The sequence below is a fragment of the Pseudomonas sp. HOU2 genome (assembly GCF_040729435.1).
Classification (GTDB): Bacteria; Pseudomonadota; Gammaproteobacteria; order Pseudomonadales; family Pseudomonadaceae; genus Aquipseudomonas.
Genome location: NZ_CP160398.1, coordinates 2,757,703 through 2,984,726 on the forward strand (window position 1 = coordinate 2,757,703; position 227,024 = coordinate 2,984,726).

Here is a 227,024-nt window from a genome sequence, read left to right on the forward strand (position 1 = left end):
GCACGGTGCACCGGTTCACGGATGCCCGACGGCGACATCAGGGTCGGCCAGTGAAAACCGTCCCAACGTGAGCGGCGGCCCATGTGGGTAATCTGGATCATGATCTTGGCGCCGTGCTTGTGCATGGCGTCGGCGAGATTCTGGAAGTGCGGGATGATCCGGTCGGTGGACAGGTTGACCGAACTCCACCATTGCTGCGGGCTGTCGATGGCGACCACCGACGAACCGCCGCAGATCGCCAGGCCGATGCCGCCCTTGGCTTTCTCTTCGTAGTATTTGACGTAGCGCTCGGTGGTCATGCCACCGTCAGTCGCGTAGACCTCAGCGTGCGCGGTGCTGAGCACGCGGTTGCGGATGGTCAGTTTGCCGATCTGGATCGGCTGGAACATAGCTTCGAAAGCCATGGCGGTCTCCTCAAATCGTTAAAAAACTACTGCGCTCGACCATGCTGCGTTGAAGTCAGACTCGAAATGCTCATTGACTAAAGTCAACTCCGCTTTCTCGCCTGACTTCGCCTTGCCTGGCCTTCGCTCGCTACGTTTTTTCAACGATTTGCTTATTGTTTAGGTTTGACGGTGAACAGGCCGTCGTCGTGGCCTTCTTCGGAGCCACCGTAGACTTGCTCGGCAACCGTACGAATCTTGCTGCCGCGAGCGGCGAGGATCTGGTCCATGGCGCCGGCAAACCAGCCGGTGAACATGTAGTCGACCTTGCGCCCGACCTTGCCGTAGACGTAGACGAACGCCGAGTGTTCGAGCTTGACGCTGGCGGTGCCTTTGTCGAGGTCGATGTCCTGAATCTTGAACAGGCCCCAGCCGCGTTGCGACAGACGTTTCATGTAGTGCTCGAACACCGCGACGCCTTCCAGGCCGTGGCATTCGGCTTCTTTTTCGCACCAGTGCCAAGCGGACTTGTAGCCGGCCTTGTAGAGAATCTCGGCATAGGCGTCGGCGCCCAGCACTTCCTCGATGCCCATGTGGTTATTGACGAAAAAGTGGCGTGGCACGTAGAGCATCGGCAGGGCGTCGGAGGTCCAGACACCGGTTTCGCTGTCGACTTCGATTGGCAATTGCGGGGCGATCTTGGCCATGGAAACTTAACTCCAGAAAAATTTAGATTCAGTGTTGGCCGCTGCCCTCACCCCAGCCCTCTCCCCGAGGGAGAGGGGGCAGATCGGCGGCGGTCTTGAGTAAGCGTTACTCGCCCCAGACGTCTTTGAGGACGTTGACCCAGTTCTCGCCCATGATCTTGCGCACCACACGCTCGGAATGGCCGCGCTTGAGCAGGGTTTCGGTCAGGTTCGGGAATTCGCCGACGGTGCGGATGCCCAGCGGGTTGATGATCTTGCCGAAGCTGGTCAGACGACGGGCGTAGCCCTTGTCGTGGGTTAGGTATTCGAAGAAGTCCTGGCCGTGACCCTGGGTGAAGTCGGTGCCGATGCCGATGGCGTCTTCGCCGACGATGTTCATGGTGTATTCAATGGCTTCGGCGTAATCGTCGATGGTCGAATCGATGCCCTTGGCGAGGAATGGCGCGAACATGGTCACGCCGACAAAACCGCCGTGGTCAGCAATGAACTTCAGTTCAGCATCGGACTTGTTGCGCGGGTGCTCTTTGAGACCCGACGGCAGGCAGTGGGAATAGCAGACCGGTTTTTTCGATTCGAGGATGACTTCTTCGGATGTCTTGGAACCGACGTGGGACAGGTCGCACATGACGCCGACGCGGTTCATCTCGGCGACTATTTCGCGACCGAAACCCGACAGGCCGCCGTCACGCTCGTAGCAACCGGTGCCGACCAGGTTCTGGGTGTTGTAGCACATCTGCACGATGCCGACGCCGAGCTGCTTGAACACCTCGACATAGCCGATCTGGTCTTCAAACGCGTGGGCATTCTGGAAGCCAAAGAGGATGCCGGTCTTGCCCTGCTCCTTGGCGCGACGGATGTCGGCGGTGGTGCGCACCGGCATCACCAGGTCGCTGTTTTCGCGGATCAGCTTCTGGCTGGCGGCAATATTGTTCACGGTCGCCTGAAAGCCTTCCCACACCGACACGGTGCAGTTGGCCGCCGTCAGACCGCCCTTGCGCATGTCTTCGAACAGCTCGCGGTTCCATTTGGCAATGATCAGACCGTCGATAACGATGCTGTCGGCGTGTAATTCGGCTGGGCTCATCAGGCGTCCCCTTATTGGCGATTCATGCGCCGAATCGTCTGCCGGCGCTTTGGGGCCAGCATATGCCTCGGTGCCGGGGCGACCGGGTGCAAAAACGACAGGGGAATTGCCGAAAGCGTCAATCCGCGACAAAGGGTCGCCAGGCGCTCCGATCAGCCACCTGTTCAAGCCCGCCAGCTTGAGCCAGAATCTGGCGCATCTTGGATACACCACTGGATTAGAGCGGCGACAACCATGAAATCGATCTTCCTGGCTTTGGCACTGATGGCGACCGGCGTACACGCCGCCGAAGACACCGACAACAACCCGTGCGACGCGGTGGAAAACGACGTCCAGACCCTGGAATGCTCGACCTACAGCCGCACCACCGCCGAAGACCTGCTCAAGGACAACTACGCCAGCCTCAACGAACGCATGCAGGCCACCTACGGCAAAAACGCCGCGCAACTGGCCGACATCACCGCCAAACTCAAAACCGCCCAGCAACAATGGCTGAAAACCCGCGACGCCGATTGCGCGGTAGAAGCGTTCCCGGCCACCGAAGGCAGCAAGGCGTTCAAGATTGCGCAGAATGATTGTGTGGCGCGGATGAGTGACGAACGGTCGGAGTTTTTGGAGTCGATTGGGCAGGAGTGAGTCTCCTTATTCCGTATATCGTTGTAAGCGGTGACTTTACTATTTTCAGGAGCGATTGAATAAAAATGGAACAGGAAGATATTCTCGAAGACGCACTCTTTCATCAATCCGGAATTAGTGAGACGGATCGAATAGATCGACTGCTGAGCCACGCAAAATCCGCAGACAGCCTTAGCCTAATCCCAGCGACTCTAAAAACATACTCTTTCGTTTGTGTAGATAAAACGCCGATCTTGACCCTAGACGAGACGAAGACCAAAGCGTTCCTTAAGATCATCAGTTTTTTCCTGCACAAAAAATATTTAACGCTCGAGAGACTGGAAGTTGAAGGACATGAAGGTAAGAGCACTCGTTTACCAAGCCTCTCGCTCGTCAGCCTCAAAAGAATAGTAAACTCCCCCAAAATACTATTCATTCAAAAAGACTTTCTCCAAGCACACTCAAAAATAACTGAAATTCTTAAGAGCTACATCCAACAGTTAGAAAGCATTTCGACTGATGCTATTTTTATACTGGCAGAAACTTCTGAAAAACCCCTGACTACTCATGGAATAGACTTGGAGTCCTTGACTCGAGCTGGCGGTATTGTTCATAAAAACGATGCACTAAAGACGGCAAACTCAAGCACACTCTTAATCGAAGGCGTTCTAGATTCAATTATTCAACAAAAAAATATTTTATTGACGATTAGGCAGGGTTCATTCCCGTCACTATCCAATAAAATTGATGCCCTGAATAAAGCTGGAACCTTATCCCCAACCACACTCGATGGTCTGAATCATTTAAGAGCTGTCAGAAACAGCTTGACTCATAGTTCATGGAACAATCTCGAAATCGCAAATAAAAACACGGAAAACCATATAAGAAGATTTGTCGCTCACACCTACTTATGCATGCCAAAATCAAAACGACGCGGATTTACAAATGCATGTAAAGGAAAGTTTTCAGCGTCCATTCTATTTCTACACGAGTCCCTATTAGCGGAAGGAAATCTACCCCCTTCTGTAGGAAAGCTTGAACAAGACATTATTGGATATGATAAAAGCCGTGCACAAAAACGTTGGGATTCACTTTTCCAATGGTGATCTCACACAACTTTCATACCTGGGTTCATTTTCATAATTTTCGCGGTGCCTGGCATCTTCATCTAAAGGGATTCACATGAACATCTGCGGTATCGAAATCAAAGGCAGTGAAGCGATCATCGCGGTGGCGTCCCTTGACAGTTCCGTGCTGAGCCATGTCGCTCTGAGCACCAGGAAAATCGCGCTGGACGATGACGACGAGGCGGCCAACGTCAAATTGTTCGCCGCGAAGGTCGCGTCGTTCGTGCGTGAGAACTGCATCGATCGCATCGCGATCAAGAAGCGCAGCAAGAAGGGCGAGTTTGCCGGCGGGCCGACCACGTTCAAGATCGAGGCCGTGTTTCAGTTGCTGGACGACTGCGAGGTGACGCTACTGTCGCCGCAGACGATCAACGCCCAGGCCAAGAAGCACAATTACGAGCTGCCCGGGACGTTGAACAAATACCAACATGAAGCTTACAAGGTTGCTTGCACTTGCATCATAAGGCATACCAATTAAATAAAACCAAGTGCAAGCATTTTAATCAGCAATTGCCTTGAATAGCTCTTGCTGAAGACCTTCTGCTGCGCCGTCAACACTTTTTCCTTTTTTAACTGAAGTGGGCCTGCACTTGAGAGCTTTGGATTTCACATCGACTGCCAGGCTCGCCCCCTTCAACTTATCTCGTGTCACTTCTTCTACATCAACGATTTCCGAGCAAAGTGCTTTGATCGCAGAGACCGTTGACTCGTCATTTAGACTAACAAACGCTTCAATACTTGCACAAATTTGCTTAATTTTCTTCGAATTCAATTGAGGGATAGTAGGACCGCAGACATAGTATTTGATAGCCATAATAATATGCCATCTCAGCTTTCCGTATTTGGCTTCAATCTTACCATTACCCAGCAGCAGTTTGACTCTATAAAGAGTGTAGGCTGCCACATGATAAATCTCTTCATGATAGCTACGATCAAAGACTAAAGCCTTCATCTCGCCTGTGAGCCTATTAGGGTACCTGCTAGCAATATCTGGCTTATCTAGAAACATTGCCGCCACACAGCGTGCAATTTCTTTTATATCAAACACCCTGATGGCTTTGACATTATCCTGGCCAGCAAACTGATTTTTTCTGCGCTCCAGATACAAGCGGTATTCTTCATCTGCCCCACGAGCATCAAAATACCGTTCCAACGCCTTGATAGAATCCAACGTAGCAAGAAACTGACTCTCCTCCACTTTGGCTTGGCGATTTGTTGATCTGACAATATCGTCAACCACAGAAGGATCTGAAGTTTCAACTATCTTCAGCATCAATATTGCATCATCAGTTACAAGATCACGATGCTCAAAAAGAATATTTGATGTTTGACAACCATTTACTATCTGAAAGTCCTTGAGAAAAATTTCCAACCCAGCAATGCGGATATCTGGAGATATGATTGTGATGCCATTGTTCAGAACCCCGAAACGCTTCTGTTTTATTGAGTCCTTCAGAGTATCTGAAATCTCAGTATTTACCTCACCGTCAACTCCGATAAAGTCCCTTACATTATCGTCAAAAATTCGCTGCCGCAGTCGATCATTTTTATCTGCAAGAATCTGTTTTATAAAATCAACGGCTTTAACAGTTACTACATACCCCTCATCTATTCCGGGAGCCTTTGGAAATGCCGCCTGTCCAAGAATAGGCAATGTTGCCTCTACTTGCCCCTCTGCCGCACCCCACATTTCAACTATGGTATCTCTGTTTGAAAGAGTCACGTCGACATGATTAAAGTACCCGGTATTACCCAAAGAACTCTTCAATGCTTTTTGGGCCGCTAGAATCTCCCTATCTTCTGAAGACCTCGCAGTAGTCGCAAAATAGCAATGTGCATTGGGCTTGCCATCGCGCATTTTTCCGACATGAGAAAGTATAGACTCAAACACTTCCCGACAGGTGTTGACATATTCACTATGAGGGTATTCTGGATCCTCCGATAGAAAATCCAGAATCGCAGACTGAAAAGTATTTATCTCCGACTTTGACCAAGACTCGGAAGTCTTTGCCTGTACAAAAATAACTGTAACTTCCGCATCGCGCCTACGCGCATTAAATACGTCATCGACTTCCTCAACCGAGGAAACATACACATCGTCGACAAACATCATTATTCCGTCGATCCCTGGATCATCGCCCTCGTATACAAGTTCCTTGGGATCAACGGAGTCCGCACACATGGTTCTGAAAATGGCAAAGTTTACAAACGCTTCGAAATTTTTCGAGACGTCATCGTATTTTCCATACCTAGTCGTAAAATCATTCAAATGTGCTGCTACTACGCGATGCATAGAACGTCCCTTTACAAGTACCGGCTCATGAAATCGCAAACAGTAGCCAAAAGCCACTATTCAGTCTAGCTCTATTCCTTGTCTATCAGAAGAACTCACTCGTATCGACATCAGCAAAATCAAATAATACGAGTTCGCTCTGACGTCGCACGCCGGTCTTCGCGGGGGCACCGGGCAAATTTCGCCCGGTAGCTGCGGGTGAAATACGACGGCGATTCAAAGCCGCAGGCGATGCTCACTTCGAGCACGCTCATATCGGTCTGGCGCAACAGCTGCCGGGCCTTCTCCAATCGCAGGCGCAGATAAAAATTGCTCGGCGTATCGTTCAGGTGCAGCCGAAACAAGCGCTCCAGTTGCCGCCGCGTCACCTTGATCGATTCCGCCAGTTGCAGCGTGGTCAGCGGTGGCTCGCTGTGTTGCTCCATCTCGCCAATCACCTGCACCAGTTTCTTGTTGCTGATGCCGTAGCGCGTGGCGACTTCCATGCGCTGGTGGTCCTTGCGCGGTCGGATCCGCCCCAATACGAACTGCTCGCTGACCTGAATCGCCAGTTGCGGGCCATGGGCCTGGGCGATCAGGTCGAGCATCAAATCGATGGACGCCGTACCGCCCGCCGAGGTGATGCGCCGCCGATCGATTTCGAACAGTTCCTGGGTCACGCTGAGCTGTGGATAAGATTCCTTGAACGCATCGATGGCCTCCCAGTGCAGGGTCAGGCGATGGCCGTCGAGCAGGCCGGCTTCGGCGAGGACGAAACTGCCGGTGTCGATGGCGCCGAGGGTCACGCCTTCGTTGTCCAGCCGTCGCAGCCAGTGCTCAAGGGTTGGCGTGGCGAACTTCAGCGGTTCGAACCCGGCCACCACCAACAGCGTCGCGCCTTTCTTCAGCGGCTCCAGCGCCGCGTCGGCGTTGACCGACATGCCATTGCTCGCCAGCACCGCCCCGCCATCGGCGCTTAGCACGTGCCAGCGGTACAGCTCGCCACGAAAGCGGTTGGCCACCCGCAGCGGTTCGATCGCGGAGATAAAGCCGATGGCGGAAAACCCCGGCATCAGCAGAAAGTAGAAATCCTGGGACATGTGCGCACTCGGTTAGCGGGTAGCGTGGATCGTTGATACGCCGATTGTCATCAGCGTTCAAGCGCACAGGTCGCTACAGTGCAAATGCCAGTCGCCGCAGTGCGCTTTCACGGGGCCGTTGCTGCGTAACTTTGCATCACCGGCACGCCAGATGCCGGAACTCACAATAACGACCTGCCGAGGAACCCGACATGAAACGACTGATCAGCAGCTGTGTTCTTGCACTCAGCGGTACCGCTTTCCTGAGCGCCAGCGTCATGGCGGCCGAACCCGCCTCGTGCCAGAACGTGCGCATGGGCGTGGTCAACTGGACCGACGTGATCGCCACCAGTGCCATGACCCAGGTCCTGCTCGACGGCCTCGGCTACAGCACCAAACAAACCAGCGCCTCCCAGCAGATCATCTTCGCCGGGATCCGCGATCAGCGGCTGGATCTGTTCCTCGGTTACTGGAACCCGCTGATGACCCAGACCATCACCCCGTTCGTCGACGCCAATCAGGTCAAGGTCCTGCCGGCGCCGAGCCTGAAGGACGCCCGCGCGACTTTGGCCGTGCCGACCTATCTGGCGGACAAGGGCCTGAAAACCTTCGCCGACATCGCCAAGTTCGAGAAGGAACTGGGCGGCAAGATCTACGGCATCGAACCGGGTTCGGGCGCCAATACACAGATCAAGGCGATGATCGCCAAGAACCAGTTCGGCCTCGGCAAATTCCAGCTGGTCGAGTCCAGCGAAGCCGGAATGCTCGCCGCCGTCGACCGCGCCGTACGCCGCAAGGAAGCCGTGGTGTTTTTCGGCTGGGCGCCGCACCCGATGAACGTCAACGTCAAGATGACTTATCTCACCGGCAGCGACGACGCCCTCGGCCCGAACGAAGGCATGGCCACGGTGTGGACCGTCACCGCGCCGAAGTACGCCGAACAGTGCCCGAACATCGGCCGCCTGCTGAGCAACCTAACGTTCACCGCCGAAGACGAGAGCCGGATGATGCAACCGCTGCTCGACCACAAGGATGCCTTCGAGTCGGCCAAACAGTGGCTCAAGGATCACCCCGAAGACAAGCAGCGCTGGCTTGACGGTGTGACCACTTTCGACGGCAAACCGGCCGCTGAAAATCTGCAACTGACCAGCAAATAAATCACCCCGAATAAACGCTTCGCAGCCCCGAAAAGGGCTGCGGACAGACCCATCACGCCTGAAGGAAACCGCACCATGAACCACGACGTCATCATCACCTGCGCACTCACCGGTGCTGGCGACACGACCGCCAAAAGCCCCCACGTGCCGGTCACCCCAAAACAGATCGCCGCGGCTGCAGTAGAAGCGGCCAAGGCCGGCGCCACCGTCGTCCATTGCCATGTGCGCGACCCGCAGACCGGCAAGTTCAGCCGTGACGTGGCGCTGTACCGCGAAGTGATGGAGCGCATCCGCGAGGCCGATGTCGACATCATCGTCAACCTCACCGCTGGGATGGGCGGCGACCTGGAAATCGGTGCCGGCGAGCACCCGATGGAGTTCGGCCCGAACACCGACCTGGTCGGCCCGCTGACCCGTCTGGCCCACGTTGAAGAACTGCTGCCGGAAATCTGCACCCTCGATTGCGGCACGCTGAACTTCGGCGACGGCGACACCATTTACGTCTCGACCCCGGCGCAACTGCGCGCCGGCGCCAAGCGCATCACCGAGCTGGGGGTGAAGGCCGAGCTGGAAATTTTCGACACCGGTCACCTGTGGTTCGCCAAGCAGATGATCAAGGAAGGCCTGCTCGACAACCCGCTGTTCCAGCTATGCCTGGGCATCCCGTGGGGCGCCCCCGCCGACACCACCACCATGAAAGCCATGGTCGACAACCTGCCCGCCGATGCGGTGTGGGCCGGGTTCGGCATCGGCCGCATGCAGATGCCGATGGCCGCGCAAGCGGTGCTGCTCGGCGGCAACGTGCGGGTCGGCCTGGAAGACAACCTGTGGCTGGACAAGGGTGTGCTGGCCACCAACGGCCAACTGGTCGAACGCGCCACCGAGATCCTCAGCCGCCTCGGCGCCCGCGTGCTGACCCCGGCTGAAGGCCGCAAGAAGATGGGCCTGACCCAGCGCGGCTGACCTCAGCCAAAAAAATGGGGCCCTGACTGCCCCCCAAACTTCACCTGTAGGAGCTGCCGCAGGCTGCGATCTTTTGATCTTGCTTCAAACAATCAAAATCAAAAGATCGCAGCCTGCGGCAGCTCCTACAGGAAACACTTTCTTCAGGGAGTTCCCATGAGCTTTATCACCGACATCAAAACCTTCGCCGCCCTCGGCAGCGGTGTCATCGGCAGCGGCTGGGTCGCGCGTGCCCTCGCCCATGGCCTCGACGTGGTGGCCTGGGACCCGGCGCCCGGCGCAGAAGCTGCGCTGCGCAAACGCGTGGCGAATGCCTGGGGCGCGCTGGAGAAAAACGGTCTGGCGCCCGGTGCTTCGCAGGACCGTCTGCGCTTTGTCGCGACCATCGAAGAATGCGTGCGCGATGCCGACTTCATCCAGGAAAGTGCTCCGGAACGCCTCGAGCTGAAACTGGAACTGCACAGCAAAATCAGCGCGGCGGCCAAACCCAATGCGCTGATCGGCTCCAGCACTTCGGGCCTGTTGCCAAGCGAGTTCTACGAGAGCTCGACCCACCCTGAGCGCTGCGTGGTCGGTCACCCGTTCAACCCGGTTTACCTGTTGCCGCTGGTGGAAGTGGTCGGCGGCAAGAACACCGCACCGGAAGCGGTGCAAGCGGCGATGAAAGTCTACGAATCCCTCGGCATGCGCCCGCTGCATGTGCGCAAGGAAGTGCCGGGGTTTATCGCTGACCGTTTACTCGAAGCGTTGTGGCGTGAGGCGCTGCATCTGGTCAACGACGGGGTGGCGACCACTGGTGAGATCGACGATGCGATACGGTTTGGTGCCGGGCTGCGTTGGTCGTTCATGGGCACGTTCCTGACCTATACGCTGGCCGGTGGTGACGCTGGGATGCGTCATTTCATGTCGCAGTTCGGCCCGGCGTTGCAGTTGCCATGGACCTACCTGCCGGCACCGGAGCTGACCGACAAGCTGATAGATGACGTGGTCGATGGCACCAGCGATCAGCTCGGTCGCCACAGCATTGCGGCGCTGGAGCGCTATCGTGATGACTGCCTGCTGGCGGTGCTGGAGGCGGTGAAGACCACCAAGGAAAAGCACGGGATGAGTTTCAGCGAGTAATCGCCTTCCCCTGTGGCGAGGGAGCTTGCTCCCGCTCGGCCGCGAAGCGGTCGTAAAACCAGTGAATGCTGTCTGACCGACGCACCGCGATCAGAGGTTTTGGGGCTGCTGCGCAGCCCAGCGGGAGCAAGCTCCCTCGCCACAATGTGCATTACGCCAGCGATCTATGGAGTTCAACCATGCCCACTCTCACCACCTACCAAACCACCATCATCCCCGACTGGGTCGACTACAACGGCCATCTGCGCGACGCCTTCTACCTGTTGATCTTCAGCTACGCCACCGACGCGCTGATGGACCGTCTCGGCATGGACAGCAACAACCGCGAAGCCAGCGGCCACTCGCTGTTCACCCTCGAACTGCATCTGAATTATCTGCACGAAGTGAAGCTCGACGCCGAGGTCGAGGTGCGCACGAAGATCATCGGTCACGACAGTAAACGCCTGCACCTCTATCACAGCCTGCACCTGGCCGGCGGCGACCAGGAACTGGCCGGCAACGAGCAGATGCTGCTGCACGTCGATCTCACCGGCCCGCGCTCGGCACCGTTCACCGCCGATACCCTGAGCCGTCTGCAAGCCATCGTCGCCGAGCAAGTCGATCTGCCCGCCCCGGCTTACATCGGCCGTGTCATCGCTCTGCCACCCGCCCGTTAATCCCTCCCACGCAAGGAGCCGCCATGCACACCGCTGCCGCTGTTGCCGATTTCCGTACTTATCCGTTGATCAGCGCGCTGAGCGGCGTGCAGAACCTGGCGGATCGCGTGTCGATTGCCTGGGCCGATGGCCGCATCAGCCCGTTTCATCATGTCTGGTTGCGGGACAACTGTCCGTGCGAGCAGTGCGTCTACACCGTCACTCGCGAGCAGGTGTTCGAGATCGTCGATGCCGCAGCCGACCTCAAACCTGCCGCCGCCCATATCGACAGCGACGGCTGCCTGCGCATCGACTGGCAGGACGGTCACCAGAGCCGCTTCGACCCCGGCTGGTTGCGCGCGCACGCCTATGACGAGCAATCGCGCGCGGAACGGTTGGCAGGCAAACCCAAAGCGTATCTGTGGCGCAGCGATCTGCAGTTGCCGGTGTTCGACTACGCCGCACTGATGAACGACAACGGCGCGCTGCTGCAATGGCTGATCGCGGTGCGCGACATCGGCCTGACGCAAGTACGCGGCGTGCCCACCGAACCGGGATCGCTGAAGCTGATCGCACAGCGCATTTCGTTCATCCGCGAGAGCAACTTCGGCGTGCTGTTCAACGTGCAGTCCAAGGCCGATGCCGACAGCAACGCCTACACCGCTTTCAACCTGCCGTTGCACACCGACTTGCCGACTCGCGAACTGCAACCGGGTCTGCAATTTCTGCATTGCCTGGTGAATGATGCCGAGGGTGGCGAGAGTATTTTCGTCGATGGTTTTGCGATTGCCGATGCTTTGCGTCAGGAAGCACCGGAGCTGTTCCAGGCGCTGTGCGAAATCCCCGTGGAGTTTCGCAACAAGGACCGCCACAGCGACTATCGCTGCCTGGCGCCGATCATTGCGCTGGACGCGTTGGGCCGGGTTGCGGAGATGCGCATGGCGAACTTTCTGCGCGGTGCATTCGATACATCGGTGGAGCAAATGCCGCTGCTGTACCGGGCCTATCGGCGCTTGATTGCGATGACCCGTGAGCCACGTTTTCGCCTGATGCAGCGACTCAATCCGGGTGAACTGTGGTGCTTCGATAATCGCCGCACGCTGCATGCGCGCAACGCATTTGATCCTGCCAGCGGGGCGCGGCATTTCCAGGGCTGCTACATCGATCGGGATGAGTTGTTGTCGCGGATTCTGGTGTTGCAACGCTAGAAAAGATCGCAGCCTTCGGCAGCTCCTACAGGGGATCACATTTCAACTGTAGGAGCTGCCGCAGGCTGCGATCTTTTGACTTTCATGAAACTAAAAAAAGCCCCGATACAAGCCGTGACAGGATCGGGGCAGAGGGTACTGTTGAGGAGCTGCCAGTCGAGGGTGACCAAACCGTCGTGTAGCGAGCTGAGTCCAGTGTGCCCACTCCCCAGGGCGGTCAGTTAGCCGAAAACGACCTGTTCATAGCCGTCGCAGCCACTGCGACAAATCGCCCTTGCCGTCCCTCCGCATGCCTACCAGAATCGAGCCACGACCTCCGTTACCGAAGAAGGATGCGCGCCATGATGTACGCCGATTTGATCGATCAGGAAGACCTGTTGGGCCAGCTCAAGGCATTGGGGTTTCAGGTGCCGAGCGGCTCCACAGCGGAGCAGGCCTGCGAGTGTGCGGTACGTGGTCTGGACAATGTTCGCGCGTTTGAACTGCGCAAGATGGTCAAGGACATGTACACCAGCGGCGCCAGTATCCAGCCTGCGGTGCGCCAGGCGATCGACAAGCAGTTGTTGCCGGCGTTGGCGGATTACCAGCAAAGCCACAGCGCCTGACAAGTAACTGTGGCGAGGGAGCTTGCTCCCGCTGGGCCGCGAAGCGGCCCCAAACCGGCAGATGCACTGTTCCAGATAAATCGCATTCGCAGGTTTAACGAGCGCTTCGCGCTCGAGCGGGAGCAAGCTCCCTCGCCACAAAAACTTTCCGGTCTACAACCTTACGCTGGCAAACGTCGACTCATTACGCGCCTGACTCAACGCCGACATCGGCCCCGACAGCGGCGACATCACGATCGCCTGCGGCAGCGGCAGCATCGCCACTTGCTGGGTGGTGTTGGAGCCTACGCGTTCGTCACGCGGCGGAATGCCGAAGTATTCGCGGTAGCACTTGGAGAAGTGCGGCGTCGAGACGAAACCACACACCGACGCGACTTCGATGATCGACATCGGCGTCTGCTTGAGCAGCTGCCGCGCGCGGATCAGGCGCAGCTTGAGGTAGTAGCGCGACGGCGAGCAGTGCAGGTATTTCTGGAACAGCCGCTCCAGCTGTCGACGCGACACGGCGACGTACACTGCCAGTTCGTCGAGGTCGATCGGCTCTTCGAGGTTGGCTTCCATCAGCGCAACGATTTCCTGCAGCTTCGGCTGGTTGGTGCCGAGCATGTGCTTGAGCGGCACGCGCTGGTGATCCTGCTCGTTGCGGATGCGTTCGTAGACAAACATTTCCGAGATCGCGGCAGACAGCTCACGACCATGATCGCGGCTGATCAGGTGCAGCATCATGTCCAGCGGCGCGGTGCCACCGGAGCTGGTGAAACGGTTACGGTCGAGGGTGAACAGGCGCGTGCTCATGGCCACGCGCGGAAAGGCTTCCTGCATCGCTGCCAGACATTCCCAGTGCACGCTGCAATCGAAACCGTCGAGCAGCCCGGCGCACGCCAAAGCCCAGCTGCCGGTGCACACGGCGCCGAGACGCTTGGACTGACGCGCCTGGCTTTGCAGCCATGACACGTGTTCACGGGTCACGGTGCGTTGAATACCAATACCGCCGCAGACGATCACGGTGTCCAGCGGCGGGGCTTTGTGCATGGAGGCGTCAGGGGTGATTTGCAGACCGTCACTGGCCCACACCTGGCCGCCATCGACGGTGAGAGTGCTCCAGCGATACAACTCGCGACCGGACAATTGGTTGGCCATGCGCAGGGGTTCGACTGCGGAGGCCAGGGAAATCAGCGTGAAATTGTCCAGCAGCAGAAAGCCGATGGATTGAGGCGCACGGTTCTGGGGTTGGGCCCCGGAGTTGAACGACGTCATCGCGGTATCTCCTCACACAAAGCGGGTGATGGCCTCAGGCGGAGGCTCTTGTTATTGCCGGCGTTCTCGCGTGGGAGACGGGCTTTGTTATGACAGAGCAATTGCCATGCCTAAAATTGAATGGCTGTTCAATAACTCCTGAAAACGACGTCGCGACGTGTCTATTCAAGACGTCGGACACAGGGTGTTTCGAAGTGCCATCAGCGGCGTCGAGAGCCCTGCCCCGCTGCCTGTGAGCAGATCGGTAGCACTTGTGGGAACAGGCTTGCGCGGGGTTGTTTCAGAGTGTCACCGCAAGCACGGGTGACGGACGGTAGGCAACGCGAAGGGTGCGCTGTGGGAGGGAAACACTCTTGTCTGATTGCGACGCGCTAAAAGGTGGCGTGATTTGATTAGCGTGTGCACTTGGTGAGCAGTTTTGACTGGTCTGCTCATATTCCCAGGGAGGGTTACAGGTTCTTGTGGCGAGGGAGCTTGCTCCCGCTGGACTGCGAAGCAGGCCCAAACCAGACTTCGCGGTCCCTCAGTTGAAACGCACCAAGCTGATTGCGACTGCTGCGCAGCCGAGCGGGAGCAAGCTCCCTCGCCACAGAAAAATGTCTCAGCACTCAACGGCGCTAACCGCCAGACCACCCCGCGAGGTCTCTTTATATTTGTCATGCATATCGGCGCCGGTATCACGCATGGTGCGGATCACCCGGTCCAGCGAGATGAAGTGCTGACCATCGCCGCGTAGGGCCATCTGCGCCGCGTTGATCGCCTTCACAGCGGCAATTGCGTTGCGCTCGATGCACGGCACCTGCACCAGACCGCCGACCGGATCGCAGGTCAGACCAAGGTTATGTTCCAGGCCGATTTCCGCCGCGTTGCACAGTTGCTCCGGTGTCGCGCCCAAGATCTCCGCCAGACCCGCTGCCGCCATCGCGCAGGCCGAGCCGACTTCGCCCTGGCAGCCAACTTCGGCACCGGAGATCGAGGCGTTCTTCTTGCACAGAATCCCCACCGCTGCCGCACCCAAAAAGTAGTCGACGACGTTGGCGTCGGTGACTGCTTCGCTGAACTTCATAAAATAGTGCAACACCGCCGGAATGATCCCTGCCGCGCCATTGGTCGGTGCGGTGACCATGCGCCCACCCGCCGCGTTTTCTTCGTTGACCGCGAGGGCAAACAGATTGACCCACTCCATGGCACTGAGGGTCGAGCCGATCACATTGGGCTTGTTCAACTCCTGCAGGCTGCGATGCAACTTGGCCGCGCGCCGGCGCACATTGAGACCGCCGGGAAGGATGCCTTCGTGCTTGAGGCCCTGCTCCACGCAATCCTGCATCGCCCGCCACAGCTTCATCAGTCCGGCGCGGATTTCCTCTTCGCTGCGCCAGACCTTTTCGTTGGCCATCATCAGTTCGGCGACACGCAGGTTGTTCTTTTGGCACAGCTGCAGCAGTTCCACCGCGCTGGAAAAGTCATAAGGCAATTCGGTGCGATCCAGATCGACCACGCCGCTGGACGCCTGCGCCTGATCCACCACAAAACCGCCACCGACCGAATAGTAAGTGTCGCGATGAATCTCGCCGTGATCGCCTTCGGCAACCAGAGTCATGGCGTTGGGATGGAACGGCAGGTTTTCGTCGATCAGGCGCATGTCGCGGGCCCAGACAAACGGCACCGACAGACGACCATCCAATAACAGCGTGTGAGTTTCGCGCAGCGCCTGAATGCGCGGGCCGATCTGCGACGGGTCGATTGCGTCCGGCCACTCGCCCATCAAGCCCATGATCACTGCATTGTCGCTGCCGTGGCCGATACCGGTAGCCGACAGCGAGCCGAACAGTTGCACTTCTATACGCCGTACCTGCTCCAGCAGGTGCCGGTCGCGTAGCGCTTCGACAAACAGGGCGGCGGCGCGCATCGGGCCGACGGTGTGGGAACTGGACGGGCCGATGCCGATTTTGAACAGGTCGAAAACGCTGATAGCCATTGCTGCAGAGCTCCTGAGGATGCCGTTCCCGGGCGTTAAGCGCCCGCTGGCGGAGCTGCTACGCTCAAGCTGCGATCCGCCGGAATGCCCGCATCATCAGGCTTTTGTCAGGTCGCTCGGCGTCTGACACCGACGCACTCATGCCCACCAACGCCGTGCCGGTTTCCTCCCGTGTTTTCGCCGTTTTTATGCGGTTCAGATGGCCAAACGGGGCGGAAAAAAGCTGTAAACGACGTCACTGACACTGGATGCGACCATCCCTGTACTGGATACGACCCACCCTGTAGGCGTCAGATTTTCACTGGTACATGATCGTTATGACTCGATTGCAAGGCGCCGTGGTAGAGCTGTCTCCAGAACGCCATCCAACCGCAACCTATAAGTGCGGTGGTCCACAGTCGGAACACTGCCAAAAAAAACACCAAGGAGTCCATCCATGAAAGGTTCCCCGTCGTTGTTGTTGGCCGCCATGCTGAGTCTGCCGTTACTGGCTCAAGCCGCAGAACCGGCGCAGTGCAGTACCGTGAATTTCTCCGATGTCGGCTGGACCGACATCACCGCCACCACCGCCACCACGTCGGTGGTGCTCGACGCCCTCGGCTACAAGACCAAGACCACCATGATTTCCGTGCCGGTGACCTACAAGTCGCTGGCCGACGGCAAGAACATGGACGTGTTCCTCGGCAACTGGATGCCGACCATGGAAAACGACATCAAGGCCTACCGCGATGCCGGCACCGTGGAAACCGTGCGCACCAACCTCAAGGGCGCCAAGTACACCCTCGCCGTGCCGCAAGCCTTGTATGACAAGGGTCTGCATGACTTCGCCGACATTGCCAAATTCAAGAAGGAACTCGACGGCAAGATCTACGGCATCGAGCCTGGCAACGACGGCAACCGCCTGATCCAGAGCATGATCGACAAGAACGCCTTCGGTCTCAAGGACGCCGGTTTCAAGGTCGTCGAATCGTCCGAGGCGGGCATGCTCTCGCAGGTTGATCGCGCGCAGAAACGCGACACCGCCGTGGTCTTCCTCGGCTGGGCGCCGCACCCGATGAACAAGCGCTTCAAGATCCAATACCTGACCGGCGGCGATGACTTCTTCGGCCCCGACTTCGGTGCCGCCACCGTGGCGACCAACACCCGCAAGGGCTACTCCACCGAATGCAGCAACGTCGGTCAGTTGCTGAAAAACCTGGAGTTCAATGTCGACATGGAAAGCGAGCTGATGGGCAACATCCTCGACGACAAGATGAAGCCTGAAGCGGCCGCCAAGGCCTGGCTGAAAAAGAATCCACAGGTGCTCGATACCTGGCTCGCTGGCGTGACCACCATTGACGGTAAACCTGGCCTGGAAGCCGTGAAAGCCAAGCTCGCACAGTAATTGCCTTACGCCGGGCGAGTTCGCTCGCCCGGGCTGTTTATTCCTTGCATGCGGACGTTCACTACCATGCTGATTGATCAGAAAATCCCTTTAGGCCAGTACATCGCGGGCTTCGTCGAATGGTTGACGCAACACGGCGCCAGCACCTTCGACGCAATCGCCGTGACCCTGGAAACGATGATCCACGGCGTGACGTTTGCGCTGACCTGGTTCAATCCTTTCGTCTTGATCGGCCTCATCGCCCTGCTCGCGCATTTCATCCAGCGCAAATGGGGGCTGACTGTTTTTGTGATTGCCTCGTTCCTGCTGATCCTCAATCTGGGGTACTGGCAGGAAACCATGGAAACCCTCGCCCAGGTCATGTTCGCGACCCTGGTCTGCGTGGTCATCGGCGTGCCGTTGGGCATCGTCGCCGCGCACAAGCCGATGTTCTACACTTTGATGAGGCCGGTACTCGATCTGATGCAGACCGTACCGACCTTCGTTTACCTCATTCCGACCCTGACCCTCTTCGGGCTGGGTGTGGTGCCGGGCCTGATCTCCACGGTGGTGTTCGCCATCGCTGCGCCGATCCGCCTGACCTACCTGGGCATCCGCGATGTCCCGCAAGAACTGATGGACGCCGGCAAAGCCTTCGGCTGCTCGCGTCGCCAATTGCTCTCACGGATCGAACTGCCTCACGCCATGCCGAGCATCGCTGCCGGCATCACCCAGTGCATCATGCTGTCGCTGTCGATGGTGGTGATCGCGGCACTGGTGGGCGCCGACGGACTCGGCAAACCGGTGGTCAACGCACTGAACACTGCTGATATCGCCCTGGGCTTCGAAGCAGGCCTGGCGATCGTACTGCTGGCGATCATGCTCGACCGTATCTGCAAACAACCCGACGCCAAAGTAGGGGGTGACGCATGAGCATAATTCGCTTCGAAGACGTCGACGTAATCTTCTCCAAGGATCCACGCGAGGCACTCAAGCTGCTGGATCAGGGCATGACGCGCAACGAGATCCTGAAAAAGACCGGGCAGATCGTTGGCGTGGAAAAGGCCAGTCTGGACATCAATAAGGGCGAGATCTGTGTACTGATGGGCTTGTCCGGCTCCGGCAAGTCGAGCCTGCTGCGCTGCATCAACGGCCTCAACACCGTGAGCCGCGGCAAGCTGTTCGTCGAGCACGAAGGCAAGCAGATCGACATCGCTTCCTGCACCCCGGCCGAACTGAAAATGATGCGCACCAAACGCATCGCCATGGTGTTCCAGAAGTTCGCCCTGATGCCGTGGCTGACGGTGCGCGAGAACATCAGTTTCGGTCTGGAGATGCAGGGTCGCCCGGAGAAGGAACGGCGCAAACTGGTGGACGACAAGCTTGAACTGGTGGGCCTGACCCAGTGGCGCAACAAGAAACCCGATGAACTCTCCGGCGGCATGCAGCAGCGTGTGGGCCTGGCGCGGGCGCTGGCGATGGACGCGGACATTCTGCTGATGGACGAACCGTTCTCGGCACTCGACCCGCTGATCCGCCAAGGCCTGCAGGACGAACTGCTGGAACTGCAACGCAAGCTGAGCAAGACCATCGTGTTTGTCAGTCACGACCTCGACGAGGCGCTGAAACTGGGTAGCCGCATCGCGATCATGAAGGACGGCCGGATCATCCAGTACAGCGTGCCGGAAGAGATCGTGCTCAACCCCGCGGACGACTATGTGCGCACCTTCGTGGCCCACACCAACCCGCTCAACGTGCTCTGCGGTCGCAGCCTGATGCGCACGCTGGACAACTGCAAACGCATCAACGGTTCGGTGTGCCTCGACCCGGGTGGCGATTCGTGGCTGGACCTGGCTGAAGGCAACACGATCAAGGGTGCGCGGCAGAACGGTTCGGTGCTGAACCTGCAGAACTGGGCACCGGGCCAAGCGGTGGAAGCGCTGGAGCGCAAGCCGACCCTGGTGGACTCGAACATCGGCATGCGCGACGCGCTGCAGATTCGCTACCAGACCGGCAACAAACTGGTGCTGCACGACAACAACCATGTGGTGGGGATTCTTGGCGACAGCGAGCTGTATCACGCGTTGCTGGGCAAGAACCTGGGGTAAACACCCCGGACACGAAAACGCCGCGAGAGGATCGCGGCGTTTTTGTTGGTACAGAAATTGACATGAGACATGGACAACTGTGGCGAGGGAGCTTGCTCCCGCTTGAGTGCGCAGCACTCACAAATTCCTGGGGTCGCTTCGCAACCCAGCGGGAGCAAGCTCCCTCGCCACAACAGCTTCACCATTAACTCAAGGGTTAGCTATACACCCGGCCAAGGAGTTGCCGATGGCTTTCAAACTGATCGAGCACATCGCGTGTGATCTGATCCTGCGTGAAGCCCATCAGGTCGTAATCCTGGCTGCCGTTGTGCAGATACACCTCGGCGCGGTAGTAACGCTGGCGCGCTTCATCGGACTGGGCCGATTCGGTCGGGGTCGCCAGGTAGCCGTCCAGGCTCACTTCGTAGACGAAAGGGTTGCCCTCTTCCATCTCGACGCGCACGCCCATGCAGCGCTTGGATTTGCCCAGCAGCGTCTGCACTTCCAGACCCTGTGCACGCAGCTGCGCAGCAGCGTCGTCCAGTGCCGGGGTCACGTGTTTGTCCATGAAGCGTTGCACCACCGATTGGCTCGGTTGCAGGTCCAGTTGCGTCAGACGCTCGCTGAAACCACGACGACCGCGTTCAGCCAGTTGCGCCTGCTCCTGTTCGATGTGCACGTCCTGACGCATCGCCTTGTGCAGGCCGAACATGAAGCAGATCAACACCACCGAGAACGGCAGACCGGCCAGCACCACCATGGTCTGCATGGCTTCGAAGTTACCGGCAAACAGCAGACCGATGGTCACCAGGGTGATCACCACCGACCAGAAGATCCGCAGCCAGTGCGGCGCATCTTCATCAACGTTGCCGCCCTTGCAGGACAGATTCGCCATCATCACCGCGCCGGAGTCGGCCGGGGTCAGGAACAGCACGAAACCGACGAAGATCGACACACCGATGACGACTTTCGACGCCGGGTAGTGTTCCAGCAACTGGTAGATCGCCATAGATGGCTGTTCCAGCGCCGTCTTGCCGAGTTCCACCGCGCCCTGGTTCATCACCAGATCCAGTGCCGAGTTACCGAAGATCGACAGCCATGCCAGGGTAAAACCCAGCGGGATCAGCAGCACGCCAGCGACCAGTTCACGCACGGTACGACCACGGGAAATACGCGCAATGAACATGCCGACGAATGGTGCCCAGGAAATCCACCACGCCCAGTAGAACAGGGTCCACAGGCCCAGCCAGCGGTCGGACTTGGCGCTGTCGCCTTCATAGACGTACAGGTCAAAGGTCTTCAGTACCACGCCGTTGAGGTAGTCGCCGATGTTCTGCACGAAGCCGTTGAGCAAGTGCAAAGTCGGGCCGAACAGCAGAACGAAAATCAGCAGACCGCTGAACAGCACGATGTTCAGGTTGGACAGACGACGAATGCCGTTTTCCACACCGGACACGGCAGCGATGGTCGCCACGGTGCTCATCACGATGATCACGATCAGCAGGTTGGTGTTGCTGTGCTCCATGCCGAACAGGTTTTCCAGGCCCGAGGACACTTGCAGCGAGCCGATCCCCAGGTTGGTCACCAGACCCAGCAGGGTCACGAACATGCCAAAACCATCCACTGCGTGACCGGCCGCGCCTTTGACCCAACGTTCGCCCACCAGCGGATACAGCGCCGAGCGCAGGGCCAATGGCTGGTTATGACGGTAAGCGAAGTACGCCACGGCCAGACCGACCAGCGCATAGATAGCCCAGCCGTGCAGGCCCCAGTGCAGGAAGGTCAGCTGTACAGCCTGACGTGCCGCCATGTTGGTAGCGGACGCGCCTTCCGGCGGATTGAAGTAGTGATCCAGCGGCTCGGAGGCGCCGAAGTACAGCAGCGAAATACCGATACCCGACGAGAACAACATCCCCGCCCAGGCGCCGTAACTGAAATCCGGAGTGTCGTCCTTGCTGCCCAGTTTGAGTTTGCCGTAGGAGGAAAACGCCAGCCCCACCACAAACACCAGGTAGGCGGCGATCACTACCATGTAGTACCAGCCGAAGCTGCGCGACAACCAGGCCTGAGCCATACCCAACATTCTGCCGGCCTCTTGCGGGGCGATGATCAGAATGGCGGTCAACAACAGAATCAACGCGGTAGAGGTGTAAAACACCCAACCGTTGACCGTCACCTTCTCGGGCGGGGTCTTTATAAGAGAGGCAGAACTCATGGCACAAATGCTCCAGGCAGTGCGAGAGAAGAACACAAGGCAACACGGAACCCGACCAATCGGTTAGTTGGCAGCCGACCGGCGGGTGATATAAAGACACCCCGAAAAAAGCCCGAACTTGCCGAAATGGCGTTGCGAATCGCTTTCGTGGCCAAAGCTGTGCGGACGTTCATCCGAAACCTGGCCCCGAGCGTCTTGCCCATTCAACACGTCCATCGAACAGAGAACCGCGCCATGCTCCACGCAGGTTTCAAGCATTTTCGGATGTCGTTTTATCGCCATTTACAAGCAGAAATAATCTGTAGGCAGCGACGATTTGTCGCAGATCTTATTCTTTGTTGATTGAACGTTCAATCAAAACAAAATAGACTGGCCCTCAATCCGATAGGCGTTTATCGCCCGTCGGAAGGCCTAAGGAGATGTGCAAGATGCCCAAGGTCGGTATGCAACCCATCCGCCGCCAACAACTGATCGAAGCCACGTTGCAAGCGGTCGATCAGGTCGGAATGGGGGACGCCAGCATTGCGCTGATCGCCCGTTTGGCCGGTGTCTCGAATGGCATCATCAGTCACTATTTTCAGGACAAGAATGGCCTGATCGCCGCCACGATGCGGTATCTGATGACCGCCCTCAGCGAGAGCGTCACCGCGCGCCGTCAGGCGCTGGCAGACAGCAGCCCACGGGCGCATCTGCAGGTGATCATCGAAGGCAACTTCGACGCCAGCCAGGTCAATGGCCCGGCAATGAAAACCTGGCTGGCCTTCTGGGCCACCAGCATGCACCAGCCGTCTTTGCACAGGTTGCAGCGGATCAACGATCACCGTCTGTATTCCAACCTGTGCTGCGAGTTCCGCCGTGTGTTGCCGCTCGAAGATGCGCGCAGCGCCGCGCGTGGACTGGCAGCGTTGATCGACGGCTTGTGGTTGCGCGGCGCGCTGTCGGGAGACGCTTTCGACACGGCGCAGGCGCAACAGATCGCTTACGAATACATGGATTTCCAATTGGCCAAGCAGGTGAGCCAGAGCACACAGAAAACGCTCGGTACCTGAACCGCCACCGCAGTTTCAGCGCGGTGGTCGACGCCAACCACTAATGCACTTGCGAGGACACTATGGCCCGTTTCGAACTGCAAAAACTCTACATCGATGGCGCGTACTCCGACGCTGGCAGCGATGCCACCTTCGAAGCCATCAACCCGGCGAACGGTGAAGTCCTCGCCCAAGTGCAACGTGCGACCAAGGAAGACGTCGAGCGCGCCGTGGTCAGCGCTGAAAAGGGCCAGAAAATCTGGGCCGCGATGACCGCCATGGAGCGTTCGCGCATCCTGCGTCGCGCCGTCGACATCCTGCGCGAGCGCAACGATGAGCTGGCTGCTCTGGAAACCCTGGACACCGGTAAAGCCTTCTCCGAAACCAAATACGTCGACATCGTCACCGGCGCCGACGTGCTGGAATACTACGCAGGCCTGGTGCCGGCGATCGAAGGCGAGCAGATTCCGCTGCGCGACACTTCCTTCGTCTACACCCGTCGCGAGCCGCTGGGCGTGGTCGCCGGTATCGGCGCGTGGAACTACCCGATCCAGATCGCGCTGTGGAAATCCGCACCGGCCCTGGCCGCCGGTAACGCGATGATCTTCAAGCCAAGCGAAGTCACCTCGCTGACCACCCTGAAACTGGCCGAGATCTACACCGAAGCCGGCCTGCCAAACGGCGTGTTCAACGTGTTGACCGGCAGCGGCCGTGAAGTCGGCACCTGGCTGACCGAGCACCCGCGCATCGAGAAAGTCTCCTTCACCGGCGGCACCGACACCGGCAAGAAAGTCATGGCCAGCGCTTCGGCTTCGTCGCTCAAAGACGTGACCATGGAACTGGGCGGCAAGTCGCCGCTGATCATCTGCGACGACGCCGACCTGGATCGTGCCGCCGACACCGCGATGATGGCCAACTTCTACAGCTCCGGTCAGGTTTGCACCAACGGTACTCGCGTATTCGTACCAAGCCACCTGAAAGCCGCTTTCGAAGCCAAGATCGTCGAGCGCGTCGCGCGCATCCGCATCGGCAACCCGGAAGACGAGAACACCAACTTCGGCCCGCTGGTCAGCTTCCCGCACATGGAAAGCGTGCTGGGTTACATCGCCAAAGGTAAAGAAGAAGGTGCCCGCGTACTGTGCGGCGGCGAGCGTCTGACCGACGGCGAATTCGCCAAAGGCGCATTCGTTGCACCGACCGTGTTCACCGATTGCACCGACGAGATGACCATCGTTCGTGAAGAAATCTTTGGCCCGGTGATGGCGATCCTCTCCTACGAGACCGAAGAAGAAGTGATCCGCCGCGCCAACGACACCGACTTCGGCCTGGCCGCCGGTATCGTCACCAAAGACCTGAACCGCGCGCACCGCGTGATTCATCAACTGGAAGCCGGTATCTGCTGGATCAACGCCTGGGGCGAGTCCGACGCGAAGATGCCGGTTGGCGGTTACAAGCAGTCGGGCGTGGGTCGTGAAAACGGCATCAGCTCGCTGGCCAACTACACACGCATCAAATCGGTACAGGTCGAGCTGGGCGATTACGTCTCGGTGTTCTGATCTGACGCAGAGTCTGGATGGGGCCTTTGTGGCGAGGGGATTCATCCCCGATGGGCTGCGAAGCAGCCCCCATCCAGACCCTGCAACTCTCCAGACAGAACTCATTCGCTGGCTTTACGACTGCTGCGCAGCCGGTCGGGGATAAATCCCCTCACCACAGGGGATTTTCTCCTTACCACAGGTTTTGCAGTGTTCCGGCGATCTTGACCTGACCACATCTAAAGAGGGTGCATTCAATGTCCCAAGAATTCGATTACATCATCATCGGTGCCGGCTCGGCCGGTAACACCCTGGCGACCCGTCTGACTGAAGACGAAGGCGTCACCGTTCTGCTGCTCGAAGCAGGCGGCCCGGACTACCGTTTTGACTTCCGCACGCAAATGCCGGCTGCACTGGCATTCCCGCTGCAAGGTCGTCGCTACAACTGGGCGTACGAAACCGATCCGGAGCCACACATGGACGGCCGCCGGATGGAATGCGGTCGCGGCAAAGGCCTCGGCGGCTCCTCGCTGATCAACGGCATGTGCTACATCCGTGGCAACGCGATGGACTACGACGGCTGGGCGAAGCTGCCAGGCCTGGAAGACTGGTCGTACCTCGACTGCCTGCCGTACTTCCGTAAAGCGGAAACCCGCGACATCGGCCCGAACGACTACCACGGTGGCGACGGCCCGGTCAGCGTGACCACGCCGAAGGCGGGCAACAACCCGCTGTTCCACGCCATGGTTGAAGCCGGCGTGCAGGCCGGTTACCCGCGCACCGAAGACTTGAACGGCTACCAGCAGGAAGGCTTCGGCCCGATGGACCGCACCGTGACGCCGAACGGCCGTCGTGCTTCCACCGCCCGTGGCTACCTCGACGTCGCGAAAAAGCGCTCGACCCTGACCATCGTCACCCACGCCCTGACCGACAAGATTCTGTTCGAAGGCAAGCGTGCGGTCGGCGTGCGTTACCTGGTCGGTTCGGCGGAAGAGCGCGTTGAAGCCAAAGCGCGCAAGGAAGTCCTGCTGTGCTCCGGCGCCATCGCTTCGCCGCAGATTCTGCAGCGCTCCGGTGTCGGCCCGGCAAAACTGCTGGAAAGCCTCGACATCCCGGTCGTCCATGATCTGCCGGGCGTCGGTGAAAACCTGCAGGATCACCTCGAGCTGTACCTGCAATACGCCTGCACCCAACCGGTTTCCCTGTACCCGTCGCTGCTCTGGTACAACCAGCCGGCCATCGGTGCCGAGTGGCTGTTCAACGGCACCGGCATCGGCGCCAGCAACCAGTTCGAAGCCGGCGGTTTCATTCGTTCGCGTCCGGAATTCGAGTGGCCGAACATCCAGTACCACTTCCTGCCGGTAGCGATTAACTACAACGGCAGCAACGGTGTGAAAGAGCACGGCTTCCAGGCGCACATGGGTTCCATGCGTTCGCCGAGTCGCGGCCGCATCCAGCTGAAGTCCAAGGATCCGCGTCAGCACCCGAGCATCCTGTTCAACTACATGGCCACCGAGCAGGACTGGCAGGAATTCCGTGACGGCATCCGCCTGACCCGCGAAATCATGCAACAGCCGGCACTGGACGCCTTCCGTGGCCGCGAAATCAGCCCGGGCATCGAGGTGCAAACCGATGAGCAGCTGGACAAGTTCATCCGCGAACACGCCGAAACCGCGTTCCACCCGTCCTGCTCGTGCAAGATGGGCACCGACGAGATGGCCGTAGTCGATGGCGAAGGTCGCGTGCACGGCATGCAGAGCCTGCGTGTGGTCGATGCTTCGATCATGCCGATCATCACCACCGGCAACCTGAACGCGCCGACGATCATGATCGCCGAGAAAATCGCCGACAAGATCCGTGGCCGCAAGCCACTGCCGCGTAGCACCGCTGACTACTACGTGGCTGGCGGTGCGCCGGTGAAGGGCAAGCCGATGCGTGATATCACGCCTGTTGCCCAGTAAGACTTGATACCGCGTCACGGCTAATCGCTGGCAAGCCAGCTCCCACAGGGTTTTGCGTCGTTCACAGATATTGTGGTCACCGAGAAACCTGTGGGAGTCTGGCTTGCCAGCGATGAGGCCCTGCAAATCAGCCCCCCCTCCCCTGCTGCACAGTAAATCCTCCTACACCCCCTCTTCACTTGATCCTACCCCCACGCAGGCCTACTCTAGACCTCGCGCAATCGTTTCACCCCTCCCCGCCGAATCGCTTCACCCCGCAACTCCATAACAAGGAGGTTCCCGAATGTTTGATTTCCACCCCCAGCTCAAGCAGCGCTTCGCTGCCTTGCGCACGGGCGCCGAGTTTTTTTCCCTGCGGTATGTACGCGAGTCCGGCCAGTATCTGTCGGTGCGCAAGAACGTCGCCGAGCCGCCAAGCCTGAGCCGCGACGAAGGCGCGATGCTCACTGTGCGGGTCAACGGTGTCGAGGCTTACGCCGCCACCAATGATCTGTCGCAGCAAGGCCTGCAAGCCGCCCTTGAGCGCGCCGAACAGCAGGCCCGGCGCCTCAAGCCGCACGCCTTGCTCGACCTGCGCGACCAGCCGGTGTCGAGCGATCGCGCTGATTACTTTTCGCCCAATCTCGAGCAACCCTTCCCGTCCCTGAGCGAATGCTTCGAGCTGCTCGGCGCGGAGTCCGCCTCGGTGCCAAAGGATGAGCGCCTGGTGAACTGGGAAGCGAGCATCGGCATCACCCACGTCGAGCAGATCTACCTGAGCAGCGCCGGCGCCGAATTGCGCCAGGCCCAGCGCTTCGTCTATCCGGGCCTCGACGTCACCGCCTACGACGGCAACGACAGCCAGACCCGCTCCCTCGGTCGCGAGAACTTCGGCCAGCAGGGCGGCGCGGACGTGATCAGCCGTTGCGGCCTGGTCGGCGCCGGCCCGAAAGTGGCCGATCAGGCCCTGCAATTGCTGCTCGCGCCGAACACCCCGCAAGGCCCGCGCGATCTGTTGCTGATGCCTGACCAGATGATGCTGCAGATCCACGAGTCCATCGGCCACCCGCTGGAGCTCGACCGGATCCTCGGTGACGAGCGCAATTACGCCGGCACCAGTTTCGTCAAAACCAGTGACTTCGGCCGCCTGCAATACGGTTCGAAGCTGCTCAACGTGACCTTCGATCCGGACATTCCCGAAGAGCTGGCCAGCTACGGCCACGATGACGACGGCAGCAAGGCCAGCAAACAATTCCTGATTCGCGAAGGCTTGCTGCTGCGGCCACTGGGTGGCGCGCTGTCGCAGTTCCGCGCCGGTCTCGACGGGGTTGCCAACAGCCGCGCCTGCGGCTGGAACCGGCCACCGATCGACCGCATGGCCAACCTCAACATCGAGCCGGGCGATCAGTCGCTGACGCAACTGATCAGCGGCATCGAGCATGGCATTCTGATGAGCACCAACCGTTCGTGGTCGATTGACGATGCGCGCAACAAATTCCAGTTCGGTTGCGAGTGGGGTCAGTTGATCGAAAACGGTGAACTCAAGGGTGTGGTGAAAAATCCGAATTACCGAGGCATTTCCGCGCACTTCTGGAAGAGTCTGCGCGCGGTGGGCGATGCCGGCACCCGGATGGTGCTGGGCACGCCAAACTGCGGCAAGGGCGAGCCGAACCAGGTGATCCGCGTCGGCCACGCTTCGCCGGCCTGCGTATTCAGCAACGTTGATGTGTTTGGGGGAGACGCCTGATGAGCATTTCGAAGAGTCAGTCCGACGCCTTCAAGGTCATGGTCAATTGGCTGCGCGACAGTGTGCGCGAGCCGGAACAATTCACCCTCAGCTATGCCGCCGAATCCTCGGCGTTCGTGCGTTTCAATCACGCCAAGGTGCGTCAGGCCGGTCAGGTGCAGCAGGCCGACGTCGGACTGAAACTGATCAATGACGGGCGCCACGCCGACCTGCACATCACCCTGTCCGGTGATCAGGAAGCCGATCTGCAACGCCTCGCCGAAGGCCTGCAACAACTGCGCGAAACCCTGCCGCTGCTGCCACAGGATCCATACCTGCTGCTCAATCACAACGGCTGGCAGAGCAACAACGTGCAGGCCCATCCGCTGCCGGACACCGAGCAGGTGGTCGAGGAAATCTGCACCGCTGCTGAAGGTCTGGATCTGGTCGGCTTTTATGCTGCCGGCCCGATCAGCCGCGGTTTCGCCAGCTCCTCGGGGGCGTTCGGCTGGCATCAGGCCAACAGTTTCAACTTCGACTTCAGCCTGTTCCACGACAATGGCGAAGCAGTAAAGGCCAGCTACGCCGGACACGAATGGAGCAGCGAAGGCTTCGCCCGCCGCTTCCAGCAGGCGCGCGAGCAACTGGCGTTTCTCGGTCGACCGTTGCGGACTCTGGCACCGGGGCAATACCGCGCCTACCTGGCGCCGGCCGCGCTGGAAGAAATCATGGGCATGCTCAGCTGGGGCGGTTTCTCGGCGCAGTCGATTGCCAGTAAAAGCAGCCCCCTGCAGAAGCTGTATGTCGGCGATCAGACGTTCAGTCCGCTGGTCTCGCTGGATGAGCAAGTCAGCGGTTCGTTGAGCCCGGCGTTCTCCGGCGAGGGTTATCCGCGCAGCGATCTGCGGCTGATCGTCGAAGGCAAAGCCGGTGAGCAACTGGTCGGTTCGCGCAGTGCCGCCGAATACGGCCTGACCGCCAATGGCGCCAGCGGCGGTGAAATGCCGAGTGCACTGAACATGGCGGCCGGTGATCTGTCACAGGCAGAGATCCTCAAGCAGTTGGGCACCGGGCTGTACATCAGCAACCTCTGGTACCTGAACTACTCGGATCAACCGGCGGCGCGCCTGACCGGCATGACTCGCTTCGCAACTTTCTGGGTCGAGAACGGCGAGATTCAGGCGCCGGTCAGCACCATGCGCTTCGACGACAGCGCCTACAGCCTGCTGGGTTCGCAGCTGGAAGCATTGACCGCCGAGCGCGAGTTGCTGCTGTCGGCGAGCACGTATAGTCAGCGCAATACGTCGTCGGCGTTGCTGCCGGGGGCGCTGGTGAGCCGACTGACCTTGACCCTGTAAACGCAAACCTCCAGCACACCTTGGAATCAAGTACTGGAGTAAACCCTGTGGCGAGGGGATTTATCCCCGATGGGTCGCATAGCGGCCCCGCTTTTAAAATCAAATGCAGGGGACTGCTGCGCAGTCCATCGGGGATAAATCCCCTCACCACAGGGTTTCATGCACAACAAGCCATTTGGATTAACCACCCACAAGAGGTTCCATGCCCACACGCCCGCCTCTCGACGCCATCACCGCCCGCTGGTTGCCGTGGGTCGTCGCTATCGCTTTTTTCATGCAGTCCCTCGACGGGACCATCCTCAACACCGCCCTGCCGGCCATGGCCCGGGATCTGGCCGAAGACCCATTGCGCATGCAAGGCGTGGTCATCGCCTACATGCTCACCGTGGCCTTGCTGATTCCGGCCTCGGGCTGGATCGCCGATCGCTTCGGCACCAAGAAAATCTTCTTCGGCGCGATCCTGCTGTTCAGCATCGGCTCGCTGCTCTGCGCGTTATCCAGCAGCCTGACCATGCTGGTCGGCGCGCGGGTGATCCAGGGCCTGGGCGGTGCATTGATGTTGCCAGTCGGACGGCTGGTGGTGCTGCGCGCCTATCCACGCTCGGAGCTGGTGCGGATCATGGGTTTCATCACCATCCCCGGCCTGCTCGGCCCGTTGATCGGCCCGACCATGGGCGGCTGGATGGTGCAATACCTGACGTGGCACTGGATCTTCCTGATCAACCTGCCCGTCGGCGCCATCGGCTGCTACGCGGTGTGGAAATTCATTCCCGACCTGCGCGGCAGCGAACGCACACGTTTCGATAGCCTCGGTTTCCTGCTGTTCGGCGCAGCGATGATCCTGATCACCATCGCCATGGAAGGTCTGGGCGAATTGCACTTGCCGCACCTGCGGGTGATGTTGCTGCTGTTCGGCGGTCTGGCCTGTCTGGCGGCGTACTGGCTGCGCGCAGGGCGTGTCGAAAATCCGCTGTTCGCCCCTTCGCTGTTCAAGACGCGGACTTTCGCGGTCGGAATTATCGGCAACCTGTTCGCCCGCCTGGGCAGCGGCGCCCTGCCGTTTCTGGTGCCATTGCTGCTGCAGGTGGCGCTGGGTTATTCGCCGTCGCAAGCCGGGATGAGCATGCTGCCGCTGGCTGCTGCGGCGATGTTTGCCAAGTGGATGGCGCGGCCGCTGATCGAACGCCTCGGCTATCGCATCGTGCTCACCGGCAACACCCTGGCGCTGGGGATCATGCTGGCGAGCATGGGCCTGGTCAGTGAGCAGACGCCGTACTGGCTGCTGTTGTGCCTGCTGGCGGTTCTCGGCGCGATCAACTCGCTGCAATTCACCGCGATGAACACCGTCACCCTGATCGACCTCGACGACGCCAGCGCCAGCAGCGGCAACAGTTTGCTGTCGGTGGTGGCGCAATTGTCGCTGAGCCTGGGCGTGGCCTGTGCCGGTGCGTTGCTCGGCGGGTTTACGGCGGAGATCGGCAACGATGGCGTCGAGACTGTACTGGGCGCGTTCCAGCTGACGTTTGTCACGGTCGGAATCATGGCGATGCTGGCAGCGACGATCTTCTCGCAACTGTCGAAAGAGGACGGCCGCCGGGTCAAACGCCCGGATGAACATCCCGATGAGCACATCGAACACTGAACAGTGTCATGACTGGTGGAGGCTTTTGTAGTGAGGGGATTTATCCCCGATGGGTTGCGCAGCAGCCCCAGAATCTGCCGCCTCAGTACATCTGGCTGATCGCGTTCAACCTTTTCAGGGGGTGCTGCGCACCCCATCGGGGATAAATCCCCTCGCCACAACAGCTCCCTCGCCACAGGTTTATCTTCATTCAAGGAAAGCTTGGAGGAATGAAATCAGGCACTGTTCGTCCAGAACTTTCGAGGAAAGTGGCACGGGGCTGCTACACTGCGCGACATTTTGTTTTGCAGGCCATTCCCGTGACCACCATCGCCACCGCTTTTAATACTCTGCCGCTGTCCGCCGCCATGCTGGCTAACCTCGAATCCCTCGGTTATGCCCAGATGACGCCGATCCAGGCGCAGAGCTTGCCGGTGATCCTCAAGGGGATGGACCTGATCGCCCAGGCCAAGACCGGCAGCGGCAAGACCGCCGCGTTCGGCATCGGCCTGCTCAACCCGATCAACCCGCGTTACTTCGGTTGCCAGGCGCTGGTGATCTGCCCGACCCGTGAGCTGGCCGACCAGGTCGCCAAGGAAGTCCGGCGTCTGGCCCGTGCCGAAGACAACATCAAGGTCCTGACCCTGTGCGGCGGCGTGTCGTTCGGCCCGCAGATCGCTTCGCTGGAACACGGCGCGCACATCATCGTCGGCACCCCGGGGCGTATCCAGCAACACCTGCGCAAGGGTTCGCTGGTGCTCGACGGCCTGAACACGCTGATCCTCGACGAAGCCGACCGCATGCTCGACATGGGCTTCTACGACGCCATCGAAGACATCATCGAAAAGACTCCGGCACGCCGTCAGACCCTGCTGTTCTCCGCCACGTACCCGGTGGGCATCAAGCAACTGGCGTCGAAATTCATGCGCGATCCGCAAACGGTGAAAGCCGAGGCGTTCCACGACGACACGCAGATCGAGCAGCGCTTCTACGAGATTTCCCCGGAAGAGCGCATGAGCGCAGTGACCAAAGTCCTGCACCACTTCCGCCCGGCCTCCTGCGTGGCGTTCTGCTTCACCAAGCAGCAAGTGCAGGAAACCGTTGACCACCTGACCTCCAAAGGCATTTCCGCCGTCGGCCTGCACGGCGATCTGGAACAGCGTGACCGCGATCAGGTGCTGGCGATGTTCGCCAACCGCAGCACTTCGGTACTGGTTGCCACCGACGTTGCTGCCCGTGGCCTGGACATCGATGCGCTGGACATGGTGATCAACGTCGAACTGGCCCGCGACTCGGAAATCCACATTCACCGCGTTGGTCGTACCGGTCGTGCCGGCGAGAAAGGCATCGCGGTCAGCCTCGTTGCGCCGTCCGAAGCGCATCGCGCGCAAGCCATCGAACAGTTGCAGAAAGCTCCGCTGAACTGGGATCAGGTCGATAACCTCAAGTCCCAGGGCGGCGCCCCGCTGCAGCCACCGATGAGCACCCTGTGCATCGCCGGCGGGCGTAAAGACAAAGTGCGTCCGGGCGACATCCTCGGCGCACTGACTGGTGACGCCGGCATCCCCGGCGCGCAGGTCGGCAAGATCGCGATCTTCGACTTCCAGTCGTATGTCGCCGTTGAACGCACCGTGGTCATGCAGGCGTTGCAGCGCCTGAACAACGGCAAGATCAAGGGCCGTTCGCTGCGCGTTCGCGTTTTGTAAAAACAACGCACGCCCCCCTGTAGGAGCTGCCGCAGGCTGCGATCTTTTGACTTTGTTTTTAAAGAGCAAGATCAAAAGATCGCAGCCTGCGGCAGCTCCTACGGTTCGTTTTGTGGTGATATTTCAGAGGACACCGTTTTGCGCTCTACCGAAGTCGTGATCATTGGCGCTGGCGCCGCAGGGTTGATGTGTGCACTGACCGCCGCCGGGCGTGGGCGTCAGGTGTTGCTGCTCGATCATGCGAACAAGGCCGGCAAGAAAATCCTGATGTCCGGTGGTGGCCGCTGCAACTTCACCAACATGTACACCGAGCCGAGCAATTTCCTCTCGGGTAACCCGCATTTCTGCAAATCGGCACTGGCGCGCTACACCCAGTGGGATTTCATCGGCATGGTCGCCAAGCACGGCGTGCCGTATCACGAGAAGAAACTCGGTCAGCTGTTCTGCGATAACAAATCCAGCGACATCCTCGGCATGCTGCTCGACGAGTGCGATCAGGTCGGCGTCGAGCTGCACCTCGACACCTCGATCCAGACCATCGAAAAGGTCGAAAGCGGTTACCTGCTCGACACCACGCTCGGCCAGTTGCAGTGCCAGTCACTGGTGATCGCCACCGGCGGGCTGTCGATCCCGACGCTGGGCGCTACCGGCTTCGGTTATCAGGTCGCCAGGCAATTCGGCCATGAACTGCTGCCGACCCGCGCCGGGCTGGTGCCGTTCACCATCACCGACCAGCTCAAGGAACTCTGCACCGAGCTGTCCGGTACTTCGGTGGATTGTCTGGTCAGCTGCAACGAGCAGAGCTTTCGCGAGAACATCCTGTTCACCCACCGTGGCCTCAGTGGCCCGGCGATTTTGCAGATCTCGTCGTTCTGGGAGCCGGGCGACACCGTGGAGATCAACCTGCTGCCGGATCACGACACCGCCGCGTGGCTGCAACAGCAAGTGGCCGAGCGCCCGAACAGCGAACTGAAAACCCTGCTCGGCGAAATCTTCACCAAGAAGATGGCCAACCTGCTGGCTGACAACTGGTTCGTGTCCAAACCGATGAAGCAGTACACCCACGCAGAACTGGCGCAGATCGCCGACAAGCTCGGCAGCTGGAAAGTCGTCCCGGCCGGCACCGAAGGCTATCGCACCGCCGAGGTCACGCTGGGTGGCGTCGATACCCGCGAAGTGTCGTCCAAGACCATGGAGTCGCTGAAAAGCCCGGGGCTGTATTTTGTCGGCGAAGTGCTCGACGTCACCGGGCATCTGGGCGGTTTCAACTTCCAGTGGGCCTGGGCCTCGGGGTATGCGGCTGCGCAGTACGTCTGATTCCACTCTTCAGACCTGAAATGCAATCCCTGTGGGAGCTGGCTTGCCAGCGATGGCGGGCTGACATTCAACAGTGATGTTGGAGCTGCCGGCCTCATCGCTGGCAAGCCAGCTCCCACAGTTTCTTTGTCCAGCCATGGAAATTGAGATCGGCACAACGGCTTAAAGGAACACTTTTTGCTGTCAGATGTGATCGGCGCCATTGCGTCGGCGTCATTACTGGCTCAATTTAGCGGCATCGCCTCGGAAGGCCTTCGCACTTCATGTCCTCGACCTCGTTTCGTCAGTCTTTGCGGCGCCTGTGGGCGCTGGATAAATTCAGCTACAGCGTGCGGGTGTTCATCGCCCTGACCGGCAGCATGGCGCTGTGCTGGTATCAGGATGAAATGGGCCTGCTGATCCCGTTGTTCCTCGGGATCATCGCCAGCGCCCTGGCCGAGACCGACGACAGCTGGCAGGGCCGCCTCAACGCGCTGGCAGTGACACTGGTGTGTTTCAGTATCGCCGCGCTGTCGGTGGAACTGCTCTTCCCCTACCCCATCGTATTCGCCATCGCCCTGGCCTTGGCCAGCTTCGGCCTGACCATGCTCGGTGCGCTCGGCGAGCGTTACGGCGCGATTGCCTCGGCGACGTTGATTCTGTCGGTTTACACCATGATCGGCGTGGATCAGCGCGGCGGCGCGGTCACCGATTTCTGGCACGAGCCGATGCTGCTGGTGGCGGGTGCCGCGTGGTACGGACTGCTGTCGGTGCTGTGGCAGGCGCTGTTTTCCAACCAGCCGGTGCAGCAGAGTCTGGCGCGGCTGTTCCGTGAACTGGGTTTCTATCTGAAGCTGAAAGCCTCGCTGTTCGAGCCGATCCGCCAACTGGACGTCGAAGCCCGACGGCTGGAACTGGCGCAGCAGAATGGCCGTGTGGTCGCCGCGCTGAACAGTGCCAAGGAAATCATTCTGCACCGGGTCGGCAACGGCCGTCCGGGTTCGAAAGTCAGCCGTTATCTGAAGCTGTATTTCCTCGCCCAGGACATTCACGAACGCGCCAGCTCCTCGCACTATCCGTACAACGCGCTGGCCGATGCGTTCTTCCACAGCGATGTGCTGTTCCGCTGCCAGCGTTTGTTGCGCCAGCAGGGCAAGGCCTGCCGCGCATTGGCCGAATCGATCCAGATGCGCCAGCCGTTCGTCTACGACGCCAGTTTTGCCGAAGCACTGACTGACCTCGATGCCTCCCTTGAACACCTGCGCATCCAGAGCAATCCGGCGTGGCGCGGCCTCCTGCGCTCGCTGCGTGCCCTGGCAGCCAACCTCGGCACCCTCGACCGTTTGCTCAGCGATGCGAGCAACCCCGACGCCCTGGCGGACGCCACCGACAGCAGCCTGCTCGATCGCTCGCCGCGCAACCTCAAGGACGTGTGGATTCGCCTGCGTACGCAACTGACACCGACGTCCTTGCTGTTCCGTCACGCCCTGCGCCTGCCGCTGGCGTTGAGTATCGGCTACGGCATGGTGCACCTGATTCACCCGTCGCAGGGTTACTGGATCATACTCACCACGCTGTTTGTCTGCCAACCGAACTACGGCGCGACCCGGCGCAAACTCGGGCAGCGGATTCTCGGCACCGCCATCGGCCTGACCGTGGCCTGGGCACTGTTCGATCTGTTCCCCAGCCCGCTGGTGCAGTCGTGCTTCGCGATCGCCGCCGGGGTGGTGTTCTTTACCAACCGCACCACGCGCTACACCCTGGCGACCGCCGCGATCACGATCATGGTGCTGTTCTGCTTCAACCAGATCGGCGATGGCTACGGGCTGTTCCTGCCGCGCCTGTTCGATACCCTGCTCGGCAGCCTGATCGCCGGCCTGACGGTGTTCCTGTTCCTCCCGGACTGGCAGGGTCGGCGCCTGAACAAGGTGCTGGCCAACACCCTGACCTGCAACAGCATCTACCTGCGCCAGATCATGCAGCAATACGCCGCCGGCAAGAGCGACGACCTCGCCTATCGCCTGGCCCGGCGCAACGCGCACAACGCCGACGCGGCGCTGTCGACCACCTTGGCCAACATGCTGATGGAGCCGGGACATTTCCGGAAGGAAGCGGATGTCGGTTTCCGTTTTCTGGTGCTGTCGCACACCTTATTGAGTTACCTGTCAGGGCTTGGCGCACACAGGGAAACCCAATTACCAGCCGATGTGCGTGAGCATTTGATTGATGGTGCCGGGGTGAAGCTGGCGACGAGCATCGACGACATCGCCCAGGGCCTGGCGAACAAGCAACCGGTGGCGATTCAGAGTGACGAAGAAGAAGCGCTGGCCAACGAGCTGGAACAGATGCCGGACGAGATCGATGAAGGGCAGCGGTTGGTGCAGACGCAACTGGCGTTGATCTGCCGGCAGTTGGGGCCATTGCGGACGTTGGCGGCGCATTTGATCAAGGACACCAGCGAGGCTTAAGGTGACCGGACTGGCCCCATCGCTGGCAAGCCAGCTCCCACATTGACTTGTGCACGCCGCAAAACCTGTGGGAGCTGGCTTGCCAGCGATGAGGGCATCAGCAACAACACAACTCTGGTATCAGATGCTCACATCCCATGCTGCCTCAGCAACTTGTCATAACTCCCATCCGCCTTCATCGCCGCAATCGCCTTGTCGAACCCCGCCACAATCTGCTCATGCTGCGGATTCTTCAGACTCACCAGAATATGCAGGCTGTTCTCGCTCAACGGCTTGGGCAGGAACTCCACGGCGTTGCGCACTTTGGCTGATTCACGGGCCAGGTAATAGCGCGCGACGTATTCATCCTCCAGGGTCAGCTTGACCCGATCCGCCGCCAGCATGCGCACGGCCATGGCGAAGTTATGCACAGGGACTTTCTCCAGCGCGGTATCGGCATCGAACGCCTGCGAGTAGGCATAACCGCGCACCACCGCCACCGGGTAAGTGTGCAGTTGTTCCAGACTGCTGTAGTCCAGCGGCGTGTCCTTGCGCTTGAGAAAGCGGATGCGATTGAGCAGGTACTCGCCAGAGAACTGGCCGATCTTGGTCCGTTCGTCGTTGTACCAGGCGTTGACCAGCACGTCGTATCGTCCTTCGCCCACCCCCAGCAGCGCCCGCGCCCACGGCACCTGCTCGTAGTCGCTGGCATAACCGGCCCGCGCCAGCGCGGTGCTGACGATGTCGGTGGCCAGGCCACCGTTGACCAGCGTGTCGTCGGTAAAGGGTGGCCAGATATCGAACACCAGCCGCAACTTGTCCGCTGCGGCGGTTTGGGCCAGCAAGAGCAATCCGATCAAAGCAAAGGCTCGATGCAGTCGCGGCATGCTTGAAAATCCTTAGCGGGCGGGCTGCCCGGCGTGTTTTCAGTCAAAACCTAAAGGCCCCTTACCGGCGAAACCCAGGCCCTAACATTAGCTCATTGAAGCCAGTGCACAGCGCTTTCCAGCAGATTACACAAAGCAGCGAAGGTCGCGAGAAAGGAATGATGGCATTTTGACCTTTGTCACAGACTGTTCCGCCATACAGACATCCAGGGCCTGTGCGCTTAGTATCGGGCGACGGATTTCAAGGAGTCGGAAGATGACAATCGAGTGGATCTGCAAGCATCACAGCGATCTGGGCAAAGAACAGTTGTACGCGTTGCTGAAACTGCGCTCGGACGTATTTGTGGTCGAACAGAAATGCGCCTACCCGGACCTCGACGGCCAGGATCTGGACGGCGACACCCATCACCTCATGGGTTGGGAAGAGGATCAACTGTTGGCCTATCTGCGCCTGCTCGATCCAGAGTCCCAAGGCGGTGACGTGGTGATCGGGCGCGTGATCATTGCGCCGCAGGGCCGTGGCAAAGGGCTAGGGCATGTGATGATGGAACACGCGTTGAAACAGGCCGAGAAGCATTGGCCTCAGGTGCCGATCTATCTGTCGGCGCAGGCGCATTTGCAGGGGTATTACGGCAGGTACGGGTTCGTGGCGGTGGGTGAGGAGTATCTGGAGGATGACATTCCGCACATAGGCATGCGTCGTTCCTGAGGCCCTCATCGCTGGCAAGCCAGCTCCCACAGGTTCAGCGGTTGTTCACAATAACTGTATTCGCTGGAGATCCTTGTGGGAGCTGGCTTGCCAGCGATTGTGTCAGCTCAAACAACGCAAGACTCAGGGATAATCCAGCACAGCCTTGATCTGCCGCAGATTGCGCTCGATCCACCCGCGATCGATCGCCCCCCATTCGCGAATCCGATAGCGCCCGGCATGATTGCGCGCGCCCTCTTCCTGCTCGAACTCACATACGATATCCAGATCCGCCAGCGCCGCGATGGTGTCCTGCGCCGTGCGCCGGGGCATGCCGGTCACTTCGGTCAGCGCCGGGACGCTTGGGGCCAGGCCGCTGTCGATCAGGTAGGCCACGTACAGGCGCCGGTAAAAACTGCTTTTGGTCTTGCTTACGTCCATCTAAACACTCCCAACGTTAAAAGATCGCAGCCTGCGGCAGCTCCTACAGATGCAATGCGATCTTTTGATCTTCATTGCATATCACGCCACGTCAGGTACACCCGCAGATCGAACTCGACCTGGTGATACCCCGGCAGCATGTGTTCGCACAATTTGTAGAAGGCCTTGTTGTGGTCCGATTCCTTGAAGTGCGCCAGTTCATGCACGACGATCATCTTCAGAAACTCGGGCGCCGCCTCCTTGAACAACGAGGCGATGCGAATCTCTTTCTTGGCCTTGAGCTTGCCACCCTGCACCCTTGAAACCGTGGTGTGCAGGCCCAGCGCGCGGTGCGTCAGGTCGAGGCGGTTGTCGAACAGCACTTTGTCGATGGCCGGTGCGTTGCGCAGGTATTCCTGCTTCAGGTCCAGCGCGTAGCTGTACAGCGCCTTGTCGCTCTGCACATCGTGACGCCCCGGATAGCGTTGGTTCAGGTAATCACCCAGACGCTGCTCAGCGATCAGTTGGCGCACCTGATCCTGCAATTGCGCGGGATAGGCCTGGAGGTATTTCAACGCAGTCATGGGCACGGCAATACGGTTCGAAAAGAGCGCCAGTGTAACGAATTCAAACCGGCAGCGCGCTCCAGTCGAAGGGCTCGGCGAAGCTGGCGGCGTCTTCGGAGGTCAGCGGACGCGCCACCAGGAAACCCTGCACATATTCGCAGCCATGCGCCTGCAGCCATTGATACTGTTCGATGGTTTCCACGCCTTCGGCGATCACCAGCAAGCCGTATTGTTTACAGAGATTGATCACGTTGCTGACCAGCGCCGCGTCGCGCGTCGAATCCGGCAGCCGCGCAATCAGGTGTCGATCGAGCTTGAGCGTGTCCAGTTCCAGATCACGCAGATGCGCCAGCGAGCAAGGCCCTGAACCGAAATCATCCAGCGCCACCCGCACCCCGAGATTGCGCAGCAAACGCAGCTGTTTGCGGGTTTCGTCGGGGTTGTGCATCAGCGCGTCTTCGGTGACTTCGACCTCCAGTTGCCGTGGCTGCAGCGCGTGCCGCTCCAGCACCTGACGCAACTCGGTGACCAGGTTCGGCAGACCGAACTGGGTGTTGCTCAAACTCACACCGAGCACCAGATCCTCGGCAAACAGGGTCTCCCAGGCTTTGCGCTGGCCGGCGCCGCGATGATAGATCCAGCTGCCGAGCCGACTGATCAGCCGCGCCTCTTCCAGTAACGGCAGGAACAGCCCCGGCGGCACATCGCCGACGCTCGGGTGCTGCCAGCGCAGCAGCGCCTCGAAACCGCGGATCTGCCCGCTGTCGATCGCCACTTGCGGCTGATACACCAGATTGAAATCGCGGTTCTCGATGGCGTTGCGCACGCTTTCCTCAAGCATCAGCCGCGAGCGGGCGCGACCGTTCATTTCGTGATCATAAAAACGATACTGCTGACGCCCGGCGCGCTTCGCCTCATACATGGCGATGTCCGAGGCGCGCAGCAAGCCGTCGAGGTTAGAACCGCAATCCGGGTAGGTGGCGATGCCGATACTCGCGCCGAGGGCGATGTCCAGTCCTTCGATCTGCTGGCAGACCGATACCCGTTCGATGAGCTTCTCGGCAATCTTCGCTGCCTGCTCGGGAAACTCCAGATCGAGCAGCGCGGTGAACTCATCACCGCCCATGCGCGCCAGAATGTCGAACGGCCGCAGACAGGCTTTCAATTGCTCGGAGACCCAGCGCAGCACCCGGTCTCCGGCATCATGACCAAGGGAATCATTGACCCGTTTGAAGCCATCGAGATCCAGATACAGCAGCACCCAGCTGCTGTCGCTGCGCTCACCGCGCAGCAGCAGGTTTTCCACCGTCTGATAAAAACCCCGGCGATTGAGCAGACCGGTCAACGGATCGGTGACCGCTTGAAATTCCAGCTGCTGATGCAGGTGACGCACCACCGACATGTCCAGCACCGTCACCACCATCGCCCGCTGCTCGGCGGGCAACGGCGCACAGGACAACGCCACCGGCACTTGCTGCCCCGGCGCCGTGCGCAACAGCGCGTCGTGCAGACGCAAGGTCTCACCGCGTTTATAACCGGCCAACAATTCGGAATCGGCCCACAGCGGAATGTGCGGTTTCTGCAGGAAATCGAGAAACTCCTTGCCCTCCAGCTCCTTCACCGGCGCGTTGAGCAATCGCGAAATCGCCGGGTTGGCGAAGCGGATCAAACCGTCCTCGCCGAGTACCAGAATCCCTTCTGCCGCGTTATCCAGCACCGAGGCATTGAAGGCCCGCGCGACCTCCAGATCATGACTCAGGCGCTGCAAGGCGCGGCGGTTGCGCTGGTGTTCGAGCAACGCCTGGACTTTCGGTTTGAGGATCTGCGGATCGAACGGCTTGAACAGGTAATCCACCGCGCCACTGGCATAGCCCTTGATTACGGCATCCTGGGACTGTTCGTTGGCGGTGAGGAAAATGATCGGCGTGAGGCGTGTGCGCTGGCTGCCGCGCATCAGTCGCGCGACTTCAAAACCGTCCATGCCCGGCATCTGCACGTCCAGCAGCACCAGATCGACGTCGTGTTCGAGCAGCAGATTGAGTGCCTCGAAGCCGGAGGCGGCGGTCATGACGTGCCAATCCTGACGCTGCAGCAACGCGCGCATGCTGATCAGGTTTTCAGGGTAATCATCAACGATCAAAAGGACAGAGCTGCCTTCACCTGGCTGGGGTTGCGCGCATTCCATGCTGCTTCTCTTGTCGGGACATCTCTTGTCGGACTATCGGCCGGTTTCTCGTGAAAACCGTACAGTTACTGAGCCATCACTCTAGTCGCGGATCTGTGAAAGCAGAAGCTGTCACGCCGCCATCATTTAGCCAAAGCGGCGACTTACCGACTAACGGTCACCCCTGCAGCCCCCGAAAACCGGCGTAGATGGCATTTCGACAGGATGTTGACGCCAATCATCTGCCAAACGGGCGTTAACAAAAAACTCCTCTACGCTTATAACTGCCGCCCGAAAAGGCGCGGGCTAGAGCTTCTGGCACTCGCGTTCAGGATGAATTGAGTGGAAGAACCGACATGATCGATCTCGCAACCTGGAACCTCAGCGTTCCCGTCGGCAGTCCGCCGTACACCGTCGAAACCTCCAAACTGGTGAATGGCTTCAAGGATCAGTACTTCCATTCCGATACCGGCACGCTGTTTTTCTGGTCACCGGTGACCGGGTCAAAAACCGAAAACGCCATCTACCCGCGCACCGAACTGCGCGAAACCTTCAGCAACGGCACCTTGCGCAACTGGTACTACCCGGATGCGGACAACACCCTGCGCGCGACCCTCGCGGTGAACAAGGTGCCCAGCTCCGGCAAGATCGTCATCGGCCAGATCCACGCCTATGAAAGCCAGCGCCCGATGGTCAAGCTCGAATACCAGTACAAGGAAAAGACCCAGAACGGCAACCTGGTGATCAAGGTCCGCATGCACCCCGACGACAAGGAAAGCCGCGTCATTACCCTCGCCACCGGCATCAAACTGGACAACGAATTCAACTACCTCATCCACTTGAGCCCCGGCGGTGCGCTCGGCGTGAGCGCGGCGGGTTACCAGTGGGATTCACAGATCAGCGCCACCTGGCGCAACAAGCCGCTGTACTTCAAGGCCGGGGTGTATGTGCAGGACAACACCGGGTATACCAGTGAGGGTGGGCAGGTGACCTTCAGCAAGCTGGATATCGATCACGACAAGTGACATCGACGGCCTCGATACTTACGCAAAATCCTGTAGGAGCGGGCTTGCTCGCGAATGCGGAGTGTCATTCAACATCAATGTTGCTGACCCACCGTATTCGCAAGCAAGCCTGCTCCCACAGGGGATCAACTGCGTGATGAAGATCCAGGGAGGTCTAGTCTTGCAACGGTTTAAACCTATTTCAGGACTAGACACCTGATTCTCCTTTCCCGCCCTTTCCTACGAAACGGAAGTAGGGAAATTTATAAAAAACTCACCATTCGAAACTGCGAACCCCTTATCCCCTGGCTCCTTATGAAATCTAAACTTCCCTTTAACAACTCCAGAGCTATTTTTTTCCAGCACAAATAATCCAGATTGAGGCCTCCATGCAGGGGCATATCGCGCGTCGCATACAAAATCAATTACATTGGGGAAATCGGGATAATAGTGATATGTACCTGGAACAAGATCCTTGGAGAATAAAAACAAAATATCTTCAGAATAATGTTCAGTATGGCTACTTGAATGCACATAAATGTTGTCAGAGTAATCTCCATAAAGATGGGTAGACTTATACTCAGCTTTCTCTTCACCACTTTCGCCATCTTTGCCGTACAAGATACAGCTGACCTCCCCACTGAGCTCATGCTTTTTAAATTTCTCACGGACATCAATGCCTGACATATCAATCTCTCCATTACATAGAAGGAACAAAATCAGTAAAGGGAGGGATAAATATGTTTATCGTTACTTCCTCTCTGATTGCATTGAGACGATAGGCTGCAATGAATTTCAAATCACCTGTCAGAAATGACAGTTTTTTATACGATTTCGAAATAAGCAAAACAATTTATGCAGCCGTTAACGAAATTTATTTTTCTCTCAAAAATAACTATGCATTCGACCACATCACGTGCGGGGAAAATGTCACACATATCGGGCTTATCGAGAGAAAATTTAAAAAACTTTTTTAACGACATTTTTAGCCGCCAGCCGTTAATTTGTTCACAATGAAAAACTCACATAAAAAAACCCGCCACTCGGCGGGTTTTTCATTTACGCGATCAAACGCCCAGGTTTAGTTAACCTTCGCGTTCAACTCACCCTTCAGATAACGCTGATACATCGCTTCCAACGAGATCGGCTTGATCTTCGAAGCATTACCGGCAGTGCCAAACGCTTCATAACGAGCGATACACACGTCACGCATCGCCGTCACGGTAGCGCCGAAGAATTTACGTGGGTCGAACTCGCTCGGGTTGGTGGCCATCAGGCGACGCATGGCGCCAGTGGACGCCAGGCGCAGGTCGGTGTCGATGTTGACCTTGCGTACGCCGTACTTGATGCCTTCGACGATTTCTTCAACGGGTACGCCGTAGGTTTCTTTGATGTCGCCGCCGTACTGGTTGATGATCGCCAGCCACTCTTGTGGCACGGAGGAGGAGCCGTGCATCACCAGGTGGGTGTTCGGGATGCGCTTGTGGATTTCCTTGATGCGGTCGATCGCAAGCACGTCGCCGGTCGGTGGCTTGGTGAACTTGTAGGCGCCGTGGCTGGTGCCGATGGCAATGGCCAGGGCATCGACCTGAGTCTTCTTGACGAAGTCAGCGGCTTCTTCCGGGTCGGTCAGCATCTGGCTGTGATCCAGAACGCCTTCGGCGCCGATGCCGTCTTCTTCACCAGCCATGCCGGTTTCCAGCGAACCCAGGCAGCCCAGCTCGCCTTCTACCGAAACGCCGCAGGCGTGAGCCATGGCTACGGTCTGTTGGGTCACGCGGACGTTGTATTCGTAGTCGGTCGGGGTCTTGCCGTCTTCGCCAAGGGAGCCGTCCATCATGACCGAGCTGAAGCCCAGCTGGATCGAGCGCTGGCAGACGTCAGGGCTGGTCCCGTGGTCCTGGTGCATGCACACCGGGATGTGCGGGAATTCTTCGATCGCGGCCAGGATCAGGTGACGCAGGAATGGAGCACCTGCGTATTTGCGGGCGCCGGCCGAAGCCTGGACGATCACCGGGGAGTCAGTCTTGTCAGCGGCTTCCATGATGGCGCGCATCTGCTCAAGGTTGTTGACGTTGAAGGCTGGAACGCCGTAGCCGAACTCGGCTGCGTGGTCCAGCATCTGGCGCATGCTGATAAGTGCCATTTTGTGTGTCTCTCCCGGTTGAGGGTCGTTAATCGTGCCAGCCTGCCGGAGCGGCGGCGGCTATTCAAGTGATTGCAGATCGGGGGTTGAGGCCCGGTCTGGTGATTCGATAAAGCCAAACCTGCAGGTGTACCGACCTGTGGCGAGCGAGCTTGCTCGCGCTCGGCTGCGAAGCAGTCGTCAAACCTGCCAACACGGTCATTCCGAAACACCGCGCCGAAAGGTTTTGGGATCGCTTCGCGCTCCAGCGGGAGCAAGCTCCCTCGCCACAAAAGCCATTGCCACAATGAATCTGCGGCGTATTCGTTTACTCGGCCTTGCAGCCGCGGCCAATCAGGTCATTGGTGGCGACCCAGTACACCAGGCCTTCGTCACCCTTGACGTGAAACGCCAGCATGCCATCGCTGTACAGCACGCCCGAGGCGCCCGGCTCTTCTTTCAGGCGATAGACCTGATCACCGCCGCCCAGCCGTACATCGACTTCCTTCTGGCCGGCATCGGCGTAGCGCCACAGCACTTTGGCCTGGCTGTCGCAGGTCCAGGTGGTCCAGTTGTCCGCAGGGGCGGACGACTGAAACAGGTTCATCTGCGCGCAACCGCCCAACAATGCCAACGCCGCAATGGCGATCAAGCCTTTCATCCGTGTTCCTCGACTGACAGCCAACGCCGCTAGCCCTGAGTTAAAGAGTCAGACCGGTCAAGGACAACCATGTTCCTTGGCCGGGGTTTGCGTCTCGTATTTGTCCAGACCGTCCGGCCCCGAGCGCTTGTTCAGCACCGGGTTGGTTTCGGCCTGCCAGTCGGCCTGATAGCAGCCTTTCTGTGCCGCATCCGGCGCAGGCGTCGCTTCGGCCTTCGGGTTACTCCCGCAGGCCGCCAGCGTACCGGTCAGCAACAACAGCGCTAACGACTTGACCATGTGAACACTCCTTTGCCTGGCCAAACGGGCGGCCTCAGGCCTTGGCCCGGCTTTCCAGGACTTCAACGGCCGGCAGCACCTTGCCTTCGACGAATTCGAGGAACGCGCCGCCACCGGTGGAAATGTAGGAGATTTGCTCGGCCACGCCATATTTATCGATGGCCGCCAGGGTGTCGCCACCGCCGGCAATGGAGAACGCGGCGCTGTCAGCGATGGCCTGGGCCAGCACTTTGGTGCCGTTGCCGAACTGGTCGAATTCGAACACGCCGACCGGGCCGTTCCACAGGATGGTTTTCGAAGAATTCAGCAGTTCGGCGAAGTTGGCCGCGGTTTGCGGGCCAATGTCCAGAATCATGTCGTCAGCGGCAACGTCAGCGATCAGCTTGACGGTGGCTTCGGCGCTTTCGGCGAATTCCTTGGCCACCACCACGTCCACCGGCAGCGGCACGCTGACCTTGGCGGCGATGGCGCGCGCGGTGTCCAGCAGGTCCGGCTCGTACAGCGACTTGCCGACCGGGTGACCGGCTGCAGCCAGGAAGGTGTTGGCGATGCCACCGCCGACGATCAGTTGATCGCAGATCTGGCTCAGGCTGTTGAGGACGTCGAGCTTGGTCGAGACCTTGGAACCGGCAACGATGGCAGCCATTGGTTTGGCCGGCGCGCCCAGGGCTTTGCCCAGTGCGTCGAGTTCAGCGGCCAGCAGCGGGCCAGCCGCCGCAACTTTGGCGAACTTGGCCACGCCGTGGGTCGAACCCTCGGCGCGGTGCGCGGTGCCGAAGGCGTCCATCACGAACACGTCACACAGGGCGGCGTATTGCTGGGCCAGCTCGTCGGCGTTCTTTTTCTCGCCCTTGTTGAAGCGTACGTTTTCGAACAGCACGATGTCGCCGGCCTTGACGTCAACGCCGCCCAGGTAATCGGCCACCAGCGGCACTTCGCGGCCCAGGGCCTTGCTCAGGTAGTCGGCGACTGGCTTGAGGCTGTTCTCGGCGGAGAACTCGCCTTCGGTCGGACGGCCCAGGTGCGAACACACCATCACCGCCGCACCTTTTTCCAGGGCCAGCTTGATGGTCGGCAGCGAAGCCAGGATACGCGCATCGCTGGTGACAACACCGTCCTTGACTGGGACGTTGAGGTCTTCGCGGATCAATACGCGCTTACCTTGCAGATCGAGGTCGGACATCTTCAACACGGTCATGGGTCGCACTTCCTGAGTAACTGTTCTTAGAGAGCAGGTTTTTTTGAAATCGCTGTTTGCAGATAGTGTTCTGCAACGTCCAGCATTCGGTTGGCAAAACCCCATTCGTTGTCGAACCAGGCCAGGATGTTCACCAGCTTCGGGCCGGAAACACGGGTCTGACTGGCATCGACGATGGCCGAATGTGGGTCATGGTTGAAATCACAGCTTGCGTGGGGAAGCTCGGTGTAGGCCAGCAGACCTTTGAGCGGGCCGTTGGTGGCGGCTTCGCGCAGGATCCGGTTGACCTCGTTGGCATCGGTCGCGGTGGCGGTCTGCATCGTGATGTCGAGGCAGGACACGTTGACCGTTGGCACGCGTACGGCTTTGGCCTGAATTCGCCCGGCAAGTTCCGGCAGCAGACGCTCGATGCCACGCGCCAGACCAGTGGACACCGGGATCACCGACTGGAACGCCGAACGGGTGCGGCGCAGGTCTTCGTGGTGATAGGCGTCGATCACCGGCTGATCGTTCATTGCCGAGTGAATCGTGGTGATCGACACGTAATCCAGGCCGATCGCCTTGTCCAGCAAGCGCAGCAGCGGCACACCGCAGTTGGTGGTGCAGGAGGCGTTGGACACCAGCAGCTCATCGCCGGTCAGGCAATCCTGATTGACGCCGTAGACGATGGTGGCGTCCACATCCGCCTCGCTGGCCATGGGCTGCGAAAACAGCACCCGTGGCGCGCCGGCATTGAGGAACCGCTGGCCGTCTTCGCGAGTGTGGTAAGCGCCGGAGCACTCGAGCACCAGGTCGACACCCAGCGCCGCCCAGTCGATGCCCTCGGGGGTGGCACTGCGCAGGACCTTCACGCAGTCGCCATTAATATGCAGACAATCGCCTTCTACTCGCACTTCGCCGGGAAAGCGGCCGTGGGTGGAGTCGAAGCGTGTCAGGTATTCGATGCTGGCCATGTCCGCCAGATCGTTGATCGCGACAATTTCAAACCCGGCCTTCTCGCCTCGTTCGAACAACGCACGCAAGACGCAACGACCAATCCGGCCGTAGCCGTTGAGTGCAACTTTGTAGGGACGCGGTTGAGGCATGGGGTTCTCGATAGTACGCGGGCAGACACAGTGCTTATTTGCGACACATCCCTTGTGGGAGCTGGCTTGCCAGCGATAGGGCCATCCGCTTCAACATAAATGCTGACTGATAGGACGCTATCGCTGGCAAGCCAGCTCCCACAGGGAATTGCGGTGACCGCTCGATCACCGTGTTGCGGCTTAGTCTTCCAGCAGCTCTTCAGCCTGACCCAGGATGTTTTCCAGGGTGAAGCCGAATTCTTCGAACAGTGCCGAAGCCGGAGCCGACTCGCCGTAGGTGGTCATGCCGATCACACGACCTTCCAGACCCACGTACTTGAACCAGAAGTCGGCGTGAGCCGCTTCGATCGCGATACGGGCGCTGACCTGCAACGGCAGAACCGATTGCTTGTAGCCGGCGTCCTGCGCATCGAACACACTGGTGCAAGGCATGGAAACCACACGCACCTTGCGGCCTTGCTCGGTCAGTTTGTCGTAGGCCTGAACGGCCAGACCCACTTCCGAACCGGTGGCGATCAGGATCAGCTCAGGCTCGCCTGCGCAGTCCTTCAGTACATAGCCACCGCGGCTGATATCGGCGATCTGGCCGGCATCGCGTTCCTGGTGCTGCAGGTTCTGACGCGAGAAGATCAGCGCCGAAGGACCGTCTTTACGCTCCAGCGCATTTTTCCAGGCCACCGCCGATTCAACGGCATCGGCTGGACGCCAGGTGTCGAGGTTCGGCGTGGTACGCAGGCTGGTCAGTTGCTCGATCGGCTGGTGCGTCGGGCCGTCTTCGCCCAGACCGATGGAGTCGTGGGTGTAGACGTGGATCACACGCTTCTTCATCAGCGCCGACATGCGCACGGCGTTGCGCGCATATTCCATGAACATCAGGAAGGTCGCGCCGTAAGGCACCAGACCGCCGTGCAGGGATACGCCGTTCATGATCGCGGTCATGCCGAATTCGCGCACGCCGTAGTACATGTAGTTGCCGCTGGCGTCTTCAGCGCTGACGCCCTTGCAACCTTTCCACAGGGTCAGGTTGGAACCGGCCAGGTCAGCCGAACCGCCGAGCAGTTCCGGCAGCAGCGGGCCGAACGCGTTCAGGGTGTTCTGGCTGGCTTTACGGCTGGCGATGGTTTCACCTTTGGCCGCCACTTCAGCGATGTAAGCCGAGGCTTTTTCCGCGAAGTCAGCCGGCAGTTCGCCGCTCAGACGACGGATCAGTTCGTTGGCTTCGGTCGGGAACGCAGCGGAGTAGGCAGCGAAACGCTGATCCCACTCGGCTTCGGCAGCGCGACCTTTTTCCTTGGCATCCCACTCGGCATAGATGTCGGCCGGGATTTCGAACGGGCCGTAGTTCCAGTTCAGCGCCTGACGGGTCAGAGCGATTTCCGCGTCACCCAGTGGGGCGCCGTGGCAATCTTCCTTGCCCTGCTTGTTCGGCGAACCGAAACCGATGGTGGTCTTGCAGCAGATCAGGGTCGGCAGCGGGCTCTTGCGCGCGGTCTCGATGGCGGTCTTGATCTCTTCCGGATCGTGACCGTCGACGTTGCGGATTACCTGCCAGTTGTAGGATTCGAAACGCTTCGGCGTGTCATCGGTGAACCAGCCTTCGACTTCGCCGTCGATGGAGATGCCGTTGTCATCGTAGAAGGCGATCAGCTTGCCCAGACCCAGCGTACCGGCCAGGGAAGCGACTTCGTGGGAAATGCCTTCCATCATGCAGCCATCACCGAGGAACACATAGGTGTGGTGATCAACGATATCGTGGCCAGGACGGTTGAACTGCGCGCCCAGGACTTTTTCCGCCAGGGCGAAGCCGACAGCATTGGCCAGACCCTGACCCAGCGGGCCGGTGGTGGTTTCGACGCCCGGGGTGTAGCCGAATTCCGGGTGACCCGGGGTGCGGCTGTGCAGTTGACGGAACTGCTTGAGGTCGTCGATCGACAGGTCGTAACCGGTCAGGTGCAGCAACGAGTAGATCAACATCGAGCCGTGGCCGTTGGACAGCACGAAGCGGTCACGGTCGGCGAACGACGGGTTGCTCGGGTTGTGCTTGAGGTAGTCGCGCCAAAGTACTTCGGCGATATCTGCCATACCCATAGGGGCACCGGGATGGCCGCTGTTGGCTTTTTGCACGGCATCCATGCTGAGGGCACGAATGGCGTTGGCACGCTCACGACGGCTAGGCATCGCTGATCTCCTGGGTGTGAATAGATTGAAACGGAAAAAAGGAGGGCATTTTCCCTCACCGGAGCGCTTCGGGGCAATGACAGATAGTCATCCAGAGGCGTTTTTCCCGTGCTGGGCGGCGGTTTCGTCTGGTGAAACCTTTCCGCTGTTCGTTTGTAGAGTTAACCAGCCAGTGAGAAGTGCCATCTATCGAGCAATATCAAAACTTTTTGATATTGCCCTTGCGGCGCTTTCCCACCGTCACTAGACTGCTGCCCCATGAACTTACGCGTGCCTTCCATTCGCCATGACGACTGCGACGAGCTGGCGGCCCTGTGCAAGGCCGGTGGCGATCCGCTGCGCCTGAATGTATTGCGCGCGCTGGCCAACGACTCGTTCGGCGTACTGGAGCTGGCGCAGATTTTCGGCATCGGTCAGTCCGGCATGAGCCACCACCTCAAGGTGCTGGCCCAGGCCGATCTGGTGGCGACACGCCGTGAAGGCAACGCGATTTTCTATCGCCGCGCCCTGCCCCACACTGAATTGCTGGGTGGCAAGTTGCACGCCGCATTGTTAGAAGAAGTCGACAATCTGGTGCTGCCGGACGACGTGCAGGCGCGCATCGCTCAGGTCCACGGACAACGTGAAGCCGCCAGCCAGGACTTCTTCACCCGGGTTGCGGAGAAATTCCGCGCCCAGCAAGACTTGATCGCAGGCCTGCCGCAGTACCGCGACAGCGTGCTGGCCCTGCTCGACAAACTGAACTTCAATGGTGCTGCCACGGCCATTGAAGTCGGCCCCGGCGATGGTGCTTTTCTGCCGGAACTGGCCCGTCGCTTCAGCAACGTAACCGCGCTGGACAACAGCCCGGCGATGCTCGAACTGGCGCGTCAGGTATGTGAACGTGAACGGCTGGCTAACGTCAGCCTGCAATTGGCCGATGCATTGAATGGCACAAGCCTGACGGCCGATTGCGTGGTACTGAACATGGTGTTGCACCATTTCGCCGCGCCGGCCGAAGCGCTCAAGCACATGGCCGGCCTGCTGCAACCGGGCGGTAGCCTGCTCGTGACAGAGTTATGTAGCCACAACCAGAGTTGGGCCAGGGAGGCCTGCGGTGATCTGTGGTTGGGGTTTGAACAGGACGATTTGGCCCGTTGGGCCACCGCTGCGGGACTCGTTCCCGGGGAAAGCCTCTATGTAGGCTTACGTAATGGTTTCCAGATCCAGGTTCGCCACTTTCAGCGACCGGCTGGCGACACTCACCATCGGTAAATTCAGGAAAACATCGAGATGAGCGAATACTCCCTCTTCACCTCCGAGTCCGTGTCTGAAGGACATCCGGACAAAATCGCCGACCAGATTTCCGATGCGGTGCTGGACGCCATTATTGCCCAGGACAAACACGCACGCGTTGCCGTGGAAACCCTGGTCAAGACCGGCGTGGCCATCGTGGCCGGTGAAGTGACCACCAGCGCCTGGGTCGACCTGGAGCAGATCGTTCGTGACGTGATCTGCGACATCGGCTACACCAGCTCCGAAGTCGGCTTCGACGGTGCTACCTGCGGCGTGATGAACATCATCGGCAAGCAGTCCCCTGACATCAACCAGGGTGTTGACCGTGCCAAGCCTGAAGATCAGGGCGCCGGCGACCAGGGCCTGATGTTCGGCTACGCCAGCAACGAAACCGACGTGCTGATGCCAGCACCGATCACCTTCTCGCACCAGCTGGTGCAGCGTCAGGCCGAAGCCCGAAAATCGGGTCTGCTGCCTTGGCTGCGTCCGGACGCCAAGTCGCAAGTGACGTGCCGTTACGAAGGCGGCAAGGTGGTTGGTATTGACGCCGTGGTTCTGTCGACCCAGCACAACCCTGAAGTGTCGTACAAAGACCTGCGCGAAGGCGTGATGGAGCTGATCGTCAAGCACGTGCTGCCTGCCGAACTGCTGAGCAAAGACACCCAGTTCCACATCAACCCGACCGGCCAGTTCATCATTGGCGGCCCGGTAGGTGACTGCGGTCTGACCGGTCGCAAGATCATCGTCGACAGCTACGGCGGCATGGCCCGTCACGGCGGCGGCGCATTCTCCGGCAAGGATCCATCGAAGGTTGACCGTTCGGCGGCCTACGCTGGCCGTTATGTTGCCAAGAACATCGTCGCTGCCGGCCTGGCCGAGCGTTGCGAGATTCAGGTGTCCTACGCCATCGGCGTGGCCCAGCCGACTTCGATCTCGCTGAACACCTTCGGTACTGGCAAGATCAGCGATGACAAGATCATCAAACTGGTGCGTGAAGTGTTCGACCTGCGCCCATACGCGATCACCACCATGCTTGACCTGCTGCACCCGATGTACCAGGAAACTGCAGCCTACGGCCACTTCGGTCGTGCTCCGCAGACCAAGACTGTTGGCGAAGACACCTTCACCACCTTCACCTGGGAAAAAACCGACCGCGCCGACGCTCTGCGTTCCGCCGCTGGTCTGTAAGCCCTCCCCGGCTGCAAAAAAAGCCCCGCACGGTTCGCGCCATGCGGGGCTTTTTCATGCCTGAAATACCCTTCCAATATCAATAAAGAACCCTGTGGGAGCGGGCTTGCCCGCGAAGAGGCCGGCCCATGCGCCCCCTGTATGGGCACGGAAACACGATGCAAAACACCCACCCGGTGCCTCTCTGAATCCTCGCCTAGCCTTAAAGCATTCCCCCTGAGCAAGGACGCTCAAAATGCTTGTCACGCTGCGCCTGTTTTCAGTTCTTTTGCTGAGTTTCACCCCTCTGATCGCCCATGCAGCCTGCCCCGACTGGCCATTCGGCAAAGCGCAAGTTGAAATCTCGGCTCTGCAACAGCAGATTGACCAATGGGACGACGCCTACCACCGCGAAGGCCGCTCGCTGATTGCCGACGAACTCTACGATCAATCGCGCGTGCGGCTCAACGAATGGCGCCAGTGCTTCCAGCAGCCCGCAGCGCCCGAGCCGTTGCGCAGTGCGTCTGGCTCCCTCGCGCATCCAATCGCCCACACCGGCCTGGACAAGCTTCACGAAGCGGCCGCCGTTCAAGCATGGCTAAAGGATCGCCAGGACGTCTGGGTACAACCCAAGGTCGATGGCGTCGCAGTGACGCTGATTTACCGTCGCGGCCTGTTGCAGCAGGCGATCAGTCGCGGCGACGGGATCAGCGGTCAGGACTGGACGGCAGCGGCGCAAAAGATCGCTGCCATTCCGCAACAACTGACCCAACCGCTGGACCTGTTGGTGCAGGGCGAACTCTACTGGCGCCTTGATCAACATGTGCAAGCCAGCGCCGGCAGCGTCAACGCGCGCGCCACCGTTGCCGGGCTGATGAGCCGTAAAACCTTGAGCGCAGAACAGGCGTCCGGGATCGGTCTGTTCGTCTGGGACTGGCCGCAGGGCCCGGCGAATCTGCCTGAAAGAATATCGACGCTAGCGACGCTGGGCTTCGCCACGACAGCGCCATTCAGTCAGGTCATCGCCCACTTTGCCGACGTGCAAAAATGGCGCGAGCACTGGTATCGATCGCCCCTGCCCTTCGCCACTGACGGCATTGTCCTGCGCCAGAGCCAGCGCCCACCCGCCGAGCGCTGGCAGGCGAGCGCGCCCTACTGGGCCATCGCCTGGAAATATCCGTTTGTCCGAGCGCTGGCCGAGGTGCGTAAAGTGAATTTCAAGATCGGCCGCAGCGGACGCATCACGCCGGTGTTGGAGTTGTCGCCCGTCAGGCTCGATGACCGCGAGATCAAACGGGTCAGCGCCGGTTCACTCAAGCGCTGGCAGGCCCTGGACATCCGCCCCGGTGATCAGGTGGCAATCAGCCTGGCCGGGCTGACGATTCCGCGTCTCGACAGCGTGGTGCTACGAACCACCGAGCGCGCAGACATCGACATTCCGGCCAGTGGCGACTTTCACGCCTTGAGCTGCTGGCAACCGACACCCGGTTGCGAAAGCCAGTTTCTCGCGCGCCTGACCTGGCTCAGTGGCAAGCAAGGGCTGGCGCTGCAGAATGTCGGACGCGGCACCTGGGAGAAACTTCTGGAAACAGGCCGCCTGAACAACCTGCTGGATTGGTTGACCCTCGACGAGCCAGAGCTTGCTAACATTGCCGGCTTCGGCGAACGCAGCAGCGCACGTCTGATCAACAGCTTTCACAGCGCCCGCCAACGGCCGTTCACCCAGTGGCTCAAAGCATTGGGTTTACCGCCGACGGGGCAGGCACAACTGGCCGACTCGTGGCAGGCGCTGGCACAACGCGACACCGAACAATGGCAGGCAGAAGCCGGAATCGGCCCGGGCCGCGCGGCGCAATTGAGCGCATTCTTCCGCGACCCGCAGGTGCTGGCCTTGAGTGACACATTACGCGCCGCCGGAATCGACGGTTTCTGATCACGCAATCCCCGGCAGCCGGGAACCCAAGGGCCACCAGACGCTCAAACAGCGCAGTGCCCCCGACCCGACTGCCTTTGCACATGGAGCTTTTATGAAATTTCTTGCACCGCTTGCCTTGCTGACTCTCTGTGGCGTCCTGGCCGCGCCTGTGATGGCCGACGAAGATGCACCGGGCCTGACCGGTTGCGCCGCCAAGAAGCAGGGCATCATCAATCAGCTCGAACAGGCCAAGTCCCGTGGCAACACCGACCAGCAGGCCGGTCTGCAGACCGCGCTGGATGAAGTGACAAAGAACTGCACCGATGCCGGGCTGAAGAAAGAACGCGAAAACAAAGTGCTGGAAGCCAAGCACGAAGTGAGCAAGCGTCAGGCGGATCTCGACAAGGCGATGAAGAAAGGTGATCCGGAGAAGATCAACAAGCGCAAGGACAAGCTCGCCGAGTCGCGCAAAGAGCTGCAGGATGCGCTGGACCAGATCGACAAGTAACCAGCGTTGAATGAGATTTCCTGTGGCGAGGGAGCTTGCTCCCGCTGGGTCGCGAAGCGGCCCCAACTCCATTCAATGGCGCTGCAGCAGACTCAACTCGGTTGAATGGGTTTACGACGGCTGCGCCGCCGAGCGGGAGCAAGCTCCCTCGCCACAATCGTCCGGCAGTCTCCGACAATCAATGATCGCGAAACTCTTTATGGCAAGCGCTGCAGGCATCCTCAACCTTCTGCACCGCCGGCCCGAGGTTGCTGGCCTTGTACGGCTGAACCTTGCTGGCGATCACCAGTTCACCGGTGGCCGCCTCAAGGTTGCGGGCCAGTTCCTGAAAACGTGCCTGCCGCAGCCACACATCGTCCTTGGCACTGGTGTGATCTTCTTCACGCACCTGCGGGAAATGCTTCCACGGTTCATGCGACAACGCATCGAGCTTCACCGCGCCTTCGGCGAATTTCGGCCCGTCGAACGGAATGCGTCCGCGCAACATGCCACCCAGGTCTTCGCCGGTCTTGAGCATCTGTTTGAAGATCGCCTTGCGTTGCCCCAGCGGAGAGTTCGGATCGACGCCGCCACAGGCGGACAAGGTCAGACAGGCCAGCAATACAACAGCAATTCTTTTAAGAGTCATGGTGGCTTCAGGTCACGGAATTCGGCGGCCAGTATCCTCGCGTCGCTGACAAACACCAATAGCCCTATTAAAAATACGGGTTGCCGGAGCGCATGGAGCACTTCGGCAACCGGCACAGGAATCACTCCATGAACAGCCGCTTCAAGGCCTGGCGTCACCCACTGATCGCAACCCTGCCGCTGTTGGCAATTCTTGCCGGTTGCACGGGCGGCGATACCGGCAAACCGAAAACCCACGCCTTGGCTACTTACTCCAGCGCTAGCTGGGAAGCCCTGCCGACCGTATCCGACAGCGATCTGGTCGCCGGTTTCGGTTCATGGCGCAGTGCCTGCACCCGGCTCAAGGCTGATCCGGTCTGGGGCGGCACCTGCGCCGCAGCCGCCAACGTGCCGCAGAGTGCCAACGAGATTCGCGCCTTCCTCAAGCAGAACCTCGACGTGTTCGGGCTACGCGCCGAGCATGACAACCCGAACGGCCTGATCACCGGTTACTACGAACCGGTCTACCCGGGCAGTCTGACGCCCACCGAGGTGGCAAACGTGCCGGTGTACGGCGTGCCGGAAGACATGATCATCGTCTCGCTGGACAGCATTTACCCGGAGCTCAAGGGCAAACGCCTGCGTGGTCGCCTTGAAGGCCGGGTACTCAAGCCTTACGACGACGCGGCGACCATTGAGTCCAAAGGCGTCAAAGCCCCGGTGGTGGCGTACCTGACCGATCCGATGAACCTGCAATTTTTGCAGATCCAGGGTTCCGGGCGGATCCAGACACCGGACGGCAAACAACTGCGCATCGCCTACGCCGACCAGAACGGCCACCCGTATCGACCGATCGGCCGCTGGCTGGTCGAGCAAGGCGAGCTGAAGAAAGAAGATGTGACCATGGGCGCCATCAGCAACTGGGCCAAGGCCAACCCGTCGCGCATCCCGGAACTGCTGGGCAGCAACCCGAGCTACGTGTTCTTCACCCGCAACCCGGACAGCAACGAAGGCCCGCGCGGCTCGTTGAACGTACCGCTGACGGCGGGTTATAGCGCGGCGGTGGACCGCAAGGTGATTCCGTTGGGTAGCCTGCTGTGGCTATCGACCACCCGCCCCGATGGCACGGCGCTGGTGCGTCCGGTCGCAGCGCAGGACACCGGCGGCGCGATTGCCGGCGAGGTGCGTGCGGACCTGTTCTGGGGTACTGGCGATGCGGCCGGGCAATTGGCCGGGGACATGAAGCAGCAGGGGCAGATCTGGATGCTCTGGCCCAAAGGCGCGGCGTTGCCGCAAGTGCCGCAGGTGGCTGATACGGTTAAGGGCAAACCTTAAGCACTTCGGTGCCTGAGCTATCGCCTTCGCGGGCAAGCCCGCTCCCACAGGTATCCATGGTGAGCACAAATCCTGTGTACACCAAAGAACCCTGTGGGAGCGGGCTTGCCCGCGAAGAGGCCAGCAGCAACACCCGAGATTCAGGCAGACACAAAGAAGAACGCAGCAATCAGCCCCATCCCGACAAACCATACCAGCGACCGCAGAATCGCCCAGTCCGCCAGGTAGCAGATGATGTACAGCAGGCGACTGGTGATAAACATCACCGCCAGCACATTCACCGTCACCAACTGCGCGGTGCCTACCAGATGCGCAACGATCACCGCCGCGGCAAACGCCGGGGTCACTTCGAAGCTGTTCAACTGCGCCGCATGCGCCCGTCGGGCCACCCCGTTGAGACTTTCCAGAAAGTCCCGGGGATCATGGTTGTCGCTCAGTCGGTAGCCGCCCACTGCCTTGGCCACGCCCGTGCAGATATAGGGCAGGAAAATCGCGATCAACACGCACCACAGAGCTACCGTCATAAAGCCGTCCTTCTTCAAGTGATAGAAATGGCGGGCAGTCAGAACTTCATCACCAGCATGCCGATCAGCACCAGCCCACAGGCTAAGAGCCGCGGTCTGCCGAAAGGTTCTTTGAGGTAACGCATGCCGAACAGCACCACCAGAATCACGCTGATTTCACGCAGCGCTGCCGCTTCGGCAATCGAGCCCAACTGCATCGCCCACAGCACCAGAGCGTAGCTGAACAACACGCAGAACCCGACCGCCAGGCCCAGCTTCCACTGCTCGCGCCAGAACACCAGGAACGCCGGGCGTTTGGCGACCCACGCCAGCAACGGAAACGGCCAGGCGCTGAGCAGCGTGACCCAGACCAGGTAATCCAGTGGATGCGACCAGCGCCGCAGAGCCTGACCGTCGATGTAGGTGTAGCAGCCGATGCACAGGCCGATCAGCGCCACCACCGGCAGCATCGACCACGGCAGATGCTTGCCGCCACCGCCCTGCCAGAGCAGACAAGCCATGCCCAAGGGAATCAGCATGATCCCGAAGATCTGCTGCGCGGTGAGCACTTCGCCGGCGAAGATCAGGGTCAGCGCCAGCACCACCAGCGGCGACAAGCCGCGCATCAACGGATAAACCAACCCGAGGTCGCCGACCCGATAGGCCTGTATCAGCAGATAGCGATACAGCAGCTCGAATGCTGCCGACGCCAGAATCCACGGCCAGATCTCCAGCGGCGGCAGACTGATGAATGGAAATGCCAGCGCCACGAACAGCAGCGCCACCGTGTCCATGCACGCCACCACCAGCAACCGTTCGGCACTGAACTTGATCAGGGTATTCCACGTCGCATGCAACAGCGCCGCCATTAACACCAGAACTGTCGCCGCCACGTCCCACTCCTTGATTTTTTTGCTGACCCTACACCAATGTCTGCGGCTGACCAACCGAGGGGACTCGATTGTGTCCCCACCCCGAATCAGCCCATCCAACCTTTGCACCGAAGAATCGGGGCGCTGTCTTTCCACCCCCATCCAATGGAGCCCGGATGCTAGAACTTGTCGCCGCTTTTATCTGCCTCACCACCCTTCTCACCTTCGTCAATTACCGCTTCATCGGCCTGCCGCCGACCATCGGCGTGATGGTCACCGCGCTGATGTTCTCCCTGTTGCTGCAAGGCCTGAGCGTGCTCGGTTATCCCGGCCTCGAAGAACGCGTGCAGCAACTGATCGGCCAGATCGACTTCGGCGATCTGCTGATGAACTGGATGCTGTCGTTCCTGCTGTTCGCCGGCGCCCTGCACGTCAACCTCAACGACCTGCGCAGCTACCGCTGGCCGATCGGCCTGCTGGCCACTTTTGGCGTATTGATCGCCACCGCCGTGATCGGCAGCCTGGCCTACTACATTTTTGCCCTGTTTGGCTGGCACGTGAGCTTCCTTTACTGCCTGCTGTTCGGCGCGCTGATTTCGCCGACCGACCCGATTGCGGTGCTCGGCGTACTGCGTACTGCCAATGCCTCAAAGCCACTGAAGACCACCATCGTCGGCGAGTCGCTGTTCAACGACGGCACTGCGGTGGTGGTGTTCACCGTGCTGCTGGGCATCGCTCAGCTGGGCGAGACGCCGACCCTCAGCGCCACGGCCATGCTGTTCGTGCACGAAGCCATTGGCGGCGTGCTGTTCGGCGGGCTGATCGGTTATGGGGTGTACCGGATGATCAAAAGCGTCCAGCAGCATCAGATCACGGTGATGCTGACCCTGGCGCTGGTGATCGGCGGTTCGGCGATGGCCACCGAGCTGCACGTTTCGGCGCCGATTGCGATGGTGGTCGCCGGTCTGATCATCGGCAACCTGGGACGCAACCTGGCGATGAGCGACATGACCCGCAAGTACCTCGACGGCTTCTGGGAGCTGCTCGATGACATGCTCAATGCGCTGCTGTTTGCACTGATCGGCATGGAGCTGTTGCTGCTGCCGTTCAACTGGGCGCACGTGGCGGCGGCCAGTTTGCTGGCGCTGGCAATTCTGCTGTCGCGCCTGCTCACCGTGGCCCCGGCGATCGTTCTGCTGCGGCGCTGGCGCACGGTGCCGCGCGGCACCATTCGCATTTTGACCTGGGGCGGTTTGCGCGGCGGGGTTTCGGTGGCACTGGCGCTGGCCCTGCCATTGGGCCCGGAGCGCGATCTGCTGCTGAGCATCACCTACATCGTGGTTCTGTCGTCGATCCTGCTGCAGGGTCTGACCATCGGCAAACTGGTCAAGCACGCCACCCGTGACGAGCCGGCCACAGCGGCCGAGCCGGCGCACCACTGATCATTTCTTGATCTGCTGCGGATCGGGCTTTTCGGCCTGATCTGCAGCCTGTTTCGCCTTTCCTGTATCTTTCGGCGCGCCGCTCTCGCTGCGGATCTGTGCATGGCTGATCAGGGCGAAGATGAAACTGCCGCCGATGATGTTCCCCGCCAGCGTGGGCCCGGCAAACACCATCCAGAAATCACTCCACGGCAGCTCGCCGGCAAATACCAGATACGACACTTCCGCCGAACCGACCACGATGTGGGTGAAGTCGCCCAGCGCCATCAGGTAGGTGATGAGGATGATGATCCACATCTTCGCGCTCTCCATGGAAGGGATCATCCAGACCATGGTGGCGATCATCCAGCCGGAAACGATGCCTTTGGCGAACATCTGACTGGCGTGGTTTTCCATGACCTTGCGGCCGATTTCAAGGAAGGCGTGATCAGTCTTGCTGTCGAAGATCGGCAGCTCGAGCATCACGTACGCCACCAGAATCGTCCCGCACAAGTTGCCGAACAGGACCACGCCCCACAAGCGGATCAGCCGGCCGAAGTTTTTCAGGGTTGGCTTGGTCATCACCGGCAGAACGGCGGTCAGGGTGTTTTCGGTGAACAGTTGCTGACGGGCGAGAATCACCGCAAGGAACCCGGCGCAGTAGCCGAAGCTGGCGATGACCTTGAATTCATCACCCTCGGGCAGGCGCGAATTGAGCAGACCCATACCCATCAGTGACAGGCCCATGGTCAGCCCGGCGGCGAGCGCCGACCACCACAGTGCGGCGATGCTGCGCTCCAGTTCCTGATCGCCTTGGGTGCGGATGATTTCATGCAGAACCGCCGCGCGGGGCGGCTGGTTTTTCTCGACTTCGTGCTGTTCATCGGTCGAGAGGTTGGGGGTCTTGCCGTCTGTCGGGGTGGTCATGGCGTGGTAACCGGTGGGGGGCTTTCAGCTACGACCCCTGCGGTTCCTGGCTGTTCACTCCCCCCAACCGAAACTATTACCTGTGGCGAGGGAGCTTGCTCCCGCTCGGCTGCGCAGCAGTCGTCTCGTGTTTCAGATAAACAACACTCACCGGTTTTGGGACTGCTTTGCAGTCCAGCGGGAGCAAGCTCCCTCGCCACAATTCACCGACTACTTGGTTACCAGCTCATCTTCCTTGAACTGGTCTTTGACGTACTTGATCTCGGTCCGCCCGTGCGGCGCTGGCAAGCCGTCTTCGCCAAGGTTGACGAAGACCATCTTCTCGACGGTGAGGATGCTCTTGCGGGTGATCTTGTTGCGCACTTCACAGGTCAGGGTGATCGAGGTGCGGCCGAACTCGGTGGCGGTGATACCCAGTTCGATGATGTCGCCCTGGCGCGAGGCGCTGACGAAGTTGATTTCGGAAATGTACTTGGTCACCACGCGCTGATTGCCCAACTGGACGATGGCGTAAATCGCCGCTTCTTCGTCGATCCAGCGCAGCAGGCTGCCGCCGAACAGGGTGCCGTTGGGGTTCAGGTCTTCGGGTTTTACCCATTTGCGGGTGTGGAAATTCATGTTCACTCCTGAGCGTTTGCCGAAAGATGGCGCCATCTTGGCAGACCGGGCGGTCAGGCTCCATGAGCCTTCTACTATGGTCGCTATTAACGATCTTCATCTGGCCGACAGAAACCCTTTGGAAGATCAGTCTAGACGGCTATAATCGCCCCCGTTTCAAAACGGTAACCTTCACTTGCTACCGTTTTCCCGCCACCTGTCCGAGGGGCGCTGCAGCAGGATCAACCTGTCAGGCTCGGATGGGGCGTTGACTGGCCACGGCCGGACACTAAACGCACAACGGCGCCCATTCGCATACATTACGAATGGAGGCTCTTCATGAGCGCTGTTATCACGCCTGCAGATTTTAACGATTACAAAGTTGCCGACATGTCCCTGGCTGCCTGGGGCCGTCGCGAAACCATCATCGCCGAATCGGAAATGCCGGCCCTGATGGGTCTGCGCCGCAAGTATGCTTCCGAGCAGCCGCTCAAGGGCGCGAAAATCCTCGGCTGCATCCACATGACCATTCAGACTGCCGTGCTGATCGAAACCCTGGTTGCCCTGGGTGCCGAAGTACGCTGGTCGTCCTGCAACATTTTCTCGACTCAGGATCAGGCCGCTGCGTCCATCGCTGCCGCCGGCATCCCGGTTTTCGCCTGGAAAGGCGAGACTGAAGAAGAGTACGAGTGGTGCCTGGAGCAGACCATCCTGAAGGATGGCCAGCCATGGGACGCCAACATGATCCTCGACGACGGCGGCGATCTGACTCAGCTGCTGCACGACAAGTACCCACAAGTACTGGATCGCGTTCACGGCGTGACCGAAGAAACCACCACCGGCGTTCACCGTCTGCTGGACATGCTGGCCAAGGGCGAGCTGAAGATCCCGGCGATCAACGTCAACGACTCGGTGACCAAGTCCAAGAACGACAACAAGTACGGCTGCCGTCACAGCCTGAACGATGCGATCAAGCGCGGCACCGACCACCTGCTGTCCGGCAAGCAAGCGCTGGTCATCGGTTACGGTGACGTGGGTAAGGGTTCGGCCCAGTCCCTGCGTCAGGAAGGCATGATCGTCAAGGTTTCCGAAGTTGACCCGATCTGCGCCATGCAGGCCTGCATGGACGGTTTCGAACTGGTTTCGCCGTTCATCGACGGTATCAACGACGGCACCGAAGCAAGCATCGACAAAGCGCTGCTGGGCAAGATCGACCTGATCGTGACCACCACCGGTAACGTCAATGTTTGCGACGCGAACATGCTCAAAGCCCTGAAGAAGCGCGCTGTTGTCTGCAACATCGGCCACTTCGACAACGAAATCGACACCGCTTTCATGCGCAAGAACTGGGCATGGGAAGAAGTGAAGCCACAGGTCCACAAGATCCACCGTACCGGTCCAGGCGCTTTCGACGCACAGAACGACGACTACCTGATCCTGCTGGCCGAAGGCCGTCTGGTGAACCTGGGCAACGCCACTGGTCACCCGAGCCGCATCATGGACGGTTCGTTCGCCAACCAGGTACTGGCGCAGATCTTCCTGTTCGGCCAGAAGTACGCCGACCTATCGCCAGCCCAGAAAGCCGAGCGTCTGACCGTTGAAGTACTGCCGAAGAAACTCGACGAAGAAGTGGCCCTGGAAATGGTGCGCGGCTTCGGCGGCGTGGTCACTCAACTGACCAAGCAACAGGCTGACTACATCGGCGTGACCGTCGAAGGCCCGTTCAAGCCGCACGCTTACCGCTACTAAGTAACCGGCTGCTTTATTTGTCGGACTGGCTTGTTGTGGCGAGGGAGCTTGCTCCCGCTGGGCTGCGAAGCGGCCCCAGGATTTTGGGAGCGCTGCGCGCTCCAGCGGGAGCAAGCTCCCTCGCCACATAAGCACGCTCCTACAGATGAAACATACCGTAGGCTTTCGTGTTTCCAAGGGTATGACCATGTCCCAAGACCGTCGCTACAGCTTCGAGTTCTTCCCGACCAAGACCGATGCTGGGCATGAAAAACTGCTCAACGTTGCCCGTCAGTTGGCAACGTACAACCCCGACTTCTTCTCCTGCACCTATGGCGCTGGTGGTTCGACCCGTGATCGCACCCTCAACACCGTTCTGCAGCTGGAAAGTGAAGTCAAAGTTCCGGCCGCACCGCACCTGTCGTGCGTCGGCGACAGCAAGGACGACCTGCGCGGCCTGCTGAACGAGTACAAGGCTGCCGGCATCAAGCGCATCGTGGCCCTGCGCGGCGACCTGCCGTCCGGCATGGGCATGACCAGCGGCGAGCTGCGTCACGCCAACGAACTGGTTGAATTCATTCGTGAAGAAACCGGCAATCATTTCCACATCGAAGTCGCCGCTTACCCGGAGATGCATCCGCAAGCACGCAACTACGAAGACGATCTCGCCAACTTCGTGCGCAAGGCCCGCGCCGGCGCCGACAGCGCGATCACCCAGTACTTCTTCAACGCCGACAGCTACTTCTACTTCGTCGACCGCTTGCAGGCGCTGGGTGTGGACATTCCGGTGGTGCCGGGGATCATGCCGATCACCAACTACAGCAAGCTGGCGCGGTTCTCCGATGCCTGCGGTGCGGAAATCCCGCGCTGGATCCGCAAGCAGCTGGAAGCTTACGGCGACGACAGCCAGAGCATTCAGCGCTTCGGCGAGCAAGTTGTCAGCGAAATGTGCGAACGCCTGCTGCAGGGTGGCGCTCCGGGGCTGCACTTCTATTCCATGAACCAGGCTGAGCCTAGTCTGGCGATCTGGAATAACCTGAAGTTGCCGCGCTAAGCATTGAAAGAAAGATCAAAAGATCGCAGCCTTCGGCAGCTCCTACAGGGGTGTCGTTGCTGCGATTTTTTGCTTTTGAATCCCCGAATTAGAGCTTGTGCAGGCACTTTCTGGCTCTTTCGCGTTTCTCGTCGTAATCTCAAGCCATGCCTTTGATCGCGCAATTATTCACGGTGCTGGTTTTTGCTTGCCTGAGCTTTGCCGCTCGGGGCGAGAAGTTGCGTATTGTCACCGAGCCGTGGGCACCGTACGTGTACGAAGAGGATGGCAGGAACCTCGGGCTGGACTACGAAACCACCGCCATCGTGTTCAAGCGCCTGGGGATCGAGGTCGAGTGGCAGTTCCTGCCGTGGAAACGCTGCCTGTCGATGCTAGAAACCGGCCAGGCTGACGGCGCGCTGGACATTTTTCACAGCGACGAGCGTGATGCCACCCTGCTTTATCCCGTTGAACCGCTGTCGGACGTCGAGTTCGTGATGTTCTACGCCAACGACCGACCCCATCCGTTCCGCCAGCTCGAAGACCTCAAAGGCCTGACCATCGGCACTTCGCCGGGCTATCTGTATAGCCCGGATTTCAGCCAGTCGACACTGTTCACCCGCGAGCCGGCACCGACCCACGAAGCCAACTTCGGCAAATTGCTGCGCGGACGCATCGACTTGCTGATCACCGATCGCCGCGTGGGTCAGCATTTGCTCGATCAACTGAATATTCGCGATCAGATAACCGAAAACCCCACGGTCATCAGCCGTCAGAGCCAATATCTGGCAGTACGCCGCAATGCCGGGATGGATCTGCTGGTGGCGCGTTTCGGCGCCGAGCTCAAGCGTTTCAAGCGCGAACCGGCCTACGCCGAGCTCAGCGCCCGCTACGGCGCGGCCCCTGCCGATACCGCTCCGCTGGGCAACGCCTCAGCCAGCCGCAAAACCGTTGAGCAGTAGGAAAGCAGCGCGCAGTGATTGCTCTGTTATACTCCGGCGTTCCCGCCAGGCTCACGCCCGGACGCCCGGAACCGTAACAGGCCTCTCGACCCGCTACAGCGCAGCTTTCAGCCCGCGCGAGCGCTCATGACGTGCCTTCGGAACCGCAGCAGGACCGGACGGGATCGCGTCCTCTTAAACGCGATTCGCGCCAGGCAAGACTCCCATTGGGCCAAGCCCTAACTAAAACAGGATTACTCATGTCCTTTGCTTCCCTCGGTCTCTCCGAGGCTTTAGTCCGTGCCATCGAAGATGCGGGCTATACCGAGCCTACTCCGGTGCAACAGCGGGCCATTCCCGCCGTGTTGCAAGGTCGCGACCTGATGGTTGCGGCACAGACAGGTACCGGTAAAACCGGCGGCTTCGCCCTTCCGATCCTGGAGCGGTTGTTCCCCAACGGTCACCCGGACAAATCCCAGCGTCATGGCCCGCGCCAACCGCGCGTACTGGTCCTGACCCCGACCCGCGAACTCGCGGCCCAGGTTCACGAGAGCTTCAAGATCTACGCCCGTGACCTGAAATTCGTCAGCGCCTGCATCTTCGGCGGCGTCGGCATGAACCCGCAAGTCCAGGCCATGTCCCGTGGCGTTGACGTCCTCGTCGCGTGCCCGGGTCGTCTGCTCGACCTCGCCGGCCAAGGCAGTGTTGACCTGTCCCACGTCGAAATCCTCGTCCTCGACGAAGCCGACCGCATGCTCGACATGGGTTTTGTGCACGACGTGAAGAAAGTCCTCGCGCGTCTGCCGGCCAAGCGGCAGAACCTGCTGTTCTCGGCGACGTTCTCCAAAGACATCACCGATCTTGCCGGCAAGCTGCTGCACAACCCGGAACGCATCGAAGTCACGCCGCCGAACACCACGGTCGAGCGCATCGAGCAACGCGTGTTCCGTCTGCCGGCCAGCCACAAGCGTGCCCTGCTGGCGCACCTGATCACCGCCGGCGCCTGGGAACAGGTACTGGTGTTCACCCGCACCAAGCACGGCGCCAACCGTCTGGCCGAGTACCTGGACAAACACGGCCTGCCGGCTGTGGCGATCCACGGCAACAAGAGCCAGAACGCCCGCACCAAAGCTCTGGCCGATTTCAAGGCTGGTGAAGTGCGCATCCTGGTCGCGACCGACATCGCCGCGCGCGGTCTGGACATCGATCAGTTGCCACACGTGGTCAACTTCGAACTGCCGAACGTCGATGAAGACTACGTGCACCGTATCGGCCGTACTGGCCGCGCCGGTCGTTCGGGCGAAGCGATCTCGCTGGTGGCCCCGGACGAAGAAAAACTGCTGAAAAGCATCGAACGCATGACCAAGCAGAAAATCGCCGACGGCGACCTGATGGGCTTCGACGCCAGCACCATCGAGGCCGAGAAGCCTGAAGTGCGCGAGCGCCCGGACATGCGCAACCCGCGCAACTCCCGTGGCCCGCGTGGCGACGGTCCGAATGGCGGCGGTGGTGGCGGCGGCCGCAAGGACAAAGGCAAAGACAAGGGCAAGGAAAAACCCGCCGGCGAACGCGGCGAGCGCCCTGCCCGTCAGCAGAAGCCACGTGAAGGCACGCCGAGCCGCGAACAGCGCCCAAGCCAGCCACCGCGTGCGGCGGCTGATCGTGCACCGGACGAGTTCCTCGACGACGATATCGATAACTTCGGTAACCGCGTGGATTACGTGCCGAAAGCTGCTCCAGCCGGTGGCCGCGGCCGTCGTCCGGGTGCACCGGCACAAGGTGCAGGCGCAGGCGCCCCTCGTGGCGGTCAGTCGCAGGGTCGCCAGAACGGTCCGCGCAACAGCAACGGTTCGAGCACCGGCACCCCACCGGGCAAACGCAGCGGCCCGCGCAACGGTGCTCCGCGTGATGGCCAGGGCCGTCGTGACGAGTCCTCGCGCAACCGCCGCCCGGCTCGCGACGATCAGCAACGCGCCGAACCGGCCGTGCAGAACCCTCGCAGCACCGGGCCGAAGATCATGCACAAGGAATCGAAAGCCGACCGCTTCCCGACACCCGAGCAGCTCGATCAACTGCCGACCCGCCCGCGCGGTGAAAAACCAGCCTTGCTGACCCGCAATCGCTGAGTTATCGCTGCCCTGAAAAATGCCCCGACTCGAAAGAGCCGGGGCATTTTTTATGGATGTCCCAGAACCCGCTTTATGTAGGAGCTGCCGAAGGCTGCGATCTTTTGATCCTGAAAAAACCAACCTCAAAAGATCGCAGCCTTCGGCAGCTCCTACAGGGGCTCCGGATTGTGGCGGGCAATAAAAAACGCCCCCGGCCTTGCGACCGGGGGCGTTTTTGTATGGCGGCGAAAATTACTTCGCTTTCACACCTTCAAACGAGATGTACAGATCGACGTTGTCGGACTGTGGACCCAGGTCCATCATCTTGCCGAAATCAGAGCGCTTGATGCTGGTGGTGCCTTCGAAGCCGGCACGGTAGCCGCCCCATGGATCCTTGCCTTCACCCAGGAACACAGCCTTGACCACGATTGGCTTGGTCACGCCGTGCAGGGTCAGGTCGCCGGTCACGTCTGCAGTGTCTTTGCCAGCGGCGTTCTTGCCGGTGGATTTGACGCTGGTGGAGACGAATTTGGCGTCAGCGTATTTGCCCACGTCCAGGAAGTCTTTGCTGGAGATGTGCTTGTCGCGCTCGGCGTGGTTGGTGAACACGCTGGCGGTTTTCACGTTGAATTCGATTTTGCTGTCTTCAGGCTTGGCGGCGTCAAAGCTGAACTTGCCGTCGATGTCCTTGAAGGTACCGGTGATGAAGCTGTAGCCCAGGTGGCTGATCTTGAAGTCGACGAAAGCGTGCTGGCCTTCCTTGTCGACGGTGTAATCAGCAGCCATCACGTTCGCGGACAGTACGGCAGAACCGATTGCCAGAGCGGCCAGAGTCTTTTTCAACATGCTTTCTTTTCCTTTGAGTCGAGGTTGAATTTCAGGCTTTGCGACCGAGCATTCGCGTCAGGGTCGCATCACGATCGATAAAGTGGTGCTTCAATGCTGCCAACGCATGGAGACCGGAAAAAATTACCAGCGCCCATGCCAGCCAGAGATGAATCACCCCAGCGGTATCTGCCTGATCCGGTAGCCCGGAAACCAGTGCAGGAACTTCAAACAGGCCAAACACCGGGATCCCGACACCGTCTGCGGTGGAAATCAGGTAACCGGCAAGCATCACAGCGAACAGCCCGACGTACAGAAACCCGTGGCCGAATTTCGCGCCGATGCGGGTCATGCGGCTGTAGCTTTGCAGCGTCGGTGGCGGTGGGCTGATAAAGCGCCACAACACCCGCAACACCATCACACCCAGCAGCACCAGACCGATGCTCTTGTGCAGATCCGGCGCGTCTTTGCGCCAGCTGCTGTAGTAATCCAGCCCCACCATCCACAGACCCAGCGCGAACAGTCCGTAGACCGCCAGCGCCACGCCCCAGTGCATGAAGATGCTGACCCAACCATAGCGTGAAGCAGAGTTACGTAGCTGCATTGCCCAAATCCTGTGAGAACTGCGAACCAAGACTAGCGAGTTATCTATCGAATTAAAGCGGAAAATTTCGCTTTGAAAGATCGAGAAATACGATCAAGAGTCTGTAAGTGGCGTGTTAAGGAAAGATTAAAGGCGAAAGTGTCGCGGGGTGTCAGGTGGAAGATCTTGATGATGTGCTGTTTGAACAGGCCTCATCGCGGGCAAGCCCGCTCCCACAGTGGACAATAGCGCACACAAACTCTGCGTTCACCGCAAAACCTGTGGGAGCGGGCTTGCCCGCGATGAGGTTCTCACAGGCAATAAAAAAGCGCGGCCTGAGCCGCGCTTTTCATTCACCGCAAAGCCTTACTGCGCTTTGCTGTCGGTGCTTGCTGCTGGAGCCGGAGCAGCAGCAGGTTTCGCCGCAGGCTTCTTCGCCGGTTCAGCCTTTTTCGCCGCAGGCTTGGCCGGGGCCTTCTTCGCCTCGGTTTTCGCTGCAGGCTTCTTCGCCGCAGGCTTGGCCGCTGCTTTCTTCGCCGGCTCGGCCTTCACCGGAGCGACTGGTTTCGGCGCTTCCACCGGAGCTGGCGCAGGGGCTGGAGCCGGTACAGGCGCTGGAGCCGCTGGCGCTGGAGCCGGCTCAGGTGCCTTCACTGGCTCTGGCTTCTTCTCGTCATCCGAACCGCCAAACAGGTTGCTGAAGAAGTTGCCTTTCTTCGCCGCCACGGCACCCGCCGCGCCTGCCGCTGCTGCGGCTGGAACTACTTTGACCGGCTCAAACGACTTGCCGGCAGCCAGGTCTTCAACCTGACTGGCCGCACGCTGACCGGTGCGCAGCGCGCCTTCCAGCGTGCCCGGGTACAAGGTGTCGGTGTGTTCACCGGCAAACGTTACGCGTTGCAGTGGGCGCTCCCACATGCGCCAGAACTTGCTGATCTGGCCCGGGCCGTAGGCCAGGTAGGCGCCGCCCATCGACGGGTCGGTGCTGTAGCGGCGGATTTCATAGCCGGTGAACGAGCCACGGGCCTGTGGATAAAACGCGTGCAGACGGATCAGCACCTGATCGACCATCTGCTTGTCGCCGAACGCTTGCATCACGCGGGCATTGTCGCCGGACAGGTTGATCACCACGTTGGCGCCACCCTTCAGCGCCGGTTCGATCCAGAGCATGCCCAGACCTGCGTTGCTGTAGATCTCGCCGGACATGCGCGCCTTGCTTTCCCACACAGGCGTCTTGAACTTCAACATGATCTGGTCGCGCCAGCCGTAGTTGGTGCCCTTGATCGCGGCCAGGTGCTGAGCGTCCAGCGCCGGGGTCAGCGCAATCTTGTTCAGTGCACGCAGCGGCACGGCCAGCACCACGTAGTCAGCCTGGTAGCCGACACTGCCGACCTTGACGGTCACGCCATCCTTGTCCTGAGTGATCGCGGAAACCGGCGAGTTGGTCTTGATGGTCTTGATCTGTTTGACGAACGCCTGGGCCAGCACCTGGCTGCCGCCGACCAGACGCGAGGCGCGCAGGTCACGGTCAGAGACGCCACGGTAGACGCGGTTCTGCTGGGCAAAATACAGCAGCGACAGCCGCGAAGGCTCGTCGTAGTGGGTGCGGATGTCCTGGTTGATCAACTGACGCGCTGTGGCCGGCAGGTTCTGTTTGTCGAGCCAGCTCGACACGTTGATCTGGTCCAGTGCATGCAGAGTGTTGGTCGCGGCCGGGTTCTGCGGGTCGTCGATCGAGCGCGCCAGATCGTCGAGGGTTTTCTGGTAGCGCTTCAAGGCATCGGCGGTCGCCGGTTGCTTGGTCGCCAGATCGGCAGCGGAAAAATACTCGCCGTCGATCAGATAACCCGGTGTGCGCACGAATTCAGGGGCCGGCGTGGTGCTCAGCTTGAAGGTCGAGACGTACTTGTTCAGCACCGGCTGGGTCTTGTCGTTGCCGATCCACTCGCTGGTGGCCATGCCCGAGCGACCGCCAAGGCTCGGCTTGGCTTCCAGCAGCGTGACCTGCCAGCCCTTGTTTTGCAGCTCGTAAGCTGCGGTCAGGCCCGACAGGCCGCCGCCGATCACGATTGCGGTTTTATCCTTGGCCAGCGCCGTAACGCTGAACAGCCCCAACATCACCAGCGCACAGGCGCGCAGCCAACCGACAGACATTCAGCGAACTCCGGAAATACACGTAGGAAAAAAGCAGTTTTGCGGGTCAGACGACCCAAAGAACCGCGAAGAATACGTCAGCCATCAAAACGCCGCCAGCGACGTCTATCGGCCCATACAAAGTAGCTCAATCGACGCAATGGGTTGTCCCGACGCGATGCATTGCATAGGCTTGCGCGATTGTTTGCCCGCGCCTGACGCGAGCCGCCTCGAGGAGACTGTAAATGGGCCTGAATAACCAGTGGATGCAACGCGACCTCGCGGTGTTGTGGCATCCCTGCACCCAGATGAAAGACCACGAACAGCTGCCGCTGATCCCGATCAAACGCGGCGAAGGCGTCTGGCTCGAAGACTTCGAAGGCAAGCGCTACCTCGACGCCGTCAGCTCCTGGTGGGTCAACGTGTTCGGCCACGCCAACCCGCGCATCAACCAGCGCATCAAGGATCAGGTCGATCAGCTGGAACACGTGATTCTGGCCGGTTTCAGCCATCAACCGGTGATCGAACTGTCCGAACGTCTGGTGAAGATGACCCCGGAAGGCCTGAACCGGGTGTTCTACGCCGATAACGGTTCGTCCTGCATCGAAGTCGCGCTGAAAATGAGCTTTCACTACTGGCTCAACCGCGGCCAGCCGAACAAGAAGCGCTTCGTCACCCTGACCAACAGCTACCACGGCGAAACCATGGCAGCGATGGCGGTCGGCGACGTGCCGCTGTTCACCGAGACCTACAAAGCGCTGCTGATGGACACCATCAAGGTGCCTAGCCCCGATTGCTACCTGCGCCCCGAAGGCATGAGCTGGGAAGATCATTCACGCAACCTGTTCGCTGCCATGGAACAAACCTTGGCAGAACATCATGACAGCGTGGCGGCAGTCATCGTCGAGCCGTTGATTCAAGGCGCCGGCGGCATGCGCATGTATCACCCGGTGTACCTCAAGCTGCTGCGCGAGGCCTGCGACCGCTATGGCGTGCACTTGATCCACGACGAAATCGCCGTTGGCTTCGGCCGCACCGGCACCATGTTTGCCTGTGAGCAGGCCGGCATCCGCCCGGACTTCCTCTGCCTGTCCAAGGCCCTGACCGGCGGCTACCTGCCGCTGGCGGCGTGCCTGACCACCGACGAGGTTTACAGCGCGTTCTACGACGACTACCCGACCCTGCGCGCCTTCCTCCATTCGCACAGCTACACCGGCAACCCGCTGGCCTGTGCGGCGGCGCTGGCGACGCTGGATATCTTCGAGCAGGACCACATCATCGAGAACAACCAGGCCTTGGCCCGGCGCATGGCCTCGGCCACTGCGCATCTGGTCGATCACCCGAATGTCTCGGAAGTGCGGCAGACCGGGATGGTGCTGGCGATCGAGATGGTCAAGGATAAAGCCACCAAAGAGGCCTACCCCTGGCAGGAACGCCGTGGCCTGAAGGTGTTCCAGCATGCGCTGGAGCGCGGCGCGCTGCTGCGACCGCTGGGCAGTGTGGTGTATTTCCTGCCGCCGTACGTGATCACCCCGGAGCAGATCGACTTCCTCGCCGAAGTCGCCAGCGAAGGCATCGACATCGCCACACGGGACAGCATCAGCGTGGCGGTGCCGAAGGATTTCCACCCGGGGTTCCGTGATCCGGGCTAAGCCTTCGCTTTGCCCCCTGTGGCGAGGGAGCTTGCTCCCGCTGGAGGCCGAAGGACTCCCTATCCCGAGCGATGCGGTATTACAGACATACCGCGCTGACAGGATTTGCGACTGCTGCGCAGCCGAGCGGGACGGTGCGACGATTCGACAAGCTCCCCCGCCACAAAAGCAAGACATCAGTAAGCCATCACTCTGAGCCAATTTTTAGAGACCCACCATGAGACTGTCCCGCTTCTTTATCGACGCCCCCCTGAGCACCGGCGAACACGAACTGCCGGAAGCCCAGGCGCATTACATCAGCCGCGTGCTGCGCATGGCCGAGGGCGATGCGGTGCAGTTGTTTGACGGTTCCGGCCATGAGTTTCGCGGCGCACTGGTGGAAGTCGGCAAGAAACGCGTCGTCGTGCAGATCGACGAGCAACTGGCCGGGCAGATCGAATCGCCGCTGCAGATCCACCTCGGCCAGGGTCTGTCCCGGGGCGAACGGATGGACTGGGCGATCCAGAAAGCCACCGAGCTGGGCGTGACGGAAATCACCCCGATCTTCAGCGACCGCTGCGAAGTGCGCCTGAAGGACGAACGCGCCGACAAACGCCTGCTGCACTGGCGTCAGGTGGCGATCAGCGCCTGTGAGCAGTGCGGTCGTTCGCGGGTACCGGTGATTCATCCGCCGGTGTTGTTGGCGGACTGGATCAAGCAGACCGAAGCCGAACTGAAACTGGTGCTGCACCCGGTGGCCGAGCCGTTGGTCAGCCATGCCAGACCGGCGACGCTGGCGTTTCTGATCGGGCCGGAGGGTGGTTTGTCAGATGCCGAGGTCGAGCAGGCCAAGGGCAACGGCTTCCATGCGGCACGCCTTGGGCCGCGGGTGCTGCGCACCGAAACGGCGCCGGTGGTTGCACTGGCGGTGGCTCAGCAGCTTTGGGGTGACTTCTAGGGCCCCATCGCTGGCAAGCCAGCTCCCACAGGAATGAGGTTGGAACACGCTGATGTGTTCAACATAAAAACCTGTGGGAGCTGGCTTGCCAGCGATTGGCAGCAACTCGGTCTACAAGACATAAAACAGAATCGCCACAAAGTGCAGCAGACTCCCGGCGATCACAAACAGATGCCAGATCCCGTGCGCATGACGCAACCGGTGATCCAGGGCAAAGAAGATGATGCCCACGGTGTACAGCACCCCGCCCGACGCCAGCCAGGCAAAGCCTGCCGTGCCCAGCGCTGCGATCAACGGCTTGACCGCCACCAGCACGATCCAGCCCATCACTGCGTAGATCACGATCGACAGGATCCGCGCCTCCGAGCGTGGCTTGATCTCTTGCAAGATGCCGATCAGCGCCAGCCCCCAGACAATTCCGAACAGCGTCCAGCCCCACGGTCCGCGCAGCGTCACCAGACAGAACGGCGTGTAGCTGCCGGCGATCAGCAGGTAGATCGAAAAGTGATCGACCTTCTTCATGATCGCTTTCTTGCGCCCGCGCACGCTGTGGTACACGGTCGAGGCGCTGTAGAGCACCAGCAAGGTAAAGGCGTAGATCGCCACACTGACAATCTTCCACGGACTGCCGTCGAGGCTGGCAATCACCAGCATCCACACGCCGCCGATAAACGCCGCCACTGCCCCGACCAGGTGCGTCCAGGCGTTGAGTTTTTCCCCGTGATACATGTGTCGCTCACCTCAAGATTCGTTCCGCAACGCGCAAGGCTCGGCCCTTGAGCGTAATAGCGCAATGTTTCTGTTCAAAGCCAGGATCAAAAGATCGCAGCCTGCGGCAGCTCCTACAGGAAGATCGCATTCCACAGGTAGGAGCTGCCGAAGGCTGCGATCTTTTGCTCTTCAAGGCACAATCGACGCATTCTAAAAAGAGTCCGCGCCATGCTGATCGACGAAGAATTGACCCTGAAAAAACTCGAGGTGTTCCTCGCCTTCATGCGCACCGGCAACCTGGCGCGCGCCGCTGTCGAGTTGCAGACCAGCAATGTCAGCGTGCACCGGGCGATTCATTCGCTGGAAAGCGCCCTGCGCTGCCCGCTGTTCAAGCATGAAGGGCGCAACCTGACGCCGCTGGAAAGCGCCTACGTGCTCGAAGAGCGCGCGCAGAAGCTGATTCAGGACGTGGTCGAAAGCGTGCGCCTGACTCGCGAAGCCGCCGGGTTCTCCGCTGAACGCTTCAAGCTCGGCTCGCTGTATTCGCTGACGGTGAAAACCGTACCGCAGTTGATCATGGGCCTGAAGATCCGCCGCAGCGAACTCAACATCGACCTGATTCTCGGCTCGAACATCGACCTGCTCTACAAGCTGAAGAACATGGAAGTCGACGCGATTCTGGTGTCGCTGGACGACACGGTCAGCGATCCGGACTGCGAGCAGATTCCGCTGTTCTCCGACGATATTTTCCTCGCCACGCCGGCAGATTCAAGGTTCGCCCAGCGTCAGGAAGTCGATCTGGCTGAAGTGCGCGACGAAACCTTTATCACCCTGACCCAGGGCTTCGCTACGCATCAGGACGGCATTCGGGTGTTCAAGCAGGCAGGCTTCGAGCCGAAGGTGGCGATGCAGGTCAACGACATCTTCACCCTGCTGAGCATGGTCAGTTCGGGGGTGGGTTATGCGTTGCTGCCGGGAAGGATTGCGGCGGTGTACGAGAACCGCGTGAAGCTGATTCCGTTGCAGGAGAAGTATCGCTTGCAGCAGCACATTGGCGTGGTGTTCTTGAAGGCCAAGGAGCGTGATCCGAATCTGCTGGCGTTGCTGGCGGAGTGTCGGATGTATGCGAATCGGCAGGCTGGGGTTTAGAACAAGAGCAACCCCCTCACCCCAGCCCTCTCCCCCAAGGGGTAGAGGGGGAAAGGGAGCAGATCGGGGGCTTTTCAAAACCTGAGTTCGACTCAGGAATTTCAGGTCGGCGTACCTCCAACATCCACCTCGGTCAGTCCCCTCTCCCTCCGGGAGAGGGCTAGGGTGAGGGGCTTTTGAACTTCAGCCCACAATCCCGCGAACAATGAAGAACAACAGCGAAGGCCCAAGCAAACAGCCAAGCCCGGTGTGGAACGTAGCGGTCAACGCCCCGTAAGGCACCAACCGCCGATCCGTCGCCGCCAGCCCCGCGGTCACCCCGCTCACCGTCCCGGCCAGACCACCAAACACCATCGCCGAACGCGGGTTATCCAGGCCCATCCAGCGCGCCGCGACCGGCGTGCCGACCATCACCAGAATCGCCTTGATCAACCCGGTGGCAATCGACAACGCCATCACATCCGAAGTCGCGCCAATCGCCGCGCCGGTCACCGGGCCGACGATGTAGGTCACCGCACCGGCGCCGATGGTGGTCATGCTCACCGCATCGCGATAGCCGAAAGCCCAAGCCATGCACGCGCCGACAATGAACGGCAGGATGGTCCCGAGCAGCAGCGCGATCACGCCGATCAACCCGGCCTTCTTCGCCTCGGTCGCCTGCACTTCAAATGCGGTGGCAACAATCGCGAAATCACGCAGCATCGCCCCGCCCATCAGGCCGATGCCGGAGAACAGCGTCAGATCCGCCAGGCCTTTCTGGCCGCCCGTCATAGTGCCACCAACCCAGGCCAGCACCAGACCGATGACGATGGCAATCGCCGAGCCGTGAATGCGCCCGAAGGTCAGACGTTTGGAGAGAATCACCGAGACCCACATGATCACACCGACGAAGGCGAACGCGGTGATCAGGCCGTTGTGTTCCAGACCGTTTTCAATGAGTGCCCACATGTCAGCGACCTCCTACAGGCGTGCCGACCGGAGTGACTTCCACCGGTTCGTCGGGCAACGGTTCGCCCTTGTGGGTGCGGCTGATCAGAGCAATGGTGCAGCCACACACCACCACCGATCCGATGGCCGCCAGCACCGCCACCGGGCCGCCGTGCAGGGCGGTGACGACGTTCTGTTGCGCGGCCATCGCCACCACCACCGGAATGTACATCGCGCCCCAGAAGCCGACGCCCATCTCGCAATCCTTGGTCATGCCGCCGCGTTTCTGCATCCACAACCGCGCGCAGATCAGCAGGATCATGGCGATGCCGACCCCGCCGACGTTGGATTTGACGCCCAGCAACACGCCGAGCATGTCACCCATGATCACCCCTGCCAGCGTACAGATCGCCAACAGCGCCACACCGTAAATAATCATTGTTGTAGTCCTCAAAGTGCATCGTCGAATGTTGTTTTTGTTGTTCGAAGCCTGAGTCGCGGCGGTTTATGGTCGGCGACCACCCTCCTCTCGCAACAGCGCCTGCAAGGTGTCCAGACGCGCACTGTCGAAGGCAGTGACCGTGCCCGATTCAAACACCCGGCGCGCCAGCCCGGTCAGCACCGCACCGGGCGGCAGTTCGATTTGTAAACGTACGCCGCGCTCGTAAGCGCTTTGCACGGTGCCGCGCCAGTCCACCACGCGGCACATGTTGAACGCGAGATCGTCGCGCAGGGCGTCAGGCTTGATCAGCGGACGCGCGCGACTGCCACTCAGGTAAGCGATTTTCGGGGTCTTCAGTGCAACCTTGGCAAAGGCTTCGGCGAGGGTTTGCGCCGGTGCCTCCAGCAACGGACAGTGCGATGGCACACTCACCGCCAGGCGTTTGGCCAGACCGGCGCCCTGACTGCGCGCCAGCTCCGCCACCGCTTGCATCGCCTTGTCGCTGCCGGCAATCACCACCTGGTTATCGGCGTTGATGTTGGCCAGGTACACCGGCGACTCCGCGCTGTGCACCTGCGCCAGCAGCGTTTCAACGGTGGATAATTGCAGACCGATGATTGCGGTCATGCCATAGCCCTGTGGATAAGCCTGTTGCATCAACTCGCCACGCAGGCTGACCAGATGCAACGCGTCGCTGAAGTTCAAGGCCCCGGCAACTACTGCTGCCGGGTAGGCACCGATGGACAGGCCGGCGACGTAATCCGCCGTGAGTCCGTCCTGCAGCAACTGCCGCGAGGCAGCGACCCCGGCGATCAACAGGCACAGCTGAACCGCCCGGGTGCTGCGCAACGCATCGGCAGAATCGAGCAATGCGACATCTTCACCGAGCACCTCGCTGGCCTCGGTCAAGGTTGCCCGAGGCAAACGCTGGAGCATGCCCGGTTGCTGCGCGCCCTGGCCGGGGAACACCAACAGGCTGCTCACGCTGCCTGCTCCTGCGGGTTCCACGGGTCAGCCACCAGACACGCTTGATCGGCGTTTTTCAGCAGCACCCGTGCAGACCCGCTGGCCCATTCGCGCAACGCGACTGCACCGAACGGCGTCTGCAATTGCATGTCGACCCGGCACACGGCTTGATCAAAGAGCTCGACCAGTTTGCGTGCCTGATTGCGGGTAATCAGCTGCGGTGTACGCAGAATCAGATCGAGATCGCTGGCCTCATGCATCGCAACAAAACCACTGGCCAACTCAAACCCGACACTGCCGCTGATGCCCCAGACCCAACCGCAATCATCGAGCATCGGCCGCAGTTGTTTGAGTGCCTGCATCACCGGTAAATCACGCTCGCAATCTACATGACACAGCGCCTCCGGACTGACCCGACGCACAACCGCCTCAAGCGCCATGAACGCCGCCAGCCGCTGCTCACGGAACACACCGCGCACGCCCACCGCGATCAAACCTTCAGCGCTCACCGCCCGCCGCACCACCACCGGTTGCCCGGCAGCCAGCGACTCGTTCGCCCACTGCGGCGCATCCGCCGGCAGCTGCGCCGGGGTCATGCCCCACAGCAGGTCGTGGGCCAGTGGCAGGTTCACCACTGCGCCCTCAGCAGTTCACGCACGCGGCTGGAGGCCTCACGATTTTTCGCGCCGAGACGGTTGCGCAAGTCAGTGCCGGAGATATCGTCGATAGCCTGTTTCAGGCACTCGGTCACCCGCGCCAGATCCTCCGCCGTCGGCTGCTCGATCTGCTGCACCGAGAGGGTTTCCCAGAGCAATCCGAGGCTGGCGTAGCTGTCGATGTCGTAGGCCATCGGCGGCACGCTGGCGGCCAGTGCTTCCAGTTCCTCGACACTGCGCAGCGTCACTCGCGCCGCCGAGGCCTTGCCCATCGCATGCACCATCACCCCGGGATCGCGCAGGGCAATCAAACGGTTGGCCTGATAACCGTGAGCGAGAAACGCCCCGGACATCGCCTTGCCCACCAGCAGCGCAATCACCGGATGCCCGGCCAGACGGGCGCGGGCATAACTGTCCGCCGCACCGGCCAGGGCCTGATGAATGCCGAGGGCTTCTTCGCGACGACCGTAAGCCTGGCTCGGGACGTCGACGATGGCGATGATCGGGCGCTTCTGTGTTTTGTCACGATCCGCCGTGATCACGTCATCCACAGCCTTCGCCAGACCCCAGCCTTCGAGCAAACCGACTTCGCCATTGCGAGCGCGTGGAAAGCGGTTGTCGGGGTCAGTGACCACAGCGATAAACCGCCCGAGTTCGCCATCGGCGACCTTCAACGATGGCGGCAAACCTTCGACCGCTTTCGCCCCACCGGTCAGGGCATTGAACCAGTTCAAACCGCGCACGGAATAACCACTCATGAGCGCTCTCCTTGATACAGGTCGCGAACCACCGACGGTTCGATTTGCCTGGCAGTGTCCAAACGGTTCAGGCGTTGCAGGAACCATTCGGCACGCTGACTGCGCGGTTGTGCTGGCAAACCTTGCTGCAACAGTTCACCGATTTGCTGGCGGATCTGCGCCACATCATCGGCGACATAACGATCCACCAGACCACTGGCGAAACGCTGCTCGCCGCCGGTCAGGCTCCAGATGAAGGGCCGGTCGCGGGAGTCGTATTCTTCGATCCCGGCTTCCTGCTCGATCACCTGCGGCCCGTTCAAACCGAGACGCGCTTCCTGGGTCACCAGCAGATAGCTGCACAGCGCCGCCGCAATCGACATGCCGCCGAAACAACCAACACTGCCCGCGACCACACCAACCACCGGTTGGTACTGCTGCAAATCAACAATCGCCGCATGAATGTCGGCAATCGCCGCCAGCCCGAGGTTGGCTTCCTGCAAGCGCACGCCACCGGTTTCCAGCAGCAATACGGCGCGGGTCGGGATGCCTTTGCGGTTGTCTTCGGCGGCCAGTTCCAGCGCGCCGGCAATCTTCGCCCCGCCGACTTCGCCTAGGCTGCCGCCCTGGAACGCGCCTTCGATGGCGGCGATCACCACCGGCAAACCGTCGAGGCTGCCCTTGGCAATCACCACGCCGTCATCGGCTTGCGGCACCACGCCCTGGCGTTCGAGCCACGGCGACATGACCCGCTGAAACGGGTCGAGCAATTCGCGGAAAGTCCCGGCATCGAGCAAGGCTTTCGCCCGTTGCCGCGCCCCGAGTTCGACGAAGCTGTGCTTGTGCAACAGCGCTGCGCTGTCAGTCATGGCCGATCTCCTCGAAACCTTGTTCCAGGCGCAAACGCACCACCCCCGGCGTGGCGCCGAAATCGTGGATATCGATGGCCATCGCCGGTGGCGTGGTGCCGTCGAACATCCGCGCAAACAGATGCTGCCAACGCTGCTGCGCACCGTTGACCGAGGTCTGCACATTGATCGTCAGCTTGCCGGCCAGCCCCGGTTCGATCAGCACTTCCAGATCGCCCGAGCCGACACAACCGACCAGCGCGCGCCCGCGTGGCGGCTGCCCGGCGGGGAATTCAAAGGATAAGGTTTCCATCAAAACGCTCCCTGAAGGATGCCGTCGCGCTCGATACGGTCGAGCAACAGCGTGGCGGCGAGCAAGTCAGCGGCGCCACCGGGCGAGGCATTCAATGCGATGAGTTGTTGATCCAGTTCGTGCAGGCGCCGACGCCCGCCGAGGCTGGCGCTGCCGCCAGCGTCGAGCACCGCTTGCGCGCCATGTTGCATGGTTTGCAGCCCCTGCTCACCGGCGCGGTAGAGCACGCAGGTGTCGGCCAGATCGGTCATGATCGCCAGCAGCGCATCGAGCCGGGCGTTCTGTTCGCCGTGACCGTTGGCGCGGCTGCGCTTGAGTTGCGGCAGGCCGCGTTGCAGCACGGACGGAAAGCCGAGTTGCGCTTCCTCACGGGCACCGCGTGCGCCGTAACGCAGGGCGACTTGTGCGCCGTGGCTCAGCGGTTTTGGTGCGTAGCGGTCATCGAGTAATGCCAGACGTGCGGCGCGAACAGAAACGGCGTTGGCGCTTGAGGATTTCGGTTCCAGCGCAGCGGCGGTCACCAGTAATCCCAGTGCCCAAATGGCGCCGCGATGGGTATTCACGCCGTTGGTGGTCGCGAGCATCGCTTGCTCGCCTTCGCGACCAATACGGCCAATCGCTTCGCGCAACGTGGAATCGACTTCGCCGATTTCAGCCGCCGCTTCGGCCATTTCCTTGAACGCCGGCCACAACGACAACGCCGAAGCGTGCATCAGGCCCAAGTGCAGATCGGTGTGCGCGCCATTGCCGCGCCGGTCGACCAGCGCCGGTTTCGGCGATAGATCGGCTTCGTCGATCAGCGCATCCACCGCCAGATCGGCCAGGCGTTCGCTCAGGCTCAGGGGTTTCGCTTGCAGGTTGAGTGCGTGCATTACCAGCTCCTGAACTTGGCGGGCGGGTTGTAGAGGCCGCCGGACCACTCGACCAGATCGGCCACGCTTTTCGCCGCCAGCAGTTCGCGGGTGGCGTCGGTGCGGCGGATGCCGAGGTCTTCGGGCAAGGCGATCAGGCCTTCGCGGCGCATGCGTTCGGTGTCTTTCGGGTTGTGGCGCAGACCGATGGCGGTCACGCCGGCGACCGCTGCGATCATCGCCTGACGCTCTTCCAGCGAGCGCGCCTTGTACAGGTAGGCGATGCCTTCCTCGGTGAGCAGATGGGTGACGTCGTCGCCGTAGATCATGATCGGCGCCAGCGGCATGCCGCTTTTCTTCGCCACTTCCACCGCGTCGAGGGTTTCGACGAAGGTCGGTTTGCCGCCCTCCTGGAAGGTCTCGACCATTTGCACCACCAGTTTCTTGCCGCGTTCGAGCATCGGTTGCTGCGCGTCGTCGTGGCGCATGTCGAGCCATGCCGGGGTGCCGTGACGCCGACCGCGCGGGTCGTGGCCCATGTTCGGCGCACCACCGAAACCGGCGAGACGACCACGGGTCACGGTCGAGGAATGCCCATCGCCATCGACCTGCAACGTCGCGCCAATAAACAGATCCACCGCGTACTGCCCCGCCAGTTGGCAGAACATCCGGTTGGAACGCAGCGAGCCGTCGCGGCCGGTGAAGAACACGTCGGGGCGTGCGGCGATGTAGTTTTCCATGCCCAGTTCGGTGCCGAAGCAATGCACGCTTTCGACCCAGCCGCTCTCGATCGCCGGGATCAGCGTCGGGTGCGGGTTGAGCGTCCAGTTGCGGCAGATCTTGCCTTTGAGGCCGAGGGATTCGCCGTAGGTCGGCAGGATCAATTCGATCGCGGCGGTGTTGAAACCGATGCCGTGGTTGAGCGACTGCACATTGTGTTTTTCGTAGATCCCGCGGATCGCCATCATCGCCATCAACACGTGCACCGGTTTGATGTGCCGTGGGTCGCGGGTGAACAGCGGTTCGATGTAGAACGGCTTGTCGGCCACCACCACGAAATCGACCCACGAGGCCGGGATATCGACGCGCGGCAGTTCGCTGACGTCATCCACCAACTGGTTGACCTGGACAATGACGATGCCGTCGCTGAACGCCGCCGGTTCGATCAGTGCCGGGGTGTCTTCGGTGCTCGGGCCGGTGTAGATGTTGCCGGCGCGGTCGGCCATGAACCCGGCCGAGAGCACGACGTTGGGGATCAGGTCCACCACCAGCCGCGCGTAGAGTTCGATGTAAGTGTGGATCGCACCGACTTCCAGCAGGCCGTCTTCGAGCAACTGGCTGATGCGTAGACTCTGGGTGCCGGCGAAGGAGAAATCGAGCTTGCGGGCGATGCCGCGCTCGAACAGATCAAGGTGCTCGGAGCGACCAACGCTGGGCATGATCATGTGCAAATCATGCAGCTTGGCCGGGTCAGCCTTGGCCAGCGAACGGGAAAGGAAATCCGCCTGTTTCTGATTGTTGCCCTCCAGCACCACACGGTCGCCGGGATGGATCAACGCTTCAAGCGCGGCGACGATCTTGTCGCTGGGCAACACCACACCATCGGCCAGCCCGCGCACCTTGTCCAGACGCCGCTGCTTCTCGTCACGCCGCCGCGTCCAGCGCGAGTCGGGGGAAATTGTTGTTGTCATGCTCACTCCACGGGGTTCGCTGTCGTGGAGCCAAGGTAGGCGTGTGAGCGGGGCGCATCAATCAAGCGCAGAGGTGAATCATTACGCTGAGCGTAACGATCGAGAGCTGCCCTCACCCTAGCCCTCTCCCGGAGGGAGAGGGGACTGATTGGGGGTTGCTCAAGGGATACGCCGACCTGGGAGTGTTGTACTGAATCCGGAATTCACCAGGTTTACCAAATCCATAATCGACTCGGTTTTTCAGGTCGATGTACAACGCCAGACACCTCGGTCGGCCCCCTCTCCCTCCGGGAGAGGGCTGGGGTGAGGGTCGGCTTTTAATCACTCCGTCGGCACCAACCTATCCAACACCCGATTGACCGCCATCTCCGCCACCATCACCACCTGAGCAATGCCCTGCAGTGTCTTGCGGTGCGTGCCTTGCACCAGCGCCGCATGGTTGTTGAGCATGACCGTGGCCGAGCCGAGGGATTCGCTGGCGTCGGCCAGCAGGGATTCGCTGTCGGCTTCAGGATTGACCATATAGAGCGTATTGGGGGTGTAGGGCGTGGCCATGAGGTCGGGTTTTGGCGGGCCGAGGTAATGGTCGAGCGCGCGTTCGGCGGCTTCGTGGAATTTCTTTGATTCGGGGGCTTCGTAGGGGGAGGCCGGGTCAGTGGCCGGCGGGTTTGGCGTTACTTTGAACATGGACGACTTTCCTCTGTTGAGGCTGCGACCATCCCGCTGCTAAACGATAGGGAGGCAGCTGCGCGCAAGTTAGCAGACCGGTAGTCATCCAATACCGGCGCACCCGAAGGTGCCATGCGCACAGCCACCATCAAGCGCAGGCGAATACCTGACTGGATGAGACTCGTACGACCGGACAACTAGACGGGCTGCTAAACCCGATCACTGGGAATCAGTGACGGGATCAAGTTACGCAGCCTGCCGGGGGCGCACAAGCCGGCGGATTCTGGTGCATGCGTAGGCAGCGGCGCAAGGATTTGTAGGCTGTTGAGGCGTAACACTGGGTGTCTTTAAACAGCTGTGCAGGAAGGTGTTTATTGCACTGCAGGAATTGAGGATTTGCCTGTGAGAATTTGCTGATTCAATTGGCCCTATCGCTGGCAAGCCAGCTCCCACAGGGTTTTGGGTGATTCACAAAATCCGAATACGACGCGGACACTGTGGGAGCTGGCTTGCCAGCGATGAGGCCAGTCAAAGCACCACAAAGGCAGGATCAGTGAGCCAGCCCAGCCTCCACCAACAACTGCTCCAACCCCAACAAATCCGGGACTTTCGCCACCTGCTCCCCGACCTGCACCGCTGCCTGTTCCAGCGCACACAACGGCACATCGACATAACTCAACTGACTGTCGAGCTTGTACGAACGCGGAATCCCCTGCACCAGCAGCGCAATGAATTTCAGCTGCGGCAAACCACCAAGGGCATTGAGGATGACGATCCGCGCGCGTTCGCCGATGACGATTTTCTGCCCACAGGCGGACTCGAAACTCAGCAGCGGAATCTGTCGCTCACGCCAGCTCACCCGCCCCAGGTACCACGGCGGTGTGTCCAGATCGAAGGCGCTGGCCTGGTAGTCGATAAGCTCGGCCACGGCGACGTTGGGCAGGATCAGACTGCGGTCGGCCAGTGGCAGCAGCAGGCCGGTGAGTTGGCTGGTGCGCGCGTTGTGGCGGCGCTCATGCATGTTTCTTGCTCCAGTGGGCAATGCTTTCGAGCAGCACCGATTCCTGATACGGCTTGCCGAGGTAGTCGTTGACGCCGATGGCCATCGCGCGGTCGCGGTGTTTCTGCCCGGTGCGCGAGGTGATCATGATGATCGGCAGGTGTTGCAGGCGTTCATCGTTGCGCACTTGGGTAGCGACTTCGAAGCCGTCCATGCGCGGCATTTCGATGTCGAGCAGCATCAGGTCGGGCATGTGCTCTTCGAGCAGCAGCATGGCATCGACACCGTCCTTGGCAGTCAGCACGTTCATGCCGTGGCGTTCGAGCAAACGGCTGGTGACCTTGCGCACGGTGACCGAGTCATCGACCACCAGCACCAGCAGTGGTTTCTGCGGTTCGCTATCGATTTCCGCATGGGCCGGACGCTGCGCAACCCGCGCCTGCATCGCGCGGATCGGTGCGAGCAAGTCAAGAATCAGCACCACCCGGCCATCGCCAAGAATCGTCGCCCCGGACACGCCCTGCACCGCCGCGAACTGCGGACCGAGGCTCTTGACCACGATCTCGCGAGTGCCGGCCATCGCATCGACCTGCACCGCGATGTGCCGGTCATTGCACTGCACCAGCAGCACCGGCAACGGCAGGCTCTGGCCAAGCAATTTGGGGCGTGGCGCGGTTTTCAGCAGTTCGCCCAGATAGCACAACTCATAGCGCTGGCCGGCGTAGTGGTAGCTCGGCGGATCGTTGCGGTAGTGCCCTTCCAGATCATTCGGCAGCACGCGGACGATGCCTTCGATGGTGTTCAGCGGAATCGCGTATTGATCCTCGCCGCACTGCACCATCAGCGCGCGGTTGACCGACACGGTGAACGGCAGACGAATACGGAAATGCACGCCCTGCCCCGGCACCGAGTCGATGCTCATGGTGCCGCCGAGCTGACGGACTTCTTCGTGAACCACGTCCATGCCGACGCCGCGCCCGGAGATCTGGGTGATCTTTTCCGCCGTGGAAAACCCCGGCTGCAGGATGAATTGCAGCACGTCGCGGTCGCTGAGTTCGGCGTCCGGTGCGAGCAGACCACGCTTGATCGCCTTGCGCCGCACCGCTTCCAGCGGCACCCCGGCGCCATCGTCGCGAATATCGAAAACGATGTCGCCGCCCTCGCGGGTCAGGTCGAGGGTGATCGTGCCCTGCGCCGGTTTGCCCGCCGCCAGCCGCACTTCGGCTGACTCTAGACCATGGTCGACGGCGTTGCGCAGCATGTGCTCCAACGGCGCAACCATGCGCTCCAGCACATTGCGATCCATCTCGCCTTCGGCGTTGCCGATGATGAACGCGACGTCTTTGTTCAACTCTTCGGCGACCTGCCGCACAATGCGTTTCAGGCGTGGGAGCATCCGTTCGAACGGCACCATGCGCGTGCGCATCAGGCCTTCCTGCAACTCGGTGTTGATCCGCCCCTGTTGCTGCAACAGATTCTCGGCGTCGTGATTGCGGCGCTCGAGGGTTTCCTTGAGATCGAGCAAGTCGGAGGCGGATTCGAACAGTGCCCGCGACAGTTGCTGCAACTGCGAATGCCGGTCCATTTCCAGCGGGTCGAACTCTTCGTAACCGAGGCGTTCGGCATCGACTTGCTGACGGCTGAGGATCCGCCCCTGGGTTTCAGTGTCGAGCCGGCGCAACTGATCTCGCATGCGTTCGATGGTGGTTTCCATCTCGTTCAGCGCGGTTTGCGCATCGCTGACTTGCTGCTCGATACGTCCACGGAAAATCGAGGTTTCGCCGGCCAGATTGACCAAGTCATCGAGCAGTTCGGCGGAGACCTTGACCATGTCCGCGCCGGCATCAGCTGCGGGTGTTGCGGGCTCGGTTTTGGCCGGAAGCGGCAACGACGGCGGCGTGTCCGGGGTCGCCGGGTGGCTGAAATTCTGGATCGCATTGATCAGCCGATCCGCCGGCGGGCATGGCTGCCCGGCGCGCACGCCATCGAGCATCTGCGCCAACCGGTCATGCCCGCGCTGCACCAGCGCGAACAGTTCGGCGGACGGTTGCAGCACGCCGGTGGCGAGGCTTTCGTAAAGGTATTCGAGCTCATGGGCGAGGTCGCCGATCGGGCCGATCTCGACCATCCGCGCGCCGCCCTTGAGGGTGTGCAGATCGCGCAGCAGGGTTTCCACTTCCTGGCGATTGCCCGGCTCGGCCTGCCAGCGCTGCAGCGCCGCGCCGGAGCTTTCGATGATGTCGAAACCTTCTTCGAGGAAGATTTCCAGCAGCTCCGGGTCATGTGCGGCGCTGTCGTGGTCGGCGGCCGGTTGCGCCGTTTCGACAGTGCCGGAGGCGCCCTGGCGGAACTGGCGGATTGTCTCGATCAGATCCTGCGCTGGGCGCAGTGGTTGATGCGCCTGCAACTGCTCCAGCAACAAGGCCAGGCGATCATGGCCCTTGTGCAGCAATCGGCCCAGCGCCTCACTGTAACTGTAGCGACGATCCACCAGCCCTTCGTAAAGTCCTTCCAGCTCATGGGCCAGGTCGCCGATGGCATCGACCTCGGCCATTCGCGCGCCGCCCTTGAGCGTGTGCAAATCGCGCTGCAAGGACGACAGCGGCGCAGCGTTGTCCGGGTCGCTCAACCAGCGCTGCAGGGCTTGCCCGGCACTGTCGAGAATGTCCACCGCTTCTTCGAGAAAGATCTCGACGATCTCGTCGTCCGGCGCCGTCTCGGCATTGGCGTGGGACAGTTCGGTGGTGGCGGCGCCCAGCTCATGGATGCTCAAGGTGCGGCTGCCGTCGCTGCGGATCAGCCCCATCGCCGTCGGGTCGAGGCTTTCATCGAGCAGTTCGTGCAAGGCGCGGATGCGCTGCGGCTGCGGGGTGATTTCCTGGCCGGCAGCCAGTTCGTCGAGCATGTTGATCAGCGCTTCGTGGGCGTTCTGCGCTTCGTGGAAAAACCGGTCGCTGACCGCCAGGCTGCTTTCTTCGACGGCGCCATACAGGTCGAGCAAGGCTTCGCACAGCACATCCACCGGCAGCAGATCGGCGAGGTGTGCGCCTTCGCCCAGAGTAGTGAGTTCGTCCAGCAGCGCGCTGAGTTCCTGGCGCTCGCCGGGGTGTTGCTGCCAGCGTTGCAACAGGCTTTCGGCGTCGAGCAGGATGTCCATGCCCTGGGCGAGGAAGTTGTTGATCAGTTGCGGATCGCGCTTGATCCGCAGGCCGGTGCTCGGCGCGCTGAGGATCGCCTCCAGACGTTCGGCCAGCAGCGTTTCGGTGCGTTTGATCAGCGACTGCGCACCGACAATCGGCGCCAGCGGATCGTGCTTGAGCTGGCGCAAACCAACGCGGAACAGGCCTTCGGCTTCGAGGAGCAATTCCACTTCATCGAGATCCAGCGGCAACTGATGCGCCTTGAACTCGCGCGCCAGTTTATCCAGCGGCGCCGCCAGTTCGGCAATCGGCAACACGCCGGCCATCGACGCACTGCCCTTGAGCGTGTGCAAGGCGCGCTGCAATTCGTCGCTGGCCGGCAGCGGCACATGCTCGGCGGCCTGATCGAGGAAGCGGTTGAGGCTGGCGAGGTGGGTTTCGGCCTCGTTGCGGAAGATCTCCAGCAACAGCGGGTCGAGGGCTGCCACATCATCGACGTCTTCGGCCGCCAGCGGCTCGACACCTTTGGCCAGCGCGTGCGCGCGGGCCGCCAGTTGATCGACATCGCTGCGCTGACGCTGACGGTGCGTGGCGAATTCGCTGATCAGTTCCGGCAGCAGCAACACCGTGTCGGTGAGCAACTGCTGCACCTGCGCGCCGGGTTCGACGCTGTGTTCCAGCACGCGGTTGAGCAGGTTTTCCACGGCCCAGGCCAGCTCGCCAAGGATCAGCGCACGCACCATGCGCCCGCTGCCCTTCAAGGTGTGAAAAGCGCGGCGCAGTTCGGTCAGGGCGGCGCGGTCGTGGGTGTCAGCCGACCAGCGCGGCAGGTATTCGTGCAGGACTTCGAGGACTTCGTCGGTCTCTTCGAGGAACACTTCGCGCAGTTCATCGTCCACCGGTTCTTCATCGGCCGGCGGTGGCATCAGGCTGCCGGGGGTGATCAAGGCCGGCGGGTTGACCGCCGAGACCGGGCTGGCCAATACATCGGCCAGCGACTGCACGGTCTCGGGGTCATCCAGCGCTTGCAGGTCCTGCATCACCAGCGCTTCGCTGGGACTGAGCACATCGTCGAGCAGCGGTACGTGTGGCTCATGTGGAAAGAAACCGAGGCTGGCGAGGCTCTTTTGTGCGACATCCAGCAGTTGTTCATTCGGCGCTTGCGGGTCGTCGCTCAGGCGCTCGAGGTAATACTCGAGGCTGGTGATGACGTCGGCCAGATTATCCAGTTGCTGCCAGCCTGGCTGGTGCGGATCGAGCAGCAGGTGTTCGCGGATGAAGCTGTTGCAGGCCTCGACCAGACTCGCCGCCCGGCTCAGCGGAATCATCGCCAGCGCGCCGCGCACCTGAGTCAGCAGTTCCGGCAATGGTTGCAGTTGCTGGCGATCCCAGTCGGCGTCGATGTAATCGACGATCATGTCCTTGGCCTGTTGCAGGCAGATGCGTGCTTCCTTGATCACGATCTGATGGATCTGCGTCAGGTCGGTGGTCGGCAGGCGCGCGTCTTCGGGGCTTTCCGGCTCGACGGTGCCGACCATTCCGGCGAGGTTGGCTTCGACGTAGAGCAGCGCGCCGGCCACGTCCATCAGGGTCGCGTCATTCGGTTCGCGCTGGCCCTGAGCGAGGCTGAGCACCACCGCCAATTGATCGATGATGACTTTGCGCGGCTGGCCGAAACCGAGCACCGCGAGGGTGTCGGCGATCTGCCGCAACGGCGCCAGCAGGCTCTCCAGGTCGGAGGTGTGCTGACGGTCGCTACGGACGAACAGGTCGAGACGTTCCTTGACCCGCACCAGCTCTTCGCACAGCGCCGCCAGCACCGAGCGCATCGCATCGCGGTCGGGGCCGGCCAGACGCGCACGTTCTTCGTCGACCATCGCGCTGTCGGGCAACGCGTCGTCCAGGGAGTAGCGATCTTTCATGGTCAGCATCTGCCCGGTGGGATGTTCGGCTTTGGCAATATAGAACAGCAGGCTTTTCAGCAGCTCCGGCGGGGGCGGCTGATTGAGGCCGCGCAGGCCTTGTTCGAGCAGGCGCTTGAGTTCCTTGTCGGCGTCCTTGAACAGACTGCGCAACGCCGGACTGTTGGCAATCGCGCCTTCGCGCATGCCTTCGACCAGCGCGGAAGCGACCTGCCACAGCGGGCTCAACGGCGCATCGGCGCTGAGCGCTTCGAGGCGCTGGAAGACTTTCGCCAGGTATTCGAGGTGCGTCTGGTCATCCTGCTCGCGCAGCAAACCGACCAGCGCCATTTGCAGCATCTGGCGCAACTTGCGCAATACGTTGGGCAGGTCGGCCGGCTCCAGCGCGGCCAGGGCTTCTGCGCTCAACGGCGGCAAATCCGGCAGTGGCGGGCTGAACAGGCTGGTTTCCGAGAGCAGGCTGTCGCCGCGCGCACTGCGCAGGTCATTGATCAGCGGCAGCACCACCAGCGGCAGATCGCGGCGGGCACTCTGCACCCGATCGAGATAGATCGGCAATTGCCCGAAGGCTTGCAGCAGCAAGTGCAGGGCTTCGTCGCGATGGGCGATGTGCCCCTGCTGCAAGGCTTCGACCAGATGCTCCATTTCTTCGGCGAGCAACGCGGCGCCGTAGAACTCGACCATCTGCAAACTGCCGTGCACCTGATGGATATAGGCCAGACACTCATCCAGCCCCGGCGTGACCTGCGGGTCATCGAGCACGGTTTCAATCGCCTGATGCGCCAGCCTCAGCGTTTCGGCAATTTCACCCTTGACCCATTCGAGGGCCACGTAGTCGTGCCGGTCACCCATAACCACTCCACTCACGCCTTGTCCGTCGCGGACGCCGACGGCAAGGTGAAACCGGATACCGAACGACGCAGCTGACTGGCCATCTTCGCCAGATTGCCGATGCTCTCGGCGGTGGCGGTCGAGCCGGACGAGGTCTGCGTGGTGATCTGCTGGATCACGTTCATCGTCAGGGAAATCTGCCCGGCCGACGAGGTCTGCTGCTGCGCCGCGTTGGAAATGCTCTGGATCAACGCGGCAAGGGTTTTCGAAACGCCTTCGATTTCTTCCAGGGCCACCCCGGCATCCTGCGCCAGTCGCGCGCCGCGCACCACTTCGGTGGTGGTCTGCTCCATCGAAATCACCGCTTCGTTGGTGTCGGTCTGAATCGCCCGCACCAGGGTTTCGATCTGCCGGGTGGCGGCGGACGAACGTTCGGCCAGTCGCTGCACTTCATCGGCAACCACGGCAAAGCCACGCCCGGCGTCCCCGGCCATCGATGCCTGAATCGCCGCGTTGAGGGCGAGGATGTTGGTCTGGTCGGCAATGTCGTCGATCAGGCTGACGATGTCGCCGATTTCCTGGGACGACTCGCCCAGACGCTTGATGCGCTTGGCGGTGTCCTGAATCTGTTCGCGGATGTTGTCCATGCCGTGGATGGTGTTGTGCACCACCTCGTTGCCCTTGTTGGCGATCTCCACCGAACGCTCGGCCACCGCCGAGGATTCAGCGGCGTTGGCCGAGACCTGATCGATCGACTGGGCCATGTCGCTGATCGCCGTCGAGGCTTCGGAGATCTGCTGCGCCTGATGCTCCGAGGCCTGGGCCAGGTGCATGGCGGTGGCCTGGGTTTCCTGCACGGCGGCGGCCACCTGGCCGGCGGTGAGGTTGATGGTGGCGACCAGATCGCGCAGTTGATCGACCGAGTAGTTGATCGAATCGGCGATGGTCCCGGTGAAGTCTTCGGTCACCGAGGCGGTCACCGTCAGGTCGCCGTCGGCGAGGTCTTCGATTTCGTCGAGCAGGCGCATGATCGCGTTCTGGTTGCGCTCGTTCTTCTCGGCGGTCTCGCGCAACTGGCGGTTGGTTTCACGAACCATGACCATGCCGATCAGGATGATTGAGGCCAGCGCCAGCAAACCGAGGACGTAGCCGCCGATGGTGTCGGTGTTGCGCCCGCCGGCAAGGTTTTCGAAACCGCTGGCGAGGTGCGAGGCTTCGTCGAGCAGGGTCTGCGACAGGCTGAAGATGTTGCTCGCCGACTCACGAACCTTGAACAGCTCCGGCGATGTTTCGAGGATTTCATCCACGGAGCCGGAGACGAACTGGAACAGCTCGGAGATTTCACTCAAACGGGCGCGGGCATCACGGTCTTCGACCTGGCTGACTTTCAGCGCCGGGTTGCCCTGCAACATGCCGTTGAGCACCTGGCCGAAACGGGTGGCATCGCGGCCGAAAGCGTCGGCGGCCTGCTGTGAATTCTCGTCGCCAGCGAGCACGGTGTTGACCGCGCCGAGGATGCGTTCGGCCAGCAGCGATTGACGTTGGGCCATCGCCACTTGCGCTGCCGGGGCGCCGCGTTGCAGGAGGATCTCGACGACTTTTTCGTACTCGATCTGCAATTGCGGCACAGTTTCGGCCAGTGTCGCGGCGACCTGATGCAGCGAGAGCACGGTCTGTTCGCTGGAGAGAATCGCGTCGGTGTTTTTCAGCAGGCGTTCCCAGTCCAGCTGCACCGCGCGCATTTCCGGGCGCACGGTGGCCGGCGCGGGTGGCAGGCCGGTGGCCGGGTCGCCCTTCTTCAGGTAACCCCAGCGCTGGGCAAAATCGTTGCGCGCATCGCTCAGCAGCTTAAACGCAGCGGCCTTCCCGGCAGCCGCCTCGGTGGCGTTCTTGGCGATGCGTTGCGACAGCACGCGCAGCTCACCGGCGTGGCCGATGTACTGCTTGTCGTAGTTGGCCTGGGTGTTGAGGTAGGCGAAGTTGGCGAACAGCAGCATGATGAACACGATCAGTGCGATGAACAGCACGATGATCTGCGAGCGACTGCGCGACCCTTCTGCCGACTTGCCTGTTTTTGCCTTTGTCATCGGTCCTCGCCTATTCCCGCGCCATTTAAAGCTCACCGAAAACCCTGTGGGAGCGGGCTTGCCCGCGAAGAGGCCAGCACATCCGACATCTATGGCGACTGATCTGACGCCATCGCGGGCAAGCCCGCTCCCACAGGTTTGGGTGGTGTTTCGACTAAATCGCGACGCTCATGAACACCGGCGATCTGGCCAGTGCAAACAGGCTGAACACCCGCCAGTTCTGCTCGCGCCGGAAATAGCCTTTGACGAACTCGGCCTTGGAGCCCTGGCGCTTGCTGATCGAGATCGGCTCGAAGCTGTCCTGCTCGAAGTGCTGTAAACCGAACACCTCATCCACCAGCAACCCGGCGAACACATCGTTGTGCTCCACCACCAATACCCTGCGCTGTTTGCGCAACGGCGACAGCTCGTGGCCGAAAAATCCGCACAGATCCATGATCGGCAGCAAGCGCCCACGCAGATTAGCCACCCCTTTGACCCACGGCTTGACCCCGGGCAACTGAGTGCAACGCGGTTCGTGCAGCACTTCGCTGACTTCGCCCATCGGCGTCACGTACCAATGCTCGCCCAAGCGAAAGCCGATGCCGCTCCAGCGGTCCTGACGGCCGGGTTGCGACGGCAGGTCCGCCGCCAGCAGGCGGCAGCGCTGGTCGATCTGCCACAGCAGTTCGAACGCGGTCAGCGATTCGTTCATGGCGACGCGATCAGCCTTTGAGCACGTTGTTCAGAGTCTTGATCAGCATGTCTTCTTCGACCGGTTTGGTCAGGTAATCCTTGGCGCCCTGACGGGTGCCCCAAACCTTGTCGGTTTCCTGATCCTTGGTGGTGATGATGATCACCGGGATGTGGCTGGTCTCGGCATCCTTGGTCAACTGCCGGGTAGCCTGAAAGCCGTTGAGGCCGGGCATGACGATGTCCATCAACACCGCGTCGGGCTTTTCCTGGCGGGCCAGGGCCACGCCGTCGGCGCCGTTTTCGGCCTTGAGCACTTCATGGCCGTGCTTTTCCAGCATGCCGGTGAGTTTGTACATTTCAGTCGGCGAATCATCGACGATCAGGATACGTGCCATGGTCTTCCCCATTTTTCTTGTCGACATCCGGCCCGCTGGCCGAGCGTCACTGTACGTGTCTTACTGCGGCAAAACGGCGGCGAAGCCCGGAACGTGGGCCTGAATCGCGTCAAGCAGCTCTTCCTTGCTGAAAGGCTTGGTCAAAAATTGATCAGAACCGACAATCCGCCCCTTGGCCTTGTCGAACAGCCCGTCACGCGACGACAGCATGATCACCGGCGTGGCCTTGAACGCACTGTTGTTCTTGATTAAAGCGCAGGTCTGATAACCATCCAGACGCGGCATCATGATGTCGACAAAAATGATCCCGGGGTGGTGGTCGGCGATCTTCGCCAGGGCGTCGAAACCGTCGATGGCCGTGATGACTTCGCAGCCCACATTCTTCAACAGCGTTTCGGCGGTGCGACGAATCGTTTTCGAGTCGTCGATGACCATGACCTTCAAGGCGCTGGACTGCTGTTCCATAAGGGGGCTCTACCGTCGCCTTTGCGAATCAAATTGTCCGTTTTGCGATGAGTAATGGCTGGAAACCCTTGATGTTCAAGGGCCAGCACCGCATGGCAGCCTTTTTAGCACAGTCTCCCGGTCCAATCTATCGACGGGTTTTCCCTTGACCGAAAACCCGCCCGGAGCCACTCTGGCGGCACTTTTTCAATACCGATCCGGTAGCCAATTTTCGAGGAAAACCCAATGAGCGTTCGCGTCGGGATTGTCATGGACCCTATCGCCAGCATTTCCTATAAAAAGGATAGCTCGCTGGCCATGCTGCTGGCCGCGCAGAAACGGGGCTGGGAACTGTTCTACATGGAGCAGCGCGACCTGTATCAGGCCGAAGGTCAGGCCCGGGCACGCATGAAGCCGCTGAAAGTCTTCGCCAACCCGGAAAAATGGTTCGAACTGGACGCCGAGCAGGACAACCTGCTGAGTGATCTGGACGTGATCCTGATGCGCAAGGATCCGCCGTTCGACATGGAGTTCGTCTACTCCACCTACCTGCTGGAACAGGCCGAAACCGTCGGCGTGCTGGTGGTCAACAAGCCGCAGAGCCTGCGCGACTGCAACGAAAAGCTGTTCGCCACGCTGTTTCCGCAGTGCACGCCACCGACCATTGTCAGCCGTCGCCCGGATGTGCTGCGCGAATTCGCCGACCACCATGGCGACGTGATCCTCAAGCCGCTGGACGGCATGGGCGGTTCGTCGATCTTCCGCCACACCTCCGGTCACCCGAACCTGTCGGTGATCCTGGAAACCCTGACCCTGCACGGCAAGCAGCAGATCATGATTCAGGGCTACCTGCCGGCCATCGTCGATGGCGACAAACGCATCCTGATGATCGACGGCGAGCCGGTGGATTACTGCCTGGCGCGAATTCCGGCTCAAGGCGAAACCCGTGGCAACCTCGCCGCCGGTGGTCGTGGAGAAGCGCGTCCGCTGACCGACAAGGATCGCTGGATCGCCGCGCAAGTCGGCCCGACTTTACGCGAGAAAGGCCTGCTGTTCGTCGGTCTGGACGTGATCGGTGAGCACCTCACCGAAATCAACGTCACCAGCCCGACCTGCATCCGCGAAATCGACAATGCTTTCGGCACCGACATCGGCGGCATGCTGATGGATGCGATCGACAAGAAGCTGCAAGCCGCCGGCAAAAAGCCGCAAGCTTGACGTGTGTCACATGCAGTCTGTCGCTTGAAGCGTGAAGCCCAAGGCGCGAAACCAACATTGCGTTATCATGCGCAGCCTCTGAAAAACGCGATGTTGGTTTTCTTGTCATGACCCTCCCGTCCGATCTGCCCGCAGAACTCGCCCATCGTGGCGTGCGCCCGGCCGATCGCCTCGGATTTACCCTGTTTCTCGCGGCGCTGATTCATTTGGCGCTGCTGCTTGGCGTTGGCTTCACCATGGTCGAGCCCAAGCAGATCAGCAAAACTCTGGAAATCACCCTCGCCACGTTCAAGAGTGAGACCAAGCCGAAAAAGGCTGATTTCCTCGCTCAGGAAAACCAGGAAGGCAGCGGCACCCTCGACAAGAAGGCGATCCCCAAGACCACCGAGGTCGCGCCGTTCCAGGACAATCAGGTCAAGAAGGTCACCCCGCCACCGGCCGCCAAACCGGAAGTCCGCGAAGCGGCGCCCAAGGCTGCGGTGACCACCGTGGCGCCGAAACAGCAAAAGGCGCCGACCAAGAAAGAAGAAACCAAGACCGAGACCAAACCTGCGGTCAACGCACCGACGTTCGACAGCTCGCAGCTGTCCAGCGACATCGCCAGCCTCGAAGCGGAACTGGCCAACGAACAACAGCTGTATGCCAAGCGCCCGCGTATCCACCGTTTGAGCGCAGCCTCGACCATGCGCGACAAGGGCGCCTGGTACAAGGATGACTGGCGCAAGAAAGTCGAGCGCATCGGCAACCTCAATTACCCGGAAGAAGCGCGGCGCAAGCAGATCTACGGCAACCTGCGGCTGATGGTCTCGATCAACCGCGATGGCTCGCTGTATGAAGTGCTGGTGCTGGAATCGTCCGGCCAGCCGTTGCTGGATCAGGCGGCGCAGCGCATCGTCCGGCTGGCGGCACCGTTTGCACCGTTTACCGGCGATCTGTCGGATATCGACCGACTGGAAATCATCCGCACCTGGAAATTTGCCCGGGGCGACAAGCTGTCCAGTAACTGACCAGCGCCAAGCGAGCTTTTGTGGCGAGGGAGCTTGCTCCCGCTGGGCTGCGAAGCGGCCCCCTGCTTTTTCCGGACACACCGCGTTGTCAGGTTTTACGACTGCTGCGCAGCCGAGCGGGAGCAAGCTCCCTCGCCACAGAGGTCCGGTGAAGACCAGTTGCAACGCATCGTCAGCTTGTCAGTTTGCCCCTACGACGCCACACTATCGCTCATGAAAAACGTCAGCCCCAGCTACCTCAAGCATCATTTCCTGATCGCCATGCCGCACATGGCCGACCCGAACTTTGCCCACACCTTGACCTACATCGTCGAGCACACGGCCAATGGCGCCATGGGGCTGGTGGTCAATCGACCGCAAGAGCTGAATCTGGCTGACATCCTCGAGCAATTGCGCCCGGACATCGATCCGCCAGCGCTGTGCCAGCATGTGCCGATCTTCATTGGCGGCCCGGTGCAGACCGATCGCGGTTTCGTCCTGCACCCGGCGGGCAAGACCTTTCAGGCCACCGTCGAGCTGGACGGTGATCTGGCGCTGTCCACCTCGCAGGACGTGCTGTTCGCCATCGCCGACGGCGTAGGCCCGGCGAAAAGCGTGATCGCCCTCGGTTACGCCGGTTGGGAAGCCGGGCAACTGGAGGCCGAGCTGGCCGACAATGCCTGGCTCACCTGCCCGTACGACGCCGACATCCTGTTCAACACCAGCAGCGAACTGCGTCTGGAAGCGGCGGCCCGGCACCTGGGGATCAACCTCAGCCTGCTGACCAGTCAGGCGGGGCACGCCTGATGGCCCTGCGCCTGATTCTCGGCTTCGACTACGGCACCAAACAGATCGGCGTTGCGGTCGGCCAGGTGATTACCGGCCAGGCCCGCGAGCTGTGCACCCTGAAAGCGCAGAACGGCGTACCCGACTGGAATCAGGTTGAAGCGCTGTTCAAGGAATGGAAACCCGACGCCGTGGTGGTCGGCCTGCCGCTGAACATGGACGGCACGCCCAGCGAAATGTGCCTGCGCGCCGAAAAATTCGCCCGACGCCTCAATGGCCGCTTCAATGTGCCCTTCTATACCCACGACGAACGCCTGACCACTTTTGAAGCCAAGGGTGAACGACTGGTGCGCGGCGGGCAGAAAGGCAGTTACCGCGACAACCCGGTGGACGCCATCGCCGCCGCCCTGCTGTTGCAGGGCTGGCTCGATGAAAACACTGCATTGTTTGAATCCTGACAAGCGCTTCGGCGCTTTTCTTTTGGTTATAAACCCAGCCACGTCCGGCAGGACGCGGCTCGGAATCACGAAGGAGCAACCATGAGCCTGCCCAATCCCGCCGATCTGATCAGCCAGATGGCGACCCGCCTCAAGGCGCACCTTGCACAGCGTGATATCAGCGAACCGCGTTACATCGGCATCCGCACTGGCGGCATCTGGGTCGCGCAGGCCTTGCTCAAGGAATTGGCCAGCGACGCGCCATTGGGCACGCTGGATGTTTCCTTCTACCGCGACGACTTCAGCCAGAACGGCCTGCACCCGCAAGTGCGCCCGTCGGCCCTGCCCTTCGAGATCGAAGGCCAGCACTTGGTGCTGATCGATGACGTATTGATGAGCGGCCGGACCATCCGCGCCGCCATGAACGAACTGTTCGACTACGGCCGCCCGGCCAGCGTGACCCTGGTCTGCCTGCTCGACCTGGACGCCGGCGAGCTGCCGATCCGCCCGAACGTGGTCGGCGCGACCCTGTCGCTGGCCCCCAATGAGCGGGTCAAGCTGTCCGGCCCGGAGCCGCTGACGCTCGAACTGCAAGACCTGAATTCCTAACCCGCCCTTATTGAGAGTCCCCCTCGCGATGACGCCTCTAGATACCAAGCGCCCGCTGCAGCTCAATGATCAGGGCCAGCTGCGCCACTTCCTCTCGCTCGATGGCCTGCGCCGCGAGTTGCTGACGGAAATCCTCGACACTGCCGACTCGTTCCTCGAAGTCGGTGCCCGGGCGGTGAAGAAGGTCCCGTTGCTGCGCGGCAAGACCGTGTGCAACGTGTTCTTCGAAAACTCCACCCGCACCCGCACCACCTTCGAACTGGCGGCCCAGCGGCTGTCGGCGGACGTGATCACCCTGAACGTGTCGACCTCGTCGGCCAGCAAAGGTGAAACCCTGCTCGACACCCTGCGCAACCTCGAAGCGATGGCCGCCGACATGTTCGTCGTGCGCCACGGTGATTCCGGCGCCGCACACTTCATCGCCGAGCATGTCTGCCCGCAGGTGGCGATCATCAACGGCGGCGACGGCCGTCACGCGCACCCGACCCAGGGCATGCTCGACATGCTCACCATCCGTCGGCACAAGGGTGGTTTCGAAAACCTCTCGGTGGCGATCGTCGGCGACATCCTGCACTCGCGGGTGGCGCGCTCGAACATGCTCGCGCTGAAGACCCTCGGCTGCCCGGACATCCGCGTGATCGCGCCGAAGACCCTGCTGCCGATCGGCATCGAGCAGTACGGCGTCAAGGTCTACACCGACATGAACGAAGGCCTGAAGGACGTCGACGTGGTGATCATGCTGCGCCTGCAGCGTGAGCGCATGACCGGCGGCCTGTTGCCGAGCGAAGGCGAGTTCTATCGCCTGTTCGGCCTGACGACTGCGCGTCTGGCCGGGGCCAAACCCGATTGCATCGTCATGCACCCGGGGCCGATCAACCGTGGCGTGGAGATCGAATCGGCAGTGGCCGACGGCCCGCACTCGGTGATCCTCAATCAAGTCACCTACGGCATTGCCATCCGCATGGCCGTGCTGTCGATGGCCATGAGCGGGCAAACAGCGCAACGTCAATTCGAGCAGGAGAACGCCCAGTGAAGCTCAGCATTCTCGGCGCCCGCGTCATCGATCCAAGCAGCGGCCTGGATCAAATCACCGACATCCACGTAGAAGCCTGCAAGATCGTCGCCCTCGGCGCCGCGCCGGCCGGTTTCACCGCGGTGGAAACCATCGACGCCAATGGTCTGGTTGCCGCACCGGGCCTGGTCGACCTGAACGTGGCCCTGCGCGAGCCGGGCTACAGCCGCAAAGGCACGATCGCCAGCGAAACCCGCGCCGCGGCGGCTGGCGGCGTGACCAGCCTGTGCTGCCCGCCGAAAACCAAACCGGTACTCGACACCTCGGCCGTGGCCGAACTGATCCTCGACCGCGCCCGCGAAGCCGGCAACACCAAGGTGTTCCCGATCGGCGCGCTGAGCAAAGGGCTGGACGGCGAACAGCTTGCAGAGCTGGTGGCGCTGCGCGACGCCGGGTGCGTGGCGTTCGGCAATGGTCTGGAGAGTTTCCGCAACACCCGCACCCTGTGCCGGGCATTGGAGTACGCGGCCACCTTCGACCTGACGGTGATCTTCAATTCGCAGGATCACGATCTGGCCGATGGCGGTCTGGCCCATGAGGGCGCGGTCGCCAGTTTCCTCGGTCTGCCGGGCATCCCGGAAACTGCGGAAACCGTGGCCCTAGCCCGCGATCTGCTGCTGGTCGAGCAGACCGGCGTGCGCGCGCATTTCAGCCAACTGACCAGCGCACGCGGCGTGGCCCTGATCGCTCAGGCGCAGGCCCGTGGTTTGAAGGTCACGGCGGATGTCGCCCTGTATCAGTTGATCCTCACCGATGAAGCGCTGATCGACTTCAGCAGCCTGTATCACGTGCAACCGCCGCTGCGCACGCGCGCCGACCGCGACGGCCTGCGTGAAGCGGTGAAGTCCGGGGTGATTTCGGCGATCTCCAGCCATCACCAGCCGCATGAACGCGACGCCAAACTGGCGCCGTTCGGCGCGACCGAGCCGGGCATCAGCAGTGTGGAGTTGCTGTTGCCGCTGGCGATGACGCTGGTTGAAGACGGCTTGCTGGATCTGCCGACCCTGCTGGCGCGCCTGAGCGCTGGCCCTGCGGACGCGCTACGTCTGCCGGCGGGCAAACTGGCGGTGGGCGGTGCGGCGGATATCGTGCTGTTCGATCCGAAGGCATCCACCGTGGCCGGCGAAGGCTGGCTGTCGAAGGGCGAGAACTGCCCGTTCCTCGGTCACACCCTGCCGGGTGTGGTGCGCTATACGCTGGTGGACGGGCGGATCAGCCACCAGGCCTGAAGACAAGAGATAGCAGGCTGCAACGGCCTGCTATCTCTTGAGTGTCATTTGATTTGCGACAAACATTCTTACTAATAAGCTTCACTCAAAATCATTGTTCGCAACAGACATCTCCTTCCCACCATTCCCGCCGATAGATCTACACCAAGTGGCGTAGGAAAGCGGCCACCCGCCGTAAAGAAATATCCGACGCTTTACCCGCCTGTAAAAACAGCTTCCACACAATCAGAAACAGCCTACAAAGTTACTTTAGGCGACATATACGCACAGCCATTAATATCAAACCGTCAGAAGGACAACCAATACCCACAAGGATGAACCTATGAAAAATGGACTTACGCTTCCCCCTATTGTCACCAAGGGTACAACAGGAAACTCTGGCGGCTTTACAGTCGACACCGGATTCAGCTGGGGGACCTACGCAGGAGCAGATTGGCAAGGCGCCGGAGAAGCCATCATTACAAATAACGGCCAAACCTACTCACTACCAATGAGCACTGGCCCCGTAATAACCTCAGCAGAAATGGATATGTTTCATGCCTGGCTTGAAATGAAATCCGGAATCAAAGCCTTCACCTATGAACTGCAAATGGTCAGCAAGGCAATTAATAACGATACCTTGGGTGGAATTCGAGAACTTTGGAGAATCACAGAAAGCGACAACTACTTACTAAACAGCTTCACCATTATCAGCCATGGTTACTTCAAGAACAAAGTCATCAACTTCAGCCTGGCTGATTCATTCGCGGCACAGCAAAAACTAAGCCCCATAGAAGCGTTGATCAAAGTCTCAGCCACTGCCCCGTACAACCTGAATTACGAAACACTCACAACAGAGCTCTCAGGAGGCACCTTTAGCCCGATCAAAGCTTTCGCTCATTATCTTTGGGGTAATGGTGAAAGGATGAGGGTTAACATCAATAATATCGGTCTGAATGTCAGGGCCAATGAACTGCCATTATTGGCAAGCTCTATCGCAAGCACTCGACAGGCCGGCACCTATTACTTATCCGACCCAAAGATTCCTTACGCCACTATCAATGACAGCAGCGTCACGGGAGCTTATCTAGGAAGAATAACGTTAAAAATGGAAGGAAATTTTACCCGGGACAATACTGGATCCTGGGTTTTCGATGGTGTCATCAGAGCCTACACGGATACTTACGACTTCGACGCAAGCAACAGATCAACCGCCCTTGAGTTATTAACGACAGCAGGCAGGGTATTTTCCGGAACGCATTATGAAATCGAAATTTTCGGTAACCATAAAATAAGGCTAAGTGGAACTGGGTTTAATCCCACCCCATAAACACAAATATTGTTACAGACACCTGCACAACGGAGAGCGAATGAGCAGAACTTACAAGCTACCAAGCTACATATACCTGATCGCTCTCGCACTGACATCTGGCGCAGGAGCACTCATACTATTAAAGAATCTCGAAACAGGAATTTATAGTGTAAATCAGGACTCGATCGGCCTGCCCATTGGTGTAACGCTGATTATTTTTCTTACGCTGACGCTAACACACCTACTGCAGATTCTCTTATTACGCCGAGCACACACTAAATCGTTCGCAGGTCTGTTATTGAAAATATCAGCCTACTTGATTGCAACAATATCGCTGATGATTCTGGTTGACCGGATTGTGTACTGGTCCATGCCCCATCACGCCATCATTGCAATACTTTATGGTGTCACTGCCCTTACGTTTGTCGTTTTTCAAATGCAAACCTTCGCGCATCTGAAATAACACAGATCCACCACCGGAATTCGAGGGGCCTGCCAGCGCGCGAACTGCGCCCGCGGCCTGCCCCTCCTTTCACTTACTGGAAAGCGCCGCGATTCTGCGCATTGCGCACCGAAACCTGATCATTCAGGGTCCAGAAGTCATACAGCACCCCGATAAAGAACAACCCGCCGGTCAGCAGATACAGCAACCCGCTGATCCACTTGCCCTGGTACATCCGGTGCACGCCGAATACGCCCAGGAACGTCAGCAGTATCCACGCCACGTTGTATTCGATCGGCCCTGCGGCAAAGCGCAGGTCCGCCTCGCGATCCATTGCCGGGATCAGGAACACGTCGATCAGCCAGCCAATGCCCAGCAGACCGAAGGTGAAAAACCAGATCGTGCCGGTCACCGGTTTGCCGTAATAGAAGCGGTGAGCGCCGGTAAAACCAAAAATCCACAGCAGATAACCGATGATTTTGCTGTGTGTATCCTGCGGTGCAGCGACCTGCTGATAGCGGTTCATGAAGACCTCGATTCACACGATAGATAAATTTTCTTTAATTCTTTGTGACTTTTTTACATGTAGCCGACGTACGGCAAATGTTACCGTGTCGTCCGTCAAAGCCTTGTAGCACCGGACTTCTGTCCGACAATTGCGTCCATTTGCCTCTTGTTTGGTTCCGTTGCCCTCCGATGGAATCGACCAACGGCCTCGGAAGGGACAAAAAAGCTGTTATAAAGTTGCGCGCTAACACATAAGAGCCACGCCTAATGCGACCATTTTTCAAGACATGGCTAACCATCTGCCTATTAATGCCACTGGCCGCCCACGCCACCAATCGTGAGCAACGTCTTCCCAACGTTAACGGTTTCACCCCTAAATCCCATGCTTCGGCTCCTTCGAGCAAGAGCAGCAAACAAACGAAACACACCACGCTCGCCAGCAAGAGTCACGGCAAGCTGGTGCCACCGATGGCCAACAAGGAAAGCAGCAACGTCCTGAGCCGTGCGGTGAACGTCCTCGGTACTCCCTATCGTTGGGGCGGCAGCAGCCCAAGTAAAGGCTTCGACTGCAGCGGTCTGGTGAAATATGCGTTCAACGACGCCACATTCGACCTGCCACGCACCTCCAACGCGATGGCCAGCGGACATGGCGAGAAAGTCGAACGCAAGGACCTGAAGCCGGGCGATCTGATTTTCTTCAACATCAAGAGCCGTCGGGTCAACCACGTTGCCATCTATCTGGGCAACGACCGCTTCATCCACGCCCCGCGCCGTGGCAAAGCGGTGAGCATCGATACGCTGAACAAGCCGTACTGGGAACAGCATTACGTGGTTGCCAAGCGTGTGCTGCCGAAAGAACCGGCTGGCAAGCAGATGCGTGTAGTTCAACGCTGAAACACGATCAACTGTGGCGAGGGAGCTTGCTCCCGCTGGGCTGCGCAGCAGCCCCAAAATCTTGTGAGCGCTACGCGCTCAAGCGGGAGCAAGCTCCCTCGCCACAGGTGCATTCCAGCCTTTAGAAATTATCCGGCGTACGCGCCTTCTCCCGCGCATGCTCGCGACTGATCAAGCCTTTGGTCACCAACTCCTTCAGGCACATGTCGAGTGTCTGCATACCCAACGACCCACCGGTCTGAATCGCCGAATACATTTGCGCCACCTTGTCCTCGCGGATCAGGTTCCGGATCGCCGACGTTCCCAGCATGATCTCGTGGGCTGCCACCCGCCCGCCGCCGATCTTCTTGATCAGGGTCTGCGATACCACTGCCAGCAGCGACTCGGACAACATCGAACGCACCATGGACTTCTCGTCACCCGGGAACACATCGACAACACGGTCGATGGTTTTCGCCGCCGATGTGGTGTGCAGCGTGCCGAACACCAGATGCCCGGTCTCGGCAGCGGTCAGCGCCAGACGGATGGTTTCCAGATCACGCATCTCGCCCACCAGAATTACGTCCGGGTCTTCGCGCAGCGCCGAACGCAGCGCGGTGGCGAAGCTGCGGGTATCGCGATGGACTTCGCGCTGATTGATCAGGCATTTGCGCGATTCGTGGACAAACTCGATCGGGTCTTCGATGGTGAGAATGTGGTGATGGCGATGGATGTTGAGGTAATCGATCATCGCCGCCAGCGTGGTCGATTTGCCGGAACCGGTCGGCCCGGTCACCAGCACCAGCCCGCGCGGCGCATCGGTGATCTTGCGAAAGACGTCGCCCATGCCGAGGTCTTCCATGCTAAGCACTTTCGAGGGAATGGTGCGGAACACCGCGCCGGCGCCCCGGTTCTGGTTGAACGCATTGACCCGGAAGCGCGCCACGCCGGGGACTTCGAACGAGAAATCCGTTTCCAGGTGTTTCTCGAAGTCGACGCGCTGGGTGTCGTTCATGATGTCGTAGATCAATTCGTGCACTTGCTTGTGATCCAGCGCCGGCAGATTGATCCGCCGCACATCGCCGTCGACGCGGATCATCGGCGGCAGCCCCGCCGACAGGTGCAGGTCGGAAGCGCCCTGTTTGGCGCTGAACGCCAGCAGTTCAGTGATATCCATAGCGTCCCTCAATTCCAGTAGAATGCCGCGAACCTTCAGACCGCCGGCGCCTCTTGATGTCCACGATAGCAGACAACATCCAACTGGTTAGTTCGCGCATCCAGGCTGCCACCGCAGCGGCCGGGCGCAGTGAAAACAGCGTGCAGTTGCTGGCGGTCAGCAAAACCAAACCCGCGCAGGACCTGCGTGAAGCCTACGCCGCCGGCTTGCGTGACTTTGGCGAGAATTATCTGCAGGAAGCCTTGGGCAAACAGCTCGAACTGGCCGACCTGCCCTTGATCTGGCACTTCATCGGCCCCATTCAATCGAACAAGACTCGCGCCATCGCCGAGCATTTCGACTGGGTGCACTCCGTGGATCGCCTGAAAATTGCCCAACGCCTGTCCGAACAGCGCCCGGCCGAGCTGCCGCCGCTGAACATCTGCATTCAGGTCAACGTCAGTGGTGAGGCGAGCAAGTCCGGCAGCACCCCGGCCGACCTGCCGGCGCTGGCCGAGGCCATCAGCACCCTGCCCCGCCTGAAACTACGCGGGCTGATGGCGATTCCCGAGCCGACCGAAGATCGCGCCGAACAAGATGCCGCCTTTGCTGCCGTGCAACGTTTGCAGGCCAGCCTGAATCTGCCGCTCGACACACTTTCCATGGGCATGAGCCACGACCTCGAGTCGGCCATCGCCCAGGGCGCCACGTGGGTGCGGATCGGTACCGCCCTGTTTGGCGCCAGAGATTACGGTCAGCAATGACCGACAGCCATCTGAAAAAGGACCTGACATGAGCAACACACGCATTGCCTTTATCGGTGCCGGCAACATGGCCGCCAGTCTGATCGGCGGCCTGCGGGCCAAGGGTCTGCAAGCCAGCCACATTCGCGCCAGCGATCCGGGCGAAGAGACCCGCCAACGCGTCAGCGCCGAACACGGCATCGAAACCTTCGCCGATAACGCCCAGGCCATCGACGGCGTTGACGTGATCGTGCTGGCGGTCAAGCCACAGGCGATGAAAGCCGTGTGCGAAGCCATCCGCCCAAGCCTGAAACCGCAGCAACTGGTGGTGTCGATCGCCGCCGGCATCACCTGCGCGAGCATGACTGCGTGGCTCGGCGAGCAGCCAATCGTGCGCTGCATGCCGAACACCCCGGCGCTGCTGCGTCAGGGCGTCAGCGGCCTGTACGCCACCAGCGAAGTGACCGCTGAACAGCGTCAGCAGGCTGAAGAGCTGCTGTCCGCCGTCGGCATCGCGCTGTGGCTGAACGAAGAGCAGCAACTCGATGCAGTGACCGCGGTCTCCGGCTCCGGCCCGGCGTATTTTTTCCTGCTGATCGAAGCGATGACCGCCGCTGGCGTCAAACTCGGTCTGCCCAGGGAAATCGCCGAGCAACTGACTGTGCAGACGGCCTTGGGCGCCGCGCACATGGCGGTATCCAGCGATGTCGACGCCGCCGAACTGCGCCGCCGCGTGACCTCGCCAAATGGCACCACAGAGGCCGCGATCAAATCATTCCAGGCTGATGGCTTCGAAGCCCTGGTAGAAAAAGCACTCGGCGCCGCCGCGCACCGCTCGGCCGAAATGGCCGAACAACTGGGCAAATAAGGAGCCTTACATGATTGGATTGAACACCGCAGCGGTTTACGTGCTGCAAACCCTCGGCAGTCTGTACCTGCTGATCGTGCTGCTGCGCTTCGTCCTGCAACTGGTGCGCGCGAACTTCTACAACCCGCTGTGCCAGTTCGTGGTCAAGGCCACCCAGCCGCTGCTCAAACCACTGCGCCGGATCATCCCGAGCCTGTTCGGCCTAGACATGTCGTCGCTGGTGCTGGCGATCCTCGTGCAACTGGCGCTGATGGCCCTGACCCTGCTGCTGACCTATGGCACCACCGGCAACCCGCTGCAGCTGTTCATCTGGTCGATCATCGGCGTGACCGCGCTGTTCCTGAAGATCTTCTTCTTCGCCCTGATCATCAGCGTGATCCTGTCGTGGATCGCTCCGGGCAGCCACAACCCGGGCGCTGAACTGGTGAACCAGATCTGTGAGCCGGCGCTGGCACCGTTCCGCAGGATTCTGCCGAACCTCGGCGGTCTGGATCTGTCGCCAATCTTCGCCTTTCTCGCGCTGAAGCTGATCGACATGCTGGTGATCAATAATCTGGCGGCGATGACCATGATGCCGGAAATCCTGCGCCTGCTGATGTGAGCTGGTTTCGCTGGGACGGGGACGACTTGATCCTCGAATGTCATCTGCAACCGGCAGCCCGCAGCGATGATTTCGCCGGGCTGCACGGTGACCGCCTGAAGATCCGCCTCACCGCGCCGCCGGTCGAGGGCAAGGCCAATGCTTATTTGATGGGTTTTCTGGCCAAGGCGTTTGGCGTGTCCAAGAGCCAGGTCAGCTTGCTCAGCGGCGAGTTGAACCGGCAGAAACGGGTGAAGATCTGTGCGCCTAAGAAGCTGCCGGAGTTGCCTGGGTTGGTTGGGCGCTTGTCTTGAGTTTTTGCGGCGTCTGTACCCCTCACCCCAGCCCTCTCCCCCTGGAGAGGGAGCCGATCCAGGGTGTTTTCAGAACCTGAGTTCACCCCGGATAGATCAGGTCGGTGTAGCTCAAAAGAACACCTCGGTCGGTCCCCTCTACCTCTGGGAGAGGGCTAGGGTGAGGGCCGCTTGCCGCTAACCCCCCCGGTCTTTAGACTTACGCCTCATTTCAACGAGAGCAGGGTCGATGCCAGCTGCCTTTCCCCCCGATTCTGTTGGTCTGGTGACGCCGCAAACGGCGCACTTCAGTGAACCTCTGGCTCTGGCCTGTGGCCGTTCGCTGCCCGCCTACGACCTGATCTACGAAACCTACGGCACGCTGAACGCGCAGGCGAGCAACGCCGTGCTGATCTGCCACGCCTTGTCCGGGCATCACCATGCCGCCGGCTATCACAGCGTCGACGACCGCAAACCCGGTTGGTGGGACAGCTGCATCGGCCCAGGCAAGCCGATCGACACCAACAAGTTCTTCGTGGTCAGCCTGAACAATCTGGGCGGCTGCAACGGCTCCACCGGCCCGAGCAGTATCAACCCGGAGACCGGCAAGCCGTTCGGTGCCGACTTCCCGGTGCTCACCGTGGAAGACTGGGTGCACAGTCAGGCGCGCTTGGCCGATCTACTCGGCATCCGCCAGTTCGCCGCCGTGATCGGCGGCAGCCTCGGTGGCATGCAGGCCTTGCAATGGACCATCACCTATCCGGATAGGGTGCGTCACTGCCTGGCCATCGCTTCGGCGCCCAAGCTGTCGGCGCAGAACATCGCCTTCAACGAAGTCGCGCGTCAGGCGATCCTCACCGACCCGGAATTCCACGGCGGCTCGTTCCAGGAAGCGGGCGTGATCCCCAAGCGCGGGCTGATGTTGGCGCGGATGGTCGGGCACATCACCTACCTGTCCGACGACTCGATGGGCGAGAAATTCGGTCGTGGCCTGAAGAGCGAAAAGCTCAACTACGACTTCCACAGCGTCGAGTTCCAGGTTGAAAGCTACCTGCGTTATCAGGGTGAAGAATTCTCCGGTCGTTTCGATGCCAACACCTATCTGTTGATGACCAAGGCGCTGGACTACTTCGATCCGGCGGCGAACTTCGACGATAACCTGGCGAAAACTTTCGAAAACGCCACCGCCAAGTTCTGCGTGATGTCGTTCACCACCGACTGGCGCTTCTCCCCGGCCCGCTCGCGAGAACTGGTGGACGCGCTGATGGCGGCACGCAAAGACGTGAGCTATCTGGAAATCGATGCCCCCCAGGGCCACGACGCCTTCCTGATTCCGATCCCGCGCTATTTGCAGGCGTTCGGCAATTACATGAACCGAATTACGGTGTGAACAAGCCATGAGAGCTGATCTGGAAATCATCCAGGAATGGATCCCCGCCGGCAGCCGCGTGCTCGACCTCGGTTGCGGCGACGGCGAACTGCTGACCTGGCTGCGCGACAACAAGAACGTCACCGGCTATGGCCTGGAAAACGACGCCGACAACATCGCCGAGTGCGTGGCCAAGGGCATCAACGTCATCGAGCAGGACCTGGACAAGGGCCTGGGCAACTTCGCCAGCAACAGTTTCGACATCGTGGTCATGACCCAGGCCCTGCAGGCCGTGCACTACCCGGACAAGATCCTCGACGAAATGCTGCGGGTCGGTCGTCAATGCATCATCACCTTCCCCAACTTCGGTCACTGGCGCTGCCGTTGGTATCTGGCGAGCAAGGGCCGCATGCCAGTGTCGGAGTTCCTGCCGTACACGTGGTACAACACGCCGAACATTCACTTCTGCACCTTCGAAGACTTTGAAGAACTTTGTCGCGAACGTGATGCGAAGGTCATTGATCGGCTTGCCGTGGATCAACAGCACCGCCACGGGTGGGCCAGTAAGCTATGGCCTAATCTGTTAGGTGAGATCGGTATCTACCGCGTCAGCAGTCCGGGCCTTGCAGATCACCGGATCGCGGTCTGAACCACGACATTTCGAGGAGAACGATCATGGCTCGTCTAGCCCTGTTGTTACTGACCGCCTGCCTAAGCGCCAGCGCCATGGCAGCGGACGTCATCAAAAGCGAGCGCCAGGAAACCTTCGGCGACGTGACGGTGCACTACAACACCTTCAACTCCACGTATTTGCAGCCGGACATCGCCAAAGCAGCCGAGCTGATCCGCAGCAAGAACCAGGGCGTGATCAACGTCTCGGTGATCAAGGACGGCAAACCGCTGAGCGCCAATGTCACCGGCACAGTCAAGGACCTGACCAGCCAGAGCGTGCCGCTGAACTTCCGCCAGGTCACCGAACAGGGCGCGATCTACTACATCGCCCAGTATCCGGTGGAGCAGCAGGAAACCCGCACCTTTGAAATCAAGGTGCAGAACGGCGACAAGATCAACACCATCAACTTCAACCAAGAACTTTTCCCCGGCGAATGATGAACCTCAAGCAGCTCGTACTGGCCAGCCATAACGCCGGCAAACTCAAAGAACTCCAGGCCATGCTCGGCGATTCGGTGCAACTGCGCTCGATCGGCGAATGGAGCAAGGTCGAACCGGAGGAAACCGGTCTGTCGTTCGTCGAGAACGCGATCCTCAAGGCGCGCAATGCCGCGCGCATCTCCGGTCTGCCGGCGCTGGCCGACGATTCCGGTCTAGCGGTGGACTTCCTCGGCGGTGCGCCGGGCATCTACTCGGCGCGTTATGCCGATGGCAAGGGCGATGCGGCGAACAACGCCAAACTGCTCGACGCCCTCAAAGACGTGCCTGAAGCCGAGCGCGGCGCGCAGTTCGTCTGCGTGCTGGCACTGGTGCGGCATGCCGATGATCCGCTGCCGATTCTCTGCGAAGGCCTGTGGCACGGGCGCATCCTGACCGCCGCCAGTGGCGAGCACGGTTTCGGCTACGACCCGCTGTTCTGGGTGCCGGAGCGTGACGTGTCCAGCGCCGAACTGAGCCCGGCCGACAAGAACCAGATCAGCCACCGCGCCCGTGCAATGGATCTGCTGCGCCAGCGTCTGGGCCTGAAATGACCGACAGCCACCCCGCGTCGTCGCTGATCATCGGCGGCGCCGCCTCTTCGCCTCGGGCGCCGCTGCCAACGCTGCCGCCCCTGGCGCTGTACATCCACATTCCGTGGTGTGTGCGCAAATGCCCGTATTGCGATTTCAACTCGCACACTGCCAGCCCGGTGCTGCCAGAAGAGGAATACGTCGACGCGTTGCTGGCTGACCTCGATCAGGATCTCCACGCGGTGTATGGCCGTGAAATCAGTTCGATCTTCTTCGGCGGCGGTACGCCGAGCCTGTTCAGCGCGCAAGCCCTCGGGCGCTTGCTCAAAGGCGTCGAGCAACGCATCCCGTTTGCGCACGACATCGAGATCACCCTGGAAGCCAACCCCGGCACCTTCGAGCAAGAGAAGTTCGTCGCGTATCGCAAGCTGGGGATCAATCGCCTGTCGATCGGCATCCAGAGCTTCCAGCAGCAGAAACTCGAAGCCCTCGGGCGTATCCATAACGGCGACGAAGCGGTGCGCGCGGCGGGAATGGCGCGTCAGGCCGGGTTCGATAACTTCAACCTAGACCTGATGCACGGCCTGCCCGATCAGTCGCTGGACGATGCCTTGAGCGATCTGCGCCAGGCGATTGAGCTGAAACCGACGCACATCTCCTGGTATCAGCTGACGCTGGAACCGAACACGGTGTTCTGGAACCAGCCGCCGGTGCTGCCGGAAGACGATACGCTGTGGGACATTCAGGAAGCCGGGCAAGCGCTGCTGGCCGCGCACGGTTACGCGCAATACGAAGTCTCGGCCTATGCCCAGCCCGGGCGGCCGGCGCGGCACAACCTCAATTACTGGAGTTTCGGCGACTTCATCGGCATCGGTGCTGGCGCCCACGGCAAGCTCAGTCATCCGGACGGGCGCATCGTCCGCACCTGGAAGACACGCCTGCCGAAGGACTATCTCAACCCAGCCAAGAGTTTCCAGGCCGGCGAGAAAGCCCTGACCAACGACGAGATGCCGTTCGAGTTCCTGATGAACGCTTTGCGTCTGACGGCAGGCGTGGAATCCCGCCTGTATCCCGAGCGCACCGGCCTGCCGCTGGAAAGTCTCGCCGAACACCGCCGCGAGGCCGAACAAAGCGGCCTGATGCAGGTCGAACCGTCACGTCTGGCGGCCACCGAGCGCGGACAACTGTTTCTCAACGACTTGCTGCAGAAATTTCTGAGCTGAGCCCAAAGGCCGCCCCAAGGAAAAACCCATGGATTTGATACTCGATCTGCTCGCCACCGTGTCCCGCTGGAGCCGCAGCAACCTCTCGGAAATCGCCCTGGCCCTGGTGGGCTGCCTGTTGGTGCTGTTCGGCGCCGACTTCAAAGGCTGGGTCGAACAACGCCTGGGCAGCATCGCCGGCGCCCTGCGCGTACCGTTGATGGCCCTGCTGTGCGTGATCGGCAGCGGCGCCGCGCTGATCTATGCAACACCGTGGGTGGTCAAGGGCCTGAGCCAGTTCAACAACTACAGCCTGGCGCCGGTGTTGTTGGTGGTGCTCGTCCTTATCGGCGTCGTCGCTGACCGCCGCTGATCTTTCGCCACCCCCAAAACAACTGTAGGAGCTGCGGCACGCTGCGATCTTTTGATCTTCAAATCAAGATCAAAAGCTCGCAGCGTGCCGCAGCTCCTACATTGGATATTGCGCGGGGCTCAGGACAGTTTTTCGAACTTCAGATCCCACACGCCATGCCCCAGACGTTCGCCGCGGCGTTCGAACTTGGTAATCGGCCGTTCGGCCGGGCGCGGTACGCATTTGCCGTCTTCGGCGAGGTTGCGGTAGCCCGGAGCGACGTTCATCACTTCCAGCATGTACTCGGCGTACGGTTCCCAGTCGGTGGCCATGTGCAGGATGCCGCCAACCTTCAGCTTGCTGCGCACCAGCTCGGCGAAGGACGCCTGAACGATGCGACGCTTGTGGTGACGGCTCTTGTGCCATGGATCCGGGAAGAACAGCATCAGGCGATCGAGGCTGTTGTCGGCGATGCAGCGGTTGAGCACTTCGATCGCATCGCAATCGTAGACCCGCAGGTTGGTCAGGCCCTGAGTCAGCACGCCATTGAGCAGCGCGCCAACACCCGGACGGTGCACTTCTACACCGATGAAGTCCTGATCCGGTGCCGCCGCAGCCATTTCCAGCAGCGAGTGGCCCATGCCGAAACCGATCTCCAGCGAACGCGGTGCCGAACGGCCGAACACCTGATCGTAATCCACCGGCGCGTCGGCCAGCGGCAGCACGAACAGCGGCGCGCCCTGATCCAGACCGCGTTGCTGGCCTTCGGTCATGCGCCCGGCGCGCATCACGAAACTCTTGATGCGGCGGTGTTGGCGCTCGTCGCCCTCTTCCGTCTGGAGAGGCGTGTCGTTCGATTCAGTCATCAATGGCTCTTACTTGATCAGACCATCCAGCGGCGAAGAGGCGCTGGCATAGAGTTTTTTCGGCATGCGACCGGCGAGATAGGCCAGACGGCCCGCGACGATCGCGTGTTGCATGGCTTGGGCCATCATCACCGGTTGCTGGGCGTGGGCGATGGCCGAGTTCATCAGCACCGCGTCACAGCCCAGTTCCATGGCGATAGTGGCGTCGGAGGCGGTGCCGACACCGGCATCCACCAGCACCGGAATTTTCGCTTCTTCGAGGATGATCTGCAGGTTGTACGGGTTGCAGATCCCCAGACCGGAACCGATCAGACCGGCCAGCGGCATGACCGCGATGCAGCCTATTTCCGCCAGTTGGCGAGCGATGATCGGGTCATCACTGGTGTAAACCATCACGTCGAAGCCTTCCTTGACCAGCGTTTCGGCGGCCTTGAGGGTTTCGATCACGTTGGGGAACAGGGTTTTCTGGTCGGCCAGCACTTCCAGCTTCACCAGGTTGTGACCATCGAGCAGCTCACGCGCCAGGCGGCAAGTGCGCACGGCCTCGATAGCGTCGTAGCAACCGGCGGTGTTCGGCAGGAAGGTGTAGCGATCCGGCGACAGCACTTCGAGCAGGTTCGGCTCGCCTTCGATCTGTCCGAGGTTGGTACGGCGCACGGCGAAGGTGACGATCTCGGCACCCGAGGCTTCGATGGCCTGGCGGGTTTCTTCCATGTCACGGTACTTGCCGGTACCAACCAGCAAACGCGACTGGTAAGTACGACCGGCCAGAACAAAAGGCTTGTCGCTGCGAACGATGCTCATGGGGAATCCTCTTTAGGGGTGAGGGTCTTGCAGAATTCTGTGCCCTTGCGGGCCGGCGATCAGCCGCCGCCGATGGCGTGCACCACTTCGACGTTGTCGCCGTCGTTGAGCACGGTGTCGGCATGCTGGCTGCGCGGGACGATATCCAGATTGAGTTCGACTGCCACCCGGCGACTGGTCAGGTCCAGTCGAGTGATCAGGGCCGCAACGGTTTCACCGTCGGGCAGTTCAAAGGATTCGCCGTTCAACTGAATGCGCATGCGCCAGGCCGCCATCATTTTTAGGGGCTGGCATTCTAGCCCGATCATGACCTAAAGGTCAGCACCAAGCGTCAAGCGGTTTACTGCAGGCGCCAGGCGGCAAGTCCAAGACACAGCCAGCCAACCAGAAACGCCAGACCGCCGAACGGAGTGATGATGCCGAGCTTGCTGATGCCGGTGGTGGTCAGCACATACAGGCTCCCGGAGAACAGCAGAATGCCGACAGTGAACGAAATACCCGCCCAGGTCACCAGCCGCCCCTGAATCTGCGTGGCGAGCAGCGCCACACCGAACAACGCCAGGGTGTGCACCAGTTGATAGGTCACGCCGGTGTGGAAGATCGCCAGATACTCAGGCGTGAGGCGATTTTTCAGGCCATGGGCGGCGAATGCGCCGAGGGCGACACCGGTAAAACCAAAGAAAGCGGCCAGCATCAGAAAGCCACGCAGCATGTGGAACTCCAGTCAGACTCGTTCGGCAGGGTCTGTATAATGGCCCGCTCTATCGGTTCGGCCAAGCCATCTCTATGCTGCGTTCACTTTTGCGTCGTCTCACGAAGGCCCTACTCTGGTTCGCGGGCGGCAGTGTATTGCTGGTGTTGCTGTTTCGCTTCGTGCCGCCGCCGGGCACGGCGCTGATGGTCGAGCGCAAGGTCGAATCCTGGATCGACGGCGAGCCGATTGACCTGCAGCGCACCTGGAAACCGTGGGACGAAATCTCCGACGATCTCAAGGTCGCGGTCATGGCCGGTGAAGACCAGAAGTTTCCCGAGCACTGGGGCTTTGACTTCGGCGCGATTCAGGCTGCGCTGGCCCACAACGAACTCGGCGGCTCGATTCGCGGTGCCAGTACCTTGAGTCAGCAAGTCTCCAAGAACCTGTTTCTGTGGTCCGGTCGCAGTTATCTGCGCAAAGGCCTGGAAGCGTGGTTTACCGCACTGATCGAGGTGCTGTGGCCCAAGCAGCGGATTCTTGAGGTGTACCTGAACAGCGTCGAGTGGGATGACGGGGTGTTTGGTGCCGAAGCCGCAGCACGCCATCACTTTGGTGTGAGCGCGAAGTCACTGTCGCGGCAGCAGGCGAGTTATCTGGCGGCGGTGTTGCCTAACCCGCGAGTGTGGAGCGCCAGCCATCCGACAGCGTATGTATCGCGGCGGGCCGGGTGGATTCGGCAGCAAATGAATCAGTTGGGCGGGACCAGTTATTTGCTGGGGCTGGATGATTCGCGCCGGGCGCCTTGGGCGCAGTAGCTAAAAGCAAAAGATCGCAGCCTGCGGCAGCTCTTACAGGTGCAAAGCAGTCCCGTGTAGGAGCTGCCGCAGGCTGCGATCTTTTGATCTTCTAAACAAAAACGCCCCGATCATCACTGATCGGGGCGTTTTTATTTGCCGAGGCGCCAGTTAGGCGGCGATCGACAACTTGAGCTTGTTCATCGCGCTCTTCTCGAGCTGACGGATCCGCTCGGCCGATACGTTGTACTTCTGCGCCAGGTCGTGCAGCGTGGCTTTCTCTTCTGCCAGCCAGCGCTGATAGAGGATGTCGCGACTACGTTCGTCCAGCACTTCCAGCGCTTCGTGCAGGTTGTGGTTGGAGTTGTCGCTCCAGTCGGCATCTTCCAGTTGACGCGCCGGGTCGTACCGGTGGTCTTCCAGGTAGTTGGCCGGCGACTGGAAAGCACTGTCGTCATCGGCTTCAGCAGCCGGGTCGAAGGCCATGTCATGGCCGGTCAGGCGACTTTCCATCTCGCGCACTTCACGCGGTTCGACGCCGAGGCTTTCCGCCACACGGTGGACTTCCTCGTTGTTCAGCCACGCCAGACGTTTCTTCTGGCTGCGCAGGTTGAAGAACAGCTTGCGCTGGGCCTTGGTGGTCGCGACTTTCACAATGCGCCAGTTGCGCAGGATGAACTCGTGAATTTCCGCCTTGATCCAGTGCACGGCGAACGAGACCAGACGCACACCCATTTCCGGGTTGAAGCGTTTTACCGCCTTCATCAAGCCGACGTTACCTTCCTGGATCAGGTCAGCCTGAGCCAGACCATAGCCGGAATAGCTACGGGCGATGTGTACGACAAATCGCAGGTGGGCGAGCACCATCTGCCGAGCCGCCCCCAGATCCTGCTCATAGTAGAGACTCTCGGCCAGTTCACGCTCCTGCTCCGGCGTCAGCAATGGAATGCTGTTGACGGTGTGCACATAGGCTTCCAGGTTCGCACCCGGAACCAACGCGTACGCAGGTTGCAAAGAATTGGTCATGCGAAAAAACCTCCCACTTACATACTCGTGCCTCTCGGCACTGCGAAAAATTGACCGGGAATTCAAGTACAAGTTCCCAAAAAAACCGCAAGGTCAATCACGCGCAAAAAAGATTCTACTTCGGCGCCAGCTCCCTGAGATGACGTGCGACTGCAATCCATGCACCGATATAACCCAACAGCACCGCGCCAAGCAAGAGCGACAGACCGTCGGCAACTGGCACTCCGGCCAGCGCGAAATCACTGCCGTACAAGCCGGCCAGCCCTACCACCGCGTCATTAAGCCAGTTCAGGCCGAACGCCAGCACACCCCAGGACAAGACACCCGCACCGAAGCCATACAGCGCGCCCATATACAGAAAGGGACGACGCACATAGCTGTCAGTGCCGCCGACGAGTTTAATCACTTCTATCTCTGTGCGGCGGTTTTCAATATGAAGACGAATGGTATTGCCTATCACCAAAAGTAATGCGGAAACCAAAAGCACCGTCAGACCGAAGACGAAACGATCACCGAGCTTGAGGATGGCGGCCAGACGCTCGACCCAGACTAGATCAAGTTGCGCCTGTTGTACCTTGGGCAGCTCGGAAAGTTTTTGTCTTAATGCTTCCAGCGTCGGCTTGTCGACCTCGTTCGGGGTCACCAGCACCACGCCCGGCAGCGGGTTCTCCGGCAGCTCGCGCAGGGCTTCGCCCAGACCGGACTGCTGCTGAAACTCTTCCAGCGCCTGATCGCGGCCGACATATTCGGCATCAGCAACGCCGGGCATGCTTTTGATCTGCTCGCGCAACGATTCGCCCTGCGCGGGCGTGGCGTCCAGTTGCAGATACAGCGAAATCTGCGCCGCACGCTGCCACGAACCGCCGAGACGCTCGACGTTGTTGATCAGCAGCGACAGGCCCATCGGCAGGCTCAGTGCCACGGCCATTACCATGCAGGTGAAAAAGCTGCCGATCGGCTGCTTGCCGAGGCGCCGCAGACTGTCGAGCAGGCTGGCGCGGTGACTTTCGATCCACGAACGCAGCAGCGTGGAAAAGTCCGGGCCGTCGTCATCGTCGTGTTTTTTCTTCTTTGGCGGCTGCGGATCGGCGGCTTTCGGGGCCACGCGCTCGGAAACCTTCGGACTGCGTGTTGCACTCATACGCCGGCCTCCCCGTCGCCGATCAAGCGGCCGCGTTGCAGGGTCAGCATGCGGTGGCGCATGCGCGCAATCAGGGCCAGGTCGTGACTGGCGATCAGCACGCTGGTGCCCAGCCGGTTGATGTCTTCGAATACGCCCATGATCTCGGCCGCCAGACGCGGGTCGAGGTTACCGGTCGGTTCGTCCGCCAACAGCAGCGCCGGACGGTGGACAATGGCGCGGGCGATGCCGACGCGCTGTTGCTGACCGGTGGACAGGTCGCCCGGGTACAGATCGGTTTTATCCGACAGCGCTACGCGCTCCAGCGCCGAATCGACGCGCTTGGCGATCTCGGCCTTGGACAGCCCGAGAATCTGCAGCGGCAGCGCGACGTTGTTGAACACCGTGCGATCGAACAGCAACTGGTGATTCTGGAACACCACGCCGATCTGCCGACGCAGGAACGGAATCTGCGCATTGCTGATGGTGCTCAGATCCTGCCCGGCCAGCAGCAGTTTGCCGCTGGTCGGACGCTCCATCGCCAGCAACAGGCGCAACAGCGTGGACTTACCGGCACCGGAGTGGCCGGTGACAAACAGAAATTCGCCACGACGGACTCGAAAGCTCAGCTCATGCAAGCCGACGTGACCGTTCGGGTAGCGTTTACCGACCTGTTCGAAACGAATCATGAACGCTCCCGCTCGGCAAACAGTGCCTGGACAAAGGGTTCGGCTTCAAAGGTACGCAGGTCGTCGATGCCTTCACCGACACCGATGTAGCGGATCGGCAAACCAAACTGCTTGGCCAGGGCGAAAATCACCCCACCCTTGGCGGTGCCGTCGAGCTTGGTCAGCGCCAGGCCGGTCAGTTCGACGGTCTGGTTGAATTGCTTGGCCTGGTTGATCGCGTTCTGACCGGTGCCGGCGTCGAGCACCAGCAGCACTTCGTGCGGCGCGTCGGCGTCGAGCTTGCCGATCACCCGGCGAACTTTCTTCAGCTCTTCCATCAGGTTGTCTTTGGTGTGCAGACGACCGGCGGTGTCGGCGATCAGCACGTCGATGCCACGGGCCTTGGCGGCCTGCACGGCGTCGAAGATCACCGACGCGGAGTCGGCGCCAGTGTGCTGGGCAATCACCGGGATCTTGTTGCGCTCGCCCCAGACCTGCAGCTGCTCAACGGCAGCGGCGCGGAAGGTGTCGCCGGCGGCGAGCATGACTTTCTTGCCTTCCAGTTGCAGCTTCTTCGCCAGCTTGCCGATGGTGGTGGTCTTGCCGGCGCCGTTGACGCCGACCACCAGAATCACGAACGGTTTGTTCTGCGAGGTGATTTTCAGCGGCTGTTCGACCGGCTTGAGCATCGCGGCCAGCTCGGCCTGCAACGATTTGTACAGCGCATCGGCGTCGGCCAGCTCTTTGCGTGCGACCTTCTGGGTCAGACGCTGAATGATCTGCGTGGTGGCTTCGACACCGACGTCGGCGGTCAGCAGACGGGTTTCCAGCTCATCGAGCAAATCGTCATCAATGGTTTTACGGCCGAGAAACAGGCTAGCCATGCCTTCGCCGATGCTGGCGCTGGTTTTCGACAGGCCTTGCTTGAGGCGGGCGAAGAAGCCGACTTTGGTTTCTTCGCTGCGCGGGGCTTCGACTGGCGTTTCAACCACTGCATCTACCGGCACGACGGAAGCAGCGACGACCGGTGCAGGTGCAGGTGCAGGTGCAGGTGCAGGTGCAGGTGCAGGCTCGGGTTGCTGCACGACCGGCGCAACAGGGGCAACGAACACCGGGGCCACTGGCTCGGGAACAACTGGCGCAGGCTCGACAACCGGCTCAACCACTGGCGCCGGAGCGACTTCAGGGACGAACGCGGCAGGCGCCGGAATCGGCGGTGTCACATGCGGCGCGGCCTCTTCGACCAAGGCCACCGGCTCCTCTGCCACTGGCAGGGTGAGCCATGGCTCGGCAGGCGGAGTCAGTGGCAGCTCGGCCGCCACCGGAGTTTCAGGTTCTGGCTCGGGCTCGACCGGTTGCAGCACCGGCTCGGCAATCGGCAGCACAATCGGCGCCGGCTCTTCTTCTATGGCAGGCGCTGGCGTCGGAGCCGGTTCAGGAATCGCGGGCGGCTGTTCGACGACGGGTTCCTGCGGTTTCTTACGCAGCCATCCGAACAGGCTTTTCTTCTCGCCAGCCGCAGCTGGGGTCTTCTTGTCGTCGTTGGAACCAAACATGGAGGACGGCTATCTCACGGTAGCGACGCGCCATAAGGGCGCCCCGGCAAATAAATATTCGATGCAGAACAGACTGTGTTTCATCCAGCTTGTTCACGCGCAACATTTTGTCGAGGCGCCAGCGGCACCCCAAAGATTCGTATTAACGAAGGACTAAACCGGCAAAATCGGCGAAAAAGCGAAGTCTAGTCGATAAACCGCAGCTTTCTGCCGCCAACCTATACAACCGCATCAGGCCTGAAAACCTGATAGGCGTGGTCGCCGGTAAAACGGATCAGTATCCTAGCACCCTCTCGCCCGCCGACGCTAAGACCAAGCGGGCAGCCCAACAGGTTAAAAAACGAATGAATGCTCTAGCCCGCCGCGCTGCAGGCCTGCTGCTCAGCACAGTCTGCCTGCCCCTTTCGGCCCTGGCGGCCGACCCGCAACCGACCCACGAATTCACCCTCGACAACGGCCTCAAGGTCGTCGTGCGCGAAGACCATCGCGCGCCGGTGGTGGTGTCGCAGGTCTGGTACAAGGTCGGTTCCAGCTACGAAACCCCGGGCCAGACCGGTCTGTCCCACGCGCTCGAGCACATGATGTTCAAGGGCAGCGAGAAAGTCGGCCCCGGTGAAGCCTCGTTGATCTTGCGCGACCTCGGCGCCGAAGAGAATGCGTTCACCAGCGACGACTTCACCGCTTATTACCAGGTGCTGGCCCGCGACCGTCTGGGCGTGGCCTTCGAACTGGAAGCCGACCGCATGGCCAATCTGCGCCTGCCGGCCGACGAATTCGCCAAGGAAATCGAAGTCATCAAGGAAGAGCGTCGCCTGCGCACCGACGACAAGCCGATGTCCAAGGCCTACGAGCGCTACAAGGCGATGGCTTACCCGGCCAGCGGCTACCACACGCCGACCATCGGCTGGATGGCGGACCTGGACCGGATGAAGGTCGAAGAGCTGCGCCACTGGTATCAGTCCTGGTATGTGCCGAATAACGCCACGCTGGTGGTGGTCGGCGACGTCACCCCGGACGAAGTGAAGACCCTCGCCCAGCGCTACTTCGGGCCGATTGCCAAGCGCGACGTGCCACCGGCGAAGAAACCGCTGGAACTGGCCGAGCCGGGTGAGCGCCAGATCACCCTGCATGTGCAAACCCAATTGCCCAGCCTGATGCTCGGCTTCAACGTGCCCAGCATCGCCACTGCTGAAGACAAGCGCTCGGTCAACGCCCTGCGCCTGATCTCGGCGCTGCTCGACGGCGGTTACAGCGGGCGCATCCCGACGCAACTGGAACGCGGCGAAGAGCTGGTTTCCGGCGGTTCGTCGAGTTACGACGCCTACACCCGTGGCGACAGCCTGTTCACCCTGTCGGCGACACCGAACACGCAGAAGAAAAAGACCATGGCGCAAGCTGAAGCCGGTCTGTGGAAATTGCTGGAACAGCTGAAAACCACCGCACCGTCCGCCGAAGAACTGGCGCGCGTGCGGGCACAAGTGATCGCCGGCCTGGTGTTCGAACGTGATTCGATCACCAGCCAGGCCACCGCCATCGGCCAACTGGAAACGGTCGGGCTGTCGTGGAAGTTGATGGACACCGAACTCGCCGATCTGGAAAGCGTGACCCCGCAAGACATCCAGAACGCCGCCAAGCTGTATTTCACCCGCGAACGTCTCAGCGTCGCCCATGTCCTGCCACTGGAGACGACTCATGAGTGAGCGCAAATCCCCACGCCTGTTGCTCGGCCTGATCGCCGTGGCGGTCATCGGCTCCGCCGCGTTCTACCTGATGCCCGGTGTCAAAACCGACGCCAGCGAAGCGCTGGATAACGCCAAGACCAGCCAGAAACTGCAATCGCTGGCCGAACTCGACGGCAAGGCCCCGGCCAGCCGCAAGCTCGACGTGCAGACCTGGAACACTGCCGAAGGCGCCAAGGTGCTGTTCGTCGAAGCCCATGAGCTGCCGATGTTCGACATGCGCCTGATCTTCGCCGCCGGCAGCAGCCAGGACGGCAATGCGCCGGGCCTGGCAGTTCTGACCAATGCCATGCTCAACGAGGGCGTGGCCGGCAAGGACGTCGGCGCCATCGCTCAGGGCTTCGAAGGCCTCGGTGCGGATTTCGGCAACGGTGCCTACAAGGACATGGCGCTGGCTTCGCTGCGCAGCCTGAGTGCCGCCGAGCAACGTGAACCGGCGCTGAAGCTGTTCTCCGAAGTGGTGGGCAAACCGACCTTCCCGGCCGATTCCTTTGCGCGCATCAAGAACCAGATGCTCGCCGGTTTCGAATACCAGAAACAGAACCCCGGCAAACTCGCCAGCCTTGAGTTGATGAAGCGTTTGTACGGCGACCACCCGTATGCGCATTCCAGCGACGGCAACCCGCAGAGCGTGCCGAAGATCACACTGGCGCAACTACGTGAATTCCACGCCAAGGCCTACGCCGCGGGCAACGTGGTGATCGCGCTGGTCGGTGACTTGTCTCGCGCCGAAGCCGAGGCGATTGCCAATCAGGTCTCCGGCGCCCTGCCTAAAGGCCCGGCGCTGGCGAAGATCGCCCAGCCGCAGGAACCGAAGGCCAGCGTCAATCACATCGAGTTCCCGTCGAAGCAGACCAACCTGTTGCTCGCGCAACTGGGCATCGACCGTGACGACCCGGATTACGCGGCGCTGTCGATGGGCAACCAGATCCTCGGTGGCGGCGGTTTCGGCACGCGTCTGATGAGCGAAGTGCGCGAAAAGCGCGGCCTGACCTATGGCGTGTACTCGGGTTTCAGCCCGATGCAGGCTCGCGGCCCGTTCATGATCAACCTGCAGACCCGCGCGGAAATGAGCGAAGGCACCCTGAAACTGGTGCAGGACGTGCTCGCCGATTATCTGAAGACCGGCCCGACCCAGAAAGAACTCGACGACGCCAAACGCGAACTGGCCGGCAGCTTCCCGCTGTCCACCGCGAGCAACGCCGATATCGTCGGCCAGCTGGGCGCCATGGGCTTCTATAATCTGCCGTTGAGCTATCTGGATGACTTCATGCGTCAGTCCCAGAGCCTGACTGTCGAGCAGGTCAAAGACGCGATGAACAAACACCTGAGCACGGACAAACTGGTCATCGTCAGCGCTGGCCCGACCGTGCCGCAAAAGCCGTTACCGGCCCCATCTGATAAACCTGCCGAGCAACCGCTCGGGGTTCCGGAGCATTAATGGCTACTCGTCCTAAAAAACCTGCGCAGAACGTTCACAACGGTGTGAACCAGTTGCGCATCATCGGCGGCGAATGGCGCAGCCGCAAACTGAGCTTCCCCGATGCGCCGGGCCTGCGCCCGACACCGGATCGCGTGCGTGAGACCCTGTTCAACTGGCTCGCACCGTATGTGGCCGGGGCCAAGGTGCTGGACCCGTTCGCCGGCAGCGGCGCACTGTTTCTCGAGGCACTGTCGCGTGGCGCAGCCATGGGTCAGGCGCTGGATGCCAGCCACGTCGCGGTATCGAGCCTGAAGGAACACCTCGGCACCCTGCGCTGCACCAACGGCCAGGTGCAGACCGCGGACGCGCTGCGCTATCTGGAAACCCAGGTCGCCACGCCGTACGACTTGGTATTTCTCGATCCGCCGTTCAACCAGAACCTGCTGCCAGCGGTCTGCACTTTGCTGGAAGAGCGCCAATGGCTCGCGCCGGATTCGTGGATCTACACTGAAAGCGAAACCGCGCCTTCGACGCTGGGCCTGCCGGGCAACTGGCGCCTGCACCGCGAACAGAAATCCGGGCGGGTGTACTACGCGTTGTGGCAACGTATGGCTGTTAACTGAACGTATTGAACAACCCTGTGGCGAGGGAGCTTGCTCCCGCTGGACTGCGCAGCAGTCCCAAAAAAGGGCCGCTTCGCGCCCCAGCGGGAGCAAGCTCCCTCGCCACAAAAGGTGTGTGCCCTCTGGAAACTGAACGCTTCACCCCCGCCTTCGGCCTCGGCAATCCGCACCTGCAAACCTTGTGGGGGCCGCTGTGGCGCAAAACCGTGCACCTTGATAGCAAGCGTGAACGCCTGTGGCTGGACGACGGGGATTTCCTCGATCTCGACTGGCACGGCCCGCACAGCGCCGAGGCGCCGCTGGTGCTGGTGCTGCATGGGCTGACCGGTTCATCCAATTCGCCTTACGTTGCCGGGATCCAGGCGGCACTCGCCGCGCAAGGCTGGGCCAGTGTCGCGCTGAACTGGCGCGGATGCTCCGGCGAACCCAATCTTTTGCCGCGCAGCTATCACTCCGGCGCCAGCGAAGACCTCGCCGAAGCCATCCGACACCTGCGCGCCAAGCGCCCGCTGGCGCCGCTGTATGCGGTGGGCTATTCCCTGGGCGGCAATGTGTTGCTCAAGCATCTGGGCGAGACCGGCAGCGACAGCGGCGTGCTCGGTGCAGTGGCGGTGTCGGTGCCGTTTCGGCTTGATCAGTGTGCCGACCGCATTGGCCAGGGGTTTTCCAAGGTCTATCAGGCGCACTTCATGCGCGAGATGGTCGCCTACATCAAGAACAAGCAACGCCAGTTCCAGCACGACGGGCGCGAGGATGGCCTGGCGGCTCTGGCGGCGCTCGGTTCGCTGGAGAACATGCGCACCTTCTGGGACTTCGATGGCCGAATCACTGCACCGTTGCATGGCTTTACCGATGCCGAGGATTACTATCGCCGGGCGTCGAGTCGCTACTTTCTCGGCGAAATCCGCACGCCGACCCTGATCATTCAGGCCGCTGACGATCCGTTCGTGTTTCCCCACAGCCTGCCGACCGCCGAGGAGTTGTCCGCCAGCACCCGGTTCGAGTTGCAGGCCAAGGGTGGGCATGTCGGGTTTGTCGATGGCACGTTCCGCCAGCCCGGTTACTACCTGGAACGGCGCATCCCGCAATGGCTGGCCCGTGTGACGTCATGAGCGATCAGGGCGAGTCGATCCGCTTCTGGCAAACCGCGCCGCTGGCCGGGGTCGAGTTGCTGTCGGCGCGCTATATCGAGCATCGCTTCGCCCCGCACGTCCACGACGGTTATGTGATCGGCATGATCATGGCCGGCGCCCAGCGTTATCGCTATCGTGGCGCCGAACACCTGGCCGGCAGCGGCACCTTGGTGCTGATCAACCCGGACGAATTGCACACCGGGCACAAGGGCACCGAGGACGGCTGGCTGTACCGGGCGTTTTATCCCGATACCGGGCAGATCGTGTCCCTGCTCGAAGAACTGGAACTGCCCACTGCGCCGATGCCGGCGTTTGGCGCGACGCTGTACCGCGACCCGGATCTGGTCAACGGTTTCTGTCAGTTGCATCGTTTGCTGGAAAGCCCGGCCACCGCCCTGCAACAGCAGACGATGTGGCGCGAAATGATGCTGCTACTGTTGCAGCGCCATGCGGCGGTGCAGATCAATGGCAAACCGGGCAAGGAGCACCGCGCGGTGGTGATGGCCAAGGAGCTGCTGCACGCGCAACTCGCGGCGCCGCCATCGCTGGAAGAACTGGCGGCCGCGGTGAATCTGTCGCCCTTCCACTTCGCCCGGGTATTCCGCCGCGCCACCGGCATGCCGCCGCACACCTGGCTGATGCAGCAACGCATCGCCACCGCCCGGGGTTTATTGCAGGGTGGTTGTCTGCCGGTGGAAGTCGCCATGCAGTTGGGCTTTGCCGATCAGAGTCATCTGAGCCGGCAGTTCAAGCAGGTTTACGGGGTTGGGCCAGCGGCGTATCGCAGTGCCCGACGCCCCCCTTCAAACACCGAATAACCCTTGTAGGAGTGAGCCTGCTCGCGATGGCGGCTGATCAGGCAACATTGATGTCGACAGACACAACGCTAACGCGAGCAGGCTCACTCCTACAGTCGGGATTACTCGCCCGTGGCTATGCCCCGGGAAGGCTCGTTGATCCACTCACTCCACGACCCGGCATACAGCGAACCCAGCGGATACCCCGCCAGGCACAACGCAAACAGGTTGTGACACGCCGTCACCCCGGAGCCGCAATAGGCGACCAGTTCTGTTGGCGAACGATCACCTAGTTTCGCGGCAAAGCGCTGCTTGAGCTGCTCCGCCGGCAGGAAGCGTCCGTCGCTGCCAAGGTTTTCGGTAAACGCTGCGCATTGTGCACCGGGAATGTGCCCGCCGATCGGATCGATCGGCTCGACCTCACCCTTGAAGCGCGGCAAGGCCCGGGCGTCGAGCAACGTCAGCGACGGCTGAGCAAGGCGCTTGTGCAATTGTTCGGCGCTCAGCAGCAGTTTCATGTCCGGCTGACCACTGAAATTGCCCCGGCTGACCGACGGTGCATCCAGGCTCAGCGGCAGACCGGCGGCGTGCCAGGCCTTGAGCCCGCCGTCGAGAATGAACACGCCATCGCGCTTGCCCAGCCACGCCAGCAACCACCAGGCGCGGGCCGCATAGGCACCGGGGCCGTCGTCGTACAAAACCACATCGCTGTCGGCATTGATGCCCCAGGCCTGCAGACGCTCGATCATCGCCGCCGGCTCAGGCAGCGGGTGACGTCCGGTGACGCCTTTGATCACCTTGCCGCTGAGATCGCGCTCAAGGTCGGCGAAGCTGGAACCGGCGATGTGTCCTTCGGCATAGCTGCGCTGCCCGTAGTCCGGGTCTTCGAGGGCAAAACGACAATCGAGAATCACCAGCCCCGGCTGCTCCTTGCGGGCATCCAGTGCATTCGGGCTGAGCAGTTGCGCAATCGGCATAACGGACTCCTGTGAGCGACTTCGAAATGGTTTACCGCCCTTCCTCGAGGGCCTGGGCCAGCGGCACGTAGAACTCGTCGAACAAGGCATTCACCTCTTCGCGGGCCTGATCGGTGACGAATCCGGCTTCCAGCACCAGCACCTGATACACGCCACGCTTGATGGCCTGTTCGCTGAGGTGGTTGGAGTTTTCCCGGGTGGTGCACAGAAAACGCACCCACGAGGTGAGGATGATCCAGGCATTGATCGTCAGGGATTCGATCTGCACCCGATCCATCTTGAGGATGCCGGCGGCGACGAAGCCCTCGTAGATCGCCATGCCCTGGATCACGCAGCGCTGGGAGAAACGCCGGTAGCGCGCGGCCAGGTCCGGGTCGCTGTCGAGCAGGTGCTCGAGATCGCGATGCAGAAAGCGGTAGCCCCACATCGCCGACAGCAACTCCTTGAGGTAATAGCGCTTGTCTTCGACCGTGGCGGCGCGCCCCTGCGGCGGGCGCAGAAAGCTGTCCACAAGGCTCTCGTACTCACTGAACAGCACGGCGATGATCGCCTGCTTGTTGGGGAAGTGGTAGTACAGGTTGCCCGGAGAAATCTCCATGTGCGCGGCAATGTGATTGGTGCTGATGCTGCGCTCGCCCTGCTGATTGAACAGTTCGAGGCTGTTCTGCACGATGCGCTCGCTGGTTTTTATTCGTGGGGCCATGGCTTGAGCTTTAATTCAGAGTGCGGTGAGGGGCATCTTACGACCTAACCGGAACTTGATAAAACAAAGCTGTGTCGGGAAGTCATTTGACTTTCTAGAGCATAGACTCTAGAAAGTCATCACTACAATAAATCCGGAGCCGACCATGACTGCCGACATTGCTTATCTGCAAACGCTGCAACAGCCTCTGGAAGAGCTTGATCGGCTGTTCGCGGCACAACGCGCCGCCTATGCCGCCAACCCCATGCCAGCGGCAGAACAACGCCAACAGTGGCTCAAGGCGTTGCGTGAGTTGCTCAGCAACGAGCGGCAGGCGCTGGTCGATGCCATCAGCGCGGATTTCAGTCATCGCAGCGCTGATGAAACCCTGCTTGCCGAGCTGATGCCCAGCCTGCACGGCATCCATTACGCCAGCCGCCACCTCAAGGGCTGGATGAAGTCGTCGCGGCGCAAAGTCGGCATGGCCTTCCAGCCGGCGTCGGCCAAGGTCGTGTACCAGCCGCTCGGGGTGGTCGGCATCATCGTCCCGTGGAACTACCCGTTGTATCTGGCCATCGGTCCACTGGTCGGCGCACTGGCGGCGGGTAACCGGGTGATGCTCAAGCTCAGCGAATCGACCCCGGCCACCGGCCAGTTGCTCAAGACGCTGCTGGGGCGGATTTTCCCCGAAGACCTGGTCTGCGTGGTGCTCGGCGAGGCCGACATCGGCGTGGCGTTTTCCCGTCTGCGCTTTGATCACCTGCTGTTCACCGGCGCCACCAGCATCGGCAAACACGTGATGCGTGCGGCGGCGGAAAACCTGACCCCGGTGACCCTCGAACTGGGCGGCAAGTCCCCGGCCATCGTTTCCCGCGACGTGCCGCTCAAGGACGCCGCCGAACGCATCGCCTTCGGCAAGACCCTGAATGCCGGCCAGACCTGCGTTGCCCCCGATTACGTGCTGGTGCCGCAAGACCGCGTCGGTGCGTTCGTCGAAGCCTATCGCCAGGTAGTGAACAATTTCTATCCAACCCTCGCTGACAACCCGGACTACACCGCGATCATCAACGAGCGCCAAATGGCCCGGCTCAACGGTTATGTCAGCGACGCCACGAGCAAGGGCGCGCTGCTGATCCCGCTGTTCGAACAGGGCCAGGGCCGGCGCATGCCGCACAGCCTGCTGCTCAACGTCACTGACGAGATGACCGTGATGCAGGACGAAATCTTCGGCCCGTTGCTGCCGATCGTGCCGTATCAGGATCTCGATCAGGCGTTTGCCTACATCAATCAACGCCCGCGACCTCTGGCGCTTTATTACTTTGGCTACGACAAGCGCGAACAAAACCGCGTGCTGCACGAAACCCATTCCGGTGGCGTGTGCCTGAACGACACCCTGCTGCACGTGGCGCAGGATGACATGCCATTCGGCGGCATCGGCCCGTCGGGCATGGGCCACTATCACGGCCACGAAGGTTTCCTGACTTTCAGCAAGGCCAAGGGCGTGCTGATCAAACAGCGCTTCAATGCCGCGAAGCTGATCTACCCGCCTTACGGCAAATCGATCCAGAAACTGATCCAGAAGCTGTTCATCCGCTAATCGTCGTCACCGCCGGGTAATAACAACAATGCACCCAAGCCTGACCGAAACACCTGCCCTGTCACGCCGTGGCCTGCTGAAATTCAGCCTCGGCGCCACAGCATTTCTCGCCACCGCCGGCCTCGGCGCCAGCCTCAGTGGTTGTTCATCGAGTGTCGCGGCCAATGGCTTCGTCACCCTGCGCGACGGCGACCTGCTGTTTCTGCGCGCACTGATTCCGGTGATGCTCGAAGGCGCCGTGGCGAGCGAAAAAATGCCCGGCGCGGTGGATGGGACCTTGAAGTCGCTGGATTACAGCCTCGATCGACTGTCGCCAGAGATGCTCAAACTCACCCGGCAATTGTTCGATGTGCTCGGCATGGCGGTCACCCGCGGGCCGCTCACGGGCATTTGGGGCAGCTGGGAAAACGCCAGCCCCGAGGCGATGCGCAACTTCCTCGAGCGCTGGCAGAACAGTTCATTGAGCCTGTTGCGCATGGGCCACAGCTCATTGCAGCAGATGGTGATGATGGCCTGGTACACCCGCGCCGAGTCCTGGGGCCATTGCGGTTATCCCGGCCCGCCTACTGTTTGAAACCGAGTCGGGCCCTTCGCGAGCAAGCTCGCTCCCACAAGGGAATGCATTTCAATGTGGGAGCGGGCTTGCTCGCGAAGGCGCCAGCCGGCACACCACCGCACCCAGAATAATAAAGAGAACCTGATCAATGCCCGTACCCGACCCGTTCCGCGAAGGCCTCGCCCGTGGCTGGAAAACCTACAACGGCGCACAACTGACCGGCGACCTGACGCTGGAAGCCGACGTGGCCATCATCGGCAGCGGTGCCGGTGGCGGCACCACCGCAGAAATCCTCAGCGCCGCCGGCTACAAGGTGCTGCTGATCGAGGAAGGCCCGCTCAAGACCAGCTCCGACTTCAAGATGCTCGAAGACCAGGCCTACAGCAGCCTCTATCAGGAAGGCATCGGCCGCATGAGCAAGGACGGCGCGATCACCATCCTCCAGGGCCGTGCGGTGGGCGGCACCACGCTGATCAACTGGACATCGAGCTTCCGCACACCCGAGCCGACCCTCGAACACTGGGCGAAAGAGCACAACGTCAAAGGCCACAGCCCTGCCGAAATGGCGCCATGGTTCGAGAAAATGGAACAGCGTCTGGGCGTCGCGCCGTGGATGGTTCCGCCCAATGCCAACAACGACGTAATCCGCAAAGGCTGTGAACAACTCGGCTACAGCTGGCACGTGATCCCGCGCAACGTGCGCGGCTGCTGGAACCTCGGTTACTGCGGCATGGGCTGCCCGACCAACGCCAAGCAGTCGATGATGGTCACGACCATCCCGGCAACCCTGGAAAAGGGCGGCGAGTTGCTGTACCTGGCCCGCGCGGAAAAACTGCTGATCAGCGGCGACAAGATCACCGGCCTGCAATGCGTGGCGATGGACGAACGTTGCGTCGCGCCGACCGGACGCAAAATCACGATCAAGGCGCGGCATTACGTGCTGGCCGGTGGTGGCATCAACAGTCCTGCCCTGTTGCTGCGCTCGGATGCACCGGATCCGCATCAGCGCCTCGGCAAACGTACCTTTCTGCATCTGGTGAACATGTCCGCTGGGCGTTTCGACGAAGTGATCAACCCGTTCTACGGCGCGCCGCAGTCGATCTACTCGGATCATTTCCAATGGAAGGACGGCACCAGCGGGCCGATGGGCTACAAACTCGAAGTGCCGCCGCTGCAACCCGCGCTGGCGGCGACGCTGCTCGGTGGCTTCGGCCAGCAGAACGCCGAACACATGGCTGATCTGCCGCACACCCACGCGATGCTCGCGTTGCTGCGCGACGGTTTCCATCCGGACAGCCCCGGCGGCAGTGTCGAGTTGCGCGGCGATGGCTCGCCAGTGCTTGACTATCAGGTCTCCCCTTACGCCTGGGAAGGCCTGCGCCGCGCCTTTCACAGCATGGCCGAGATCCAGTTTGCCGGCGGCGCCAAAGCCGTGATGCCGATGCACGCCGATGCGCGCTACGTGAAAACCCTGGCCGAAGCCCGCACGCTGATCAACGGTCTGAGCCTTGAGCTGTATCGCACGCGCCTGGGCAGTGCTCACGTGATGGGCGGTTGTGCGATGGGCGAAGACCCGAAAAGCGCGGTCACCGACAGCCTCGGTCGGCATCATCAACTGAGCAATCTGTCGATTCACGATGGCTCGCTGTTCCCCACCAGCATTGGCGCCAACCCGCAATTGTCGGTGTATGGCCTGACAGCGCAATTGGCGACATCCCTCGCCGATCGACTGAGAAATCCGTGAAAAAACCGGTTTATCGCGGCGTCTATAGTGCTTTCTTACCCAACAGGCGACTTGGCCGACCGGGACGGCTGCGATACCATCCGACTCCCCAACGGACTCCCGCCAGGACGACGCGATGAACCGAGTGTTGTACCCAGGTACCTTCGACCCTATTACCAAGGGCCATGGCGATCTGGTCGAACGCGCCTCGCGCCTGTTCGATCACGTGATCATTGCGGTCGCCGCCAGCCCCAAGAAAAACCCGCTGTTCCCGCTGGAACAACGGGTTGAACTGGCTCGCGAGGTCACCAAGCACCTGCCCAACGTCGAAGTGGTCGGCTTCTCGACGCTGCTGGCGCATTTCGCCAAAGAGCAGAACGCCAATGTGTTCCTGCGTGGCCTGCGTGCGGTGTCGGACTTCGAATACGAATTCCAGCTGGCCAACATGAACCGCCAACTGGCCCCGGACGTGGAGAGTCTGTTTCTTACTCCGTCCGAGCGTTATTCGTTCATTTCCTCGACCCTGGTGCGGGAAATTGCGGCGCTGGGCGGCGATATCAGCAAATTCGTCCACCCCGCCGTGGCTGACGCGCTGACCCTGCGCTTCAAAAAGTAGGCGCTGCCGAAGGCTGCGATCTTTGTTTTTTGATCGCAGCTGTCTGTGCCCTTGATCGCAGCCGCGTGCACTGCGCTCGCCAATGCGGCACAATTGCGCGCATTGATTGATAGCGCCCGGGCCTGCCGCCCCGGCTGGAGTTAGCATGTCCCTGATCATCACCGACGATTGCATCAACTGCGACGTCTGCGAACCCGAGTGCCCGAACGCCGCCATTTCCCAAGGCGAAGAGATCTACGTGATCGACCCGAACCTGTGCACCCAGTGCGTCGGCCACTACGACGAACCGCAGTGCCAGCAGGTCTGCCCGGTGGATTGCATTCCACTGGACGAGGCGCATCCAGAGACTGAAGAACAGTTGATGGAGAAGTACCGCAAGATCACCGGCAAGGCCTGAGTTCTTCAGCGCCTGTTCCGACGCCATCGCGGGCAAGCCCGCTCCCACAGGGTTGTGTGGTGATACACAAATCGTGTGAACACCGAAATCCTTGTGGGAGCGGGCTTGCCCGCGATGAGGCCATCAATAACACCACTGATCTCGGATCAGCTCACTCACGCTGCTCAAACCCCTCCCCCGTACACCCCAAACACCGCACAAACGCAGCTTTCGCCGGGTCCACCACCAACGCCTGCCCCGCATCGCCCACCCCGCCACCCAGCGCGGTGAACGGCAATGACACCACAAACACCCCCGCACCCAGTACTGTTGCCACCACCAATAAAGGCCGGGCAATCAGCAAATCGCCAATCATGGCGTAGGCGGGAGGGTTCTGGATGGCGTAGCGCGGATCACCGCTGCCGTTTTCCGCGGCCTGAACAGCCAGGCTGGAACACAGCAGCAGTGTGGCAAACAGGACTTGCAAGGACTTCATGGCACGATCCTTCGGGCTGAACAGTGAGACAACTCACTATAGACCGTAGGACTTTTTCAGCTTTTTGCCTCAGGTCTGGCAACGCGGACAGAACACACTGGCCCGTTGACCGAGCTTCACTTCGCGCAGGCCGGTGCCGCAGACCTTGCAGTGCTCACCGCCGCGACCATAGACAAACAGTTCCTGCTGGAAGTAGCCGGGCTGCCCGTCGCCGCCGATGAAATCCCGCAACGTAGTGCCGCCGCGCTCAATGGCTGCGGCCAGGATGCGTTTGATCTCGATCGCCAGCTTCAGATACCGCGCCCGGGAGATGCTTTTGGCCTCACGGCGTGGATCGATGCCGGCGGCAAACAGCGCTTCGGTCGCGTAAATATTGCCGACACCCACCACCACCGCGTTGTCCATGATGAACGGCTTGACCGCCATCGAACGCCCGCGCGACAACTGGAACAGCCGTTCGCCGTCGAACAGATCGGTCAATGGCTCCGGCCCGAGGCGAATCAGCAACTCGTGATTGAGCGGATCGGTACTCCACAGCATCGCGCCGAAACGGCGTGGATCGGTGTAGCGCAGCGCCAGACCGGATTCCAGTTCGATATCGACGTGTTCATGCTTGAGCGCCGGCAACCCGACTTCCACCAGCCGCAAGTTGCCCGACATGCCCAGATGGCTGATCAAAGTGCCGACTTCGGCATTGATCAACAGGTACTTGGCGCGCCGCTCGACCAGCACGATGCGCTGCCCGGAGAGGCGCACATCGAGGTCTTCGGGGATCGGCCAGCGCAGCCGGCGGTCACGCACGATCACCCGGCTGACGCGTTGGCCTTCCAGGTGCGGAGCAATGCCCCGGCGGGTGGTTTCGACTTCCGGCAATTCAGGCATGGCGTTCTCGAATCAATGCGCGCCGAGGTCGCGGATCGTCTGTTTGAGGGTTTCGAAATCGTAGTCCGACAGGCCCACGTAATCGAGAATCAGCGCGCCGATGCTGTTCCATTCGTGGTCTTCGGTCTGATTGCCCAATACCCGGTAAGACGCACAGATGTGCTCGGCCATCTTCAGGATCGCCAGCAGATTCTTCATCTGGCTGTTGCGCGAGGACTCGTCGCTGAAGATTGCCAGCGCATTGTGGTGATTGGCGATCGCCGTGCTGACGTGTTCCGGCAGGCGCCACGACTTGGCGGTGTAGTAGCCGACCACGGCGTGATTGGTATTGAACTCGGCGTTCTCGGTATCCACCACCCGGCATTCGGCGCTGGCGTTGGCGTAAGCTTTTTCCAGTACCGACATGTAATTGGGGAAGCGTTGCAGCATCAATGGCACACCGCAGTCGTGGAACAGGCCCAAGGCGTAGGCTTCATCGCCAGCCTGGGTGCCGATGCGCTTGGCCAGGGTCAGACAGGTCATCGCCACGTCCTGGGCGGTGTCCCAGAAACGGTTGAGGGTGACGATGGTGTCGTCGTTCATCTCGCCCTTGATCGACTGCGCGTTGATCAGGTTGATGATCGACCGACTGCCCAACAGATTCACCGCGCGCTGGATCGAAGTGATCTTGTTGCTCAGGCCGTAATACGGCGAGTTGACGATTTTCAGCAGAGAACCGGACAGGCCGGGATCCTGGGCGATCAGCTTGGCGATCACCTCCAGATCCGGGTCGGGCATGTACTGCTCCATTTGCAGATCCACCATGATCTGCGGCTGCGCGGGCACGCTGATGCCTTGCAGGGATTGTTGAATCTGTTCGGTGGTCAGCTCTTGGGACATAAGTACACACTCTGGGACAGGCGGCGATTCTAACCTCTAAAAACCGCACGAAGACACACCAGTGGGCAATTGTCAGGAACTTTCATTCACGCTCAGGCTTCGGACTTTGTAAGGCCGACCGGACAATCAAGCACCGGCTCGGCGGTAATTTCCCGCAGACTCAGGAGCTTATCGATGGCTACTTCCCTCACTGGCAAACGCGTCGCCATTTTAGTAACAGACGGTTTCGAACAGGTCGAACTGACCGGGCCAAAACAAGCACTGGAGCAGGCCGGCGCTCAGGTCGACATCCTTTCGGCCGAGGCCGGCAAGGTCAAAGGTTGGAACCACGACAAGCCGGCGGATGACTTCAAGGTCGATCAGACCTTCCAAGGCGCCAGCAGCGAGCAATACGACGCGATCGTCCTGCCGGGCGGCGTGCAGAACTCCGACACCATCCGCATCGATCAGGACGCCCAGCACCTGGTCAAGACCGGCGCCTCCGCCGGTAAACCGATCGCGGTGATCTGCCACGGCAGCTGGCTGCTGATTTCCGCCGGGCTGGTCAATGGCAAGACCATGACCAGTTTCAAGACACTCAAGGATGACCTGGTGAATGCCGGCGCCAACTGGGTCGATAAAGAAGTGGTCAAGGACGGCCACCTGATCAGCAGCCGCCAGCCGGACGATATTCCAGCGTTCAGCCGTGAGTTGATCGACGCGCTGTCGGCCTGACCCGCCTCTGTGGCGAGGGAGCTTGCTCCCGCTCGGCTGCGCAGCAGTCGCAAGCCCTGCCAACCGGTTCTTCCTGATGAATCGAGTTGCATGAATTGGGGCCGCTTCGCAGCCCGGCGGGAGCAAGCTCCCTCGCCACATGTCCAGCGCTGAACCTGCACACGCATCAACACGGTATACTCCCGCTCTTTTTTCCGGAGCGACGTCATGTCCCTGCCTAGCCTGCGCCTCAAAGCCAACGCCGACCGTCGCCTGCGCAACGGCCACTTGTGGGTCTACAGCAACGAAATCGATGTGGCCGCCACGCCACTGCACGGCTTCAAGGCCGGCGATCAGGCAATCCTCGAAGCCGCTGGCGGCAAGCCGCTGGGCGTAGTCGCGATGAGCCCGAACAACCTGATCTGCGCGCGTCTGCTGTCACGCGACATCAAACTGGCGCTGGACAAGTCGCTGCTGGTGCACCGCCTGAACGTGGCCCTGTCGCTGCGCGAGCGCCTGTTCGACAAGCCGTTCTACCGCCTGGTCTACGGTGACTCCGACCTGCTGCCAGGCTTGGTAGTCGACCGTTTCGGCGACATCCTCGTGGTGCAGATCGCCTCGGCGACCATGGAAGCGCATAAAGATGACGTGATTGCAGCGCTGACCCAAGTGCTCAAGCCAAGCGGCATTCTGTTCAAGAACGATTCTGCCGCACGTGATGCCGAAGGCCTCAACCGCTACGTCGAAACCGTGTTCGGCCTGGTGCCGGAATGGGTCGCACTGGAAGAGAACGGCGTGAAGTTCGAAGCGCCGGTCATTGGTGGCCAGAAAACCGGCTGGTTCTACGACCACCGCATGAACCGCGCCCGCCTCGCACCTTACGCCAAAGGCAAACGCGTCCTCGACCTCTATAGCTACATCGGTGGCTGGGGCGTGCAGGCTGCCGCGTTCGGCGCCAGCGAAGTGTTCTGCGTCGACGCATCGGGCTTCGCCCTCGACGGCGTTGAGCGTAACGCCACGCTGAACGGCTTCGCCGACAAGATGACCTGCATCGAAGGCGACGTCTTCGAAGCGCTGAAGGAACTCAAGGCCAGCGAAGAACGTTTCGACGTGATCGTTGCCGACCCGCCAGCGTTCATCAAGCGCAAGAAAGACATGAAGAATGGCGAAGGTGCCTACCGTCGTCTGAACGAGCAAGCCATGCGCCTGCTGACCAAGGACGGCATTCTGGTGAGCGCTTCGTGCTCCATGCACCTGCCGGAGGACGATCTGCAAAACATCCTGCTGACCAGCGCCCGTCACCTGGACCGCAACATCCAGATGCTCGAGCGCGGCGGTCAGGGCCCGGATCACCCGGTACACCCGGCCATCGCCGAGACCCGCTACATCAAGAGCATCACCTGCCGCCTGCTGCCGAACAGCTGATCGGCCCATGAACGGGGAGCCTGCGGGCTCCCCGTTGGCCTAACGACGATGCAATGTCGTCGAATTCACTTCCTTTTCCTACAACAAACTTCCTACCTGTACGCAGGACATTTCCCTGCGCGTTAAATTTCAAGAGTTAAAACTTACAAGCCCGCCTTTGCAACACGCCCACTCCGACAAAATTAATAGAAATTTCCTACCCAAGTATCGCTTGCCAATAATTCATTACAACCTATTATTAAGTTGTCACCACGACGGTGACATTCACTCTCAATGAACAAGGAGTTCATACTTATGAAAGCAATTACTCTGGAAACCAACCAAATCGCAAACCTGGCCTTCCTGGTTGCGCCTAAAGCCCGCTAAGTGAGCCAGAACGCTGGGGAGTGCCGGCACCCCAGCGTTCTTTCGACCCTTTTCCAGAGTGATCAATACAACATGCACATCAATCCTTATTTATTCATATTGCCGCGCACACCCGGACAAATCGTCTGGAACTATAAAGATCATACCCAACATGAACTTGACCTGACTTATTCTTGTCGACTTGCACAACTTATCAATAACCCGGAACAGTTCGACAGACGCAACATAATAGACTCACAACTTCTGAACGCGGGCATATTAACCGTTGCAAAAATAGACAGTCCGCCATGGGGCTGGGATGAATTGTCGAAGATTTATCATATCGGCACCCAGAACATTCCCTGCGAACAGATACCCCAGAATATTCAAGAGTGGTCCAGGCAATACCTGAACCATTGCAGCGCTGTGCTGACCACACCGGCACCTGCGCAAGATCGCCCGATCCAGCAAGACAAACCTCTGATCACCCTGCCCGCCTCTGCGGCCCTGACCGTCGCCAGCCTGGGCAATGTCCTGCGCCTGAGAAAAACCTGCCGCTCATTCACTGGCGCAGCGATCACCCTCAATGACGTCGGCACGCTGCTGTATCTCTCGCTGGGCTTTCTTCGCCATCGCGACAATGACCGCGACGAGAGCATCGCCGAAGGACTCGGCGCCCGTCGCAGCAGTCCTTCAGGTGGCGGGTTGAATGCCTGTGAAGGATTTCTTCTGGCACGCAATATCGAGGGCCTGGAACCGGGCATTTACGCCTATCACCCGGCAGAACATGCGCTCAGCCGGGTCAATCCATTGCCCGAACCCGCGCTCGGCCATTTGCTGGCGGGTCAGCACTTCATCAACAATCTGCCGCTGGGTCTGTTCATCACCGCTCGTTTCGACAAGCTCTGGTGGAAGTATGAACACTCGCGCGCCTATCGCATGGCGTTCGTCGAGGCCGGTCACTTGTCGCAGACCTTTCAACTGGTGGCCACGGCGCTGGGCCTGGGAACGTGGCTGACAGGGGCGTTTGCCGATCGTCAGGTCGAAGCCCTGCTCAAACTCGAAGGCAGCGCTGAACAACCATTGTTCTTTGTCGGCTGCGGTGCCAGTGACGGTCAGGCGATGTGTCAGGAAATGCGCGACCTGTTGCAGGAGACGCGTCCATGAGTGCGCCAACCGCGGATCAGCCCGAAGCGCCAGAGTCCTCGGCGCTTCGATTCACCCTCGGCGATTGGGACAACCACGCTTCGGTGCGCAACAGCCGGCACGCCTACCAGTTACCCGCAGACCTGCCGTTGCAACTGCAAACGCGCTTCTGGTTTCCGCCGGCATTCCTGCCGTACCTGTCCCACCCGGCCATCGAAGCCGCAGGCAGCAGGGTCATGCATCGGCTCGCAGCCAGTCACCTGGTGCACTTTCTCGACTACACCACGCTGCTCGAGCACCGCATCGTCAACCGCGCCGTGGAAACCATCGTCCACGGCGAGTTACCCGCATACATTCCTTCACGGATGAAAACCGCCGCGCTGCAGCTCTATACCGACGAGGGTTATCACGCGCTGTTCTCCCATCGTCTGGCCGAACAGATCGCCGAACTGCATGGTTTCACCGGTCGTCCGCAGATACCGCTGCGCATTACCCGCCTGACCGGTCAGATCGCCCGAACGCCGGAAAGCAAACGCCCGCTGGCATGGTTTCTGCTCGGTTTCGTTTCAGAAACCATCATTGCCCGGGAACTGCTGGATGTGTGTCGGGAAACGCTGGTCAGCAGCGTGAATGACATGTTGCGCGACCATCTCGCTGATGAAGCGCGCCACAGCCGGTTTTTTTCCGAGGTCTTCCACTACCTCTGGTTGACCCTGAACAGCCGCCAGCGCGCCTTCGCGGCCAGAACCTTGCTGGAGACCCTGGCGACCTTCTTCGAAGTCGACGAGCAATGGCTGCACCAAAGCCTGCGCCGTGCCGGCATTGGCGAAGGCGCAATCAGGGAAATCCTCGAAAGCCTGACCAACGAACAGGCCAGCCGTGAGCGTGCCAGATCCGGAGCAACGGCTACGCTTGCTGCACTCGAAAAAGCCGGATTCTTCGCGCTACCCAACAACCGCAAACTTTTCGCCAAGGCAGGACTGATCGATGCTTGAAGGAAGAACAGTGGTAACGACCCGACAACGACGCGGGGCGGTCAGCCTGCTTTTGGCCATGGTGCTGCTGGGGGTGTTTCCGCTGGACGTCCTGCTGCCGTCGTTCCCGGCGCTGGCTGAACACTTCGCCAGCACTCCGACCGACATCGCCCTGTCGATCAGCCTGTTCGCGGTGGGGATTGCCTTTGCCCAACTGTTGATCGGGCCGTTGTCCGACGTTATCGGGCGCAAGGGCTTGTTGCTCGCCGGCATGGCTGTCTCGATCCTCGGCGCCATCGGTTGTGTAATGACCAGTGACTACATGCTGTTCATGACCTTTCGCATCGTGCAGGCCATCGGTTGTGGCTGTTTCGTCCTGTCACAGGCTCTGGTGCAGGATCTGTTCGAGGGCGCCGAGCGTGATCGTCTGCGGATCCTGATGGTCACGGCATCGGGGATCTTTATCTCGATCTCACCGCTGGCCGGCACCTTTCTGCAGGCGACCCTGGGCTGGCGTGGCAGTTTCTGGCTGTTCATCGCTCTGGCAGTGGTGGTGTTGCTCAAGGCCTGGCTGTTTCTGGACGGTGGTCGGCCCGCCGTCAAAGCTACACCGCTCAACTTTCTCCGCGCCTATCGACGGGTGCTGGGGGATTTCGAGTTCGTCGGCTACTGGTTGATTTCGGCTTTCGCATTCGCCTGCCACTTCTCTTTCATCGTCATTTCGCCGCTGATCTTCATGGATCAATTGCAGCTCTCAGCCTACGACTTCTCGCTGATCCTGCTGATCTACGGTGCGGCCTATGTCACTGGCGGGATCGTCGCCACGCTGTTGAGCCGGCGAATCTCGCCCGGACAGCAAATGGTGGTCGGGCTGAGCCTGATCCTGCTGGCGGGGCTGGTGATGCTGTTCATGGCCAGGCACCTTGCGCTCTCGGCGGCCACGGTGCTGATTCCGATGTTGATCTGCACCGCCGGCACCACCATCGCACGCCCCGCAGCCACGTCGCGGGCCATGAGCCTGTTTCCCGAGAATGCCGGCACCTCGGCTTCGGCAGGCAGTACGATCATTTTCATTTGTGGTGGCTTGATCAGTGCCTTGATCAGCCTGAGCCCAAGCAACCTGCAAGCCACCCTCGGCTACTGTTTTGTCCTGCTCAGCGGCATCGCGCTGGCGTTGAACAAGCGGATCAGCCATCGCGCCAGCATCATTGAGAACGGCGCCGTCACGCCCTCTGGCAGCGATTGAGCCTGCCGGTCGTCATGCCACACGCACCGTCGGCACTGGAACAATGCTTTGCGCCATTCCCTCCAGACGCCAGCGGTGTAGAATCGGCTGATTCATCGCCATTCATCCCCCGGCGGGTTTATGAGCTCAGGCTGAGGCAAGCGGCGATCCCGCAAAGTCATCGGCAACATCCAGGACACACGGCCATTTCTGAGTGTTCCAGACGTCAATAGAAGCTCACTCCCTTTTGATACCTGATTAGCCGCCCGGAGTGCTCCATGCCAGATTACCGCTCGAAAACATCCACCCACGGCCGCAACATGGCCGGCGCCCGCGCACTGTGGCGTGCCACCGGGATGAAAGATGACGACTTCAAGAAGCCGATCATCGCCATTGCCAACTCCTTCACCCAGTTCGTGCCGGGCCACGTGCACCTCAAGGACCTCGGTCAACTGGTTGCCCGGGAAATCGAACGTGCCGGTGGCGTCGCGAAAGAATTCAACACCATCGCCGTGGATGACGGCATCGCCATGGGTCACGACGGCATGCTGTATTCGCTGCCGAGCCGCGAGATCATCGCCGACTCCGTCGAATACATGGTCAACGCTCACTGCGCCGACGCCATCGTCTGCATCTCCAACTGCGACAAGATCACCCCGGGCATGCTGATGGCCGCCCTGCGCCTGAACATTCCGGTGATCTTCGTCTCCGGCGGCCCGATGGAAGCCGGCAAGACCAAACTCGCTTCCCACGGCCTCGACCTCGTCGACGCCATGGTGATCGCCGCCGACTCCAGCGCTTCTGACGAGAAAGTCGCTGAATACGAACGTAGCGCCTGCCCGACCTGCGGCTCCTGCTCCGGCATGTTCACCGCCAACTCGATGAACTGCCTGACCGAAGCCCTCGGTCTCGCACTGCCGGGCAACGGTTCGACCTTGGCCACCCACAGCGACCGCGAGCAGCTGTTCCTGCAGGCCGGCCGCACCATCGTCGAGCTGTGCAAGCGTTACTACGGCGAGAACGATGAATCGGTACTGCCGCGCAACATCGCCAACTTCAAGGCGTTCGAGAACGCGATGATGCTCGACATCGCCATGGGCGGTTCGACCAACACCATCCTGCACTTGCTGGCTGCCGCCCAGGAAGCCGAGATCGATTTCGACCTGCGCGACATCGACCGTCTCTCGCGCAGCGTGCCGCAACTGTGCAAGGTCGCGCCGAACATCCAGAAGTACCACATGGAAGACGTGCACCGCGCTGGCGGCATCTTCAGCATCCTCGGTTCCCTGGCCCGTGGCGGCCTGCTGCACATCGACCTGCCGACCGTGCACAGCCGCAGCATGGAAGAAGCCATCGCCAAGTGGGACATTACCCAGACCACCGACGAAGCCGTGCATCACTTCTTCAAGGCCGGCCCGGCGGGCATCCCGACCCAGACCGCTTTCAGTCAATCGACCCGTTGGGAAACCCTCGACGACGACCGTGAAAACGGCTGCATCCGCAGCTTCGAACACGCCTATTCGAAAGAAGGCGGCCTGGCCGTGCTGTACGGCAACATCGCTCTCGACGGTTGCGTGGTGAAAACCGCCGGCGTCGACGAGTCGATCCATGTCTTCGAAGGCAACGCGAAGATCTTCGAAAGCCAGGACAGCGCCGTGCGCGGCATCCTCGCCGACGAAGTGAAGGAAGGCGACATCGTCATCATTCGCTACGAAGGCCCGAAAGGCGGCCCGGGCATGCAGGAAATGCTCTACCCGACGTCGTACCTGAAATCCAAAGGCCTGGGCAAAGCCTGTGCGTTGCTCACCGACGGGCGTTTCTCCGGCGGTACCTCCGGTCTGTCGATCGGCCACGCTTCGCCAGAGGCTGCGGCCGGCGGCGCGATCGGTCTGGTGCAGGACGGCGACAAAGTGCTGATCGACATCCCGAACCGCTCGATCAACCTGTTGGTCAGCGATGAAGAACTGGCTGCGCGCCGGGTCGAGCAGGACAAGAAAGGCTGGAAACCGGTCGAACAACGTCCACGCAAAGTGACCACCGCGCTGAAGGCCTACGCCCTGCTGGCGACCAGCGCCGACAAGGGTGCGGTGCGCAACAAGGCGATGCTCGACGGGCTGTAAGTTTTAGCCGCCGAATAAAAATGCCCCGCCAGTGCGGGGCATTTTTTTGCCTGATCGAATCAATGGGTGAACATGAGGGCCCCATCGCTGGCAAGCCAGCTCCCACAGGGATTTATGGTGCTCTCACCATTTGTGTTTGACCTTGGACCCTGTGGGAGCTGGCTTGCCAGCGATGGGAGCGACCCGGTCTTACTGAATTTCCTCGGGTTTAACGATCACCCAGTTTTTGTCCGCCGTCACCGGCAACCCTTCCTTGGCCTGCGCCGCCGCGTGCTTGGCCATCATGCCGTTGAGCTGGGTCATGTATTTGTCCTTGCGGTTGACCCACAGGTGAATGCCGCCCTTGGCTACATCCACATCGTGGAACAGCATGTAGCCGTCGCTGCTCGGGGTATCGCCGCCAATCAGTACCGGTTTTTTCCACTCGTCGATGTAGGTCAGGATCGCCGCGTGTTTGCCGGCCATCCAGGTTGCCGGGGTCCACAGGTACGGGGTCAGTTCGAGGCCGAGGTTGGCCTTCTCGTCATACTTGCCGGCGGTGATCTGCTTGCGCGCGGTCGTCAGCTCGCCGGTTTCGCGGTTCTTCAGCAACGTGGTCACGCCGATCACGTTCTGCGGTTTGACGTTGTAGCCGTACTTCGGATCAGCCGCGACCATACGCACCAGTTCCTCCGAGGCGGCGGTCATCACATAGACCTCAATGCCGTTCTCCATCAGCTTGTTGTACAGCTCGGCCTGGCCGGTGAAGACTTTCGGCGGCTGCACGTCGATGTTTTTCACTACATCGCCTTCGTAGTAGGTCGCCGGCACCGGTTTGCCAGACGCCATCAGCTCATCGACGTAGCCCTTGAGTTCCTTGAGAGTGAAGCCGGAGAACACCTGCGCTACCCACGGGTAGCAGACCATGTCATCGACTTCGCACAGGCGATAGTAGTAACTGAACAGGCTTTCCTTATGCTCGGCGGTGTCCTTGAACGGCATCAGTTTCAGCGAGGGATCGAGTTTGTCGCGGGTGATCAGGCCCTTGTTTTCCATGAACGGCAACAACGACTCTTCGAGGTCGTAGCGGTAACTGGTGTTGTCCATGTCGAACACCGCGTAGTTACCCTTGTTGGCATTGGCGGCGATCATCGCGTCGAGTGCCTTGGCCTGATCCGCCGGCCAGTGCTTCAGGTCGGTGGCGAATGCGTGAGCGGCCAAGCCCAATCCAAGAACCACAGCGAGCATTTTCGGTGCGAACTTCATCGGCGTTTTCTCCCTGACTGAAAGACATCGACGCTAACAAATAAGTGTGACAGTCCTCGTCTGTCAGCGACCGCTTACGTCTCCTCAACGCCAGTTGCATTGCCGAGAGCGACAAGCGCTTATTCCAAAAACGACGGACAACCTGCGATTTCGGTATTAATTCATTGGAAATCAAACTGTTAGGCTTGCCGGTTCGCAGTTGCCCAAGAAGGCGACTGGCACAAGTCTTATCGGAGTCTTCATGAATCTGCCGCTGATCCTCAATCTGCTGGTGTTCCTCGCCCTGCTCTTCGGTCTGGCGCAAACCCGCCACACGACGTGGAGCCTGGCGAAAAAAGTCCTGCTCGCGCTGGTGCTCGGCGTAGCGTTCGGCGTCGCCCTGCACACTGTTTACGGTGCCGGCAACCCGGTACTGAAAGCCTCGATCGGCTGGTTCGATCTGGTCGGCAACGGCTACGTGCAGCTGCTGCAAATGATCGTGATCCCGCTGGTGTTCGCCTCGATCCTCAGCGCGGTGGCGCGCCTGCACAACGCCTCGTCGCTGGGCAAGATCAGCTTCCTGACCATCGGCACCCTGCTGTTCACTACCGCGATCGCGGCGCTGATCGGTATCGGCCTGACCAACCTGTTCGGCCTCACCGCCGAAGGCCTGGTCGCCGGCACGCAGGAAATGGCCCGTCTGCAAACCATTCAGACCGACTACGCCGGCAAGGTCGCCGACCTGAATGTGCCGCAGCTGCTGCTGTCGTTCATTCCGCAGAACCCGTTCGCCGATCTGGCCCGGGCCAAGCCGACCTCGATCATCAGCGTGGTGATCTTCGCTGCGTTCCTGGGGGTTGCTGCGCTGCAACTGCTCAAGGATGACGTCGAAAAAGGTCAGAAAGTGATCAACGCCATCGACACCCTGCAAGCCTGGGTGATGCGTCTGGTGCGTCTGGTGATGAAGCTGACCCCGTACGGCGTGCTGGCGCTGATGACCAAAGTGGTGGCCGGTTCCAACCTGCAGGACATCATCAAGCTCGGCAGTTTCGTCGTGGTTTCGTACCTCGGTCTGGGCCTGATGTTTGTCGTGCATGGCCTGCTGGTGTCGGCCGCCGGGATCAACCCGCTGCGTTTCTTCCGCAAGATCTGGCCGGTGCTGACGTTTGCGTTCACCAGCCGCTCCAGCGCGGCGAGCATTCCGCTGAGCATCGAAGCGCAGACCCGTCGTCTGGGGATTCCGCAGTCGATCGCCAGTTTCGCCGCCTCGTTCGGTGCGACCATCGGCCAGAACGGTTGCGCCGGCCTGTACCCGGCAATGTTGGCGGTGATGGTTGCGCCAACGGTCGGCATCAACCCGCTGGACCCGCTGTGGATCGCGACGCTGGTGGCGATTGTGACGCTGAGTTCGGCCGGTGTGGCCGGGGTCGGTGGTGGCGCGACGTTTGCCGCACTGATCGTGCTGCCGGCGATGGGTTTGCCGGTGTCACTGGTGGCGTTGCTGATTTCGGTTGAGCCGCTGATCGACATGGGTCGTACGGCGTTGAACGTGAGTGGTTCGATCACCGCCGGTGCGATTACCAGTCAGGTGATGCAGCAGACGGACAAAGAACTGCTGGATGCGGATGAGCATGCGGAGCTTGCTCAGGCCTGACAGCAACACACACTTGTGGTGAGGGAGCTTGCTCCCGCTGGGTTGCGAAGCGACCCCAACATCTTGGGCCTGCTGCGCAGGCCAGCGGGAGCAAGCTCCCTCGCCACAGGTTAATCAAGCCTTTTCCCAGACTTCAAAGTTGTACGCAGGCTTGTCGCCCTCAGCCGGATTCGGCACGTTCGACACCAGCTTCCACTGGTTCAGATCGAACTCCGGAAACCACGCATCGCCTTCCGGGCTAAGCGCCACACGGGTCAGATACAGACGATCGGCCTGCGCCAGCCCTTGCGCATACAACTGCGCGCCGCCAATCAGCATCAACTCATCGACGCCCTGCGCTTTCGCCCACTCTTCGGCGCGCACCACCGCGGCTTCCAGCGACGGATAAACCTCCGCGCCTTCCAGCAGCAGATCCGGCTGACGGCTGACCACGATGTTCAAGCGGCCCGGCAGCGGACGGCCGAGGGAATCCCAGGTCTTGCGGCCCATGATGATCGGCTTGCCAAGGGTCGTGGCCTTGAAGTATTTGAAGTCCCCCGGCAGGTGCCAGGGCATGCTGTTATCGACGCCGATCACGCGGTTTTCACCGAGGGCTGCGATCAGGCTGAGGGGGAGTGATTTAGTCATGCCGGCGAGGATACCAGAGCCTCGCTTGACCCGATAAGCGCCACAGCGGTTATGCTCACTGCTCAATCGAGCAACGGAATGGCGCGTGACTGAACTGACTCCACTGCAAAACCTCTGGCTGACTGAAACCATCCGCCTGCGCGAAGAACACGCAGGTCCCCTGGAGGATCTGGAAGCCAATCGACTGGCCCGCGCGGCCGGCGGCGATCTGCCGGGCCGTATTCAGCGCCGCGCCGTGTGGCTGGCCGAGCGTGACGGGCTGAGCGCAGCACTCAAGCACTGGCTGCAAGGCGCGCGTCTGGCGCTGGTGCTGTTGGTGATTTTCGCGCTGCTGAGCGGTGCCGGTCTGGCCTTCGCCGCGCTGAGCCAGACACCGGTCAATGTATTCTGGGCCTTGGGCAGCCTGCTCGGATTGAACCTGATTCTGCTGCTGAGCTGGGCGCTGGGGCTGGTCTTTGCCGGCGAACACGGCGCCACCCTCGGCCGATTGTGGCTGTGGCTCAGTGAAAAACTCGCCCGTGACGCGAAAGCTGCGCAACTGGCGCCGGCCCTGCTGCTGATGTTGCAACGCAGGAAACTCAATCACTGGGTCCTCGGTACACTGGTCAATGGCCTGTGGTTGCTGGCGATGCTCAGCGCACTGGTGCTATTGCTGACGCTGATGGCGACCCGGCGCTACGGCTTCGTCTGGGAAACCACAATCCTCAGCGCCGACACCTTTATCAACCTGACCCAAGCCCTCGGCGCGCTGCCGGCGCTGCTCGGCTTCAACGTGCCGACCGTAGAGATGATCCGCGCCAGCGGCGCCGCCGCGCTGGACATCGAAAGCGCGCGACAGGCCTGGGCGACCTGGCTGGTCGGCGTGCTGGTGGTCTACGGCGTGCTGCCGCGCCTGCTGCTGGCCGCGTTGTGTTTCTGGCGCTGGAATCGCGGCAAAGCCGCGCTGACCCTGGACCTGAACCTGCCCGGTTATGCCCAGTTGCGCGAACGCCTGATGCCCACCAGCGAACGCTTGGGCATCAACGACGCCGCACCGCAGCAGTTGCATCGGGTCGAAAGCAGCGTCAGCGAACACGCCAGCGACGGCGCCCTGCTGGTCGGCATCGAACTCGACGATCAACGCTCGTGGCCGCCGGCCCTGCCGAAAACCGTGAGCAACGCCGGAATCCTCGACAGCCGCGAATCGCGCAACAAACTCCTGGAACAACTCAGTCGCTTCCCCCCGGCGCGTCTGCTGATCGCCTGCGATCCACGACGCTCGCCGGATCGCGGCAGCCTCGCGTTGATCGCCGAACTGGCGCGCAACGCCGGCGCCACCCGGGTCTGGCTGTTGCAAGCACCGCCCGGTGAAGCGCTGGACAGCGCCCGCCTCGGCGACTGGCATGTGGCGCTGCAACAACTGGAGCTGCCGTTCGCCGATTGCGCGCCGATGAACTGGCTGGAGAACGGTCATGACTGATGCCCACAAAGCGCCGCTGAAACTCGCGGTGGTCGGCCACACCAACGTCGGCAAGACTTCGCTGCTGCGCACCCTGACCCGCGACGTCGGCTTCGGCGAAGTCTCACACCGCCCGAGCACCACCCGGCATGTCGAAGGGGCGCGGTTGTCGGTGGACGGTGAGCCGCTGCTCGATCTCTACGACACGCCAGGGCTGGAAGACGCCATTGCCCTGCTGGATTTCCTCGAGCGTCTGGAGCGGCCCGGCGAACGCCTCGACGGCCCGGCGCGACTGGCACGGTTTCTCGACGGCAGCGAGGCGCGCCAGCGTTTCGAACAGGAAGCCAAAGTGCTGCGGCAACTGCTCGCCTCTGACGCCGGCCTGTATGTGATCGACGCCCGCGAACCGGTGCTGGCCAAATATCGCGACGAACTGGAAGTGCTCGCCAGTTGCGGCAAACCACTGCTGCCGGTGCTGAACTTCGTCAGCAGCGCCAATCATCGCGAGCCGGATTGGCGCGAAGCGTTGGCGCGGCTTGGCCTGCATGCGCTGGTGCGCTTCGACAGCGTGGCGCCGCCGGAAGATGGCGAGCGGCGCCTGTACGAAAGCCTCGCGCTGCTCTTGGAAAACGCCCGTCCGCAACTGGAACGTCTGATCGCCGATCAACAGGCCCAGCGTCTTGCCCGCCAGCAAAGTGCGGCGCGCCTGATCGCTGAACTGCTGATCGATTGCGCGGCGTGCCGGCGCAGTGTGGTCAGCGAGGCCGAGCAGGAACAGCAAGCCATCAGCGACCTGCGCAAAGCCGTGCGCCAGCGCGAACAGAAATGCGTCGAGGCATTGCTCAAGCTCTACGCGTTTCGCCCGCAGGACGCGGCGGCCAGTGACTTGCCGCTGCTGGATGGGCGTTGGGGCGATGACCTGTTCAACCCGGAAACCCTGAAGCAACTCGGCGTGCGTGTTGGCGGCGGAATTGCAGCAGGCGCTGCAGCCGGGGCTGGCGTGGATTTGCTGGTGGGCGGGATTACCCTCGGTGCGGCGGCATTGGCCGGTGCGATTGCCGGCGGCGCGCTACAGACTGCGCGCAGTTATGGCAGCCGCCTGCTCGGCAAGATCAAGGGCCAGCGCGAATTGACCGTGGATGACGGGGTGTTGCGGTTATTGGCGCTGCGTCAGCGGCAGTTGCTGCTGGCGCTCGATCAGCGCGGGCATGCAGCCATGGACGCGATTCAGGTCGCCACCCCGCAGGACAAGACCTGGCGCGAGGGCAAGTTGCCGGATGCGCTGAGCAAGGCGCGGGCGCATCCGCAGTGGTCTTCGCTCAATCCGCAAGCGAAGTTGAATCAGGCGGAGCGGCAGGAGCAGATTGAGTCTCTGGCTGCAGATCTGTAGCGCCCGGACTGACGCTATCGCTGGCAAGCCAGCTCCCACAGAGCTCTCGGTGAAAACTATTTTTGTGATCAACCGAGATACCTGTGGGAGCTGGCTTGCCAGCGATGGCAGCCACTCGATTCCAAGACCTAAGAAGACAAAAGGCGCACCGCCTTCTCCTTCAATACTCCCAGATCCATCACCGGCACCGCCATTTCCTTGGCCAACTCATCCCACTGCCGCATGCGCAAACTCACGGCACACAACGGATCGCGCTCAAACACATCCGCCTCGGCCTCCGTCATCACCCCGCCCTGATATTCCAGCGTCCGGCGACTCGCTTCACTCAGGCGTTCGAAATACCCCGGCTCACGCAGCGTCAGATACCGCTTGGCCTGTACGTGATACTCCACCAGCCGTGCCATGCGTTCGCTGAATCCGGCCTCACGCAAATAGTCCGCACCCAGTCGTTCATGGCTGACCACGCCATAACCGCCCATGTTCTCGGCCCCCTCGGCACACAAATGGCCGATGTCATGAAAGAATGCCGCCAGCACCACTTCATCATCAAAGCCTTCGGCAATCGCCAGTTCCGCAGCCTGGGACATGTGTTCGATCTGCGACACAGGCTCGCCGATGTAATCGCTGGTGCCGAAGCGCTCGTACAACCCGAATACCCGAGCGACGACTTGTTGGTGATCCATCAGATTTCCTCCAGCAGCTGCGCGACATTGCGTTCGGCCAGTGCCGGGCCGACGCTCATGCCGACGCCGGTGTGCATCAGCGCCACACTCAGCCCCGGGGCCGGGCGCAGCAACGAAAACGGCCCCGGCCCCCGTGCACCATAGACGCCCTGCCAGCGCTCGACCACTTGCACCTTGCAGCCCAGCGTCTGTTCGGCCAGTTCGAGCATCCAGTTGTCGATCTGCTCGGCGTTGAACGGCGACGGATCGCTGCCGTAATGATGCGAGTCGCCGATGATCAGCTCGCCATACGGCGTCGGGCTGATCAGCAGGTGAATGCCGTTGTCGTGCAAGTGCGGTTGCTCGCGCAGGATCTGCGCCTGCACCGCCGCCGCTTGCGGCAGATCGGCGAAGGCGCCGTAGTGCACGCAGCTCAGACCGGTGAGCAAGGCGTGTTGCAGGTTGAGCTCGATCTGCGGTTTGGCGCGGAGCATTTGCAGGCGGCAGATCTGCGGGTCGAGCGCGGCAATCGGCTCGGCCAGCAGGGTCTGATAATCGTGGCCGGAGCAGACGATGATCTGCTTCGCCGTGTAACTGCCGGCAGTGCTGTGCAGGTGCCCCGGTTCGACGTCGCGCACCAGCGTACTGAAGTGAAACTCGACACCGAGGTCGCGGCGCAGATAGTCGATCAACGCGGGGATTGCTTCGCGCGAGTACAGCTGTTGATCGTCGAGGCCGTGCAATGCGGCGCGGTGGTGGCTGAACTGGCCGTGGTACAGATCACGCAGTGCGGCGCCGCGCAGCAAGTCGACGTTATAGCCGTGTTCCACGGCGCGACCGGCGCAGAACGCTTCGAGCAGTTGCTCTTCGGCTTCCGTGCGAGCGAACAGGTACGAGCCGTTGCGCTTGATCTTGAGACCAGCGAGTTGCGCCCAGTAGCCCCAGATGTCGCGGCTGGCCTTGGCGAGTTCAAGCATCTGGCCCGGCGGCTGGCCGGTGACCAGCGCCTGACCGAAGTTGCGCACCGAGGCGCCGAGGGGCGTGGCGGTGCGTTCGAAAACGCTGACCTTGAGGCCGCGTCTGGCGGCGGCGTAAGCGTGGGACAGGCCGAGGATGCCGGCGCCGACGATCAGCAGGTCTTTGTGTTGGGTCATAAAAGCAATCCCGCTTGTGTGGCGAGGGAGCTTGCTCCCGCTCGGCTGCGCAGCAGTCGTAAATTCGGCAGGTGCGCAGTGCCTGACACTACTCGTTTGCAGAATTTGGGACCGCTTCGCGCTCCAGCGGGAGCAAGCTCCCTCGCCACAGGCTGTGTGAGTCGGTTATTTCGCAACGACTTTCTCGGACTTGCCGTCATACCGCTTGCGCCACTCGGTGAGGATCTCGTCGCGGTTCTTCGAGGCCCAGGCGAAGTCGTTCTTGATCAGGCGCTGCTCGTAGTCGGCCGGCAGTTCGGTCTGCGGCTTGGCGATGCCCGGCTGGGCAAGAACCGCGAAGTTCTCCTTGTACAGGTCCATCGCCTCGGCGCTGGCGGAGAAGTCCGCGAGTTTCTTCGCTGCCTCTTCATGCGGCGTGCCTTTGATCACCGCTGTGGCTTCGATTTCCCAGCCCAGGCCTTCCTTCGGCAGAATGATGTCCAGCGGCGCGCCCTGGCGCTTCAGCTGTACGGCTGGATACTCAAAGGAAATGCCGATCGGGAATTCACCCGCCGCCGCAAGTTTGCATGGCTTGGAACCGGAATGAACGTACTGGCCGATGTTCTGGTGCAGACCGTCCATGTAGGCCCAACCCTGCTTCTCGCCAAAGGTTTGCAGCCAGGCGCTGACGTCGAGGAAACCGGTGCCGGACGAAGCCGGGTTCGGCATGACGATCTTGCCCTTGTACTCAGGCTTGGTCAGATCCTGCCAGCTCACCGGTTTGCTCAAGCCCTGCTTCTCGGCTTCGACGGTGTTGAAGCAGATGGTCGCGGCCCACACGTCCATGCCGACCCAGGCTGGCGGGTTGGCGGCGTCGCGGTAGTTCGCGCCGATCTTGCCCAGATCCTTCGGTGCATAGCTTTGCAGCATGCCCTGCTGGTCGAGGATCGCCAGGCTCGACGCGGCCAGGCCCCACACCGCGTCAGCCTGCGGACGGGCCTTCTCGGCCAGCAGTTTGGCAGTGATGATCCCGGTGGAATCGCGCACCCACTTGATCTCGACGTCCGGGTTGGCCTTTTCGAACGCAGCCTTGTAGGCGGTCAGTTGCTCGGCTTCGAGGGCGGTGTACACCGTCAACTCGGTTTTTGCCGCGAAGGCATTCAGGCTGAAAGTAGCGAGCACAGCAGCGGCCAGGGCCATAGGCTTGAACATGATCGTTTTCCTGTCTTGAGTTGAGGTTGGGAAAATCAGTGACCGGGCGCGGTTTGCCGCCAGGCCTGGGAACGGCGCAGCAAGCCGCGCGAAGCCCACGCCAGCAGCAAGGACACGCCCGCCGAGGTGAACAGAATCAGGGTCGACATCGCCGCCGCACCACCGACGTTGCCGGCGTCATCCATGTTCAGCACCGCGACCGCTGCGAGGATGGTGTCGGGGCTGTAGAGGAAGATCGCCGCCGACACCGTGGTCATCGCCGAGACGAACAGGTAGCGCACGATATCCAGCAGCGCCGGCAAACAGATCGGTACGGTGACCCGCAGGTAATGGCGGTACAGCGGCGCCTTGAGCGACAGCGCGGCGGCTTCGAACTCGGCGTCGAGCTGACGCAGCGCGGTGGTGGCGGTCATTTGTGCGGTGGTCAGGTAGTGCGCAATGGTGCAGACGATCAGCAGGGTCATCGTGCCGTACAGCACGTGCAGCGGGTTGCCACTGAGGTTGAAGAAGAAGACGTACCCCAGACCGAGCACCAGCCCCGGCACTGCCATCGGGATGAAACTGAGCATGCGCAACGTCAGGTTGAGGCCGCGTTGGCTGCGGGTTTTCTCCATCAGGTAAGCGCCGGTGAAGATCAGCACGCTGCCGATCAATGCCGTGCCCAGCGCCATCTTCAAGCTGTTGCCGTAGGCCAGCCAGCCACCGCCGGCAGTCTCGTTGAACTGGTAGTGATTGAGCGACAGCGACAGGTTGTACGGCCAGAACTTCACCAGCGACGAAAACACCGCCATGCCGAACACCAGCAGCAACGCCGCGCTGATCAGCAAAACAATCGCCAGATAGCAGGCATCGCGCAATTTCGACGGCGCTGGTTTGAACACTTGAGCGCGGCCGCTCATGGAGTCGCCGTGACGACGACGCAGCCAGGCATCGACGCCAAAGCTGAACAGCGCCGGCAGCAACAGCACCATGCCGATCAGCGCCCCGCGTCCGAATTGTTGCTGGCCGACCACGGCTTTGTAGGCTTCCAGCGCCAGCACTTGATAGTCGCCGCCGACCACCACCGGCACACCGAAATCGGTGATGGTCAGGGTGAACACCAGACAGAACGCAGCGAATACCGCTTGCCGGGTCGCCGGCCAGGTGATGCTGCGGAACGCCTTGGCCGGACTGGCACCCATGCTCGACGCCGCATCGAACAGCCGCGCATCCGCCAGCGACAGCGCCGAAAGCAAAATCATCAGTGCATGCGGGAAGGTGTAGATCACTTCGCCCAGCACAATCCCCCAGAACCCGTAGATGTTGTCCGAGAGCAGCCCGCGCAACATGCCCTGGTTGCCGAACAGATAAACCAGCGCAATCCCCGGCAGCATCGACGGCGCCATCAATGGCAGCAGGGAAATCCCGCGCCAGATGCCCTTGGCCGGAATCAGGGTGCGTTGCAGGGCGTAGGCAAACAGGTAGGCCAGCGGTACGACGATGGCCGCGACGCTGAGGGAAACTTTCAGGCTGTTGCCGAGCAGCCAGTGGAAATTGTCGCTGCTCACCAGCTCCTTGGCGGCGAGCCAGCCACCGCCCTGCCCGGCCTCGCTGCTGAAACCGCGCCAAAAGATCGCCAGCAACGGCAGCAGCACCGCGACACCGAGCAGCAACAGCAGCAGGAGTTTGCCGCCGAGGACAAAAATCCGGTCACCGACCTCGGCGCCGGACACCTGCCGCGCCTGCTTGTGCGGTAGCGGCAGTGCGATGTTCGCGCTCATCAGGCAAACACCTGCAGGCTGCGCGGTGGCAAGGCGACCATGATCTGCTGGGCGCCGAGGCGCGGCATGGCTTCCGGCGCCAGTTCGGCGAGCAGCGAATGGCCCGGCAACTGGTCGAGTTCAAAGCTCATGCGGCAGCGGTTACCAAGGAAAGTGATCTCGCGCACCCTGGCCGGGAACAGGTTTTCTTCGTGCACCAGCGGATTGACGTTGATCGCTTCCGGGCGGCAGAACAACCGGCCCGAAGCGCCGCTCACGCTCCCATCGGCCAGACGCACATCCATCCCGCCAACCCGGGCGTGACTGGCGCTGCTGCGTTGGAACGGCAGCCAGTTGCCCTGCCCGACGAACTCGGCCACGAACGGCGTGGCCGGGCGGTTGTAGATTTCCTGCGGGGTGGCGTACTGCTCGACGCGGCCGTTGTTCATCACGGCGATACGGTCGGCCATCAGCATGGCTTCGTCCTGATTGTGCGTGACCATCAGGGTGGTGATGCCGAGGTTGCGCTGCAGTTGGCGCAGCTCGGTGCACAGATGCTCGCGCACTCGGGCGTCGAGGGCCGACATCGGTTCATCGAGCAACAGCAGCGACGGCGCCGGGGCCAGGGCGCGAGCCAGCGCGACTCGCTGTTGCTGGCCACCGGACAGTTGGCCCGGGTACTTTTTCTCACTGCCGCTGAGGCCGACCAGTTCCAGCATCTGCCCGACGCGACGGCGCACTTCGTCGCGACCACTGCCGGCGAGGCCGTAGGCAATGTTCGCTTCGACCGTCAGATTGGGGAACAGCGCGTAGGACTGGAACAGGATGCCGTAGTCCCGGGCCTGCGGTGCAAGGTGCGAGACATCGCGATCACCGAGGTACAACTCGCCGCTGTCCTGCTTCTCCAGCCCGGCGATGCAGCGCAGCAGCGTGGTCTTGCCGCAACCCGACGGGCCGAGCAGGCACACCAGCTCGCCGGCGGCGACATCGAGGGAGACGTTATCCAGCGCGGTGAACGCGCCGAAGCGCTTCTGTACGCCGCGCACTTTCATCGGCGCACCGGGGTTGGTCAGGGCAGTTGCGATGGCAGGATTCATGGACAGACCTCATCAAGCAGATGGGGCCAATCCTAGAGTTGTAATGCGTCCGTCATGTGGCAGTGAGGCAAAAACGGCCGATAGTGGTATTCGGGGATTTTGGTTCAGGCCTCAAGTCATGTGTTGCCTGGTCTGGCCTCATCGCTGGCAAGCCAGCTCCCACAAGGATCTTCAGTGAATGCAGATTTTGTGAACACCTGAAATACCTGTGGGAGCTGGCTTGCCAGCGATGGGGCCAGTTCGAGCAGTGAAGAAATCAGGCCGGGGACATTTCCTGAGCCAAGCCGAGGAAGGCCGCCGGCAACCGCGCCCCCTTGCGCTCCTTGAGGCAATACAGGTACTCGGGAATCTGCGGCGCATTCTCGATGGTCAGCACCCGCAGTTGCGGATCATGCGGCACTTCCTGGCGGGCAATGATGCTGATGCCGATATTGCGCAGCACCGCCTCGCGGATCGATTCGCGGCTGCCGATCTCCAGCAACGGGCCGAAACTGACCCCGGCGCTTTCCAGCAACTCCTCGGTCAACCGGCGGGTGGTCGAGCCGGATTCGCGCATCAACAACGTATGCCCGGCCAGCGCACTCAACGCCACATGCTCCTGTGCCGCCAGCGGATGGTTGCGATGCACCGCCAGCACCAGTGGATCGCTACCCAATACCCGGCGAATCAAGCGCGCATCCTCAAGCAACTGCGACGAGGCCGCGACATCCACCCGGTAATCCTCCAGCGCTTCGAGCACCTGCTGCGAGTTGCCGATTTCCACCGACACTTCCACTTGCGGCAGACGCTCGCGGAAGGTCTTCACCAGATCGAGGATGTAATACGGCGCGGTCGCAGCGATACGCAACGTGCCCTGCACCTGACCGCTGTTGCGCAGGAAGAACTCGATGTCGGCCTCCTGCTGCAACAGCGCCTTGACCATCGGCAGCAGTCGCGCGCCTTCATCGCTGACACTCAGGCGCCGACCGCCACGGTAGAACAGCTCCACCGAGTACTGGCTTTCCAGATTGCGGATCTGCGTGGTCACGGTGGGTTGGCTGAGGCCGAGCTTTTTCGCCGCCAGCGTGATGCTGCCCAGGCGGGCGACCATGTAAAACGCTTTCAGCTCGGCACTCAGCACAACCATCCCTCATCGTTTATTTGCGCAGCAGGCGCAAACCGTTGAACACCACCAGCAGGCTCACGCCCATGTCGGCGAACACCGCCATCCACATGGTGGCGAGCCCGGCGAAGGTTACCGCAAGAAAGATAGCCTTGATCACCAGGGCCAAGGCGATGTTCTGTTTCAGGATGCTCGCGGTGTCGCGCGACAGGCTGATGAACGCCGGGATCTTGCGCAGATCGTCGTCCATCAGGGCGACATCGGCGGTTTCAATCGCGGTGTCGGTGCCGGCCGCCGCCATGGCGAAACCGATTTCGGCCCGCGCCAGCGCCGGGGCGTCGTTGATGCCGTCGCCGACCATGCCGACCCGGTGACCCTGTGCATAAAGCGCTTCAATGGCTTGCAGCTTGTCCGTCGGCAGCAAGTCGCCTTGGGCCTGGTCGATGCCGACCTGCGCCGCAATGGCTTGCGCGGTGTGCACGTTGTCGCCGGTGAGCATCAGGGTTTTCACCCCGAGGGCGTGCAACTGACGGATCGCTTCGCGGCTGCTTTCCTTGACCGTGTCGGCCACGGCAAACAGCGCCAGCGGGCCGGATCTGTCGAGCAGCAACACCACGGACTTGCCCTGTTTCTCTAGCGCAAACAGCTTCTCTTCGAGTTGCGGCGAGCACAGGCCCAACTCTTCGACCAGACGGTGGTTGCCCAAGTGATAGGTTTGGCCATTGATTTGGCCTTTCACACCGCGACCCGCCAGCGCTTCAAAGTTATCCACACTGAGCACGGCGAGGTTTTTATCCACAGCCGCATTGGCGATCGCCAGCGACACTGGGTGATCGGAACGCCCGGCCAGCGCGGCAGCAATGGCCGGAGCCGTGGCGTCGGCAGTCGGGTCGAGCGACAGGTAATCGGTCTGCACCGGTTTGCCGTGGGTGATGGTGCCGGTCTTGTCCAGCGCCAGGTAGTCGAGCTTGAAACCGCCCTCCAGGTACACGCCGCCCTTGACCAGAATGCCCTTGCGCGCCGCTGCCGCGAGGCCGCTGACGATGGTCACCGGGGTGGAGATCACCAGCGCGCACGGACAGGCAACCACCAGCAACACCAGCGCACGGTAGATCCAGTCGAACCACGCCGCGCCCATGAACATCGGCGGAATGATCGCCACGGCCAGCGCCAGCACGAACACCACCGGGGTGTAGATTTTCGAGAATTGATCGACGAAGCGCTGCGTCGGCGCCCGCGCACCTTGCGCCTGCTCGACGGCGTGGATGATCCGCGCCAGGGTCGAGTTGTTCGCCGCCGCAGTCACCGTGTACTCCAGCGAACCGGCCTGGTTGATGGTGCCGGCGAAGACTTTGTCGCCGATGGATTTCTCCACCGGCAGACTTTCACCGGTGATCGGCGCCTGGTCGATGCTCGAGTTGCCGCTGACCACTTCGCCGTCCAGCGCGATGCGCTCGCCGGGCTTTACCCGCACGCGGGCGCCAAGTTCGACGCTTTTGACCTCTTGTTCGATCCAGTTGCCATCGGCTTGCTGCACCGTGGCCTGTTCCGGGGTCATCTGCATCAGACCGCTGATGGCGTTGCGCGCACGATCCAGCGAGCGCGCCTCGATCAACTCGGCCACGGTGAACAGGAACATCACCATCGCCGCTTCCGGCCACTGCCCGATCAGCACCGCACCGGTCACCGCGATGCTCATCAGCGCGTTGATGTTGAGGTTGCGGTTCTTCAGGGCGATCCAGCCCTTTTTATAGGTGGTCAGGCCGCCGCTGAGGATCGACACCAGCGCAATGATCGCCACCACCGAGGTCGGCGCGGCGTTGGTGAAGTGGATCACTTCAGCCGCCAGCGCACCAACGCCGGACAGCGCCAGTGGCCACCAGTGTTTCTTCACCGGCGCCGGGGCCGGGGATTCGACGCCCGCCTCCAGCGGTTCGGCGTGCATGCCCAGCGAGGTGATCGCCTCAGTGATCGGCGCGGTGTCCGACAGGTTGTGGGTCACACCGAGCACACGGTTGATCAGGTTGAATTCCAGTTGCTGCACGCCGGCCAGTTTGCCGAGCTTGTTCTGGATCAGCGTCTGCTCGGTCGGGCAGTCCATCGCTTCGATGCGGAAACTGCTCAACCGGGCGTCGGCGCTGGTCTTTTCGCTCAGTTGCACCAACGCAGGTGCGGGGGCTCTCGACGCGCAGCAGGCATCGCCACCGTGGTCGTGCTTGTGCACAGGCTGCAATTTGGGGCTGTGGTCGTGTCCCGCGTGGGATTTGTGGTTGTGCTGGGAATCGCTCATTGGTCGCGTCCATGAAGGTGCCTGTTGCCAAGTAAAGACCCTGTAGCCACTATAGGGTCAAGCACCCATTTGGAGATGGCCGTCATGAAGATCGGCGAACTGGCGAAACTCACCGACTGCGCCGTGGAGACCATCCGCTACTACGAGCGCGAAAACCTCCTGCCGGAACCGGCGCGCAGCGACGGCAACTATCGCGTCTACACCCAGGCCCACGCCGAACGCCTGACCTTCATCCGCAACTGCCGCACCCTCGACATGACCCTCGAAGAAATCCGCAGCCTGCTGGCCATGCGTGACAGCCCGCAGGATCAGTGTGCAAGCGTGAATACGCTGATCGACGAACACATCCAGCATGTGAAAGCGCGGATTGATGGGTTGCTGGCGTTGCAGACACAACTGCTCGACCTGCGCCAACGTTGCGGCGAAGGGCCGGGGGCGGATCAGTGCGGGATTTTGCAGCGGCTGGAGGTGAGTGGCGGGGTTGTGGCGACGGAGGTCGAACACTCCCACGTAGGCCGCAGCCACGGCCACTGACAACACCACAAAATATTGTGGGAGCTGGCTTGCCAGCGATAGCGGTTTTACAGACACATCAATGTTGAATGTGCTGCCGTCATCGCTGGCAAGCCAGCTCCCACAGGTTTAATGGCAGTCTGTCAGACCGCCATCGGCGCGGTCATCGGCGCATGGTGCTCGTAACCTTCCAGCGAGAAATCGCTCGGTTCCACCAGCTCCAGCCACTCCGGCTGATACACACCGGTCTTGGCGAACTCCGGCACGCGGTCGGAGATTTTCAGTTTCGGCATGGCGAACGGCTCGCGCTTGAGCTGTTCGTTAAGCATGTCCAGGTGGTTCTCGTAGACGTGCGCATCACCGATGAAATAGGTGAACCAGCGCGGCGTGTAGCCGGTCAGGCGCCCGATCAGGCTGAGCAGCGCAGCGCCTTCGGTGAGGTTGAACGGCGTGCCCAGGCCCAGGTCGTTGGAGCGGATGTACAGGGTCAGGGAGATCTCTCTGGTCTCGACATTCGGGTGGAACTGGTACAGCAGATGGCATGGCGGCAGGGCCATTTCATCGAGCTGGGCGACGTTCCAGCCGTGGAACAGGATGCGGCGGCTGCCCGGATCCTTGATGATCGTGTCGACACACTGGCGCACCTGGTCGATGGCTTTGTACAGCACCACATAGGCCTGGCCGTCTTCTTCGCCTTGAGCGATCTGCTTGTAGCCGTTGCTCAGGGTTTGTTCGATGGCGGCGGTGTTGCTCAGCGGGATCTGCTTGTACGCCGGCCATTTGCGCCATTGCACGCCGTAGATTTCGCCGAGGTCGTCTTCGCCCTGACGGAACGGGTTGGCCAGCCACTGCGCGTTTTCGTTGGCGTTCTGGTCCCAGACCTTGCAGCCCAGCGCACGGAATTCAGCGGCGTTGTTCACCCCACGCAGAAAACCGCACATCTCACCGATGGCCGATTTGAACGCCATCTTGCGGGTGGTGATCGCCGGAAAGCCTTCCTGCAGATCGAAACGCAGCATCGCACCCGGGAAGCTGATGGTGTTGATGCCGGTGCGGTTGGCCTGTTTGCTGCCGTTCTTGATGACGTGCGAGACCAGTTCGAGATATTGCTTCATGAGTTACCTGTGTCCTTTGAGCCCCGGCGTCGCGCGCCGGGGTTCGTAGTTTAAGCGGTCGGCGCGAGCGGCGCTGCCGGCGCACGACGATAGGCCAGCCAGATCAGGAACAGCCCGCCGACGATCATCGGTACGCACAGCACCTGACCCATGGTCAGCCAGTTCCAGGCCAGGTAGCCCAGTTGCGCGTCCGGTACGCGGACGAACTCGACGATGAAACGGAAAATGCCATAAAACAGCGCGAACATGCCGGATACTGCCATGGTCGGACGCGGTTTACGCGAGAACAGCCACAGGATCAGGAACAGCGCCACGCCTTCGAGCGCGAACTGATACAGCTGCGACGGGTGACGCGGCAACTGCGCCGGATCGCTGAACGGCGGGAAGATCATCGCCCACGGCACGTCAGTCGGCTTGCCCCACAGCTCGGCGTTGATGAAGTTACCGATACGCCCGGCACCCAGACCGATCGGCACCATCGGCGCAACGAAGTCCATCAACTGGAAGAAGGTCTTGCCGTTACGCTTGCCGAACCACAGCGCAGCGAGCATCACCCCGATGAACCCGCCGTGGAACGACATGCCGCCCTTCCACACTTCGAAAATCAGCGTCGGGTTGGCGATGTAGGCGCTCAGGTCATAGAACAGCACGTAACCCAGACGGCCACCGACAATCACCCCCATCGACAGCCAGAACACCAGATCGGAGAGCTTCTCCTTGGTCCAGGTCGGGTCGAAGCGGTTGAGCCGGCTCGACGCCAGCAGCCATGCGCCGCCGATGCCGACAAGGTACATCAGACCGTACCAGTGGATTTTCAGCGGACCGATGGCCAGGGCCACCGGGTCGATCTGCGGGTAAGGCAGCATTGCGACTCCTCGTTAGAGTTGAAACCAAAATTCCCGGGCGACGCTGCCACCTCAGGATTAAGCCAGGATTGCCAAATGTGTCAGAGCAGGAAATTCAAACCCACGCAGAACAGCAAAGCGGCGAACAGTCTTTTCAGCAAGCGCGGCGACAACCTGTGGGCCAATCGCGCGCCGAGACGGGCGAAGACCATGCTGGTCAGGGCGATGCCCAACAGCGCCGGCAAATAAACAAAACCGAGACTATGCGGCGGCAACAACGAATCGTGCCAGCCCAGAATCATGAAACTTAATGCACTGACCAGGGCGATCGGCAGGCCACAGGCTGACGAGGTCGCCACGGCTTGCTGCATCGGCACGCTGCGCCAGGTCAGAAACGGCACGGTCAGCGAACCGCCGCCGACGCCAAAAATCGCCGACGCCCAACCGATCACGCTCCCCGCCACGGTCAGACCGAGTTTGCCGGGGACGGTTCGACTGGCCTTGGGCTTGATGTCCAGCGCCAACTGCAGCGAGATCACCAAGGCAAATACGCCGATGATCTTTTGCAGATTCGGCCCGGAAATCGCCTCGGCCGTCAGCGCACCGAAACCGGCGCCGAGCAGTATGCCCACCGCCATCCACTTGAAGATCGGCCAGCGCACGGCGCCACGCCGATGGTGTTCACGCACGGCGTTGACCGACGTAAAAATGATCGTCGCCAGCGACGTGCCAACCGCCAGATGCGTAAGGATCGACTGATCGAAACCCTGCAAGGTAAAACTGAACACCAGCACCGGGACAATGATGATCCCGCCGCCCACCCCGAACAGCCCGGCCAGCACGCCCGCACAGGCGCCCAGCGCCAGATAGAGCAGAAATTCCACGGCCGTCTCCCCGACGCATCCCCAAAACCGGAGCGGCATGGTAACGGATGCATGGCCTTTGGCTCCACTTGCGATGGATGCACGGACGACGACTGCGTAGAGTGAGCAGAAAACACACAAGGACCACCTTATGTGCCTGATCGTTTTCGCCTGGCGCCCGGGCCATGCCCAGCCGCTGATCGTCGCGGCCAACCGTGACGAGTTCTACGCCCGCCCGAGCCTGCCGCTGGCGCCATGGGCCGACGCGCCGCATGTGCATGCCGGCCGCGATCTTGAGGCTGGCGGCACGTGGCTGGGGATTGGTGCCAACGGACGTTTCGCCGCACTGACCAATATCCGCGACCCGCACCAGCCGCCGGCGCGCAAGTCACGAGGGGAACTGGTGGCGCGGTTTCTCACGGGCGATGCGTCGATTGATGATTACTTAAGCGATGTGGTCGCGCGCTCGCCGGAGTACGCCGGGTTCAACCTGCTGCTGGGTAATGCCCATGAGCTGTGGCACTTCAATGCGCGGACGTCGGAACCGGTGATGCTCGAGCCAGGAGTTTACGGGCTATCGAATGCCGGGCTGGATACGCCGTGGCCGAAGCTGCTCAAGGCCAAGGCTGCGTTGAATGCGGTGCTGGATGATCCACAGCCTGCGCGGTTGCTGGAATTGCTGGGCGATGCGCAAACCGCGCCATTCGCCGAGCTGCCGGACACCGGGGTCGGGCTGGCCACTGAATCACTGCTGTCGAGTGTGTTTATTGCCAGTCAAAGTTACGGGACGCGGGCGAGTACGGCGTTGATCGTGCAGGCGGATGGCACGCGGCGGATGGTGGAGCGCAGTTTCGGGCCGTATGGCGGGCATTTGGGCGAGGTGGAGATCAATACCTGAAAGTGAGCAACCATTGTGGCGAGGGAGCTTGCTCCCGCTCGGGTGCGAAGCAGCCGCAACCCAGTCAATGCGATCTCTCAGAAGAGTCTCATTGACCGAATTGGGAGCGCTCCGCACTCCAGCGGGAGCAAGCTCCCTCGCCACAGGGTCATCAGCCTTTCAGAGGGCCTTGTTGACCGCCGGCGGGTTCATCTTCGACAGCCCGAGATTCTTCAGCGCCAGTTGCAGCGAGCTGTGGATAACTTGCGGGTTGTCGATCTTCATCAGCTCCGCCAGCAGATCCTTGGCCTTGCTCAGGTTGATCTGACGCAGCATCCACTTCACTTTCGGCAGGTTGGTGGCGTTCATCGACAGGCTGTCGAAGCCCATCGCCATCAACAGCACCGCCGCTGCCGGATCACCGGCCATTTCGCCGCAGATGCTCACCGGTTTGCCTTCGGCATGTGCGTCGCGCACCACGGTTTGCAGGGCTTGCAGCACCGCAGGGTGCAGGTAGTCGTAAAGATCGGCCACTCGCGGGTTGTTGCGGTCGACGGCCAGCAGGTACTGGGTCAGGTCGTTGGAGCCGACCGACAGGAAGTCCACCTGCCGCGCCAGTTCCTTGGTCTGATAAACCGCGGCCGGTATCTCGATCATTACGCCAATAGGCGGCATCGGCACGTCGGTGCCTTCGTCGCGCACTTCACCCCAGGCCCGGTGGATCAGGTGCAGGGCTTCTTCGAGTTCGTGGGTGCCGGAGATCATCGGCAGCAGGATCCGCAGGTTGTTCAGGCCTTCGCTGGCCTTGAGCATCGCGCGGGTCTGCACCAGGAAGATTTCCGGGTGGTCGAGGGTCACGCGAATCCCGCGCCAGCCGAGGAACGGATTGTCTTCCTTGATCGGGAAGTACGACAGCGACTTGTCACCGCCGATGTCCAGGCTGCGCATGGTCACCGGTTGCGGGTGGAACGCGGCGAGCTGCTCGCGGTAGATCGCCAGCTGTTCCTTTTCGCTCGGGAAGCGCTGGTTGATCATGAACGGCACTTCGGTGCGGTACAGGCCGACACCTTCGGCGCCGCGCTTCTGTGCCCGCGCCACATCCGCCAGCAGGCCGGTGTTGACCCACAGCGGCATGCGATGGCCATCGAGGGTCACGCACGGCAGATCACGCAGGGTGTCGAGGCCCAGCGCCAGTTGTTTCTCTTCTTCGACAACCTCGGCGAACTGCTTGCGCAGCACATCGCTGGGGTTGGTGTAGACCTCGCCGCGGGTGCCATCGACGATCACTTCGATGCCGTCGACCTTGGCGTACGGCAGGTCGACCAGGCCCATCACCGTCGGAATGCCCATGGCCCGGGCCAGGATCGCGACGTGCGAGTTACCCGAACCGAGAACCGACACCAGACCGACCAGCGTGCCTTCCGGCACCTCGCCGAGCATGGCCGGAGTCAGCTCTTCGCTGACCAGAATGGTTTTTTCCGGGTAGACCAGGTTTTGCTGACGCTCTTCCTGCAGGTAGGCCAGCAGGCGCCGGCCGAGGTCCTTGACGTCCGACGCACGCTCACGCAGGTAGGCGTCGTCCATCAGTTCGAAACGGTTGACGTGCTCGGTGACCACCTGACGCAGCGCGCCCTGGGCCCACTGGCCGGTCTTGATCACGGTGGTGATTTCGCTGCCCAGCGAGGCATCGTCGAGCATCATCAGGTAGACGTCGAACAGCGCGCGCTCTTCCGGGCGCAGCTGGGTCGCGAGTTTGGCGGACAACGCGCGCATGTCGGCGCGCACGCCTTCGATGGCGGTCTTGAACAGCGCCAGCTCAGCGTCGATGTCGGTGATGTGCTTGTCCGGCACCACGTCCAGGTCCGCCGGCGGCAGCATCACCACCGCAGTACCGACCGCCGCACCCGGTGAACCCGGTACGCCGACGAACTTGGCTTCCTGAATGCCCTTGCCCTGACGGCCCAGACCGCGGATCGAACCGGTGGCCTCGGCGTGGGCGATTACGCCGGCGAGCTGCGCGCTCATGGTCACGAGGAAGGCTTCTTCACCTTCATCGAACTGGCGGCGTTCTTTCTGCTGGATGACCAACACGCCGACGACGCGGCGGTGGTGAATGATCGGCGCCCCGAGGAAGGAGGCGTAGCGCTCCTCGCCGGTCTCGGCGAAGTAGCGGTAGCGCGGGTGATCCGCGGCGTTTTCGAGGTTCAGGGGTTCTTCACGCGTGCCGACCAGACCCACCAGACCTTCGTTGGGTGCCATGCTGACCTTGCCGATCGAGCGCTTGTTCAAGCCCTCGGTGGCCATCAGGACGAAGCGGTTGGTCTCGGGATCAAGCAGGTAGACCGAGCAGACCTGGCTGCCCATGGCCTCTTTGACGCGCAACACAATAATCCCCAACGCCGCCTTGAGATCCTTGGCGGAGTTAACTTCCTGGACGATCTTGCGCAGCGTATTGAGCATGGCTCGGGGTCGAACTCCGTCGTCAGTCGCGCGCTAAAAGGCGCGGGGCAAGCTCTTTGAGGGCGCGTCGATACACCTCGCGCTTGAATGTCACCACCTGGCCCAACGGATACCAATAACTGACCCAGCGCCAGCCATCGAACTCCGGTTTACCGGTCAAATCCATCCGCACCCGCTGCTCGTTGGAGATCAGGCGCAGGAGAAACCATTTCTGCTTCTGGCCGATGCACAGCGGTTGGCTGTGGGTACGCACCAGACGTTGCGGCAAACGATAGCGCAACCAGCCCCGGGTACAGGCCAGTATTTCAACATCTTCACGTTCCAGGCCAACTTCTTCGTTCAGCTCGCGGTACAAGGCGTCTTCCGGCGTCTCCTCGGGGTTGATTCCCCCTTGCGGAAACTGCCAGGCATCCTGATTGATACGGCGAGCCCATAGCACCTGGCCGGCGTCATTCGTCAGAATGATCCCGACATTGGGGCGGAAACCATCGGGGTCGATCACGGCAACAACCTCGCAAACGCATGTCGCCGCATTGTTCCACAAAGCTTGATAAGGCGGCAACGAAGGTTCCTACCTTATGTGCACTCTTGTGAAAAGACCGTATTCTTGTCGCCTTTTTACTGACTTTTCAGCGGGTAACTGCAATGCGCCTGGCTCTATTCGATTTGGACAACACCCTTCTGGGCGGCGACAGCGATCACGCCTGGGGCGACTATCTGTGCGAACGCGGCTTCCTCGATCCGGTGGCGTACAAGACGCGCAACGACGAGTTCTATCAGGATTACCTGGCCGGCCAGCTGGATAACGCCGCGTACCTGAACTTCTGCCTGGAGATCCTCGGTCGCACCGACATGGCCGTGCTCGATCAATGGCACAACGACTATATGCGCGACTGCATCGAACCGATCGTGCTGCCCAAGGCGCTGGAACTGCTGAAACAGCACCGCGACGCCGGCGACAAACTGGTGATCATCACCGCCACCAACCGCTTCGTCACTGCACCGATTGCCGTACGCCTGGGCGTCGAAACCCTGATCGCCACCGAGTGCGAGATGGTCGATGGCCGCTACACCGGGCGCAGCACCGACATTCCGTGCTTCCGTGAGGGCAAGGTGACGCGCCTCAATCGCTGGCTGGAGGAAACCGGGTATTCGCTGGATGACAGCTATTTCTATAGCGATTCGATGAATGATCTGCCGCTGCTGGAGCAGGTGGCGAACCCGGTGGCCGTTGACCCGGATCCGAATCTGCGGGCCGAGGCCGAGAAGCGTGGCTGGCCAGTCATTAGTCTGCGCGGCTGATATAGCTATCGCTGGCAAGCCAGCTCCCACAGGTTTTCCAGGTGATCACACCATTTGTGTTCGCTACAGATCCTGTGGGAGCTGGCTTGCCAGCGATTGAAGCGACGCGGTCTCAAGCCCTAAACAGGTTTGGCGCCCATCAGCCCGGCAATGGCGATAAAACAGACAAAGCTGAATAACGCCAAGGCAAACGTGAACTTGCCAACGCCACCCGGCGCCTTGCGCAACCGATTCAACCGCACCAGCAACCAGAACCACGCCAGCGCCGCCACGGTGTACAGCACGCTTGAGGCCAGCAGCCAGGTCTGCCCCAGCGGCCAGCCGACCCGATGCACCATGCCCCAGCCGGTGAAGGGCATGCTCAACAGCGCCAGGCCCATCAACAGCCAGATGAACACCCGTGGCCGTTGCAAGGTGCGACTACCGGCCGTTGCATCACCTTTGCGGCGCGCCAGAAAAACCCAGATCCCCAGCCCCAGCGCACTGGCCAGCAACACCACAGTGGCGACCATGTGCGCGGTTTTCAGGGCGGTTAACGTTTCCATTGTTCGATTTCCTTAAGGCCTGCCCATCAGCGTAGCCGCTCAGCCAAGAAACAGCTTATAGGCCGCGTTGTCGCTTTCGTCCCAGTACGGGTAGCCGATCTCCGCCAGCGCCGCCGGCACCAGATGACGCTCGTCATGCGGTACTTGCAGACCTGCGACGACACGGCCATCCGCCGCACCATGGTTGCGGTAATGGAACATCGAGATGTTCCAGCGTCCGCCGAGCTTGTTGAGAAAGTTGAACAGCGCGCCCGGGCGCTCCGGGAATTCGAAGCGCAGCACCACTTCATCGACCACCTGCGCCGCGCGCCCGCCGACCATGTGGCGGATGTGCAGCTTGGCCAGCTCGTTGTCGGTCAGATCGATGACCGGGAAGCCCTGCTCGGCCAGACTCGCCAGCAGTGCGCTGCGCGGATCGTTTTCCGGGTGCGTCTGCACGCCGACGAAGATGTGCGCTTCGCTGCCGGTGTTGTAGCGGTAATTGAATTCGGTGATCTGGCGCTTGCCGATCGCTTCGCAGAAGGCCTTGAAGCTGCCGGCCTGCTCCGGAATGGTCACGGCGATGATCGCCTCGCGACCTTCACCCAGCTCGGCGCGCTCAGCGACGTGGCGCAGGCGGTCGAAGTTGACGTTGGCCCCGGAGTCGATGGCGACGAAGGTCTGGCCGTTGACACCACGCGACTCGACGTACTTCTTGATCCCGGCCACGCCCAAAGCGCCGGCAGGCTCGGTGATCGAGCGGGTATCGTCGTAGATATCCTTGATTGCGGCGCAGATTTCGTCGGTGCTGACGGTGATCACCTCGTCGACGTAATCCTTGCAGATGTCGAAGGTGTGCTGACCGATCTGCGCCACCGCCACGCCGTCGGCGAAGATACCCACGGTCGGCAGCACCACGCGCTCACCGGCGGCCATGGCCGCTTGCAGGCAGTTGGAGTCGTCCGGCTCGACGCCGATGACCTTGATGTCCGGCCGCAGGTATTTCACGTACGCCGCGATGCCGGCAATCAGACCGCCGCCACCGACCGGCACGAAGATCGCGTCCAGTGGTTGCGGGTGTTGGCGCAGAATTTCCATCGCCACGGTGCCCTGCCCGGCAATGGTGTGTGGATCGTCGTACGGGTGGATGTAGACGTAGCCCTTCTCGTCGACCAGTTTCAGCGAATAGGCCAGCGCCTCCGGGAACGAATCGCCGTGCAGCACGACTTTACCGCCGCGCGAACGCACGCCTTCGACCTTGATCTCCGGGGTGGTCTTGGGCATCACGATGGTCGCTTTCACACCCAGCACTTTCGCCGCCAGCGCCAGACCCTGCGCATGGTTGCCCGCCGACGCGGTGACCACGCCACGGGCGCGCTCTTCGTCCGTCAGCTGGGTCAACTTGTTGTAGGCGCCGCGAATCTTGAACGAGAACACCGGCTGCAAGTCTTCACGCTTGAGCCAGATGTCATTGCCCAGCCGCTCGGAGAGCTGGCGAGCGTTCTGCAGCGGGGTTTCTACGGCAACGTCATAAACGCGCGAGGTGAGGATCTTTTTGACGTACTGTTCGAGCATCGGAAAGCATCACTGGCGATTGGGCGGGACCGACGAGTCTAACCCGGCTTTTGCCCGGACGACCACACTGAACAGGGGGTTTTAGCCGGGGCGAACACTTTGTGATGTAAACCTCATTGTGGTGAGGGGATTTATCCCCGATCGGCGGCGCAGCCGTCGTCAACCGGAGAGCGCAATATTTGGCAGGAGTGCCGGGGAGCGCTTCGCCCTCCATCGGGGATAAATCCCCTCACCACAGGGTGTTTCCCCCTTCACCACCTCGGCGCCTATAATGCCGGCCTTTCCGTTCTCCCCTTGCCCGCTTCCGGAGCCCGCATGACCCAGGATCAACTCAAACAGGCAGTGGCTCAGGCCGCCGTCGACTTCATCCTTCCGAAACTCGACGACAAGAGCATCGTCGGGGTCGGCACCGGCTCCACTGCCAACTGCTTCATCGATGCCCTGGCCCAGCACAAGGGCGCGTTCGATGGCGCGGTTGCCAGCTCCGAAGCCACTGCCGCGCGCCTCAAGGGCCACGGCATTCCGGTGTATGAACTGAACACCGTCAGCGACCTGGAGTTCTACGTCGACGGCGCCGACGAGAGCGACGAACACCTGAACCTGATCAAGGGCGGCGGCGCGGCCCTGACCCGCGAGAAGATCGTCGCGGCCGTGGCCAAGACCTTCATCTGCATCGCCGACGCCAGCAAACTGGTGCCGGTGCTGGGCGAATTCCCGCTGCCAGTGGAAGTGATTCCGATGGCCCGCAGCCATGTGGCTCGCCAACTGGTGAAACTGGGCGGCGACCCGGTGTACCGCGAAGGCGTGCTGACCGATAACGGCAACATCATCCTCGACGTGCACAACCTGCAGATCACCAACCCTGTGGAGCTGGAAGCGCAGATCAATGCGATCGTTGGTGTGGTCACCAACGGCCTGTTCGCGGCGCGTCCGGCGGATCTGTTGCTGCTGGGCACCAGCGAAGGTGTGAAGACGCTGAAGGCTGAGTAATCCCAGTCACCCACATTTTTGTGGGCAGACGGATAAACCTGTGGGAGCTGGCTTGCCAGCGATGAGGCCGTCAGACTCAACAACAATGTTGACTGACAGGCCGCAATCGCTGGCAAGCCAGCTCCCACAGTGTTTTATGGTGTTGATTAGGGTTGGATAGGTTTCCTGAAGACGTAAAACAGATTCGGCTCACTCACCAGATACAACGTCCCGTCATCATCCATCGCAATGCCTTCGGCCTGCGGCACGCTCTTGCGCAAGCCCTGCCGGCCCTTGTTCAGCGACAGCGTGCTCAACGGCCGCCCGTCCACATCCAGCTCCAGAATCAGCCCCGACTCGTCGGACAGCGCCAGCAAATGGCCGCTGCGCTCGTCGTATTGCAGGCTCGACAGATCGCGCACGAACATCCCGGCATCGCGCTTGGGGTTGTTGATCACGTGCACCGCGTAGGATTTTTCCGGATTGAAGTGCGGGAAGCCATGCACTTCATAAATCAGCATCGGGTCACGCTCCTTGGCGACGAACAGGCGTTTGCCCACCGAGTCATAGGCCAGACCTTCGAAACCCTTGTTGCCACTCATATGCACGCCGAGGGTCATTTGTTCGGCGTCTGCTGCATCGAGGAACGTGGTGTCCCGCTCCAGATGCACCTTGATCAGGCGTTGCTCTCGCTCGTCGGTGATCACGTAAGTGTCGGCGCTGATGAACTCAACGGCTTCCGCATCGCCGAAGCCAATCAATGCGATGCGCCGCAGGATCTTGCCCTCCAGCGACAACTCGACCAGTTCGGCATTCTTGTTGGTCACGGTGAACAGGCTTTTGCGCACCGGATCGAAGGTCAACGCCGAGACATCGTCGTTCAGGCCGTCGATGACCCGGGCTTCCACCTCGACCCGGTATTGATCCAGACCAATGGCCTGGCTGCTCAACGGTTGCCACAGGCTGTACAGATTGAACCAGGCGCGCTCGAACAGGCGCAGGTATTGGCCGATCGCGACCAATGCGATCAGGACAATCACCGACAGGATGACGATCAGGGGTTTGGGGCGGGCAAGTCGACGCATTCAGGCAGGCTCGGGATCAAAACAGGCGGATGAAATATCACGCCTGTCTGAACTGAAGCTTAATGGCCACTTGCCCTTTCCCACAACAGAACCGTGCAGGAGCTGCCGCAGGCTGCGATCTTTTGATCTTGAAAAGCAAAAGCAAAAGATCGCAGCCTGCGGCAGTTCCTACAGGGGAGAGATTCGGGCTGCTACTTTTGCTTTTCGAAGCGATAGAACAGGTTCGGTTCGCTGACCATGTACAGCGTACCGGCGTCGTCCATGGTCACGCCTTCGGCGCGCGGGATAGTGCTCTTCAGGCCATTGAAGCCGCCGAGCAGGGTCATGAAGCTGACCTGCTCGCCCTTCTCGTCCAGCTCCAGCAACAGGTGCGAATCGGCGGACAGCACCAGGGTGTGGCCGGTACGCGGGTCGATGGCCAGTGCCGAGAGGTTGCGGATATCCAGTTCATCATTGGCCAGCTTCTGCTTGTCGCCCTTGAGGATCTGGCTACCGTCGCTTTTCCAGGTGAACAGCGCCGGCGGCCGTTCTTCGCCCAGCAGCAACTGCTGATTGCGCGGATCCCAGGTGATTGCTTCGAACGCCTTGTTCTGGTTTTTCGACGGGCCGAGGTCGTATTTCGGGAAATCGGCGATATTCAGTTCGCGAGTGCTGGCATCGACCTTGACGATGGTCAGCAGGTGCTCGCGCTCATCGACGATCGCCATCAGGCCGTTTTCCATCAAGGTCACGCCTTCCGGGTTAGTCCAGCCCACCAGCGGCATCTTGCGCAGCACATCACCTTGCAGAGTCAGCTCGACCAGGAACGGATTCTTGCCCATCACCGAAAACAGGGTTTTGGTCTGCGGGTTGTAGGACAGGTCCGAGGCCTCGTCCTTTTCCATGCCCGGCAGCAGTTTGCCGTCGATGACCGCCCGATAGTCCGGCAGCCAGATGCTTGCCTTCTGCTCAGCCTGAGTCTCGAGGCGCTCGCGCAGCCACAGCAGACCACGGTCGTCCCAATGCATGATATGCGCCACGCCATAAGCGACAGCGAGCACCAGCAACAGCCAGACATACCAGCGCAGGGCGAAACGTGAGCGACGAGGAGGATTGAGCTGAGTGTGAGCTGACATCAGGGACGCATTCCGAAAATTCAGGCTATGGGTAATAGCACAAAGAGGCCGGCTCAGACGCCAGAATGAGAGGAATTATCCGGACAGAATGTGAAAAAAACGGCAAATGGCGGGATTGTCGTGCGGCTTTGCGAGCCGCGACACAGAGCCAATGCAGGAGCGGCACTTGTGGCGAGGGAGCTTGCTCCCGCTAGGGCGCGAAGCGACCCTGCTTTTCACTTCAAAAAGCAGGGGCCTGCTGCGCAGTCCAGCGGGGGCAAGCTCCCTCGCCACAGTTGCTGTGTATCGGATGCGTTCGGTCAGCGCACGCTGCTGCTGAAGCTGCTCGCGCCAACCAGTTCCAGCACGATGTCGTCGCCGACGTTCAGCGGGCCGACGCCCACTGGCGTGCCGGTGAGGATCACGTCGCCGGCCTGCAGCGAGAAGCAGCCGGCCATGTGCTGGATCATCGGCACGATCGGGTTGAGCATGGCGCTGCTGTTGCCGTCCTGGCGCACTTCACCGTTGATGGTCAGGCGAATGCCGATGTCGGTCAGGTCAGGGAAAGTGCTGCCGACCACGAACGGGGCAATCACCGCGGCGCCGTCGAACGACTTGGCGATTTCCCATGGCAGGCCCTTGGACTTGAGTTCGGCCTGCTTGTCGCGCAGGGTCAGGTCCAGCGCCGGGGCGAAACCGGAGATCGCATCCAGCACTTCTTCGCGGCTCGGTTTGGTCGACAGTGGCTTGCCGATCAACACGGCGATTTCCGCTTCGTAGTGCACCGAACCGCGCTCGGTCGGGATGCTGAAACCGCCCTCGAGCGGCACCACGCAACTGCCCGGCTTGATGAACAGCAACGGTTCGGTAGGAACCGGATTGTCCAGTTCCTTGGCGTGTTCGGCGTAATTACGCCCGATGCATACCACCTTCCCGATCGGGAAGTGGATGCGCGTGCCGTCGACATACTGGTGCTGATAGCTCATTTACCGACTCCTGCCTTCATTGATTCAGGGGATTGCCAATCAAACCGCGAAGATCTTGCCCGGGTTCATGATGCCATTCGGGTCGAACACCGCTTTGACCGCTTTCATGTACTCGATTTCGACCGGCGAACGGCTGTACGTCAAGTAGTCGCGCTTGGTCATGCCCACGCCGTGTTCGGCGGAAATCGAACCGTTGTACCTCTCGACGGTTTCGAACACCCATTTGTTGACGGTCGCGCACTTGGCGAAGAACTCGTCCTTGCTCAGGTTATCCGGCTTGAGAATGTTCAGGTGCAGGTTGCCGTCGCCAATGTGGCCGAACCAGACGATTTCGAAGTCCGGGTAGTATTCGCCGACGATCGCATCGATTTCCTGCAAGAACGCTGGCACTTTCGACACGGTGACCGAAATGTCGTTCTTGTACGGCGTCCAGTGCGAGATGGTCTCGGAGATGTACTCGCGCAGCTTCCACAGGTTCTGCAACTGGGTTTCGCTCTGGCTCATTACACCGTCCAGCACCCAGCCCTGCTCGACGCAGTGTTCGAAAGTTTCCAGCGCCGTGTTGGCCACTGCTTCGCTGGTCGCCTCGAATTCCAGCAGCGCGTAGAACGGACACTCGGTCTCGAACGGTGCCGGCACATCGCCACGGCCCAGCACTTTGGCCAGCGCCTTGTCGGAGAAGAATTCGAACGCAGTCAGGTCGAGCTTGCCCTGGAACGCATGCAGCACCGGCATGATCGAGTCGAAGTCGGCGGTGCCGAGGACCATCGCGGTGAGGTTTTTCGGCGCGCGATCCAGACGCATGGTCGCTTCAACCACAAACCCGAGGGTGCCTTCGGCGCCGATGAACAACTGGCGCAGATCGTAGCCGGTGGCGTTCTTGATCAGGTCTTTGTTCAGCTCCAGCACATCGCCCTTACCGGTGACCACTTTCAGGCCGGCGACCCAGTTGCGGGTCATGCCGTAGCGAATCACCTTGATCCCGCCGGCATTGGTGCCGATATTGCCGCCAATCTGGCTGGAACCAGCGGAGGCGAAGTCAACCGGATAATACAAGCCGTTCTCTTCGGCGACGTTCTGCAAGTGTTCGGTGACCACGCCCGGCTGACACACGGCGGTGCGATCGGTGAGGTTCACGTCGAGAATCTGGTTCATGTAGTCGAACGACACCACCACTTCGCCATTCGCGGCGACGGCGGCGGCGGACAGCCCGGTGCGTCCGCCGGATGGCACCAACGCCACTTTGTGGGTATTGGCCCAACGGACAATGGCCTGCACCTGTTCGATGGTCTTGGGAAACACGATGGCGCACGGCGCGGGCGCGAAGTGCTTGGTCCAATCCTTGCCGTACGCGTTCAGGGAGTCGGCGTCGGTCAGGACCTTGCCAGGCTCGACCAGGGTCTTCAGTTCATCAATCAGGGCAGGATTGGTCATCGACAGAACTCTCGAACAATTCATGGTCATCCTGAGAACGCTTCACGTCGCAGGAATGAGTGATTAGCGGGGCGGCTATGCTAGCATACCGACCCCGCAGACCAGTGCCCAAGGCCGGTTCTGCGGTAACGGCTTTCCTGCCGTTTGGGTCAGCTCCAGGCTGCTCCCCTCCCTGCCATTTTTCTCCGGGATACAGGTTTACGCAGATGAGCAAGACTTCTCTCGATAAGAGCAAGATCAAGTTCCTTCTTCTCGAAGGCGTCCACCAATCGGCTGTCGACGTCCTCAAGGCGGCGGGCTACACCAGCATCGAATACCTGACAGGCTCCCTGCCGGAAGCCCAGCTCAAGGAAAAGATCGCTGACGCTCACTTCATCGGCATTCGTTCGCGCACCCAACTGACCGAAGAGATCTTCGATCACGCGAAGAAGCTGGTGGCAGTCGGCTGTTTCTGCATCGGCACCAACCAGGTTGACCTGAGTGCTGCCCGCGAGCGCGGTATCGCCGTGTTCAACGCGCCGTACTCCAACACCCGTTCCGTCGCGGAACTGGTGCTGGCCGAAGCGATCCTGCTGCTGCGCGGCATCCCTGAGAAAAACGCTTCCTGCCACCGTGGCGGCTGGATCAAGTCCGCAGCCAACTCCTTCGAGATTCGTGGCAAGAAACTCGGTATCGTCGGCTACGGCTCGATCGGTACGCAGCTGTCGGTTCTGGCGGAAGGCTTAGGGATGCAGGTGTTCTTCTACGACACCGTGACCAAACTGCCGCTGGGCAACGCAACTCAGGTCGGCAACCTGCACGAGCTGCTGGGCATGTCCGACATCGTCACCCTGCACGTTCCGGAAACCGCCGCGACCCAGTGGATGATCGGCGAGAAGGAAATCCGCGCCATCAAGAAGGGCGGCATCCTGATCAACGCCGCGCGCGGTACCGTGGTCGAGCTGGACGCCCTGGCGGACGCGATCAAGGACAAGCACCTGATCGGCGCGGCCATCGACGTATTCCCGGTGGAGCCACGCTCCAACGACGAAGAGTTCGAAAGCCCGCTGCGTGGCCTGGACAACGTGATCCTGACCCCGCACATCGGTGGCTCGACTGCCGAAGCGCAGGCCAACATCGGTCTGGAAGTGGCGGAAAAACTGGTCAAGTACAGCGACAACGGTACCTCCGTTTCGTCGGTGAACTTCCCGGAAGTGGCCCTGCCGGCTCACCCTGGCAAGCACCGCCTGCTGCACATCCACGAGAACATCCCGGGTGTGATGAGCGAGATCAACAAGGTCTTCGCCGAAAACGGTATCAACATCTCCGGTCAGTTCCTGCAGACCAACGAGAAAGTCGGTTACGTGGTGATCGACGTCGACGCCGAGTACTCGGAGCTGGCACAAGAGAAGCTGCAACACGTCAACGGTACTATCCGTAGCCGCGTGCTGTTCTGATCCGACGCTGAGCGACAAAAAAAGGGAGCCTTCGGGCTCCCTTTTTCATGCGTGCGAAAACGTCATTCGACGTTGACGGTGATCTTCTTCGAGACGATCGGCGGATCGAACGCCATGTGGCCGCTGTCACCCAGTTCCAGTTGCAAGGTGTGCTTGCCCGGGGCCAGTTTGATCGTGGCCTCGGTCTGCGCCTTGCCGAAGTGCATGTGGTTGGCGTCGGTCGGCACGACGGAACCGGCCGGAACGATTTCCTTGGCATCGATCAGCAGGTGATGGTGACCGGTGTTCTTGGTGACGTCACCGGCCGGTGCCAGCGCGACGTCCTTGACCCCGAACTTGACCTTGAACTCCTGAGAAACCGTGGCCCCGTCCTCGGGAGAAACGATGAACACTTCGGCGCCCTTGGGTGCCGGGGTCGCTGCACTGGCCAGCACTGAAACACCCATCAACAGGCCAGCCAAGGCTGCTCGTGACATAAACGTTTTCATTCTCTTCTCCAGTTTTTCCGTAAAATCCGCGCGGTCATGACAACTTCATGACCATTCGTTGTCGAAGGCACTCGACAACCATAGCAAAGCGAGCCTGACTCAGAGCATCGCGATAATGATTTCAAAGGAGTGACCATGCGTTTTCTGCCTGGCCTGATCTGCCTGCTACCCCTTTTGAGCCCTCTGGCTCACGCCGAACTGATTGATGACGTCAACGACCGTGGCGAGTTGCGCATAGCCCTTGAGGCTAATACACCGCCCTTCAATTTCAAGGATGGCGACACACTCACGGGGTTCGAGGTCGAGCTTGGGCAACTGCTGGCCAACGAGCTGGATGTGCGCGCCGACTTTATCGTCACCGACGAAGCCGACCTGCTCCAGGGCGTTGAAAGCGGCAAGTACGACGTCGCGCTCAACCACATAGCACTGACACCTGAACTCAAGGATCGTTTCGACGTCAGCGAGTCTTACGGCAAGGTCGATTCGCAGCTATGGGCGAAGAAAGATGAGCAACCACGGCCGATGGTGCTGGTCCAGGCGCTGACCGAGGAGAAACCGAAGGCGACCCCGGTGGAGTTGGCGATTCCGTTTCAGAAGGGTAATCCGGCGTTTCAGGCGAGCCTTGCGGGTGCGTTGCAGCGGATCAAAGCGGATGGGCGCTTGGCGGCATTGTCCGCGAAGTGGTTCACCGAACCGTAGGAGCTGCCGCAGGCTGCGATCTTTTGATCTTGATTTTGAAGATCAAGAGATCGCAGCCTCGTTTCACTCGACAGCTCCTACAGACGGTCTGCAGTGGGCTTTTAGTCGAGTGGGGGCAGGGCCATTGCGGCCTGCGGCAGTTCGAGTTCACTGAAGACTTGAACCCCATGGCGTTTGAGCAGCGCAGCCGTCACACCCTCTCCCGAGACCTTCACCCCACTGAACGCCCCGTCATAAGTCAGCAAATTCCCGCAGGAAGGACTGTTGGCCTTAAGCACCGCGACGCGGATACCGTGCTCCTGCACCAGCGCCAGCGCCTGCCGCGCGCCGTCGAGAAACTGCGCGCTGACGTCCTCGCCCTCGGTGGTGATCACCGCCGCGTTGCCATCGAGCACTTCGGCGCCCTGCCCGCCGGGGATTTCCGCCGCTGCCCGTGGAGTCGGCAGCCCACCGGCGACTTCCGGGCACAGCGGCACCACACGCCCTTCGGCGATCCACTGTTCGAGCAGATTGTATGGCCCGCTGGCCCCGCCGTCGTAGCGCACCCGGTGGCCCAACAGGCAGCGGCTGACCAGAATCTTCTGCATATCAGAACGGCTCGTTGCCACGGCGGCGGAACCAGCCCGTCAACGACAGGCGTTCGCGGTGCGCCGGCAGCACTTCATGGGGTACCTCACCGGAGAGGAACACCACCAGACAGCCGCCAGTGGGTTGCACATCGTGGACCCGCTCTTCGTCCAGATACATGCGCAACTGACCGCCGTCTTCCGGCAGCCACGCGTCATTGAGGTAGACCACCGCCGAGACCATACGCCGGTCATCATCGCGGAAACGGTCAACGTGCTTGCGGTAAAACGCGCCCGGCGGATACAGGGCGAAGTGGCATTCGAAATCCTCCAGCCCCAGGAACAAGCCGCGATTGAGCGCCTCGCGCAGGCTGTCCATCAGGTTCAGATAACGGTCGCTGGCCTCGGCCTGGCCCGGGTCGATCCACTGGATGTGGTCGCCACGAATGCCCTCGCGAATCTCCGAAAACGGCCCACGACCCACCGCCGCCGGCGCCAGTTCACCCTCGGCCTCACGTTTGCGGCACTCGGCCGCCAGCTCACGGGTCAAACCCGCGGGCAGGAAAATGTTCTGCTGCGACCAGCCATGCTCGGCCAGGTCGTCGACGATGCGTAACAGCAGCGGGTGTTCGGAGGATATTTGCATGGCGCGCATAGTATGCCGGCGGCAAGAAATCCGACAGAGCCACGCAGCGGCTGGCTACGAATTCTCGACAAGTACCGGCACCGCACGGAGAATAGTCCGCTGCTGACAGGAGTCCCTATGCGCCGTTTGCTTTTTTCACTGTTGATGTTTTGTGTTTTGCCCGCCTGGGCGGACGGCCACGATCAGTTGTACAAGATCGCCGGCTGGCCAGATCAACGTGCGCATTTCAATGATGCCCTGAGTGCCGCGCAGCAGCGCTACCAGAACAACCTGCCACCGGCGGTGTTTCAAGCCCTGGTCAACAACAGCAACCAGCGCTTCGCCCCCCAGGCCATGGATCAGCGTGCCGAAGCGCAATTGCGCCAGCACCTTGCCGATCCACAACCGGCACTGACCTTTTTTCAATCGCCATTGGGCGAGAAAATCGTCGCCGCTGAATTGCTCGCCACCCGTCGCGATCAACTGGCGAAAAACGCCAAGGGCCTGCCGAAGATGCAGGCCAGCGACAGCCGCCTGCTGATCATCGGCCATCTGGCCCAGGCGCTGCCCGCCCGCGAGGCCGGTGCCGAGGTCAGCCTGGCGATTGCCGGCGTGGCGGCGGACAGTTTGAGTTCGATGATTCCCGGCCTGCTCGGCGGCGGTCAGGCGCAAGGCATGTTGAACGGCCAGCGCCAGCGCCTGATGGACCAGATCGGCGCCGATTTGAACAACACGCTGCTCTACGTTTATCGCGATCTGTCGGATGACGAACTGGAGCAGTTCGCGACCTTTGCCGAATCCACCGAGGGCAAGGCGTATTACCAGGCGGCGCTGGCGGCGATTCGGGCGGGGCTGGCGGTGGGGCAAAGCTCCTCGAACCTTGGCCAGTAAGCTTTATCGCCTTTCAGACCGCCATCGCTGGCAAGCCAGCTCCCACAAGGATTTTCATCAAATACAGAGTTTGTGAACGCCGGAAAACCTGTGGGAGCTGGCTTGCCAGCGATGTGGCCAGCAAATCCCCTAAAGATTCCGCCCCCTGATCCGCTTGTTCAGAAACTCGAAATACTCCTCGCGCATCTCCAGCGTCTCGTTCGCCAGATGATGCCGCGCCTCCGGCAGCAGCAGAATCTGCGGCCGGTCGAACTTCCACTTCAGCACCTGCAAGTTGTGCTGCCAGTCCACGGTCATGTCTGCCTGCCCCTGAATGATCAGCGGCCGTCGCGGACTTTTCTTCGCGTGTTCGACCCGGATGATCCAGCGCGACAGCGCACCGACCCATGCGGTCGGCAAGCGTTTGGGCTGTAACGGATCAGCTTGCAGAAACGGCAGGAAATCGGGGTCGTTGGAGTTCTCGCTGAAGCGCCGGGTGACGCCCCGCACGAAAGGCCTCAGCAAATAATAACTGAGCTGCGACCAACCCCAGGCACGCGGACGCACCAGCGGCGCCAGCAGAATCAGCTGGCCCTGCGCCGGACTGTTCTCGCCATGATTAAGCACATGATCGACGACAATCGCGCCGCCGGTGCTTTGTCCGCACAGGTGCCAGGGCTGCGGCAGGGCGATCGAACTGGCTTCAGCGAACAACGCCTGCAAGGTGTCCTGATATTCGGAGAAGTCGCGAATGCTCGCCCGCGCTCCGCTCGACAGGCCATGGCCCGGCAAGTCGCAGGCGATGACGGCAAAATCCTGATCCAGCGCCCACTCGATCACATGCCGATACAGCCCGGTGTGATCGTAAAAACCGTGCAGCAGAAACAGCGTGCCCTTGACCTTTTCCGGCCACCAGCAATGGCTGACCAGTTCATAACCATCGACTTCGAACCGGCCCATGCCGCGCCAGACATCGCGCTCGGGGAAGTCGGTCTGATAGAACCGCTGATACGCCTTCGCCTCGTCCGACAACGGCTGCCATTGGGCCAAAGGCTTGAGGCTGGCGCGTAAATGATCGGCATCGAAAGTGTCAGGCATGCGGGTATTCCAAAGCGGTAAACAGACTTTATCGGCCTGCGATATTCATCTGTTGCGACAAGCATGGCAAGCTAGCCCACCTTCGAGGACCCAAAAACCATGCGCTCGCCCTACCGCACCGCACTGTTTGCCAGCCTGCTCGCGCTTGTGTGTGCCGGGGTGCTGTGGGCGGCGTACGACTGGTTTCAGGGGCGTTATCTGCGCGCGTTCAGCCAGCACACGGCGGTGTTTTCCGGCGATCCGTTGCGCTTGCCGGATGAGCTGGCCGGCCCCGGCAAAATCCGCCTCGTGCACTTCTGGGACCCGGCCTGCCCATGCAACGTCGGCAATCAACAGCACCTGACGGAAATGGTCGAACAGTTCGGCCCGCGCGGTGTGGAATTCTTCGCCGTGCAGCGCGCCGGCAGCCACGGCCAGTTGCCCGCCACCCTGAGCAATCTGAAAACCATCACGGTATTGCCCGGCTCCGAGCAGATCCCCGCCAGCCCCGCCGTGGCGATCTGGGACCACAGCGGCAAACTGGCGTACTTCGGGCCGTACAGCGAAGGGCTGACCTGCAATTCCAGCAACAGTTTTATCGAACCGATCCTCAATGCCCTGACCGATGATCGCCCGGTCAACGCCACGCACACCCTGGCGGTCGGTTGTTATTGCCCGTGGCCGGTGGTGGCGCAGTAAGGCATTCCGGACTTTTCGAGGACAGCGATGCACGGCACGGAAGGTCTGTGCTAATTGTTTGCAGCCCGACGGGCGGCAATCCCGCATGCACAAGGAGTCACCATGAAACGCGTCTTCACCGTTCTTGCCTTGCTCATCGTTGTCCTGCTCGCCGGCGTCGGCGGGTACGTCTATAGCAAGCAACCGACGCGTCAGGGCCAGGTGGAGCTGCGCAGTCTGCAGGGTTCGGTGACCGTGCGTTACGACGAACGCGGGGTGCCGCATATTCGTGCCGAGAACGAAACCGATCTTTATCGCGCCCTCGGCTACGTGCACGCTCAAGACCGGTTGTTCCAGATGGAAGCCATGCGCCGCCTCGCACGCGGCGAGCTGGCCGAAGTGCTCGGGCCGAAGCTGCTCGACACCGACAAACTATTCCGCAGCCTGCGCATCCGTGAGCGCGCTGCCAGCTATGTCGCCAGCCTCGATAAGCAGTCACCGGCGTGGAAGGCCCTGCAAGCCTATCTGGACGGCATCAATCAGTATCAGGACAGCCACGCCGCGCCGATCGAGTTCGACGTGCTGGGCATCCCCAAGCGGCCGTTCACCGCCGAAGACAGCATCAGCGTCGCCGGTTACATGGCCTACAGCTTTGCCGCCGCGTTTCGCACCGAGCCGTTGCTGACCTACGTGCGCGATCAACTCGGCGCCGATTACCTCAACGTCTTCGACCTCGACTGGCAGCCCAAGGGCGTGCTTGCCAAAGGTCACGCCAAAAAGACGCCGGCCCTCGCCGCCGGCGACTGGCAAGACCTCAACGCCCTCGCCCGCCTCAGCGAGCAGGCGCTGATTGAAAACGGCCTGCCGCAATTCGAAGGCAGCAACGCCTGGGTGATCGCCGGCAGTCGCAGCCAGAGCGGCAAACCGCTGCTGGCCGGTGACCCGCACATTCGTTTCTCGGTGCCGTCGGTGTGGTACGAGGCGCAACTGTCGGCGCCGGGGTTTGAGTTGTACGGCCATCACCAGGCGCTGGTGCCGTTCGCGTTCCTGGGGCACAACCTGGATTTCGGCTGGAGCCTGACCATGTTCCAAAACGACGATCTGGATCTGATCGCCGAGAAGGTCAACCCGGATAACCCGAATCAGGTCTGGTACCACGGCCAGTGGACCGATCTGGTCAGCACCGAGCAGCAGATCGCGGTGAAGGGCCAGGCAGCGGTGACGCTGACCCTGCGCCAGTCGCCCCACGGCCCGATCGTCAACGACGCCCTCGGCACCGCTGCCGGGAAAACACCGATCGCCATGTGGTGGGCGTTCCTCGAAACACCGAACCCGATTCTCGAAGGTTTCTACCAGCTCAACCGCGCCGATACCCTGGCCAAGGCCCGCGCCGCGGCGGCCAAGGTGCAGGCGCCGGGGCTGAACATCGTCTACGCCAACGCCAAGGGCGACATCGCCTGGTGGGCCTCGGCGCTGTTGCCCAAGCGCCCGGCCGGGGTCAAGCCGGAGTTCATTCTCGACGGCAGCGGCAATCAGGCGGACAAGGACGGTTATTACCCGTTCAGCGCCAACCCGCAGGAAGAAAATCCGCCGCGCGGCTACATCGTCTCGGCCAACTTCCAGCCGCTGTCACCGACCGGGATGGAGATTCCCGGCTACTACAACCTCGCCGATCGCGGTCAGCAGCTCAATCGCCAGCTCAGCGACAAGAACGTGAAATGGAGCAACGAGGCCAACCAGAAGCTGCAACTGGGCACCACCACCGCCTACGGCCCGCGCACCCTGGCGCCGCTGCTGCCGGTGCTGCGAGAAGTGGTGAGCGATCCGGCGCAGCTGAAACTGGTCGAGCAACTGGCACAGTGGCAAGGCGACTATCCGCTGGATTCGGTCAACGCCACAGTGTTCAACCAGTTCCTCTACGACCTCGCCGATGCGGCGATGCGTGATGAGCTGGGCAACGATTTCTTCGAAACGCTGCTGTCGACCCGGGTGATCGATGCAGCCCTGCCGCGCCTGGCGGCGAACGCGGATTCGCCCTGGTGGGACAACCGCAACACGCCGAACAAGGAAACCCGTGCCGACATCGTCAAAGCGGCATGGCAGACGAGCATGGCGCACCTGAAACAGAGCCTCGGCGACAATCCGTCGGACTGGCAATGGGGTACGGCGCACACCCTGACCCATGGCCATCCACTGGGACAACAGAAGCCACTGGACCGCATCGTCAACGTCGGGCCGTTCGCCGCGCCGGGCAGTCATGAAGTGCCGAACAACCTCTCGGCCAAGCTCGGTCCGGCGCCATGGCCGGTGACCTATGGGCCTTCGACGCGGCGTCTGGTGTATTTCGCCGACCCGGCGCACAGCCTGACCATCAACCCGGTCGGCCAGAGCGGCGTGCCGTTCGACAGCCACTATGATGATCAGGCCGAAGAGTACGTCGAGGGGATGTATGTGCAGGCACACTTCAGCGAGGAAGAGGTGACGGCCAATACCCGCAGTACGTTGAAGCTGTTGCCGGCAAGGGCTGCCCAATAAATTTGTGCAGGCTTGCCAGCGATGGGGTCCTTAAGAACGCAAGAGACCTTCAGAGCAGCCCAGCAAAATTCAGCCGAAACTGCTGCGGCGTCACCCCCAACCGGCGATTGAACACACTGCGCATGTGCTGCGCATCGCGAAACCCGCACTGATAGGCCACGGTCTTCAGCGGTACCGTGGTGCTTTCCAGCAGCACCCGCGCCGCATCCACCCGCGCACTTTCGACGAACTCCGCCGGGGTGACCCTTGCCTCGCGGGCGAACACCCTTGAGAAATTGCGCGCACTCATGTTCGCCGCATTCGCCAGATCGGCAATCGTCAAATCCCCGGTGAGGTTGGCCAGCACATACAACTGCACCATGGCCACCGCCGAGGTCGGCTCCGCATGCGGCGTGAGGAACGGACTGAACTGCGACTGCCCGCCCGAACGCTGGGTGAACACCACCAGCCGCTTGGCCACACTCAGCGCCACCTCGGCGCCGTGATCACGGGCCAACAGGTACAGCGACAGATCAATCCCGGCGGTGACCCCGGCCGAGGTGTAGAGCGCACCGTCCTCGACATACAGGCGATCGGCCTCGACTTGGGTCGATGGACACAACTGTGCCAAGGCTTCGGCATCGTTCCAGTGGGTGGTCACCGTGCGTCCTTCCAGCAGTCCCGCCCGCGCCAGCATGAACGCGCCGTTGCAGATCGAGCCGAAGCGCCGCGCACGGGCGCAGGCCTCACGCAGCCATGTGTCGAAAGGCTTGCCGAAATCCATGAACGGCAACTGCGGGCCGCCGGCGACGAGCAACAAGTCATAAGCAGCCGGCGCTTCGCTGAAATGCCGGTGTGCGCTGAGGTTCAGGCCATTGGAGCAAGCCATCGCCCCACGTTCGAGGCCAATCACCTCCAGCCGATAGTGATCCTCAGGCGGCAGAAAACGATTGGCCTCGGCAAACACATCCATCGGCCCGCTGACATCCAGCGCCTGCACGCCGGGGAACACCACGATGGCGATGGTTTTGTTCATAAGCCTCCAGGCAATCATTGTGGCGAGGGAGCTTGCTCCCGCTGGGCTGCGAAGCAGTCCCAATACCATTCAACCGGATTATGTCAGTCAAAACGCGGACGTCGGTTTACGACTGCTGCGCAGCCGAGCGGGACGGTGCGACGATTCGACAAGCTCCCTCGCAACAACTGGACCGCACTCTGTCGTGTAAGGTGAGTTGGCACGATTTGCAGGTCGATTGGCAAGGATCGCAGCCATGCGTTGATTGTCCGTTTAGTGCCTTGGGGAACAGACTTCGTCCATCAGCGCCACGACGGCGTTTTCGATGAGGATACCTTCATGAGCACGACCATTGCCGGCATCAAGATCCCCGACAGCGCCCTCGCCCGGGCCACCACCGAGTACATTCGCGACATTGAATCCGACCTGCTCTACCACCATTCGCGCCGGGTGTTTCTGTTCGGCGCATTGAGCGGTGAGCGCCGGCAACTGGCCTATAACCCGGAGCTGCTGTACGTCGGCGCGATGTTCCATGACCTCGGGCTGGTCGAAGGCTATCGCAGCGCCGACGAGCGTTTCGAAGTGGATGGCGCCAACGCGGCAGCGGCATTTCTCAAGCCGTACGGTCTGAGCGATGACGATATCGAGCAGGTGTGGCTGTCGATTGCCCTGCACACCACGCCGGGGGTGCCGAAGCATTTGCGGCCGACCGTGGCGCTGGTCACCGCCGGGGTTGAGATGGACGTGCTGGGCATGGATTACGCGGCATTCAGCAGCACCCAGCGCGAGGCGGTGGTGCATGCGCATCCACGCGGAGAAGGTTTCAAGGAGTGCATCATCTGCGCGTTTGCCGACGGCTTGCGCCATCGTCCGCAGACCACGTTCGGCAACGTGAAGACCGATGTGCTGGTGGATCAGGAGCCGGGGTTCAAACCGATGAACTTTGTTGAGGTCATCCGCCAATCTCCCTGGATTTCCTGAGCTCCAAAAGCAAAAGATCGCAGCCTGCGGCAGCTCCTACAGTGGAATGCGATCCCTGTAGGAGCTGCCGCAGGCTGCGATCTTTTTGCCTGTCAGGCCGCTTCCGGCGCAGGCGCGCGGCGCACGTCCGGTTGCTTCCACGAATCGGCGGCGCCTTCTTCGATGGCTTGCTGGATGGCTTTCTTGCGCGCTTCTTCGGCACGGCGGCTGAAGAACCACACCATGAACGTCACGATCGACACCGCCAGCAGAATCAGACTGGCCACCGCGTTGATCTCAGGCTTCACGCCCAGACGCACCGCCGAGAACACTTCCATCGGCAGCGTGGTCGAGCCCGGCCCGGAAACGAAGCTCGCCAGTACCAGGTCATCCAGCGACAGAGCGAACGACATCATGCCGCCCGCTGCCAGCGACGGCGCGATCATCGGGATGGTGATCAGGAAGAACACCTTCCACGGCCGCGCACCCAGATCCATCGCCGCTTCTTCGATCGACAGGTCCAGCTCACGCAGACGCGCCGACACCACCACCGCCACATACGCCGCACAGAACGTCGTGTGGGCGATCCAGATGGTGACGATGCCGCGCTCCTGCGGCCAGCCGATCATCTGCGCCATGGCCACGAACAGCAGCAATAGCGACAGACCGGTGATCACTTCCGGCATCACCAATGGCGCGGTGACCAGGCCACCGAACAGCGTGCGGCCCTTGAAGTGGGTGATGCGGGTCAGCACGAAGGCTGCCAGCGTACCCAGCGCCACCGCCGCAACCGCGGTGTAGCAGGCGATCTCCAGCGAACGCACCACCGAACCCATCAACTGGGTATTGTCGAGCAGGCCGACGTACCACTTGATCGACCAGCCGCCCCACACGGTCACCAGTTTCGAGGCGTTGAACGAGTAGATCACCAGGATCAGCATCGGCAGGTAGATGAACAACAGACCCAGTACCAGCATCAGGCTGGAGAAACGGATGCGTTTCATTCTTTGCCCTCCATTTCCTTGGCCTGACTGCGGTTGAACAGGATGATCGGCACAATCAGGATCGCCAGCATCACCACCGCCAGGGCGGACGCCACCGGCCAGTCACGGTTGTTGAAGAACTCTTGCCAGAGCACTTTACCGATCATCAGGGTTTCCGGGCCGCCAAGCAGTTCCGGGATCACGAACTCGCCGACCACCGGGATGAACACCAGCATGCAGCCGGCAATGATTCCGTTCTTGGACAGCGGAATGGTGATTTTCCAGAAGCTGTTGAAAGTGCTCGAACCGAGGTCGGAAGCGGCTTCCAGCAGGCTCTGATCGTGCTTCACCAGGTTGGCGTACAGCGGCAGGATCATGAACGGCAGGTACGAATAAACCACACCGATATAGACCGCCAGGTTGGTGTTGAGGATCTGCAGCGGCTCGTCGATAAAGCCCATGCTCATCAGGAAACCGTTGAGCAGACCGTTGTTGCTGAGAATGCCCATCCACGCATACACACGGATCAGGATCGCAGTCCAGGTCGGCATCATGATCAGCAGCACCAGCACCGTCTGCAGCTCTTTGCGCGCACTGGCGATGGCGTAGGCCATCGGGTAGCCGATCAGCAGGCACAGCAGCGTGCTGAAGAACGCCATCTTCAGCGAGCCCAGATAGGCGGCGATGTACAACTCGTCGTCGCCGAGCATCGCGTAGTTGCCGAGGTTCAGCAGCAGTTGCAGCTTCTGCTCGGCGAAGGTGTAGATCTCGGTGTACGGCGGGATGGCCACGTCGGCTTCAGCGAAGCTGATCTTCAAAACGATGAAAAACGGCAGCATGAAGAACAGGAACAGCCAGATGAACGGAACCCCGATGACCAGCTGCCGGCCATTGGGAATTATTCGGTTGAGCCGTCGTTTGAACTTGCGCATGTTCATGAGCGAAGTACCACGCCGCTGTCGTCTTCCCACCACACGTAAACCTGATCGCCCCAGGTCGGACGCTGGCCGCGACGTTCGGCGTTGGCAACGAACGACTGCACCAGCTTGCCGCTCGGCAATTCGACGTAGAACACCGAGTGCCCGCCGAGGTAGGCGATGTCGTGCACCTTGCCGCTCGACCAGTTGTATTCGCAGGTCGGCATTTCGGCGGTGACCAGCAGCTTCTCCGGACGAATCGCGTAGGTTACCGATTTGTCCTGTACCGAGGTGCTGATGCCGTGGCCGACGTAGATCTGCCGGTCGAGGTCCTTGCAGGTGATGGTCGCGTGGCCTTCGGCGTCGTCGATCACTTCGCCTTCGAAGATGTTCACGTTGCCGATGAATTCGCAGACCAGACGGCTGGTCGGGGTTTCGTAGATGTCGATCGGGCTGCCGATCTGAGCGATCCAGCCCAGGTGCATGATCGCGATGCGCTCGGCCATGGTCATGGCCTCTTCCTGGTCGTGGGTCACCATCACGCAGGTCACGCCCACACGCTCGATGATTTCCACCAGCTCCAGCTGCATCTGCGAACGCAGTTTCTTGTCCAGTGCGCCCATCGGCTCGTCGAGCAGCAGCAGCTTCGGCCGCTTGGCCAACGAGCGAGCGAGGGCCACACGCTGCCGCTGACCGCCGGACAGTTGATGCGGCTTGCGCTTGGCGTACTGGCTCATTTGCACCAGTTTGAGCATCTCGGCCACGCGCGCATCGATCTCGGCGTTGGGGATCTTGTCCTGCTTGAGGCCGAAGGCGATGTTCTGCGCCACGGTCATGTGCGGGAACAAGGCGTACGACTGGAACATCATGTTGATCGGTCGCTCGTACGGCGGCATGTCGGTGATGTCGACGCCGTCGAGGAAAATGCGCCCCTCCGTGGGCCGTTCGAACCCTGCCAGCATCCGCAGCAGCGTGGATTTGCCCGATCCCGAACCGCCGAGCAGGGCGAAGATCTCGCCCTTCTTGATTTCCAGGGACACATCGTCCACGGCAATCGTCTCGTCGAACTTCTTCGTGACCCGGTCGATTTTGACCAACACCTGTTTAGGTGTCTGGTCGCCCTCGAGGGCTTTCTTATAGGCGCCGGAGGCAACTGCCATTTACGAAACTCCCAGAAAAAAACAGTGCAGTTCGCCCTACGCGGACGAACCCAGGATAGTTTGTGCCTTACTTGCCCGACTTGACCTTGGTCCAGCTACGGGTCATCAAACGCTGAATATTGGGTGGCAACTCGACCGACACGTAGGTCTTGTCGAGGACTGCCTGCGGTGGATAAACCGCTTCATCGGTGCGGATGGACTGTTCCATCAGCTTGTCCGACCCCGGGTTGGGGTTGGCGTAACCGACGTAATCACTGACCTGGGCGATCACCTCAGGTTTCAGCAAATAGTTGATGAAGGCGTGGGCCTCTTTGACGTTGGACGAGTCCTTCGGAATCGCCAGCATGTCGAACCACAGCGCGCCGCCCTCTTTCGGAATCGAGTAGGCGATGGTCACGCCCTTCTTGGCTTCTTCGGCACGGTGTTTGGCCTGGAAGATATCGCCGGAGAAACCGATGGCCACGCAAATATCGCCGTTGGCCAGATCACCGATGTATTTCGAAGAGTGGAAGTAGGTCACGTACGGGCGCACGGCCAGCAGTTTGTCAGTGGCCTTGGCGTAGTCCTTCGGATTGGTGCTGTTGGCGTTCAGGCCCATGTAGTTGAGCACGGTCGGCATCATTTCATCGGCCGAATCGAGGAACGCTACGCCGCAACTGTGCAGCTTCTTGATGTTCTCCGGTTCGAACAGCACGCTCCAGGAGTCGATCTTGTCGATGCCGAGCACCGCTTTGACTTTCTCGACGTTGTAGCCGATGCCGTTGGTGCCCCACAGGTACGGCACGGCGTACTGGTTGCCCGGGTCGTTCTGCTCCAGACGCTTGAGCAGCACCGGGTCGAGATTCGAGTAGTTCGGCAACTGCGACCTGTCGAGCTTCTGGAACGCGCCCGCCTTGATCTGCTTGCCGAGGAAATGGTTCGACGGCACGACCACGTCGTAACCGGTACGCCCGGCCAGCAGCTTGCCTTCCAGGGTTTCGTTGGAGTCGAACACGTCGTACACCGGTTTGATCCCGGTGGCTTTTTCGAAGTCGGCCAGGGTGGTCTCGCCGATGTAATCCGACCAGTTATAAATATGCACCGTACCGGCGGCCTGGGCTCCGACAGCGATCGTCAGGCCGGCAGTGGCCAGCAGGGCTTTGCGCAAAGAAGAAAAAATAGGCAAGTGGAGGTCCTCTAAATTAGTTGGGCCCAAGTTGCCCCGCGTTACATGACAGCCATGGCTGCCCGGCAACCAAACCGGCGCGCAACTTACCCTCGAAAAACCGTTCCTGCAAAACTTCCTGTCATTTAATTGATCCGCTGGCCGCCGTCGCGGCGACGACGGCCAGCGGTTGCTGCGTCAAACCGGCTTATTTACCGGATTTGATCTTGGTCCAGCTGCGGGTCATTTCACGCTGGGTAGCGGCCGGCAGATCGGCGATCGCATACAGCTTGGCCTGCACGTCGGCTGGCGGGTAGATGCCCGGGTCGCTGGTGATGTCTTTGTTCACCAGCGGCGTTGCAGCGGCGTTACCGTTCGGGAAACGTACAGCGTTGGTGATGCCGGCCATGACTTCAGGCTTCTGCAGGAAGGTCATGAACTTGTAGGCGCCTTCAACGTTTTCGGCATCTTTAGGGATGGCGACCATGTCGAAGAAGCTGCCAGCGCCTTCCTTCGGAATGGCATAGCTGACTTTGACCTTGTCACCGGCCTCGGCGGCACGGGACTTGGCCTGCTGCACGTCACCCGAGTAGCCGACCGCTACACAGATGTTGCCGTTGGCCAGGTCCGAGATGTACTTGGAGGAGTGGAAGTAGGTGATCGAAGGACGAATCTTGAGGAACAGGTCCTCGGCTTTCTTGATGTCTTCTTTCTTCTGGGTGTCGGTAGGCAGGCCCAGGTAGTGCAGCGCGACCGGAAGCATTTCGGTCGGCGAGTCGAGGAAGCTCACGCCGCAGCTCTTGAGCTTGGCGATGTTTTCCGGCTTGAGCAGCACGTCCCACGAGTCGATGGTGTCGACGCCCAGCGCAGCCTTGACCTTCTCCGGGTTGTAACCGATGCCGATCGAACCCCACATGTACGGGAAGGCGTGCTTGTTGCCCGGGTCGCTGACCGACACGGCCTTGAGCAGGTCCTGGTTCAGGTTCTTCCAGTTAGGCAGCTTGGACTGGTCCAGTTCCTGATAAACACCAGCCTTGATCTGCTTGGCCAGGAAGTTGTTCGACGGCACGACCACGTCATAACCGGACTTGCCCGCCAGCAGCTTGGCTTCCAGGGTTTCGTTGCTGTCGAATACGTCGTAGACGACCTTGATCCCGGATTCTTTCTCGAAGTTGGCGATGGTGTCCGGCGCGATGTAGTCGGACCAGTTGTAGACGTGCAGTACCTTGTCATCCGCCTGAACCGCACCCGCCATCATGCCCGCAACGGACAAAGCGAGAAGAGTCTTGCCAGCAAGCTTTTTACCTAATGCCTTCATGCGTCATGCTCCAAATTTTTCTTTTTTGAACCACTTTGTTCAGCGGCCGAACCCGGACAACTGGAACTGCGGCTAGTCTGGCAAGATCGGAGGCGGTCTTTCAAGAAAAGGCCAACCTTTCTGACACCTTCGAGCGAGAGCGCCGCAGCTCCCCCGCTCGAAGCCTAGCACTTAGGCCTGCAACGCACTGAGGGTCAGATCCAGGCATTTACGTGCCTTGGTCACCAGCTCATCGATCTCCGCCTTGCTGATCACCAGCGGCGGCGCAATGATCATGGTGTCGCCCACGGCGCGCATGATCAGGCCGTTATCGAAGCAGAACTGCCGGCAGATCATGCCCACGCCCCGACCTTCGTAACGCTTGCGAGTGGCCTTGTCCTGCACCAGCTCGATCGCCCCCAGCAGACCAACGCCGCGCACTTCGCCCACCAACGGGTGGTTGTTGAGTTCGCGCAGACGTTTCTGCAAATACGGTGCCGTTTCGTTGTGCGCGTTCTCGATAATTTTCTCGTCGCGCAGGATGCGGATGTTTTCCAGACCCACCGCCGCCGCCACCGGGTGCCCGGAGTAGGTAAAGCCGTGGTTGAAATCGCCGCCCTCGTTGAGCACCTTCACCACTTCGTCACGGACGATCAGGCCACCCATCGGGATGTAGCCGGAGGTCAGGCCTTTGGCGATGGTCATCATGTCCGGCTTCAGGTCGTAGAAATCCGAACCGAACCACTCGCCGGTACGGCCGAAACCGCAGATCACCTCGTCAGCGACGAACAGGATGTCGTACCTGGCGAGAATTTCCTTGATGCGCGGCCAGTAGGTGTCCGGCGGAATGATCACGCCGCCAGCGCCCTGAATCGGCTCGGCAATAAAGGCGCCGACGTTATCCACGCCGACTTCGAGAATCTTCTCTTCCAGCTGATTGGCCGCCCAGATGCCGAACTCTTCCGGCGACATGTCGCCGCCCTCGGCGAACCAGTACGGCTGCGCGATATGGACGATGCCCGGGATCGGCAAGTCGCCTTGCTCGTGCATATAGGTCATGCCACCCAGGCTCGCGCCGGCCACGGTGGAACCGTGATAGCCGTTCTTGCGGCTGATGATGACTTTCTTGTTCGGCTGGCCCTTGATCGCCCAGTAATGGCGAACCATGCGCAGCATGGTGTCGTTGCCTTCGGAGCCGGAGCCGGTGAAGAACACGTGGTTCATGCCTTCAGGCGCCACGTCGGCGATGGCCTTGGCCAGTTCCAGCGCCGGCGGGTGCGCGGTCTGGAAGAACAGGTTGTAGTAAGGCAGTTCGCGCATCTGCTTCGCGGCGGCGTCAGCCAGCTCATCGCGGCCATAACCGATCGCCACGCACCACAGACCCGCCATGCCATCGAGGATCTTGTTGCCCTCGCTGTCCCACAGGTACACGCCCTTGGCGTTGGTGATGATCCGTGGACCCTTCTCTTTCAGCTGCTTGAAGTCGCTGAACGGGGCCAGGTGGTGATCGCTGCTCAGGGCTTGCCACTCACGGGTTTGCGGGTTGTTGCTGGTCATGCCAATTCTCCTTGTTATCGGTGAAGGCGCGGCTGCTGCCAGCCGCGCCCGGCGTATCAGACGGCGAAGAGCAGGTACTCACGCTCCCAGGAACTGATCACGCGCTTGAAGTTTTCATGCTCGGCCCGCTTGACCGCGACGTAGCCGGTGATGAAGGTCTTGCCCAGGTATTTCTCGATGGTCGCGCTGTTTTCCATACGCTCCAGCGCATCCTCGATGGTCAGCGGCAGGCGCAGGTTGCGGCGTTCATAGCCACGGCCAACGACTGGCGCGCTCGGATTGAGGCCTTCGACCATGCCGATGTAACCGCAGAGCAGGCTCGCGGCAATCGCCAGGTACGGGTTGGCGTCGGCGCCCGGCAGACGGTTTTCCACGCGGCGGTTCTGCGGGCCGGCATCCGGTACGCGCAGGCCCACGGTGCGGTTCTCTTCGCCCCACTCTACGTTCACCGGCGCCGAAGTGTCCGGCAGGAAGCGGCGGAACGAGTTGACGTTGGGGGCGAACAGCGGGAGCAGTTCCGGGATCAGTTTCTGCAGGCCACCGATGTGGTGCAGGAACAGCTGGCTCATGGTCCCGTCTTCATTGGAGAACACGTTTTTGCCGGTCTCGATGTCGATGATGCTCTGGTGCAGGTGCATCGCGCTGCCCGGCTCGCCGGTCATCGGCTTGGCCATGAAGGTTGCGGCCACGTCGTGCTTGAGTGCGGCTTCACGCATGGTGCGCTTGAACACCAGAATCTGGTCGGCCAGCGACAGCGCGTCACCGTGACGGAAGTTGATTTCCATCTGCGCCGTGCCGTCTTCGTGGATCAGCGTGTCGAGGTCGAGCTCCTGCAGTTCGCACCAGTCATAGACGTCTTCGAACAGCGGGTCGAATTCGTTCGCCGCTTCGATGGAGAACGACTGACGACCGATTTCCGGACGGCCCGAACGACCAATCGGCGGCTGCAACGGATAGTCGGGGTCGTCACTGCGCTTGGTCAGGTAGAACTCCATCTCCGGCGCCACGATCGGCTGCCAGCCCTTGTCGGCATAGAGTTTCAGGACTTTCTTGAGCACGTTGCGCGGCGACAGCTCGATCGGGTTGCCTTGCTTGTCGTAGGTGTCGTGGATCACCTGGGCGGTCGGCTCGATGGCCCATGGCACCAGGTACACGGCGTTCTGGTCGGGGCGGCAGATCATGTCGATGTCGGCCGGGTCGAGCAGTTCGTAATAGATGTCGTCTTCGACATAGTCGCCGGTTACGGTCTGCAACAGAACACTTTCCGGCAGGCGCATGCCCTTCTCGGCGATGAACTTGTTGGTCGGCGAGATCTTGCCCCGGGTGATACCGGTCAAGTCGCCGATCATGCATTCGACTTCTGTGATCTTGTGGTCTTTCAACCAATCGGTGAGCTGGTCGAGGTTGTTACTCATAAATGCCTCTGGGCTGAGTCTCCTGACATCGTGTCAGGCAAAGTTTGACGCCGTGGCGTCGCGTTAAAGGGGGCTTGCTTGCGCGCAGTGCCGGCTTACGCCTGGCACCGCGCATAGACAATGAAAGAGGAGCTTACCTGCCCTTTACGCTGGCGTTGCATTTCCTGTGCACATTCAATACGTGCAGAATCACGAGCACGGCTGGAGAAGCGGCACAGGTTTTGGGACTCAAAGGGATCTATATTGGAAGGGGACGCCATAAACAGAATGCTTTGTCGTACGTCCAGAATAACGGACGCTGCCGTTCTGGCTGCTGCCGACGAGAATATCGTCGACGGGCCGCAAGCCTTGCGGGCTGCACTACGGACGGATTTGTCGCCACTGATGTGTTGAGCATGCAGACCGGACTGTTGCGAGCAGTCGGTGATGCCGATTAACGGCAGGCGAGACATGAAGCACCCCGGTATTATTGCTGTTATGGGTTTGATCGGAGCTTAGCCTTGTTCATTTTTTTACACAACACCCCCGTAAAAAATACAACACGGCCTGCTCAAGCCCGCGGGTGCCAAGCGTCCCAAGGACAAAAAACCGCCCCAAAGTGCCCCATAAATGCCCTCGCAGCGCTTTTTTAGGGCAAAAAAGGCCTCGCTTGACTTCGGCATGCCGTTCGGGTTGACTGAAACCAGAAAAGATCAATGATTGATATTTTTAACAACAAAGGTGTTGCATCATGTCGGTACCCCCGCGTGCCGTTCAGCTTAACGAAGCGAACGCGTTCCTTAAGGAACATCCTGAGGTTCTGTACGTTGACCTTCTGATTGCGGATATGAATGGTGTGGTGCGCGGCAAGCGCATCGAACGCACCAGCCTCCACAAGGTTTACGAGAAAGGCATCAACCTGCCGGCCTCTCTATTTGCTCTGGATATCAATGGTTCTACGGTGGAAAGCACCGGCCTGGGTCTGGACATCGGCGACGCCGACCGGATCTGCTATCCAATCCCCGACACCCTGTGCAACGAGCCATGGCAGAAGCGCCCTACCGCGCAGCTGTTGATGACCATGCACGAACTCGAAGGCGACCCGTTCTTCGCCGACCCGCGCGAAGTGCTCCGTCAAGTTGTTGCAAAGTTTGACGAGCTGGGCCTGACCATCTGCGCAGCCTTCGAGCTGGAGTTCTACCTGATCGACCAGGAAAACGTGAACGGTCGTCCACAGCCGCCACGTTCACCGATCTCCGGCAAACGCCCACACTCGACCCAGGTCTACCTGATCGACGACCTCGACGAATACGTCGACTGCCTCCAGGACATTCTGGAAGGCGCCAAAGAGCAAGGCATCCCGGCCGACGCCATCGTCAAGGAAAGTGCCCCGGCGCAGTTCGAAGTGAACCTGCACCACGTCGCCGACCCGATCAAGGCGTGCGACTACGCAGTCCTGCTCAAGCGTCTGATCAAGAACATCGCCTACGACCATGAAATGGACACCACCTTCATGGCCAAGCCGTATCCGGGCCAGGCGGGTAATGGTCTGCACGTCCATATTTCGGTGCTCGACAAAGATGGCAAGAACATCTTTGCAAGCGAGGATCCCGAGCAGAACGCCGCGCTGCGTCACGCGATCGGCGGTGTGCTCGAGACCCTGCCGGCGCAGATGGCTTTCCTCTGCCCGAACGTCAACTCGTACCGTCGCTTCGGCGCGCAGTTCTATGTACCGAACTCGCCGTGCTGGGGCCTGGACAACCGCACCGTGGCGATCCGCGTACCGACCGGTTCTGCCGATGCCGTGCGTATCGAACATCGCGTGGCCGGCGCCGACGCCAACCCTTACCTGCTGATGGCTTCGGTCCTGGCCGGCGTGCATCACGGTCTGGTGAACAAGATCGAACCGGGCGCTCCGGTCGAAGGCAACAGCTACGAGCAGAACGAACAAAGCCTGCCGAACAACTTGCGCGATGCCCTGCGTGAGCTGGACGACAGCGAGGTGATGGCCAAATACATCGATCCGAAATACATCGATATCTTCGTCGCCTGCAAGGAAAGCGAGCTGGAGGAGTTCGAACACTCCATCTCCGACCTTGAGTACAACTGGTATCTGCATACCGTTTAAGCGGGTTGCAGGAATAAAAAGCGCTGCCGGCCATTTCAGCCCGCAGCGCTTTTTTATGGCAGAACACAACCCCCTGTGTTTGGTGTGAATGGCCGCCTGCGGCGGATCGCTGGCAAGCCAGCTCCCACAGGTTCTTCGTCGAACATAAATTCCGAGTACACAAACATTCCTTGTGGGAGCTGGCTTGCCAGCGATGGCGTCCGGGCAGACAACATCGAACCCGGCTCGTACAATGCCCGCTGCCCCGCAGGAGACTTCCATGACGCGTCCCGCCCCCGTCCGCAAACCCCGTGCCCGCAGCCAGGCGCGAATCGATTCGATACTCGACGCCGCGCGCACGCTGCTGGCCGCCGAGGGTGTGGCCAGTCTGTCGATCTACAGCGTCGCCGAACGCGCGCAGATTCCGCCGTCCTCCGTGTACCACTTCTTCGCCAGCGTCCCGGCGCTGCTCGAAGCGCTGACGGCAGATGTGCACGCAGCGTTTCGCGCCTGCCTGCAGGCACCGATCGCCCACGAAGCGCTGCAAGACTGGCGCGACCTCTCGCGACTGATCGAGCAACGCATGCTGGAGATCTATGACGAAGACGCTGCCGCCCGCCAGTTGATCCTCGCCCAGCACGGCCTGACCGAAGTGACCCAGGCCGACCGGCAGCACGACATCGAACTGGGCGACCTGATGCACAAGCTGTTCGACCATCACTTCGAATTGCCGCGCCTGCCAAGCGATGTCGACGTGTTCGCGCTGGCGATGGAACTGGGCGACCGCGTGTATGCACGCTCGGTGCAGCAGCACGGGCAGATCACGCCGCGCATGGCCGAGGAAGGGATGCGGGTGTTTGATGCCTATCTCGGGTTGTATCTGCCGCCTTATCTACCCAAGAGACATCTGGTGAGCTGAATGGCCTCATCGCTGGCAAGCCAGCTCCCACAAGGAGCTTCTGTGTATGCAGATTTGGTGACCGACAGATAACCTGTGGGAGCTGGCTTGCCAGCGATGGCCGCGACACCATCCTCAGCTGATGCAGATAACAAAAAACCCCGAAGGGCTCACGCCTTTCGGGGTTTGTTTTTATCCACAGGCTTACAACTTGGCGATCGACACCTCGGTGGATTTCACAAAGGCGATCACCTCGCTGCCCACCGCCAGTTCCAGCTCCTTGACCGAGCGGGTGGTGATCACCGAAGTGACGATGCCGGAAGCGGTTTGCACGTCGATTTCCGACAGCACGTCGCCGAGAACGATCTCCTTGATCGAGCCTTTGAACTGGTTGCGCACGTTGATGGCTTTGATAGTCATGGCTTTGATTCCTGTCGTTGATAAAGCTTGAGTTATTGCGCCCAACGCAATTGCGTAGGCAGTGGTGAAACAGGTTCCGGCTCCGGCGGCTCGCCGGGCAGGGACAGAACACGGTTGAGCACTTCGGTTTCCAGCGCCGCCAGTCGATGCGATCCGCGCACTCGCGGACGTGGCAGTTCCACTTGCAGGTCGAGGCCGACTTCGCCGTCCTCGATCAGAATCACCCGGTCGGCAATCGCCACCGCTTCGCTGACGTCGTGAGTTACCAGCAACACGGTGAACCCATGCTTTTGCCAGAGTCGTTCGATCAGTTGCTGCATCTCGATCCGGGTCAGCGCATCCAGCGCACCCAGCGGCTCGTCGAGCAGCAGCAGGCGCGGTTGATGAATCAGCGCCCGGGCCAACGCCACGCGCTGCTTCTGCCCACCGGACAAGGCGGCCGGCCACTCGTTGGCGCGATCGGCCAGACCGACCGCCTCCAGCGCTTGCAGGGCTTGCGGGCGCCAGTTGCCTTTAAGGCCGAGGCCGACGTTGTCGATGATCTTTTTCCACGGCAGCAGCCGTGCTTCCTGGAACATCAGGCGGGTGTCTTCCCGCGCATCGCTCAGCGGGGCGGCACCGGCCAGCAGGTCGCCGCCAGTCGGCTGATCGAGGCCGGCGAGCAAGCGCAGCAAGGTGCTCTTGCCGCAACCGCTGCGCCCGACCACGGCGACGAATTGCCCCGCCGGAATGTGCAGATCGATGTCGCGCAGCACCTGCCGCGCACCGAAGGTTTTCTGCAGATTGCGCACCACCAGCGGAATCCCGCGCAGCAGGCGTGGAGGTTGTTGAGCGGTCATGCCGCACCTCCCCTGGCAACCTGATAGGCCGGATGCCAGCGCAACCACACACGCTCAAGGCCACGGGCAGCGAGGTCGGCGAGCTTGCCGAGCACCGCGTAAAGCAGGATCGCCAGCACCACCACGTCGGTCTGCAAAAACTCGCGGGCATTCATCGCCAGATAGCCAATGCCGGAACTGGCGGAAATGGTTTCGGCGACGATCAGCGTCAGCCACATGAAGCCCAGCGCGAAGCGCACACCGACCAGAATCGACGGCAGTGCGCCCGGCAGAATCACCTGCCAGAACAGGCTGAAACCGCTCAAGCCATAACTGCGCGCCATCTCCACCAGCGCCGGATCGACGTTGCGGATGCCGTGATAAGTGTTGAGGTAAATCGGGAACAACGTGCCCAGTGCGACCAGGAAAATCTTCGCCGACTCGTCGATGCCGAACCACAGGATGACCAGCGGAATCAGTGCCAGGTGCGGCACGTTGCGGATCATCTGCACCGAGCTGTCGAGCAGGCGTTCGCCCCACTTCGACAGGCCGGTGATGAAGCCCAGCACCAGGCCGATGCTGCCGCCGATGGTGAAGCCCAGCGCCGCGCGCCAGCCGCTGATTGCCAGATGCGTCCAGATCTCGCCGCTGCGCACCAGACTGACACCGGCCTCGATCACCGCCACCGGTGCCGGCAGGATCCGTGTCGACAACCAACCGGCCGACACCGACAACTGCCACACCGCCAGCAACAGCACCGGCAACGCCCAGGGCGCGAGGCTGTGGATAAATTTGTTCATGGCGCGCCTCAGCTCTGCGACGCGGCTTTGGGAAGAATGTCGTTGGCCACCATCTCGCCGAACGGGCTGACGTAACCGGCGCTTTTCGGCAGCTCCGGACGCTCGATGTCGAGGTGCGGGAACAGCAATTCAGCGACGCGGTACGACTCTTCGAGGTGTGGATAACCGGAGAAGATGAAAGTATCGATGCCCAGATCCGCGTACTCCTTTACCCGAGCGGCTACGGTCGGTCCATCACCAACCAGCGCCGTACCGGCACCACCACGCACCAGGCCGACGCCGGCCCACAGGTTGGGGCTGACTTCGAGGTTGTCGCGACTGCCGCCATGCAGCGCGGCCATGCGTTGTTGACCGACCGAATCAAAACGCGCCAGCGACGCTTGCGCACGTTTGATGGTGTCGTCGTCCAGATGCGAGATCAGCCGGTCTGCCGCTTGCCAGGCTTCGGCGTTGGTTTCGCGCACGATCACATGCAGACGAATGCCGAAGCGCACGGTACGCCCGAGCTTGGCGGCTTTGGCACGAACCTGTTCGATCTTCTCGGCCACCGCGGCTGGCGGTTCGCCCCAGGTCAGTACCATCTCGACCTGTTCGGCGGCCAGATCCTGCGCCGCTTCCGAGGAGCCGCCGAAGTACAGCGGCGGACGCGGTTGCTGGATCGGCGGATAGAGCAGCTTGGCGCCCTTCACGCTGATGTGTTCGCCGTCGTAATCGACGGTTTCGCCTTCGAGCACCCGACGCCAGATGCGAGTGAATTCCACCGAGGCTTGATAACGCTCTTCGTGGTTGAGGAACAGACCATCACCGGCCAGCTCTTCCGGGTCACCGCCGGTCACCAGGTTGAACAGCGCACGACCGCCGGACAGACGATCCAGCGTCGCTGCCTGCCGCGCCGCCACCGTCGGGGAAATGATCCCGGGGCGCAGGGCAACAAGGAACTTCAGACGCTGGGTCACCGGGATCAACGACGCGGCCACCAGCCACGAGTCTTCGCAGGAGCGGCCGGTGGGAATCAGCACACCGCCGAAACCCAGGCGATCCGCCGCTTGCGCAACCTGTTGCAGATAACCGTGATCGACGGCGCGGGCGCCTTCGGCGGTGCCAAGGTAATGGCCGTCGCCGTGGGTAGGCAGGAACCAGAAGATGTTGAGGCTCATGGAGTGGTCTCCTTGGGGATTCGATTTACTGGGCTTGGCTAACCGAGCTTTGGGCCACAGCGGCCGGTGGGGTCCAGATCACATCCTTGATGCTCAACGGCTTGGGGATCAGCTTGAGCTGGTAGAAGGTGTCGGCGATTTTCTGTTGCGCGGCGACCACTTCCGGGGTCAGGAACAGCGCACCGTAGCCCTGGCGTTTCACCGAGGTCAGGGTGATGTCCGCCGGCAGGCCAAGCAGCGGCGCGACCTGCTGGGTCACGTCTTCAGGGTTGGCTTTGGACCACTCGCCCACAGCGCGCACTTCTTCGACGAGGGTCTTGATCACCTCGGGATTTTTCTGCGCGTAAGGTTTGGTCGCGAGGTAGAACTGATGGTTGTCGACGATGCCTTTGCCGTCACGCAGGGTGTGCGCTTGCAGCTGTTGCTCGGCAGCGGCCTGGTACGGGTCCCAGATCACCCAGGCGTCGACGCTGCCACGTTCGAACGCGGCGCGAGCATCGGCCGGCGGCAGGAATACCGTCTGGATGTCGGAGTATTTGAGGCCGGCGTCTTCCAGTGCGCGCACCAGCAGGTAGTGCACGTTGGAGCCTTTGTTCAGGGCGACTTTCTTGCCCTTGAGATCCGCCACCGATTTGATCGGCGAATCTTTCGGCACGAGGATCGCTTCGCTGTTCGGCGCTGGCGGTTCGTAGGCGACGTAGAGCAGATCAGCGCCCGCCGCTTGGGCGAACACTGGCGGAGTCTCACCGGTCACGCCGAAGTCGATCGAGCCGACGTTCAGGCCTTCGAGCAGTTGCGGGCCGCCGGGGAATTCAGTCCATTGCACGTCCACGCCTTGCGCGGCCAGACGCTTTTCCAGAGTGCCCTTGGCTTTGAGCAGCACCAGCGTGCCGTACTTCTGATAACCGATCCGTAGAGTCTCGGCCTGAGCTTGAGTAATGGCGCCGAAGGACACAGCCGCAGCAAACAGAGCGACCAGACCACGACGCAAAAATACAGTGCGCATAGCGCTCTCCTTTTTGCTGTTGGGTTGTGGCTGCACCTGCTTGGCCGTTGACGGCTGAGTAAGGTGAGTACTTCAAATTCCGGTGAGGCTTAAATGCTCCAGCGAGCACTCAACAAACGTTCATTCAACAGGCCCGGCTCCAGCGGTTTTGGCCGGCGGGCCATGGCACTGACAAACTGATCCAGCGCTTCATGCAGACGCTGCTCCAGCGCCGGCGCCAACTGCGCCGCGGCACTGCCTTCGCCGTAAGCGATCTGGCTGTCCTCGGCGAAAATGCCTTGCAGCATCTCCTGGGCTTTCAATGCCGACAGCACCGGTTTGAGCGCGTAATCGACCACCAGCATGTGGGCGATGCTGCCACCCGTGGCCATCGGCAAAACGATCTTGTGGTTCAAGGCGCGTTCGGGCAGCAGATCGAGCACGGTCTTCAGCGCGCCGGAAAACGACGCCTTGTACACCGGCGTGGCGATCAGCAGACCGTCGGCGTTTTCAATCTGCGCCAGCAGGTCGAGCACTTTCGGGCTGTCGAAACGGGCGTGGAGCAGGTCTTCGGCCGGGAAGTCCCGCACCTGATAACTCACCACTTCCACCCCTTGCTCCTGCAACCAGCGTTGCGAGCGCTCGAGCAACACTCCTGAGCGGGAGCGCTGGCTGGGACTGCCACCGAGTGAGACGACCAGCATTCAGACAATTCCTTGCGCGTTACAGGCGATTCGCGGGTTGCGATCTCGCGTCATGGAGTGACCTTACCAGCTGATTTATATATCCATAAATCATATTTATTCATTTGGTTATTCGTTTAAGAGATATGCGATCTGCTTTGGTGCGGGCAAAAAACAGGCCGTGAAAACGGCCTGAAATCCCCTGCTTAGTGGTTCTGCGTTGAACGGACTGGCGCTATCGCGAGCAGGCTCACTCCTACAGGGGAACGCATTTCAAATGTAGGAGTGAGCCTGCTCGCGATGACGGTGGTGGCTACGCCGCCAATCTCACTGATTCACTTGTTCGGCTGCGGCGTCAGGCGCAGGTATGGCTTGACCGCACGATAGCCTTTCGGGAAGCGCCGCTTGATTTCTTCTTCGTCCTTGAGCGACGGCACGATCACCACCTCCTCACCGTCCTGCCAGTTGGCCGGGGTGGCCACCTTGTAGTTGTCGGTGAGCTGCAGCGAATCGATCACCCGCAGGATCTCGTGAAAGTTGCGCCCGGTGCTCGCCGGGTAGGTGATGGTCAGGCGGATCTTCTTGTTCGGATCGATCACGAACAGCGAGCGCACGGTCAGGGTGTCGTTGGCGTTCGGATGGATCAGGTCATAGAGGTCGGAAACCTTGCGATCGGCATCGGCCAGGATCGGGAAGTTGACGATGGTGTTCTGGGTTTCGTTGATGTCTTCGATCCACTTGTGGTGCGAGTCCACCGGGTCGACCGACAGCGCGATGGCTTTGACGCCACGCTTGGCGAACTCATCCTTGAGCTTGGCGGTGAAGCCCAGCTCGGTGGTGCACACCGGGGTGAAGTCGGCCGGGTGGGAGAACAGCACGCCCCAGCTATCGCCCAGCCACTCGTGGAAACGAATCTTGCCGGCGCTGGAATCCTGTTCGAAGTCGGGGGCGATGTCGCCGAGTCTGAGGCTCATGGTGCTGCTCCTGATGAGTTGTTGGAGAACTCAACTGTAGCTCGGGATTTGCCATCATGAAAAAGAATAAATAACTAGATATCTAGTACTTAAAGGAATATTAAACATCGTTCACTGGACGCTCGCCGGCATCGCGACGAACATCGCCCTCAAGGTTCGAGAAGGCCTTGAGTAGCTGCAAAAGAGGGGAATTCCGGGACAGGCTTACGGGGGTGAGTCTGACCCGGAAATGCAAAAGCCCCATCCGGCACGGTGCCGGACGGGGCTTTTTTACATCAACCGCTTGAGCGCGCTATTACAGCAGCGGGATCGAGTAGCTGACGATCAGGCGGTTTTCGTCCTGGGAACGGGTGTTCGCCAGATCGGTACGCCACATCGCGTTTTTCCAGGCAACGCCGAGGTTTTTCAGCGGGCCTTCCGGAATCACGTAACCGATGGTCAGGTCACGTTCCCACTCGGTTTTTTCGCCCAGCGGAGTGTCGATGTTGTTGCCACGCAGATAGATCAGGTTGGCGGTCAGGCCAGGAACGCCGATCTTGGCGAAATCGTAGCCGTAGCGAGCCTGCCAGGTACGCTCGCCAGCACGGGCGAACTTCTGGATCTGCATGTCGGTGATGGTGCTGTTGGACGAGCCGTCACCCTGGTTCAGCCAAGGGAAGTCGCTGTCGCCTTTGGTGTACTGGTAGCCAGCACCGAAGGTGTGACCTTCAACCGAGTACAGTGCCAGGTAGCTGTACAGATCGTTGTCGACTTTGCCCTTGGTGGTAGTGCCACCGTAGTAACCGCTGGTGTAGTAGGCAGCGGTATCGCCGTTGGCACCGTTGTCACGACTGCGGTAGTAACGCAGGTCGCTTTTCAGTACGCCCGGGCCGATTGCCCAGTTGTGTACCAGACCCAGGAAGTTCTGCGAGTAGAAGTCCTTCAGCTCGCCGTAGTAGTACGAAGCGGTCAGGTCTTTGTTGATCTTGTAGTCAGCACCACCGTAGTAGAACTTGTTGCTGAACACGCCTTTGTCGTAGTTCGAACCAGCGTTCGCACCGGCAATCGACATGTTCTCGTTGTTGCTGGAGTTACGACCTTTCACGGCCTCAACCTGACCGGCAGTCAGGGTCAGGTCCTTGAACTCGTTCGAGGTGATCGCTTCGCCCTGGAAGGTTTGCGGCAGCAGACGACCGTCGTTGTACTTGATGACCGGGTTGTTCGGCATCAGGGTACCGACCTTCAGCTCTGTCTGGGAGATCTTGACCTTGCCGGTCACGCCCAGGCTGGCGAAGTCATTCACAGCGCGATTGCCGTCGCTTGGGAACACAGTGCCACCCGACGACGTACCGGCGGCGTTGCCGCTCTTGGCCGGGCTGGAATCCAGACGCACGCCGTACAGGCCGATCGCGTCAACACCGAACTGCACGGTGCCTTGGGTGTAACCCGAGATGAAACGCAGATCGAAGCCTTGGCCCCACTCTTCGTTCTTGTTCGGGCCAGTGCCGTCACGGTTGTCGGTGTTGATGTAGAAGTTGCGCAGGCCCAGAGTGGCCTTGCTGTCTTCGATGAAACCGGCGGCGCCTGCCTGCTGCGCCAAAACCCCTACGGCCACAGCCAGGGCCAAGGTGGACTTGTTCATGTAAAGCTCCTCTCGTTTCTAATTCTTGTGTTCCTGGTCCTGGTCGAATGCCCGGATCCGTAGGTTCGCGATTAGCGCCAGAGCGTGACTGACAAGTCAATCGTAACCTTGTGTGTCTACGACCAAGGTCTAATCGCAGTATTTGGGTCCCTGCACAGTACTGACTTTCCTGATAACCCCAAAAAGAATTATTTCATTCTTTTTTATACCATTCGGGTATATGGCCCAGTAATGGCCACCTGCAGCGCAACACAGGATATCGGCTACTAAGCTAATTACTAAATGGTATTTGTTCGCCTATTTTTAGATCGATTAGCGTTGACGTATTCGAAACACGTCAAACCCTATCCAAAAGGCGACGCCATCATGGCCAAACGGGCACTATCTAGTCAATTTGTTACAGTTTGTGTGTCAGCGATAATTTCTTTCTCCGCTCAAGCCGCCAACCTCACGGTGGGTTATCAAACCGGTATCGACCCGAGCAAAGTCCCCCAAGCCGACGGTACTTACGAAACAACCATCGGCCAGAAGATCGACTGGCGACGCTTCAATAGTGGCCCGGAAGTTGTGACAGCCATTGCATCGGGCGACGTACAGATCGGCAACCTCGGCTCCAGCCCTTTGGCAGCCGCCGCTTCACGCAATCTGCCGATCGTCGCCTTCATTGTTTCGGCGCAGATCAATGCCGCCGAAGCCTTGGTGGTGCGCAATGGCAGCGGGATCAACACCCCGCAGGATCTGGTCGGCAAGACCATCGCCACGCCCTTCGTTTCCACCTCCCACTACAGTCTGCTCGGTGCTCTCAAGCACTGGGGCCTGGACACCTCGAAAGTCAAAGTGGTGAACCTGCAACCGGCGGAAATCGCCGCAGCCTGGAAGCGTGGGGATATCGATGGCGCGTTTGTCTGGTCGCCAGCACTGGGGGAAATCCGCAAGACCGGCAAGACCCTGACCGATGCCGCTCAAGTCGGCCAATGGGGAGCACCGACCTTCGAAGTCTGGGTCGCGCGCAAGGATTTCGCCGAGAAGCACCCTGACGTGGTAGCCAAATTTGCCAAGGTCACTCTAGACGCGTTTGCCGATTACGCCAGCCATAAAGACAGCTGGACGGCCGACTCGGCGCCGGTGCAGAAAATCGCCAAATTGACCGGTGCCAACGCCGCTGATGTACCGGAGCTGCTGGCCGGCTCGGCCTTCCCCGATGCCAAGGCACAGCAAACCACCGCACTGCTGGACGGCGGCACGGCGAAAGCGATTGGTGAGACGGCGAAGTTTTTGAAGGAACAGGGCAAGGTCGAGACGGTGCTGCCGGACTATTCGCCGTACGTCAGTGCGAAGTTTGTACCTGAATAAAGATACATATGTGGCGAGGGAGCTTGCTCCCGCTGGAGGCCGAAGGACTCCCAATTCCGGCAAACACCGGTTTGGGGCCGCTTCGCAGCCCAGCGGGAGCAAGCTCCCTCACCACAAGAATCCCTCGGTAATCTTCAGAGGGTCTTTTCGAAGATCTTCGAGTTGCGCTGATAGTTGTACAGCGACGCCCGCGCCGCCGGCAGGCGCTCGACGCTGCTTGGCTCGAAACCGCGTTCGCGGAACCAGTGCGCGGTACGGGTGGTGAGGACGAACAGGGTTTTCAACCCTTGCGCCCGGGCACGGGTCTCGATGCGCTCCAGCAGCTCATCGCCGCGACCGCCATGGCGATACTCCGGATTCACCGCCAGGCACGCCAGCTCACCGGCATCCGAATCGGCAATCTGGTACAACGCCGCACAGGCGATGATCATGCCTTCACGCTCGACCACGCTGAACTGCTCGATCTCGCGCTCCAGCACTTCGCGCGAACGACGCACCAGAATCCCCTGCTCTTCCAGCGGGCTGATCAAATCGAGCAAACCACCGACGTCCTCAATCGCCGCCTCGCGCACCAGTTCGAATTGCTCCTGAGCGACCAGCGTACCGCCACCGTCGCGGGTGAACAGTTCGGTCAGCAGCGCGCCGTCCTCGGCATAACTGACGATATGGCTGCGCGCCACGCCGCCACGGCAAGCTTCGGCGGCGGCATCCAGCAGTTCCGCCTGGTAGTTGTTGCCCAGACGCGCCAGATGCGCCGGCACCTGTTGCGGACGCAGTTCGCGCACCAGTTTGCCGTTTTCGTCGATCAGACCGAGGTCGGCGCCGAACAGCAGCAGTTTGTCGGCCCCCAGATCAATCGCGGCGCGGGTGGCAACGTCTTCGCACGCAAGGTTGAAGATTTCCCCGGTCGGCGAATAGCCCAGCGGTGACAGCAGCACAATCGAGCGTTCATCGAGCAGACGATTGATGCCTTTGCGGTCGACCCGACGCACTTCGCCGGTGTGGTGATAGTCGACACCTTCCAGCACACCGATCGGCCGCGCGGTCACGAGGTTGCCGCTGGCCACCCGCAGACGCGAGCCCTGCATCGGCGACGAGGCCATGTCCATCGACAGTCGCGCTTCGATGGCGATGCGCAGCTGACCGACCGCGTCGATCACACATTCCAGGGTTGCCGCATCGGTGATGCGCATGCCGTGATGGTAGTGCGGGGTCAGGCCGCGAGCAGCGAGACGGGTTTCAATCTGCGGGCGCGAACCGTGAACCAGCACCAGACGCACGCCGAGGCTGTGCAACAGCACGAGGTCGTGGACGATGTTGCCGAAGTTCGGATGCTCCACGCCGTCGCCGGGCAGCATGACGACGAAGGTGCAGTCGCGGTGAGCATTGATGTAAGGAGACGCGTGGCGAAGCCAATTGACGTATTCGGGCATGAACCTGGGCCTGTAATAAATAGCAGCCGGAAAAAAGGGCGAAACGGAAAACGCACAGCGGGCTGATGGTTATCGTCGGAACAGGCTTGGCGACACGCGCGCTCTCCTCATGAATACGGGTTGGGGTGCTGGCAATTTACAGCGTTTGGTCAGACAAAACACCGTCCCTGTAGGAGTGAGCCTGCTCGCGATAGCGGTGTGTCAGTCAATATCTTCGGTGACTGGTTCACCGCTATCGCGAGCAGGCTCACTCCTACAAAGGGGACATCAGGGTTTGTCCGGGTTCAGGCAGTAATGTTCAATCAACTGCCGCAATAGATGCACGGTAGGCTGCAAACGTGACATTTCAAGGTATTCCCCGGGCTGGTGCGCGCAGGCGATGTCGCCGGGGCCGAGCACGATGGTTTCGCAGCCAAGGCGCTGAAGATAAGGCGCTTCGGTGCCGAACGCTACTGCTTCGGCACTGTGGCCGGTGAGCTTTTCAGCAATACGCACCAATTCGGCGTCTTCGGCCTGCTCGAATGGCGGCACTTCCGGGAACAACGGCTGGTAGTCGATCTTCACCTGATGCCGCTCGGCCACCGGATTGAGCTTGCGCAGGATTTCCGCGCGCAGGACTTTCGGGTCCATGCCCGGCAACGGGCGCAGGTCGAACTCCAGCGAACACTGGCCGCAAATGCGATTCGGGTTGTCACCGCCATGAATGCAGCCGAAGTTCATGGTCGGCTGCGGCACGCTGAACTGCGGATTGTTGAACTCACGCTGCCAAAGCAGGCGCAAACCGCGCAGCTCGCCAATGGCATCGTGCATCGCTTCGAGGGCGCTGTGGCCCAGGCGCGGATCCGACGAATGGCCGCTCTGCCCGAGGATATCGATGCGCTCCATCATGATGCCCTTGTGCATGCGGATCGGCTTGAGCCCGGTCGGCTCGCCGATCACTGCCGCTCGGCCGATCGGACGCCCGGCCTCCGCCAGCGCCCGGGCGCCGGACATCGAGCTTTCTTCATCGCAGGTGGCGAGGATCAGCAGCGGTTGCTTGAACGGTTGCTCGAGCAGCGGCTGCACGGCCTCGATGATCAGGGCGAAAAAACCCTTCATGTCGCAACTGCCCAGCCCGACCCAGCGGCCGTCGACTTCGGTGAGTTTCAGCGGATCGGTCTGCCACAGCGCATCGTCATAAGGCACGGTATCGCTATGCCCAGCCAGGACCAGGCCGCCGGGGCCACTGCCAAAACTGGCGAGCAGGTTGAATTTGCCGGGGCTGACCTGCTGGATATCGCAGCTGAAGCCCAGATCACCCAGCCAACCGGCAAGCAAATCGATCACCGCCCGGTTGGACTGATCCAGGCTCAGTTGGGTGCAACTGACCGACGGTGCGGCGATCAGTGCAGCGAACTGGTCTTGCATGGATGGCAAAGGCATCGCTGACTCCAACTCCCGATTTGAAGTCCATCATAGAGCCATCCGGCGCTCGGAATAAACCGCCGCAGGGCGTAGGAAGTTTGAGTCCTGTACACTGCACGGCCTTGGCAGCCACACATTCCCCCGGCTGCGCTCCCGATCCTGGATTTTCCGGCCATGCAGAAAGAAACCGAAATCAAACTCCGCGTCAGCCGCGAAACCCTCGCTGCCCTGCGCGAGCACCCGCTACTGAAAAAACGCAACAAAAATGGCTGGGAACGCCGTGAGTTGATGAACCAGTACTTCGACACCCCCGAGCGCGACCTGGCCCAGGCCAAAGTCGCCCTACGTCTGCGCAAGGACGGCGACGAAGTGATTCAGACCCTCAAGACCCGCGGCCAGAGCGTGGCCGGTCTGTCCGAGCGTAACGAGTACGACTGGAAGCTGCCCAAAGCCAAGCTCGACGTGAAGAAACTCGACGGCGAATGCTGGCCCGAGGCGCTGGCCGAGCTGGACAAGAAAACCCTGAAGCCGATCTTCACCACCGATTTCGTCCGCGAACGCGCGGAAATCGCCTGGGGCCGCGGCAAGGCCAAAGTGGTGATCGAAGCCGCGCTGGACCTTGGTCATGTGGTGGTCGGCAAGCAGAAAGAAGAAATCTGCGAGCTGGAACTGGAACTGCGCGAAGGCGAGCCTGCCGCACTGCTGGAACTGGCCGCGGAACTGGCCGAAACCCTGGCCCTGATGCCGTGCGACATCAGCAAGGCCGAGCGCGGCTACCGTTTGTATGACGCCAACAGCTACTCGCTGAGCCTGCCGGCGCCGCAACTGACGGCGGAAACCCAACTCGACGACGCCTTCGCCGCTCTGGCCTGGCACTTGCTCGGCAGCAGCCAGCGTCTGGCCGAACAATATCGCTTCAACGGCCACTGGCGCCTGCTGCAGGACTGGGTCGAGAACCTCGCGGAAATGCGCGCCCTGCTCAGCAGCCTCGGCCAGGCCGCACCGCGTCCGGCGACTCACGACCTGCGCGTGGCGCTGGACGCATTGCTCGAAGACTGGCGCCCGCTGGTTCAGGTCGGCATCGAAGACGAAGACGTGCGCAAGGCGGCGCCGGAGCAATTCCTTGAAGAGCTGGAGGACCCGCGCTGGGGCCTGTTTTCGCTGACGGTTTCGCGCTGGCTGCTGGCCCGCACCTGGACCGCCGAGCGTAACACCCGCGGCAATCGCCAGGGCGCGGCGCAACTGCACAGCTGGCTGCCGCGCATGCTGGGCGAAGAAGCTACGTCCCTGCAATTGCAGCGTTATCAGCAGCAACCGGAAGATCTGGCCGAGCAATTGCCGCGCATCGAACGCATCCAGGTCTGGCTGCACCACGCGCGCAACGTGCTGGAGATCGCGGAAATGGATCGCCTGTACGGCGAGCTGAACAAACTGGCGCAACTGGCCAACGAACCGACCATCACTGACGAACTGCTCGATGCGCGCAAGCAGCAGGCGATTGCGGTTTATCAGAATCGCGCGTGGAAAATGCTGCTGCGTATGTGATGCTCAGCAACACCTGAAAACTGTGGCGAGGGAGCTTGCTCCCGCTGGAGGCCGAAGGACTCCCGATTCCTGCAATTGCAGATTTTGGGGCCGCTTCGAGACCCATCGGGGATAAATCCCCTCGCCACAAAAGGATCAGCGCAAGACTGGCAGGCTGGTCGTCGACTTGATTTCCGACAGCGCCACAATCGAATTCACTTCCTGGATCCCCGGCACCAGCGACAGCTTCTCGAAAAAGAATCGCTCATACGCCTCGATGTCCGCCGCGACAATCCGCAACAGAAAATCCACCGCGCCCATCAGCACATAACACTCCAAGACTTCCGGAAAGCCGCGAATCGCCTCGGTGAACTCGGTGAAGTTCGAGCGCCCGTGGGCGTTGAGTTTGATCTCGGCGAAGATCTGCGTATTCAGGCCGATCTTCTTGCGATCAAGCAAAGTCACCTGGCCGCGAATGATCCCCTCCTCCTTCATCCTTTGAATGCGCCGCCAGCACGGCGATTGCGACAGGCCCACCTGCTCGGCGATCTGTGCACTGGACAGCGAAGCATCCTCTTGCAGCAAGGCGAGAATGCGCCGGTCGTAACTGTCCAATTCGCTGTGCATAACCAATCCTCAAAATGATCATTTGCCGAATTGTTCTTGTCGAGCAATCCACTGATCCGCTCATCTTAGACAAGAAATGCCCGACACCGAATGTAAAAATTCCTCCACTGACTCTGGAGACCGGACATGCCTCACCTCGAAGCCGTGAATACCCCTGCGCCCCGCGCCGATGTGTGGAACGTCAACAACGCGCACTGCTGCGCGCGTTATCAGCTGCTTGCCGAGGCCGAGCCGGATCTGCTGGTGCGGGTGCTGAACCTGTTTGCGCTGCAATTTCTGACGCCGCAACAGGTCCACGTCGAGCGGCTCGACGATCTGCTGTCGATCGATATCACCATCGACGGACTGAGCTGGCATCGCGCCCAGGTGATTGCGGAAAAACTTCGTAACCTGATCAGCGTCTGCTCGGTGAACCTGCAAGACGCCGACACGGCGTGGTCTGCGCCGGCCCAGGCGTCCGGCTGACAAATCCGGCAACGGCTTTGTCGGGTAGTGGCCCAACGGTCGGCGGGGCCACGACTATCCTTTGCGCACAGTCGTTCAAAAGGAGCCCGCATGTCCGTTCAACTCGCCACTCAGGACCGCTGGCTGGATCTCAACGATGTGTTGCGTGAGCTGGTCGCCCAAGGCTTTATCAGCCAGGATTCGGCGGAGCAGGCGCTCAACGCCCGGCGGCGCCACGCGACCCACGGCCAGCAGCATCCACTGGAATTCATCGCCAGCCAGCAACTGGATGATCTCAGCCGACCGGGCAAACATCTGGATCTGGAAAGCCTGACCCTGTGGCTGGCGCAGCAGGCCGGTCAGCCGTACATGCGCATCGACCCGTTGAAGATCAACGTTGCGGCGATCACCCCGCTGATGTCCTACGCCTTTGCCCAACGGCACAAGATTCTTGCGGTAGCGGTCGACCGCGATGCGGTGGTGGTCGCCAGCGCCCAGCCCTACGTCACCGGTTGGGAGGCCGACCTGACCCATGTGCTGAAGCTGCCGATCAAACGGGTGGTCGCCAACCCGGTGGACATCCAGCGCTTCAGCGTCGAGTTCTTCCGCCTCGCCAAATCGGTCAGCGGCGCCAGCACTGCCGACGCGCAGAGCGGCAACCTCGGCAACTTCGAACAACTGCTCAACCTCGGCGCCAGCGATCAGGAGCCGGATGCCAACGACGCGCACATCGTCAACATCGTCGACTGGCTGTTCCAGTACGCCTTCCAGCAGCGCGCCAGTGATATCCACATCGAACCGCGTCGCGAACAGGGCACCGTGCGCTTTCGCATCGACGGCGTGCTGCACAACGTCTATCAATTCCCGCCGCAGGTGACCATGGCGATCGTCAGTCGCCTGAAAAGCCTCGGGCGGATGAACGTCGCCGAGAAGCGCAAACCCCAGGACGGCCGGGTCAAGACCAAGACCCCGGACGGTGGCGAAGTGGAGCTGCGGCTTTCAACGCTGCCCACCGCGTTTGGCGAAAAAATGGTCATGCGGATTTTTGACCCGGAAGTACTGCTCAAGGATTTCGATCAGTTGGGCTTTTCCGCCGACGACCTGCGCCGCTGGCAGGACATGACCCGCCAGCCCAACGGCATCATTCTGGTCACCGGGCCGACCGGTTCAGGCAAGACCACCACGCTCTACACCACGCTGAAGAAACTGGCGACGCCGGAAATCAACCTCTGCACCATCGAAGACCCGATCGAAATGGTCGAGCCGGCCTTCAACCAGATGCAGGTGCAGCACAACATCGACCTGAGCTTCGCCGCCGGCGTGCGTGCGCTGATGCGGCAAGACCCGGACATCATCATGATCGGCGAGATCCGCGACCTGGAAACCGCGGAAATGGCGATTCAGGCTGCACTCACCGGCCACCTGGTGCTGTCGACCCTGCACACCAACGATGCGCCCAGCGCGATCAGCCGTCTGCTGGAACTCGGCGTGCCGCACTATCTGATCAAAGCCACGGTGCTCGGGGTCATGGCCCAGCGCCTGGTACGCACCCTGTGCCCGCACTGCAAGGCGCCGCTGACGCTGGAAGAGGACGATTGGCAGACCTTGACCCGCCCGTGGCAAGCGCCGCTGCCGGGCAATGCGCAACGGGCCATCGGTTGTCTGGAGTGCCGCGACACCGGTTATCGCGGACGCGCCGGGGTCTACGAAATCATGCAGTTGAGCGATAACCTCAAAGCCCTCATAACCCCGGACACCGACCTCACCGCCATCCGCCGGCAAGCCTTCAAGGAAGGCATGCGCAGCCTGCGCCTGTCGGGCGCGCAAAAGGTCGCGGCGGGGCTGACCACCCTTGAAGAAGTGCTGCGGGTTACGCCGCAGAGCGAGCAGAAATAGGCCACTACGGAACCGGATCGGGGAAATCGCAATCCAACGCCGTAGTTAACCCCCAGGAGTCACTCAATCATGCGTCTCAAACTTGCTGTCGCCACCCTTGCCTTGCTGTCCCTTCCCGTTGGTTCAGCGATGGCCGACAGCTTTTGGCGTAACGTCATTTCCTCCGGCGCCACCACCGGTTCGACCTACCTGACCTTCAAGGATCACAAGCTGATCGTTGCCGCACAGGACGATGCCGGCAGCTTCGTCGCCAGCGATGGCGGCATCCGTGGGCCGTACCTGGAAGCAGCGATGCAGAAAGTCCGCGCCGACAATCCGGGCCTGCAAGCCACGGACATGGAACTGGCGAATGCGATTCTGGCGAAGAACGCAGTGGCTTCCGAGTAAGCCCGGCGCCAACAAAAATGCCGCTCGATCGAGCGGCATTTTTTTAAGCAAAAAAACAAAAGATCGCAGCCTTCAGCAGCTCCTACAGGGATCAGTGTAGGAGCTGCCGAAGGCTGCGATCTTTTGCTCTTCAGCGGTAATCGTCCACCGGGACGCAAGCACAAAACAGATTGCGATCCCCATAAACGTTATCCACCCGATTCACCGCCGGCCAATACTTGTGCGCCTTGGTGTGCGCATCCGGGGTGACGCCCTGTTCGATGCTGTAAGGCCGCTCCCAGACGCCAGTGACATCCGCCAAGGTATGCGGCGCACGTTTCAGCGGATTGTCCTCCGCCGGCCAGTTGCCGTTCTGCACTTCGGTGATTTCTGCACGAATGCTCAGCATGGCGCCGATAAAGCGGTCCAGTTCGGCCTTGGATTCGCTCTCGGTCGGTTCGACCATCAACGTCCCCGGCACCGGGAATGACATCGTCGGCGCATGGAAGCCATAGTCCATCAGACGCTTGGCGACGTCCTCTTCACTGATCCCGGTCTGCGCCTTCAACGGCCGCAAATCGAGAATGCATTCATGGGCCACCCTCCCGTTGCGCCCGGTGTAGAGCACCGGAAATGCGCCGGATAAATGCTGCGCCAGATAATTCGCCGCGAGGATCGCCACTTCGCTGGCATCGGCCAGTTGCGGCCCCATCATCGCGATGTACATCCAACTGATCGGCAAGATGCTCGCACTGCCCCACGGCGCCGCACTGACCGCGCCGTTCTGCGGCAGCGGACCATCAATCGGCACCACCGGGTGATTGGCGACAAATGGCGCCAGATGCGCGCGAATACCGATCGGCCCCATGCCCGGCCCGCCGCCGCCATGGGGAATGCAAAAGGTCTTGTGCAGGTTCATGTGCGACACATCGGCGCCGATGTCCGCCGGCCGCGCCAGCCCGACCTGCGCATTGAGGTTGGCGCCGTCCATGTACACCTGCCCGCCGTGCTGGTGGATCACTTCGCAGATTTCGCTGATGCCCTCCTCGTACACACCATGGGTCGATGGATAGGTCGCCATCAGGCACGACAACTTGTCGCCCGCCTCGGTGGCCTTGGTTTTCAGGTCGTCCAAATCGACGTTGCCGGCCTCGTCGCACTCGACGATCACCACGCGCATCCCGGCCATTTGCGCCGAGGCCGGGTTGGTGCCGTGGGCCGAGGACGGAATCAGGCAAATGTCCCGCCCGCCCTGATGCCGGCTCTCGTGATATTTGCGAATCGCCAGCAGCCCGGCGTACTCGCCCTGAGCGCCGGAGTTCGGTTGCATGCAGATCGCATCGAACCCGGTAATCGCGCACAACCAGCGCTCCAGCTCTTCGATCATCAAGGTGTAACCGGCCGCCTGCTCCCGTGGCGCGAACGGGTGCAGATTGGCGAACTGCGGCCAGGTGATCGGAATCATCTCGCTGGTGGCATTGAGTTTCATGGTGCAGGAGCCCAGCGGGATCATCGACTGGTTGAGCGCCAGATCCTTGTTCTCCAGTTGCTTGAGGTAGCGCAGCATCTCGGTTTCGCTGTGATGCGCGTTGAACACCGGGTGGCGCAGGTACGGCGTGGTGCGCTGCAACTGGCCGGGAATGCCGGAAATCAGCGCTTCTGCATCAATTTCGTCGACATTCAACCCATGATCGGCGCCCAGCAGCACATCAAACAATTTAGCCACCGTGCTTTCATCGCACGTCTCATCGAGGCTCAACCCCACTCGCCCACGGCCAAGAATCCGCAAGTTGATCTGCGCAGCCTTGGCGCTGTCGATGATCGCGCTCTGCGCGCCGCCAACCTCCAGCGTGAGGGTGTCGAAAAACTGCCCGTTGACCCGCTGCAGGCCATGGCGCTCCAGGCCCGCCGCCAGAATGCAGGTCAGCCGATGAACCCGCTGGGCGATGCGTTTCAAGCCTTGCGGCCCGTGATAAACCGCGTAGCAACTGGCGATGTTGGCCAACAGCACCTGCGCGGTGCAGATGTTTGAGTTGGCCTTCTCGCGGCGAATATGTTGCTCACGGGTTTGCAGGGCCATGCGCAACGCCACATTGCCACGGGCGTCTTTCGACACGCCGATGATCCGCCCGGGAATCGCCCGTTTGTATTCCTCGCGGCTGGCGAAAAACGCCGCGTGCGGGCCACCGTAGCCCATCGGTACGCCAAAGCGCTGGGACGAACCGAACACCACATCCGCACCCAGTTCACCCGGCGGCGTCAACAGCAACAGACTTAGCAGATCCGCCGCCACACAGGCCAGCGCCTGCTGCGCGTGCAGTTGATCGATCACCGGGCGCAGATCACGGATATCGCCGTGGGTGTCGGGATACTGCAGCAACGCGCCGAACACCTGATGCCGGCTGAGGTTATCCACAGCATCGACGATCAACTCGAAGCCAAAACCTTCGGCGCGGGTCTGCACCACGGAAATGGTCTGAGGGTGACAATTCTCATCGACGAAGAACAGATTGCTCTTCGACTTCGCCACACGTTTAGCCAGCGCCATGGCTTCAGCGGCAGCGGTGGCTTCGTCGAGCAACGAAGCATTGGCCAGTTCAAGCCCGGTGAGGTCGATGGTCAGTTGCTGGAAATTCAGCAGCGCTTCGAGACGGCCCTGGGCGATCTCCGGTTGATACGGGGTGTACGCGGTGTACCAGCCGGGATTTTCCAGCACGTTGCGCAGGATGACGGTCGGCGTCAGCGTGCCGTGGTAGCCCATGCCGATCAGGCTGGTCCACACCTGATTCTGCTCGGCATAACCGCGCAGTTTGGCCAGCGCCGCCTGCTCGTCGAGGGCCGGCGGCAAGTCCAGCGCCCGATTCAGGCGAATGCCCGGCGGCACCGTCTGCTCGATCAGTTCGACCCGGCTGCCGAGGCCCAGGCTGTCGAGCATCGCCTGCTGTTCGGCGGCGTCGGGGCCCAAATGGCGGCGCAGGAAGGCTTCGGGGTCGCGTAACTGGCTCAAGGATGGCAACTGGGACATGACGGGCTCTCTCTTGGCTGGCGCTCGGCGTCAATGCAACACGGTCAAACCAGCATAGCAGCCGATCCCGACGCGCACGGCTTGGCGGCGCCGGGTGTTCCGGGGCATGCTGTAGCGCCTGCATCAGGCGTCCAACTTTCGGATGATCGAACCCTCATGAGCCAACTGCCGTTCCTGCCGTTTTCCAAACCTGTCATCGATGAAGCCACGATTGCCGCCGTCGGCGACGTGCTGCGCTCCGGCTGGATCACCAGCGGGCCGAAGGTCCAGGCCTTTGAAGCACAGCTGTCGGAATACTTCGGCGGGCGCCCGGTGCGCACCTTCAACTCCGGCACCTGCACCATGGAAATCGCCTTGCGCATCGCCGGTATCGGGCCGGGCGATGAAGTGATCACCACGCCGATTTCCTGGGTCGCCACCGCCAACGTGATCCTCGAAGTCGGCGCCACGCCGGTGTTCGCCGACATCGACCCGGTGACCCGCAATATTGATCTGAACAAACTCGAAGCGGCGATCACCCCCCGCACCAAAGCGGTGATTCCGGTGTACCTCGCCGGCCTGCCAGTAGATATGGATCGGCTATATGCCATCGCGCGCAAACACAACCTGCGGATTGTCGAAGACGCCGCTCAGGCGTTGGGTTCGAGCTGGAACGGCCAGCGCATCGGCGCCACCGGCGATTTCGTGTCGTTCAGCTTTCAGGCGAACAAGAACGTCACCTGTTCCGAGGGCGGCTGCCTGGTGCTGAACACCCCGGAAGAGGCGCGGCTGGCGGAGAAGTACCGCTTGCAGGGCGTGACCCGCAATGGCTTCGACGGCCTCGACGTTGATGTGCTCGGCGGCAAGTTCAACATGACCGATGTCGCCGCCACCATCGGCCTCGGCCAGTTCGCCCATATCGAGGCGCTGACCGCCCATCGTCAGGAACTGGCCCGGCACTACTTCAAATGTTTTGGCGATGACTTCGAAGCGACTTATGGCGCGCAACTGCCGCCAGCGGATTTCACCCAGAGCAACTGGCATCTGTTCCAGTTGGTGCTGCCGGAGCGCAAGGACGGTTTGCCGGCGCGGGCCACGTTCATGGAGCAGATGCAGGCGCACGGCATCGGCATCGGTTATCACTACCCGCCGATTCACTTGCTGAGTCTGTACCGCGAGCGCGGTTTCAAGGAAGGGATGTTGCCGGTGGCCGAGCGCGTCGGGCGACTGATTGTGTCGTTGCCGATGTTCACCAGCATGACCAAGGACGACGTCGAGCGTTCGGTGGCGGCAGTCAAAGCCGTATTGAAGCCCTGATCAATGTCGGAGCTGCCGCAGGCTGCGATCTTTTGATCTTGTCTTTAAAAACAAAGTCAAAAGATCGCAGCCTGCGGCAGCTCCTACAGGGGGCGAGGATTATTCGCCGATTGCAGCCTTGTAGGCGGCGGCGTCCAGCAGTTTTTCCAGATCAGCCGCGTTATCCGGCTTGAGCTTGAAGATCCACGCACCGTACGGATCGGTATTCAGCAGCTCCGGCGTGCCGCTCAGCTCTTCGTTGACGGCGATCACTTCACCGGCAATCGGCGAGTAGATGTCGGAAGCGGCTTTCACCGACTCGACCACACCGGCCTGATCTTCAGCGGCGAACTTGTTGCCCACTTCGGTCAACTCGACGAACACCACATCGCCCAGCGCTTCCTGCGCGTGATCGCTGATGCCCACGGTAACGGTGCCGTCGGCTTCCAGACGCGCCCACTCATGACTTTCGGCAAAACGCAGTTCGGCGGGGATATTGCTCATGCTCGGTGTCCTCAAGAAATTGTCAGCGGTCAGGCCGCCGGAAAAGGTCAGATCAAGGTTTTGCCATGGCGCACGAAGGTCGGTTTGACCACTCGTACCGGATACCACTTGCCACGGATTTCCACTTCGGCGCGGTCGGCGGTGGCCATCGGTACACGCGCCAGGGCAATCGATTTGCTCAGCGTAGGAGAGAAACTACCACTGGTGATCTCTCCTTCGCCAACATCGGCAATACGAACCACCTGATGGGCGCGCAAAACACCGCGTTCCTCAAGCACCAGACCCACCAGTTTGTGCGCCACGCCGGCGGCTTTTTCCGCTTCCAACGCCGAGCGACCGATGAACTGCCGCGAAGCCGGTTCCCAGGCGATGCTCCAGGCCATATTGGACGCCAGCGGCGAGACATCTTGATGAATGTCCTGGCCGTAGAGGTTCATCCCGGCTTCAACCCGCAGCGTGTCGCGGGCGCCGAGGCCGATCGGTGAAATACCGGCACCGATCAGATCGTTGAAAAATCCCGGCGCCTGCTCGGCCGGCAAGGCGATTTCCAGGCCGTCCTCACCGGTGTAACCGGTGCGCGCAATGAACCAGTCGCCATCGACTTCGGCTTCAAACGGTTTCAGGTGATGGATCAGTGCGGCGCGGGACTGGGTCACCAGTTCGGCGATTTTCTGCCGGGCCTGCGGGCCTTGAATGGCGAGCATCGCCAGATCCTGACGCTCGTGCAGATGCACGTCGTAACCGGCGACCTGTGCCTGCATCCACGCCAGATCCTGATCGCGGGTGGAGGCGTTGAATACCAGACGATAACGGTCTTCGAGACGATAGACGATCATGTCGTCGACGATGCCGCCACGTTCGTTGAGCATCGTGCTGTAGAGCGCGCGGCCGGGGCGGTGCAGGCGCTCGACGTCATTGGCCAGCAAATGCTGCAGCCAGGCCTTGGCCTGTGGGCCATCGATGTCGATAACGGTCATATGGGAAACATCGAACACCCCGCAATCGCGGCGCACCTCGTGGTGTTCCTCGACCTGCGAGCCGTAATGCAGTGGCATGTCCCAACCGCCAAAATCGACCATCTTCGCGCCGAGGGCGAGATGCAGGTCATACAGAGGCGTACGCTGTCCCATGGGTTTCTCCTTCCGGGCGTGGCGAAGGTGCGGACAGCCGCTGTACGGGATGAAAGCCGCGAAATAGAAGGCTTTCAGCCGATTTCAGCGAACGGGTCTGTCAGACGAACCGCACCGAATGCCGCGCATTGTAGCCGCATGATTCAGGACTCACTACTAAGTGTTTCGGCGCGCCGAGCGGCGGATCAGGCCAATGACCGGCAACAGGCCGACCAACACTAGGGTCAGCGCCGGCAGTGACGCCCGCGCCCATTCGCCTTCGCTGGTCATTTCGAAGATCCGCACCGCCAGCGTGTCCCAGCCAAACGGGCGCATCAGCAGGGTCGCGGGCATTTCCTTGAGCACATCGACGAACACCAGCAACGCCGCGCTCAGCGTGCCGGGCAGCAACAGCGGCAGATACACTTTGAAAAACAGTCGCGGCCCACTGACACCCAGGCTACGTGCCGCTTCGGGCAATGAAGGCCGTATACGCGCCAGACTGTTTTCCAACGGCCCGTAGGCCACCGCGATAAAGCGCACCAGATAGGCCATCAGCAACGCCGCCAGACTGCCCAGCAGCAGCGGCTTGCCGGCGCCGCCGAGCCAGTCCGACAGCGGAATCACCAGTTCGCGATCGAGATAGCTGAAGGCGAGCATGATCGACACCGCCAGCACCGAACCCGGCAACGCGTAACCAAGATTGGCCAGACTGACCCCGGAGCGGATCGCCCGGGTCGGCGCCAGACGTCGGGCAAACGCCAGCAGCAGCGCGACGCTGACGGTGATCAACGCCGCCATGCCGCCCAGATACAGGGTGTGCAGGATCAGCCCGGCGTAGCGCTCATCGAGATCGAAGCGCCCGCGCTGCCAGAACCAGACAATCAGTTGCAGGACTGGAATCACGAACGCGCAGGCAAATACCAGAGCGCACCAGCCAGTCGCTGCGAACGCCTTGAGTCCATGCAAGTGATACAGCGCCTTGACCCGTGGCCGCTCGTTGCTCGCCCGATTGGCGCCGCGCGCACGCCGCTCGCCGTACAGCACCAGCATCACCACCAGCAGCAACAGACTCGCCAGTTGCGCCGCGCTCGGCAGGCTGAAGAAGCCGTACCAGGTCTTGTAGATGGCGGTTGTGAAGGTGTCGAAATTGAACACCGACACCGCACCGAAATCCGCCAGGGTTTCCATCAGCGCCAGCGCCACACCGGCACCAATCGCCGGCCTCGCCATCGGCATCGCCACCCGCCAGAACGCCTGCCATGGCGATTGCCCGAGTACCCGCGCCGCCTCCATCAGGCCTTTGCCCTGCGCAAGAAACGCGGTGCGCGCCAGCAAATAGACATAGGGATAAAACACCAGCACCAGTACCACAATCACCCCGCCGGTAGAGCGCACGCGTGGCAGGCGCAAGCCGCTGCCGAACCACTCACGCAGCAGGGTTTGCACCGGGCCGGCAAAGTCCAGCAGGCCGACGAAGACGAACGCCAACACGTAGGCCGGGATGGCGAACGGCAGCATCAAGGCCCAGTCGAGCCAGCGGCGTCCGGGGAATTCGCAGAGGCTGGTGAGCCAGGCGAGGCTGACACCGAGCAGCGTCACGCCGACACCAACGCCGAGTACCAGCGTCAGGGTATTGCCCAGCAGGCGCGGCATCTGGGTTTCCCACAGGTGCGACCAGATCTGCTGATCGATGGTCTGCCACGACAACAGCAGAACACTCAGGGGCAACAGCACCAGCGCGGCAATGACGAGGACGATGGGGTACCAGCGGCGTTGGGCGGGGTGGGCCAAGGGGGTTCTCTGCAAGAGGGCCAACGCCCAATCGACGTCGACCACATGTTGTGGCGAGGGAGCTTGCTCCCGCTCGGCTGCGAAGCAGCCGCAGGAGGTTAACAGTTCAATTCACGCCAGACGCAAGGGCGCCATGGGGCCGCTTCGCGACCCAGCGGGAGCAAGCTCCCTCGCCACAGAGGGCTCGCCGTGGTGGCCGGCTCAGTTCCAGCCCGCCCGATCCATCATGCGGATCGCTTCCGCCTGACGCTTGCCCGCCACTTCCACCGGCAAGGTGTCAGCGACGAACTTGCCCCACGCCGCCACTTCTTCCGAAGGCTTCACCGCCGGATTGGCCGGGAATTCCTGGTTGACGTCGGCGAAGATCTTCTGCGCCTCAGGCGTGGTCATCCACTCGACCAGCGCCTTGGCGGCTTCCGGGTGCGGTGCATGTTTGGTCAGACCGATACCCGACAGGTTCACATGCACGCCGCGATCGGCCTGATTCGGCCAGAACAGTTTCACCGGCAGGTCTGGCTTCTGCTTGTGCAGGCGCCCGTAGTAGTAGGTGTTGACGATGCCGACATCGCATTGCCCGGCGTTGATCGCTTCCAGCACCGCAACGTCATCGGAGAACACATCGGTGGACAGGTTGTTGACCCAGCCCTTGAGGATCTTCTCGGTCTTCTCGGCGCCGTGCACTTCGATCATGGTCGCGGTCAGCGACTGGTTGTAGACCTTCTTCGCCGTGCGCAGGCACAGGCGCCCTTCCCAGTTCTTGTCGGCCAGCGCTTCGTAGGTGGTCAGTTCGCCCGGCTTAACGCGCTCGGTGGAATAGGCGATGGTTCTCGCGCGCAGGCTCAGGCCGGTCCAGGCGTGGCTGGAGGAGCGGTATTGTGCGGGAATATTCGTATCGATAGTTTTCGAGGTGAACGGCTGCAGAATGCCCATCTGCTCGGCCTGCCAGAGGTTGCCGGCATCGACGGTCAGCAGCAGATCAGCGGTGGCGTTTTCGCCTTCGGCCTTGATCCGCTGCATCAGCGGCGCTTCCTTGTCGGTGATGAACTTGATCTTCACCCCGGTTTTTGCGGTGTAGGCGTCGAATACCGGTTTGATCAGCTCATCGATACGCGAGGAGTAGACCACCACCTCGTCGGCGGCCTGGGCGGTGGTACTGCCGATCAGGGTCAGGGCCAGTGCGGTCAGAAGACGCTTGGGTGCCAACATGGGAGTGGTCTCTCGGTCGGAAAATGTGGGCCAAATGATAAGGACTCACATTTACCACCTCAATCGAACTCTTTTCCAAGGAGTTACCAGATGTTGCATGACCTGCAAATTGCTGGTCTCTGTGGCGAGGGAGCTTGCTCCCGCTGGAGGCCGAAGGACTCCCAATGTTGCCAAAATGGCTTTTGGGGCCGCTTCGCAGCCCAGCGGGAGCAAGCTCCCTCGCCACAAAGAAGTAATTGTCTTCAGGGTTTGGCGAGCGCCGGAAGGTCGCCTGTAAGGCCAAGTGCTTCGCGAACAAATAGAGCCTTGGCCTCCGGCATCTGCTCCACCAGCTTCAACCCGGCGTTACGCAACCAGCGCACCGGCAGCGGATCGGCCTGGAACAAGCGCTCGAAGCCCTCCATCGCCGCCATCAATGCCAGATTGTGCGGCATGCGCCGACGCTCGTAGCGGCTCAGCACTTTCACATCGGCCAGACGCTCGCCACGTTCGGCGGCTTGCAACAGCACTTCAGCCAGCACCGCCGCATCGAGGAAGCCGAGGTTCACACCCTGCCCGGCCAACGGGTGAATGGTATGCGCCGCATCACCGATCAGCGCCAGCCCTTCGGCTACATAGCGCTTGGCATGCCGTTGACGCAGCGGTACGCACAGACGCGGATCGGCACTGATCACTTCGCCCAGGCAACCTTCGAATGCACGCTCCAGCTCACGGCAGAACGCGGTTTCATCCAGCGCCATCAGGCGTTCGGCTTCACTCGGCGTAGTCGACCAGACGATCGAGCACCAGTCCTGCTGCCCATCGCGCTCCAGCGGCAGAAACGCCAGCGGCCCGTGATCGGTGAAACGCTGCCACGCGGTCATCCGGTGCGGCTTGCTGCTGCGCACGCTGGTGACGATGGCGTGGTGAAGGTAATCCCACTCGCGGGTGGCGACACCGGTCAGCCGGCGCACCGCCGAATTGGCGCCGTCCGCTGCAATCACCAGCGGCGCACGCAACTGCCGACCATCGGCCAGGGTCAGCAGCCAGTCATCGCCGGAGCGGCGCATCTGTTCCAGCCGTGCGTTGGCCAGCATGCCCAGATCGCAGTCGTGCAAACGATCGAGCAAGGCATCCTGCACCACGCGGTTTTCGACGATATGCCCCAGCACCTCGGCATGCACGCTGCTCGCCGAGAAATGAATCTGGCCGGTGCCGCTGCCGTCCCACACGTGCATGTCGGTGTACGGGCTGCTGCGGCGCTTGGCGATGCCGTCCCAGACGCCAAGGCGTTCGAGTATCCGCTGGCTGGCCGCCGACAAGGCGCTGACCCGCGGCTCGAACGGCGCGGTCGCGTCGAACGGTTTGACGCTCAGCGGGCTGCCGTCGAGCAGCAACACTTCGAGGCCGCTGTCCTGCAACGCCAACGCGAGGGCGCTGCCGACCATTCCGGCTCCGACAATCAGCAGATCTGCGCGCATTTCCATGCTTTAAGCCTGTCTCGCTGGCGGCATGCGCCGCCCGTAAAGGGTTTTAGCCAGCGCGCCAGTTAGTGGCGCGCTGCTGAAAGTGAAAGTGCCGACCCGCCGCTCAAGCATCCGGACGCGTCCCCAGCCCCATGGCCTGACGAGCAAACCAGCGCTTGGCCGGTGGCAACAGATCGAGACCGAGCAGGCCGATGTTGCGGCCCAGCGAGACCAGCGGCTGAGTGCTGCCGAACAGGCGGGTGACCTGATCAGAGAAGCCCACGGTGAGCTCCTGATCCAGACGCTGCCGCTCGCGATAGGCCTGCAAGGTGGCGAAGTCGCCCAGCGGCTGGTCACTGGCGAGCAGTGCGGCAGCCAGCGCATCAGCATCCCGCAGGGACAGGTTGAAACCTTGTCCGGCAATCGGGTGCAGGCTGTGCGCGGCATTGCCGAGCACGGCCAGATGCGAGCGTACTTGCTCCTCGGCCTCGACCAGCGACAGCGGATACAAATGCCGCGCACCGACCTGTTTCAAGGTGCCGAGGCGGTAGCCGAACACACCTTGCAGTTCGCTGAGAAAATCGCGCTCGCTGAGGTCTGCCAGGCGTTGCGCGTCCATGCCCAGGCGGGTCCAGACCAGTGCGCAACGGTTGTCCGGCAGCGGCAGCAAGGCCATTGGGCCTTCGTCGGTGAAACGCTCGAAGGCCATGCCGTTGTGCGCTTCGCTCGGGGTGATGTTGGCGATCAGCGCGCTCTGGTTGTACGGACGCTTGCGCACGTTGATGCCCAGTTGCTCGCGCAGACCGGAACGGCCGCCATCGGCCAGCACCGCCAGATCGCACTCGACAATGGTTTCATCGTTGAGGGTCAGGCGATAGCCGTCGGGCAGCGGCTCCATGCGCGTGACTTCCGCCGGGCAGCGCCAGCTGATCACGTCTTTATCGAGGTGTTGCCACAGGCACTGGCCGAGCCAGGCGTTTTCCACCACGTAGCCAAGCGCTGGCACGCCCTCTTCCATCGCCGACAGGCGGGCAGTGGAGAAGCGACCACGGTCGGAGACGTGAATCTGTTTGATCGGCTCGGCGCGGCGGGAAATCTCCTGCCACACGCCCAGCCGTTGATAGATCTGCCGCGAACCGAAGGACAGCGCCGACGAACGCGCGTCGTAACTCGGCTGCCAGCTGTCGCCGGGGGCGAACGGTTCGATCAGGACGATTTTCCAGCCGCGGGCCTTGGCCCCGGCCTGCAAGGCCAACGCCAGGCTGGCGCCGACCAGGCCGCCACCGATGATTGCCAGATTGACTCGACTCATGCCGCGTGTGTCCGTGCTTGCGCCATCAGCGCTTCGATCTCGGCGACGGTTTTCGGTACGCCGCTGGTCAATATTTCACAACCGGTCTTGGTCACTACCACGTCATCCTCGATGCGCACGCCAATGCCGCGCCATTTCTTCGCTACGTGCTGGTTGTCCGGGGCGATATAGATGCCCGGTTCCACGGTCAGCGCCATGCCGACCTCCAGCACCCGCCATTCGCCGCCGACCTTGTACTCGCCGACGTCGTGTACATCCATGCCCAGCCAGTGGCCGGCACGGTGCATGTAAAACGCTTTATAGGCTTCGGTCGCGATCAACTCGTCGACCTCGCCTTGCAGGATGCCGAGCTTGACCAGGCCTGCGGTAATCACCCGTACCGTGGCTTCGTGCGCCTGGTTCCAGTTTTTGTTCGGGGCGATTTCAGCGAACGCGGCTTCCTGCGAAGCCAGCACCAGTTCGTAGATCGCTTTCTGCTCAGCGGAAAACTTGCCGTTGACCGGCCAGGTGCGGGTGATGTCGCTGGCGTAGCAGTCGATTTCGCAACCGGCGTCGATCAACACCAGATCGCCGTCCTTGAGCAGCGCGTCATTCTGCTGGTAATGCAGGATGCAGCTGTTGCGCCCGGCGGCGACGATCGAACCGTAGGCCGGCATCTTCGCCCCGCCCTTGCGGAACTCGTAATCGAGCTCGGCTTCAAGGCTGTACTCGTACAAACCCGGCTGGCTGGCCTGCATCGCCCGGATATGCGCCTGAGCAGAGATCCGTGCGGCTTCGCGCATCACCTTCACTTCTGCCGCCGATTTATACAGGCGCATGTCGTGCAGCAGATGATCCAGGGCAACGAATTCGTTCGGTGGCTGGGCGCCGAGGTGCGCCTTGGAACGGATCACGTTGATCCAGTCCATCAGGTGCCGATCGAACTCCGGGTTGCTGCCCATCGCCGAATACACCCGGTCGCGACCCTCGATCAGGCCCGGCAGGATGTCGTCGATGTCGGTAATCGGGAACGCGTCGTCAGCGCCGTAATCACGGACTGCACCTTCCTGCCCTGCGCGCAGGCCGTCCCACAACTCGCGTTCGGCGTTACGCTCACGGCAGAACAGTACGTACTCGCCGTGCTCACGGCCGGGCATCAGAACGATGACGGCCTGCGGCTCGGGGAAACCGCTGAGGTACTGGAAGTCGCTGTCCTGACGGTAGACGTGCTCGACGTCGCGGTTGCGGATCGCGACCGCGGCGGCGGGCAGGATCGCGATACTGTTGGGTTCCATCTGCGCCATCAGGGCCTTGCGGCGACGGCTGTATTCCGCTTTGGGGATATGGGTCATGGGCAGATGGCTTTCCCTGGCACGCGATTAATGCAGCGACGGCTTGGCGGCTGGCGGCACGTCGGCTTTTTTGGTTTCCGAGAACAGCAGCAGCGGCGCGACGCGCAGGTATTCCATGACTTCCATGTAATCGCTTTCGCCGTCTTCGGACTCTTCCAGGGCGTCTTGCACCTGGGAGATCGCGGCCAGATCCTGCAGCACTTCGGTGGCTTCGGTGCTGAGCATGCTGCTGTCGCGGCAGTTCAGGCCGAAACCGCTGAGGAAGCCCTGGCACCATTCGCCCAGCGCGGCAGCACGCTCGGCCAGTGGTGCGTCATCGGTTGGCAGCAGCAGAACGACGGTGACGTCGCTGCCGGTCAACTCACCCTTGACCATTTCTTGCAGGCCGATCAGGGCGTTGCGGACGTTGTCCTGGATGTCGCCTTCGAGCAGTTCGGCGGCGTCGATCAGCCAGCCTTCGTTATCGAAGCCGGCACCGGCACAACTGCGGCCGAGCAGCAGGCCGTGCAGTTCGGCAGGCGAGACGTTGTGGCCGCTGGCAGTCAGCAGGGTGGCAAAGGCTTGGTACGGGGAATTCGCAATGGTCATGGGCAGCTAGGCGCCAGACGGCGCTATGTCTAGAATGAAGGCCTTGTATCCTACATCGACAGACTCGCCAAGACTATTAAAGGCTGTCCGCCAGCCAGGCGCCTGCCGCCCATCAGATGAATTCAGTGGACACAATGGAAGACACCGACCTGCAAGCGCTGTTGGCCAGACTCGAAAAGCTGATTAGCCGAGTCGAGCAACTAAAGAGTCAAAACGCACTCTTACTAGCTCAGGAAAAGACCTGGCGCGAGGAACGCGCTCACCTCATTGAAAAAAACGAAATCGCCCGGCGTAAGGTCGAATCGATGATTTCGCGCCTCAAGGCCCTGGAGCAAGACTCATGAGTTCAAGCAATAGCGTTACCGTGCAGATCCTCGACAAAGAATATTCGATCATCTGCCCCCAGGAAGAACGCAGCAATCTGGTCAGCGCCGCCCGCTACCTGGACGGCAAGATGCGCGAGATCCGCAGCAGCGGCAAAGTCATCGGCGCCGACCGTATTGCGGTGATGGCCGCGCTGAACATCACCCACGACCTCTTGCACAAAGAAGAGCGCCCGGACATCCAGGCCAGCGGCTCGACCCGTGAACAGGTGCGCGACTTGCTCGATCGTGTCGATCTGGTGCTGGCCGACGATCCGGACATCAGCAAGGGCTGATTCGCCAGGCCGCTTGAGGTATACTCGCGGCACTCCCTGGGGTGCTTGCCAGTTGACGATGTCCCTGAGCCGATTTGCACTACCCTGGAGGTTGCACGTTGGGCTGGTGTGCATGTCCGCCAGACGGAAAGCCTTAAAGTCTACTGCATCCTCCACCTTGAACTTTCGGGTTCAAGGGCTAAGTTGACAGCGGTTCATCCGGGGAGCCTGATTCGAATCCGATGCCGGTTTTTGCCGGCATCGGATTTTTTATGCGTGCGTTTTCGCCCTCACCTGCCGAAGCCGAACCATGACCGAACCTGCGCTGCTGCCCCGCCCGCAACTCCGCCGCCTGCTGCGCAAGGCGCGCCGCGCGCTGACTGCCGGTGAACAGCGGCAGGCCGCCAAAGGCCTGTTCCGCCAACTGGCGCAAGACCCGCACTTTCGCCGGGCGAAACACATTTCCCTGTATCTGCCGACCGATGGCGAAATCGACCCGCGCCTGCTGCTGCGCGAAGCCCAGCGTCGGGGCAAAGCCACGTATCTGCCGGTGCTCAGCGCCTGGCCGCGAACCAAAATGGTGTTTCAGCGGATTCGCCCCGGAGAAAAGCTCAAGCCCAATCGCTTCCGTATTCTTGAGCCTCGGGCCAATCTGGCTCGTCAGCGCAAGATCTGGACCCTGGACCTGGTGCTGTTGCCACTGGTGGGGTTTGACGATGTTGGCGGACGTCTGGGGATGGGCGGCGGATTCTACGATCGCAGTCTGGCGTATCTGGCCCGGCGCAAGAATTGGCGCAAGCCGACGTTGCTGGGCCTGGCCCATGAATGTCAGAAGGTCGAACGCCTGGCGCAGGCAAGCTGGGATGTACCGTTGCAAGGCACGGTCACCGATAAGGCGTGGTATTTCGCAGGGTAGACGCCGCGCAGATCAGCGGCGTCGGGAAGGCAGTTTCAGCGTTTGAAGGCGCTCGACTGTTGGACCTGTTGCGCGACTTCAACCGGAGCATCGGTCTTGCTCGTCCACAGACTTTGCGCGTAACCGGTGGTCACGACGCCAAGGCCGAACAAAATAACCAAAGTCCATAGCAAATCCGGTTTGCGTTTCATCGATTGCCCCCCTCAAGGCACATCATCACGATGACAGCAGCGGTTTCCGTTCGTAGGCCGTGCAGCAGCGTCAAGCTTTAAAGGCCGGCATTTTGCGACAACGTGAACCTCGGCGCAAACGCTGACGTCAACCGACCGTCGGTTTGTCATAAAATTGCCCGACAACCTGCCCAATGACCGCTTGAGGAGAAAAAGACATGGCCTATTGGCTGATGAAATCCGAGCCTGACGAACTCTCGATCAAAGGTTTGGAGAAACTCGGCACAGCGCGCTGGGACGGGGTTCGCAATTATCAGGCGCGCAACTTCCTGCGGGCGATGGCCGTTGGCGATGAGTTCTTTTTCTACCACTCCAGTTGCCCGGAGCCAGGGATTGCCGGAATCGGCAGGATTATTCAGGCTGCGTACCCGGATCCCACCGCACTGGAACCCGAGAGCCATTACTTCGACCCAAAAGCCACACCCGAGAAAAACGCCTGGAGTGCGATCGATGTTGCGCACGTCGAGACGTTTGCCCGGGTGCTGAAGCTCGATTACCTGAAACAGCAGACCGCGCTGGCCGAAATGCCACTGGTGCAAAAAGGCAGTCGCCTGTCGGTCATGCCAGTGACGGCCGAACAGTGGGCCGCCGTGCTCGGCTTGCGCTGAGAACT

The 227,024-nt window shown here is 60.9% G+C and carries 210 protein-coding genes, 1 other RNA gene and 1 riboswitch (1 of these 212 running past the window's edge); of the genes, 99 read left to right on the forward strand and 112 right to left on the reverse strand.

What is annotated here, in order from left to right; translation table 11 throughout:
- The 3 genes from dgcA to ABV589_RS12450 form a co-directional block, all read right to left on the reverse strand.
- Positions 1–404, reverse strand: partial view of a dimethylglycine demethylation protein DgcA gene (dgcA, locus tag ABV589_RS12440; RefSeq protein WP_367086022.1) — the 5' end (the start) only. Its footprint begins 1,657 nt before the window's first position; 404 of the gene's 2,061 nt are visible here — the first part of the coding sequence; it begins with the start codon at positions 402–404; its stop codon lies beyond the left edge, outside the window.
- 152 nt (positions 405–556) lie between these two features.
- Positions 557–1,090 (reverse strand): DUF5943 domain-containing protein, encoded by a 534-nt coding sequence (locus tag ABV589_RS12445; RefSeq protein ID WP_108589013.1) that lies wholly within the window; start codon positions 1,088–1,090, stop codon positions 557–559.
- A 106-nt stretch (positions 1,091–1,196) separates the two neighbouring features.
- Complete coding sequence (locus tag ABV589_RS12450) at positions 1,197–2,174, reverse strand: dipeptidase (protein WP_007962626.1); 978 nt, start codon at positions 2,172–2,174, stop codon at positions 1,197–1,199.
- A 234-nt stretch (positions 2,175–2,408) separates the two neighbouring features.
- Here ABV589_RS12450 and ABV589_RS12455 point away from each other — a divergent pair, with 234 nt between their 5' ends.
- The 3 genes from ABV589_RS12455 (at position 2,409) to ABV589_RS12465 (ending at position 4,394) form a co-directional block, all read left to right on the forward strand.
- Positions 2,409–2,810: a lysozyme inhibitor LprI family protein gene (locus tag ABV589_RS12455; RefSeq protein WP_367086023.1), complete on the forward strand. Its 402-nt coding sequence runs from the start codon at positions 2,409–2,411 to the stop codon at positions 2,808–2,810.
- A gap of 65 nt (positions 2,811–2,875) precedes the next feature.
- A complete protein-coding gene (locus ABV589_RS12460; RefSeq protein WP_367086024.1) occupies positions 2,876–3,895 on the forward strand; it encodes a hypothetical protein in 1,020 nt (339 codons plus the stop codon).
- Between the two features lie 76 nt (positions 3,896–3,971).
- Positions 3,972–4,394: a DUF3010 family protein gene (locus ABV589_RS12465; RefSeq protein ID WP_367086025.1), complete on the forward strand. Its 423-nt coding sequence runs from the start codon at positions 3,972–3,974 to the stop codon at positions 4,392–4,394.
- A gap of 21 nt (positions 4,395–4,415) precedes the next feature.
- Here ABV589_RS12465 and ABV589_RS12470 read toward each other — a convergent pair whose 3' ends face one another.
- Both ABV589_RS12470 and ABV589_RS12475 read right to left on the reverse strand, forming a co-directional pair.
- A complete protein-coding gene (locus ABV589_RS12470; protein WP_367086026.1) occupies positions 4,416–6,209 on the reverse strand; it encodes an AIPR family protein in 1,794 nt (597 codons plus the stop codon).
- Between the two features lie 119 nt (positions 6,210–6,328).
- Positions 6,329–7,288: a GlxA family transcriptional regulator gene (locus ABV589_RS12475; RefSeq protein WP_367086027.1), complete on the reverse strand. Its 960-nt coding sequence runs from the start codon at positions 7,286–7,288 to the stop codon at positions 6,329–6,331.
- Between the two features lie 191 nt (positions 7,289–7,479).
- Between ABV589_RS12475 and ABV589_RS12480 the strand changes: the two genes are divergently transcribed.
- The 6 genes from ABV589_RS12480 (at position 7,480) to ABV589_RS12505 (ending at position 12,957) form a co-directional block, all read left to right on the forward strand.
- Positions 7,480–8,424: a choline ABC transporter substrate-binding protein gene (locus ABV589_RS12480; protein ID WP_367086028.1), complete on the forward strand. Its 945-nt coding sequence runs from the start codon at positions 7,480–7,482 to the stop codon at positions 8,422–8,424.
- A gap of 75 nt (positions 8,425–8,499) precedes the next feature.
- Positions 8,500–9,387 (forward strand): 3-keto-5-aminohexanoate cleavage protein, encoded by an 888-nt coding sequence (locus tag ABV589_RS12485; RefSeq protein ID WP_007962632.1) that lies wholly within the window; start codon positions 8,500–8,502, stop codon positions 9,385–9,387.
- 156 nt (positions 9,388–9,543) lie between these two features.
- Positions 9,544–10,509, forward strand: coding sequence for an L-carnitine dehydrogenase (locus tag ABV589_RS12490; RefSeq protein ID WP_367086029.1), 966 nt, complete (start codon positions 9,544–9,546; stop codon positions 10,507–10,509).
- A 179-nt stretch (positions 10,510–10,688) separates the two neighbouring features.
- A complete protein-coding gene (locus ABV589_RS12495) occupies positions 10,689–11,165 on the forward strand; it encodes a thioesterase family protein (RefSeq protein ID WP_367086030.1) in 477 nt (158 codons plus the stop codon).
- A 23-nt stretch (positions 11,166–11,188) separates the two neighbouring features.
- Positions 11,189–12,352 carry a gamma-butyrobetaine dioxygenase gene (locus ABV589_RS12500; protein WP_367086031.1) on the forward strand — a complete coding sequence of 388 codons (1,164 nt, stop codon included), beginning with the start codon at positions 11,189–11,191 and terminating at the stop codon, positions 12,350–12,352.
- Between the two features lie 341 nt (positions 12,353–12,693).
- Positions 12,694–12,957, forward strand: a complete 264-nt coding sequence (locus ABV589_RS12505; protein ID WP_007962640.1) for a hypothetical protein — start codon at positions 12,694–12,696, stop codon at positions 12,955–12,957.
- 153 nt (positions 12,958–13,110) lie between these two features.
- On the opposite strand, the gene ABV589_RS12510 is transcribed toward ABV589_RS12505, so the two are convergent.
- Together ABV589_RS12510 and ABV589_RS12515 are read right to left on the reverse strand one after the other, a co-directional pair.
- A complete protein-coding gene (locus tag ABV589_RS12510; protein WP_007949927.1) occupies positions 13,111–14,214 on the reverse strand; it encodes a GlxA family transcriptional regulator in 1,104 nt (367 codons plus the stop codon).
- A 601-nt stretch (positions 14,215–14,815) separates the two neighbouring features.
- Entirely contained in the window at positions 14,816–16,192 is a 1,377-nt protein-coding gene (locus ABV589_RS12515; RefSeq protein WP_007962642.1) for an L-serine ammonia-lyase, read from the reverse strand.
- Positions 16,193–16,628: 436 nt separating this feature from the next.
- Here ABV589_RS12515 and ABV589_RS12520 point away from each other — a divergent pair, with 436 nt between their 5' ends.
- The 3 genes from ABV589_RS12520 (at position 16,629) to choV (ending at position 19,663) form a co-directional block, all read left to right on the forward strand.
- Positions 16,629–17,576 carry a choline ABC transporter substrate-binding protein gene (locus ABV589_RS12520; RefSeq protein WP_007962644.1) on the forward strand — a complete coding sequence of 316 codons (948 nt, stop codon included), beginning with the start codon at positions 16,629–16,631 and terminating at the stop codon, positions 17,574–17,576.
- Between the two features lie 66 nt (positions 17,577–17,642).
- On the forward strand, positions 17,643–18,488 hold the full coding sequence (gene choW, locus ABV589_RS12525) for a choline ABC transporter permease subunit (RefSeq protein ID WP_007962645.1): 846 nt from the start codon (positions 17,643–17,645) through the stop codon (positions 18,486–18,488).
- Positions 18,485–19,663: a choline ABC transporter ATP-binding protein gene (gene choV, locus ABV589_RS12530; protein ID WP_064589581.1), complete on the forward strand. Its 1,179-nt coding sequence runs from the start codon at positions 18,485–18,487 to the stop codon at positions 19,661–19,663. Before choW ends, choV begins: the two co-directional genes overlap by 4 nt.
- A gap of 196 nt (positions 19,664–19,859) precedes the next feature.
- On the opposite strand, the gene ABV589_RS12535 is transcribed toward choV, so the two are convergent.
- Positions 19,860–21,800: a BCCT family transporter gene (locus tag ABV589_RS12535; protein ID WP_367086194.1), complete on the reverse strand. Its 1,941-nt coding sequence runs from the start codon at positions 21,798–21,800 to the stop codon at positions 19,860–19,862.
- 485 nt (positions 21,801–22,285) lie between these two features.
- On the opposite strand from ABV589_RS12535, the gene betI reads away from it, so the two are divergent.
- The 9 genes from betI (at position 22,286) to yccS (ending at position 36,535) form a co-directional block, all read left to right on the forward strand.
- Positions 22,286–22,906, forward strand: a complete 621-nt coding sequence (betI, locus tag ABV589_RS12540) for a transcriptional regulator BetI (RefSeq protein ID WP_367086032.1) — start codon at positions 22,286–22,288, stop codon at positions 22,904–22,906.
- A gap of 62 nt (positions 22,907–22,968) precedes the next feature.
- Positions 22,969–24,441 (forward strand): betaine-aldehyde dehydrogenase, encoded by a 1,473-nt coding sequence (gene betB / locus ABV589_RS12545; RefSeq protein WP_367086033.1) that lies wholly within the window; start codon positions 22,969–22,971, stop codon positions 24,439–24,441.
- A 236-nt stretch (positions 24,442–24,677) separates the two neighbouring features.
- On the forward strand, positions 24,678–26,381 hold the full coding sequence (betA, locus tag ABV589_RS12550; RefSeq protein WP_367086034.1) for a choline dehydrogenase: 1,704 nt from the start codon (positions 24,678–24,680) through the stop codon (positions 26,379–26,381).
- Positions 26,382–26,664: 283 nt separating this feature from the next.
- On the forward strand, positions 26,665–28,107 hold the full coding sequence (locus ABV589_RS12555; protein ID WP_367086035.1) for a TldD/PmbA family protein: 1,443 nt from the start codon (positions 26,665–26,667) through the stop codon (positions 28,105–28,107).
- A complete protein-coding gene (locus ABV589_RS12560; protein ID WP_367086036.1) occupies positions 28,107–29,444 on the forward strand; it encodes a TldD/PmbA family protein in 1,338 nt (445 codons plus the stop codon). The genes ABV589_RS12555 and ABV589_RS12560 overlap by 1 nt, the downstream gene beginning before the upstream one ends.
- A 202-nt stretch (positions 29,445–29,646) precedes the next feature.
- The gene (gene mdtD, locus ABV589_RS12565; RefSeq protein ID WP_367086037.1) at positions 29,647–31,086 is read left to right on the forward strand and encodes a multidrug transporter subunit MdtD; all 1,440 of its coding nucleotides are present in this window, start codon (positions 29,647–29,649) and stop codon (positions 31,084–31,086) included.
- 299 nt (positions 31,087–31,385) lie between these two features.
- Complete coding sequence (dbpA, locus tag ABV589_RS12570; protein ID WP_007962660.1) at positions 31,386–32,771, forward strand: ATP-dependent RNA helicase DbpA; 1,386 nt, start codon at positions 31,386–31,388, stop codon at positions 32,769–32,771.
- A 138-nt stretch (positions 32,772–32,909) separates the two neighbouring features.
- Positions 32,910–34,088, forward strand: coding sequence for an NAD(P)/FAD-dependent oxidoreductase (locus ABV589_RS12575; RefSeq protein ID WP_367086038.1), 1,179 nt, complete (start codon positions 32,910–32,912; stop codon positions 34,086–34,088).
- Between the two features lie 263 nt (positions 34,089–34,351).
- Positions 34,352–36,535 carry a YccS family putative transporter gene (yccS, locus tag ABV589_RS12580; RefSeq protein ID WP_367086039.1) on the forward strand — a complete coding sequence of 728 codons (2,184 nt, stop codon included), beginning with the start codon at positions 34,352–34,354 and terminating at the stop codon, positions 36,533–36,535.
- Positions 36,536–36,663: 128 nt separating this feature from the next.
- On the opposite strand, the gene ABV589_RS12585 is transcribed toward yccS, so the two are convergent.
- Positions 36,664–37,401, reverse strand: coding sequence for a transporter substrate-binding domain-containing protein (locus tag ABV589_RS12585; RefSeq protein ID WP_007969693.1), 738 nt, complete (start codon positions 37,399–37,401; stop codon positions 36,664–36,666).
- 256 nt (positions 37,402–37,657) lie between these two features.
- Here ABV589_RS12585 and ABV589_RS12590 point away from each other — a divergent pair, with 256 nt between their 5' ends.
- The gene (locus ABV589_RS12590; RefSeq protein WP_367086040.1) at positions 37,658–38,110 is read left to right on the forward strand and encodes a GNAT family N-acetyltransferase; all 453 of its coding nucleotides are present in this window, start codon (positions 37,658–37,660) and stop codon (positions 38,108–38,110) included.
- Between the two features lie 123 nt (positions 38,111–38,233).
- Here the strand turns inward: ABV589_RS12590 and ABV589_RS12595 are convergent, their stop codons facing one another.
- The 3 genes from ABV589_RS12595 to ABV589_RS12605 all read right to left on the reverse strand — a co-directional run bounded on the left by ABV589_RS12595 (position 38,234) and on the right by ABV589_RS12605 (position 41,260).
- Positions 38,234–38,530, reverse strand: coding sequence for a winged helix-turn-helix domain-containing protein (locus ABV589_RS12595; protein ID WP_367086041.1), 297 nt, complete (start codon positions 38,528–38,530; stop codon positions 38,234–38,236).
- A 71-nt stretch (positions 38,531–38,601) separates the two neighbouring features.
- Entirely contained in the window at positions 38,602–39,093 is a 492-nt protein-coding gene (locus tag ABV589_RS12600) for a M48 family metallopeptidase (RefSeq protein WP_367086042.1), read from the reverse strand.
- A gap of 43 nt (positions 39,094–39,136) precedes the next feature.
- Positions 39,137–41,260 (reverse strand): EAL domain-containing protein, encoded by a 2,124-nt coding sequence (locus ABV589_RS12605; RefSeq protein WP_367086043.1) that lies wholly within the window; start codon positions 41,258–41,260, stop codon positions 39,137–39,139.
- Between the two features lie 335 nt (positions 41,261–41,595).
- On the opposite strand from ABV589_RS12605, the gene ABV589_RS12610 reads away from it, so the two are divergent.
- Positions 41,596–42,264, forward strand: coding sequence for a polysaccharide lyase family 7 protein (locus ABV589_RS12610; RefSeq protein WP_367086044.1), 669 nt, complete (start codon positions 41,596–41,598; stop codon positions 42,262–42,264).
- Between the two features lie 219 nt (positions 42,265–42,483).
- Here the strand turns inward: ABV589_RS12610 and ABV589_RS12615 are convergent, their stop codons facing one another.
- The 7 genes from ABV589_RS12615 to tkt all read right to left on the reverse strand — a co-directional run bounded on the left by ABV589_RS12615 (position 42,484) and on the right by tkt (position 49,769).
- Positions 42,484–42,930 (reverse strand): hypothetical protein, encoded by a 447-nt coding sequence (locus ABV589_RS12615; RefSeq protein ID WP_367086045.1) that lies wholly within the window; start codon positions 42,928–42,930, stop codon positions 42,484–42,486.
- Between the two features lie 394 nt (positions 42,931–43,324).
- Positions 43,325–44,389: a class II fructose-bisphosphate aldolase gene (gene fba / locus ABV589_RS12620; protein ID WP_003177554.1), complete on the reverse strand. Its 1,065-nt coding sequence runs from the start codon at positions 44,387–44,389 to the stop codon at positions 43,325–43,327.
- A 307-nt stretch (positions 44,390–44,696) separates the two neighbouring features.
- Positions 44,697–45,029, reverse strand: a complete 333-nt coding sequence (locus tag ABV589_RS12625; protein ID WP_108588989.1) for an MliC family protein — start codon at positions 45,027–45,029, stop codon at positions 44,697–44,699.
- 57 nt (positions 45,030–45,086) lie between these two features.
- Positions 45,087–45,308 (reverse strand): hypothetical protein, encoded by a 222-nt coding sequence (locus ABV589_RS12630; RefSeq protein WP_007961876.1) that lies wholly within the window; start codon positions 45,306–45,308, stop codon positions 45,087–45,089.
- 34 nt (positions 45,309–45,342) lie between these two features.
- Positions 45,343–46,506, reverse strand: a complete 1,164-nt coding sequence (locus tag ABV589_RS12635) for a phosphoglycerate kinase (protein ID WP_367086046.1) — start codon at positions 46,504–46,506, stop codon at positions 45,343–45,345.
- A gap of 26 nt (positions 46,507–46,532) precedes the next feature.
- Positions 46,533–47,591, reverse strand: a complete 1,059-nt coding sequence (epd, locus tag ABV589_RS12640; RefSeq protein WP_367086047.1) for an erythrose-4-phosphate dehydrogenase — start codon at positions 47,589–47,591, stop codon at positions 46,533–46,535.
- Between the two features lie 180 nt (positions 47,592–47,771).
- A complete protein-coding gene (tkt, locus tag ABV589_RS12645; protein ID WP_367086048.1) occupies positions 47,772–49,769 on the reverse strand; it encodes a transketolase in 1,998 nt (665 codons plus the stop codon).
- A 258-nt stretch (positions 49,770–50,027) separates the two neighbouring features.
- Here tkt and ABV589_RS12650 point away from each other — a divergent pair, with 258 nt between their 5' ends.
- From ABV589_RS12650 to ABV589_RS12665, 4 genes are all read left to right on the forward strand, one after another.
- Positions 50,028–51,023: a metalloregulator ArsR/SmtB family transcription factor gene (locus tag ABV589_RS12650; protein ID WP_367086049.1), complete on the forward strand. Its 996-nt coding sequence runs from the start codon at positions 50,028–50,030 to the stop codon at positions 51,021–51,023.
- 18 nt (positions 51,024–51,041) lie between these two features.
- Positions 51,042–52,232: a methionine adenosyltransferase gene (gene metK / locus ABV589_RS12655; RefSeq protein ID WP_003229025.1), complete on the forward strand. Its 1,191-nt coding sequence runs from the start codon at positions 51,042–51,044 to the stop codon at positions 52,230–52,232.
- Positions 52,233–52,467: 235 nt separating this feature from the next.
- Positions 52,468–54,144 (forward strand): NAD-dependent DNA ligase LigB, encoded by a 1,677-nt coding sequence (gene ligB / locus ABV589_RS12660; protein ID WP_367086050.1) that lies wholly within the window; start codon positions 52,468–52,470, stop codon positions 54,142–54,144.
- A 94-nt stretch (positions 54,145–54,238) separates the two neighbouring features.
- Positions 54,239–54,634, forward strand: a complete 396-nt coding sequence (locus ABV589_RS12665) for a DUF1090 domain-containing protein (protein ID WP_007961884.1) — start codon at positions 54,239–54,241, stop codon at positions 54,632–54,634.
- A 178-nt stretch (positions 54,635–54,812) separates the two neighbouring features.
- Here ABV589_RS12665 and ABV589_RS12670 read toward each other — a convergent pair whose 3' ends face one another.
- Positions 54,813–55,262, reverse strand: a complete 450-nt coding sequence (locus ABV589_RS12670; protein WP_007961886.1) for a cytochrome c — start codon at positions 55,260–55,262, stop codon at positions 54,813–54,815.
- Positions 55,263–55,390: 128 nt separating this feature from the next.
- Here ABV589_RS12670 and ABV589_RS12675 point away from each other — a divergent pair, with 128 nt between their 5' ends.
- Positions 55,391–56,575, forward strand: a complete 1,185-nt coding sequence (locus ABV589_RS12675) for an MltA domain-containing protein (protein WP_367086051.1) — start codon at positions 55,391–55,393, stop codon at positions 56,573–56,575.
- Positions 56,576–56,715: 140 nt separating this feature from the next.
- Here the strand turns inward: ABV589_RS12675 and ABV589_RS12680 are convergent, their stop codons facing one another.
- Together ABV589_RS12680 and ABV589_RS12685 are read right to left on the reverse strand one after the other, a co-directional pair.
- The gene (locus ABV589_RS12680) at positions 56,716–57,099 is read right to left on the reverse strand and encodes an MAPEG family protein (RefSeq protein WP_367086052.1); all 384 of its coding nucleotides are present in this window, start codon (positions 57,097–57,099) and stop codon (positions 56,716–56,718) included.
- Positions 57,100–57,137: 38 nt separating this feature from the next.
- Entirely contained in the window at positions 57,138–57,971 is an 834-nt protein-coding gene (locus ABV589_RS12685) for an EamA family transporter (RefSeq protein WP_108588980.1), read from the reverse strand.
- Between the two features lie 155 nt (positions 57,972–58,126).
- Here ABV589_RS12685 and ABV589_RS12690 point away from each other — a divergent pair, with 155 nt between their 5' ends.
- Positions 58,127–59,392 carry a sodium:proton antiporter gene (locus ABV589_RS12690; protein WP_367086053.1) on the forward strand — a complete coding sequence of 422 codons (1,266 nt, stop codon included), beginning with the start codon at positions 58,127–58,129 and terminating at the stop codon, positions 59,390–59,392.
- On the opposite strand, the gene ABV589_RS12695 is transcribed toward ABV589_RS12690, so the two are convergent.
- Both ABV589_RS12695 and ABV589_RS12700 read right to left on the reverse strand, forming a co-directional pair.
- On the reverse strand, positions 59,393–60,298 hold the full coding sequence (locus tag ABV589_RS12695; protein WP_367086054.1) for a formate/nitrite transporter family protein: 906 nt from the start codon (positions 60,296–60,298) through the stop codon (positions 59,393–59,395).
- 210 nt (positions 60,299–60,508) lie between these two features.
- Positions 60,509–60,916: a hotdog domain-containing protein gene (locus tag ABV589_RS12700; protein ID WP_003229043.1), complete on the reverse strand. Its 408-nt coding sequence runs from the start codon at positions 60,914–60,916 to the stop codon at positions 60,509–60,511.
- A 196-nt stretch (positions 60,917–61,112) separates the two neighbouring features.
- Positions 61,113–61,211: riboswitch (S-adenosyl-L-homocysteine riboswitch) on the forward strand.
- 23 nt (positions 61,212–61,234) lie between these two features.
- Here ABV589_RS12700 and ahcY point away from each other — a divergent pair.
- The 4 genes from ahcY (at position 61,235) to ABV589_RS12720 (ending at position 66,723) form a co-directional block, all read left to right on the forward strand.
- Positions 61,235–62,644, forward strand: a complete 1,410-nt coding sequence (ahcY, locus tag ABV589_RS12705; protein WP_007959684.1) for an adenosylhomocysteinase — start codon at positions 61,235–61,237, stop codon at positions 62,642–62,644.
- Between the two features lie 187 nt (positions 62,645–62,831).
- The gene (gene metF, locus ABV589_RS12710; protein ID WP_108591836.1) at positions 62,832–63,677 is read left to right on the forward strand and encodes a methylenetetrahydrofolate reductase [NAD(P)H]; all 846 of its coding nucleotides are present in this window, start codon (positions 62,832–62,834) and stop codon (positions 63,675–63,677) included.
- A 146-nt stretch (positions 63,678–63,823) separates the two neighbouring features.
- Positions 63,824–64,618 carry a transporter substrate-binding domain-containing protein gene (locus ABV589_RS12715; RefSeq protein WP_367086055.1) on the forward strand — a complete coding sequence of 265 codons (795 nt, stop codon included), beginning with the start codon at positions 63,824–63,826 and terminating at the stop codon, positions 64,616–64,618.
- Between the two features lie 239 nt (positions 64,619–64,857).
- Positions 64,858–66,723 carry a DEAD/DEAH box helicase gene (locus ABV589_RS12720; protein WP_367086056.1) on the forward strand — a complete coding sequence of 622 codons (1,866 nt, stop codon included), beginning with the start codon at positions 64,858–64,860 and terminating at the stop codon, positions 66,721–66,723.
- A gap of 234 nt (positions 66,724–66,957) precedes the next feature.
- Here ABV589_RS12720 and ABV589_RS12725 read toward each other — a convergent pair whose 3' ends face one another.
- From ABV589_RS12725 to ABV589_RS12735, 3 genes are all read right to left on the reverse strand, one after another.
- Positions 66,958–67,551: a YceI family protein gene (locus ABV589_RS12725; RefSeq protein ID WP_346609180.1), complete on the reverse strand. Its 594-nt coding sequence runs from the start codon at positions 67,549–67,551 to the stop codon at positions 66,958–66,960.
- 31 nt (positions 67,552–67,582) lie between these two features.
- On the reverse strand, positions 67,583–68,134 hold the full coding sequence (locus ABV589_RS12730; RefSeq protein WP_007962073.1) for a cytochrome b: 552 nt from the start codon (positions 68,132–68,134) through the stop codon (positions 67,583–67,585).
- Positions 68,135–68,479: 345 nt separating this feature from the next.
- The gene (locus ABV589_RS12735; RefSeq protein WP_007962074.1) at positions 68,480–70,267 is read right to left on the reverse strand and encodes a flavin monoamine oxidase family protein; all 1,788 of its coding nucleotides are present in this window, start codon (positions 70,265–70,267) and stop codon (positions 68,480–68,482) included.
- Between the two features lie 224 nt (positions 70,268–70,491).
- On the opposite strand from ABV589_RS12735, the gene ABV589_RS12740 reads away from it, so the two are divergent.
- Together ABV589_RS12740 and ABV589_RS12745 are read left to right on the forward strand one after the other, a co-directional pair.
- A complete protein-coding gene (locus ABV589_RS12740; RefSeq protein WP_367086057.1) occupies positions 70,492–71,898 on the forward strand; it encodes an adenosylmethionine--8-amino-7-oxononanoate transaminase in 1,407 nt (468 codons plus the stop codon).
- A 217-nt stretch (positions 71,899–72,115) separates the two neighbouring features.
- Complete coding sequence (locus ABV589_RS12745) at positions 72,116–72,835, forward strand: 16S rRNA (uracil(1498)-N(3))-methyltransferase (protein WP_367086058.1); 720 nt, start codon at positions 72,116–72,118, stop codon at positions 72,833–72,835.
- A gap of 111 nt (positions 72,836–72,946) precedes the next feature.
- On the opposite strand, the gene ABV589_RS12750 is transcribed toward ABV589_RS12745, so the two are convergent.
- Positions 72,947–73,564, reverse strand: coding sequence for a hemolysin III family protein (locus ABV589_RS12750; RefSeq protein ID WP_007964065.1), 618 nt, complete (start codon positions 73,562–73,564; stop codon positions 72,947–72,949).
- 210 nt (positions 73,565–73,774) lie between these two features.
- Between ABV589_RS12750 and ABV589_RS12755 the strand changes: the two genes are divergently transcribed.
- A complete protein-coding gene (locus ABV589_RS12755) occupies positions 73,775–74,695 on the forward strand; it encodes a LysR substrate-binding domain-containing protein (RefSeq protein ID WP_367086059.1) in 921 nt (306 codons plus the stop codon).
- A gap of 183 nt (positions 74,696–74,878) precedes the next feature.
- Here the strand turns inward: ABV589_RS12755 and madM are convergent, their stop codons facing one another.
- The 16 genes from madM to pilG form a co-directional block, all read right to left on the reverse strand.
- A complete protein-coding gene (gene madM, locus ABV589_RS12760; RefSeq protein WP_123588956.1) occupies positions 74,879–75,643 on the reverse strand; it encodes a malonate transporter subunit MadM in 765 nt (254 codons plus the stop codon).
- 1 nt (position 75,644) lies between these two features.
- Positions 75,645–76,061 (reverse strand): malonate transporter subunit MadL, encoded by a 417-nt coding sequence (gene madL / locus ABV589_RS12765; RefSeq protein WP_003229065.1) that lies wholly within the window; start codon positions 76,059–76,061, stop codon positions 75,645–75,647.
- A gap of 66 nt (positions 76,062–76,127) precedes the next feature.
- Positions 76,128–77,048 (reverse strand): malonate decarboxylase subunit epsilon, encoded by a 921-nt coding sequence (gene mdcH, locus ABV589_RS12770; protein WP_367086060.1) that lies wholly within the window; start codon positions 77,046–77,048, stop codon positions 76,128–76,130.
- The gene (locus tag ABV589_RS12775; RefSeq protein ID WP_367086061.1) at positions 77,045–77,665 is read right to left on the reverse strand and encodes a malonate decarboxylase holo-ACP synthase; all 621 of its coding nucleotides are present in this window, start codon (positions 77,663–77,665) and stop codon (positions 77,045–77,047) included. The genes mdcH and ABV589_RS12775 overlap by 4 nt, the downstream gene beginning before the upstream one ends.
- Entirely contained in the window at positions 77,659–78,444 is a 786-nt protein-coding gene (mdcE, locus tag ABV589_RS12780) for a biotin-independent malonate decarboxylase subunit gamma (RefSeq protein ID WP_367086062.1), read from the reverse strand. The genes ABV589_RS12775 and mdcE overlap by 7 nt, the downstream gene beginning before the upstream one ends.
- Positions 78,441–79,292: a biotin-independent malonate decarboxylase subunit beta gene (locus ABV589_RS12785; protein ID WP_367086063.1), complete on the reverse strand. Its 852-nt coding sequence runs from the start codon at positions 79,290–79,292 to the stop codon at positions 78,441–78,443. Before ABV589_RS12785 ends, mdcE begins: the two co-directional genes overlap by 4 nt.
- Positions 79,285–79,584: a malonate decarboxylase subunit delta gene (locus ABV589_RS12790; protein ID WP_003229075.1), complete on the reverse strand. Its 300-nt coding sequence runs from the start codon at positions 79,582–79,584 to the stop codon at positions 79,285–79,287. Before ABV589_RS12790 ends, ABV589_RS12785 begins: the two co-directional genes overlap by 8 nt.
- Complete coding sequence (locus ABV589_RS12795; RefSeq protein ID WP_367086064.1) at positions 79,584–80,456, reverse strand: triphosphoribosyl-dephospho-CoA synthase; 873 nt, start codon at positions 80,454–80,456, stop codon at positions 79,584–79,586. The genes ABV589_RS12790 and ABV589_RS12795 overlap by 1 nt, the downstream gene beginning before the upstream one ends.
- Positions 80,456–82,126, reverse strand: a complete 1,671-nt coding sequence (gene mdcA, locus ABV589_RS12800; RefSeq protein WP_367086065.1) for a malonate decarboxylase subunit alpha — start codon at positions 82,124–82,126, stop codon at positions 80,456–80,458. The genes ABV589_RS12795 and mdcA overlap by 1 nt, the downstream gene beginning before the upstream one ends.
- Before the next feature lie 321 nt (positions 82,127–82,447).
- Complete coding sequence (locus ABV589_RS12805) at positions 82,448–82,813, reverse strand: hypothetical protein (protein WP_367086066.1); 366 nt, start codon at positions 82,811–82,813, stop codon at positions 82,448–82,450.
- Positions 82,814–83,345: 532 nt separating this feature from the next.
- Positions 83,346–83,816, reverse strand: a complete 471-nt coding sequence (locus ABV589_RS12810) for a chemotaxis protein CheW (protein ID WP_367086067.1) — start codon at positions 83,814–83,816, stop codon at positions 83,346–83,348.
- Positions 83,809–89,709: an Hpt domain-containing protein gene (locus tag ABV589_RS12815; protein ID WP_367086195.1), complete on the reverse strand. Its 5,901-nt coding sequence runs from the start codon at positions 89,707–89,709 to the stop codon at positions 83,809–83,811. The genes ABV589_RS12810 and ABV589_RS12815 overlap by 8 nt, the downstream gene beginning before the upstream one ends.
- An 11-nt stretch (positions 89,710–89,720) precedes the next feature.
- On the reverse strand, positions 89,721–91,775 hold the full coding sequence (locus tag ABV589_RS12820) for a methyl-accepting chemotaxis protein (protein WP_367086068.1): 2,055 nt from the start codon (positions 91,773–91,775) through the stop codon (positions 89,721–89,723).
- 154 nt (positions 91,776–91,929) lie between these two features.
- On the reverse strand, positions 91,930–92,469 hold the full coding sequence (locus ABV589_RS12825; protein WP_367086069.1) for a chemotaxis protein CheW: 540 nt from the start codon (positions 92,467–92,469) through the stop codon (positions 91,930–91,932).
- Between the two features lie 10 nt (positions 92,470–92,479).
- Positions 92,480–92,845 (reverse strand): twitching motility response regulator PilH, encoded by a 366-nt coding sequence (pilH, locus tag ABV589_RS12830; RefSeq protein WP_083367667.1) that lies wholly within the window; start codon positions 92,843–92,845, stop codon positions 92,480–92,482.
- Positions 92,846–92,905: 60 nt separating this feature from the next.
- Entirely contained in the window at positions 92,906–93,310 is a 405-nt protein-coding gene (pilG, locus tag ABV589_RS12835; protein WP_003229093.1) for a twitching motility response regulator PilG, read from the reverse strand.
- A gap of 225 nt (positions 93,311–93,535) precedes the next feature.
- On the opposite strand from pilG, the gene gshB reads away from it, so the two are divergent.
- The 9 genes from gshB to ABV589_RS12880 all read left to right on the forward strand — a co-directional run bounded on the left by gshB (position 93,536) and on the right by ABV589_RS12880 (position 101,380).
- Complete coding sequence (gshB, locus tag ABV589_RS12840) at positions 93,536–94,507, forward strand: glutathione synthase (RefSeq protein WP_367086070.1); 972 nt, start codon at positions 93,536–93,538, stop codon at positions 94,505–94,507.
- Between the two features lie 107 nt (positions 94,508–94,614).
- The gene (locus tag ABV589_RS12845) at positions 94,615–95,514 is read left to right on the forward strand and encodes an energy transducer TonB (RefSeq protein ID WP_007964106.1); all 900 of its coding nucleotides are present in this window, start codon (positions 94,615–94,617) and stop codon (positions 95,512–95,514) included.
- Between the two features lie 213 nt (positions 95,515–95,727).
- The gene (locus ABV589_RS12850; RefSeq protein WP_025109150.1) at positions 95,728–96,300 is read left to right on the forward strand and encodes a YqgE/AlgH family protein; all 573 of its coding nucleotides are present in this window, start codon (positions 95,728–95,730) and stop codon (positions 96,298–96,300) included.
- Positions 96,300–96,737 carry a Holliday junction resolvase RuvX gene (ruvX, locus tag ABV589_RS12855; protein WP_003229101.1) on the forward strand — a complete coding sequence of 146 codons (438 nt, stop codon included), beginning with the start codon at positions 96,300–96,302 and terminating at the stop codon, positions 96,735–96,737. The genes ABV589_RS12850 and ruvX overlap by 1 nt, the downstream gene beginning before the upstream one ends.
- 81 nt (positions 96,738–96,818) lie before the next feature.
- A complete protein-coding gene (gene pyrR, locus ABV589_RS12860) occupies positions 96,819–97,325 on the forward strand; it encodes a bifunctional pyr operon transcriptional regulator/uracil phosphoribosyltransferase PyrR (protein WP_367086071.1) in 507 nt (168 codons plus the stop codon).
- 28 nt (positions 97,326–97,353) lie between these two features.
- Positions 97,354–98,358 (forward strand): aspartate carbamoyltransferase catalytic subunit, encoded by a 1,005-nt coding sequence (locus ABV589_RS12865; protein ID WP_003229107.1) that lies wholly within the window; start codon positions 97,354–97,356, stop codon positions 98,356–98,358.
- Entirely contained in the window at positions 98,355–99,626 is a 1,272-nt protein-coding gene (locus ABV589_RS12870) for a dihydroorotase (RefSeq protein WP_367086072.1), read from the forward strand. The genes ABV589_RS12865 and ABV589_RS12870 overlap by 4 nt, the downstream gene beginning before the upstream one ends.
- A 322-nt stretch (positions 99,627–99,948) precedes the next feature.
- Positions 99,949–100,935: a lipid II-degrading bacteriocin gene (locus ABV589_RS12875; RefSeq protein ID WP_367086073.1), complete on the forward strand. Its 987-nt coding sequence runs from the start codon at positions 99,949–99,951 to the stop codon at positions 100,933–100,935.
- Positions 100,936–100,975: 40 nt separating this feature from the next.
- Positions 100,976–101,380, forward strand: a complete 405-nt coding sequence (locus tag ABV589_RS12880) for a hypothetical protein (protein WP_367086074.1) — start codon at positions 100,976–100,978, stop codon at positions 101,378–101,380.
- A 73-nt stretch (positions 101,381–101,453) separates the two neighbouring features.
- Here ABV589_RS12880 and ABV589_RS12885 read toward each other — a convergent pair whose 3' ends face one another.
- Positions 101,454–101,885: a TM2 domain-containing protein gene (locus tag ABV589_RS12885; RefSeq protein ID WP_047596579.1), complete on the reverse strand. Its 432-nt coding sequence runs from the start codon at positions 101,883–101,885 to the stop codon at positions 101,454–101,456.
- A gap of 248 nt (positions 101,886–102,133) precedes the next feature.
- On the opposite strand from ABV589_RS12885, the gene ABV589_RS12890 reads away from it, so the two are divergent.
- Positions 102,134–102,760 carry a C40 family peptidase gene (locus tag ABV589_RS12890; RefSeq protein WP_108591856.1) on the forward strand — a complete coding sequence of 209 codons (627 nt, stop codon included), beginning with the start codon at positions 102,134–102,136 and terminating at the stop codon, positions 102,758–102,760.
- Positions 102,761–102,881: 121 nt separating this feature from the next.
- On the opposite strand, the gene ABV589_RS12895 is transcribed toward ABV589_RS12890, so the two are convergent.
- A complete protein-coding gene (locus tag ABV589_RS12895; protein WP_027610581.1) occupies positions 102,882–103,916 on the reverse strand; it encodes a type IV pilus twitching motility protein PilT in 1,035 nt (344 codons plus the stop codon).
- A gap of 56 nt (positions 103,917–103,972) precedes the next feature.
- Between ABV589_RS12895 and ABV589_RS12900 the strand changes: the two genes are divergently transcribed.
- From ABV589_RS12900 to ABV589_RS12945, 10 genes are all read left to right on the forward strand, one after another.
- Positions 103,973–104,659, forward strand: coding sequence for a YggS family pyridoxal phosphate-dependent enzyme (locus ABV589_RS12900; RefSeq protein ID WP_367086075.1), 687 nt, complete (start codon positions 103,973–103,975; stop codon positions 104,657–104,659).
- Between the two features lie 28 nt (positions 104,660–104,687).
- A complete protein-coding gene (gene proC, locus ABV589_RS12905; protein WP_367086076.1) occupies positions 104,688–105,506 on the forward strand; it encodes a pyrroline-5-carboxylate reductase in 819 nt (272 codons plus the stop codon).
- Positions 105,507–105,516: 10 nt separating this feature from the next.
- Positions 105,517–106,107 carry a YggT family protein gene (locus tag ABV589_RS12910; protein WP_367086077.1) on the forward strand — a complete coding sequence of 197 codons (591 nt, stop codon included), beginning with the start codon at positions 105,517–105,519 and terminating at the stop codon, positions 106,105–106,107.
- Positions 106,104–106,400 (forward strand): DUF167 domain-containing protein, encoded by a 297-nt coding sequence (locus ABV589_RS12915; protein WP_115985948.1) that lies wholly within the window; start codon positions 106,104–106,106, stop codon positions 106,398–106,400. Before ABV589_RS12910 ends, ABV589_RS12915 begins: the two co-directional genes overlap by 4 nt.
- Before the next feature lie 229 nt (positions 106,401–106,629).
- Positions 106,630–107,769 carry a homoserine O-acetyltransferase gene (locus ABV589_RS12920; protein ID WP_258676957.1) on the forward strand — a complete coding sequence of 380 codons (1,140 nt, stop codon included), beginning with the start codon at positions 106,630–106,632 and terminating at the stop codon, positions 107,767–107,769.
- 7 nt (positions 107,770–107,776) lie between these two features.
- Positions 107,777–108,397 carry a methionine biosynthesis protein MetW gene (gene metW, locus ABV589_RS12925; protein WP_367086078.1) on the forward strand — a complete coding sequence of 207 codons (621 nt, stop codon included), beginning with the start codon at positions 107,777–107,779 and terminating at the stop codon, positions 108,395–108,397.
- Positions 108,398–108,423: 26 nt separating this feature from the next.
- Positions 108,424–108,858, forward strand: coding sequence for a DUF4426 domain-containing protein (locus ABV589_RS12930; RefSeq protein WP_329697136.1), 435 nt, complete (start codon positions 108,424–108,426; stop codon positions 108,856–108,858).
- A complete protein-coding gene (rdgB, locus tag ABV589_RS12935; protein ID WP_095186987.1) occupies positions 108,855–109,451 on the forward strand; it encodes an RdgB/HAM1 family non-canonical purine NTP pyrophosphatase in 597 nt (198 codons plus the stop codon). Before ABV589_RS12930 ends, rdgB begins: the two co-directional genes overlap by 4 nt.
- The gene (gene hemW / locus ABV589_RS12940) at positions 109,448–110,653 is read left to right on the forward strand and encodes a radical SAM family heme chaperone HemW (RefSeq protein WP_367086079.1); all 1,206 of its coding nucleotides are present in this window, start codon (positions 109,448–109,450) and stop codon (positions 110,651–110,653) included. The genes rdgB and hemW overlap by 4 nt, the downstream gene beginning before the upstream one ends.
- A gap of 28 nt (positions 110,654–110,681) precedes the next feature.
- Positions 110,682–111,005: a DUF3392 domain-containing protein gene (locus tag ABV589_RS12945; RefSeq protein ID WP_003229134.1), complete on the forward strand. Its 324-nt coding sequence runs from the start codon at positions 110,682–110,684 to the stop codon at positions 111,003–111,005.
- A 119-nt stretch (positions 111,006–111,124) separates the two neighbouring features.
- On the opposite strand, the gene trmB is transcribed toward ABV589_RS12945, so the two are convergent.
- The 4 genes from trmB to ABV589_RS12965 form a co-directional block, all read right to left on the reverse strand.
- On the reverse strand, positions 111,125–111,850 hold the full coding sequence (gene trmB / locus ABV589_RS12950; RefSeq protein ID WP_367086080.1) for a tRNA (guanosine(46)-N7)-methyltransferase TrmB: 726 nt from the start codon (positions 111,848–111,850) through the stop codon (positions 111,125–111,127).
- A gap of 9 nt (positions 111,851–111,859) precedes the next feature.
- The gene (locus tag ABV589_RS12955) at positions 111,860–112,654 is read right to left on the reverse strand and encodes a thiazole synthase (protein ID WP_007964131.1); all 795 of its coding nucleotides are present in this window, start codon (positions 112,652–112,654) and stop codon (positions 111,860–111,862) included.
- Between the two features lie 59 nt (positions 112,655–112,713).
- The gene (thiS, locus tag ABV589_RS12960; protein WP_367086081.1) at positions 112,714–112,914 is read right to left on the reverse strand and encodes a sulfur carrier protein ThiS; all 201 of its coding nucleotides are present in this window, start codon (positions 112,912–112,914) and stop codon (positions 112,714–112,716) included.
- Between the two features lie 80 nt (positions 112,915–112,994).
- Complete coding sequence (locus tag ABV589_RS12965; protein ID WP_367086082.1) at positions 112,995–113,366, reverse strand: DUF423 domain-containing protein; 372 nt, start codon at positions 113,364–113,366, stop codon at positions 112,995–112,997.
- 74 nt (positions 113,367–113,440) lie between these two features.
- On the opposite strand from ABV589_RS12965, the gene mtgA reads away from it, so the two are divergent.
- The gene (mtgA, locus tag ABV589_RS12970) at positions 113,441–114,163 is read left to right on the forward strand and encodes a monofunctional biosynthetic peptidoglycan transglycosylase (protein ID WP_367086083.1); all 723 of its coding nucleotides are present in this window, start codon (positions 113,441–113,443) and stop codon (positions 114,161–114,163) included.
- 150 nt (positions 114,164–114,313) lie between these two features.
- On the opposite strand, the gene rpoH is transcribed toward mtgA, so the two are convergent.
- The 4 genes from rpoH to ftsY form a co-directional block, all read right to left on the reverse strand.
- The gene (gene rpoH, locus ABV589_RS12975; RefSeq protein WP_003229146.1) at positions 114,314–115,168 is read right to left on the reverse strand and encodes an RNA polymerase sigma factor RpoH; all 855 of its coding nucleotides are present in this window, start codon (positions 115,166–115,168) and stop codon (positions 114,314–114,316) included.
- A 115-nt stretch (positions 115,169–115,283) separates the two neighbouring features.
- Positions 115,284–116,309, reverse strand: coding sequence for a permease-like cell division protein FtsX (gene ftsX, locus ABV589_RS12980; RefSeq protein ID WP_367086084.1), 1,026 nt, complete (start codon positions 116,307–116,309; stop codon positions 115,284–115,286).
- The gene (gene ftsE, locus ABV589_RS12985; RefSeq protein ID WP_003229148.1) at positions 116,306–116,977 is read right to left on the reverse strand and encodes a cell division ATP-binding protein FtsE; all 672 of its coding nucleotides are present in this window, start codon (positions 116,975–116,977) and stop codon (positions 116,306–116,308) included. Before ftsE ends, ftsX begins: the two co-directional genes overlap by 4 nt.
- The gene (gene ftsY, locus ABV589_RS12990) at positions 116,974–118,512 is read right to left on the reverse strand and encodes a signal recognition particle-docking protein FtsY (RefSeq protein WP_367086085.1); all 1,539 of its coding nucleotides are present in this window, start codon (positions 118,510–118,512) and stop codon (positions 116,974–116,976) included. Before ftsY ends, ftsE begins: the two co-directional genes overlap by 4 nt.
- Before the next feature lie 344 nt (positions 118,513–118,856).
- Between ftsY and ABV589_RS12995 the strand changes: the two genes are divergently transcribed.
- The 5 genes from ABV589_RS12995 to ABV589_RS13015 all read left to right on the forward strand — a co-directional run bounded on the left by ABV589_RS12995 (position 118,857) and on the right by ABV589_RS13015 (position 124,248).
- Positions 118,857–120,212, forward strand: a complete 1,356-nt coding sequence (locus ABV589_RS12995; protein WP_007964140.1) for a pitrilysin family protein — start codon at positions 118,857–118,859, stop codon at positions 120,210–120,212.
- Positions 120,205–121,692, forward strand: a complete 1,488-nt coding sequence (locus ABV589_RS13000; protein ID WP_367086086.1) for a pitrilysin family protein — start codon at positions 120,205–120,207, stop codon at positions 121,690–121,692. The genes ABV589_RS12995 and ABV589_RS13000 overlap by 8 nt, the downstream gene beginning before the upstream one ends.
- Entirely contained in the window at positions 121,692–122,297 is a 606-nt protein-coding gene (rsmD, locus tag ABV589_RS13005) for a 16S rRNA (guanine(966)-N(2))-methyltransferase RsmD (protein WP_367086087.1), read from the forward strand. Before ABV589_RS13000 ends, rsmD begins: the two co-directional genes overlap by 1 nt.
- Positions 122,298–122,410: 113 nt before the next feature.
- Positions 122,411–123,409, forward strand: coding sequence for a hydrolase (locus ABV589_RS13010; protein ID WP_367086088.1), 999 nt, complete (start codon positions 122,411–122,413; stop codon positions 123,407–123,409).
- A complete protein-coding gene (locus ABV589_RS13015) occupies positions 123,406–124,248 on the forward strand; it encodes an AraC family transcriptional regulator (protein ID WP_367086196.1) in 843 nt (280 codons plus the stop codon). The genes ABV589_RS13010 and ABV589_RS13015 overlap by 4 nt, the downstream gene beginning before the upstream one ends.
- Positions 124,249–124,349: 101 nt before the next feature.
- On the opposite strand, the gene ABV589_RS13020 is transcribed toward ABV589_RS13015, so the two are convergent.
- Entirely contained in the window at positions 124,350–125,204 is an 855-nt protein-coding gene (locus tag ABV589_RS13020) for a sulfurtransferase (RefSeq protein ID WP_367086089.1), read from the reverse strand.
- Between the two features lie 31 nt (positions 125,205–125,235).
- Positions 125,236–125,907 (reverse strand): TetR/AcrR family transcriptional regulator, encoded by a 672-nt coding sequence (locus ABV589_RS13025; protein ID WP_007964152.1) that lies wholly within the window; start codon positions 125,905–125,907, stop codon positions 125,236–125,238.
- A gap of 145 nt (positions 125,908–126,052) precedes the next feature.
- On the opposite strand from ABV589_RS13025, the gene ABV589_RS13030 reads away from it, so the two are divergent.
- From ABV589_RS13030 to ABV589_RS13050, 5 genes are all read left to right on the forward strand, one after another.
- Positions 126,053–127,483 carry a coniferyl aldehyde dehydrogenase gene (locus ABV589_RS13030; RefSeq protein ID WP_367086090.1) on the forward strand — a complete coding sequence of 477 codons (1,431 nt, stop codon included), beginning with the start codon at positions 126,053–126,055 and terminating at the stop codon, positions 127,481–127,483.
- A 28-nt stretch (positions 127,484–127,511) separates the two neighbouring features.
- The gene (locus tag ABV589_RS13035; RefSeq protein ID WP_367086091.1) at positions 127,512–128,057 is read left to right on the forward strand and encodes a twin-arginine translocation pathway signal protein; all 546 of its coding nucleotides are present in this window, start codon (positions 127,512–127,514) and stop codon (positions 128,055–128,057) included.
- 130 nt (positions 128,058–128,187) lie between these two features.
- Complete coding sequence (locus tag ABV589_RS13040) at positions 128,188–129,783, forward strand: GMC family oxidoreductase (protein ID WP_367086092.1); 1,596 nt, start codon at positions 128,188–128,190, stop codon at positions 129,781–129,783.
- A gap of 115 nt (positions 129,784–129,898) precedes the next feature.
- On the forward strand, positions 129,899–130,378 hold the full coding sequence (coaD, locus tag ABV589_RS13045) for a pantetheine-phosphate adenylyltransferase (RefSeq protein ID WP_003229157.1): 480 nt from the start codon (positions 129,899–129,901) through the stop codon (positions 130,376–130,378).
- 145 nt (positions 130,379–130,523) lie between these two features.
- Entirely contained in the window at positions 130,524–130,775 is a 252-nt protein-coding gene (locus tag ABV589_RS13050; RefSeq protein ID WP_003195146.1) for a YfhL family 4Fe-4S dicluster ferredoxin, read from the forward strand.
- A 151-nt stretch (positions 130,776–130,926) separates the two neighbouring features.
- Here ABV589_RS13050 and ABV589_RS13055 read toward each other — a convergent pair whose 3' ends face one another.
- The 3 genes from ABV589_RS13055 to ABV589_RS13065 form a co-directional block, all read right to left on the reverse strand.
- On the reverse strand, positions 130,927–131,250 hold the full coding sequence (locus ABV589_RS13055) for a multidrug transporter (RefSeq protein WP_210556420.1): 324 nt from the start codon (positions 131,248–131,250) through the stop codon (positions 130,927–130,929).
- Between the two features lie 69 nt (positions 131,251–131,319).
- The gene (mutM, locus tag ABV589_RS13060; protein ID WP_003229159.1) at positions 131,320–132,132 is read right to left on the reverse strand and encodes a bifunctional DNA-formamidopyrimidine glycosylase/DNA-(apurinic or apyrimidinic site) lyase; all 813 of its coding nucleotides are present in this window, start codon (positions 132,130–132,132) and stop codon (positions 131,320–131,322) included.
- Between the two features lie 12 nt (positions 132,133–132,144).
- A complete protein-coding gene (locus tag ABV589_RS13065; RefSeq protein WP_177325698.1) occupies positions 132,145–132,957 on the reverse strand; it encodes an HDOD domain-containing protein in 813 nt (270 codons plus the stop codon).
- A 228-nt stretch (positions 132,958–133,185) separates the two neighbouring features.
- Here ABV589_RS13065 and ABV589_RS13070 point away from each other — a divergent pair, with 228 nt between their 5' ends.
- The 6 genes from ABV589_RS13070 (at position 133,186) to ilvD (ending at position 140,939) form a co-directional block, all read left to right on the forward strand.
- Positions 133,186–133,725: a type 1 glutamine amidotransferase domain-containing protein gene (locus ABV589_RS13070; RefSeq protein ID WP_367086093.1), complete on the forward strand. Its 540-nt coding sequence runs from the start codon at positions 133,186–133,188 to the stop codon at positions 133,723–133,725.
- Positions 133,726–133,932: 207 nt separating this feature from the next.
- A complete protein-coding gene (locus tag ABV589_RS13075; RefSeq protein WP_367086094.1) occupies positions 133,933–135,129 on the forward strand; it encodes a class I SAM-dependent rRNA methyltransferase in 1,197 nt (398 codons plus the stop codon).
- A gap of 438 nt (positions 135,130–135,567) precedes the next feature.
- Complete coding sequence (locus ABV589_RS13080) at positions 135,568–136,641, forward strand: SagB family peptide dehydrogenase (protein ID WP_367086095.1); 1,074 nt, start codon at positions 135,568–135,570, stop codon at positions 136,639–136,641.
- Entirely contained in the window at positions 136,638–137,615 is a 978-nt protein-coding gene (locus ABV589_RS13085; protein ID WP_367086096.1) for a diiron oxygenase, read from the forward strand. Before ABV589_RS13080 ends, ABV589_RS13085 begins: the two co-directional genes overlap by 4 nt.
- Complete coding sequence (locus ABV589_RS13090) at positions 137,608–138,840, forward strand: MFS transporter (protein WP_367086097.1); 1,233 nt, start codon at positions 137,608–137,610, stop codon at positions 138,838–138,840. Before ABV589_RS13085 ends, ABV589_RS13090 begins: the two co-directional genes overlap by 8 nt.
- A 257-nt stretch (positions 138,841–139,097) precedes the next feature.
- On the forward strand, positions 139,098–140,939 hold the full coding sequence (gene ilvD, locus ABV589_RS13095; protein WP_367086098.1) for a dihydroxy-acid dehydratase: 1,842 nt from the start codon (positions 139,098–139,100) through the stop codon (positions 140,937–140,939).
- A gap of 189 nt (positions 140,940–141,128) precedes the next feature.
- On the opposite strand, the gene ABV589_RS13100 is transcribed toward ilvD, so the two are convergent.
- Entirely contained in the window at positions 141,129–142,184 is a 1,056-nt protein-coding gene (locus ABV589_RS13100; RefSeq protein WP_367086099.1) for a haloacid dehalogenase-like hydrolase, read from the reverse strand.
- A gap of 241 nt (positions 142,185–142,425) precedes the next feature.
- Between ABV589_RS13100 and ABV589_RS13105 the strand changes: the two genes are divergently transcribed.
- Complete coding sequence (locus ABV589_RS13105; protein ID WP_253150820.1) at positions 142,426–143,817, forward strand: L-cystine transporter; 1,392 nt, start codon at positions 142,426–142,428, stop codon at positions 143,815–143,817.
- 114 nt (positions 143,818–143,931) lie between these two features.
- Here the strand turns inward: ABV589_RS13105 and ABV589_RS13110 are convergent, their stop codons facing one another.
- Positions 143,932–144,444 carry a dihydrofolate reductase gene (locus ABV589_RS13110; RefSeq protein WP_098966109.1) on the reverse strand — a complete coding sequence of 171 codons (513 nt, stop codon included), beginning with the start codon at positions 144,442–144,444 and terminating at the stop codon, positions 143,932–143,934.
- An 85-nt stretch (positions 144,445–144,529) separates the two neighbouring features.
- On the opposite strand from ABV589_RS13110, the gene ABV589_RS13115 reads away from it, so the two are divergent.
- Positions 144,530–145,903, forward strand: coding sequence for a DUF2868 domain-containing protein (locus tag ABV589_RS13115; RefSeq protein WP_367086100.1), 1,374 nt, complete (start codon positions 144,530–144,532; stop codon positions 145,901–145,903).
- Positions 145,896–147,272: a GTPase/DUF3482 domain-containing protein gene (locus ABV589_RS13120; protein WP_367086101.1), complete on the forward strand. Its 1,377-nt coding sequence runs from the start codon at positions 145,896–145,898 to the stop codon at positions 147,270–147,272. Before ABV589_RS13115 ends, ABV589_RS13120 begins: the two co-directional genes overlap by 8 nt.
- Positions 147,273–147,400: 128 nt before the next feature.
- On the opposite strand, the gene ABV589_RS13125 is transcribed toward ABV589_RS13120, so the two are convergent.
- The 7 genes from ABV589_RS13125 to ABV589_RS13155 form a co-directional block, all read right to left on the reverse strand.
- The gene (locus tag ABV589_RS13125) at positions 147,401–147,958 is read right to left on the reverse strand and encodes a phosphonate degradation HD-domain oxygenase (RefSeq protein ID WP_367086197.1); all 558 of its coding nucleotides are present in this window, start codon (positions 147,956–147,958) and stop codon (positions 147,401–147,403) included.
- Positions 147,955–149,088 (reverse strand): TIGR03364 family FAD-dependent oxidoreductase, encoded by a 1,134-nt coding sequence (locus tag ABV589_RS13130; RefSeq protein WP_367086102.1) that lies wholly within the window; start codon positions 149,086–149,088, stop codon positions 147,955–147,957. Before ABV589_RS13130 ends, ABV589_RS13125 begins: the two co-directional genes overlap by 4 nt.
- 165 nt (positions 149,089–149,253) lie before the next feature.
- Positions 149,254–150,279, reverse strand: a complete 1,026-nt coding sequence (locus tag ABV589_RS13135) for a putative 2-aminoethylphosphonate ABC transporter substrate-binding protein (protein ID WP_103484310.1) — start codon at positions 150,277–150,279, stop codon at positions 149,254–149,256.
- Positions 150,280–150,314: 35 nt separating this feature from the next.
- The gene (locus ABV589_RS13140) at positions 150,315–152,039 is read right to left on the reverse strand and encodes a putative 2-aminoethylphosphonate ABC transporter permease subunit (protein ID WP_367086103.1); all 1,725 of its coding nucleotides are present in this window, start codon (positions 152,037–152,039) and stop codon (positions 150,315–150,317) included.
- A complete protein-coding gene (locus ABV589_RS13145; protein WP_367086104.1) occupies positions 152,039–153,115 on the reverse strand; it encodes a putative 2-aminoethylphosphonate ABC transporter ATP-binding protein in 1,077 nt (358 codons plus the stop codon). The genes ABV589_RS13140 and ABV589_RS13145 overlap by 1 nt, the downstream gene beginning before the upstream one ends.
- 256 nt (positions 153,116–153,371) lie before the next feature.
- Positions 153,372–154,235, reverse strand: a complete 864-nt coding sequence (locus tag ABV589_RS13150) for a LysR family transcriptional regulator (protein ID WP_041072184.1) — start codon at positions 154,233–154,235, stop codon at positions 153,372–153,374.
- Between the two features lie 16 nt (positions 154,236–154,251).
- Positions 154,252–156,507 carry a heavy metal translocating P-type ATPase gene (locus tag ABV589_RS13155; RefSeq protein ID WP_367086105.1) on the reverse strand — a complete coding sequence of 752 codons (2,256 nt, stop codon included), beginning with the start codon at positions 156,505–156,507 and terminating at the stop codon, positions 154,252–154,254.
- Between the two features lie 84 nt (positions 156,508–156,591).
- Between ABV589_RS13155 and cadR the strand changes: the two genes are divergently transcribed.
- A complete protein-coding gene (cadR, locus tag ABV589_RS13160; RefSeq protein ID WP_007964189.1) occupies positions 156,592–157,041 on the forward strand; it encodes a Cd(II)/Pb(II)-responsive transcriptional regulator in 450 nt (149 codons plus the stop codon).
- A 122-nt stretch (positions 157,042–157,163) separates the two neighbouring features.
- Here the strand turns inward: cadR and ABV589_RS13165 are convergent, their stop codons facing one another.
- The 3 genes from ABV589_RS13165 to ABV589_RS13175 form a co-directional block, all read right to left on the reverse strand.
- Positions 157,164–158,135 carry a thymidylate synthase gene (locus ABV589_RS13165; RefSeq protein ID WP_367086106.1) on the reverse strand — a complete coding sequence of 324 codons (972 nt, stop codon included), beginning with the start codon at positions 158,133–158,135 and terminating at the stop codon, positions 157,164–157,166.
- Between the two features lie 50 nt (positions 158,136–158,185).
- Positions 158,186–159,001 (reverse strand): prolipoprotein diacylglyceryl transferase, encoded by an 816-nt coding sequence (gene lgt, locus ABV589_RS13170; RefSeq protein ID WP_007965581.1) that lies wholly within the window; start codon positions 158,999–159,001, stop codon positions 158,186–158,188.
- Between the two features lie 80 nt (positions 159,002–159,081).
- Positions 159,082–159,864, reverse strand: coding sequence for a sulfite exporter TauE/SafE family protein (locus tag ABV589_RS13175; protein WP_003229195.1), 783 nt, complete (start codon positions 159,862–159,864; stop codon positions 159,082–159,084).
- Between the two features lie 130 nt (positions 159,865–159,994).
- Here ABV589_RS13175 and ABV589_RS13180 point away from each other — a divergent pair, with 130 nt between their 5' ends.
- Positions 159,995–160,741: an NRDE family protein gene (locus tag ABV589_RS13180; protein WP_367086107.1), complete on the forward strand. Its 747-nt coding sequence runs from the start codon at positions 159,995–159,997 to the stop codon at positions 160,739–160,741.
- Positions 160,742–160,900: 159 nt separating this feature from the next.
- Here ABV589_RS13180 and ptsP read toward each other — a convergent pair whose 3' ends face one another.
- Positions 160,901–163,180, reverse strand: coding sequence for a phosphoenolpyruvate--protein phosphotransferase (gene ptsP, locus ABV589_RS13185; protein WP_007965577.1), 2,280 nt, complete (start codon positions 163,178–163,180; stop codon positions 160,901–160,903).
- A gap of 22 nt (positions 163,181–163,202) precedes the next feature.
- Positions 163,203–163,682: an RNA pyrophosphohydrolase gene (locus ABV589_RS13190; protein ID WP_003229203.1), complete on the reverse strand. Its 480-nt coding sequence runs from the start codon at positions 163,680–163,682 to the stop codon at positions 163,203–163,205.
- Between the two features lie 143 nt (positions 163,683–163,825).
- On the opposite strand from ABV589_RS13190, the gene ABV589_RS13195 reads away from it, so the two are divergent.
- Positions 163,826–164,482 (forward strand): HAD family hydrolase, encoded by a 657-nt coding sequence (locus ABV589_RS13195; protein WP_367086108.1) that lies wholly within the window; start codon positions 163,826–163,828, stop codon positions 164,480–164,482.
- Between the two features lie 119 nt (positions 164,483–164,601).
- On the opposite strand, the gene ABV589_RS13200 is transcribed toward ABV589_RS13195, so the two are convergent.
- Positions 164,602–165,027 carry a DUF2269 domain-containing protein gene (locus ABV589_RS13200; protein ID WP_367086109.1) on the reverse strand — a complete coding sequence of 142 codons (426 nt, stop codon included), beginning with the start codon at positions 165,025–165,027 and terminating at the stop codon, positions 164,602–164,604.
- A 39-nt stretch (positions 165,028–165,066) separates the two neighbouring features.
- Positions 165,067–166,581 (reverse strand): threonine ammonia-lyase, biosynthetic, encoded by a 1,515-nt coding sequence (gene ilvA, locus ABV589_RS13205; protein ID WP_367086110.1) that lies wholly within the window; start codon positions 166,579–166,581, stop codon positions 165,067–165,069.
- Between the two features lie 315 nt (positions 166,582–166,896).
- Between ilvA and rpiA the strand changes: the two genes are divergently transcribed.
- Positions 166,897–167,571, forward strand: a complete 675-nt coding sequence (gene rpiA, locus ABV589_RS13210) for a ribose-5-phosphate isomerase RpiA (RefSeq protein WP_007965573.1) — start codon at positions 166,897–166,899, stop codon at positions 167,569–167,571.
- A gap of 146 nt (positions 167,572–167,717) precedes the next feature.
- Here rpiA and ABV589_RS13215 read toward each other — a convergent pair whose 3' ends face one another.
- The 4 genes from ABV589_RS13215 to ABV589_RS13230 all read right to left on the reverse strand — a co-directional run bounded on the left by ABV589_RS13215 (position 167,718) and on the right by ABV589_RS13230 (position 172,149).
- Entirely contained in the window at positions 167,718–168,635 is a 918-nt protein-coding gene (locus ABV589_RS13215) for an SdiA-regulated domain-containing protein (protein ID WP_367086111.1), read from the reverse strand.
- Positions 168,636–168,826: 191 nt separating this feature from the next.
- Positions 168,827–169,750, reverse strand: a complete 924-nt coding sequence (locus ABV589_RS13220) for an SdiA-regulated domain-containing protein (protein WP_367086112.1) — start codon at positions 169,748–169,750, stop codon at positions 168,827–168,829.
- A 299-nt stretch (positions 169,751–170,049) separates the two neighbouring features.
- Complete coding sequence (locus ABV589_RS13225; RefSeq protein WP_027610530.1) at positions 170,050–170,715, reverse strand: fumarylacetoacetate hydrolase family protein; 666 nt, start codon at positions 170,713–170,715, stop codon at positions 170,050–170,052.
- Positions 170,716–170,754: 39 nt separating this feature from the next.
- Positions 170,755–172,149 carry an FAD-binding oxidoreductase gene (locus ABV589_RS13230; protein ID WP_367086113.1) on the reverse strand — a complete coding sequence of 465 codons (1,395 nt, stop codon included), beginning with the start codon at positions 172,147–172,149 and terminating at the stop codon, positions 170,755–170,757.
- Between the two features lie 206 nt (positions 172,150–172,355).
- Between ABV589_RS13230 and serA the strand changes: the two genes are divergently transcribed.
- Positions 172,356–173,585, forward strand: a complete 1,230-nt coding sequence (gene serA / locus ABV589_RS13235) for a phosphoglycerate dehydrogenase (protein ID WP_025112046.1) — start codon at positions 172,356–172,358, stop codon at positions 173,583–173,585.
- 62 nt (positions 173,586–173,647) lie between these two features.
- On the opposite strand, the gene ABV589_RS13240 is transcribed toward serA, so the two are convergent.
- Complete coding sequence (locus tag ABV589_RS13240) at positions 173,648–174,073, reverse strand: DUF4399 domain-containing protein (RefSeq protein WP_027610528.1); 426 nt, start codon at positions 174,071–174,073, stop codon at positions 173,648–173,650.
- Positions 174,074–174,208: 135 nt separating this feature from the next.
- Between ABV589_RS13240 and ABV589_RS13245 the strand changes: the two genes are divergently transcribed.
- Positions 174,209–174,772, forward strand: coding sequence for a transporter substrate-binding domain-containing protein (locus ABV589_RS13245; RefSeq protein WP_367086114.1), 564 nt, complete (start codon positions 174,209–174,211; stop codon positions 174,770–174,772).
- 101 nt (positions 174,773–174,873) lie between these two features.
- Here ABV589_RS13245 and ABV589_RS13250 read toward each other — a convergent pair whose 3' ends face one another.
- Both ABV589_RS13250 and ABV589_RS13255 read right to left on the reverse strand, forming a co-directional pair.
- Positions 174,874–175,359: a DUF523 domain-containing protein gene (locus ABV589_RS13250; RefSeq protein ID WP_367086115.1), complete on the reverse strand. Its 486-nt coding sequence runs from the start codon at positions 175,357–175,359 to the stop codon at positions 174,874–174,876.
- Position 175,360: 1 nt separating this feature from the next.
- The gene (locus ABV589_RS13255) at positions 175,361–175,993 is read right to left on the reverse strand and encodes a 2OG-Fe(II) oxygenase (RefSeq protein ID WP_367086116.1); all 633 of its coding nucleotides are present in this window, start codon (positions 175,991–175,993) and stop codon (positions 175,361–175,363) included.
- A gap of 108 nt (positions 175,994–176,101) precedes the next feature.
- On the opposite strand from ABV589_RS13255, the gene ABV589_RS13260 reads away from it, so the two are divergent.
- Positions 176,102–176,854: a DUF2059 domain-containing protein gene (locus ABV589_RS13260; protein ID WP_367086117.1), complete on the forward strand. Its 753-nt coding sequence runs from the start codon at positions 176,102–176,104 to the stop codon at positions 176,852–176,854.
- Between the two features lie 129 nt (positions 176,855–176,983).
- Here the strand turns inward: ABV589_RS13260 and ABV589_RS13265 are convergent, their stop codons facing one another.
- A complete protein-coding gene (locus tag ABV589_RS13265; protein WP_367086118.1) occupies positions 176,984–177,931 on the reverse strand; it encodes an alpha/beta hydrolase in 948 nt (315 codons plus the stop codon).
- Between the two features lie 99 nt (positions 177,932–178,030).
- Between ABV589_RS13265 and ABV589_RS13270 the strand changes: the two genes are divergently transcribed.
- The gene (locus ABV589_RS13270; RefSeq protein WP_367086119.1) at positions 178,031–178,609 is read left to right on the forward strand and encodes a DUF6436 domain-containing protein; all 579 of its coding nucleotides are present in this window, start codon (positions 178,031–178,033) and stop codon (positions 178,607–178,609) included.
- Between the two features lie 102 nt (positions 178,610–178,711).
- Positions 178,712–181,123 (forward strand): penicillin acylase family protein, encoded by a 2,412-nt coding sequence (locus ABV589_RS13275; RefSeq protein ID WP_367086120.1) that lies wholly within the window; start codon positions 178,712–178,714, stop codon positions 181,121–181,123.
- A gap of 49 nt (positions 181,124–181,172) precedes the next feature.
- Here ABV589_RS13275 and ABV589_RS13280 read toward each other — a convergent pair whose 3' ends face one another.
- Positions 181,173–182,138 (reverse strand): GlxA family transcriptional regulator, encoded by a 966-nt coding sequence (locus tag ABV589_RS13280; RefSeq protein WP_367086121.1) that lies wholly within the window; start codon positions 182,136–182,138, stop codon positions 181,173–181,175.
- A gap of 318 nt (positions 182,139–182,456) precedes the next feature.
- On the opposite strand from ABV589_RS13280, the gene ABV589_RS13285 reads away from it, so the two are divergent.
- The gene (locus tag ABV589_RS13285) at positions 182,457–183,098 is read left to right on the forward strand and encodes an HD domain-containing protein (protein WP_007968005.1); all 642 of its coding nucleotides are present in this window, start codon (positions 182,457–182,459) and stop codon (positions 183,096–183,098) included.
- Between the two features lie 92 nt (positions 183,099–183,190).
- Here the strand turns inward: ABV589_RS13285 and ABV589_RS13290 are convergent, their stop codons facing one another.
- The 7 genes from ABV589_RS13290 to ABV589_RS13320 all read right to left on the reverse strand — a co-directional run bounded on the left by ABV589_RS13290 (position 183,191) and on the right by ABV589_RS13320 (position 191,550).
- Entirely contained in the window at positions 183,191–184,081 is an 891-nt protein-coding gene (locus ABV589_RS13290; RefSeq protein ID WP_027610518.1) for an ABC transporter permease subunit, read from the reverse strand.
- On the reverse strand, positions 184,078–184,959 hold the full coding sequence (locus ABV589_RS13295; RefSeq protein ID WP_171061891.1) for an ABC transporter permease subunit: 882 nt from the start codon (positions 184,957–184,959) through the stop codon (positions 184,078–184,080). The genes ABV589_RS13290 and ABV589_RS13295 overlap by 4 nt, the downstream gene beginning before the upstream one ends.
- Positions 184,960–184,994: 35 nt before the next feature.
- Positions 184,995–186,137, reverse strand: a complete 1,143-nt coding sequence (gene potA, locus ABV589_RS13300) for a polyamine ABC transporter ATP-binding protein (protein WP_003229245.1) — start codon at positions 186,135–186,137, stop codon at positions 184,995–184,997.
- A gap of 67 nt (positions 186,138–186,204) precedes the next feature.
- The gene (locus ABV589_RS13305; RefSeq protein ID WP_007967999.1) at positions 186,205–187,302 is read right to left on the reverse strand and encodes a polyamine ABC transporter substrate-binding protein; all 1,098 of its coding nucleotides are present in this window, start codon (positions 187,300–187,302) and stop codon (positions 186,205–186,207) included.
- Positions 187,303–187,489: 187 nt separating this feature from the next.
- Complete coding sequence (locus ABV589_RS13310) at positions 187,490–188,599, reverse strand: polyamine ABC transporter substrate-binding protein (protein WP_007967997.1); 1,110 nt, start codon at positions 188,597–188,599, stop codon at positions 187,490–187,492.
- Positions 188,600–188,770: 171 nt separating this feature from the next.
- Positions 188,771–190,135, reverse strand: coding sequence for an aspartate aminotransferase family protein (locus ABV589_RS13315; protein ID WP_367086122.1), 1,365 nt, complete (start codon positions 190,133–190,135; stop codon positions 188,771–188,773).
- A 56-nt stretch (positions 190,136–190,191) separates the two neighbouring features.
- Positions 190,192–191,550 carry a glutamine synthetase family protein gene (locus ABV589_RS13320; protein WP_007967993.1) on the reverse strand — a complete coding sequence of 453 codons (1,359 nt, stop codon included), beginning with the start codon at positions 191,548–191,550 and terminating at the stop codon, positions 190,192–190,194.
- A 730-nt stretch (positions 191,551–192,280) separates the two neighbouring features.
- Between ABV589_RS13320 and ABV589_RS13325 the strand changes: the two genes are divergently transcribed.
- Complete coding sequence (locus tag ABV589_RS13325; RefSeq protein ID WP_003229254.1) at positions 192,281–193,657, forward strand: glutamine synthetase family protein; 1,377 nt, start codon at positions 192,281–192,283, stop codon at positions 193,655–193,657.
- Positions 193,658–193,916: 259 nt separating this feature from the next.
- Positions 193,917–194,555: a TetR/AcrR family transcriptional regulator gene (locus tag ABV589_RS13330; protein WP_367086123.1), complete on the forward strand. Its 639-nt coding sequence runs from the start codon at positions 193,917–193,919 to the stop codon at positions 194,553–194,555.
- A gap of 183 nt (positions 194,556–194,738) precedes the next feature.
- Here ABV589_RS13330 and ABV589_RS13335 read toward each other — a convergent pair whose 3' ends face one another.
- The 8 genes from ABV589_RS13335 to ABV589_RS13370 all read right to left on the reverse strand — a co-directional run bounded on the left by ABV589_RS13335 (position 194,739) and on the right by ABV589_RS13370 (position 201,992).
- On the reverse strand, positions 194,739–194,954 hold the full coding sequence (locus ABV589_RS13335; protein WP_007967989.1) for a TOBE domain-containing protein: 216 nt from the start codon (positions 194,952–194,954) through the stop codon (positions 194,739–194,741).
- Positions 194,955–194,986: 32 nt separating this feature from the next.
- Positions 194,987–195,793 (reverse strand): aliphatic sulfonates ABC transporter ATP-binding protein, encoded by an 807-nt coding sequence (gene ssuB, locus ABV589_RS13340; RefSeq protein WP_367086124.1) that lies wholly within the window; start codon positions 195,791–195,793, stop codon positions 194,987–194,989.
- The gene (ssuC, locus tag ABV589_RS13345) at positions 195,790–196,572 is read right to left on the reverse strand and encodes an aliphatic sulfonate ABC transporter permease SsuC (protein WP_367086125.1); all 783 of its coding nucleotides are present in this window, start codon (positions 196,570–196,572) and stop codon (positions 195,790–195,792) included. Before ssuC ends, ssuB begins: the two co-directional genes overlap by 4 nt.
- An 8-nt stretch (positions 196,573–196,580) precedes the next feature.
- A complete protein-coding gene (ssuD, locus tag ABV589_RS13350) occupies positions 196,581–197,729 on the reverse strand; it encodes an FMNH2-dependent alkanesulfonate monooxygenase (RefSeq protein WP_003229262.1) in 1,149 nt (382 codons plus the stop codon).
- A gap of 25 nt (positions 197,730–197,754) precedes the next feature.
- On the reverse strand, positions 197,755–198,735 hold the full coding sequence (locus tag ABV589_RS13355) for a sulfonate ABC transporter substrate-binding protein (RefSeq protein ID WP_367086126.1): 981 nt from the start codon (positions 198,733–198,735) through the stop codon (positions 197,755–197,757).
- 89 nt (positions 198,736–198,824) lie between these two features.
- Entirely contained in the window at positions 198,825–199,418 is a 594-nt protein-coding gene (gene ssuE / locus ABV589_RS13360; protein WP_108590094.1) for an NADPH-dependent FMN reductase, read from the reverse strand.
- Between the two features lie 314 nt (positions 199,419–199,732).
- Positions 199,733–200,371 (reverse strand): peroxiredoxin, encoded by a 639-nt coding sequence (locus ABV589_RS13365; RefSeq protein WP_007967980.1) that lies wholly within the window; start codon positions 200,369–200,371, stop codon positions 199,733–199,735.
- Between the two features lie 295 nt (positions 200,372–200,666).
- Entirely contained in the window at positions 200,667–201,992 is a 1,326-nt protein-coding gene (locus tag ABV589_RS13370) for an OprD family porin (protein WP_367086127.1), read from the reverse strand.
- 366 nt (positions 201,993–202,358) lie between these two features.
- Between ABV589_RS13370 and tauA the strand changes: the two genes are divergently transcribed.
- A complete protein-coding gene (tauA, locus tag ABV589_RS13375; RefSeq protein ID WP_367086128.1) occupies positions 202,359–203,345 on the forward strand; it encodes a taurine ABC transporter substrate-binding protein in 987 nt (328 codons plus the stop codon).
- Positions 203,346–203,479: 134 nt separating this feature from the next.
- Here tauA and argA read toward each other — a convergent pair whose 3' ends face one another.
- Both argA and argE read right to left on the reverse strand, forming a co-directional pair.
- Positions 203,480–204,778, reverse strand: coding sequence for an amino-acid N-acetyltransferase (argA, locus tag ABV589_RS13380; protein WP_007967974.1), 1,299 nt, complete (start codon positions 204,776–204,778; stop codon positions 203,480–203,482).
- Between the two features lie 267 nt (positions 204,779–205,045).
- Positions 205,046–206,200 carry an acetylornithine deacetylase gene (argE, locus tag ABV589_RS13385; protein WP_367086129.1) on the reverse strand — a complete coding sequence of 385 codons (1,155 nt, stop codon included), beginning with the start codon at positions 206,198–206,200 and terminating at the stop codon, positions 205,046–205,048.
- 156 nt (positions 206,201–206,356) lie between these two features.
- Here argE and ABV589_RS13390 point away from each other — a divergent pair, with 156 nt between their 5' ends.
- Positions 206,357–207,727 (forward strand): CYTH domain-containing protein, encoded by a 1,371-nt coding sequence (locus tag ABV589_RS13390; protein WP_367086130.1) that lies wholly within the window; start codon positions 206,357–206,359, stop codon positions 207,725–207,727.
- Between the two features lie 135 nt (positions 207,728–207,862).
- On the opposite strand, the gene ABV589_RS13395 is transcribed toward ABV589_RS13390, so the two are convergent.
- Entirely contained in the window at positions 207,863–208,333 is a 471-nt protein-coding gene (locus ABV589_RS13395) for an Lrp/AsnC family transcriptional regulator (protein WP_007951785.1), read from the reverse strand.
- Between the two features lie 126 nt (positions 208,334–208,459).
- Here ABV589_RS13395 and ABV589_RS13400 point away from each other — a divergent pair, with 126 nt between their 5' ends.
- The 3 genes from ABV589_RS13400 to ABV589_RS13410 all read left to right on the forward strand — a co-directional run bounded on the left by ABV589_RS13400 (position 208,460) and on the right by ABV589_RS13410 (position 211,060).
- Positions 208,460–208,798: a hypothetical protein gene (locus tag ABV589_RS13400; protein WP_367086131.1), complete on the forward strand. Its 339-nt coding sequence runs from the start codon at positions 208,460–208,462 to the stop codon at positions 208,796–208,798.
- 90 nt (positions 208,799–208,888) lie between these two features.
- Positions 208,889–210,673 carry an ATPase, T2SS/T4P/T4SS family gene (locus ABV589_RS13405; protein ID WP_367086132.1) on the forward strand — a complete coding sequence of 595 codons (1,785 nt, stop codon included), beginning with the start codon at positions 208,889–208,891 and terminating at the stop codon, positions 210,671–210,673.
- Positions 210,674–210,739: 66 nt separating this feature from the next.
- The gene (locus ABV589_RS13410; protein WP_169843014.1) at positions 210,740–211,060 is read left to right on the forward strand and encodes a DUF2388 domain-containing protein; all 321 of its coding nucleotides are present in this window, start codon (positions 210,740–210,742) and stop codon (positions 211,058–211,060) included.
- 130 nt (positions 211,061–211,190) lie between these two features.
- Here the strand turns inward: ABV589_RS13410 and gcvP are convergent, their stop codons facing one another.
- Entirely contained in the window at positions 211,191–214,064 is a 2,874-nt protein-coding gene (gene gcvP, locus ABV589_RS13415) for an aminomethyl-transferring glycine dehydrogenase (protein WP_367086133.1), read from the reverse strand.
- A gap of 156 nt (positions 214,065–214,220) precedes the next feature.
- Here gcvP and ABV589_RS13420 point away from each other — a divergent pair, with 156 nt between their 5' ends.
- The gene (locus ABV589_RS13420) at positions 214,221–215,360 is read left to right on the forward strand and encodes a DegT/DnrJ/EryC1/StrS aminotransferase family protein (RefSeq protein WP_367086134.1); all 1,140 of its coding nucleotides are present in this window, start codon (positions 214,221–214,223) and stop codon (positions 215,358–215,360) included.
- Positions 215,361–215,459: 99 nt separating this feature from the next.
- Here ABV589_RS13420 and gcvH read toward each other — a convergent pair whose 3' ends face one another.
- The 8 genes from gcvH to ABV589_RS13460 form a co-directional block, all read right to left on the reverse strand.
- Positions 215,460–215,843: a glycine cleavage system protein GcvH gene (gene gcvH, locus ABV589_RS13425; protein ID WP_007967959.1), complete on the reverse strand. Its 384-nt coding sequence runs from the start codon at positions 215,841–215,843 to the stop codon at positions 215,460–215,462.
- Positions 215,844–215,890: 47 nt separating this feature from the next.
- Positions 215,891–216,973: a glycine cleavage system aminomethyltransferase GcvT gene (gene gcvT, locus ABV589_RS13430; RefSeq protein ID WP_367086135.1), complete on the reverse strand. Its 1,083-nt coding sequence runs from the start codon at positions 216,971–216,973 to the stop codon at positions 215,891–215,893.
- Between the two features lie 156 nt (positions 216,974–217,129).
- On the reverse strand, positions 217,130–218,746 hold the full coding sequence (locus ABV589_RS13435) for an iron ABC transporter permease (protein ID WP_367086136.1): 1,617 nt from the start codon (positions 218,744–218,746) through the stop codon (positions 217,130–217,132).
- Positions 218,747–218,947: 201 nt separating this feature from the next.
- Positions 218,948–219,952, reverse strand: a complete 1,005-nt coding sequence (locus ABV589_RS13440) for an extracellular solute-binding protein (RefSeq protein WP_367086137.1) — start codon at positions 219,950–219,952, stop codon at positions 218,948–218,950.
- Positions 219,953–220,194: 242 nt separating this feature from the next.
- A complete protein-coding gene (locus tag ABV589_RS13445; RefSeq protein WP_367086198.1) occupies positions 220,195–221,412 on the reverse strand; it encodes a 2-octaprenyl-3-methyl-6-methoxy-1,4-benzoquinol hydroxylase in 1,218 nt (405 codons plus the stop codon).
- Positions 221,413–221,521: 109 nt separating this feature from the next.
- Positions 221,522–222,709 carry a 2-octaprenyl-6-methoxyphenyl hydroxylase gene (ubiH, locus tag ABV589_RS13450; RefSeq protein ID WP_367086138.1) on the reverse strand — a complete coding sequence of 396 codons (1,188 nt, stop codon included), beginning with the start codon at positions 222,707–222,709 and terminating at the stop codon, positions 221,522–221,524.
- On the reverse strand, positions 222,706–224,040 hold the full coding sequence (pepP, locus tag ABV589_RS13455; protein ID WP_367086139.1) for a Xaa-Pro aminopeptidase: 1,335 nt from the start codon (positions 224,038–224,040) through the stop codon (positions 222,706–222,708). The genes ubiH and pepP overlap by 4 nt, the downstream gene beginning before the upstream one ends.
- A 27-nt stretch (positions 224,041–224,067) precedes the next feature.
- Positions 224,068–224,628, reverse strand: a complete 561-nt coding sequence (locus ABV589_RS13460; protein WP_007967947.1) for a YecA family protein — start codon at positions 224,626–224,628, stop codon at positions 224,068–224,070.
- Between the two features lie 134 nt (positions 224,629–224,762).
- Here ABV589_RS13460 and ABV589_RS13465 point away from each other — a divergent pair, with 134 nt between their 5' ends.
- The 4 genes from ABV589_RS13465 to ABV589_RS13480 all read left to right on the forward strand — a co-directional run bounded on the left by ABV589_RS13465 (position 224,763) and on the right by ABV589_RS13480 (position 226,181).
- Entirely contained in the window at positions 224,763–224,972 is a 210-nt protein-coding gene (locus tag ABV589_RS13465) for a TIGR02449 family protein (protein ID WP_367086140.1), read from the forward strand.
- The gene (locus tag ABV589_RS13470) at positions 224,969–225,286 is read left to right on the forward strand and encodes a cell division protein ZapA (protein ID WP_007967943.1); all 318 of its coding nucleotides are present in this window, start codon (positions 224,969–224,971) and stop codon (positions 225,284–225,286) included. The genes ABV589_RS13465 and ABV589_RS13470 overlap by 4 nt, the downstream gene beginning before the upstream one ends.
- A 30-nt stretch (positions 225,287–225,316) precedes the next feature.
- Positions 225,317–225,495: non-coding RNA, 6S RNA (gene ssrS / locus ABV589_RS13475), on the forward strand.
- 80 nt (positions 225,496–225,575) lie between these two features.
- Positions 225,576–226,181, forward strand: coding sequence for a 5-formyltetrahydrofolate cyclo-ligase (locus ABV589_RS13480; protein ID WP_367086141.1), 606 nt, complete (start codon positions 225,576–225,578; stop codon positions 226,179–226,181).
- Between the two features lie 35 nt (positions 226,182–226,216).
- On the opposite strand, the gene ABV589_RS13485 is transcribed toward ABV589_RS13480, so the two are convergent.
- Complete coding sequence (locus ABV589_RS13485; RefSeq protein ID WP_367086142.1) at positions 226,217–226,372, reverse strand: hypothetical protein; 156 nt, start codon at positions 226,370–226,372, stop codon at positions 226,217–226,219.
- A gap of 197 nt (positions 226,373–226,569) precedes the next feature.
- On the opposite strand from ABV589_RS13485, the gene ABV589_RS13490 reads away from it, so the two are divergent.
- The gene (locus ABV589_RS13490) at positions 226,570–227,019 is read left to right on the forward strand and encodes an EVE domain-containing protein (RefSeq protein WP_007968408.1); all 450 of its coding nucleotides are present in this window, start codon (positions 226,570–226,572) and stop codon (positions 227,017–227,019) included.
- Positions 227,020–227,024 lie beyond the last annotated feature (5 nt).

Excerpts from the sequence above, each read along its gene's own strand:
- ABV589_RS12670 (WP_007961886.1), bottom strand. The coding sequence starts at position 55,262 with ATGACTCTTAAAAGAATTGCTGTTGTATTGCTGGCCTGTCTGACCTTG.
- ABV589_RS12700 (WP_003229043.1), bottom strand. The coding sequence starts at position 60,916 with ATGAATTTCCACACCCGCAAATGGGTAAAACCCGAAGACCTGAACCCC.
- cadR (WP_007964189.1), top strand. The coding sequence starts at position 156,592 with ATGAAGATCGGCGAACTGGCGAAACTCACCGACTGCGCCGTGGAGACC.
- rdgB (WP_095186987.1), top strand. The coding sequence starts at position 108,855 with ATGATGAACCTCAAGCAGCTCGTACTGGCCAGCCATAACGCCGGCAAA.
- choV (WP_064589581.1), top strand. The coding sequence starts at position 18,485 with ATGAGCATAATTCGCTTCGAAGACGTCGACGTAATCTTCTCCAAGGAT.
- metF (WP_108591836.1), top strand. The coding sequence starts at position 62,832 with ATGTCCCAAGACCGTCGCTACAGCTTCGAGTTCTTCCCGACCAAGACC.
- pyrR (WP_367086071.1), top strand. The coding sequence starts at position 96,819 with ATGAGCCTGCCCAATCCCGCCGATCTGATCAGCCAGATGGCGACCCGC.
- ABV589_RS12595 (WP_367086041.1), bottom strand. The coding sequence starts at position 38,530 with ATGGACGTAAGCAAGACCAAAAGCAGTTTTTACCGGCGCCTGTACGTG.
- ftsY (WP_367086085.1), bottom strand. The coding sequence starts at position 118,512 with ATGTTTGGTTCCAACGACGACAAGAAGACCCCAGCTGCGGCTGGCGAG.
- madM (WP_123588956.1), bottom strand. The coding sequence starts at position 75,643 with ATGTGGGCACTCATTGAAAACGGTCTGGAACACAACGGCCTGATCACC.
- ABV589_RS13050 (WP_003195146.1), top strand. The coding sequence starts at position 130,524 with ATGTCCCTGATCATCACCGACGATTGCATCAACTGCGACGTCTGCGAA.
- ABV589_RS13390 (WP_367086130.1), top strand. The coding sequence starts at position 206,357 with ATGCAGAAAGAAACCGAAATCAAACTCCGCGTCAGCCGCGAAACCCTC.
- gshB (WP_367086070.1), top strand. The coding sequence starts at position 93,536 with ATGAGCGTTCGCGTCGGGATTGTCATGGACCCTATCGCCAGCATTTCC.
- ABV589_RS13395 (WP_007951785.1), bottom strand. The coding sequence starts at position 208,333 with ATGCACAGCGAATTGGACAGTTACGACCGGCGCATTCTCGCCTTGCTG.
- ABV589_RS13250 (WP_367086115.1), bottom strand. The coding sequence starts at position 175,359 with ATGCAGAAGATTCTGGTCAGCCGCTGCCTGTTGGGCCACCGGGTGCGC.
- ABV589_RS13195 (WP_367086108.1), top strand. The coding sequence starts at position 163,826 with ATGCGCCTGGCTCTATTCGATTTGGACAACACCCTTCTGGGCGGCGAC.
- ABV589_RS12495 (WP_367086030.1), top strand. The coding sequence starts at position 10,689 with ATGCCCACTCTCACCACCTACCAAACCACCATCATCCCCGACTGGGTC.
- ABV589_RS12745 (WP_367086058.1), top strand. The coding sequence starts at position 72,116 with ATGAGACTGTCCCGCTTCTTTATCGACGCCCCCCTGAGCACCGGCGAA.
- ABV589_RS13335 (WP_007967989.1), bottom strand. The coding sequence starts at position 194,954 with ATGACTATCAAAGCCATCAACGTGCGCAACCAGTTCAAAGGCTCGATC.
- choW (WP_007962645.1), top strand. The coding sequence starts at position 17,643 with ATGCTGATTGATCAGAAAATCCCTTTAGGCCAGTACATCGCGGGCTTC.
- ABV589_RS13325 (WP_003229254.1), top strand. The coding sequence starts at position 192,281 with ATGTCGGTACCCCCGCGTGCCGTTCAGCTTAACGAAGCGAACGCGTTC.
- ssuE (WP_108590094.1), bottom strand. The coding sequence starts at position 199,418 with ATGCTGGTCGTCTCACTCGGTGGCAGTCCCAGCCAGCGCTCCCGCTCA.
- ABV589_RS13330 (WP_367086123.1), top strand. The coding sequence starts at position 193,917 with ATGACGCGTCCCGCCCCCGTCCGCAAACCCCGTGCCCGCAGCCAGGCG.
- ABV589_RS13155 (WP_367086105.1), bottom strand. The coding sequence starts at position 156,507 with ATGAGCGATTCCCAGCACAACCACAAATCCCACGCGGGACACGACCAC.
- ABV589_RS12795 (WP_367086064.1), bottom strand. The coding sequence starts at position 80,456 with ATGCACGCACTCAACCTGCAAGCGAAACCCCTGAGCCTGAGCGAACGC.
- ftsX (WP_367086084.1), bottom strand. The coding sequence starts at position 116,309 with ATGAGTGCAACACGCAGTCCGAAGGTTTCCGAGCGCGTGGCCCCGAAA.
- ABV589_RS12740 (WP_367086057.1), top strand. The coding sequence starts at position 70,492 with ATGGGCCTGAATAACCAGTGGATGCAACGCGACCTCGCGGTGTTGTGG.
- tkt (WP_367086048.1), bottom strand. The coding sequence starts at position 49,769 with ATGCCTAGCCGTCGTGAGCGTGCCAACGCCATTCGTGCCCTCAGCATG.
- mdtD (WP_367086037.1), top strand. The coding sequence starts at position 29,647 with ATGCCCACACGCCCGCCTCTCGACGCCATCACCGCCCGCTGGTTGCCG.
- ABV589_RS13215 (WP_367086111.1), bottom strand. The coding sequence starts at position 168,635 with ATGCGTCGACTTGCCCGCCCCAAACCCCTGATCGTCATCCTGTCGGTG.
- argE (WP_367086129.1), bottom strand. The coding sequence starts at position 206,200 with ATGCCTTTGCCATCCATGCAAGACCAGTTCGCTGCACTGATCGCCGCA.
- gcvT (WP_367086135.1), bottom strand. The coding sequence starts at position 216,973 with ATGGGACAGCGTACGCCTCTGTATGACCTGCATCTCGCCCTCGGCGCG.
- gcvP (WP_367086133.1), bottom strand. The coding sequence starts at position 214,064 with ATGTCCCAGTTGCCATCCTTGAGCCAGTTACGCGACCCCGAAGCCTTC.
- ABV589_RS12820 (WP_367086068.1), bottom strand. The coding sequence starts at position 91,775 with ATGACAAAGGCAAAAACAGGCAAGTCGGCAGAAGGGTCGCGCAGTCGC.
- ABV589_RS12815 (WP_367086195.1), bottom strand. The coding sequence starts at position 89,709 with ATGGGTGACCGGCACGACTACGTGGCCCTCGAATGGGTCAAGGGTGAA.
- ABV589_RS12930 (WP_329697136.1), top strand. The coding sequence starts at position 108,424 with ATGGCTCGTCTAGCCCTGTTGTTACTGACCGCCTGCCTAAGCGCCAGC.
- ABV589_RS12790 (WP_003229075.1), bottom strand. The coding sequence starts at position 79,584 with ATGGAAACCTTATCCTTTGAATTCCCCGCCGGGCAGCCGCCACGCGGG.
- ABV589_RS12845 (WP_007964106.1), top strand. The coding sequence starts at position 94,615 with ATGACCCTCCCGTCCGATCTGCCCGCAGAACTCGCCCATCGTGGCGTG.
- serA (WP_025112046.1), top strand. The coding sequence starts at position 172,356 with ATGAGCAAGACTTCTCTCGATAAGAGCAAGATCAAGTTCCTTCTTCTC.
- ABV589_RS12485 (WP_007962632.1), top strand. The coding sequence starts at position 8,500 with ATGAACCACGACGTCATCATCACCTGCGCACTCACCGGTGCTGGCGAC.
- ABV589_RS12585 (WP_007969693.1), bottom strand. The coding sequence starts at position 37,401 with ATGCCGCGACTGCATCGAGCCTTTGCTTTGATCGGATTGCTCTTGCTG.
- ABV589_RS12825 (WP_367086069.1), bottom strand. The coding sequence starts at position 92,469 with ATGAACGAATCGCTGACCGCGTTCGAACTGCTGTGGCAGATCGACCAG.
- ABV589_RS13440 (WP_367086137.1), bottom strand. The coding sequence starts at position 219,952 with ATGTTGGCACCCAAGCGTCTTCTGACCGCACTGGCCCTGACCCTGATC.
- pilH (WP_083367667.1), bottom strand. The coding sequence starts at position 92,845 with ATGGCACGTATCCTGATCGTCGATGATTCGCCGACTGAAATGTACAAA.
- ABV589_RS12715 (WP_367086055.1), top strand. The coding sequence starts at position 63,824 with ATGCCTTTGATCGCGCAATTATTCACGGTGCTGGTTTTTGCTTGCCTG.
- ABV589_RS13355 (WP_367086126.1), bottom strand. The coding sequence starts at position 198,735 with ATGCGCACTGTATTTTTGCGTCGTGGTCTGGTCGCTCTGTTTGCTGCG.
- ABV589_RS13090 (WP_367086097.1), top strand. The coding sequence starts at position 137,608 with ATGCTTGAAGGAAGAACAGTGGTAACGACCCGACAACGACGCGGGGCG.
- ABV589_RS13270 (WP_367086119.1), top strand. The coding sequence starts at position 178,031 with ATGCGCTCGCCCTACCGCACCGCACTGTTTGCCAGCCTGCTCGCGCTT.
- ABV589_RS13140 (WP_367086103.1), bottom strand. The coding sequence starts at position 152,039 with ATGAGCGCGAACATCGCACTGCCGCTACCGCACAAGCAGGCGCGGCAG.
- ABV589_RS13015 (WP_367086196.1), top strand. The coding sequence starts at position 123,406 with ATGAGCGATCAGGGCGAGTCGATCCGCTTCTGGCAAACCGCGCCGCTG.
- ABV589_RS13030 (WP_367086090.1), top strand. The coding sequence starts at position 126,053 with ATGACTGCCGACATTGCTTATCTGCAAACGCTGCAACAGCCTCTGGAA.
- ABV589_RS13070 (WP_367086093.1), top strand. The coding sequence starts at position 133,186 with ATGGCTACTTCCCTCACTGGCAAACGCGTCGCCATTTTAGTAACAGAC.
- ligB (WP_367086050.1), top strand. The coding sequence starts at position 52,468 with ATGCTTGTCACGCTGCGCCTGTTTTCAGTTCTTTTGCTGAGTTTCACC.
- ABV589_RS13285 (WP_007968005.1), top strand. The coding sequence starts at position 182,457 with ATGAGCACGACCATTGCCGGCATCAAGATCCCCGACAGCGCCCTCGCC.
- ABV589_RS12615 (WP_367086045.1), bottom strand. The coding sequence starts at position 42,930 with ATGTCAGGCATTGATGTCCGTGAGAAATTTAAAAAGCATGAGCTCAGT.
- ABV589_RS13075 (WP_367086094.1), top strand. The coding sequence starts at position 133,933 with ATGTCCCTGCCTAGCCTGCGCCTCAAAGCCAACGCCGACCGTCGCCTG.
- proC (WP_367086076.1), top strand. The coding sequence starts at position 104,688 with ATGAGCAACACACGCATTGCCTTTATCGGTGCCGGCAACATGGCCGCC.
- fba (WP_003177554.1), bottom strand. The coding sequence starts at position 44,389 with ATGGCACTTATCAGCATGCGCCAGATGCTGGACCACGCAGCCGAGTTC.
- ABV589_RS13265 (WP_367086118.1), bottom strand. The coding sequence starts at position 177,931 with ATGCCTGACACTTTCGATGCCGATCATTTACGCGCCAGCCTCAAGCCT.
- ABV589_RS13130 (WP_367086102.1), bottom strand. The coding sequence starts at position 149,088 with ATGACCCAACACAAAGACCTGCTGATCGTCGGCGCCGGCATCCTCGGC.
- tauA (WP_367086128.1), top strand. The coding sequence starts at position 202,359 with ATGGCCAAACGGGCACTATCTAGTCAATTTGTTACAGTTTGTGTGTCA.
- coaD (WP_003229157.1), top strand. The coding sequence starts at position 129,899 with ATGAACCGAGTGTTGTACCCAGGTACCTTCGACCCTATTACCAAGGGC.
- ABV589_RS13480 (WP_367086141.1), top strand. The coding sequence starts at position 225,576 with ATGACCGAACCTGCGCTGCTGCCCCGCCCGCAACTCCGCCGCCTGCTG.
- ABV589_RS12865 (WP_003229107.1), top strand. The coding sequence starts at position 97,354 with ATGACGCCTCTAGATACCAAGCGCCCGCTGCAGCTCAATGATCAGGGC.
- ABV589_RS13460 (WP_007967947.1), bottom strand. The coding sequence starts at position 224,628 with ATGACCATTGCGAATTCCCCGTACCAAGCCTTTGCCACCCTGCTGACT.
- ABV589_RS13040 (WP_367086092.1), top strand. The coding sequence starts at position 128,188 with ATGCCCGTACCCGACCCGTTCCGCGAAGGCCTCGCCCGTGGCTGGAAA.
- ABV589_RS13240 (WP_027610528.1), bottom strand. The coding sequence starts at position 174,073 with ATGAAAACGTTTATGTCACGAGCAGCCTTGGCTGGCCTGTTGATGGGT.
- ABV589_RS13025 (WP_007964152.1), bottom strand. The coding sequence starts at position 125,907 with ATGGCCCCACGAATAAAAACCAGCGAGCGCATCGTGCAGAACAGCCTC.
- ABV589_RS13365 (WP_007967980.1), bottom strand. The coding sequence starts at position 200,371 with ATGAGCCTCAGACTCGGCGACATCGCCCCCGACTTCGAACAGGATTCC.
- ABV589_RS12450 (WP_007962626.1), bottom strand. The coding sequence starts at position 2,174 with ATGAGCCCAGCCGAATTACACGCCGACAGCATCGTTATCGACGGTCTG.
- ABV589_RS12490 (WP_367086029.1), top strand. The coding sequence starts at position 9,544 with ATGAGCTTTATCACCGACATCAAAACCTTCGCCGCCCTCGGCAGCGGT.
- ABV589_RS12600 (WP_367086042.1), bottom strand. The coding sequence starts at position 39,093 with ATGACTGCGTTGAAATACCTCCAGGCCTATCCCGCGCAATTGCAGGAT.
- mdcA (WP_367086065.1), bottom strand. The coding sequence starts at position 82,126 with ATGACAACAACAATTTCCCCCGACTCGCGCTGGACGCGGCGGCGTGAC.
- ABV589_RS13245 (WP_367086114.1), top strand. The coding sequence starts at position 174,209 with ATGCGTTTTCTGCCTGGCCTGATCTGCCTGCTACCCCTTTTGAGCCCT.
- ABV589_RS12805 (WP_367086066.1), bottom strand. The coding sequence starts at position 82,813 with ATGTTCAAAGTAACGCCAAACCCGCCGGCCACTGACCCGGCCTCCCCC.
- ABV589_RS13230 (WP_367086113.1), bottom strand. The coding sequence starts at position 172,149 with ATGACCAATCCTGCCCTGATTGATGAACTGAAGACCCTGGTCGAGCCT.
- ABV589_RS13180 (WP_367086107.1), top strand. The coding sequence starts at position 159,995 with ATGTGCCTGATCGTTTTCGCCTGGCGCCCGGGCCATGCCCAGCCGCTG.
- ABV589_RS13445 (WP_367086198.1), bottom strand. The coding sequence starts at position 221,412 with ATGCGCGCAGATCTGCTGATTGTCGGAGCCGGAATGGTCGGCAGCGCC.
- lgt (WP_007965581.1), bottom strand. The coding sequence starts at position 159,001 with ATGCTGCCTTACCCGCAGATCGACCCGGTGGCCCTGGCCATCGGTCCG.
- ABV589_RS12735 (WP_007962074.1), bottom strand. The coding sequence starts at position 70,267 with ATGTCTGTCGGTTGGCTGCGCGCCTGTGCGCTGGTGATGTTGGGGCTG.
- ABV589_RS12475 (WP_367086027.1), bottom strand. The coding sequence starts at position 7,288 with ATGTCCCAGGATTTCTACTTTCTGCTGATGCCGGGGTTTTCCGCCATC.
- ABV589_RS12470 (WP_367086026.1), bottom strand. The coding sequence starts at position 6,209 with ATGCATCGCGTAGTAGCAGCACATTTGAATGATTTTACGACTAGGTAT.
- ABV589_RS13310 (WP_007967997.1), bottom strand. The coding sequence starts at position 188,599 with ATGAAGGCATTAGGTAAAAAGCTTGCTGGCAAGACTCTTCTCGCTTTG.
- ABV589_RS13055 (WP_210556420.1), bottom strand. The coding sequence starts at position 131,250 with ATGAAGTCCTTGCAAGTCCTGTTTGCCACACTGCTGCTGTGTTCCAGC.
- rsmD (WP_367086087.1), top strand. The coding sequence starts at position 121,692 with ATGGCTACTCGTCCTAAAAAACCTGCGCAGAACGTTCACAACGGTGTG.
- ABV589_RS13105 (WP_253150820.1), top strand. The coding sequence starts at position 142,426 with ATGAATCTGCCGCTGATCCTCAATCTGCTGGTGTTCCTCGCCCTGCTC.
- ABV589_RS12455 (WP_367086023.1), top strand. The coding sequence starts at position 2,409 with ATGAAATCGATCTTCCTGGCTTTGGCACTGATGGCGACCGGCGTACAC.
- ABV589_RS13035 (WP_367086091.1), top strand. The coding sequence starts at position 127,512 with ATGCACCCAAGCCTGACCGAAACACCTGCCCTGTCACGCCGTGGCCTG.
- ABV589_RS12510 (WP_007949927.1), bottom strand. The coding sequence starts at position 14,214 with ATGACGTCGTTCAACTCCGGGGCCCAACCCCAGAACCGTGCGCCTCAA.
- ABV589_RS12555 (WP_367086035.1), top strand. The coding sequence starts at position 26,665 with ATGTTTGATTTCCACCCCCAGCTCAAGCAGCGCTTCGCTGCCTTGCGC.
- ABV589_RS12465 (WP_367086025.1), top strand. The coding sequence starts at position 3,972 with ATGAACATCTGCGGTATCGAAATCAAAGGCAGTGAAGCGATCATCGCG.
- ABV589_RS12910 (WP_367086077.1), top strand. The coding sequence starts at position 105,517 with ATGATTGGATTGAACACCGCAGCGGTTTACGTGCTGCAAACCCTCGGC.
- ABV589_RS13280 (WP_367086121.1), bottom strand. The coding sequence starts at position 182,138 with ATGAACAAAACCATCGCCATCGTGGTGTTCCCCGGCGTGCAGGCGCTG.
- ABV589_RS13135 (WP_103484310.1), bottom strand. The coding sequence starts at position 150,279 with ATGTTCAAGCCTATGGCCCTGGCCGCTGCTGTGCTCGCTACTTTCAGC.
- ABV589_RS13120 (WP_367086101.1), top strand. The coding sequence starts at position 145,896 with ATGACTGATGCCCACAAAGCGCCGCTGAAACTCGCGGTGGTCGGCCAC.
- betA (WP_367086034.1), top strand. The coding sequence starts at position 24,678 with ATGTCCCAAGAATTCGATTACATCATCATCGGTGCCGGCTCGGCCGGT.
- pepP (WP_367086139.1), bottom strand. The coding sequence starts at position 224,040 with ATGACCCATATCCCCAAAGCGGAATACAGCCGTCGCCGCAAGGCCCTG.
- ABV589_RS12630 (WP_007961876.1), bottom strand. The coding sequence starts at position 45,308 with ATGGTCAAGTCGTTAGCGCTGTTGTTGCTGACCGGTACGCTGGCGGCC.
- ABV589_RS13000 (WP_367086086.1), top strand. The coding sequence starts at position 120,205 with ATGAGTGAGCGCAAATCCCCACGCCTGTTGCTCGGCCTGATCGCCGTG.
- madL (WP_003229065.1), bottom strand. The coding sequence starts at position 76,061 with ATGATTATTTACGGTGTGGCGCTGTTGGCGATCTGTACGCTGGCAGGG.
- ABV589_RS12900 (WP_367086075.1), top strand. The coding sequence starts at position 103,973 with ATGTCCACGATAGCAGACAACATCCAACTGGTTAGTTCGCGCATCCAG.
- ABV589_RS12610 (WP_367086044.1), top strand. The coding sequence starts at position 41,596 with ATGATCGATCTCGCAACCTGGAACCTCAGCGTTCCCGTCGGCAGTCCG.
- ABV589_RS13275 (WP_367086120.1), top strand. The coding sequence starts at position 178,712 with ATGAAACGCGTCTTCACCGTTCTTGCCTTGCTCATCGTTGTCCTGCTC.
- ABV589_RS12720 (WP_367086056.1), top strand. The coding sequence starts at position 64,858 with ATGTCCTTTGCTTCCCTCGGTCTCTCCGAGGCTTTAGTCCGTGCCATC.
- ABV589_RS13370 (WP_367086127.1), bottom strand. The coding sequence starts at position 201,992 with ATGAACAAGTCCACCTTGGCCCTGGCTGTGGCCGTAGGGGTTTTGGCG.
- mutM (WP_003229159.1), bottom strand. The coding sequence starts at position 132,132 with ATGCCTGAATTGCCGGAAGTCGAAACCACCCGCCGGGGCATTGCTCCG.
- ABV589_RS13020 (WP_367086089.1), bottom strand. The coding sequence starts at position 125,204 with ATGCCGATTGCGCAACTGCTCAGCCCGAATGCACTGGATGCCCGCAAG.
- ABV589_RS13260 (WP_367086117.1), top strand. The coding sequence starts at position 176,102 with ATGCGCCGTTTGCTTTTTTCACTGTTGATGTTTTGTGTTTTGCCCGCC.
- ABV589_RS12520 (WP_007962644.1), top strand. The coding sequence starts at position 16,629 with ATGAAAGGTTCCCCGTCGTTGTTGTTGGCCGCCATGCTGAGTCTGCCG.
- epd (WP_367086047.1), bottom strand. The coding sequence starts at position 47,591 with ATGCCTCAACCGCGTCCCTACAAAGTTGCACTCAACGGCTACGGCCGG.
- ABV589_RS12875 (WP_367086073.1), top strand. The coding sequence starts at position 99,949 with ATGAAAAATGGACTTACGCTTCCCCCTATTGTCACCAAGGGTACAACA.
- ABV589_RS12895 (WP_027610581.1), bottom strand. The coding sequence starts at position 103,916 with ATGGATATCACTGAACTGCTGGCGTTCAGCGCCAAACAGGGCGCTTCC.
- ABV589_RS12920 (WP_258676957.1), top strand. The coding sequence starts at position 106,630 with ATGCCAGCTGCCTTTCCCCCCGATTCTGTTGGTCTGGTGACGCCGCAA.
- ABV589_RS12605 (WP_367086043.1), bottom strand. The coding sequence starts at position 41,260 with ATGGAATGCGCGCAACCCCAGCCAGGTGAAGGCAGCTCTGTCCTTTTG.
- ABV589_RS12650 (WP_367086049.1), top strand. The coding sequence starts at position 50,028 with ATGAACTTACGCGTGCCTTCCATTCGCCATGACGACTGCGACGAGCTG.
- gcvH (WP_007967959.1), bottom strand. The coding sequence starts at position 215,843 with ATGAGCAATATCCCCGCCGAACTGCGTTTTGCCGAAAGTCATGAGTGG.
- ABV589_RS13465 (WP_367086140.1), top strand. The coding sequence starts at position 224,763 with ATGGAAGACACCGACCTGCAAGCGCTGTTGGCCAGACTCGAAAAGCTG.
- ABV589_RS12885 (WP_047596579.1), bottom strand. The coding sequence starts at position 101,885 with ATGAACCGCTATCAGCAGGTCGCTGCACCGCAGGATACACACAGCAAA.
- ABV589_RS13110 (WP_098966109.1), bottom strand. The coding sequence starts at position 144,444 with ATGACTAAATCACTCCCCCTCAGCCTGATCGCAGCCCTCGGTGAAAAC.
- rpiA (WP_007965573.1), top strand. The coding sequence starts at position 166,897 with ATGACCCAGGATCAACTCAAACAGGCAGTGGCTCAGGCCGCCGTCGAC.
- ssuC (WP_367086125.1), bottom strand. The coding sequence starts at position 196,572 with ATGAACAAATTTATCCACAGCCTCGCGCCCTGGGCGTTGCCGGTGCTG.
- rpoH (WP_003229146.1), bottom strand. The coding sequence starts at position 115,168 with ATGACCAATTCTTTGCAACCTGCGTACGCGTTGGTTCCGGGTGCGAAC.
- ftsE (WP_003229148.1), bottom strand. The coding sequence starts at position 116,977 with ATGATTCGTTTCGAACAGGTCGGTAAACGCTACCCGAACGGTCACGTC.
- ABV589_RS13320 (WP_007967993.1), bottom strand. The coding sequence starts at position 191,550 with ATGAGTAACAACCTCGACCAGCTCACCGATTGGTTGAAAGACCACAAG.
- ABV589_RS12880 (WP_367086074.1), top strand. The coding sequence starts at position 100,976 with ATGAGCAGAACTTACAAGCTACCAAGCTACATATACCTGATCGCTCTC.
- metW (WP_367086078.1), top strand. The coding sequence starts at position 107,777 with ATGAGAGCTGATCTGGAAATCATCCAGGAATGGATCCCCGCCGGCAGC.
- mtgA (WP_367086083.1), top strand. The coding sequence starts at position 113,441 with ATGCTGCGTTCACTTTTGCGTCGTCTCACGAAGGCCCTACTCTGGTTC.
- ABV589_RS13200 (WP_367086109.1), bottom strand. The coding sequence starts at position 165,027 with ATGGAAACGTTAACCGCCCTGAAAACCGCGCACATGGTCGCCACTGTG.
- ABV589_RS13225 (WP_027610530.1), bottom strand. The coding sequence starts at position 170,715 with ATGAGCTATCAGCACCAGTATGTCGACGGCACGCGCATCCACTTCCCG.
- ABV589_RS12460 (WP_367086024.1), top strand. The coding sequence starts at position 2,876 with ATGGAACAGGAAGATATTCTCGAAGACGCACTCTTTCATCAATCCGGA.
- ABV589_RS13080 (WP_367086095.1), top strand. The coding sequence starts at position 135,568 with ATGCACATCAATCCTTATTTATTCATATTGCCGCGCACACCCGGACAA.
- ABV589_RS12505 (WP_007962640.1), top strand. The coding sequence starts at position 12,694 with ATGATGTACGCCGATTTGATCGATCAGGAAGACCTGTTGGGCCAGCTC.
- ABV589_RS13220 (WP_367086112.1), bottom strand. The coding sequence starts at position 169,750 with ATGTCAGCTCACACTCAGCTCAATCCTCCTCGTCGCTCACGTTTCGCC.
- ubiH (WP_367086138.1), bottom strand. The coding sequence starts at position 222,709 with ATGAGTCGAGTCAATCTGGCAATCATCGGTGGCGGCCTGGTCGGCGCC.
- ABV589_RS12850 (WP_025109150.1), top strand. The coding sequence starts at position 95,728 with ATGAAAAACGTCAGCCCCAGCTACCTCAAGCATCATTTCCTGATCGCC.
- argA (WP_007967974.1), bottom strand. The coding sequence starts at position 204,778 with ATGCCCGAATACGTCAATTGGCTTCGCCACGCGTCTCCTTACATCAAT.
- betB (WP_367086033.1), top strand. The coding sequence starts at position 22,969 with ATGGCCCGTTTCGAACTGCAAAAACTCTACATCGATGGCGCGTACTCC.
- betI (WP_367086032.1), top strand. The coding sequence starts at position 22,286 with ATGCCCAAGGTCGGTATGCAACCCATCCGCCGCCAACAACTGATCGAA.
- ABV589_RS12965 (WP_367086082.1), bottom strand. The coding sequence starts at position 113,366 with ATGCTGCGTGGCTTTCTGATGCTGGCCGCTTTCTTTGGTTTTACCGGT.
- ABV589_RS12730 (WP_007962073.1), bottom strand. The coding sequence starts at position 68,134 with ATGCAGCTACGTAACTCTGCTTCACGCTATGGTTGGGTCAGCATCTTC.
- ABV589_RS13085 (WP_367086096.1), top strand. The coding sequence starts at position 136,638 with ATGAGTGCGCCAACCGCGGATCAGCCCGAAGCGCCAGAGTCCTCGGCG.
- ilvD (WP_367086098.1), top strand. The coding sequence starts at position 139,098 with ATGCCAGATTACCGCTCGAAAACATCCACCCACGGCCGCAACATGGCC.
- ABV589_RS12515 (WP_007962642.1), bottom strand. The coding sequence starts at position 16,192 with ATGGCTATCAGCGTTTTCGACCTGTTCAAAATCGGCATCGGCCCGTCC.
- ssuB (WP_367086124.1), bottom strand. The coding sequence starts at position 195,793 with ATGACCGCTCAACAACCTCCACGCCTGCTGCGCGGGATTCCGCTGGTG.
- ptsP (WP_007965577.1), bottom strand. The coding sequence starts at position 163,180 with ATGCTCAATACGCTGCGCAAGATCGTCCAGGAAGTTAACTCCGCCAAG.
- ABV589_RS12665 (WP_007961884.1), top strand. The coding sequence starts at position 54,239 with ATGAAATTTCTTGCACCGCTTGCCTTGCTGACTCTCTGTGGCGTCCTG.
- ABV589_RS12995 (WP_007964140.1), top strand. The coding sequence starts at position 118,857 with ATGAATGCTCTAGCCCGCCGCGCTGCAGGCCTGCTGCTCAGCACAGTC.
- ilvA (WP_367086110.1), bottom strand. The coding sequence starts at position 166,581 with ATGCTCGAACAGTACGTCAAAAAGATCCTCACCTCGCGCGTTTATGAC.
- ABV589_RS12755 (WP_367086059.1), top strand. The coding sequence starts at position 73,775 with ATGCTGATCGACGAAGAATTGACCCTGAAAAAACTCGAGGTGTTCCTC.
- ABV589_RS12500 (WP_367086031.1), top strand. The coding sequence starts at position 11,189 with ATGCACACCGCTGCCGCTGTTGCCGATTTCCGTACTTATCCGTTGATC.
- ABV589_RS12785 (WP_367086063.1), bottom strand. The coding sequence starts at position 79,292 with ATGACTGACAGCGCAGCGCTGTTGCACAAGCACAGCTTCGTCGAACTC.
- ABV589_RS12480 (WP_367086028.1), top strand. The coding sequence starts at position 7,480 with ATGAAACGACTGATCAGCAGCTGTGTTCTTGCACTCAGCGGTACCGCT.
- yccS (WP_367086039.1), top strand. The coding sequence starts at position 34,352 with ATGTCCTCGACCTCGTTTCGTCAGTCTTTGCGGCGCCTGTGGGCGCTG.
- ruvX (WP_003229101.1), top strand. The coding sequence starts at position 96,300 with ATGGCCCTGCGCCTGATTCTCGGCTTCGACTACGGCACCAAACAGATC.
- metK (WP_003229025.1), top strand. The coding sequence starts at position 51,042 with ATGAGCGAATACTCCCTCTTCACCTCCGAGTCCGTGTCTGAAGGACAT.
- ABV589_RS12675 (WP_367086051.1), top strand. The coding sequence starts at position 55,391 with ATGAACAGCCGCTTCAAGGCCTGGCGTCACCCACTGATCGCAACCCTG.
- potA (WP_003229245.1), bottom strand. The coding sequence starts at position 186,137 with ATGGCAGTTGCCTCCGGCGCCTATAAGAAAGCCCTCGAGGGCGACCAG.
- ABV589_RS12750 (WP_007964065.1), bottom strand. The coding sequence starts at position 73,564 with ATGTATCACGGGGAAAAACTCAACGCCTGGACGCACCTGGTCGGGGCA.
- ABV589_RS12690 (WP_367086053.1), top strand. The coding sequence starts at position 58,127 with ATGCTAGAACTTGTCGCCGCTTTTATCTGCCTCACCACCCTTCTCACC.
- ABV589_RS13490 (WP_007968408.1), top strand. The coding sequence starts at position 226,570 with ATGGCCTATTGGCTGATGAAATCCGAGCCTGACGAACTCTCGATCAAA.
- ABV589_RS13165 (WP_367086106.1), bottom strand. The coding sequence starts at position 158,135 with ATGAAGCAATATCTCGAACTGGTCTCGCACGTCATCAAGAACGGCAGC.
- ABV589_RS13315 (WP_367086122.1), bottom strand. The coding sequence starts at position 190,135 with ATGACCAGCAACAACCCGCAAACCCGTGAGTGGCAAGCCCTGAGCAGC.
- ABV589_RS13405 (WP_367086132.1), top strand. The coding sequence starts at position 208,889 with ATGTCCGTTCAACTCGCCACTCAGGACCGCTGGCTGGATCTCAACGAT.
- ABV589_RS12890 (WP_108591856.1), top strand. The coding sequence starts at position 102,134 with ATGCGACCATTTTTCAAGACATGGCTAACCATCTGCCTATTAATGCCA.
- ABV589_RS13420 (WP_367086134.1), top strand. The coding sequence starts at position 214,221 with ATGAGCCAACTGCCGTTCCTGCCGTTTTCCAAACCTGTCATCGATGAA.
- thiS (WP_367086081.1), bottom strand. The coding sequence starts at position 112,914 with ATGCGCATTCAGTTGAACGGCGAATCCTTTGAACTGCCCGACGGTGAA.
- ABV589_RS13255 (WP_367086116.1), bottom strand. The coding sequence starts at position 175,993 with ATGCGCGCCATGCAAATATCCTCCGAACACCCGCTGCTGTTACGCATC.
- ABV589_RS12445 (WP_108589013.1), bottom strand. The coding sequence starts at position 1,090 with ATGGCCAAGATCGCCCCGCAATTGCCAATCGAAGTCGACAGCGAAACC.
- ABV589_RS13145 (WP_367086104.1), bottom strand. The coding sequence starts at position 153,115 with ATGAATCCTGCCATCGCAACTGCCCTGACCAACCCCGGTGCGCCGATG.
- ABV589_RS13400 (WP_367086131.1), top strand. The coding sequence starts at position 208,460 with ATGCCTCACCTCGAAGCCGTGAATACCCCTGCGCCCCGCGCCGATGTG.
- ABV589_RS12725 (WP_346609180.1), bottom strand. The coding sequence starts at position 67,551 with ATGTTGAAAAAGACTCTGGCCGCTCTGGCAATCGGTTCTGCCGTACTG.
- hemW (WP_367086079.1), top strand. The coding sequence starts at position 109,448 with ATGACCGACAGCCACCCCGCGTCGTCGCTGATCATCGGCGGCGCCGCC.
- ABV589_RS12810 (WP_367086067.1), bottom strand. The coding sequence starts at position 83,816 with ATGCATGAGCGCCGCCACAACGCGCGCACCAGCCAACTCACCGGCCTG.
- ABV589_RS12945 (WP_003229134.1), top strand. The coding sequence starts at position 110,682 with ATGGATTTGATACTCGATCTGCTCGCCACCGTGTCCCGCTGGAGCCGC.
- trmB (WP_367086080.1), bottom strand. The coding sequence starts at position 111,850 with ATGACTGAATCGAACGACACGCCTCTCCAGACGGAAGAGGGCGACGAG.
- pilG (WP_003229093.1), bottom strand. The coding sequence starts at position 93,310 with ATGGAACAGCAGTCCAGCGCCTTGAAGGTCATGGTCATCGACGACTCG.
- mdcE (WP_367086062.1), bottom strand. The coding sequence starts at position 78,444 with ATGAGTGGTTATTCCGTGCGCGGTTTGAACTGGTTCAATGCCCTGACC.
- ssuD (WP_003229262.1), bottom strand. The coding sequence starts at position 197,729 with ATGAGCCTCAACATCTTCTGGTTCCTGCCTACCCACGGCGACGGCCAT.
- ABV589_RS12590 (WP_367086040.1), top strand. The coding sequence starts at position 37,658 with ATGACAATCGAGTGGATCTGCAAGCATCACAGCGATCTGGGCAAAGAA.
- ABV589_RS12560 (WP_367086036.1), top strand. The coding sequence starts at position 28,107 with ATGAGCATTTCGAAGAGTCAGTCCGACGCCTTCAAGGTCATGGTCAAT.
- ABV589_RS12695 (WP_367086054.1), bottom strand. The coding sequence starts at position 60,298 with ATGACCACCCCGACAGACGGCAAGACCCCCAACCTCTCGACCGATGAA.
- ahcY (WP_007959684.1), top strand. The coding sequence starts at position 61,235 with ATGAGCGCTGTTATCACGCCTGCAGATTTTAACGATTACAAAGTTGCC.
- ABV589_RS12955 (WP_007964131.1), bottom strand. The coding sequence starts at position 112,654 with ATGAGCATCGTTCGCAGCGACAAGCCTTTTGTTCTGGCCGGTCGTACT.
- ABV589_RS12635 (WP_367086046.1), bottom strand. The coding sequence starts at position 46,506 with ATGACCGTGTTGAAGATGTCCGACCTCGATCTGCAAGGTAAGCGCGTA.
- ABV589_RS13485 (WP_367086142.1), bottom strand. The coding sequence starts at position 226,372 with ATGAAACGCAAACCGGATTTGCTATGGACTTTGGTTATTTTGTTCGGC.
- ABV589_RS12625 (WP_108588989.1), bottom strand. The coding sequence starts at position 45,029 with ATGAAAGGCTTGATCGCCATTGCGGCGTTGGCATTGTTGGGCGGTTGC.
- ABV589_RS12680 (WP_367086052.1), bottom strand. The coding sequence starts at position 57,099 with ATGACGGTAGCTCTGTGGTGCGTGTTGATCGCGATTTTCCTGCCCTAT.
- ABV589_RS13290 (WP_027610518.1), bottom strand. The coding sequence starts at position 184,081 with ATGAAACGCATCCGTTTCTCCAGCCTGATGCTGGTACTGGGTCTGTTG.
- ABV589_RS13100 (WP_367086099.1), bottom strand. The coding sequence starts at position 142,184 with ATGAAGTTCGCACCGAAAATGCTCGCTGTGGTTCTTGGATTGGGCTTG.
- ABV589_RS13470 (WP_007967943.1), top strand. The coding sequence starts at position 224,969 with ATGAGTTCAAGCAATAGCGTTACCGTGCAGATCCTCGACAAAGAATAT.